Here is a 230,686-nt window from a genome sequence, read left to right as displayed (position 1 = left end):
AACGATTGGGCTGTCCCAAGATAAAGCCGTCCAGCAAATCGCTTTCGGCGCATGTGATATGCCCCAGAATCCAGAGCGGATGATTCCCGCCCGCTGAGGTTGGCTGCGTGAGCGGCGCATCGCTCATATCGCTAATCAGTCCCATCGCCCAGTTCTTGCTGTTTTCCAACGACATTTTGATGAATTCAATCGCGGTCATGTTCTGTCTCCTTGGTTTTTGAAATGGTTGCGAAGTCCCTGAGCCGCACTTGACGTGACTTATTTGTCACGTTACATTAAAATCACATGTTAACCGCTGTGCAGAATACGTCAAGTCAAAATTTTGCCTGCAACTTTCGTGAAGCCGCTCGTTCCTGCGAGAGCGGAGTTTCGACTTCTCCTCAGAATGACCACGATCATGAAAACCTCGCCTGTGAAATTGCTGCTCGGTACGATCGGTTATCTCTGCATCACCTTTCCGCTGGCCTATGTCTGGCATCTTGTTGCATTCAAGGCGACTTACGAACGGCTCCATTATTTCTCGCGCTCCGAACCGATCATCGCGTTTGGCTTTGCCGCTATTTTGTTGCAGGGAATATTGCTGTCTTGGATCTATCCACAACTTTGTCGCGGTACGACATTTTACGGAGGTGTGCTCAAGTTTGCCGGCATCATGGGGGGCTACCATTGGTCCATGCACGTCCTGGCGGCCGCTGCGAAACAAAATATTCAGCCGCTGGGCATGTGGTTTCTCATCGAATCGACTTACCTAGCGATTCAATTTTTCCTCGGCAGTCTGTGGCTCGCATGGATCTATCGCACCAATGCTGTCGAACTCGCAACCGGCGAATAAATGTGAATTCACAATTTCTGGAACGACTTGTTAAAAACGATAATGACAAAAGGAGAAAACCATGCCCGAAACGCAAGATCTCTCAGTCGATGTGATTCAAACCGTAGATATCAACGCCGCGATCGGGGATTCCTACCAAGCATTGATCCGTCGACTGACCGATGAAAACTCGACGCCCGACAACAAACCGTTGCCGATGGTGCTCGAACAATGGCCGGGCGGCCGCTGGTTTCGCGACTTGGGAAATGGCCAAGGGCATCTGTGGGGCTTTGTGCAGGTGATCAAGCCACCAACACTGATCGAAATTCATGGCCCGATGTTCATGTCCTATCCTGTCGCTGGGCACATCCAATTTCGACTGACACAAATTCCCGGCGGCACCGAATTGTATTTGCGGCATCGCGCACTGGGGCAGGTGGAAGAAGAGCACCGTGAAGGCGTGACGTATGGCTGGGAGTATTTTGCCAACACTGTCAAACAACTTGCGGAGTGAAATGATTTCTGATGGCGAAGAACCTGGACCACATTTGGAAAGCCTTGTCGGATCCCACGCGGCGGGAAATCCTTGACTTGCTACGAGACGGCCCTCGACAAACTACGGAAATCGTGGAAAAGTTTCCGCAGTTGTCCCGCTTCGGAGTCATGAAGCATCTCGACACGCTTCGTGAAGCGGGGTTGGTGCATACACGCAGTGAAGGCCGCCTTCGCATCAATTCGCTCAACGTGACCCCCATCCGGCATATCACAGAACGCTGGATCAGCAAGTACGAGGCGTCTTGGACCAACACGCTGTTGCGCGTTAAGGAGTCCGCCGAAGCCAGCGCATCGGAGAACTCGCAATCATCAACCAAACGCGCTTAAACTCAAATTACGGCACCTGCTACCGTGCTGCTGGCCTCACTCATAGAAAAACGGTCGCCTACCGGATTTTGTTTCGGCAGACGACCGTTAGAATTTCTATCGAGGATTTCCCGCGGCGATGTTTTGCGTCAGGCATCAATTGCCCGAATTGACAACGCCGGCCAGTTGGGCTTTACGGATGATGGAATTTCGTTCTTTCACGTATTCCTCGTGCCCCGGTTGGCGACGGATGGCTTCGTCGATGTCGGCCAGTGCCCCTTCGAACCACTTAATGTCCTTATTCATGGTGCCGAGGTCTTTCTTAACCGTCGCACGTAATGCCAGGAAATAAGCAGCATTTTTGCCTTCGAAGGCGACCTTCACAACGTCCTTGTCCTCAAGAACCGTGATGGCCTGCTTGAGGACTTCGGTGTTTTCGCGGAAGCGGGCGACGTTGATGCTCTGCCGTGCGAAGTCCAACAAAATCGGCAATGCACGAATGTTGAAGCTCTTCAAATGCAACTCATTCGCTTTGGAGTAGTAACTGAGACTGGCTTCGTAACATGCCGCCTGATCCTCGCGGGTGAGTTTGACGCGGGTGACGTACTCGTCGACCATTTTGGCACGAGTGAGATAAATCTCCCAATACCAAGGAGCCGTTTCTTCCGCTTTGGACATTGCGTCAAAACAGTCAGAGAATTCTCCCTGTTTGTGATGGGCACGTGCCTGACTCATCAGATCGATCGCGGACTGCAGTTTTGCCACTTGCGGATTTTGATTCTCGATAAAAATCGGCTCAGGCATTTCGGCTGGAGCATGGTTGATTTTGTCGGTTAACTGAAAATGTCCCAGCATGTCCCACAGAGCATCCACACGAATTCCATAGGCGACCTTGGTGCCGTCCTTGAGGTTCGTCACGGCATGATTGACGACCACCACGCGGCCGTTATCCAGAAAGATCGGCGAACCACTAAAGCCGGGATAGTTTGGACCAGAGTAGACCACGCGACGGCGGTTTTCCACACGTTGGTCTTCGGGGTGTCCATTCAGTTTTTCCAAACGGCTAACCGTCCCCGTGACGAACGTGGCTTGCGCGAACTGTCCACTGGCTGCTTGCGTGTTGTAGGCCGGATAGCCGTACATCCCAATTTCGGCACCGACGATGGACTTGGCTTGTTCCGGATCAGCCAGGATCACTTCGGCCGGCAGATCAGGACCAATTTTTTCCAATTGCAAAATCGCCAAGTCGGTTCCACGCGCATCCACCGATCCCACCTTGGGATCCTGGGATTTCATGACGGTCTGATTGTCTTGATGCATCGTGCGCAGCGTATCGGGGTGGAACCAGCGGCGCGTCACTTTGTACTCGGTGCGGGTTTCGTTCAGCACCACGGTTTCGGCAATATCCGCGACATGCGCGTTGGTGGCCAGCAGTCGGTGTTTTTTGGAAATGACGAAAGCTGTGCCGTGCGATTTGTTTTTGCTGTCTTTGACCAACAACACCGCTCGCTTGTAACGATCCACCGCGGCTTGAAAACCCTTGGTAGCGGGCAATTCCGGCGTGGTGATTTTTTTAGCGGTGACAGTCTTCTTCATCGAAGGCGATTTTGGATCGGCCTTCACCGGCGCTTCGTCCTCGGCCTCCGACTTGCGGAAGCGGACTTTCATCTCGGTCGAGAGTTTGGCGGTTTTGTCTTTCGAGGTGATCTTGCCGATCAGCAAGCCTTCGTCGTTGGAGGCAATTTTACCCTCGGCGATGATTGCTGTCCCTAAACCTTGGGGAAGTTCGACGTAGACCTCAAACGTGGCTCCCCTTTTGAGAGCTGCTGATTCGTCGCTGGTGAGCACCAATGACGATCCACGTACGGCCAAGATCGCGCCCTCTGCCAGATAGGGCGACTCAGCCGGTTTTTCTGTTACCGCCGGTTTCGCTGCTTCGACAGGTTCCGCCACTTCAACCGCTTCAGTAGCCGGCGCGGCTTGTGCTGCCTCGGCTTCGGTGTCAGTAGCTGCCGCGGACGGGGCCTCGTCTGCGACTCCTTGTTGCGGGACATGCGCCAGAAAGAGCGACGCGAACCAAGCGAATATCAGCAGGCTGCATTTTCGATGCATAATCATCCCCTGTTTGGAAGTTGAGATGGCCCAATTGTAGTCAACAGATCGTTTCGCTGTCGGCCCGCACGCACAATCATACACACTTTTAAGATGGAAAGTCGCCAAAAAAACCGGACATGAGAATCGAGTCGAATAGGATATTTCTTGCGAGTTTTTTGAATGACCGGATGACGAACCGTGAGCGGCCACCATCTCTAGCCGCCGATCGAAGTGCAAACCACGTACCAGTTGGATCAGCCAGACCGACAATTTTTGGTGCAAAGCATTACAGCGAATGAGCTTGTGGTATCGAGTGCCCTCTGGCCGTGCCGCGAGACCCCTACAGGCTCCTCTCAAAATCTAAGCAGCAAGCGGTGTAAATGCGGCAGTTGCCCCAGTCGCCTCAGGTTTCAGTGAATGACGCCGACAGGCCGGTTCCGTTCCTCACCACACTGATTTCGCCGTCCTTTTCTCCAGGCTGTTCCGGAATTTCCCCCGATTTCTCCGAAAAACGCATTTTTTATCCATTGCCGTGGCGTGCTGGAGCGCGAACTGGGCATTTCAGTGTAGAGCGGTAACAAATCGCTCACCGCAACGCTAAGCAACTTATCAAAACAAACCTTCCCCCCCCTCAACCCACCGCACACAAACACAGAAGGAACTTAGTCATGGCTCTCTCCCCCAACCGTAACATGAAGTTTGAAGCTCTCGAAGATCGCCGCGTGATGACCGCCAATGTCGACATCGACTTGGACGACGGCATCCTGACGATCGAAGGCACCGACGAAAACGACATCGTCGAAATCACCTACGAATACGACGACGGCCAGATCGATGAAGTCGTCGTCACCGTCTACGACGAAGATGGCGACGTGATCAAAGACAAAGACTACGACGTTGAAGATGTCAATTGGATCGTGGCCGACTTGGGCGACGGAAACGACAGCATCGTCAACAACACCGACATCAACATGAATGCCAACGGCGGAGCGGGCAACGACACGCTCGTCGGTGGTTCGCAAGCCGACAACCTGTTCGGCGGCGACGGCAACGATGTCTTAAGCGGCAACGACGGGAACGACTACCTAAACGGCCAAGCCGGTAACGACACGATTCATGGCGGCAACGGCAACGACCAACTTTACGGCGAAGCAGGCAATGACGTGCTCTCCGGCGAAGACGGAAACGACAATCTCCGCGGCGGGGACGGCAACGACATGATGTATGGCCAAGCGGGCAATGATACGATCCGCGGCGACGACGGGAATGACTACCTCAACGGCGGAGCGGGCAATGACTACATGTACGGCAATGACGGGAACGACCGGATGTTTGGCGGAGACGGCAACGATCGCATGTACGGCGGAATCGGCGGCGACCTGATGAACGGTCAGGATGGTTTCGATTCGCTGTATGGCGAAGCGGGCAGCGATTCGATGTACGGAGGCGATGACTACGACCGGCTCGACGGCGGAGCGGACCGCGACTTCATGTACGGCGAAGCCGGCAACGACGTGGTGCTGGGCGGAACCGGCAATGATTACATGCGTGGCGGAGACGGCAATGATTCCATCTGGGGCCAAGACGGGGCCGACAGCATCTACGGCGATAACGGGAACGACCAACTGGTCGGCAATGCAGGCGACGATTACATGCGGGGCGGAAACGGGAACGACCGCATGTGGGGCAGTAACGGTAACGATCGCATCTACGGTGATGCCGGCAACGATTACCTCTACGGAGGGAACGACAACGACTACATCAATGGCGGACTCGGAGCCGATCGCCTGTACGGGCAAAACGGTAACGACACACTAGATGGCGGGTACGACGCGAGCAACTACGACTGGCTGTACGGCGGAGCGGGTGCGGACAATCTGCGTCAAAACCTGAAGCGGATCAATCCCAACTCCTACTACTACATCTCGACGGCTTACCTGTCGGATTACAACGCCAGTGAAGACACGGTTTCCTATCGCTACTTTGGCTAGGAATCACAAAAGTGGGGTGGGGCGATGCCTCGTCGCGGTGCAAACCGCGGCGGGGCTTATTTATTTGCTGTATCGCTGAAAGAGCTTTGCCCTCCTGATTTTTTACAAAGCCGGTTTCAGCTATGATGGTCTCGCGTAACGGATCATAGCAGAACCTATGCGACGCCTAAAAAAACCATTGGATCATGCGATCACAAGCACGATGTACACACAGAACACTTCACCAACTAGCTACGACACGATGAAAATTTACCACAACCCCCGCTGTTCCAAGAGCCGACAAACGCTGCAGTTGATTCGCGATGCCGGCATCGAACCGGATGTCGTCGAATACCTCAAAACACCACCAACCACAGACGAGTTGGACGCGATCCTGAAGAAGCTAGGGATTGAGCCGAGCGCTTTGTTTCGGACTGGCGAGGCCATCTATAAGGAACTTGGCTTGAAGGGGCGTGAATTATCGCGTGAGGAAGCCATTGCGCTGCTGGTCGAGCATCCCCAACTGATCGAACGTCCCATCGTCGTCAAAGGCCGCCAAGCCATCTTAGGACGCCCACCGGAAAACGTGCAGGCATTGTTGCCGCAATGAGCCGTCATTTTTTCTTCGGCGGCAGACGAATCCGCAGTGAACGGATTTGCACATCCTTGGCTCCGTAGCGCGTATCATAGGTGCCGACAATGATTTGGCCCCGTTGATAATTCGGCAGTGGCATGTCGCGGATCACGGCGGTTTGTTTCCCAACTTTCAGATTCAACTTTTTGTTCTCAACGCTCAGCCAAAACGGCTGTTCACCCTTCCAGCGGTACTTGTGTAACTCTTCGCCGCTATTAAGTGCGTCGTGATCCTCGAATTCTGTGGCAAACCAGGGGCTGCCGCTTTTTTTGAACGTGATGTTATACAGCCCGTATCCGTTGCCGTCTTTCCAACCCAGCAGCCAAAACCAACCGCCCACGCTTTCGGCGTTGATCCGTCCTTCCAACTCAAAGTCCTCAGCCTCGGCCAAGGTCAGTGCCGCATTCGCACCGGCAATGCGTCTGACTAGTCCGCCCTGAATCCCCCATTGACCGTCGGTTTTGAATTTGCCCAGTTGGTACGCATCGCCCGGCCGGGGACCAACAAATTCCAACGTATCGTTGGCCAGCACCGGGAATTTATCGAGCGGGATGACTGTCTTCCTCTTTGTCGGTTGGCCGGAAAAAAGGACCTGCCAGTTTCGCTCAGGAACCAGCGGTGTTTTCTTTTGCCCCGCCTTGCCTTGGGCAAACGCGTCACCTGCGATCCCGTTCATTAGGAAGAGGGCCAAGGCGACAAAGCCGACCATGTTGCCGGGATGCCTAATAGTGAAGTGCGAATAGCGAGCAGCCATATCGTGCCACCGATCAAAGAGACGACGAACCTCGATCCACGCGACACGGCGTAGAAATGCGCGTGGCACGACATCTCTACCATCATGCACTAGATCGCCGCGCTATGCAAATAATGGCAGCATCGGGTGGCCGGAGTAGACAAATTGCGGGCGGCCGGAGCGGTCGGGCACCATGAGTTCTGCAGGGATACCAAGTGCATGGTAAATCGTCGCCGCGAAATCCAGCGGTGAGACCGGATTGTCCTTGGGTGCGGCCGCTTGAGCATCGCTGCTGCCATAGACTTGCCCGCCGCGAATCCCACCACCGGCCAACAATCCGTTGTAACATCGCGGCCAATGGTTCCGCCCCGCATTGCTGGTATCGATTTTCGGATTGCGGCCGAACTCACCCACCCAAGCCACGATGGTCTCATCCAGCAGGCCTCGTTCCTCAAGATCAACCAGCAGTGTTGACAAGGCTTGATCCGCAGGCGGGACGAGATCTTTTTTCATACGATTGAAATTGTTGCCGTGCGTATCCCAGAAATTCTTGCCGTCGTTGTGCCAATTGATTGAGACGAACGGAACGCCTCGTTCGACGAGCCGCCGCGCCATCAGCACGCACTGTCCGTGCAGGTTCCGCCCGTAACGATCGCGGACCGCATCCGGTTCTCCGTTCAAGTCAAACGCCTGCCGAGTGCGGTCTGAACCCAATAGTTGAAACGCTTGCTGTTGTTGCCCGGCGACATCGACGACCTGTGCGGAGCGGTCCAGCGCCGCCCGCTGGGCATCGACCATGCCCAACAACGCGCGGCGATCTTGCAGACGGTCGGCCGACATCCCATCGATCAATCGCAGCGCGGGGACATTCCAATCCGGTTTGCTCGGGTCGCCTGTGACCAAAAAGGGATCGAACTTGTGACCCAGCCAGCCACCATGTTGTCCCGGCGCGCGGCCGCCCGGGGCTGCGGGGTGCAGCGCCAACCAGGGCATCGTCACAAACGAGGGCAGCGTGGCCGGCATGGGCCGCAGTCGCGACATCATGCTTCCCATGTGCGGCGTGTCTTTTTCACTGGGGGGAGCCGCATCGCTGTTGATCACCGGCGCCCAATGTCCCGTGAGCGTGGCATGTCCGCTGGAGAGATGCGCCGGGTCGGTATGATTCAATGAACGGACGACCGCCACTTTGTCCATCTGCTGCGAAAGGTTCTGAAACAGCTCGCAGATCTGCACACCGGGAGCGGCGGTATCGATGGGATTGAATTCCCCCCGCACTTCGGACGGCGCATGCGGTTTGGGATCAAAGGTTTCTAGTTGACTGGGGCCGCCCCACATGAACAGAAAAATACACGCCTTGGCCGATCCAAAACCGACCGGTCCCGAACCAGCGTCTCCCGCTCGCGCGACGCGGGGAAGACCAGCGCCCAGCAAGCTTAGCGCACCGGCTTGCAACAGATCACGACGATTCAGTCGTGACTTGGTGCGGAATTCGTGGCAACTCTGGCGGGACATTCTGCAGTCTCTTTTTTGACAGGCAGTGTTCAACACGTAAAGATTCGTTTATATTTTCATTTTCGGACTTATCTGTGTCAAGCTGGAAGTGGAATCGCCCTCAAAAGCTTGAATCCGCTATAATATTTGTTGATCGGCAAGGATGGATCGATCAAGACGGTGATGGAATCAGCACGGCCCTCTAGAAACGTATTGTCACACGGCGAGAATTTCGCACGAAGTCGTCAGGAATTCGTGCGAGGCTGATGAGCCTCGAATCGACAATCGCAATACGATTTTTAAAGCAGGCACAGGCATCGTAGCGAATTCGACCTGATTTATTGGGTGAAATCGCTGTTTCAAGGACGAGGAGAGTTTCCGCAAATGAGTCTTCCTATGCAATCGATGTGGCGCAGCCGGCGCGCGGTGTGGACGGTGCTGATGCTGGGGAGTTTGCTCCCGTGCCGCGTTGGTTTGGCCCAGCAATTCATTCCGGGTGGACCCGTCCAAGCGATGGCGCCCGCTGATGTCTTTCCGCAACACTCGAAACTTGGACGACAATTGCTGATGGCGCAGGACGAGTTGGCGGCGAAGAATTATCGCGTCGGCTTACGTCGCCTGGGGCTGATTGTCGGCAGTGAACCGGTCCGCGGCACTCCTGACAACCAGCCGCTCAGCGAGGATCACTTCTATTCTGAAACGCCCGATGATCTTGCCACGTTTGGGAGCCTCAAGGCATCCGCGCGAGAAATCATTGCCGCACTTCCTCCCGAAGGACTTGAGGTCTACGAAGATCTGTATGGCCGCATGGCACAGGCGGAATTGCAGGCGGCTAGCGCAGCGGGAGATTTCGAAAAAATGGCCGAAATCGCGCGGCGGTATTTTCACACCGCGGCCGGTTACGAAGCGGCTTATCAAGTCGCCGCACATCACATGGATCACGGGCGCCCCATGGCGGCTGTGCGGGTTTTTGGAGAATTGCTCAAACAGCCCCGCGCCATCGAGCGCTGGGAACCGATGTTATCAACCAAGGCGGCCATTTGCTGGGCGCGAGCAGGGCGGATCTCCGAAGCAGCTGACATCTTAGCGGCGTTAAAACAGCAACAGAACGCGGATCACATTCTGCTGGGCGGTGCTCGACAACCCTTGTTTCCCGATCCAGCAGCCGAAGCGGGAAGTCTTGCCGAGATTTTTGGTCCAGCCCAATCAACGAGTCGGCGGAATGACGACTTGAGAATGGTGGGGGGCAATCCGGCCCGAAACCAGTTACAGGCCGACAGCTTTCCTTTCCTGCGCCCCACATGGCAATCGGCAGTGTCGGATAATGCCGGCGTCCTCGATATCCTAAACCATTGGAAACGCGCGCTGGCCGATGCGGAGGACCTGAGCATTCCCGCCGTCCGTCCGTTACTGGTCGATGATCTGTTGCTCGTTAAAATCTTGGGCGACGAAGCCCTTCCGACCGGATCAAAAATTCGTGCCTACGATGCACAGAGCGGTGCGGTTCGTTGGCAGACGGCGCCCAATGCCACCTACGATCCCATGCCGCCGAGTCCGACCTATAACGGCGGTCCCTCGCCCGGTGTTGAGGATATCAAGCGGAATACCGTTGCTGAGCAACGCGCTTGGCACGATCACACTTTTGCTGATCTCGCCAGCGACGGTAAGTCGGTCTATAGCGTCGAAGAATTGGACGTCCATAAGACCTCAAACGCTATGATCACCGCGTCACTCAGGGTTTATAACTTACTGTGCGCCTATGACCTACAAACCGGAAAAGCTCTCTGGGAAGTCGGCGGCGGGCCGGGCGAGATTGCGCTGCCGTTGGCCGGGACATTTTTCCTGGGGCCACCGTTACCCCTAGATGGACGTCTGTACGTGATCGCCGAACAGGATCGACACATCCGGCTGCTAGTGCTCAACCCGGAAAACGGCGAACTGTTGTGGGCGCAAAGTCTCTTCGTGGTCAATGCCGGACAGCAATCATTGGTGCTAGATGTCTGGAGGCGAGTGGCCGGTCTGAGTCCAGCGTACTCTCAAGGTTTGATCATTTGTCCCACGGGAGTGGGAGGCGTTGTAGCGTTTGATGTTGAAAGCCGCGAACTCCAATGGCATTTCACCTACGACAATGGCTCCGGCCCGGCCCGGACACCACGGCGGTTTGCCGCGTCGCCCTCCTCGCACCGCATGATGCCGGGCCAGGAAGGTCAACGTTGGTTGAATACCACACCGTTGATCGCCGAAGGGCGAGTACTGATCGCGCCGCTGGATGCGCGGCAATTTTACTGCATCGATGTCCTCACCGGCGAACTCTTGTGGCGTAAACAGCAACTCGACCGACTGCAAATCGTGGGTGTACAAGATGGAAACGTCGTTGTGTTGGGCAAACACGAACTCGAAGTGTTTCAGCTCGAAACGGGCGAGCCGGTTTTCAAAGCACCAATTCCCATTCCATCTCCCAGCGGACGCGCTGTGCTTGCCGGCGAAAACGTACTAGTCCCGTTGAGCAGCGGCGAACTGGTCGCGATTGATCTGGCGTCGGGATCGATCGTCAACCGCGCGGCGACGCCTGACGGCACGGTCCCCGGAAACCTGCTCTGTTTGCCCGACGCGGTTGTTTCACATGGGCTCACAGGGATGGCGGTTTATGAAGATTTCAGCCGCGCCAAAGAACGTATTGCCGCTCGACTTCAGGAAAACCCTAGTGACTTGCAGGCGTTGCTGGCCAGCGCAGAGATTTCGCAACAAGAGGGCGGCCTCGCTGCGGCAATTGCCGGTTTTCGTCGGGTCGCAGCAGCCACTAACGACTTAGCCGCTCAAACCCAGTTGCTCGATTTGTTACTACAGGGCTTGCAAACTGATTTTGCCACATATCAAAACCAAACGACGGAAATCAGGACCTTATTACAAGGTGTTCAGTCGGAAGCCGCCAGCGGTTCGGATAATGTCACTGATTTAGTTGTTGGTGCTCTTGATCCTATTCAGCAAGATGCGGCGTTACTGGCCCAACCAGATCGTCGGGGACTATTTCTACGCAGCCTCGGTGAAGGTTTTGCCGCACAAGGGAATCCGGCCGCCGCGATGGAGGCTTATTTGGAGTATTCCTCTACGGGTCGCGGGGATTGGTTTGACGAAGTACAGCCCGGTTGGGGAATTCGCCGGGACCAGTGGTTCGCGGCGCGGCTGTCGGAATTGTTGCACAATGCATCCGCCGAGCATAAAGCCATCCTGAACCAACAGGCAGAGCAGCAACTTGCCACTGCGATCGAGCCCCTCCAGTCGGAACAGTTGCGTCGCTTTGTGGTTCGGTATGGTAACCATCCGTTAGTCGACAAAGCCCTGCGCGCCATGGTCGATGCCACCGCTGATGGGATTCACCCTCTCGAATCCGAATTCGCATTATTGCGCTTGCGGCGCAGCACCGACGAACAGACTGTGGCATTTGCGACCGCAAAATTGGCTGCTTTGTCGATCGATTTTGGTCGGTATTCCGATGCGGCCGGTTACCTGCAAGAACTGAGGTCACTCTGGGCTGAGACGCCCATCTTGGATAAGAAAACCGGCAAAGAACTGGTCGAATCTTGGTCCACCGATCCCCTGGTCGCCGAACGGCTGTCCGACAAATCTCCTTGGCTGATGGGCCGCGTCGATGTGAGCAATGAGAAAAAATCCCAGGTCACGCGCTCAATCGCTCAACCGGTCAATGTGTTGGAGGTCCGCGAGCGTCACAGTCCGCCGCTCGCGCTGCAATGGTCCATGCCAAACGGATCGACAACCGCGACATTGACCGCCCGAGACGGCAACACAACACCGGTTTGGAATGTCGAAGTCCCCACCGGCGATGGAGGCCGAATCAATTTCAACAGTTACGCGCGCGCCTGCGGCGACTTAATGGTGTTGATGTCGGGAAACGAGATCCTCGCCGTGGATGCTCTCGGTTGGCAGAGCGGCACGGGAGTGGATGATGCTCAAGTTTCAAACGGACAGGTGCTGTGGCGCAAATACTTAAGGGGACCGTATCCCCGTCGGGGCGTCGGATCTCGTAGCAACAATTCTTGGGGCTTTGATCCGCGGGGCCGCCAACTGGGCGTGCTGGGTCCGGTGACGACTGAAGGCGTGTTCTACCGGTCGGGCCGATCCATTTTTGCTGTTGCCACCATGACCGGAGAAACGTTGTGGCAACGGGGAGGCGTGGATCGCAATAGCAGGTTGTTTGCCGATGAAGATAGGTTGATGGTCGTCTCGGGAGACGGGAAAACGGTCACGTATTTCCGCATGACGGACGGAGCTGAACTGGGGACCCGCGACTATATTCCTGGAAAGCAACTGATCGCCGCCGTTGATGGGAACGTATTGAGCTTGGCATTCATCGACAATCACTTGGTCATCCAGTTGCAGCACCTATGGTCGGGCGACATGCTCTGGAAACGAGAGTTTCACCTACGCAGTCACTACACGCGTGTGGGACACGATGAATTAGCGGTTTTGTCACCCGAGGGGCAACTGACGGTGTTGAATATCGCCGACGGGACGACGGTGTTTGAAACCGAGATGCAGTACGAGCCTAAAACCAAATCGATCGCCGTCTTTCCGGCCAACGACATCTATACGGTGATTGTCAATCATCCCGTGCCGGGACGCGGAGGTCGCACCGCAGTGCCGGGCAACTCCCGGCAATTGCTGGTCAACGGGACGGTGCACGGTATCGAACGCCGCACGGGACAACTGCTTTGGTCGGAAACGGTTGTTGGCCAAGCATTTGATCAGCGACATCCAAGCGACATTCCGCTATTGTTTTTCGCCAATCGCGTCGTGTCCCGCGTCCGCTCCGCCCGCTTCTCCTTCGCCGTACTCTGTCTGGATAAGCGGACCGGCAAACCGGTCTACAAGATGAATTCTCGCAACGGGCAAGTCTTGAATTACGAGGCGGACCCAGAAGCGCAATCCGTCACGTTGGACCTCAGACAGTCCCTGCTCCGCTTTACGTTTACGGACGAACCGCTTGCACCGGAACAAAACGACCCGGCCGAGAAACCCGCAGAGTAGCGACTGGCTTTGCCAAAATGCCAAAGTTGACTCTGGTCGGTAATTTGCAGAATCGTTCTGGATTCACCGGTTTCTAGTAGAACCGGGTTCGCGGTTTGATTAACGTGTTCTTGGAACTCCGTGCGCCTGCGCGGACTCACATCAAATTTATTTTCCCTTAGGCTGACTCTCAAGGAGTTTGATCACATGGCGGAGGCAACGACTACAGTGCAACAGGATGACATTATCGCGCGGCTGAAATTGAGCGGGGAATGGTTTGCCGCGGCAGCCGAGTTGGAATTTGAAGGTCTCATCGCCAAAGTCGCCGACGACCAGGGAGTGGCAGTCAGCGACGAGGAATTGCAAAGCGAATTCGACGCATTTCGCGCTGATTTGGACCTGCATAAAGCCGAAGAAACCAACGCTTGGTTGTCCAATTCGGGAATCACCGTCGAGCAGGTCGAAGCCATGCTCGAATCAAATATCTTGCAGGCCAAACTGGCTGACAAACTGATCGATGACACACAGATCGATGCCCACTTCAACCAAAACCCGGCTGCGTTCGACTATGCGGAAATCAGCCAACTGGTTGTCGACAACGCTGGTGCCGCTGGAGAATTGGCGCTGAGTATTCGCGAAGAGGGAGAGGATTTTGCCGCATTGGCTGCTGAGCATTCGCTGGATGATTCGACCAGTTCCGATGGGGGCTATTTGGGACTGATTTCTCGCGAAGAAGCGGGCGGACTGCCGGGCGACATCGCCGATCGGATTTTTTCAGCTGACGCAGCCGAAGTGATTGGTCCCTTCGAAGTGCCGGGCGGCGGTCATTTGATCATCCGTATCGAAGAAGTCGGCAAACACGAATTAGACGACGACCTGCGTGCCGTATTGCGGGGTCAGTTGTTCGATGCACACATGGCCCAATTGGCGGACAATTGATTTAGGGGCACACCAGTCGCCGACGGCCAGCGGTTAGGTGTTGTCGTTTTGACTCTATGAATGACTCATAAAGACGACACCTATCGGGTCTGTGGTGATGGGTTTGCTGGCGAGTTTGGGCATTTCCCAATGGGAGCCATACAGATCGTCTCGATGAAAATTGGCCCCTAAAGTGTTATTATGAATAAGCTTGCGAGAAATAAACATCTACGGCTCTGTCCGGTTTTTCTCGATAAGCGTGATCCGATTACCTGACTGGCACGATTCCTGCGATTGTAGTTTACCAGTCAAGTCAAACCGGATCATGTGATCCACCAAGAGAGATGCAAGAAACGACACTCTTTATTGTTGGAGAAGCAAAATGTCATGCGTCAAGATTGAGGATTTGTCCGTCGAGCGAACTTTGGAAGAGAGCGAAACCAACGACATCGTCGGTGCCGGTGGATTCGCAGTGCACACCGGTCCTTACGGCGGAGGTGTACGTTGGAATGGCGGTAGCATCTATTGGGGTAACGGCGGACGATACCGTCGTCCTTGGGGTGGACACCGCGGTGGACATTGGGGTGGGCCTCGCGGTGGACGTCGTGGTGGTCACTGGGGCGGGCCGCATCGTGGACGACATGGCGGTGGACATCACCGTGGCCGACGTCGTCCTTAATCGACAACCGGCAACAGCTAGGGCAAGGCGTGCCGAATCGTACGATTCGGTGACGCCCTCCTAAAGCTGCTTGTCATTTTGCTTCATTATTTCACAGCGGTTACTGATCTCACGGAACGTTTTACAAAAACTCACAACACATTCTTGAGGAGACACAACTGATGTCACGCGTCAAAATCGAAGACTTGTCCGTCGAGCGAACTTTGGAAGAGAGCGAAACCAGCGACATCGTTGGTGCCGGTGGATTTGCTGTGCACTCCGGCCCCTACGGCGGCGGTGTGCATTGGAACGGCGGGAGTATCCATTGGGGTGGTGGTGGCGGATATTATCGCCGACCCTGGCGTGGACATCATGGCGGTCATCACGGTGGTGGACATCGTGGCGGACACTGGGGCGGGCATCGTGGTGGACACCGAGGCGGTCACTGGGGTGGGCATCGCGGTGGACACCGTGGCGGACACGGAGGCGGACATCATCACCATGGTGGGCGTCGCCGACCGTAAATCGTAAATTCAGGTTTCAATCAAAATTGGGCGTACCGGGTTTTCACAACCTAGGTGCGCCCTTTTTTTATCCCGCATAAACCTGCCACGCTCCGCTGGAGCATGGGAAACTGTACCGCTCAGGCGAACCTTGCCAAATCCGCAGCCGGTCGGGACGGCCTGATTGCTGCAATCTGACGCCCTGCCGGTTGCTGGCTCACTTTTTAGGCAACTGTTTGAAGATGTCTCAAAACTGAGTCGATAATTGAGATGGAACAATTTTCGTTGTCTTCGCGTCCGCAGGTGGTCGGGAGCGTTTAAGGCTCTATCTTCCCTCGGGCCGCATCTAAGAGGTCCTTGAAATGCTAAGATCTGTTTTTTGCTCCGTAGGGCTGTTTGTCCTTCTCTGGGGGGCTGCGTTTCTGATGATTGACAAAGTGACGCTGAATATGGAGGAAGCCCCCGGTGCTCGGAGCGGATTCCGTGGTATGTTCAGCAGCGTGGGTATCAAACAAAAGCGAGAGTTCGACCCGCCGGAATGGGCCGCGTTTAGTTTGATGTCGGTGGGAACCGTCACAATGCTGTACTCCGTGGCCTTGCCGAAAAAACCTGGTTAAGCGTCGCGCGCAGCTCGAAGAGACTCAAGGGAAACCGGCAACGACGAGGAAACTCGCGTTGCCGGTTTTTCTGTTTTTATGCGCCCGGACAATGTGCGTCGCCCTAGGGAGCGAGAACGACGTGGACGGGAAAAAAGGAGTGTGTAGTCAGAGTCATTTCAACGGGAGCAATTTTTCGGTTACCAAGCAGGTTTCGGATTTGAATACCGATCAAAAGTCAAAGCTGAATCGTGACCTAAACAACATCTCATGATCTGAGGCGCGAATTTGGTTGATCATCCGTTAATAATGGTGCGATTCCACCATCCCGCGTTAATCTGCGTAGAGCCAAGTTTTTTTCGTGATTTTGATGCCGATTGAATGCTAAATTGGAATTTGGACCAAGTCACACCCCGGGATTACGAAGATGGCCGTTGAAAAACCAATGAGCAACGTTGAGGTGCGTGAAGCGCTAACTCTTCTCTTGCAACGCGAGGAGGAGCGAGCCAAAGGTTCGCGTCGCAAAGCTCGACGTCGCAAGCGTCAGAAGCAGAGAACGAAAGAAGCCGGCATCGCCAAATTGGTCAAGTCGATCGAAGTCATCAAATGGTGCGTGCTGAGTATTTCCACCGTGATGGCGATTTCAATGATTATTGGTATAGCCGTGATTATGGAGTTGACGCGCGAAGCAGAACGGATCAAAGGCGAAGTCGCCGCGATACAACAAGATGCAGAGCGGATCCGTGAAAAGATCAAGCATCCGCTAGAGACAATTGGCGGAACACTTGGCCGAAGGCTGGAGGGCAACATCGGCGACTTCCTCAACACTGATAAGCCCGGCGAGTAGATCTTTTTGATCAACCGAACGCGGTGTTTCGACGATCGTACAAGCGACAGACTCACTCGGTCGCGTGTTTCGATTACTGGAGTAACGTTTTTAGCTCGCATTCTGCAGCCAGCGTTTTTTAAGACATCGCCGCGCCGGATCGCAAGCCAGCGAGCCTCATTACGTCCGAGCCAAAGATGATCAACCTTCTGCGTCCATATCACGCGTTTGCACGCTTTTCGGGCCGAAGGCTCCCAGAGTGACTTGAAAGAGTTGCCACTGCTTCAGCGTCATATTCGTCTGCGTGACCTCGCGCAAACGGCAGACGTGAACGTAGCCATGCCTTGTCGTTGACGTGCTTAAAACGTAGACCGCCGCCAAATGTTCACCTGTTGACTCGTCAACGAACGAACGTGTTAGGACCCCCATTGTTCGTAGCCGATCAGTCGGCCAGTCTACGAGGACAATTTGCGCGGATTCCTTGGCCCGTATGACTTCTGAAAAAAGGCGTTCATCCCAATTGGAGAATCTGCTCCAAGTCGAGTGTTTTTCCACCATCGGCAAAATCACGAATCGAATCACGATTCCTATTAGCGGAGGCAGTAGAAGAATCGAGAAGACGGCCAAAACCACCCGTGCCGGGGGATTCGCAATGAAATCGAAATAGGGAAGGATGGACCCGACGGCCGCAATGAGCACATATAATACGAGCAAAGCGATGATGCCGTGCAGGTAGATCTTCGACAGCAAGACAAATAGCGGCTGATCTAATGTGATCGAGTCGTCGGACTCCTGCTCAGCAGGTAGAACTGGAAGGTTCACTCTTAGAGCTCCTCACCGGTCGTTTCAACAACGTAGTTTGCTGCTGTCGATACGATGGATTATGAAACGCAACAAAACGTTGTAGTTCATTTGCCGTGCGCAAAGGCAGTTTGTCAGGCGTCTCCAATAATTGGGGCACCCTTCGGCAATACAAACGGTAAAGCCCGCGGCAAAACGTCGAACTGAAAAGATTTGCCTCGCACTGGCTCTCCATCGAGATTGAATTGGAGTTCGTCGAGCATTTCGATCTGGAATGATGCGATTTGACCATAGTAGACATAGCGGTTATCGACCCGCTGCGGATTCATGATTTCTTTGAAGAGCGTTCCGAGTTCGCCTACTTCGACATCGTGCACTGCCATCACGTCGAGGAAACCGTCATCAAGTAAAGCGTTTGGTGCAACTTGGTATCCGCCGCCCGCCTGACTTCCGTTTCCAACTGCGATCATGATTAAAGTCCCTTCGTCTTCGCGATCCGGCGAAATGACTTTGCCGCGATACGGATGCATTTTTAAAGCGGTTACCAATCCCATCAATGAATAGGCACCGCCACCTAGGAGATTTTTCATCTCAACCGGTGTATTGGCCGTCACTTCTGCGCCAAACCCACCGCTGGCCACATTCACGAAGATACGGCCATTCATTTGACCAACATCGATGTTGTGGATGTCGCCTTCGGCCGCCAGCAGCAGTGCTGCCTCGGGATTATCCGTAGGAATCCCGCAACCGCTGGCAAAATCATTGGCTGTGCCGAGCGGAAGCACGGCCATGGCGCTGGTCAACGTTCCCTCAGATTGCAGCAGGCCGTTTGCAACTTCATTGACCGTTCCATCGCCTCCGCCAGCAATAACGACATCAACAGAATCGTGAACTGCTTCACGAGCAAGCCGGCCCGCATCTCCACCTTCCCAGGTGACGCGGACCTCAAGCTGGTGCCCACTTTTTCGTACGGCGTGAATTGCCTCACGAATAATTGAGCTTCCTGCGGATTTGCCGTTCAAGATCAACCGCAATGTTCGCCCTGTTGGCGCTATCGTATTCATTCCGCAAGTAACCTCCACATCCCTTCTCAATGACATGGGATTTCGCTTGTCTAGTCTATGGTCGCTACCATCCTGCGACAAGCACGAACAAATGCCGAGAATAAAATGAATAATTCTTAGCCAACACTGGGTGATTCTTTACGCCGTACGACGATTCAATCTCTTCCTGCAGCTTCAATCGCAGCTCCTGTGGAACATACCCGTTCGGTTGCTATTCGTGTTCTGAATCCGGACCAGCGTATTTGTTACTGCGCCAATCCCATTGGCCAGTCGGATACACTTTGGTGAAGGAGTCTGAACCGTCGTGGTAATACACCTCGAACAACTTTCGGTCTTCGGCGACCCAATAGCCGTGCGAAATCAAATCAATGGATGTCCCGTGCACGAGATCGGGCAATTCGCTGGGGAACGGCGGCCCGTTCGCCGCGAGTGTTGCATATGTTTTCGCAAGATAATGCTTCGTCGCATTTATGCGATATCTGGTCCCGACTATCGAAATGGCCGCTACCAGCACAGCGGCCAGAGCGGTGGCCATAAAATAACTGCGAGTTTCAACCCGCCGCATAATTCCTTCAATGACGCCATCGATAAAAGCAACTATGAACACGACAGCACAAATGAAGACGTTTCCAATTTGGTAGCCTTTGTCTTGGATGGTGGCGAATGTGTGCATCCACGCATTCAACGCGAATACCGCTGCTGTAACACCGAGGACCACGCTACCGATGATATGTCGACGCATCGCTTATTTTCTCGCCTGATACCGGAAGCGGAATATCCTTGTTCACCGCGCCTCCGCAAGCGATATTAATATCCCTGCCCACCAGAAGCTGTTGCCACTAGTGGTCTCCCCCTGCGGATGTTAGCATAAATGGGCACACCTTTTTTCAAATAACCGGCAGTTCCCTTAAAACAACGCGGCGATACCATCGCCCCTCGTTCGACGCACAGCAATGATATTCATTCTCGACAACTACGACTCGTTTACCTACAACCTCGTCCAACGGTTGGGGGAAATCGACGCGACGCTCGATATTCATGTCGCTCGCAACGATAAGACCTCCATCGAGGAAATCGAAGCGTTGCAGCCGGAGCGGATTATTATATCGCCCGGTCCTTGCACGCCGCACGAAGCGGGTCTGTCCAAGGCAGTGGTCGAACATTTCGCGCCTCGACTGCCGTTACTGGGGGTCTGCTTGGGGCATCAGTGCATTTGCGAGGTCTTTGGTTGGCAGGTCGTCCGTGCGGAGCGTTTGATGCACGGCAAAGTCTCGCAAATTTATCACGACGGCCAGGGGGTGTTTAGCGGTTTGAACAATCCCTTTGAGGCGACACGCTATCATAGCTTGATCGGCGATCCGACGGATGCTCCCGAGGATATCGTCGTAACGGCCTGGACTGAGGACGAAGATTTCCCTCGCGAAATCATGGGGGTGCGGCATCGGGAGTATCCGTTGCACGGCGTGCAATTTCATCCGGAGAGTTTTCTGACCTTTGAGGGATCGCAACTGTTGCGGAACTTCTTGGACATCCCCAGTAAAAAACAGTGACGACGATGTTCACCGTAGAACAGGCGCTGGACGCCATCATCGCCGAAGTTGCCGACCCTGTCGCGGCGCGCGTGCCGCTCGGCGAATCACTGGGCTTGGTGTTGGCTGAGGATATCGTCAGCGACGTAGATTCACCACCGTTTGATAAAGCATTGATGGACGGTTACGCCGTGCGTGCGGCGGATGTGACATCGGGACGCGCGGAGCTACGGTTTTTGGAAGAGGTCATGGCGGGGCAAGTCCCCACACGGGCCGTTGAGCCGGGATGGGCGACGCGGATCATGACCGGTGCTCCTCTTCCTGCCGGGGCCGATGCGGTTGTGCGTGTCGAAGACACACAGTTCCGCGACTCCGAAGAACCAGCTGTAGTCGCAATCGACGGTGCTCCCGTTACCGTCGGGCAAAGTATCATGCGGCAAGGGACGTCGACACAGCGGGGCCAGCGCGTGCTGAATTCCGGGACGCCATTACGCCCGCAGGAGATCGGCACGTTGGCGGAATCGGGTCGCGATCAAGTGGCCGTTTATCCTCGTCCCCGCGTGGCGATACTGGCAACGGGGGATGAATTGGTTCCGGTCGGCGACATTCCGCAACCGGGGCAGATTCGCAATTCCAATGAATCGATGTTGGCGGCACAAATACAACGCGCGGGGGGCGAACCGGTTCCGTTGGGAATTGCTCGCGATGAGCGCACCCATCTGCGGACACGAATCGAAGCGGGTCTTGCCTGCGATCTGTTGCTGCTTTCCGGCGGCGTTTCGGCCGGAAAATTGGACCTAGTTCCTTCGGAGCTACAAGCCGCCGGCGTGCGGCAGGTGTTTCACAAGGTGCGTGTCAAACCGGGAAAACCGCTCTGGTTCGGCGTGAGCGAGCGGGCCGAAAAAGACGCAAACCCTATCCATAAAGGATGTTATGTGTTCGGGTTGCCTGGAAACCCGGTCAGTAGTATGGTTTGCTGCGAAATTTTTGTACGGACGGCACTGCGCCGGTTATTGGGGATTGAACCACAACGACCGTTGGCGGTGTCGGCACGGTTGGAACATGAGTATCGCCACCAGGGAAATCGTCCGACGTATCATCCGGCTCAAATGGAATCGAGCCTGACGGGTCGCACGGTTTCGATTGTCTCCTGGCAGGGTTCGTCCGATCTGCGGGCGACCACGGCGGCGAATGGTATGGTCTGTTTTCCCGCTGGAGAGGCGTTGTACTCCGCGGGGACGGTCATGGACGTCTATCCTTGGTAAGGCGAGTCGTCTATTATTCCCGGCCGATTGGCGTTTGGGGCCATCGACGAACGATATGCTCCTCTGAAAAAATTGAACTTCCAAGGATGGGAACTCGCGCATGTCGCCCGAAATCATGACGCTGCCGCAATCGAAATCACGTCTTCCGAATACTCCAGTGGCGAACACATCGGATCCGTCGACCCGTGCGTTCATCGAAGCAGCACGGGCACAACCGGCACCGATGCGTGCGGCACTGGCCGCTGGCGGTTTGACCAGTTTGTTGGCCTGGGCCAGTTTTACACCGCTGAATATCAGTCCTTTGGGCTGGGTCTGTTTGGTCCCTTTCATTCTGCTGGCCCGCATTGAGCGGCCCACGCGGCTGATGTATCTGGCGACCTACCTCACCGGTTTGGCGTTTTGGCTGCCGACGTTGCAGTGGATGCGGTTGGGGCATGTGACGATGTATACCGCTTGGTTGGCGCTGGCCGTGTATATGGCGGCTTATTTTCCGGTTTGCCTAGGCTTAACGCGAGTGGCCGTGCATCGGTTTCGCATTCCGTTGGCCATCGCCTTTCCTGTGGTCTGGGTCGGACTGGAATTAGTCCGCGGGCATTTGCTGACCGGATTTGGTTGGTACTTTTTAGGACATACGCAATACCGTTGGTTGGAGCTGATTCAAATCAGCGACGTCGTCGGCGCTTACGGTGTGAGCTTTGTGATGGCGATGATGTCGGCTTGTGTGGCGTTGATCATTCCGCCGCGGTGGTTGGCCAAGTTGCAATTGCTGCCGCCCAATGACGCCAGTCCCACACCTCAAACGATGTTAACGATCCGGGCGCGGGGCATTTTGCTGTGCCTCTCGGTGTTTGTGGCGGTGGTCGGTTATGGGTACTGGCGACGCAGCGCGGCCGATTTTGACCAGCATCCCGCACCGAAAATTGCCGCCGTGCAGACCAATGCCACGTCGGAAGTGAAACACAATCCCAAACAAGTGGAAACGATCTACAATTCGCTGCGGAAATTGACCGGTTCGGCTGTGTTGGAAAAACCGGACTTGATCGTTTGGCCGGAGACGATGTTCCGTTGGCCGCTGTTCGAAGTGGCAAGCAACGTGTCGCCGGCGGATTTGGAAAAGAATATTCCGAGGCAGGATTTGGAATTTTTGCGCGGCTTGGAAGTCAAGCAAAACCTCCATAAACTGAGCCAAATGGCCGATGCCGCAATGGTCATTGGATTGGAAACGGTGGCAGTCGATCAACACGGCATGCACACCTACAATTCCGCCGCATTTGTGAGTCCCGACCGGGGACTCGCCGGTCGATATGACAAATTGCATCGCGTTCCTTTCGGCGAATATCTGCCGTTCCAAGAATCGATGCCTTGGCTGAAGAATTTTTCGCCCTATCCGCCTGATTTTGGGATCACCGCCGGAGCGAAGCCGCAATCGTTTGAGCACGATGGCATCCGCTATGCCCCGGTGATTTGCTTTGAGGATACGGTCCCACACGTGGTGCGTGATGTGCTGTTGGCCTCCGAAGAGACGGGCGTGACCGGCAAACCGGTCGATGTGTTGTTGAATCTGACCAATGACGGGTGGTTTCACGGGTCGAGCGAGCTGGATCAGCATCTGATCACAGCGGCGTTTCGCTGCGTGGAGAATCGCACGCCAATGGTTCGGTCGGTGAATACCGGGATTTCGGCGATTATCGACGGCGACGGTGCGATTCGCTCGCGGGCGGTCAATCGCGAAACGGGCCGCGAAAAGCAGGTGGAAGCGGTCTTAGTCGACCATGTCCCATTGGACAGCCGCCGCAGTTTGTACTTAGCAGGCGGCGATTGGTTTGCTGGAAGTTGTGCGTTTTGCTGCGGATTTCTGGGTCTAGCAGGATTGCTGTCGCGGTGGATTCCCAAACGGGCCGGCGCTCGCCATAATGAGGGTTGATCGAGAAATCCCTCAACTGCCATTAACCCCCGGTTCCACGTATGTTCGTCGACGAAGTGATCATCTATGCCAAAGCCGGAGACGGCGGCGACGGGTGTCCCAGCTTCCGTCGGGAATCGAAGGTGCCACGGGGAGGTCCGGATGGCGGCGATGGTGGTGATGGCGGCAGCGTGATCGTTCAGGCTGAGGAAAACGTCAACAGCCTCGCGAATATCGCCGGCCATCGGCATTGGAACGCCGAACGGGGCGGTCATGGCGAGGGGAAACTTCGCACCGGCCGCAAAGGCAAGGACGCGATCATTCTCGTACCTCCCGGGACGCTGGTCCGCGATCTGGCGCGGGGACATCTGCTCCGCGACCTGAAAGAGGTGGGCGATTCGGTCATTATCGCCAAAGGAGGCCGCGGGGGACGGGGCAACAAGCACTTCGCCACAGCCGTGCACCGCGCTCCACGCGAATTCGAACCTGGTTCTCCAGGGGATGAGCGTAAAGTCACGTTGGAGTTGAAGGTAATCGCCGACGTGGGTTTGATCGGTAAACCAAACGCCGGGAAATCGACGCTACTCAGCCGACTCTCCCGCGCGCATCCGGAAATCGCCAATTACCCCTTCACCACAAAATTCCCGAACTTGGGCCAGGTCCGTGTTGGTTTTGATCGACAGTTTGTCGTCGCCGACATCCCGGGACTGATCGAAGGAGCGCATAGCGGCGTGGGCTTGGGGCACGAATTTCTCAAGCATGTGGAACGCACAAAGATCCTGGTGCATTTGATCGAACCAGACCCGCAGGACCAAACAGATCCGTTCGACAACTATCGGCAGATCCACGACGAATTGCGTCTCTATGATGCGACGTTGATCGAACGCCCGGAAATCATCGTCGTCTCGAAATCCGAACTCCCCGGCGCGGCGGAGTTGGCGGAATTGATGAGCGAAGAACTCGGCAAACCGGTCTTGCAACTCTCGGCAGTGACCGGCAAAGGGTTGCCGCAGTTGATTCAAACTATTCTCGCAACCATGGACGCGAATGACGACAAAGACGCCTTTTGAGCCTGCCTGCCAGTGGATTCGCTTGCGAACGTTACGGTGTAGGCAGGGCAATGGGGATTGCGACGGTCGGAGTGTCGCAGACGGGGCAATGGTCGGTTGCGGGTTGGCCCCAATAGCCGGTTCCCCGATACACGGCTGATACGCCGGTCAGGATGACGCAGACAGCAGCAATCTTGAGCAAGCGGGTCCGTGCGGCGACGCTGAGCGCAGTTGCTCCCGCACCGGTCAGCACCATGATCGGTATCGTGCCGGCCCCGAAAACTGCCATCAATGCCATTCCGCCGGACATGGTTCCCAAGCTAGCGGCGAAGGCTAAAAACGCGTAGACCAATCCGCACGGGAGGAAGCCGGTGAGTAATCCGGCGATGAAGACATTCCAAAGTCCCGGTGCTGTCAAAAACGAACCAAAGAATGAGCGGGCCAAGCAGGTCGCGCTATTAGCGTGCGATTTTCTCCAGACCGGGAGCCAACCGGCGGAATGAAATCCTTGAACGACAAGCAACACGCCGGCCACGATGGAGAGTACCGCCTGGACATTCACTAATCCGCTGCCGGAGTGGTTCAACCGCACGCCTAGAAATCCAACGACCGCACCGGCGAATGTGTAGGTGAAAATTCGGCCGAGGCTATAAATCAACTGCCGGCCGAGATTGTTCTTCCAACTCGACGCTCCCATTCCTATCGACAGCGCAAACCCTCCGCACATGCCGACGCAGTGCGACGAACCTAACAATCCCGCCAGAAATATCAGCGGCCATTCCATCATCCGCAGGACTGCTCCCATATAATTTCTAAGCCGGCATGCGGCGACTGGAGTTGTGCCGACTCGAATTCTGGTTTCTGAATCATGACCCACGCGGCAAACACAAATCCGCCAACAATGTGCAATAGCACGATTAAAAAGCCGACGCCGACGATCGTCTGAATTCCATCATCCATGCGCTGTTTGGAACGCGAGAACTTGGTCGAGATCACGCCGCACACCCAACTCCAATGCATCATGACGTGCAATAAAATGCCAAGCCCCAAGGCGCACAAGATTCCGAATTGAATGCTCAACCAGTGGCCATAGGTCGCCCCCCAGAGCAGCCAGCCGTTGGCGTTAGCCGGTGGTGGAAACACGAATTGGGTGATCGCTGAAACTGCAGCAAGGCAGAGGAACAGCACCATCAACAATGTGTCGAGCCAAAAGTTAAAAATCGTCTTGGACATGTGATTCGAGTATCAGTTGTTTTGAAAGTGATAATGGGTTCTTGCTGTGGAGGAACCGTTTTAAGCGGGCGTCATTACATTTCCGGGCACGGGATCGGTCGGTGCATCGTTGGGCACAGAGGAGTCGCGACTTGGCGCATTATCGGCCTGTGATGACGAGTGATCGACTCCGTTTGCGGATGCTGCTTCGTTGAGTCGCAAGGAATTTGTAATCACGAAAAAACTACTCCCCGCCATCAAAACGGCGGCCCAAGCTGGGTTTAAGAGACCGCAGCAGGCCAGCCCGACTCCCACCGTATTGTAACCAACCGCCCAGGCGAGGTTTTGTCGGATGATGCGGACGGTTCGCCGCGACAATTGCAGGATCCAGGGAATACTGGACAAATCATCGCCCAGTAAGCAAACGGCGGCCGCCTCGCGCGACACATCAGCGCCGCAGCCCAAGGCAATGCCCACATCGGATGCGGCCAAGGCGGGTGCGTCATTGATTCCATCACCCACCATGGCGACCGGTCCAATGTCTCGCTGAGCGGCGGTGATGGCTGCGACCTTATCTTCCGGCAGGAGTTCGGCCTGTACGTTGAGCGACAGTTGCTGCGACAAGGTCCGCCCACGTGCTGCATGATCCCCTGTAAGCACCCCCACATCGAGTCCTTGATTGGAAAGCGTTGTAATCACTTGTCGAGCATTTAAGCGCAAGGATTCGTCGAAGAGGAACACACCGCGAATGTCTCCTCCCCAACCGATGTAGGTCATTGGGGCATCGTTTTGATTCGTGTTTCGGATTTGCTCCTGAAGTGGGGCGCTCAGCGTCTGTCCCCTCTCACGTAGGAATCGCAAGCTGCCCAGGTAGCAATCGCTGTCTGCTGCATCAATGCGGCCCACGACTCCGCGTCCGGCTAGAGATTGAATACGATCTTGGGCATGCGGTGTGGAATTCATGTGTGCGAATTGAATGATTGCGGCGCTCAGTGCGTGTGTGGACGAAGCAGCAAGCATGGCGGCGCGGTGCAGGACGAGTTCTCGGTCTCCGGCAACAAGGAACTTCGCAACCGGTAGGCAACCGGTCGTCAAGGTGCCGGTCTTGTCGAATCGAATCGCCCGCACGCCGGCGAGTTGTTCCATCGCCATTCCGCTGCGAAACAATACCTGCGCCCGCGCCGCTGTCCCCATGGCCGCCCAGACAGCCAACGGCGTCGCCAGTCCCAGCGCACAAGGACAGGCGATCAAGACAACCGACAGCCCCGCCAGTAAACCGCGGTCCCAGGAATGATTGACTCCGTGATAGAGACAAGCGGCTGTTGCCACGAGGATCATCACCGGAAAAAACCATGACGCCAAGGTATCCGCCAAGCGTTGATACCTCCCTTTGCTGAGCCGGGCTTGGCGAACAAATTCGATCAATCGGCTCAACGTGCCGACGCCCGCCGGCGACGTGACTGCGATCAACACGTCGCCCTCCAAGTTGAGCGTCCCTCCTAAGACGGAGTCGCCGACCTGTTTTTCTACGGGGCGGACTTCGCCGGTCAGCACCTGTTCGTCGACCGATGTTTCGTTTTGCAGAAGACGACCATCCACAGGAAAACGCTCACCCGGTAGAACGCGCAGCGCGTCGTTGATGGCGACTTCGGCCACCGGGACGGTCCGCACTTCGCCGTCGCAGATAAGACGAACGGTTTCGGGGATCAGTTTCTCCAGGGCGTCTAAAGCGGTAGTGGCTTTCAGGCGTCCGGCTGCCTCCAGCCACCGTCCCAGGGTGACCATCACCAGTACCATGCAACCGACTTCGAAATAGACGTGCCCTTCTCCGCGAAACACGGAGACGCCGGAATAAAGGTAAGCAGCTGCCACGCCTGTGACCAGCAGCAAATCGGTCGACAAGACGCGCCGTCGCAGATTGTCGAGGGCGTTTTCTGCCAGCGGGATGCCCAGTAAAAAAAGCACCGGCAATGCGCAAATCAGACAGATGTAGCGGAACAAGTCGGCCAGCGATCCAGCCAATGGTTCAGTGGGATTGACGTCGTAAACGTCGTAGGTCCACAGCGCCATCGTAAAGACCATCACGTTCATCGTGAAGAAAATGGCGACCCCCAGCCGGGTCAACGTCCAGCGCACCGCTCCCTCGTCGTTGCGTTCTTGCGTGACCGCAGCGGCAAATCGGCAACCGAAACAACAATAACGCGGCTCGGTGCCGTCCTCCTCCTGCCGGTGCGAGCCCCACCAAGGATCCGGAACGGGCAGTCCACAAAACTCGCAGGCGTTCCGAGGATCGGTCATGGCGGCGAGAGCACTTCCGTCTGCATGTTCGGCAGAAAATAGGTGACGGCGTAGTACACGATGAAACACCAAAACAGCACCCAAAGCAACCGCACATACCAGGGAATGGCATTGCCGGTGTAATGGTGGTAGCGGTGTTCTTCTTCAGCGGATTTATCGGGAAGGTCGGACATGCTCATCTTCCTAAGTCAGCTTGTGATCCGAAGCATTTGCGATTGAGGGATGATGCTGTTGTGCTTCGTCTAGGCGGTGCTCAGTCTGCAGCATTGTATACTTGGGTCGTTCAACGTCTGTAAACATCCCTTGTGCCATGCCCCAGCACAGCAGACAGAAAAATCCCAAACCGGCCAGCAAGTAGTTCATGATCGGCGAAATCGCGAATACGCCGTCGGAACTGCTGCGGAACAAGGCGATGAATTCAATGAACTTGGTTCCAAAGCCCCACAAACTGGGGACGAGAATCACTACAGCCAGAATGCAGGTGATGATGAACTGCCGCCGGGAGTTCGTGCCTGTTGGATTCATGATTCGTCCTCCTCTTCTTCCTCTTCGACCACGACCTCCGGAGCCGGTTCGTATTGCTCATACATCGGATAGCTTTCCAGCCACGATCCGAGCCATTGGACGTAGGTGATGATGGCCAGGCCACGACGACTGGGGCGATCGGGCGAGCCGTCGAAAAACCAGGGGTATTCCGGCATCGGTGAGTTCTCCGAAAGATCGCGCGGCCGGAAGAAATGCACCGCATGCCAGTCGTTGGAGCGCCGGCCCCCTTCGCGGGACAAATCGGGCCCAACGCGCCGCGTACCGAACATCACCGGCATTTGCAGCACGTTTTGATACTCTTCTTGTTTGGAAACAGGTCCCCAGCGTTCTTCTTCGTTTGAGACCGGACGGATAAACTGGCTGTGACAATGCCAACACCCTTCGCCGACGTAAAGTTTGCGGCCCAGCAACAGTGCTTCGGCGCACTTTTCGTTTAGCCAGGCATCTTGATCCGCGATGTCTTTGGGGGGTTCGCCGTAAGCGGCCTTGAATGATTCGGGATACCGCGCGGCGAGATCTTCGAATTGGTACCGCAGGTTTCCGTTCACCAATCCTTCGACCGGCGTCGGTTCTTCTTGGTACATCAACACCGGCACAACTGCGTTGGAGACAAACGCAATTCCGAAAAAGAAAAGGCCGGCAATGAGCAAAATGCCCGATTTGCTTTCAAACATTTCCTAGCTAGTCCTTCACACGGGAAGTCACACCACGGCCGTCATATGAAACCGGGATTTTGATAGGGTCTGATTCCAACTATGCCGTTTGCGTCTTTGCAGACTGCAATGTTTTGCGGAGGTTATATAAAAACACCAATTGGCCTGCGAACATCCCTAAGCCGGCAAAGACACGCAATGCCCAAAACGGGAATGAAGCAGTTATGGAAGCGTCCCACGGTTGCAACGACGCCCAAAAGTAACCTTGGAATAATCCGGCCAACGTCAAATCGCCAACCATGATGGTTAGGCTTACGGTAGAGAGCCAATAATGCCATTCGCATAATTTTCGGCTATACCATTCCACCCCCAGCAACCGCGGGAACAGATAGATCATGATGCCGAACAACCACATACTGAAGACGCCAAACATCACCATATGGGCATGCCCCACGACCCAGTCGGTAAAGTGAATGACCTGTTGAAAGGTCAATGTGGTTTGCATCGAGCATTGCAAACAGGTCAGAAAGTAAAACACCATGCCGGTATAAAAATAGCGCACCGGAAGGTTCGTGACGACCATCCGTCCTGAACCTTTGAGCGTGCCGAAGAAGTTGATCACGACCGTCGTGACCACCAACTCGACGGCGACCGTCGACATGATTGCCCCATACTGCAGGAACATGGGGATCGGCGTATACAGGAAGTGGTGGATCCCGTTGAGTGGATAGAAAAATGCCAGTCCCCAGAATCCAACCAACGATAGTCCGTGACTCCAGATCGGCTTTTGCAACAAGATCGGCACAAAATAGTACATCAACCCCCAACCCAAGGGGGTCACGAACAGTCCCACTAAGTCGTGAATGAACAGGCCGCCCACCGCACCGGCGCTCGTGCCGGCGACAAAGTATTGGGGAACAAAGTTACCCATCGCATACGTCATGAACGTCCAGACAAATGCGGCCAAGAAATACCACAGCGTGACATACATCGGGCCTTTAACCTGCAGGATGGGTGTCATGAAGTTTATCGCGACCAGCAACAGTCCGAGTTGCGCTACCGGATCGATCCAGACTGGCGTTTCTCCCCATTCCAGCCCTTGTGCTTCGCCAAAAACAATACCGACAGCTGTCGCTCCGACGACTAGTTGCCATGCGACAAATATTGTGTAGGACAACCAGCGGCTTTGCACGGGTCTGAGGGTCAGTCGCGGCACGGACCAATGCAGTGCTGCTAAAAATGCGTTGGCCAAAAACCCATAGGCGATGGCATTGGTATGCAGCATGCGCCACCGGCCGGGCGAGAGGAGCTCGATTCCGTTGAGGGGATTCCACTGCACCAATTGCAGCGCCATCAACAAACCGGCCAGCATGGCAGCTGTCATAAATGTGAGCGCCGCGTAGAAATACCAGCAGACCAGTTGCGTTTCCACTAGAGGCCCGCTGAACTCGGCTTCCTCGTGTTTTACCACCTCACTCATGACTTCTCCGTCGGACGTTGATACGGAACGAACTGGCCCAGGGGATACAAGACCGCAATTGTTAGCCCAAACACAAGATGCGTGACTGCCGCGACCCACGGCGGAATCAATTCCACGATCCAATTCCCGCCGAAAAGTGCCGGCTGTAGCCAGGACAGAATGGCGTAAAAATTAATCAACCAAACCACGATCGACAGGGCCGCCGCTACGCCGTATCGCATCAATGTCGACGCATTTTGAGTGAGTCGGGTCAACGCGAGGTAAAACGGCACGCCCAGCAACATCCCCGTCGCCAAGTACAGACAACAGCCGATGGTCAGGATCAAGCCGTTGCTGACCGTGTAAACCTTTTGGGTCTGGTCGGCCAGCAGTAATGCCTTTTCACCCAGCGGAAAGGTGAGATAGACGCAAATCAATTCCAGCGGACTTTTTCCAACCAACGGCGCACTAATCACATTGACCAACAAACTCGTGGCGGCTCCGAAGATCCCCAGCATGAATCCACTGGTCGCATAGTAGGCGGTGTAATAGCCCGTCGGCTGCCATGGAGCAGTCGCGTGGGGCTGTTCGATTTCCGATTCGAGTCTCTCGACCCGCTCTTTGAGCTTTTGTAGCTCGGCTTGTTTTTCGTGATCGTCCATGGACGTCATGGCCTCGAAGTTTGGTGACCGGCTGGGCCGGATTGTTCATTCCAGTGCAATCTGGTTTCAATCAGTATTGGGCTTGTTCAATTCCTGCTATTCATCTTCGGTTTGCGCGTCGCCCTCCGGTGTCCCTTGGGGATAAGGAGCAAACGTGAACTGGCCGACCGGGGGAACTTGCCCCGACCGCCGTTGTCCCGAGATTTGCAGCACGTAGGCCACCAATTTCCAGACCAATTCGGGGTCATCGCGTATCTTGGCCGATGTCCCAAATCCCGGCATGGGTGTGCCGTTGATGCCATTGAAGACCCGCCGGTAGACATCCACCGGTTTCGATCCGCCGCGCAGCATGCCCGACGTCAAGTCGGCCGCCCGTGCATCGTGTCCCCACATGTCTTTTAGCGGCGTCACGACATTGGCCGCCGTCTGGCCTCGGCCGTCGCTGCCGTGGCAATTGGCGCAGCCGACATCGGGACTGGTGAACAATTCCTTACCGGTGGCCACGTCTTCAGCGGTGAATTCGGGCAACGGCGTTAAGGGCATAACCTCGGTGAAATGTGCCATTTTCCAGCTCTCGGTTATGTAATCCACCAATTCCTGGACGATCTCTGGATCGATTTCCGGCTCATCGGGGTCCGCTTCTTGTACCAGTTGCGATTCCAATTCGCCGCGTTTGGAAAGTGCGATCACATAGTCGACAACCGCTTCCAAGTCGGCTTTAGGGAGTCGCGCAAAAGAGGGCATCGATGTTCCCGGAATGCCTCGGCGCAATGTCTTCAACAAGTCTTCGCGACGGGGTTTGGCACCGTAGGGCGTTGATGTGAATTTGAAGATGCCCCGGCGATAATCGCGCGGCAGCGGGTAGAGGTGCTCTGCCTGCGGGCCGCGACCGTCTCCACTGACGCCGTGACATTGCGCGCACCGTTGCATATAAATTGCCATACCGTGCTGCAACTGCTTTGTGTCGAACGACTCGTCGCCTAACATTTTGGGGACTTGCGGTGTTCCGCAGTGTGTCCTCAGCGCGCCTCGAATTTGGATGCGCAACTTTGTATCGAGCTCGCTTGTTTCGTCGTTCAAGGCGAAAACCGGCTCCGAAGCACGCTCACAACCGCTGACCGCGACCAGCATCGCAACCAACAGGCCGGCTAGGATTGCCGAGCGCGAATTGGGTCGAAGATTGATACTCATCAGTAACATCCGGCAATAGAAATCAAGGCGGGGCATACGGGATCGAACCGGTTGCGAGACCCGGTTCCGGCAATCGATTGGCAGGAAGTCCATGTCCCTCCGCGAAGCATTTTTGGAGGTGGTACCCATTCGCTGCTGCAGATTGCGCTCAACCACGGTGCCCCCATCCCTATTCAGTCTGCTCATATGCGGACTCGTCGCAGGCCATAATATTGAAACGAAAAAAGCCCCTGAGGTGCGCGTACGCTCCTCAGAGGCTGTCATAGCTCGTATTAGGTGGATGGTCCTGCCTTCGTGACAGAAACATCAACGTCGGATAAATTACCCCGCGGCTGCTGACGAAGTCAAGGGATAACCCACTCGCAAAATCGCGCCGGAATTCGAGTTGCCGAATCGGATGGGTAATTTCCGAGTCTCAGGGGTCGGCATGGGGCCCCCATCGCTGAAACGGTGTCAGGCCAACAAATCCTTGACGACGTGTGCCGGCAGGACTCCGGTCAAGCGTTGGTTCAGTCCTTGGAATTTGTAGCTGAACTGTTCGTGGTCGAAACCAAGCAGGTGCAAGACCGTGGCGTGGAAGTCGCGGATGTGTAGTGGATCGCGGACGATGTTGTAGGAAAAATCATCGGTTTCGCCGAAGACCGTCCCCGGTTTGGCGCCGCCGCCGGCCATCCACATGCTGAAACAGCGCGGATGGTGGTCGCGGCCATAATTCGTTTTCGACAGGCTGCCTTGGGAGTAGATCGTGCGGCCGAATTCGCCACCCCAAATGACGAGCGTTTCATCCAGCATGCCGCGTTGTTCCAGATCTTCCAGCAAGGCATAGCAAGGCTGATCGACATCCTTGCATTGGTCCGGCATCCGGCCGCCGACGTTACTGTGGTGGTCCCAGTTGTTGTGGTAAACCTGAATGAAGCGGACGCCCCGTTCAGCCAAGCGACGGGCCATCAAAGCGGTGTTGGCAAAGGATCCCGGTTTTTGGACGTCCTCGCCGTATAAATCGAAAATGTGCTTTGGCTCGGAACTCATATCGGTCAGTTCCGGAACACTAGCCTGCATGCGGAAGGCCATTTCGTATTGCTGGATCCGCGTTTGGATTTCTGGATCGCCCAGTGCGCCGTAGTTGATCTCGTTGAGACGATTCAGGCCATCGATCGACTTCTTGCGGAGCGCATCGGGAACACCGGGAGGATTGTTGATGTAAAGAATCGGATCCCCCTTGCTGCGGAACGAGACTCCGGCAAATTGGCCCGGCAGGTACCCGCTGCTCCACAATCGCGAAGAGATCGCCTGCTCCTGTTCACGATTGCTGGGAACGGCCACCAGAACGACAAAGGAGGGCAGGTTTTCATTCATCGTTCCCAAGCCGTATGAGGCCCAAGAACCAAGACAAGGCCGCCCGGTCACTTGGTTGCCGGTTTGCATGGCGGCGATGGCCGGTTCGTGGTTGATGGCCTCGGTGTTCAAGCTGCGCATCAAGCAGATGTCGTCTGCTTTTTTGGCCATCCACGGCAGAAGTTCGGTGTTCATCCACATCCCGCACTCACCGGCTTGGCTGAATTTGAACCGTGACGGGGCGATCGGAAATCGCGCCTGTCCGCTGGTCATCGTCGTCAGCCGCTGCCCTTTGCGAATGGAATCGGGCAGGTCTTTGTCGTACATCTCCTGCATGGCTGGCTTATAGTCAAACAGATCCATCTGCGCCGGCCCGCCGACCATGTGCAGATAAATCACGCGTTTGGCCTTGGGCGCAAAATGCGGACCTACGGGCTGGGCGGCGGGGGAGCCGATGGCCGATTGTCCGAGCATCGACATTAAAGCGGCGCCGCCGACTAGGTTTTTGCCGCTTGTTAAAAATCTGCGGCGTGTGATTTCATCAATTGTATTCATGGATTGACCTTTGCGATTGACGGCAATTTATTTGTTCAGCGCTTCGTCAAGATTGAGGATTTGATTGGCGAGCAATGTCCAGGCTGCAAGCTGAGCGGCATCCAATGACTCGTCAGCTTTTGATTCCCCGACGGCAATCAAAGCCTGCGCGTCTTGGGGATGCGATTGATAGTACGCCAAGAAGTCCTTGAGGTCCGTCTCTACAATGGAGTGTTCTTGTTCGCGGACTGGACGACAGAGCACCTGCCGGAAGAGAAGATCGATAGATTTTTGGTCATCGCCCTCTCCTGCTTTTAATGCGCCTTCAGCTAGTCGACGTGCGGGCTCGACGAATTGTGGGTCGTTGAGTGTGACCAACGCTTGTAGAGGCGTGTTCGTCCGTTCGCGGCTTACGGTGCAAAATTCACGACTGGGTGCATTAAACGCATCGAGGTTGGGTGGCGGGGCCATTCGTTTCCAGAAACTGTAAACTGTGCGACGGTACAGGTCGTCCCCGTGGTCTTGCTCATATTTTCGAGTGTTACCGCCCGGCAGTCCGACGATATCCCAAATGCCTTCCGGCTGGTACGGTTTTACGCCGGGGCCGTACATTTTTCGCGAAAGCAGGCCACTGGTTGTCAGGGCATAGTCACGCACCATCTCGGCATCCATCCGAAAACGCGGGCCGCGCGACAACAGGGTATTGTCACGGTCAAGTTCTAACTTGGCCGGTGTGGTGACAGCTGCCTGCCGATAGGTGGCGCTCATCAGCATCAGCTTGAAGAACTGTTTGACGTTCCATCCATTTTCGCGGAAGTCGACTGCCAGCCAGTCCAGCAATTCCGGATGACTTGGTGCTGCGCCCATCACTCCGAAGTCTTCCGGAGTGACGACGAGACCTTGCCCGAAGAGTTGCTGCCAGAATCGGTTGACAGTCACGCGTGCTGTGAGTGGATTTGCCGGATCGATAATCCATTGCGCCAAGCCCAGGCGATTGTTGGGAGCACCCTCTGGTTGTGGATGCAGTCCCGACGGTGTCGCCGCCACTACCTTTTCGCCTGGCTTGTCATATTCCCCCCGCATGAGCACGAAACCGGTGGGAGGGGAGTCCATTTTTTCGCGCTGGATATGCGTGACCGGACTGCGTGCGGTGATCGCTTCGCGTTCGCCTTCCAATCGCGAGACCGTTGCCATGAGCGCCGGGTACTCGGAATCAGCAGTGACGAGATAATAGTCAAAGAGCGTCTTCTGTTGTTCCGCAGTCCGCTCCTCTGCCGCTGTAGCGAGGATTGCTTTGATTGCTGAAATCTCCGCAATCTTCTTCACGTCCGCAGCCGGAAGCGCGCGATTGTAGATGCGGAAATCTTGAACCGTACCGCCGTCAAACACGTTTGCGTCACTTCGGCGACCGATTCGCAGGGAAGTCTCCGTGCGGAGGGTGGCATCGGGCTTTAGCGTGTTTTTATCGACCTTCAGCTTGTGATCCACGCCATCGACAAAAATCTTAACGCCGCCCGGTTTTGCGGTTCCATCGTAGGTCAGGACTACGTGCTGCCATTGTCCCGGCTTGATCACTTTTTCTTGTGTCACAACTTTGATCGCGTTCGCCGGCCATGCATCGACAAGGTGAACGGCTAAGGCGTTGCCGTTCAACCACAGGTCCCAACCACGGAACCCGCTTTTTTCATCCATGCGGGCAAAGATGCTGCTGGGTTGTCCTTTGTCGCCCACTTTGATCCAGGCACCGCAACTGAACGGCTGGTCCTTTTCAAAGTCTCCGAGTCCGCCCAAATCGAAAGTCGCTTCGGGATTCAGCACCGCAGCCGGGCCGAGTTTACCGTCGGTGCTCCAAGTCACCTCGCCGGTCGCCGGGAATTTGTCAGGATTGCCGGCAAGGTTTTTCGCCGCGTTGCCCGTGCCATCATTCAGCGGAGCATGCACGAGAAGTCCGTTGGCGGAGATGTCGCTGCCTAATGACTCGGAAGTCGTCTTCGCCAGCCAATCAGTAAAGTCGCCGGTTGCTGCCTGCTTGCGCGCGTCGCGCTGATTGGTCGCTGCGGCGATTTCCGCGGGCAGCGCTTGCCAGCGTGATTTGTCTTCTTCAGCAGGCACGATCAAAACCGGGCCGCGTCCATCTTTGACGTTGCCGTCTTTGGCCTGTTGGGTTGTGTTGCGAAAGAAGGCTGCAAGGGAGTAATAATCCTTTGCTGTGAAATCGTCGAACTTGTGATCGTGGCATTGGCTGCAATTGGTGGTCAGGCCTAGGTAGACCCATCCCATTGTCTGAACGCGATCAGCGGCATAGTTCGCCAGATTCTCCTCGTCGATGGTCCCCCCTTCGTTGGTGGTCATATTGCACCGCTGAAAACCGGTGGCAATCAGTTGCTCATCGGTCGGGTTTTCTAAGAGATCGCCGGCAAGTTGCTCCACAGTGAATGCGTTGAAAGGTTGGTTGGAGTTGAAAGCCCGAATCACCCAATCCCGATACGGCCACATTTCACGGTAATTGTCGAAATGCAATCCGTGCGTATCGCTGTAGCGGGCCGCATCCAACCAATAGCGGGCCCGGTGCTCGCCCCAAGCGGTCGACTTCATCAGCTTATCGATCCAATCCGAAAGGGCGGTATCTTGACGCGCGCGGTAATCCTTCACAAACGCTTCCGCATCTGTTGGCGCGGGAGGCAATCCGGTGATGTCCAGATGCAGCCTGCGGAACAACGTATGGGGATCGGCCTCGGCCGCCGGTGCTAAGCCGTGTTTCTCGAGTTTAGCCAGCACGAATTGGTCGATGAAATTTTTGGCCCAGCCTGCTTGCTTCACTGGCGGTGGTTGTTGACGTTCAGGAGCAATAAAAGACCAGTGCTGTTGGTACTCCGCCCCTTGAGCAATCCATTTTTTGAGGATTGTTTTCTGCGCATCGGTCAGTTTCTTCTTGGACTCCAACGGAGGCATCACGAGGTCGGCGTCGTCGGTTAGGATTCTGGCGATAAGCTCGCTTTCATCCGGCTCGCCAGCGGTAATCGCCCCCATCTCGACGGCGACGTCACGGTGGTCGAGGCGCAGGTCGGCTTTGCGGGAGGCGCTATCCGCCCCGTGACAGGCAAAGCAGTTCTCGGCCATGATCGGTCGAACGTCCCGGTTGTACTCGATGGGTTCCGCGGCGCGGGCGGGCGATGCGCAATAAGCCACCAACCCAAAGATCGAAAGCAGCGCGGCTGCAAATTGGGGCCATACTCGATCAGATTTTTCAGCAGTCTTCATTCCAAATCATCCTCGTTCGTCGACTAGTCATCGTGGTAGGCCACGACTCCAATACTTGACACCGCTGCGAATATGTCGCTCCATCGCTCGTGCAGACTGTTTGGCGTTGCCTGCAATGAGCGCGTCGACAATAGCCAGGTGTTCGCTGGCTTCTTCAGTGAATCGATAATAGTCGTTGATTGCAATACGTTCGTCCCAAGCTGCGTCGCGAAATGCGCGAAACAGCAATTTGAGGCGGCTGATCTCCATCGCCAGGAAACGATTGCCACATGATTCGGCGATCAAATCATGCAGCGAGCTATCCAGAAAACGCGCCTTCTCCACAAAGGAGCCGTTACGGCGTTTTGCCTTTTCCATGCTCCGCAATGATTCAGCCAGATCGTGCAAACGGGTCAGATCAATTCGGCCACACGCATGATGCGTTGCTTCACACTCGAGTGCCCGTCGCACTTGGCAGACTTCTTCGACATCGGCGATTGATAACTGACGCACAACAGCGCCGCAGTTAGGAGCGAAATCAATGATCCCGGTCCCTTCCAACTGTACCAGAGCTTCGCGAATCGGTGTCGAGCTAACCTGAAAACGCTGGGAGAGATCCTTGATCACCAAGTGCTGACCCGCCCGCAACTTGCCCTGAAAAATCTCGCTCAACAGCAACTCCGCCACCATTTTGCGCCGCTGCCCATGATCGCATTTCGTCTCAGGCCGGCGGGTTGCAGCGGGTACTCCCAGCATCCTCGTCATGGACTGGCTCCGAACAGCGAAAGGGGATACATCAAATATACGGCGGAGCACTGTGGGTACTCAAGCAGCAGTCCTTTATTGTCTACAACGAGACCGTGACGCACAATACGATTATGCATAATCCTTGGATGATTGTCCATAATTAGCATGGGTTAGCTACGGCGAGTCACCGCGATTCATTGGGGACAACAATTGCTACATGCGGTGTGATTCACAAGGTTCTGCCGCGAAATAATTTTTTTGACAGAAGCAGAATCTACCAGTAAGCTAAAATTTATCTTACGTTCGACGGCTTGATTCATATTCGTTGTACTCCCCACTATTTTCTAAACCGGCTCAAGGGATGCTGACTCAATGAATACAAAAATCGCAGATCTCATGACAGAAAAAGTCATGTCGGCCACACCGCACCAGACAGTCGCCCATGTGCGTGACGTGATGCAGTCGCACTCAGTGAATTGCATGCCGGTCGTTGACTCCGACGGTGCACCGGTAGGAATCGTGACCAGTACCGACGTCCTACAAGCCGCGAAAGATGGGACGCCAATCAGTCATATCATGACGGAGAAAATCTACAGCGTTCCGCAATATGGGGATGTCTCCCTCGCCGCCCGGATTATGGTCAACCACCGGATACACCACGTGTTGGTGACGCATGAGGGACATTTGGTCGGCATCATCAGTTCGTTCGACTTACTCCGCCTTGTCGAGGATCATCGTTTTGTGATGAAGAACGCGCCTGACGTGTCGGCACGCGGCGGTAAACGCAAGAAATCTGAGTCCGTCTGACTAGTGCGTTAAACGTTAGGGCGCAACGAGTTGATTCGGGCGGGACCAGATTATGCGGGCGACGAATAGCGCGCCGGTGGCGCCGCGCTTGTGGGCTTGCGGACGGGCTTTGCCGAAAATTCCCTCGGACACAGTGACCCACGACTCGTTGGCGGTGATCGCGGCGGCTCCAAAGTTGCCCAACGTTGCGCCCCGTTCGGGGACCAGAATGGTTTCCCCGGCGCGCTGTACCTGCAGTTTTTCAACGTCGACACGGCCGATAAACAGCGGCGCGCGATGTCGCATGATGTGGTCGTTGTTCGCACCACGGCGGGTGTACACCAAAAACAATCCGTCGCTGTGCGCCAGCCAATGCTGTTGTGTGTTGTAACTACCCAATTCGGTGCCGTCGTCGAACGTCCAGGGTTTGAGCGGTTCGAAATGTAAGCCGTCGTCGCTCACCGTGACGTAGGCCTTAATGTCGTTGCGCACCGTGAGGTAATACAGTCCGCCGAATCGAATGAGCGACGGTTCGACGAGTCCGCGGACGACATCGAGGTTGAACTCCGTACCATGTTCCAGATATTCCAAGCGGTCACCCTCGACGCGGCAGCGGGCGACCATGACCGAGAAGGGTGACTTGCCGTCGGGACCGTAATAAAACGGCAGCAGCAGGCTGCCATCGGGTTCGACTAACCATTGTGCACAGGCGCAGCGGGCAAAGTTGAATTTCGGGTCCGCGGGCATTTCTAAGATTCGCCATTTCGTCCACTGGTTTTTATCGGGATCGAACAGCGAATAGGACGTTTGAGCGCTGCGGGTTTTGTCCTCAAGTTGTTCCCCTTTTTTGCTGTAGCGGACCTGCGTGCCGATAGCGATCAACTTGCCGCTAGCGGCATGCCAACCGGGGGTGACATCGGCCACGGCTACAGCAACGCCGCTTGGTTCGCGCACCCAATCCAATTCGGGAATGGCAGTCGGACCCGTCCAGGACTTGCCCATGTTCTTTGTCTGCAAGATGCTGATGCCGGAATAGAAATCAGAGACATGCAGATGTTTTTGCAGTGTGACGATGACCTCAGGCAGACCGTTGTCGCCGTGTCCAGGAATCGCCGCGGCGCGGGGATGAAACCACAGGAACTTTCCATCATCATGTTCCAGGACCGTTTCGAGTTTGACCTGAAATGTGAGCGGCGCATCGGTCTTGTCGTCTCCGCGTGCGTGCACTACCAGTAGTAGAAAAATCATCATCGCGGCGAAAGAGATTCTGCGCATGTCAGGTTCCTGCATCCGAAAGGGGAAGGGAATGGCGAGACCACCATTTTTGACAGGCTATCAAAAACTGCGCGCAGAGTACCAGTCAGCGTGCCGCCGGAGTGCTGGGTCGATTTACCACCGTGGTATCTCGTTCCAATCAAACTTCATATCGTCGGGCGAAGGGATCGGCCGGATGAACATGCCGCCGCTGTCGTAGGTTCCACGGCGGGTGAATCGGCACCAGGTCAGCCGGACCAGCACAAATCGAGAACAACCGTTCGGCAGCTCAAAGCCGACTGCGACTTTCGTATGCGGCAGTGGTCCCCCATGGCTGAAGCCGACACCGTGTGAGGAGATATCTCGTCCGGTCACAAGATAGGCCTCGCCGGTTGGCTGATCGGTTTGCTCATCGATGTCGAACAGAGCAATCGATTTGTTGAACGGGACCCGGTGGTTGCTGCGACGTTCAATGGAATCGATCGGATGTTGCCATTGGGTGAGGATGTCGCGCACCATGAACTGCACTTCGTCCAATAGTTGTAGCGTCGATTGTCCGCAATCCAACTCGGCCACATCCATGGGCGCACGCATCTCATTGGATGGATCGATATCGGTCAGACTCGGATTGGCCATGCGAGTTCCTTGGGATGTAGAGTTTTGCCTGAGTTGCTTTCCCTACCGGGTTGACAAGATCTGTCAGGAATTCCGGTCGAATGCAAGAAGTCGCAAGAGAAACGTAGCCCCTGCTTCCTAGCGGGGCAAATCGCCGGAGGGGCTGAGACTCCAAATTGCGCGAAGCACGCCTCACCGCCGGTGATGCGTTGAGGAAACATCGCTCGACAAGTAGCTGGCGGTTAAGGGAAATTCCCTAGAGAAACCGATCTTGTCGATGCGCGTCGATCGGTGAGACGAAAAACGACGATGGTGCAAAAGCGCATCATCAGCGGATGTAGCGTTGGCAAAAAAAAATTTGCGTTTCGCTAAATCGCAGCGGCGACTATGCAGGTTTGGCGATACCCGGAGGTTATTTGCCCTTGGCCAACTCAGCGACAAATTGGTCGTAACGCTGCTGGATTTCTTCGCGTGGAGGGGTCTCGCCGGTGATGACGTTGACACGGTAGCGAACTTGCAGCGGTTGGTCTTCGGAGACTTTCGCGGTGAAAAATGCACCGAAGCGGCCGTAGGGTCGCTCGGAAAATCGCGATGGTTTGGGCATGCTGGGATCTTCAAAGTATTCAAAGGTGTAACGACGGCCATTCAACTCGTAGGTCATGGCAAACCAACCGAGGTCGATATGTTTGTTCGGTTCGGTTTTGTCGTTGGCTTGGAAGGCTTCGGCTTGTTCGGGAAAACCGGCGGGACGAACGTAACGGGCCCCATCGGTTTCAGCGATCTCTTGCGCAGCTCGGATTTGAAATCCCGCATGTTGCCGGTCGCCCGTCAGCGTGATCGAGCCCCGTTTGCTGGTGAGTGTCGACTCAAAATCGATTTGAAAACCCTTGCCTTTCAGGTTCCCGCTGAGCGGACGGAAAGTGAAATCGCGAGCCTCGATGATGACCGGTTTGCCTTCGCGATCAATCCAATGAATTTCGGCAATCATGCGAGCTTGTTTCTCGTCGGCTGCAAGTTCTTGAAAGCCGATATGCCGTTGATGTTCGCCTTTCTTGCAGTGCCAGAAATCGAGTTCCTGCCCTTCGAATTGTGTCTTGTTGAAACCAAAGAAAATCCCGCGATGATGCGTGAATTTTCCGTGCGGGCCTTTGGTGATAATGTCCTCGCTGCCCGGTCCAAAAACATGATGGAAGACCTTAAAGGTCTCGTGGGCGCGTTTCTCGCTCGAAGTGTCATACGCATGCATATAACGCACGACCGGTTGGTCCCCATACTTGAGGTCCGTCGTGCCGGCTTGTGGGTCGTCCTGCCAGGAGAAGGTCGTCGACGACTTGTCCTCTGCGGCGGACAGCGTGGTGGCTACAAACAACAAGGTTATCGCAACGACACTACTCAACAGGGATCTGAAAGATCGCATGAACGTATTCCTATTTCGAAGTCGCCGAACATTTGTCAGGGTTATTGGTGTCCAGCAATTGTACGAAAAGTGTGTACAAATCGGAATGGTCTGGCCAAGACGCAACCAACACGTGGTTTCCGATTGTTGGCATCAATCGAATTTGATATGTTGGAACGTGCTGCGAAATCTCTTCGTTGTCGAAGGCCTTCGTCAAAGGATGCGATTGTTATGCTCTCGATTTTGGGCAAACCACGAGCGGCGTGTGATGGACCGTCGCGACGGCAATTGTTGCAGGCCGGTGGCGCGGGCTTGCTCGGGTTGACGTTGCCGAAAATTCTGCAAGCCGAGACCGCTCAGTCGTCCCTACCGCCGCGGGCAAAATCGGTCATTTTTCTGTTTCTGTTTGGCGGACCAAGCCAACTGGAAACGTTCGACCTCAAACCCGATGCGCCGGCCGACATTCGTGGGCCGTTTCAGCCGATCGCTTCGCGGACGCCGGGACTGCTGATCTCCGAACACCTGCCCAAGACCGCCGCCGTCACCGATAAGCTCTGCGTCCTCAAGACAATGACGCACCCGTACAACGATCACAGCGGGGCAGGACACTACATTCAAACCGGGCATCGTTGGCAAATCCCCATCGGCGGCGGTTTTACCACCACACCCAACGACTGGCCCTCAATGGGTTCGGTCACGGAATACGTCTCGCAACGCACCGGCGCCGCCCGTGATTTGCCGAGTTACGTGGTACTGCCGAATTGGCTGGGCGGACTGCAAGAAAAAGGGCAGTATCGCCGGCCGGGAGAATACGGCGGTTGGCTGGGTCGTGGCTACGATCCGCTGACGACCAACATTCAAAAGAAAGACGTCAACGACAACCCCTACTGGCGGGATTGTAGCGACGAGGAATTGAAATACGACATCCAAGGACTCGTCAGCCCGGCGGCAATGACGATGGACCGCTTGAAATTGCGGCAATCGTTGCTGTCGCAATTCGACGGTTCGCAACGGGCGCTGGAAGCGTCGAAAACGCTCAACACGTACGATCGCTTTCAACAACGCGCACTTGATTTGGTGGCTTCGGAAAAAACGCGGACTGCTCTCGATATTCAACAAGAACCGGCGGCGCTGCGCGATCGTTACGGCCGTCATCTGTATGGGCAATCCTGCCTGATGGCGCGGCGGCTGGTCGAAGCGGGCGTGCGGTTTGTCACCGTGCATTACGACTGCGTCGACGGTTACAGTTGGGACTCGCACCGCAGCAGCCACCATTTGCAAAACCATCTGATTCCCACGTTCGACCAAGCCTTCGCCTCATTGCTGACCGACTTAGACGATCGCGGCTTGCTGGACGAAACGTTGGTCGTGGCGATGGGTGAAATGGGTCGCACGCCAAAACCAAACAAGACGTGGGGCCGCGGACACTGGAGCACATTGTTCCCCGCCGTCCTCGCCGGCGCAGGCATCCGCCCGGGCATCGTCTACGGCGAAACCGACAAGGACGCCGGCCACCCCGTCGACAAGGCAACCAGCCCCGAAGACTTGGCGAAGACGATCTACTACGCGCTGGGCATCGACCCAGAACTACGCATCAAAAACGCCGAAGGCCGCCCGACACACATCGTCGATGGCGGCCGCCCGGTGTTGGATTTGTTTGGGTGAATCTCGATCGCGCAATCATCATATTCCCAAGCTAGCGGCTTATGAAAACTGTCGCACCAAAATAGTCCCCAGCCATCATTCCCGACCCTTTGGCCAATTCAAATTACCGGAGCAGGAAATCGTACTTTTGCACACCGTTGATCGAATGCGGGCCTTTCGACGATGTTGCTCAGATTCCTGTTGAGCCTCCAATCATAATCTCGGAGTCTTGAAATGGCGAAAGAGGTTTGGTGTGTGCTCTACATTGATGGTAGGGTGTCGTTTAAGCGATTGGCTTCACACGTATAAAAAATCGTTGACGGAACAACCATATCTAAATATTGGTCCCGCTGGACTATCGAATCAGAATTCGTATCCATCGATGTTGAAATCAACGAGAACCGCCCAGTTCCCAACATGGCAGAGGATGCTCAATTCTTGCTGCGTCCGTTTCTAGTGTCAGCCGGGGAAAATCCTGGAGCATTGGAGGGGGAATTTGAGCAGGTGATTAGGAAACTGGTGCTTGAATTGCGTAAACAGGGTTTGCAAGTGGACCTGATTGCGGATTTTGAAGTTGAATAAATAATGGACCTGATCGCAATGTCGATGACACGCTTGACGGCGGACAACACTTCAGAGTTTTTGAAACGTTTCAATACGTTCTACGATGGAATCGTCCGCTCGCTTCAATTGGATTTCGCGAATGACCCTGCTGGCGTGATGACGGTCAAGATTGAAGTGCGCGATAATCAGCGTGACTTCAATGATGGGTGGGTAAGTGTCGTATCTCTTCAAATCAAGAAAATCAAGGAATCCTGCATTCGGTCGCCCGGGGAATCTTATTTATCGCTGGATGACGGTTTGCACTTGAGTTGGCATGACGAGGTTGCATGGATCGAAGTCGGGTGGCTCGTCGATCCTCCGCAGAACCTTGAGGAGTTGCGAACCTCTTATGTCTACGCAGTCGCATCGCACATTTGGTGGCGCGCTGAGCCGCATAATATTCGTCAATAACGGTGGCCAAATGTAAAATCGAACTCACCTCGACGTCTGCGCGTACGTACAGACGGTGTTCATCTGTCGCCGCGAATCAACGTCGACCAACTGTCACTGTACGTGATGTTACGAACCACCAACTTTCAACACCACGACGGCCTCTTCGCGTCTCCATAGCCAACTGCGAAAGGGGTAGCGTTTGATGATTGCGGCGTCTTGATTGGGTTGGGAGTTTTCATGCGGCTCAAAGGCAACGATGTATGCGGGGTCCGCTAACCAATAGAATGGGGCCGGCGGTTCATTTGGTTCGGGTACGGAAACGTCAAAGGTCCGCACTTTGGTATCCCATTTCGCACGCAGTTGTTCGTCGCGATGAAACAACAGCCAGCCCGTGACTTCGAAACCGCCATCGATCGTTTCGGGCGAGACCCCCTGCTCTTCAATGAGCGCGGTGACTGCTTGCCAGCGGGCTCGATTCCAGGCCAAGTAGTCATGCGTTCCCGCAACGGACAGCACACCGTATACGCCCAAAAAGATCGCCGCCAGCGAATACCGCAGTACGCTTGGCGAACGCGCTGGCTTCAACACCAACTGGGCCGACACGCTGAGAAGCAAGATCACCAACGGCATGAGTACCAAAACGTACCGGTCGAAAATGGCGATTACCGAGGTCGGGCCGGTGAGGATTCCCGCAGCGAGCAGTGAAAACAGGGCTATGCGGATGAGGTCGTCATTTCGCGGCAGGCGACGACGGACGATTTCGAGGATGGTGATCGACAACAGCAGCACCACAAGAATCGCCCCGACTCCGGCAGCAACGGTGAGCGCGTCCCAGAACCAGGTCGGTGTCAGAGATTCGGTCACCAAGAGTCGTTCGTCGGCATTGCGCATGGTGAGCGGACCCAGGCCGGCGTGATTCATCGTGTTGCCAAAAAACGGCATTTGTCGGCCCCGATAAAAAAAGAGGGCCACGTAAGCGATGAGTGCAGACGAGGCAGCGCCAGCGACCACAATCTGTGTGCGAAATGCCAAACATTGGCGCCACGCTCGTGATGCCAAGACCGACAAGAACGGCAACGAAAACAGTCCAACATACAGCGACATCAGGACCGTCATGATCACAGAGCGCAAAACGAACCGGCCCAGTCCATCATGCGCGAGCCGTGTTGCGATCATGTCTTGTTTTGTGCCTTGGATCGCAGAACCGACACCGAAATACTGAATGCAAGTCGTGTATCCGACGAAAACGGCAATGGAGATCATAGCCGGCAACGCGGCGCGTGCTGTCGATTTGAAGGAGAACTTGTTGGTCAACAGGACCGTGAGTAGATAGGCAAGCGGCAAGGCGATTCCAAGTTGACGCACCAGGGTCGCTGCGCAACTAAGCAATGTGGCAATGAGCAGTGCCCTGCCGGAATCGAATTTCAAGGCTCTCACAAAAAACAAAGTCGACCAAATACTCAGCGCGAGAAACGGAACGTCCGTCATGAACGTGAAGGCATGCAGAAAGTAAAGCGGATTGACCAACAGCGTGAGGCTTCCGACAAACGCGATCCCTCGGCTGACGCCACTTTGTCGCAACAGTGCGAACAGACCCAACACACCTGCCAGACCCGCGACGAGCGTCGAGATGCGGAGGGCTGTGAATGAAAAACCAAATGGCACGCAATACAGTGCGCCATACAATATTTGCGCAAACAATGTGGGAGCGCCCCAGTCGTCGATGCGGAGTCGGTGCATTTCTAACAGCGTTTGAACCGCGCGGCTATAAGACCAATCGTCGTTTAAGGGAAAGTTCCCGACAGGCTGCACCAAGATGGCAAGCAGGCCCCAGATTGCCGTCAATGCCAAGACCATCAAGCAGGAAGCCCGCGAATCACTGAAGCAATTCCGAACCTGTTTCAGAAGACGTGTCATGCGGGACCAATAGTAAATGGTTGTTTTCTGAGGGCATTTCTAAGCAGCAGCCTGGGATGATTCTCCGCCGTGTCCGACACATTGCTTCCCATGAGGATCGAAGCCCTCTTCGATAAAATTGTGCAGGTCATCGTTCGGTCCCGAACTCGAAAGTGAGAATTAGGAAGTGTCGTCCGGAAATGAATTCGTCCGCAGCAATAGGTCGGGCGACGCCTGTTCAATGGTATCATAAAGGCACGCCTGACATGAGGCCAGCGGGCGATTGGCAAGGATGTGAACCTTCCGCTGGAATTCCCGTTGTCAGTTGTAGATATTGAGACTTCTCACCCAGATGTGCCCGAATCCCCGTGGTGCGGGTTAAATCAAGGAGGTCAGCATCATGGTGACGGAAGGTCATGCAAAAACTTCGCCCAACAAAAACCAACACCTGCATTTCGCGATCGCCGATCAACTCGTAAAATCGTGACCACGGCGCACCACGCGTGCCTACTAATTTCAGAACCAGTTTCAAAACCCGGTCGCGCTTGTTCCGGCAACTTGCCTCTTAGTGCCAGCGAGATGCGCCGGAGGGTTTTGAAACGAACTTCAGTGAGTAAACATCATGGAAACCACCACCCTCTGCGAACGCTGTGAAACTCCGCTCGAATCGGGTGATTTGCGGTGTTCGATTTGTGGGCAGGCGGCGCCGCTGCGTGAGGAGTTGCGGCGTGATGTGGCGGTGCAGATTCTCCGCTGTACCGGTTGCGGGGCAGCAGTGGCCTATGATCCAGCGCATCAAGCACCCGCTTGCAGTTTCTGTGGCGCGGTGATGCAGGTGGAAACGCAGGAGGATCCGCTGGAACAAAGTCAGGGCTATCTCCCTTTTACTGTCGATCAGGATCAAGCGCGAAAATCCTTGCGGCACTGGTTGGGGACGCTGGGATGGTTTCGTCCCGACTCGCTGAAATCAGCGGCCAAAATTGAAGAATTGACTCCCATCTGGTGGGTCGGTTGGGTGTTCGATGCTGAGGCCCATGTCTGTTGGGCGGGTGACTCCAATGTCGATGCGGGCCGATCTGCCTGGGCGCCGCACGCTGGAGAGACGGCGATGAATTTCGACGACATCCTCGTCTCCGCCTCGCGGGGCCTGACCAAACAAGAGGTCGACGTCGTCGCACCAGGCTGCGACCTCAGCTCCGTCGTCGATCAGCCGCAAGGCCCCGCTGGGGCGACGATCGAACAATTCGATCTGCAGCGTTCCCAAGCGCGGCAGCAAATCGTCTACACCATCCGCCAACTTGCCGATTCCCGTGCTGCCAACGAGCACATTCCCGGCACCAACAGCCGCAATGTGAAAGCATCGGTGATTTTGCGCAAACTGGTCACGCGGCGGTATTCCTTTCCCGCCTACGTCCTGGCGTATCGCTACCAGGATCGCTTATACCGCGTCGTGATCTGCGGGCAGGATGCACGGCGGCTAACCGGTTCCGCTCCCTACTCGATCCCCAAGATCCTCCTCGCCGCCGCCGCTGCCGCAGCGGCGCTGTTGGTCGTGGCGGGAATTGTATTGAGCGCCCAATGAACGGGTCCGTTTGCCCCTGCCTTTCCACGACGGTTAATCGCGTGATGCGGGATGTCTACGCTGTCTGCTAGGAAATGTCTCGCAATCACTGCTACGCGCCGGACCATCGAGTTACCAACTCGGGGGCGGTTTTTTTCGTCGACGGCACGAAAATCTTGCAAAAATCTTGATCCGGTGCTCGGTTTTGTTACGTTATGCAACTTGCCACCACACGGGTTACCGCGACAGGGGCAACGGCAGCGTTTGACACCATATGATTGTGCATGGAGTGCTATGAAATTTGATATCAGCGGCAATCCGGACTATGGGGATCTGACCGTCGCTATGGAGCCGGGGGATTCGATCTGGGCTGAGAGCGGTGGGATGAACCGCATGAGTTCTCACCTTGCCATGAAAACGCACATGGTGGGAGGCTTGGCGCAATCGGTCGTTCGCAAGTTTCTTGGCGGCGAGTCGTTGTTTGTTGCGGAGTACACCGCCTCGCAGTTGGGATTCATCGGGATTTCACCCGCCACACCCGGTAGTGTATTGCACCGGGAAATGACCGGCGACAGTTTCATGCTCACCGCCGGCGCTTTTTTGGCCTGCACGCCCGGGATGGACTTAAGTCCGCGCTTCGGTGGGATGCGGTCGTTTTTCTCCGGTGAAGGGGTGGTGTTGATCGAAGTCACCGGGATGGGCGATCTGTTTTACAACGCGTTCGGTGGCGTTGTGGAACGGGAAATCGACGGCGAACTGATCGTCGACACCGGACACGTCGTCGCCTGGGAACCGACGTTGGATTATACCATTTCCGGTATGGGCGGCATCAAACAAACCCTGTTTTCCGGTGAAGGCCTGGTGATGAAATTTACCGGCCGCGGCCGCTTGTATCTGCAAACTCGGCATCTCGGCGGACTTGCCGGTTGGCTGTCTCCCTACTGCGTGGGATAGCCCTGCTGTAGAAATTCTTCGCTCGTTACGACGCCCAGATGGGAAACCAGAATGAATATAGAAATCCTCGGCGAAGGTGCTTTTGGCTCGGCGCTGGTGCAATTGAGCCCCGGTGAAAAGTTTGCTTCCGAATCGGGTGCGCTGTACCGCGCCTCGCCGAATGTCGATATCGACGTCACAACCCGCAGCCGCTCAAAGGGGGGCTTTTTAGCCGGCGTCAAACGCTTGTTGGCGGGAGAGAATTTCTTCCTCTCGACCTACTCCACCACCGACGGACAAAGCGGCGAGGTTGGCCTGGCTCCCACGCATCAAGGCGAGGTGCGGGTCATTGAAGCCGACGGACATACAGCGTGGATGTGTACCGGCGGCAGTTATCTGGGATCCAGCACCGGGATTGAACTCGATACGCAATTCCAGGGACTGAAAGGTTTCATTGGCGGCGAAGCTCCTTGGTTTATCAAAGCTTCAGGAAGCGGTTCGTTGTTGGTGACCGCCTTTGGCCGCATTACGGAAATGACCGTCAACGAGCCACTGACCGTCGACACGGGGCATGTGGTGGCATTTGAGGAGACGCTGCAATATACGATCACCAAAGTCGGCGGCTCGTGGATGCAGTCGTGGTTGGCGGGTGAAGGATTCGTGATGAACTTCACCGGTCAAGGCCGCATTTTGACCCAAACGCACAACCCCACGGAATTCGGCCGGCGCCTCGGTCCGAGACTCCCCGCCCGACAAGGATAAACACAATGGACTATCATATCGAGTGCAACCCGACCTACAGCGCCGTGGAAATTGCTCTGCAAGCTGGCGAAAGTATTGTCAGCGAAGCGGGTGCCATGGCTTGGATGACGAGCAACATGCAGACCAAGACCTCCACGCGGGGTGGCGTGATGGCGGGACTGAAACGCGCGCTGCTCACCAAGGAGAGCTTTTTCCAAAACACCTACACTCCGCAAGGGGATTCCGGGTCGGTCACGTTCGCGCCCGGCTCAGCGGGCGACATCGTCGCGCTGGAATTGGACAACGAGGAGTTGTTCTTGGAAAAAGGAGCCTACCTGGCATCGGGCGAAGGTGTGAATTGCAATTCCAAATGGGACGGCCTCAAAGGCATCTTTAACCAAGGAATGTTCGTGCTCCGCGTCACCGGGACCGGTCCGTTGTTTTTCCACAGCTACGGCCGCATCGAACCGATTGATGTTGATGGCGAATATGTCACGGACAACGGATATGCCGTGGCCTGGGATCCGTCGCTCAGCTACACATTGACCCGCGCCAAAAAAATCCGCTCATTCCTGTTTGCCGATCAACTGCTGTTGAAGTTTTCCGGCCGCGGCCGCGTGTGGGTCCAATCCCGCAGTGCTCGGGTCCTGGCCAACTGGGCTCACCCCTTCCGCCCTGTTCAACGGGACAACGATTGACCGCAGCAGCCCGATTCCGAACAACAAAACGGGCGCAAACCTCCCAGTTTACGGAAAAACTGCCGTATTTCGCCGAAGTGCCCGGCACAAGAGGGCGGTAAAAATCCCGCATCCCGGCCGACCTCGCCGATGTCTGGTATTTCCCCTCGAATGCCTAGTTTCGGCGGCGCATTTTCTTGACAACCCTCCCGCTGCCGGTGTTCAATGGATCAAGAAACCTGTGTGCGCCCGAATTGCGCAGCTGCTGACATTTTGTACAGTGTCGCTGCAGCAGTCAGGTCCGTTTACGTGGAGAGGATGAAGTCTTGGCCAGCACGCGCAACGCAAATCGCAGACGCCGGATGCTTCTGCTTGCGCCGACTTCTGACGAGGAAGAGGCACGGCTGAGCGACGAAATACCGGTCGACAGCGCTGCCAATAAAGCGGTCCACAAGTTTCGTGTTGCCTGCCAAGCGGCGGCGCCCATTCGCCTGCGCGTGACCGGTCCCGGTTTGAATGAGCCGCTCGAATTCTCCTATGCCTCACCGTTTGTCATCATCGGCCGCAGCCGCCGCGCCGATTTGCGTCTCCAGCATCCTGACGTCAGCCTGCGGCATACGTATTTGCAGATGGTGCGAGGGCGGATGTATTGTGTGGATTTGGAAAGCCGGACCGGCATTTCGCACCAATCGGACCGCCGTCGCGGAGAATTGATCGACGAGGGGGAAGCGATCCACATCGGACCGTATCATGTCCATGTGATCAATTGGAGTTCGTGGGACGAGATCGAAGCTTTCGACGCCGCGGCCGACGAATCCCATAGGGATGAGTCGCACGAGGATGAATCCCACAATGATGAATCATCCACCGATAACGAATCCACCGACACCTTTATCCGCGCGAATGTAGAAATCCTCAACGGCAAAAAAAACGGCAGACGGTTTCATGCCGTCGAAGAAGAAATCACGTTGGTTGGCAATGCGCCGGGATCCCATTTGCGACTCAAGGACTCGAGCATGTCCAAGACGCATTGTGCGCTCGTGCGGACAGCTGAGGCACTGTGGTGTGTCGACCTGTTGGGTCGCGGCGGCACACGACTGAACGGCGCGGAAATACGGATTGGTCGACTGTACGACGGAGATCTGATACATGTCGGCAGGGCCAAACTGAAGATACACTACAGCAATATGGAAAACCAACCACCCATCGAACCTTCCGAACCACCGCGCGCTGCAGCGGAGACATCCAATGAATCGCAGCCTGCCGACGAGGGGACGATGCCGGCGCCGGCTGCGAGCAGCCCACAGGTCGCTGATATGGCGGGAGAGCTGAGTCAGCTCATCGCCCAAAATCTTGCCAATATTACGCCCCCTTCGGGTGCACAGCCTCCCATTCCATTTTCGCCGCCGGTACCTGCCGTGGCGCCGAATCCGCAACTCCCGGCCGCTCAAAGCGAAGGCGAACGGAACGTTTCAGAAGCCTTTGTGCTGTCGTTGGTCAACCAGTTCGGCCAAATGCAACAACAGATGTTTCAGCAGTCCCAGCAGTCGATGATGATGCTGGTCAACATGTTTAGCAGTTTGCATCAGAATCATATGGAATTGATTCGGGACGATCTGAATCGAATTCACCAGATTACCGATGAGTTGAAGGCGGTCCAATCGCAAATGGCGGACGGACAAACCTCGGCGACGAGCGTCACCTACACCCGCGATTCGCAACCGGCAGGCGACTCGCAAGAACATGTGCAAGATGCCGAAATCTCCGAATCGCGTCCAGCAACGCCGGAACCGCGAACGGCTCCGCCACCCTCCTCTTCGGAATCACCTCAGCCCGGCCCCGGCGAACCGCCGCCAACCGTCCCGGCGGACGCAGCCGACCGCCCCCGTTCGGATCGTTCAGGAGTTCGCGCACACACGCTGCTGAGCGAACGGCTTGCGGAATTGGAGAGCGAACGTAACAGCCGCTGGCAGAAGATCATGAAGACGATCACCGGCATGGGCGGTGCCTGAACATTGAGCCGCCCTTTTTACAAAGGGTGCCACTAGCGGCTCGTCCGCCAGTGCATCAACGTTTAGGGACGAATAGCACCCGGCGTGATCACTTCAGCGTGCCTTGATAACACTCGCCGAGGTGAATCATCAATTCCAAGGCCAGCAGATCCGCACGAGCCATGACGTGTCGCGTGCTGCGACTACCGAGACCGCGGACCAACTCTTCCACACGTTCGAGATGCAATTCCAGCGCCTGCCGTGGGCTCAATCCAGCGACGGCCAGCAACTCCGCCAATTTGGCGATCTCTGCTCCCAGTCCGCCGCACCCCATGATGACGTAGGTCCGCAACAGTTCTTGATAATAGTCATTCAATTCCGCAGGCAATTGGTCCACCGCGGCGGAGCAATTGCTAAGTCGTACGATGTCGGCCAAGTCACGGATGATTTGTCGCTGTTCGTTCAGCAGATGTCCCGCTTCGTTGCGTTCCCGTGTGAGTCGACGGCGTTCAGACATCGCCATGCGGTGATTTTCCCGCATCACATCGACTCGCCGCACGGCGCGTTTGAGCGTGGGCACGACCGCCATCGATTCCAAACCGTTGGGGGTGAGCAACAATTCGACTTGGAGCCGGCAAACTTCGGTCCACGTCGCATCGTCGGCGGTCGCCGCGACCACCACAACTGGATCATCACAACCGCTGGCGCGCACCGCGCGCACCAAATGCAATGAACTGGTCCCCTGCTCTTCGGGGCTATCCAGAAACATGTGATTGATGAGCAGGCAGTCGAAGCTTTCCTTGCGCAACAGCGCCAATGCTTCACTGGCTGTAGAAACCCATTTAAAAATCGGTTCCATGCAGCCTTCAGCATCAAGCTGTAGCGTCAAGCTGACCCAAGAGGGTTCCAGCGCACCGATGCACAACAACCGCAGTCGTGGCGGCAGGCTGGTCTCGATTTGATCGTGAACCCGTATGCTTGTTTCCAAGCGAAACCCCTTCCCTGGCCGATCCGAGGAACGTCGAAGCGCCGTTAAAAAATGGCACTTTTTGTTGTTCCTTCGTTTCCTCAAAAATCCGCACGGCGGACGTCGCGAATCGCGGAGTTATAAGGGCAGTTCTGGGATGCTGTCAAGATGCGTCAGTGAGTGTGGATCGTTTTGAGATAGGAATGTAAAGAATCCAGTGCGGTAGGTTTTGCTGCATTTTATGCGAACCTGCGGCAAGTTCGTCGCGTCTCTGTGCATACGGATCAACCATCTTAAAAGCGTACGAGGCATGAATTCATGTACGGTTGCATAGAACAATATTTTGCTGAACCGAGATTCAGACAAAACATAAATTTTCGAAACGTCATACGTTGTTGATGTCGATGGGATTGAATCAATCTCTCCGGCCCGGCAGCACTGATGTTGTCGGGCTTTTTTTGTTTCTCAAGGCATTCCTTGGTGTCGCCGGAGTCCAGCGGCGCGCTCGACCCCGGGTGAACCGGTCGGCCGTGCGTGTTCCGAACATGGGATCTGAAACCGACGGCAGTCAAGATTTGGTAGCTCAATTGGTGAGAGCATCAGGCTATTAACCTGAAGGTAGTGGGTTCGAACCCCACCCAAGCCTCCAGTGGTTTTAAAAAACCACACGACCGACGCGCGAGCGTCACCCAATTTGTCCGCGGGAGGTGGACGAACGTTTGATCCGCCGCCGCGCGGTTTGTCTTCAGCCGCAACGGATGATTCAATTTCCTGGCACTTCGTGCTGGGGGAACCGGTTCTTCGTTGTCGGTTTGAGACCACCGCCGGCGGCAGCACGCGGGCGCGCTCTGCAGTGCGCGGATACCGCCCTCGCGCGGCTGCGGCAGAGGAGAGTGAACAGGGTGAAATCCGAGTCTCGGCTTCGGCCGATCGGCAATTTCACTCTCGCAATTTTCCAGACGCCGCAGCTGCGCGTTTGCTCAAGCCGCACTCCGTGCAGCCACGTGTGATCTTCGCTCGCTCCACCTGCCAACGACGTTTATTAGTAGGCAGTAGGCAGAAGGCAGAAGGCAGAAGGCAGAAAATATTGCTGACGGGTTTGCTGTCAATGCTCATCTATAAATTCCATTCGACGTCCAAGCAGGAGGTCACGCGATGTTTGTTATGAAGTCCTTTAAGATTCGACGGCACGAAGTCGGTCTGTATTTTCGGGACGGCGAATTTGTTGGCTTGCTCGATGCCGGGCGTCATTGGTTCATTGACCCGCTCCGGAAGGTGCGTGTTGAGGTGCATTCGCTGCGCGCGCCATGCTTGTTTCACGACCAATTGGACGTGATCGTCAAGTCGGATGTGCTTGCAGATCGTGCGACGGTGTTAGACCTCAAGGACGACCAGCGCGCGTTGGTGTGGATTGACGGCCGTTTTGCTGACCTACTCGCACCAGGCCTCCACGCGTATTGGAACACGGTTCGCGATGTGCGTGTCGAAGTGATCGATGTTCGACAACCGCGGTTCATCCATGCGGAATTGCCGATCATCGCCGCGATGCCTGTTGCGCGGAAGTTGCTCGACATCTGCACGGTCAACCGAGACCGTGTCGGCGTTCTATACATGGACGGTCGTTTCGTCGAAACGTTGCAACCGGGCATTTACGCATTCTGGAAGAACGGCATTGATGTGCGGATTGTCGAGGTCGACTTGCGAGAGTCAATGGTCGACGTCAGCGGTCAGGAAATTATGACGGCTGACAAGGTGACGTTGCGGCTGAACGCCGTCGTCAACTACCGCATCGTCGATGCGCATCGTGCGCTGAGCAGTGCAGAAGACGTACAGCAAGCGCTGTACCGCGAAGTGCAATTGGCGCTACGAGGCGTGCTGGGTACGCGCGAGTTGGATGCGTTTCTGTCGGACAAGGATGCAGTGGCCGAGGAAATCGAGGCGCTCGTGCGGCGACGTGCCGGTGCGTTGGGTCTAGAACTGCTCTCGGCCGGTATCCGCGACGTGATTTTGCCGGGCGACATGAAGGACTTGATGAACAAGGTTACGGAAGCCAAGAAGGCGGCCGAAGCCAACCTCATCTCCCGCCGTGAGGAGACGGCGGCTATGCGCAGCCAAGCCAACACGGCCAAGTTGCTGGAGAGCAACGCTGTGTTGATGCGGTTGCGTGAATTGGAAGTCCTGGAGAAGGTCGCTACGGCAGGCCACTTGAACGTCATTCTCGGAGAGAAGGGATTGACGGACCGCGTGGCGAACTTGCTGTAACGCGAAAACCCCTCGGCGTGAATCCTCATGCCGGGGGGATTTTTGCGCGCATTGAATGGTTCCAGAAGCAACAACAGCTGGGCATCGAAGGCGAGAAGCGGAAGTCGTGGGACTTGAACCCACAAGTCGCTTGCAGCGACCACCTGTTTTCAAGACAGGCTCCTCATCCAGCCGGATGACTTCCGTTTTGCAAGGTTAGCGAGATGTCGCCATCAGTGAATTCAAATCACCACGAAGCCACGCAGGACGCAGAGGATTTGTGGATGCCAATTCCAATCCGATGGCCGGTCGGCGCACAGAATGATCTGGGCCGGATGCACACCGCGCACTGAAACGAACAATTCGGGCGCAAGGAAAAGAGTGCCCCGCGGGAGTCGAACCCGCCTGACCGGGGTGGAGGCCCGGTACCTTTGCCGCTCGGCCAGAGGCACATGTCGAAGTTGTGAATAAATAAGTGAAATGAGCGGAAGGAGAGGGAGTCGAACCCTCAAGGCCGTCAAGCTCGTCCCGGTTCGAGCGGGGTGCCATCGCCAATTGGCTTGCCCTTCCAAAAACAACACTGAGTTCAGCGCAGCGACCAACGGGAGCGAATTCGCCCATCGAGCGGAAGCTCGCACCCAGCGGCTATGCCGCATCGGCCCGGACGGAGTTGAACCGACGTCGTGCCCTTATAAGGAGCCTGCTCTGACCCTTGAGCTACGAGCCGCGCTGCGCATGTTGGAGCGCACCGATACGAGTTGCCCGAGAAGGAGTCGAACCTTCGTTTCCGCCTTATCAGAGCGGCGTCCTGTACCGTTGAACGACCGGGCAAACTATCGTCGCCTGGGCGGTTAGACGCACCACGCCGGGAAATGGTTCGCGTCTTTTTCGGAGTAATGAGCTCATTGAAGTGCTCATCTGCTTCGAGTACCTGGTGCGATTTTCGCTGTGCAGTCGGCCTTTATACTGCCGGACTTAGTACTCGAACACCCAAAACAACGTCGGTACGTCCGCCTGGAAATCATTGTCTGAAGCAATGACCAGTGTCTGTCGACAGTCGGCTAAGTGGGGGCCGTGGCTTAAGCCTTCGATTTTTTTGGGCATCGAAGAACCTGTTAGGCCGAATTGCGGGACGAGGAGATCGATGAAGACCGTTTTGGCTGCCGGTGTGATGGTGCTGGGCAGGTCGTTCTTGGGGAGGGCTTTGCTGCCGTCGATGGCGGTTGCGTTTGACAGATCGATTTGCATGATCCGTTTGAACTTCGCCGCGTCGCCGGTCTCTCCATCTCTTTCGATGACCAGGAACTGATGATCATTGAGAGCCAAGATTTCATTCAGGCCATAGTCCACGTCGTCGAGTTGGTAGACGTATTCCCAGGTCTCGCCGGTGTGGGTATCCAGTTTCACGATGCGGCAATTCCGCCCGAACGGTTTTCCTTTTTTAGTGCGGGCCGCGTCTTGCAGGAGCGGGCCTTGGAAAATCCCGTAGGCAAATTGGCCGTCCAGCGTGAGGGCTAATCCTTCCAGTCCGCGATTGGAGGACCGACCGGAGCGGTTGAGTTTGTTTTCAGCCGATTTGGAGTCACCCGGATGCAGCGCCGAGAAGTAGGCCGGTAGTGGATAGCGGCGTTGTTCTTTGCCGGACAAGGAGAATTCGATGACGTGCGGACCGTATTCATCGGAGATCAATAGAGTGTTGTTTTTGGTGAGTCGAATGCCTTCCGGATCGAATCGACCGCCCAGTTCGTCAGTGGGAGCATAGATCGTGGCGTTGCCGGTAAAAGGCCGCCCCAAGGCATCGGATAGTAACGTCGTCGATACGATGGATATTTTCGCTGGTTGTGCGCCGCTCTCGTCGAAATCGATGTTCAACTCATGGAACCGACATTGATATCCGGTGGCACCATCGTCGGGACCGCGATCAGCCAGCACAAAAAAGCGGTTTTTGTCACCTGTATATTCCAGTGCGGAGATGCCGCCGAATCGGTGATGCGGCGTGCCGTTGACGAGTGTTTCGGATTGACCGGAATGGTCGATCGCAGTGCCGGCAAGACGGCCGCGGCCGATCAGTTTCACGTCCGCCGATGCCGGTTGGCACACAGCGAATCCGCAGAGACAAATGACAAACCACCCAGCGAAATTGAGACGCATGAAAACTCCACAGTCGACAGCAAGGGAAAGGGTTAAGTCCAGTGCGACGGCAGCCCGCCCCAGTGAAGGGGCGAGCTGCTATTGTTCGCGCAACAACATTCGAGATTAGAATTCGCCGGAAATTTCTCCACCGGCACGCGTACAAGCCCCGACAAACACGGCTGCATCGACGCTTTCGCTGATGAACCGAACCGAGCCATCCGCCAGTCCGAAATTCGCGCCACCCGTATGAAAGCTAAAGGCTTCGCTGACGTTGATAGCGTTGATCATCTTGGGGCCGTATTTATCCAGACCGTCAGCTGTTGCCCCATTGATGCTGAATCCATCATCGGGGTCCGCCCAGCCAGTGCCGTCGGCGGCGACAAATCGCCCACCCAAATCGACGACTTTGTCGTCCGAATAGGCTGCAAAATCATCAGCCGTCATCTTGCCACCCGCAATATAAACATCGGGTTGACCGGCCGCTTCACCGACCATGATGGTGTTTGACGTACCGTCGATCACGTTGCGGATGGGATTTGACGGCCCTTTGGCCAAGACGCCCGCACGGGCATTGCTACCCGGGTCCGGGATGCCCAGGACATCGGTGTAAACTTTTTTCTTGATTTCGTTGATCGAACCGAAGTCGCCCGCAGCGGCACCGACGACCCAGTGGGGATCGATGCGACTATCGGTCGGCGTCGAGGGGCAAGTCATAATCGACAGCTGCGTGCCAATCGTGTCGCGGTTTGCCAATGCACTCCAGGCAACATTGTTATCGAATTCGTTCCCGAGATTTCCTTGATCGACGTAGGGAAGAATCATCGTCGTCCATGAACCGTAAGCACTATCATTGCTGGCATTGTCTTCGATGGCGACATCGGGATAGATACGGCTGGGCGGGAAGGCTCCGTGCGCACTCTCGTAGTTGTGCAGTGCCAACACCAATTGTTTCAACGCATTTTTGCATTGGGTCCGACGAGCGGCTTCGCGTGCTTGCTGCACGGCTGGTAACAGTAGCGAAATCAGAATGGCGATAATCGCAATCACCACTAACAATTCAATGAGCGTAAATCCGCGTCGCGAGCGTTTCGGTGACGGTTGAACGTCATTCATTTCAGTAATCCTTTGGGTTTGAGGGGGGAGTCATTTACCACTTAACAACAGGAAATAAGTCTTTGTTGGCGACTTCGCCACAAATTCATTTCAGCGTGATTTCGTCTAACTCGTTGACGCCTTCTTTGACCGTAATGGAAATCCCCGACGTCTCAGGACGGGTCAACCTCTGCAGCATTTGCTCAGGAAGAAGGTCTTGCTCGTCCTCGTCCAGTCCCTCTAGCGGGCCGAGCCAAGAAAACGAGACGTTGTATTTACCTGGCGGGGCGCCATCGCCTTTGCGGTATGTCGTAAATTCGAAGGCACCATCCTGACCAACGATCGCACGCGGCGAGTAAAACGGTTTGCCATCGGCCTGAGGGATCACGGGATGCAGGACCAAAGTCGCGTCCGGAATTTGCTGGCCGCTAAACGTAACGACGCCCGAAACTGGATAGACCTCAAGCTCACCTTCCATCCAGTCGCTCTTGCCGCAACCGACAACAGACAAAGCGGCACAAACGATCACGCCCAGAAATCCAACTGACATTCCGTTTTCTAAACGTGGCAAACATCGCAGTCGCATCGAGGTCCTCATTTTGCAACATGTCACAGAACGGTTAAGATTCACAATTCGATGAACATGTTTGTACTGCGAAGTGTGAAGAAAAGATGAACAAGCGGTGCGGTTCGTATGAAGATACGAACTGGTTGAAAACGTTTTTTGCTTGGGGCAATTTGATTCACAAAGACCCGTTGCCAAAGAAGGTCGACTTCAATTCGCCGACTTGTCATCAGTGTGATTGCGACTGTTAGACTCTGCTGATTCGATTGCTCCTTCTGACCTCAGGACGTTGCTAGCGTTCGTTTTTCGTGACTCGGTTTGTGAACAACCCATGAAAATCACCGAAATCCGTGCCTGCCAACCAGCAACTCCCGGTTCGCCCCCTGATTGGCGGACCAGCCTGGGTCAAATCTTGGTGGCGGTTGAAACCGATGCGGGATTGATTGGATATGGCGTTGGTGGCGGGGGGGCTGCGGGGATCCATGTCGTGCGGACCGTCCTGCGCGATTTGTTATTGGGCCGCGATCCGTCCGCTGTGGAGCAAATCTGGGAAGAGATGTATCGGACCACGTTGCCGTTTGGGCGCAAGGGGATTGCGCTGATGGCGCTCAGCGGGGTCGATTTGGCGTTGTGGGATTTACGAGGCAAAGCGGCGAATGAACCGGTCGCGCGACTGTTGGGTGGCGAAGTGGGCCAACCGATTCCGACTTATGCCACGGTCTGGGGATCGATCGAACCGGCGATTACAGCCGGGCATCGCGCGATCAAATTGCACCTGGAGAAGTACGACCCGCGCACGAATCTCGAGGCCCTTGTCGATTGCGTCGCCAACGCCCGTCGGCGGATGGGCGACGAAGGGATGTTAATGGTCGACGCGTTTATGAAATGGGATATCGACACCACACTCGCTGTTGCAGCACGGCTTGTCGAACACAATGTTGCCTGGCTGGAAGAACCGTTACTGCCCGACGACCTAAAAGGTTATGCAGACTTGGTCAACCGCTGCCCGATCCCCATTGCCGGAGGCGAGCATGAGTTCACGGCGGCTGCCTTTGAGGAGATTATCCTGCAACGCTTACACGCGGTTCTCCAGCCTGATGTCTGTTGGTGTGGCGGGCTGACCGAGTTGATCAAAATTTACCGCATGGCTGCGGCGGCGGGCCTGCGTGTCTGTCCGCATCGTGGAGCGGAAATCTGGTCGTTGCACGCCATCGCCGCCTTGGACCCGCAACCTTTGGCTGAATCGGGCCGAAGTTGGATGTCTTGGGTCGGCGGTCAGCCACCGATTGTTGACGGATGGATCCAACTGGGCGAGGCCCCGGGTTTGGGGGTCATTGTGGACGAAGAGACCTGCAATTAAGGGTTTCTCTGGGGGTAACTTTGCCATTTCGTCCTTGCAGGGAGACTGGAGAGCGACGAAAATGGATGGGCGTTCTCAACCTGGGTGTGTTTGTTTAAAAGGTCGTAAGCGGGCTTCACCACTCCGACGTGATCCGATGCGAAATCTAAAACTCAGGCCGAATGTTCCATAGGCGGGCTACTCGTGGGAATTCTTAATTTTGCTTCTTTGGTGCTGCTGACAATCGCTGGGATTCAAACAGCCTGGGCGTGGCGAAATCTGCGTGATTGGCGATTGGCGTTTGCTTGTTTGACCCTCCTCCTGGCTGGGATCCCGGGGATTTTCGAATTTCTATTTGATGTGAACAAGAAACCACTGCGCGCGGACTTTTCATTTGACGAAGTCCAACTCTTTACGGTTGGAGTGTTAGCGGTCTTGGCGGCATCGTTTATTAAGCAAATCATCCATTCGCAACAAATGGCAGCCGTGGCACAGAGCGTTTCAGAGTTTCAACTCGCCTCGATAGTAGAAAACGTGCCTGATGCCATTCTGACCGTCGACCGTGACGCGAAGGTGTTGTATCTCAACCATTCGGACTCCCTCTACAAGGTCGAAGAGATCGTCGGTCAAAGCGCTTTGAGAATGCTCCCCGAAGATGCGCATAGCAACATGCGAGCTGCGCTGGCGGAAGTAGTGGAAGATGGTCGTTCGGTGGAATTAGACGTACCGATGATCGACCGCGATGGCAGCAACCGGTGGTACACATGTCGCATCTTCCCTGCTGGAAGCGGAAGCCCGCCTGAGACGGCGACGGTGATCGCCACCAATATCACGCAGCGCAAACAAGCCGAAGACGAATTGCGAAGGTCGCGCGACGAGCTGGAACAGCGTGTTGTGGAACGAACACGGGAACTTGCGCTAGCCAATCAAGAACTCCGTTCCGAAATCATTGAGCACAAGCAGACGGAGCGGCAACTCTTTTCTCGGATTGAATTCGAACGCATCATATCAGGATTATCATCGCGGTTTATCGATTTGGATCCCGGCCAAATCGACCCGGCCATCGACGATGCCTTGAAAAAACTGGGAGAAGTCTCGGGAACCGATCACTGTTCGATCTGTCACTTAAACGACTCGCCACCAACGGCATCGATGACGCACGAATGGTGCCGTGACGGCGTTGCCCCGGTCTCTGATCTTATCCAAGATTTGCCCATGGAGAAGCATCCTTGGTTGTGGCAAAAAATTCGCGAACTGGTCCCGGTGCACATCTCCAACCTCGACGAACTCCCCCCCGAAGCGAAAACGCTCAAAGCGGCTTTAGAATCTCGAAAAATGCAATCCTTCGTGGTCGTGCCGTTGACCTCGGGCCACGTGCTGTGGGGATTTGTAAGCTTCGCCGTCATAGGGCGGCAGGTTTCGTGGCATGATGATATGGTGGCGCTGTTGAAGATCGTCGGGGATATTTTCCTGTCGGCGCTGGAGCGGCAACGGGCCAGCGAGGCGCTGCTTGCGACTGAAGCGCGGATACATCGGCTGTTTCAAAGCAACATTATCGGTTCGACGTTCACCGACGTCGACGGTATTTTGTACGACGCGAATGACGCTTTTTTGAATATGACCGGTTACTCACGCGAGGATCTTCCCTTGCGCTGGCGGGATTTGACTCCCCCGGAATGGTCGCACCTCGATGAACAGGCGTTGCGGAGCATCAGAACTGAAGGGTTTGCACCACCGCGTGAAAAAGAATATTTCCACCGGGATGGACACCGCGTGCCAATTTTGATGGGGACGGCCCTACTCGATAAACACTCCGGCGAATGCATCGGCTTCGTGATCGACCTCACCGAACGGAAACAGGCGGCCGAACGAATTCGCGAACTGACCAGTCGGTTGGAGGGAGCCTCGCGGTTGAGTGTAATGGGAGAAATGACCGCAGGCTTGGCGCACGAACTGCACCAACCGCTGGCTGTGATCGCCAACTATGCCAACGGCTGTATCCGCCGCCTCAGCAAGGAGACTCTCGACTGCCCAAAACTGATCGAGTCGATGCAAGAGGTCGTCGCACAAAGCATTCGCGCCGGGGAAATCCTCCGCCGCACACGCGACTTTTTGCACCAGCGGGAGATCCAATGGGAATCTGTCGACATGAATTTCGTGATTCGCGATGCAGTGCATTTGGCGGAATTGGATTCGCGACAAAAGGATGTTGAAATCAGATTGCACCTGGGGCAAAACCTACCCGACATTTTCGGCGATGCTGTGCAACTCACCCAAGCTTTATTGAACCTGTTGCTCAACGGGATTCAAGCAGCTGCCGATAATCCATCCGGTCCGAAGATGATCAACGTGGAATCTAGCATCCATCAGGATGGCTCTGTGCAAATCACCATTGCAGACACAGGGCTGGGCATACCCGCGGAACTTCGCGACTCCATTTTCGACCAATTCTTTACAACCAAATCCGACGGCTTGGGAATGGGGCTGGCGATTTGTAAATCGACGATCGAAAACCACGGCGGTAAAATCTGGATGAGACCAGGTGCCTTCGAGGGAACGGAATTTTCGCTTGTCCTACCGAAGGCTCGTCTCGAGCCGCGACCGCCTGTCACACTAGCCAAACTAACCGAACAGGCGGCGGCATCTGCGCCCCGCTGAGCCGTGCTTACCTATCATGCGAGTTACTTGTCAGCTGCTTCCGGCTCTTTCTCATCAGCGAAGAGCACCGGGACCCGGTTGATGGGTCGCACGGGATCAATGAACGTGCGGGTGATTTGCGCCAAGTAAAACGCGACCAGCTGACGCGACGACATATCAGGCGATTGGTTGAGCGTTTCTTGAAATTGTTTGCCCGCTGCTTCGCACTGTCCCGACTCCAACAATGCGAACGCCTTATTGAGACCAAACGCGTTGAGTTGGGGCATTTGAGTGAAGAGGTATTGATACGAGCTACTGATCAAGGACATCGGCCAAGGAACTTGAGCCTCGGGGATGAGCCGGGGCGGGAGGGCTCCGAGCACTCCGCGGAAATTGTCCGTGTCGATCTGCTGACTCTCGGCCGTCCAGAGTTCATTCGCCTTGTCGTATTCCGCGTTTGCCAAATACGCGGCCGCCACCAGTGATCGCCAGCCGGGTATCTGATTGGGTGATGCGTTGAGCTGATATTCCAGTTCAACCGCCGTCTCGTAGGCATCTTCGATGCGTCCCACCTCGAGTAGCAGTGTCAGAAAATACATTTTCGCTTCCGGATGGCTAGCCACAAATTCCGGAGCCTTTTCGAGTTGCTGTAGTGCCGCTGCCGGACATCTGAAACTTTGTGCGGCGATTTTTGCCAAACGCAACGGATCGGCTTTGGCATCGGTCGCTTGTTTGAGGGCGGCATCAAGTTGTTCAATATGTTGCGTCATCTGTGTGCGAAGTTCATCGATTTGCTTCAACTGCTGCGTTTCCGCCTCAGTTTTGGTGGGTTTTTCACTAAGAATTTTGTCCAGTGCGTCCAACTCGCGCAACGCCAAATCGACGCGTGCAAAGCCGGGCGAGTTATAAAACTCAAACAACCGCGAATGGGCTGTCGCATTGGTGGGATCGGCGGCGAGCGCCATGTTGTAGGCCATCAAGGCTTGGAAAAATCGCATACCCTGCCCGTGCCATTGTTGCATGCCGAGGATATTGCCCTGATTCCACGAGGCCAAAAACCGATAGGCATTTCCCAATTCGACATACCCGTCCGCCGAGGAGGGATCTACGTCGAGTCCTTGCAGCGCCTGACGAACCGCTAGCCAGGCGATTGCCGGATAGACCGCTTGATCAGCCAACGGCATCTGTGCCGCGACTGCCGAGACATCCTCCAGGATAACGTTCAAATGCCGGGCGAGTAGAATCTGTTCGGGAATATGCAGCTTGGTTTTCCAAACTTTTTGTTCATAGACATTGGGAAGAGCAGGCCAGGCGGAGCGCGACTCGACAGCATCGGTGTCTTCGCGGAAGGCTCGGGTGACGAAATCATACCCGTGGTCTTTGATAAAATTCATCAACTCGGGGTCCTGGGGATCCACGCGATGAACAACCGCTGCGGTTCCACTCAGGCTCGTCAATTGCCAATCTTGCGTCGAAAAGATAAAGGCGCGAAGCATCGGATAATCAGGAAACGGCGCCATGGTCAGTCGCGGCATGGCGTGTGTAATCTGATACTTATCAAAAACCGGCTTCCAATCCGTGGGGGTGACATCCAAGGTCTTGGCCTGTTCGGGAGACACCGCCAAGTGCTGGATCCGCAAGGAATTTCCGGTTCGTTTATGCAACGTCAGCAGATCTTGGTCACCATCTCCCAGATACAACCGCAACCGCATGTCCGTAAACGGTTTTTGGCCGGACCAGATTAGCATGTCACCTTGACGAGCGTTCGCGTTGAATGCGCGATCCGAGAACGTTTCTTTGCATTGTTTTTCTAAAGCATTGAGCGACTGTTTGAACGATTCATCAAAACCGAGACCGGTAGTGCCTCCGCCGGGAGGTCTGAGCCAACCAGTCCCCGCCATGAAGGCGAGTGCAGCAAACGCTAAAACGGTCACGGCGCGCCCACCGCGGGAAAATATCAATTCGCCAGGTTTGACCGAATACGATTGCGAGAAATTGGCCTGATACCAACTCTGACCATTAATGGCCAGTAGGATGGCAAACACCAATGCCGCTGCAGGCAATTGCTCGACACTGGCAACGCCAAAGGCTGCAAAGGCAAAAAAGATCAGCACGTGCCCCACTTCCAAACGGCGAAAATTCAAGTACATCACCAAAATTGCCGCGATTCCTAATGCCACAGCGGCGATACCGGAATGGCCCAGATTATTCCAGACACCTTCGTCGAGCAGCGTGTAAAACCGAACCGTCGACGGGTTCGGAGTGGATCCAGACAGAAATTCGCGAAACGCCGGATACTCCGTGCCATACAATTCCAACGGCCGCAGGTAGGTATGCCAGCCGAAGGGGTTGAGCAGCACGGCGAACAGGCTGCCTGCCACGGCCAATTGAAACGGCCTGCGCTGTGAGTCCGTCAAGGAGGGTCGGCCCCAGAGTACACCCATAAAATCGCCTACGCCATATAAAACTAAGGCGGTCAATCCCAGAAACATCCGCGGATCTAAATTGGCCCAGAGAAAAAACAGCGGAATCAGCGCGTAAATTCGCCGCGGCGATCCGCCTGATTTCCAAGAGCTGATCACCCAGAACATCGACGCCAGTCCCAGCAATGTGATCAACATGGGTTGCGCCGTCAGTGAATTATGACAAGCCAGCAACGCCACAGCCGCGCAGATGCTCACGCCCCACGTCGAGGTTTTGCCTAATCCCAAGTTCACGACAAACCAAAACGTCACCGCTGCCAGCAGGGCTTTGAACAAGGTTAGGCCAATAGCGCCTCCGACCGCATAGACTCCTGAGAGCACCAAGTCGAACAGCCACGACAAATTGACCCAAGGACGATCGGAAATCGTATAGGAAAAAACGTCATTTGCGGGTGGCCAGATGCCGTGGGTCGCTAGGTACTCTCCGGTTTTGACGTGCACCAATGTCGGTGATTCGGCAATGAAGGTGCAGCCCATCAAAAATGCCAGCAGCACGACAGCCCAACGGAGCATGAAGTCGCCCCGAGCCGCTTCGTCTTGCACGAGCTCGGGCGTTAACGGCTCGTACTCGGGCATCCCCTCCGGGTCACTCGGTACCGGATCGCCGGAATCCTGATCACTGGGAACCGGGTCGCTGGGTACCGAGTCGCTGGGATCCAGGGATGCTTCCTGAGGATTTTCGCTATCTGCATCATCAGACGCGTTATTCATTGGCTCATTGGGAGGTGACACCGGCCGGCCCTGTCATTATGAGAAGAGAAAAACCATCAACAATGACGGCATCATTCGCATTTCTGCGGGAATACCGCCCCATCTCACATCCAGCCTCGCGCAATGTTGGCCGATTGTTCCGCCTTTTCTACGCGAAATGCCCTGCATTCGTTGGATGAGCCACAAGTGGCTAATTCTGAACCGCTTCAGACGAGCGGCGTCCATCGATACTACTCGATTTAGAGACGCAACGCAGCCAAAACGTACGAAAACGGCGGAGCGCAATCGATGTTACGCTCCGCCGTTCCGGTTATGCATTCACTTGGACAAGCGACTATTGATGCATGGCCGCTGACAAAATCTTGGAAGTGCTTTCACGCATGATCCGCGGATCAACCATTTCGCCTTCCTGCAAAGTGGCGCGAACTTGTTTGCCCGAGATAAAGACCGGCTTTTCTTCGCTATGGTTTTCCATCAGATCCACGCGGCCGAGCGACTCGTAGTAGGCGGCAAATCCGACGTTCACCGGCTTGATCTCCAAGGCTCCGTTCAGGTTATTGAAGATTTCCTGAGCATCGAAGTCACCCCAGATCGCCGTACCGTCCTGATAGGGGGCATCGGCGTGTTTGCGGCCGATAACGATATTGGTGAAGCCCAGGTTTTGGCGGTAGATGGCATGCATAACCGCTTCTTTGGGGCCGCCGTAAAACATTTTGATGTCCAGTCCCAGCAGGACCACCCGATCGGGAACGCTTTCTCCGCGGCTGCTCCACAAATCCGCGTCGCTATCGCCGTCACCCATGGCACGGTCGGAAATCAACTTTTCGTAGGTCTGCATGCGGATTTCGGCGTTGACGTCGTCCGACTTGGTTTCGCCGATCAACGGATTCAGGCAGGCGCCTGCATTTTTTCCGTCTTTGAGCAGTTTTTCCAATGCATAGACCAAGGCGTATTCGTGCGCCCGGTGCAGCGGATTGCGCGTTTGGAAAGCGACGACGCTGTCCCAACCGGTTTCAGCCAGCTTTTTGCGAACTTCGCGAGGCGTCAACACGTACTGCCCGAAGGCCGCGTTTTTCGGCTGCGGTAACACGCGGATCTCGCCGCCGATCAAATGAGATTTGTCAGCATCCCCTTTGAGAACCATATCCGCACCGGGATGATCGGTGCGTTCGGTCAGGTAGACGCTCTTGATATACCGCGGTTTGTCCCATTCGAAAACGTCCGTCACGTCGAGCGTGGCGACGATTTCTCCGTCCGGATTGGTCAGTGCGACCTTTTGTCCGGCCGACAGGGTGGCTGCCATTTCAGAGGTGACGGGCAGGGAAATCGGGATCGTCCAGGCGTATTTGGTCCCGTTGACTTCGATGACCGACTCGTCCAGCACTCGGTTGTATGTGGCCGAATCCATGGGACCGGTCAACGGGCTGAGCGTCCCATCTCCCAGACGGTAGACGGTCGACAGATCAGCAGCGGAAACTGGTACTTGCGGCAATTTGGCCGCTTCCGACCGAAAACTGTCAATGTCGTCCGCAGAAACGGTGCAGCAAACGGGTTCGGTCAGTCCACCATGCGGCGGGATTAAGTCTGCCATGTGCGTCCTCATTCAATTCCTGTTAGGGGCATAGCCCAGAGTTTCACGTTTGTTTTTCATATGATTTGCGACAATTCCGCACAATCGCGGCGGAAGGGCCATTGTCCGCGTTTTATTACAACTCGCTTCAAAACCCTCTGATGCGTCCCGCTGAGACGGAACAGCAGGTTTCCTAAACAAACGGAACCTGGTTTTGAAACTGGTCCTAGAGAATCTGCTCGTTATCCAAACTCTTTCGATTCGGAAATTCGCCCAAAATCTGCCCGCGGACGTCCAAAGCGAACCCAACCTATTTAATGCGGAGTTGCGTTGTCAAGCTTGGAATGGGGCTGCCTGTCACATCATTGAAAAACGGGTGATTTCTTGGTCTGATCCCTCGAATTCAATCCCGCAGTCCCGCCTCCCGCATCAGCTTGGCGGTTTGGGTGTAGGCTTCCGTGACCCAGGCCTCAATCTCATCTGGGTTGGGAGCGTATTCCAACTCAATCGAAATGGCGCCGTCGATGCCCAATTGCTTGATTTCCTGAAGATACGGAGGGAAATCAACCACGCCGCGCCCCGGTGGCAGGTCGCCGTGCACTTTTCCGTCGCAGTCCGAAATGTGAATATGCGTCGCCTTACCGGCGAGTCGTTGCAATTCCTCGGGAGCGACGTGTGACAGGCATAAATGCGAGACGTCGATGTTGGCGGCAAAGGCGGGATGCCCGACGTCGTCAATGAAACGGACCATCGTGTCGACGTCGTTGACTAACGAAAGTTTGAACGGCTCTAGCTCTAAAGCAATCTTGATGCCCAGAGATTCCGCGTACTCGGCCAACAATCGGCAGTTTTTCACACCAGTCGCCCACTGCTCTTCGGGGGGAATCACTTCTTGATTCCAAATGTATTCGCCGATCACCAACAGCAAATTATCCGCTTCGAATTCGTAAACCAGATCCAAATGCGCTTTTACGCGTTCGAGGCTGAAGCGTTGCACGCTTTCGTTGAAATCAATCAGCCCCACAGCGACGCAGCACAACGACACGATCGGCAAGTCGAGGCGATCACATTCATCCTTAATTAACTTTCGCTCCTGGATGCCGATGGACAATGGGTCAACTTGGATATCGATCGTATCAAACCCGAGTTCCTTCGTTTTTTGGATTCCCCAGGTGGTTTCTCGGCCGGCTTGGGACCAGGCGGAGTTAATCAATCCCAGCTTCATGGTGTAGTACTCCCGCGAATGTCGTTCTACCTACAAGTCGTTTGCCTGCAGTTTGCGTCTGGTAAAAATATGCGTCATTAGGTTTACTCGATATTGTTTGCTTGGTCGTGATCTTAGCAAACAACCTCTGCAATTGTCGTCCCGTCATTGTCAAATCGGTCATTGACAATGCTTAAGAGCGGCCTGTAGAATTTTATAATTGGTAATAATACTAATACCTATTGCGATTAAAAGACGTTTCGCTAGTCGTCGTCTCCGGTCGTACCTCCCCCCCGATTCACCCCCCCCCTCAGCTAGAGGAACCCTCGATGCAGGGACAATTTTTGGGCCACCCTTTGGGCCACTCCCTTAAGCAGCGAATTGCCGGGAAACTGGCATTATTGTTGGTCGTCCTGCTCGTCGGGTCGAGTGCTCTTTGCCACGGCGCCGAATATGCAACTGAAGCGGAAATCAAAAAGGCGATCGAGAAGAGCAAAACCTTTCTGTTGGCAGACATTGGCAGTAAGACCAATCGATCGTCAATTGGGGCGGTGGCACTGTTGAAAGCAGGTGTCAAACCGAGTGACAAACGTGTCCAAAAGGTGTTGGAGGATTTAGCGAGTCGTTGTCAAGGGGACACGTTCAAACCCTACAGGAGGCATGCAGGCATCTATGAAGCAACCGTCTACATCATGGCGTTCGCCAATAGCGATCCGGAGAAATACAAAGCGGAAATCCAGTTTCTCGTCGATTGGCTAACGAAATCGCAACGTGAGGACGGCGGTTGGGAATATCCGGATGAAAAAGACTCAGCTGATACCAGCCAATCGCAATACGCGCTATTGGGCTTGTGGGAAGCTTCTATCCAAGGGGTCGAGATCGATCAAAGTGTGTTTGATCGAGCGGCCCGCTGGCATTTGGCGACTCAAAGAAACGATGGCGGTTTTACTTATGAGCCCGGCAAGTCGGGAACATCGAGTTCGACCCACAGTATGACTGCCGCTGGAACCGGAAGCCTGCATATCTGCCGGATGTTTATGTTCCCGTCCACAAAGGATTCGGCATCACCGTTTGCCGGCGACTCAAGTGCTCGAAAAAAGAAAGCCGGCGATCGGAAAAAGTTCGGTGTTTTAGAAGATCCTGACCTCGTGGAGGCGGAACTGGAAAAATCGGCGACCAAGAGTGCGCCAAGTCGAACGGTTGGCGGTGCTGCGCTGAATGTGAGTATCGGGAAAAGCCTGAACTGGTTAAACCAAAACTTCGTCGTGAGTAATCCGACCGGCTGGCCGATGTACTATCTCTATAGCCTGGAACGGGCAATGGCGTTAGCGAATATCGAGGAAGAACTGGGGAATCACGATTGGTATCGTGAAGGGGCGACGCATCTCGTTCGATCGCAAAATGAGCGTGGTGATTGGCGAGGAAATGGCGGACCGGGTCCCAGTACAGCATTCGGACTGATGTTTCTGACTCGGGCCACACACAAGACGCTCGGCCGCCGACGTGTCCGTCGGAAAATTGGCGGTGGACTTCTCGCCGGTGGTCGCGGACTGCCAGATGATTTGAGTAGCACCTCAATCGAAGGCGGCACAGTAAAACAACGGAAAATGACCGGTCCGGTGGATGAATTGCTTGCAGTTTTAGAAGATCCCCAAAATGCCAATTTCTTCCAGGCCCAGGAGGCGTTGGTGGAAACGGTCATCTTGGGGGACCCCAAGGCGTTGGTGGGCAAAACCGATAAGTTGCTCAAGTTGGCGTCGACGAAAAACGACGAAGTCCGACGGACCGCGATGTGGGCTTTGGGCCGCAGCCAGGACATTACTGTTGTCCCCACATTGATCCAAGCACTCAACGATCCGAACCTGGACACAATGGTCGAAGCTCGCAATGCACTGCGATTCATCAGCAAGCGAATTGACGGTTTCGGCTTACCGGTCCAGCCCAGTGACAAAGAACGTGAACGTGCCATAGCACGCTGGAAGAAGTGGTATCTGACCGTACGGCCTTATGATGAACAGGACGACCTACTGTCGGTGGAACAGTAGCTGTGTTTCTTTTCGTCCTTGAGCATTGCCGCGTGAATGCTTCTCTCCAATTTCGATCCTCTATTGCAAACGTAATCCACTGCTGAATCCATTTTGCTTTGTCGATTGACCGCCCATAACCGGCATGTCATTGGCACAGTTTCTCTCAAAGCAGCAACGCCCGCCGATGCCTTCAAAACGTGAAAAGTCAAAACCATCTCACGCACCCGTGTTAGATGTCACCCGCTACGATAAAGTCGCAGCTTGGTTGATTGCGCTGGTCGTCGGGATATCGCTGGCAGCCTCATGGGAGGTGGCATTGCATTTCATCAATCGTCCCGCGCAAGCCAGTGATGCGGTTGCCATGGAGTTTATTGAAGTGGCAGGCGGCAGTGAGGATGGGGCAATTGATGAGACGTTGCTCTTAGAGTCGCCCGCCGAAGAAACTGCCGATCCCTCATTGGCCGAAGTCGAATCGGAAGAGGTCGAGGTTCAAGAATTGTTGGACAATGTGATCGATCTGGCAGACCAGGCAGTGGAGCAGACCAATCGCCAACTCGAACTGGATGCGGTGAACGCCGGCAAGCCGGGCAGCGCTTCAGGCACGGGTCGGCGCGCATTGGGCGTTGGTGATGGCCAAGGGGGACTGCCCCGAGACCAACGCTGGTTTTTCCGCTACGACGATCAAATCACCCTCGATGAATACGCGCGACGACTCGACCACTTCGGTGTTGTGTTGGGGGTCATTCAAGGCAAGGAATTGGCCTATGTGTCGAATTTCTCCAAGGCGCGGCCGGATGTTAAACGGGTGAAATCCGGTGAAGGCGAGAAGCGGTTGTATTTGACATGGCAAGGTGGCGGTCGCCGCGCGGCGGATGCCCAACTCTTTAAAAAAGCTGGAATCGACGTGACCGGTTTGAGCATCTTTCAATTTGTTCCCGGCAAGCTCGAAAACGAACTGGCCCAGTTGGAGCGTGACTATCAAAACCGTCCCGCTGAACAGATTCGCCGGACTTACTTCGTCATTAAAAAGGCGGGGACCGGCTACAATTTCGTCGTGACACGACAAATTCTCTTCCGTTGAACTTACGCTACTTAGAATTGGTTAACACGAATGGACTTTACTCAAATTCTCGACTGGGGCGGCAACTTCATCTACGCGATGTTGGCATTAGTCGCCCTGTACGGCGCCTTTACCGTCATCCTGTTATTGCGCCGCATCCAAGAGAAACAATTTTCCAACGCCGCTGCCGACGAATTTCTGGAGCAGGTCCGAGAGAAACTGCAAACGAAAGATTTCGACGGTGTCGCCGAGTTGTGTGACTCGCCCGCTTATTGGAGCAAGGCTGTCCCGCAATTGGTGCTCTTTGCCCTGAATAAAAAAGAACAGACGATGAGCCGCTTGCGCCGCGGTTTGGCGGAAACATTCGAGCGGGAAATTTTGGCGGACTTGGAATACCGCATGTCGTGGGTGGGCACGATCGTCAAAAGCGCTCCGATGTTGGGGTTGCTGGGAACGGTCATCGGCATGATCAGCGCGTTTCAACAATTGGATCTCGCGCAAAGCGCCGGTGGCGAAGGGGGCGAACAACTCGCCGGTGCCATCAGCGTGGCCTTGTTCACAACCGCGGCCGGTTTGGCGGTAGCCATTCCGCTGGTTCTTGCCGGAGCGCTGATCAACGTCCGCATCGGCCGTCTGCAGGATGGCGTCCAGCATTGGATCGGTGAATTTTTGGATGACTACGAGGTCGCCGTTGGCAGTACGGGAGGGCGGGACAGTTGAGACGACGCCGAAACGCCCTTGCTGATGATGAGGGCGGACAATTCAAAACCAACAAACGTGAGCAAGAAGCGGATTTAGACATCACGCCGATGATCGATGTCACGTTTTTGCTGCTCATCTATTTCCTGGTCAAGTCCACGATGGACCCCTCCGAAGCATTGGATTTGCCCAAGGCCAAATACGGAGACGGCATCAACGGCAATCAAAGCACGGCCATCACAATCAAGGCGGGACGTAACGAAACCGCTTCGATCTTATTGGACGATGGCCGCGAGGTGGATGTCGACGACGTGCGGAGGCATGTCGAGGAACAAGTTGCCGCCGGCGTGAACAAGGTGATGATTCAAGCGGAACGCGAAATTTCACACGGCGACGTACAAAATGTAGCCCGCGCTATTGCGGAAATCGAAGGTGTGGAGTTCTTCATCGCGGTCGAGGAAAAGGAACCGTGACCTGCCACGCGACTGGCAGAAAGGTCGGCCCTAATCCGGCCGGTTGCTGTGAGTCGCCACTGCCGTCTGAAACGATCCTCCCTCAGCAGAGTGTGGAATATAATAATTTGGTGATCCGCTGTATGACATCAGCGGCAAAAATACGATGCCCATTAAATTCCGCTGTGCCCATTGCGGCAAAAAAATCAAAATCACATCGCGAGCCGCCGGACGAAATGTCAATTGTCCGAAGTGCGGCGACCCTGCCCGGGTTCCGTCCCCGAATTCTGTCAAGCGTGCCAGCAAGCCGTATCAGCCGCATCAGTATCTTGATGCGGAAGCAGACGCGGGGGATTTTCAGCTCCGCAAACGTGCGGCGTCCGAGGATGATTTGGACCTGACTCCGATGGTCGACGTGACGTTTCAGTTGCTGATTTTTTTCATATTGACCGCGAGCATGAGTTTGCAAAAGGCAATCGCCGTTCCCCCTCCCGATCCGCAGCGAGAAGGGGCACAATCGACACCGATTTCGCTGGACGACCTGGAGGTCGATTCGATTATCGTGGAAATTCAAGCGGACAATACCATTATCGTCGACGACGAACCATTGGCGGCCGACAGCAACCTTGCGGAAATGTTGCAACAATCCATGGACTCCTCGGGTCGCCACGAAATGGTGATCAATGCCCATGCGGACTCCTTTCATGAAACGACCGTGACCGTGTTTGATGCGGCAAACGAAGTCGGCATGCAAAAAATCCGTATGACGACAACCGGCGGCGAGGATGACGAATAGCCCCGATCGACTATTTGCGGCCGGCAACGGTGGCGACGACTGATTTATTGACCTACTGGCGAATGTCCCGATTTCGATTTTCACGACGTGAAGACACGTCATGAACCGGTTTTGACACCGCCTTCAGCATTTACCAAAAACGACCGAGCACGATATGCCCGCCCTCGAAATTCGAATTCCCTCCGGTCCGAAGGACATTGTCCAACTTTCCAAGGAAATGCCGATCTCAATTGGTAGTCATCCTTCGAATGATGTCTCCATCGACGACGCGAGCGTTGCGCCCATGCACTGCCGCGTGAGTTGGCAAAAATATTCCTACCGGGTCAATTCGGCGGCCGGTTCCGAGGTCTTGCTGAACGGCAAAGAGGTCGCCAAGGCGTCGTTAAAGGTCGGCGATGTAATTTCCATCGGCAAAGCAAAAATCACTGTGGTCGATGAAACTCGGGCTGGGCATGACGATCAGGCGAAGGCGGACATCAGCGAGTTTGAGTTAAAACCATTAGACGAAGAGGAGACGGTTCGCGCCAATCGAGAAGCATTGTACGAGCCTTTGCAAGAAGAACCCGTGGCGACTGAGAAGGCGCCGCCAGAAAACGATCCCCCGTCAAATATTCGTCGCAAAAAGAAACAACAACACGTTCCCGCACCGTCGTCTGAGTCCGTTGCAGAATTGAGCATGGGCGACATTCTGGCGAGCGACGATGCATTGCCGACGACGCGATCGTCGAGTAAAGATTCCAAACGCTCGCAGGCAGACAAGTCGTCTAAGAAAGATCGCGGGTCGGATAAATCAAAGACGAAAACATCCTGGAAGGGGGGTCGCGCTGTGCGCCCCGGGGAACGCAATATTCTGCAATCGCCGCTGGTGCTGACATTGGGTGGCGGGGGATTGGTCCTGCTGTTACTGGCGCTGACATTCCGGTTTATGAATAACCGCCAAGAAGTGGATGGGCGGTTCGAGGAAGCGGCGGCGTCCAAGCGGGAAGGCAAATACGCTCAAGCGATTAAGGCGTTTGAGCGGTTTCTGATCAATTATCCGCGTGATTCCTCCACAAACAACGCGCAGATTCAACTGGGATTAACGCGCATCCAACAACACGTATCGGGTTCGACACCGGCGTGGGAATTGGGATTGCAGTCGGTACACGAGTATCGCCAAAAATCGAAGGACCTGCCGGAATTCAGCGAAGAGGCCAACGCACAGGAGTTGGAAGGATACATCAAAAAAATCACGCTGGGGGCAGCAACCAGCGCTAAAAACAATCTTAATCCCGAGTTGTTAGAGATCTCTGCCGAGGCGGGGACATTGCTCAAGCGGATCGGCGTGGACAAGAAAGAGACTGAAGAACATCTCGCCCGCGTTGGACGCGTGGCTAAAGAGGCCAATGACGCGATCCTGAAACGAAACACTTTCGATGCTGCTGTCGCAAAAATCACAGAAGCGTTGGCTGCATCGCAGGCGATTGCCGCACTTGATGAGCGGCGCGCCCTGCTGGCGCGGTATCCTGATTTTGCGTCCCATCGCGAAATCAAAAAGTTGATGAAACAGGCACTGGAAATCGAAAAAGCATCGGTCACCCGCGAAGCCGAATCGGTCGCTGCGGCGACAACCGAACAGGAATCGGACGTTGCTTCGGTCTTGTCATTGGTTCGTCATTCCCGTGCACAAAGCGGTAACAAATCTGAGAACGCGAGCGTGGTTGTCCTGTCGGAAAACTCGTGCATGGCGGTCGACACCATCAACGGAACTCCGTTGTGGAGTCGAACGATCGGCTACGACACGCCGTTTTTTCCGCTTGAACAAACGGTTCCCGATCCAGCGCTGTTGATGTTTGACACGCGGAACAATGAGTTGTTGTTGGTCTCCAAAGCAGACGGGAAACTGATCTGGCGAAACGCCGTCTCGTCGCGTGCTTCGGGAAGTCCGGTCGTGCACGAAGGTCAGGTGTTTCTGCCCACGACCGACGGCGAACTGTGCCAATTCGATTTGGAAACCGGTGAACTGACAGCGCAGTTGAAATTCGCGCAACCCATTTCGTCCGCTCCGGCAATTTCGGAGTCGGGTGAGTATCTGTTTGTCGCCGGGCACGAAGGAGTGATTTACATTCTCTCCCGCCGCCCGTTGGAATGTATTCAAGTGTTTGACAGCGGGCATGCTCCGGGAGTGATAGAAGCTCCATTGATGGCCATGGGGCCTTATCTACTGGCGATCGAAAATAGTCAGGCGAACAACTGCAACTTCCGGCTTTATGATGTGACCGAGGCGGACAAAAGTCTGAATGAGGTCGCGTCCTATCAAGGCGTTAGCGAACTGCTGGGACACGTTAAAGACACACCCGTGTTGCGAGGAAATCGCATGTTCGTTCCCTCCAGCGACGAACGCGTCACGGCGTTTACCGTCACGGAGGAAGATGGGCAAAAGCCGCTCTCCTATGTCGATAGTTCACAGAACGAATCTCCGATTGGTTGCCCGATTTATTTGGCGGTCGGTCCCGATGACCAAATGTGGATGGCCGCACGCGACCTGCGGAAGTTTCAACTCACGCTGGACCATTTAGAAGAAGAGGTCAAACAGCGGATGCGGGTGGGGCTGTGTGCACAACCGCTGCAGGTCCAGGGGAACTCGATCTTTGTCGCTGGACGGTTTCCGGCAAGCCGCGCGGTCTTCTTTCGCGGAGTCGATCGGCAGGCCATGACCGGGCAATGGCTGGTTGTTGTCGGCGCACCGATCTTGGCGACCGCCGCGCCGAACCCCAATGATAACTCGATCGTCTGCGTGACGGCTGCTGGCGATTTGTTTCTCGTAACAGCAAAACGGATTGGCGAAGGAGGCATCGACACGCGGCCGCTGGCGCAATTGAAGATCCAGGATGATCCCGAGGCCGCCTATCATGCGAAACGACTCTCCGATGGTCGAATGGCGGTTTACACGACTGGCGAAAAGCCGCATTTGTGGGTGGTCAATTCCAGCGGCGGCATTGATTCGGATTTGACGCTCAAAGAGTCGTTGCAAATCGCCCCGGCTGAATTCGGCAAGTCACTGGTTCTACCGCTGCCCGGAAAATTGCAACTGCTAGGCCGTTCACCCTCGGGGGGACGCGTGCAGGACTTTGCATTGCCCGTCACAGGAAAAACGTCCGCTGCCTGGAAAGCCTTGGTACCGCTGGCCGACGATCAAGTCATTGCTCTGACATCCAACGGAATGCTCTCGCGTTTACAACTGAGGGAACAAGACAATGTGTCATTTTTCGACGAAGTCACTTTGATCCATTTGGATCACGCCGTGGATGTCGACATCGTCGTGTCCGGCGACCGACTGCTCATCGCCGATGCCGAACCATCGTTGAGCGTGCTCAACGGTCGGTCCCTGGAAGTGGTCGCCAAAGCGGCGCTGCCACAACCGGCTCCGCTGGCTCCTTGGTTGATCGAAGACCGTGTGTATATTCAAAGTGGCCGAGAACAATTGATTTGCTTCCAGTTGGGTGACACGCTGAACAAATTGTGGGAAGTTCCGCTTCCGCAAACCTCGCTGGCCGGTACCCCGCTCATGCGGAACGGAGAGTTATTGGCAGCACTGCAAAATGGTGAAATCCTGCGCATCAATCCTGAGACAGGGGAACTGCTACACCGATACAACGTGCAGCAGACGATCGGCGACGGTCCGTATTTATTGGGCGATCAACTGGTCGTGATTTCGCCCGATGGTGGATTTATTGCCGTGCAAACTGAGAAACAGGAGGCGGGCCAATGAGTCTATTTTCTAAAGACCAACCGATCGCACAGAGCCACCGGACTCGGCAGCGATTTAGCTCGCTTGTCGTGGTGATCTTCGCGTTTTGTTTCGTGTCGACATTGGGCAGCACAGCGCAAGAATCCACCGCGCAAGAGTCAAACAGCAATCCGACTGCTGAGACCGAAGCGGAGGCCACACCGGATCAACCGGTCGATGAGAATGCGCCGGAAGAAGAGGAAAAAAAAGAAGAACCGCTGCCGACATTGGAGGAAATGCAACCCCTGTCCGTCGAACAGCTGATGAAAGGTCCCGCTGAGGACTGGATTGTGCTCAAAGCCAAGGATCAAGTCCTCGTGGTTCAACCCGTCGACCCGCGACCGAACACCTTGGAGTTCTTAGCGGACCGGCTGAAGTATCCCGATAAGTATGAACCAAAGAGTTTTGGCTTGGACGAAGAGGGCAAGCCGCTTACGGGAGAGGCTTTGGATAAAGCGAAGCGCATCTGGCGCAAAACTTTGGTCTACCTCGAAGTGCATATGCCCTTTGACAAAAATGACATCAGCGAAGACGCGGACCGTAAATTCTTTATTCCCTTTCGGGTCATTAAGGAAATCATCTACTTCGAAGACTTGATGCTCAAGCAGATCGATACATTCCTCGACCAAAAGAAAATCAGCGAAGCCTATGAGATGGTCGTCGTGTTGCGAAAGCGCAATTCGAAATGGCCGGGACTGCAGTTTCGCGAAGAAGGGTTGCTGTTTGCTGAATCGGCCCGACTAGTGGACGAAAAAAAGTTTGAGCTGGCGCTGGTGGATTTGGAACAGTTGCACGAACGCAATCCCAAATACCCCGAGCTGACCGATGCCACTGCGAACGTCGCCGATCTACTCATTAAAGAGGCTGATGCAGCGGGGGACTTCCGCCGTGCACGGCATTTTTTAGAGCGCCTTAAGGCGCGATTTCCCCAGCATCGAACCGTGACGCGTTGGACCGACACGCTAACCGCGCGGACGGCGGCGTTGATGCAAGAAGCACAAACAGCCGAATCGGTCGGCGAAATCGAAAAAGCGTTGGCCTCGGCGGAAAAAGCAGCCTTGGTGTGGCCCAATACATCCGGGTTGCGGACCCTTTATGGCCGGTTAGCACGGCGGTATCAACGATTGCGCGTCGGCGTACTTTTACAGCCGCGTGACGTGCCAACTCCCCTCAATCGTACGGTCGCCGATGATCGCCAGCGGGAACTCACGCAGTCGACGCTGTTTGAACCGGACTACTTGGATGAACAGATTGTGCGTTATCGCAGCGGGTTCTTGAATGAATGGGAGCCAACGAATCTAGGACGCCGAATTCGTTTTCAACTGCGTCCCTATCGCCAATCATGGGAGTCGCAACCGGTGACGGTCGCGCTGCCAATGATCCGGCAACTGTCAGACAAGATGCAAACCGACAGTCAGCATTTCGACGAGCGATTGTCGGACCGCATTTCCTCGGTGGCGCAAAAATCCCCATTCGTGTTTGACGTCGAATTCGAAAACGTCCCCCTGCGGCCCGAGCCATTGTTCTCCTATGCATTGAACGGACCCGGCTCGTTCGAATTGGCGAAACACGATGAACGGTCGATCACTTATCGCCGCGCTATTCCCGAGCAGCCCGACGACAACCAGTATCACATCGCAGAAGTTGTTGAAGTTCAGTATGACACCCCGGAAAAGGCGATCCAAGGTTTGCTGCGGGGGCAAGTGGACATGCTGCCTCAAATTCCACTGCGGGATGTGGATATTTTGAGTGAGCAGTCGTCGTTTTTCGTGCAGAAATATCAGTTGCCGAAAACGCATCTTGTCCAGTTCAACAACCAGAACAAGGCACTGCGCAGTCGCGCGTTGCGACGGGCGATGGCCGCCTGCCTCGACAACCAGCGTTTGCTCGAGGAATTCGTCCTCAAATCCCCGCCAAACGGGAAGGCCCGTTTGACCTCCGCACCGTTTCCCCAAACCAGTTATGCATATGACACGGCGGTGCTTCCGCAGGACTATGACATTGAATTGGCGTTGGCTTTGTCGATCGCCGCGCGGAAGGAACTGGGAGGAGCGTTACCCAAACTCTCCCTACGGGCCCCGCCCGACCCGGAAAGCCGCATCATTGCCAAACAATTGATCGCCGCCTGGGCTCGTATCGGACTAGATGTCACGCTTGCTGAGGATGACGGCAGTGCTGGGGAGGATGATTGGGATTTATCCTATCGTATTATCTCCATGCGCGAACCGGCCGTCGAATTGTGGCCGTTGCTCACCGGCAAGGAGACAGCCGAGATCGCAGACCTGAAATACTTACCCAACTGGTTGCGGCAAAAGCTTGTCGAACTGGATCGCGTCTCGGATTGGAGCCGCGCGGAGAATTTGTTGCACGGGCTGCATCGTGATATGGCGGCCGAAGCGCAAGTCATCCCGCTGTTTGAAGTTGATGAATACCTCATCGTCCGCAAGACTGTGCGGGGTGTGCCGGAAGCCCCGATCTCGACCTATGACGGAATCGAACAGTGGGTCGTTCAACCTTGGTACCCCATAAAATAGCTATGCTTCACCACGAACGAAAATTCGATATGAAACACGCGCCGATCCTCAATCGTCGACTCATCGCTGCAGCGCTAATGATTGGCCTTTTCTGCAGTTCCGCATTCGGTGCAACTGACGAATCGGAAGAGGAAATTCCCACGACGTTGCAGCCGTACAATGTGCGCGTGTTCGTTGCCATTGATGACAACGTTGAATTTCAACTCAAGTTCCGCACACGGATCTTGGCCGAATTGCGCGACCGTTGCGACGGGTATTGGGGCCGCATGTGCACCGTCTCCATTGAGGAGTTTCCGCGCTTGATTCCCGCTACGGCAACCACGCTGGACCGATTGGCAATCACGCACGAATCGCCGGAGGTCGCGAATTGCGACAAAGCCTTTTTCTTGACCCTGCAAGCCGACGGCGGGGGATATCTCGTCGCTGGAAAGTGCTGGGATACGACCACGCGTGAAACGAGTGACGTGATTTCCTCGCAGGTCTTCCGCCGCAGCGACATCGCGGACCGGTTGTTCGGCTTGTTGAGCGACCTGTTTGAGCCGATTGTGGAGATCGCTGATTTCGACGAAAAGCAGGTCACGCTGCAAATTCGCGCCGGAGAATTCTTGCCGCCCGATCCCACCCAAGCCCCGTTGAAAACAGGCCGATTGTTGACGCCGTTTTACCGTTTTCTGACCCGCGAAGGGGACGTGCGAAAGATTCAAGAAATTCCCTGGACCTATTTGGTCGTTTCGGATGTGGATCGCGCGACGGCAAATTGCACAATCGTGAGCGGACTCCGCGTGCCGCTCACGACGCGTCGCCGCCGGTTGATTGAAGTACTGGCGCAGGGCGTTCGTCCGAAGTTCGATTCGACGCGGTTGAAATTCGTGTCCCAACAATTCACCGACCACCCGATGTTCGGCGTGACGGTCAGCATCGTTCCGGAGAAAAGCGAAACGACCGCTGAAGCATCCACTGAAGAATCCACCGGCGAGGAACAAGCACAGGTGGCTAAACCTGAACCGGTGACAATGATGACTGACCGCGCCGGGACCGTGACCATTTCAGGCGATGGCTCGAACAAGCCCGTGATGTTGGCTGTGCACAGCGGAAAGTCGGCGCTGGCTAGGGTCCCGCTGGTTCCCGGATTGGAAGCTGAAGCTCAAATACAACTTCCCGACGATACGATACGATTAAACGTCGAAGGCCAATTGGCCGTGTTGGAAGCGGGAGTCATTGACGCGGTTGCCAAACGTGCTGTGCTTATGGCGCGGACACGCTCGGCGATTAAGGCAAACGACTGGAAGAGCGTCGATGAATTCTTAGAGCGGATGGACAAAATTTCCGGGCCTTCGCGCATGCAAACCGAACTGACCATTATCCGGGAACGAGGGGTGAGTGCAGCGATGGCGCGAAAAGATGTTTCGGCGAAACGGCGGATTGAACGCTTGTGCTCCAAAACCAGTGAGTTGATCGAGACCTACCTCAATCTGGACAAGATCAATCAGTTCCGCGAGGAAACCGCCGAGCTACGTAAAGCATTGGGTGCCAAGTGATTTGGCCGCTCAACGGGCCTTACCTCCTGTATTCGGCAGCGGGACTTGACCTAACACCTGCCGGCGCCGCTTACCCAACGCGCACGTTCGGCAAATCGGTGTAGGTCCAATAAAACCTTCCGGGTCACCGTGAATTGTGCAACGATAACATGCGCTGCATCGCGCATCGGTCGCAAATGCCGAGCGACCTGTCCAAGCTGTCGCGTTTTCGCACTGAAGTAGCCTGCACCGCCCCCCGGATCGGTTTCGTCATGTCGATTCGCAGGGATGGTCTTTGCGGCAAACTCCCCTGTAGATTTCCCGGTGTGGAATGTTCAAATTCGTTCCGACACACCCACCTCGCAGGTGGTAGAGTTCAAGCAACTCGACTCGCGTCGCGCAGGACTGCGCTTCGTGATGTTTGAATGGAAATGTTTTCATTCGGTTTTCATTGGCTTGAACAATACGCAACTGCAACGGGCAGGTCGTCTCATGGCCGAACAATTTCAAAATTCAAAGCGGTGGATCATCGCGGCGCTGTGTCTTATCACAGCCGGTGGGTGCGCTGCGCCCAGTCGCAATTCGTCCTTAACCACGATCGAGGACCGGACTGCTTACGCTCCGCAATTCCGCGGTTACAACGGCCCGAGCACCAGTACCGTGCCTCAGCAGACCCCGACCGTGCGCGTCGAAAAGCCGACGATGAGTGAACCGCAACTGACCGAACCCACTTTGGATGGGACGGAATTTGAGGATTTCGAAGAGACTGAAGATGTGATCCTCCCCAAACCGGATCCACGTATTGCCCCTTACCGGGAGTATCCGAATGTGGAAGCCGGGCCGCTGCTTGCACCATCGCCGTTGATCACGCCTCCCACCGAGGGAGACGATACCGACAATGCCGCTCAGCCGGTTCGACTATTGTTGGAGATCGTCCGACCGGAACGCGCGACGCTGGACGGCGACGTGCGGTTTGACGTGACCATCCGCAACGAGACGAACCGAGACGCCGAAGACATTGACGTGTATTGCACGTTTGAGCAGGGTCTGCAATTTCCCGGCAAGGAGGAAACCGAACTGCGGCGAAACATTGGCAGTATTGCGGCGGGCGAGTCACAGACGATGTCGCTTACGCTCATGGCCAAGCAACTCGGTCGGCACTGCGCACAGTTTACCATCAAATCGGGCGGGAAAGAGGTTGTATGGAAATCAGTTTGCACGGATGTCACCAAACAGGCAATGTCACTGGAGATCATCGGCCCGGACCGCCGCAACGTGGGTAGCCGAGCGGAGCATACGATGACGATTGTCAACGTAAGCGATACCGTGCTCCACGGAGTTCAAGCGGAACTGACGTTTGATGATATGTTGATTCCTAAGGAAGCGACTGAAGGAGCTGTGGAGGGCGAGGACAGCTTGTCATGGAATCTGGGTGACCTGCAGCCGGGCGAAGTTCTGCAACTGCAAGTGGAGTTTGAATGCGAACGTGCTGCCGAGGTGGCCAAGTTTGATGTCGAACTGACCGCAGCGGGTGGCGGCACACTTCGCCGAGAAACCGGCCTGCAAGTTGTCCCCGGGCGAGGCGTGTTGGACTTGAGAATTCAAGACCAAGCCGAACCGATCGCCGTTGATGATGAAGTCGTCTATATCGTCACCGTACATAACCGCGGTTTCCAGGACGTCCGCAACGTTCAAATCGCACTGACACCACCGACCGGCATCAAAATGCTCGAAGTAAAAATCAGGCAAAACGATGAACCGATCGAGTTACCGCACAAAGTGCTGCGGGGAACTTGGGATTTTGAAACCATTCGACAGCTCCCAGCGGACAGCACAGTGCAATTTCACATTCGCGCACAAGGCGTTCGCGCCGGAAACCACAAATTCGTTGCGGCAGTGAAGAGCGACCTCGACACCAAACCACACACCATCGAAGAGTGGACCACAATCAACGCAAACTAAGCGGCGTGGCCACTTGGTGCGAGCTTCCGCTCGAAGTGGGATAGGCCGCTCCCGGTGGTCGCTGCGATTGATCCTCGTGGTGCGTTTTGTTTGCCTATGTGAATGACAAACAGAGGGCCAGTCCGGCAAGTCCGACGGCTGCCCAATCGCGGGCTGTCCAACGTTCGCTGTGTGAGTGATACCTGAGGAACTTGAGCAGCGCTCCAGTCGGACAACCGTAGCGGCAGTATGCCATCGGTACGAACAGTGACGCGATCAAGCCGACGACTGCCACACTGATCGTAGCCCAGCCGGCGACACGGAAGACCCAGGCGTCAAACGGCTCGATGTCGACCAGACTCACCGACAACGCTAGCATTCCCACGATCACGCACCACGCCAATAACAATGCCGGTAAAACCAACAACGCCCGTGCCAGCCGTTTGGGAATCCGCAATTGCCACGACAACCGTCGCTTAAGCAAATCCTGTGCGGCGCCGTGCGGGCAGAGATGACTGCAATACAAATTGCGCCGCGTGGTCATTGGCAATAAGAGCGCTGCTGCGGTCAAGATCACCAACCCGGATGCCGACCGCCAGGCGATCCCATGTTGCGCCCAGCCCACGAGCATGGCCATCGAAACCATATTGCCCGCGATCAGTCCCAGATAACCAATCAACACGCACTGAAAACTGATGCGCAATGTCCGCTGTGATCGCAGCCGCGTCATGCCAATCACCATCGCCACCAAAATCACCGCCGCCGTGCCGTAATCGTGCGGCGCAATCTTCCAAGTTGATTGGCGTTGCTGTGCCGTCGCTTGAGTTAGCTTTTCTTGTTGAGCGGTATGAACCAACCCAGCGGCAACCGCCATGCTGGTCATCGTGGCGCCGGAGACCCCTTCGACGTTCGCCTGTTGCAAATCTAATGCCGCCAACCGATCGAGATTCAGATCGTTAAACAGCGACAGAAAGTATTCGTCCTCACGGACATAGGTCACGTACGGCTCGTTGTCGTAACTGTTTCCTAAGGCGATTCCGATGACGCGTCCGTGGGGATCGAACGCGATTCGTGTTTCGGTGGGTCCTTGATAGCCCACGATGTTATCAGCAGCCGGTGATGTGCGAAGTAGCGTTCCCAGCGGCTGTTCGTCGGCGGCTTCCACGTGCCAGAGCGCCGGCGACGATTCGTCTTTTATGACGGCGGTTGCCGTTGGAAACAATGGTTGTGCATCAGCCAAGGTCAGCGGTTGTGGAAAACGTAAAGACTCGGCGGCGCCACCCAACCGGTGCATCACCGCTTCGGTAATCGCCAAGCTCGTTAGCGTCGCTCCCGAAACCGCATCGACATGGCCCGCCGCTTCGGCGCGGGGTCGGCCAACGAAGGATGCAAAAAACGCACTATCTTCGCGAATCTGACGCACGTGATCTCGTGTGTCGCCGCTGGAAAGAATCTCGATACCCAGCAATCGGTCGTTTTTATCGATCGCGATCAGGACATTTGTCGGTCCGGAAAAACCGATGATGTGGTCGCTGGTCGGGGAGGTCTGTAGGATCGTGCCCAGTTGCTCGCCCGCGGCATCACGAACGATGTTCTCCGCCGATTCACTCTCGACGGATGCCACCGCCGGGAAAAAAGGCCGTACTTGCTCCAGGCTGAGTGGTTGTTGAGGCTGCGCTTGTTGGGCGGAAGTGAACCGCTCATGCTGCCGGTGGATCATCACCACAATGGCGGCGAACAGCGCAACCCGGACCGCGTGGATCAGCCATCGCCGCCAACTGCGCGCCTTCCCTGCGGTACTCATCAATCCTTCCGCACAATTTGAACAGCATCCGCATGCACGCAACCGCCGGCACCCTTGGTGGTAATTTCCACGAAGTTCTTTTCGCCCTTGGTGAAGTCAAACGTGCCGAGTGAAATGAACCCCTGTTCCAGCGGTGGTTTTTGTTTCATATTCACGCGTACCGTCCGGCCTTTGTCGCCTGTCGAAATCATGACCGGCACCTGATTGCCACGATTTTCGTGCGGCTGATAGGCAATCCGGACCTCATAGGTTCCGCTCTTTGCAATCGGTAGGTCAAAACGGATGCTGGCGTCCTTGAACGCGTACAGGTAATTCCATCCCACGTAACCGGGCAGGCCCTCGCCGACGGTCCAACTTCCGGTTTGTTCGGCCTGCTTATCGTCGATCACAATGCCTTCGAGTTTCGAGGGATCCAAACCGGTCATGGGGCCAAACGGGCCGGCGAGAGATAGGGCGTCTTCGGGGATAACGATCTCGTCGTTGACCGTCATGCGGCGTGCTTTGCCGGGCAATTTCAGTAAATCGACCATGGCTTCCCAGTGCTCTTTGTAGACCTGTCGCGGCATACAATCATTCAGGACACACAGACTGGCGGCGCGGCCGATGACTTCGCCCATCATGCCGCAGGTCTTCATCACCCGTGTGGTCCCCAGCGCTTGGTGTGTGACACTGATGCAGCGGCCCGCCATGAACAGGTTCTCGATGTTGCGCGAATAGAAACAACGGTAAGGCACCGGATAGCCGTATCCACGATCAATCCGCCGGTCATGCACGGCGACGGAAATGAAAGGATTGTCCGCGAATTTCTCCGCATATTGTTTCTTGGGATAGTGCAGATCGATCGACCAGGTGCTCGGCACGCAACCGTCTGTGAATTGCCGTTTATCAACGATGTCCTCTTGCGTGAGCACCACGTCCCCCATCAGCCGTCGCGATTCGCGCGGGCCGCCGATGTAGGCGATCCAAGTTAAAAATGCCGTGGTATGTTTGTCGGCGCCGTCGCGGTTTTTCATCGCGTTGAAAGCGCCGTACACCGCTCGCAAATTCCAATCGCGAATCGCCTCCGCTCCGCCGATTGCATCTTTATCGAACCCACTTTCCCAAAACCATTGCCCATGATGGTCGCGGGGATAGGGGAAATCCTTCATCGCCAAATCCAAAGCCCAGGGCGTTTGTGGAAATGCGACAGGTTTCTCCCTTTCGTCCCAAGCCCACATGTTGCTCATTCCCATACGGCCTTTGGGGGTCATCTCCCAATCCGCGCCAGCCAAATATCCAATCGTGCCGTGGCCGGTCCCGTCGACGTAGAGTCGGCCGCGAAATCGTTTCTGAGCGCCGCTGTGTGTGTCGAACGCATCAACCGCTGTGATCTTTTTGCCTTCGGTTTTTACATCGAATGCATGGTGGTTGAGAAACAAATCGATATTTGGTTCCGCTCGAATGATGCGTTCTTTTTTCGCGTCTTCAAATTCCTCATAGGTGCCGGGGGATTTTTTGGCTTTGTCCGCGAACTCTTCCACAATTTCGCCAATCCGCGGATAGCGTCCGCGACGTATCAGTCCCTGCGACCAAACACGGACTTCGCTAGAACCGTTTCCACCCAGCACCGGACGGTTTTGGATCAGAGCGACCTTACATCCCATGCGCGCTGCGGAGAGCGCGGCACCCATGCCGGAGTAGCCCCCGCCAATAACGACCAAGTCATAGCCACCTTTTTCGATCGGTCCTTCGGGAATTCCCAGCAATTGGCTGCGCCACTTCGGCAAGATTTTGGATTCATTGGGCGGCGGTTCGTCCCCTTTTGTAAACAGAATGGCATCGCAACGTCCGTCGAACCCGGTCAAGTCGTGCAGGGACAACGTGGTCTTTTTGTTTTTGATTTGAACCATGCCACCATCCTGCCAGGACCATTCCGCCCCCTCGGTACCGAACGTTTCCGAAAGCGGTTGGCCGTCGATGAGCAGTTGAAACCGCCCCGGTTGTCCCGGTGCTTTCCAGCGGGCGACCCAATCCATGGTCCGCACGAACACACGATACTCGCCGGTTTCGGGGAACTCGACCTCGGTCACCGCATCGTCGACCGGGCGTCCCAATCCGTGCGCTAATAAATACGGAGAACCCATGCTCTCGATGAATTGCGTATCGAGCTTCCATCCGCCGTGTGACGGAAAGCTTTCCGCTTCGACGAGGACTTGTTGCGCTGCGACAGGTTGGGCTGTCCAAACGAGAATCAACAGGGCCAGGATTCGAGCATTCAAGGGAACTATCTCCACAGATTTGGCCGGCAGGGGGCAGATGACGTTAGGTTTCATCATAACCGTTCGCTAACCACGAAAAAACCCGCTGCACGATTTGCCGCCTCATTATATAGACACAGCCGTAGGGCAGGCTCCCGCCTTCCGCCCGCGCGTTATCCACCTATATTCTGCAGTCGCGTTAAAATTGCCGTCATGCGAGCCAACACGCGCTCTCGGTCATCGACCGGACGGCCTTCCATGGCGATCCATTGCACCCAGGTCATTCCGCTGAGCAGCACGCCGCTACGATCAAAGAGCTCTACCGCCGCCCACTCATCGATCGATAACCGGCAGACCGATTGGTAGGCGGTCAATGCCGTTTCCCAGCCGCGACGGTCATCGCCGACCAAACTCCCCACGAGCCGCGCGATATCGCCGGCGACCGTTTCGCTGCGACAGGCGCTGGGATCAATGATGCCGGTCACTTCTTCACCGACGAATAAAATGTGGTCATGCCAAACATCCCGCAGGCAGGGTTGCAAACGAAATCGAAGACCTGCCGCCATGCGGAGTTCATCAGCAACACGCGGCGCCATGCTTTTGAACGCAGAGATCAATTGGCTTGCTACAGCCTGGAACTCCGACCAGGCATGTCCCTCAACGGATCGGGAAGCCATGTCGAGACGTTTTGAGTTCCATTTGACAACCAGCCGCAACCGCTCGCCGATTCCAGGAGATGCCGCGTTATCATGTGAGGCAAACCATTGCCGGTGGTTTTCACTGGGGCGGAATGTTGCCGCGGCACGATGCCAACTGGCCAACGCGCGCAAGGCGGCGGACAATTTGGCCTCAGATGGCTGCACCAGATAATCGGCTGCTCCCGGCATCCAGGGTTCCAATTGCCAAAGGTGACTGCCGACATCGACCAAGGTGGTCCCGCTTACGGCCGTGACCGGGGGGGCGATCCATTTGATGTGTTGGTCACGCAGGTGATGTAACAGTTGATGCAAGCCAAGGAGACGGTCGCTGTGCAGCCCCTCTGCGGGCCATTGACGCACGGCGAACTCTCCCGATGCCGTTGTCGCTTTCCAAACGCGCGCGCCACTAAAACCGGCTTGGTTGACCGGCACGCACTGCGTCGGATGATACTGCGACGAATAATTGGCCAGCACCCGGCGGAGCACGCCCTGTTGCTTGTCGTCTTGCATTTCGATTAACTCAATCGGTTCGAAACGACTTTTCTCAATTCAACGGCAACTTCCCTCATCACACTAGGCCAATCCCCCCAATCGCGTTGGCGAAAGAGCCGCATTGTGGGATACCACGGCGAGTCGCTACGCTCCAGTTGCCAACGCCAATCCGGAGTGTGTGATAACAGCGTCCAGACATCGCTGCCGAGTGCACCGGCCAAATGAGCGACTGCTGTGTCGACGGTGATCACCAGATCCAAACGATTGATCAATGCCGCCGTTTGCGTAAAATCGGTCAATCCGCTTCCCGCATCGAGGACGCGCTCGCGCCAATCCACGGCGGCTAGTTGTTGCAAGCCGGCGGCTCCCACTTGCAGGCTGATGAATCGTGTCCCGTCGGTTTCGATCAGTGGAGCCATTTCCGACAAGGGGCAAGACCGGACCAAATCGCGCGGCTGTACCGGATTGCCCTGCCAAACAAGACCCACGTTCAACTGGGTGGGATCGATAATGTCGTCGAATTGTGATTCCACATCGCCAACACTTAAGTAGGGAACGGCTGCGGGCAATGTGTCGCCGGTGACTCCCAAGACTCCTGGAAGGCTCAGTAACGAAATGTGCGCATCGGTCATTGGCACAAAATCACCTTCGACGATGACCTCCGCTACTCCAGCAGTGCCCCGCAACAAATCGCCGAGACCGCGTTGGCAATGCAGGATAATTCGTGCGCCGCTGGCCGCCTGTGCGGGCGCGAGGAATCTCGCGAATTGCAAGGTGTCGCCGAAACCTTCATCGGCATGCACCAGCAACGTTTTTCCGGCCAACGATTCCCCACGCCAGCGCGGTTGCAAAAATGTCTGCGGCGAGGCCGACATGATGGCTTCAAATCCTTCCCAACCCGCCGCCAAGTCACCCGCCAACATCTGAGTCGTTGCCAGGTTGAATCGCGCCATCGGAAAATCGGGCTGTATTTCAAGCGCGCGATCAAACGCTGCGCAGGCCGCTTCTAATTGATGCGAGGAGCGGAGGGCATTCCCTAGATTGTTGTGGCCCTCGGCATAATCGGGACGCAGCATAACGGCCTGTTGAGCTGCAGCGACGGCGTCTTCCAGTCGTCCGAGTCGCTCGTAGACATACGACAGGTTGCTATGGATTTCAGCGTAATCGGGTTGGAGGCGTACGACCTGTTCATAAGCAGACGCGGCCTCGGCGGATTTCTCCTGTTGTGTCAGTGCGAAACCGAGTCGCACGTGAGACTCAATATCTTCAGGAGCCAACGCGAGGTGTTGGACGAAGCAGTCTTCTGCCAGGGGCCATTTTTGCTGCTCTTCATAAATCTGCCCCAGATTAAAATACGCCTCTACATAATTCGCGTCCTGCTTGAGTGCGCGATTCAGACACGTGATTGCCTGCTCGAATTGGCCTTGCGCTTTATAGGCAATCCCCAAATTATTATGGGCAGCGGCGACGTGGGGTTGAGCGGCGCAGACCTGTAACAGCAATTCCACAGCCGCAGCGAACTCTCCCCGCTGCAACAGCAACGTGCCGAGCAAGTACATCGCATCCAGGTGGTGCGGCACATCCTGCAACACACGACGGTAAACCGGTTCGGCTGCGGAAAGGTCTCCAGCTTGGTGCAGGGCAACTGCTGCGGTGAATTGTGTTTGTGGGTCGGGCATTGCGTGTTTCCGGTAAAACGCGGAATTGCGTTCCGTGCGGATTAGAAGCAGTATGTGCGTCGGAGGTGGCGCTATTCACATCAGATCATAGACCATGTGTGTCATCAATCAATGCACGCCTAATACGTCCTACCCAAGCACGTAGGACATGCCGCTTATTTGCCGACAGCGCCGCACGCATGGGAATCCACAGTTCGATAAGCGGCCCGCCAAGTCGCTCACAATCGTCTTGGCTGATCGTCCTCCCGCAGGCCGACGTAACATGACTGGACGAGCTTGGTTTCGTCGCAAATTGCGGTCCGAGTCCACACGTTGCCGCACCCCTAGCACCGCACGGCTTCGGGCACGTTTTTTTGCTTTGCACCGACGAACGACAAAATCCTATTCAGTTGCAACCATGTACAAGGCAAGTTCCCGAGGGTTTTGTCATCAAATTCAGAATAAACCCTGCTGATGTTCACGAGCAATTTTGTCACAGTATTCTTGGAAACATCGGTCATCCTGACTGTTGACCAAATCGAGCAAACTTCGACCAGGGCGGAGATGACTGCGACTCGTTTTCGGTAGTTAGCTTATTCATACTGACGATTACGCTTGAGCACCGCCCGCACAGCAAACAAACATGTAACAAAGCAACACACTCTGTTACATTTCCTATTGACAGCGGCATATAATAGGCGATAATGATTCATATTCCGCAGGAGTAAGCGCATGGACGTTGAGTTTTCCGATTCTGGACTGGGGTTCTTGGAAGCCGACCCCGCCGCAAAAACAAAACTTGCTCCAAACGTGGTGCGCGCATACAGAAAAGTTATGAATATTATCAGGAGCGCTGAAGATGAACGAGACATCAGGGCCATGAAATCATTGAGGCTTGAGAAGCTAAAAGGCCGCAGAAAACATCAGCACTCGCTTCGCCTGAACGACCAAATGAGACTAATAATTGAATTCAACTTGAATACCGTCCTTGTCGTGGCGGTCGAAGATTACCACTAAGCAGGAGGATGGAAATGGACAGATCAATTTCAGTTGAACCGTTCCTGCCGGGTGAATACATCAAAGAAGAAATGGAATCTCGGGAATGGACGCAAGACGATTTAGCGAGTGTGTTGGGGGTTACCCGCCAAACGGTGAACCGATTGCTGTCTGGTAAGTCAGGGGTAACTCCCGAGATGGCGCACTTGTTGGGTGCCGCGTTCGGGACTTCTGCAAACATGTGGATGAATTTGCAGACTTCCTACGAGCTATCAAAGTCGGAACACGACACGAAAGAGATTGAGCGGAGGTCCGCAATATTTGATCAGTTTCCGATCTCGGCACTCGTGAAAAGAAAGTGGATTGCGAAAACAAAATCCTGTGACGAGTTGGAAAAATCTTTGTCTAGCTTTCTGGAAAGGGACTGCCTGGATTCTCCGTCAAGGTTTCGGGTTGCAGCCCGCAAGAGCACAGGCGGTAAAGACGGGCCTCAGTTGGCGTGGTTTGCAAGAGTTAGAAAACTTTCAGTAGTTGCTCCAGCAAGTAAATACAAGGATGGAATCGACGATTGCTTGAGTGATTTGTCACATTTATTGCATGATCCAAAAGACGTCGCTGTCGTTCCTAAAGTGCTATCGGACCATGGAATAAGATTAGTGGTTGTGAAACACCTGCCGAAGACCAAAATTGATGGAGTCGCGACATGGGTCAAAGGAGAACCAGTTGTTGGATTATCGCTGCGTTATGGCAGGATCGATAACTTCTGGTTCACGCTATTGCACGAATTGACCCACATCAAATACCGCGATGAAGCTCCAGTCGATACCGAAGAGATGTTCAAAACCGATGAAGAGAGTAACATTGAGATAAGAGCAAATGACGAGGCGGCGAGCTTTCTGGTCCCAAGAGAAAAGCTCGATTCTTTCATCCTAAGAGCAGGTCCACTGTATTACCAGAGGCGCGTCATTCAGTTTGCCAACGCCAATGGTATTCATCCTGGTATTGTCGTTGGTCAGCTTCAAAGACGGGGTGAATTGGACTATTCGCAGTTGCGGAAATTGCTGGCCCCCATTCGTGATAGGGTCATCGGGAAAGCCATCACAGATGGGTGGGGCAACAACATTCAGTTGTAACAAGGGAGTTTGTTATGGGTAAAAGACTTGCGACGCCTTATCACGAGAAGCTTCAATCTTACGCCGATGAATACATCAAAGAGACCGGCAATGTTGCGATCTCCACGAAAGATTTAGCTGTTTGGGCAATAAAAACTGATCGATGGGAACCACCACCGGACCTCGTTGTGAGGATTTGCAGGGAAGACTTCGCCAAGGCTCTGCGGGAACAATCTATCACGGACAAACACGGCCATCCTGTTCGCGCAAATCATGTCGCAAGAATCACCAAGGCTGGGAAACAGCTTCATCTTTGGAGCGATATTCGTCGTGCACCGCGACGACACATGGAAATTGCCTTTACGCAACGGAGGGAGCAAATTGTCGGAGATTGCCGCCAACTGAAGCGAGATCTAGATTACTACAATGACATCCACCCTGGCCAGAAGCCGATTCAAAAGTGCTTTGACTTTCGGGATGATGTCGTTGAAGGCGATTTCCCAGACGAGATGAACTAGACCATCGCGACTTAACCGCTTTTCTTGCAAGTCCGACGCGCTCTTCCGGCGTCAAATTATCGGCCCGCGACTTTCCACCCTTCTCCCCGTTCTTGCGGCCCACAGTCGCCTTGGGAGACTCCGGCTCTTCGGAGGTAGCTTGATCGATGATGGACTTGGTCAGTTAATTGGTGTTGCTTGGATGTTTCTTTTTCGTTGGCATGGTGATTCAATCGTTGAACTGTATCAAGATCATGTCAGCGCTGCCGATGTCGCATGCGACCAGCCAATATTTCATATCTTATCCAATACCCTGTTATGTCCTACCCAAGGACGTAGGGCATGCCGCGTATTTACCGGCAGCGCCGCACACGTGGCAGGCTACGGTTCGGCAATTCCTCGAAGCACCTCATTAACCGACAGCAGTTATTTCTGCTTCTTCGGTTTGAAGTATTTAATCGAACCTTTTACCACCGTAGCCCGCGTTGCCAAGCGCACGAGCAACGACAGGATATAGTTCTTCCGACCGGAAACGTAATATTGCCGCCGCTTGTCCAAGCCGGTCAGGCCGGCGCGGACGACCGCCTCAGGGGTTTGCGAGGGGTGCTTTTCCAACCAATGCGGTACGCCGGAAGCATTGAAAAAATTTGTCGCTGTGGTTCCCGGACACAACGCCATGACAATCACTCCCCGTTGATGCGTCTCGGCCCACAGCGATTCTGAAAAATGCAATACGTACGCCTTCGAGGCGGAATAGACGCCGTTATAGGCCACCGGTTGAAAGGCGGCGACAGAGGCGACGTTGATCACACCGCCTGCTTTGCGAGACAGCATTTCCGGAAGTACCAAGTAGGTCAATTCAGTCAGAGCAGTGATATTGACTTGAATCATTTCCATCATCCGCGACACATCTGTCTGCTCGATGGCGCCCGCAAAGCCGATGCCGGCGTTGTTGACGAGCAGTTCCACTTCGATGCCCCGCTGTTTGATCTCATCATAAATTCGCTGCGGCTCCGTCGGGTTGGTCAAATCGGCCGTGATGACCTCTGTCTTGGTGCCGTGCGCCGTATAGAGTTCCTCGGCCAGTTGTTTTAACTCATCCTCCCGACGGGCGGTCAGGACCAGATGCATCCCCCGTCCGGCAAGTTGCCGTGCGAACTCCGTGCCAATACCCGATGAGGCTCCGGTAACGACTCCCCAACGCTCCGCATATGTGACCGTCAAAATTACGCTCTCCCTGGCATCCGTATGCTCAGTGTTCGCAGCAAGGTTTGGATTTTCGCAGTTCGCGAGATAGTTGCTAAGATAGGGCTTCGCTCCGTCCGACAATCTGCCGGTCGGGCCACTGTCATCAAAATCGTAGCAAAACAAAACCATTCTGGCGATGGAGCAATACCCAATGCCGCAAACTCCCATGAGCCGCGAACAGGTCCGGGACGTCGATCGTCGTGCGATTTCCGAATATGGCATGCCAGGAGTCGTGCTTATGGAAAACGCCGGCCGCGGTGCAGCGGAGCTGTTGATTGAGCTTGGCATCGCCGGGCGAGTGATCATCTGCGCCGGAAAAGGGAACAACGGCGGCGATGGTTATGTCATCGCTCGGCATCTACAAAATCGTGGTTTCGAGGCGGAAGTCTGGCTGTTTTGCGATCCGACCGAACTTTCCGGCGATGCGGCGATCAACTATCGCATCTTGCAGGCTGCCGGGTGGGCGGGTCGTGTGATTGATGACGATGCGGACTTCGCGAAGCTGTTTGCGGCACTACAACCGGATGATTGGATCGTCGATGCCTTGCTGGGAACCGGGACCCGTGGTGCGTTGCGTCCGCCGTTTCCCGAAATCATCGCAGCCATCAACCAATCCGCCGCCAAGGTGTTTGCTATCGATCTGCCGTCGGGCATGGATTGCGATACCGGTGAGCCGTTGGGGACCTGCGTGCGTGCCGAACAGACCGCCACGTTTGTCGCCCCGAAATTGGGATTTGACCAACCGGGCGCCGTAGCTTGGACCGGAACGGTGCAAGTGATCGATATCGGTGTCCCGCTCGATTTGATTCAACCAACGTGATCCACCCAACGTGATCCAACCAAGTCTCACTCGGCACCGCGAATCGGTACCGGTCGCCGTTCGCCGTCGATGAGTTGCACGGCGACGTAAGTCACGTCCGCTTCGGTCAGCATCAGCGCCGAGCCGTCGCGCTCCGCTTCGACCGTAACATGCACGGTGATCGACGTCCGGCCGAAGCGTTCGACGTGTGAGTAAAAACTAACGACGTCACCGACATAGACCGGGTGGTGAAACTCGACACGGTTCATAGCCACTGTCACCAGCGCGCAATCAGGGAAACCCTCTTTGCGAATCGAATAGCGTGCACCGATCGCACCTGACTGGTCGATGTGACTCAAAATCACGCCGCCAAAGATCGTCCCGTGCGGATTCGTATCGCGGGGCATCATCGTGATCTTGGTGGCCAAGTAACGGCCCTGTTTGTCGACGGTCATTGGGGGACTGGCCTTGTTGGTGACGATGTAATTATTGAACCGCAGAGTCAGCCGGCAAACGGCCATGATGATCATCTTAGCCGACTTTCACACGCACGTCGTCCGATTCCCAGAGATTGCGCGGGGGGGAGGCTCGGTTCATTGTTATTGACAATATTGCCGCGAAACGTAGACTCAGTGACATAGGTAAGACGCACGTCACTGGCGTATCGTGGTCCGATTGAACAAGGACCTTTTTCGCCGCAGGCACGTGCACCAGTTACCCTCAGACGTTCTTATCACATTGGCGTTTTTGCTGAGGAGAGACGCATGGCCGAGGACAAATGGGAAGTTTATAAAGACACCTCAGGCGAATGGCGCTGGCGACGGGTGGCCCCCAATGGAAATATTGTTGGCGCTTCCACACAGGGCTATGTGAATCGGTCCGACTGCGAAGACAACGCGCGACGCAACGGTTGGCCCGGCTAGTGTCGGTCGCTGCGACGGTCAACCGGCCTGCCGCACGAGGATTTCGCCGCGGCCACCTTCGAGAAAATCGCCGCGATACCGAGCGTAGTGGGACGTGAGACACTCGGCGGGAACTTGAAAACCAGTTGTTTGCAGATGCCGCAAATAGTGCTGCAAAAACAACGGGGCGTATGTTGAAGACCGTTTGAATGTCGGCAACATCCGCGGAGTCGCATCGGCAGCGAAATAGCCGATCGTGCCGCGCCGCATCCCTGCTCCGGGACGAATCCCTGTTTCGCCAAACAGGAAAATGGAGCCGGCAATCATATTAAAACCGGGCGCATCGCCGGAGCGGCCGCCGATGGCGATCAATCCGCGTCGCATCGTATGTCCGATTTCGTTGCCGGCTTTGCCGTCGATGAGTATTTCCCCTCCGGTCATACCGCGCCGCCCGCCGCGATAGACCGCTCCAATCAGATGCCCGGCATCACCGCGAACGTGAATTCGTCCGCCATGCATCTCCGCCCCCACCCAATCGGTGGCGTCTCCTTCACAAAGAATTTCGCCGCCGGTCATTTCGGCTCCCAAATGCATCCCCGCGTTCCCGCGAATCGTCATCCGGCCGGTCGTCATGCCGGTGCCGATCAACTTGACCTTGCCGCAATCCCCCTCCCAAATCATCTCGCTGTCGTCGCTGCACGAACCGGTTACATCGAAGAACTCACCGAGCGTCAATTGCTTGTTGCCGTACTGCACCGGCGTCGCCCGGATTTGATCGACCGACTGTTCCCGAGCGGTCTCGATGCGAACGTGATCGACTTCAACGGGGATCGACGTGCGATTGTGCAGTGAAAGAACCAGGGGCATGGCGGTTGGTGCGATGATGTTTGGGGCGGGGAATTCCGACGGGTCGCAATTGAGCGATATTCAAAAACGGTGGCCTTCCTGCGGGCCGTGCACGGTCCGGGTCAGGATTTCCGGGCCTTCCTCGGTCATGAGGATTGTGTGCTCAAACTGCGCGGAGAGTTTGCCGTCTCTGGTGCGAACGGTCCAGCCGTCTGATTTGTCCAACACGGTCTCCACCCGGCCTTGATTGATCATCGGTTCAATCGTGAAGCAGACGCCCGGCCGCAAGATTTGGAATCGCGCTCCCGGGGTCGGATAGTGCGGAACGCCTGGATCTTGATGAAATCCCTGGCCGATGCCGTGGCCTTGGTAGTCGCGCACAATAGAATAGCCATGCGGTCGCACTGCTTTGGCGATCGCGCGGCCGATTTCAATCACTTTGCTGCCCGGCTGCAGGACATTGATGGCCGCATACAGGCTATCAAAGGTGACCTGCACCAGATTTCGTGTTTCATCCGAAACGTTGCCGATCAAGATCGTTTCCGATTGGTCGCCGTACCAGCCGTCGACGATGGTTGTCAGATCGACGTTGACGATATCCCCTTCGGTCAGCACGGTGTCATCCGGGATGCCGTGACAGATGACTTCGTTGATACTGGTGCAAATCGTCTTGGGGAATCCGTGATACCCCAAACAGGCGGGCGTGTGCCCATGGTCGCGGGTGTACTCATCGACCAGCCGGTCAATGGCACCGGTTGTGACTCCCGGCAAAACTTGAGGGCGAATAAAATCCATCAACTCAGCATTGAATCGCGACGCCCGACGCATCGATTCACGTTGTTCTTCATTCAGTAATGGTATATTCCGCTTTTGCATGTTATTGCCTGTTATTGCTGTTGCTCGAGCGATTTGGGAAACGAAAATCCCACATCAGTTCCCACACGGCGAACTCCCGCCATCACACGGTCTTGGACACTGCCGGTAAACGGGCCGGGAAGTGGACCATACAACATCGCTCCACCCGCTTCATAGCCCCCTTCGGCAAGCACTCGCGCTGAGGGGAGATATCCGAAGACATCATTACTATAGCCTGCGACCCACACAAACGGGACCGAGCGAAACGTGGATTTCACCAACCGCGAATAATCGACGACGACCTCGCCCCCGATGGCCACCATCACCAACGTCTCACCAATCCGAATCGCTTGAATCGGACAGGGATAGGTGAGCGCGATCGGCTCCTTACGGTCCAGTTTTCCAAGTAGATAACGCGATTTGCGCTGTCGGTAAACATTTTTTGATTCTACGTCCGCTTCCAAGGCTGCACGCGGCGGAAGTGGCTCGAATTCCAATTCGACTTCTGTAAACGCCGAATCAATCGCTGGCGGTAGCGGTTGTTGCGGCTCGTGTACCGCCCGTTTCACAGCATCGGCCAATTTCCGACCATGTTGTCGCGCGAGTTCGATTTTTCCGCGGGGATAAGGATTCTGATCGCCACCGGTCCCTTCGACGAATAACGCGGTCACGCCGGGAAAGTCTTTTTCAATGTCGCTCTGAGCAAAGCCGGCGTAATCGCCATTGAATTGCATGATCCCCGTCGAGGTGTTGTGACAGGCATAGCCAAACAGAATCGCCCGTCGCTCGCCAGCGGGCGAAAATACTTGCAACACCGGCACGTCGTGATTGGTCGGGCCCTCGTTGTACTGGCGGTTGACGAAACCCTCGTCAGTCGGAAAGCGGCGGTTCTTGGAGAAGTCGGCTGTCGATTTGGCATAGGAAAGCGTGGCGGGCTGCAAATCGGCTAAGGCAGCGCCGATCAATTCCACCAGCGCCGTTTCTAATTTTTCCGTATAAACGCCGATTTGTTTCGCCTCCGCTTCGGCCATGCCATAAAAGTAATCCCGCTCCGGCCGCAACTCCGGTCCGCAATGCGTGTGCGACGCATTGAATAACAACGATTTACGGGGCAGTTTGTATTTCTCTTTCACCCGCTGCGAAACATTCACCGCCAACGTGCGGGGAATTCCAATCAAATCGGTGGTGACAAACACCACGCGGTTCTCGCCCGCCTCAAGCACCAATGCTTTGGCGTACAATTCCGCCAACGTCCCCTCGGCGGGTTTCTTGCGCGAGGCGTAACCCGCCATCCACATCGGCGCGCCGGGCGTAATCGCCACCCGCGCCACCCCAGCCTGCCATTGCTCCTCAGCAAAAGTTAATGAGGTGCCGCACAGCAGCAGTGAAACGAAAATCAGTGATCGAAACACGAGTGAAACTTTCCTTCAAATAATATTTCTCACGCCAAGGCGCAAAGTCCGCTAAGAAGATCGTCGTGTGATAACGCTTCTTGCCTTTGCGATCTTTGCGCCTTGGCGTGAGGTTTTCTTTCAGTCGATATCAGCTGCCAACGAAACGAGGGCAAGCCGACGGGTTCTTATTGTTCCGGCAGCACATCCGGCGGCTGGCTGGTCAATTGGACCAATGCTTCGCGGACGCGGATGATTTGTTCCGGCGTCACTGTCAGGTAACGATGCAATCCATCGGGATCAAACTCAAACTGTGTGAGTTTGCGGTCATCGACGGTGGAGGTTCCCGCATCTGACAGACCGAAGTACCCATGATCGGGACGGACCGCATACAGCACGCTAGTTAAATCCCATGTCGGCCGCTCATGCGGCTTTTTGTCCCAGGCCAAATAGGCTTCGTGGACGGGGTGGTGCTTGACGTAACCGAAGTCTTTTTCAACGCTCTGCCATGGGTACCGTATATTCAGCCCGATTTCGTAACCGCTGATCACCACCGGTGTCGGCCAATCGGTCAAGAGTTTTTTCGACGACGCCAAGTCTTGGACGACATTGAATTCCGGTTTGTTTTTGGCTGGGCCAAAGTTGCCCGCCATGATGGAGAGCAGCTTGACTTTCTTCGCCACCAAATCCCGTCCGTTGAGTGGTGAAATCTTGTCCGGCGGCGAGTTCACTAACCGGGCGAGGTTCGTCATGTATCCGACCTGCGCGATCACAACCGAATGATCGGGCTGCCCGACAAGCGTTTTTCGCAGTAATTCGGTCGCATTGGGGGCATCATTGCCTGAAAGCAGTGTGTGAGGATACCGCTGCTTGTCGCCATTTTTTGTATTCGTGAGACTGCCGGTGAAGCGGCTTTCTTGTGGTCGCACCCCCTTTTTGACAACCCCCACGGGGATGTCCGGGCGGCCGTAGAAGGTGTTGATTGCATTGGCGGCCGGTCCGCTCAATTCGTTGTCTTTGACAATTGTCACCGCCAACAATTCGCATTCCCCGCGCGACTGCAGCGCGTGAATGGTCGCCAGCGCCATCGCATCGTCGATGTCATCGCCCAAGTCGGTGTCAAAAATTAACTTCACCGGCTCTTTGGCTGTAGCAGTTTGCGATACGAAAGGCACGACGAAACAGGGAATCAGTATCAACATGGTGCGACGGAAATTCAAGCGGTGCAAACATCCCAACAACATAGCAAAACAACCTCCGGTGTATGATCAGATGAGGAACTCAACCGCTGCCTTATACCACGAGCGGTTGCGCATTGCGAATCCGGGGCAGCAGCGGCTGATCGTCATGCTACACTGTTGTGCACCACAATCTCAACAACGCAGACGATTCTTAATCGCTGACCTGCCGAGGGTACCGCCATGTCACGTCAATTGCCGATTCTGATCGCTTCCCTGTTCGCTGCAGTGGGTTGCGACGCCCAGCAACAGGCACCGCCGCGAGCGGCTTCGACCGCTGTCGCGCAGCACGGAATCACCGCTACGTTCTCAATTGTGGCCGTTGATCCTGAAACCGGCATCTGCGGCGCAGCTGTAGCGAGCAAGTATCCGGCGGTGGGCAAAGTCGTCCCGTACGTCCGTCCCGGTGTGGGAGCGTTTTGCACACAACATTGGCACGAACCGGCTTGGGGCGAACGGGCGTTAGATTTGTTGGAAGCGGGCCAAGCCCCTGAGGAGGTGTTAGCCACCCTCTTGAAAGACGACCCGCGGCGAGAACAACGGCAACTGGCGATCATCGACATTCAAGGCCGTGCTGCCAATCGCAATCCAACCGCTGCCAGTAAGCCGAGCCTGTATTGGGGTGGCATGACCGGACGTTTTTATACCTGCCAAGGCAATACACTCGCCGGTCGCGAAGTCGTGGTCGCCATGGCGCAAGCGTATGAAGAGACCGAAGGGAGCTTAACCGACCGTTTGATGGCGGCACTTGTTGCGGCCGATTGTTCCGGCGGCGACCATCGCGGCCGTTTGGCAGCGGGGATTCGCGTGGCGAAGAAAGACCATGCCGGATATTGGTTCGAGTTGTACGTTGATGAAAGCGAAGATGCCGTTGCCGAGTTGGCCGAAAAATATGCGGAAACCGAGCATGCAGCCAAAGGCGCATGGCCCGGCGCCGCCCCCTGCCCCAAACGATTCGAGAACACCCGCCGGCCAGAAAATCGAAGCGACAAGTCGACTACGGATTAACGCATGCGAAACGCACAATTCGGTGAAGGACGATGGATTCGCCACGAAAGAAAAAACCTCACTCCAAGGAGCTAAGCCAGTAACGGACAATCTAGGGGGCCGTCGAAGCTCCTGTTGTGCGCACGTTTTAGTCGCATGAATGATGCACGGTGAGCAATATAGCCCGGCACGTCGGAAACGACTGCAAGCGGTCAGCTTGGGATTTGTTACCCATCCACAGTCGCATCTGTGTTTTGTCCGCAGACCGCCTCAATAGTAGAAGGACACTGCCTACGCTCCAGGTACAGCGATGTCCCCCGCCCGTCGACGGGCTTCTCCCCGTAAGAAGACGAACGTCGTGATTAACGACCAAGCCGAAACAGCCAGCAGTACCGTCAAAAACAGGCCCCAACTTGCTTCGGCGACTTCTCCGGCATAGTAGTAAAAGACTGCATTGGCCGCGAACGCCAACGCATCGAGCAAAGCAATCAAAAACCCCGCATGCGGGCCGCCAAATTCGATTGAAAATACACTCATGGGAATGTAATAACAGGGCGACACACACATTCCAAAAATAAATAACAGCGCCAATGCCAAGTACGTCAGCGAAACAGTCGTCATGCCGAAATGCGGCATAAGTAGAAACGTGCCGATGCAGGAGGTGGCAATCGTCAACAGCCCGCCCATCAGCCAGGCGGTTGCCGATCGACTCAGCTTGTCGAACACGTAACCGCCGATCAGCACCGAAATCAAGCTGCCGAAAGGAAATGCCGACGCGGACATCGCTGCATTGGCCGATGTGAGACCCAACGTGTCCTGTAAATACAACGGAACGAATAACAGGAAGTCCCACAAAATAGTCAACCCCGCCAGACTGCCGGTGATCCACCAGAATTGCGGACTGGCAAAAATGCGCGTCAGTGCTTGAGGCAAAGTGGTTCCATCGAGTGGATGAACTGGGACGTCCGCTGCTTCCACATCGTCGCTATCGTCGGAAGAGAATTGTTGTTCGTGAGGTCGCTCAGTGAGTAAAAACGCGAAAGCCACGACGGCAATCAGACTCGCCGCAGCAGCAATCAACAACACACCGCGCCATGACATGAACGCTAGTAGTGCTCCCAACCCCAGCGTGGCGACCAACGTACCGACGCGAGAACTGGTCGAGATGACGCCCCAGACGCGGCCGTATTCAAGCGGGGAAAACCAATGTGTGATGATTTTAGCCATTGCAGGCCATCCGGCCGATTTGGCCATCAGCGCAGCGGAAAACGTCAGTTGAAACAACAGGACGCTCGAGGAAACCGCAAACAGTCCGACAAAGACCCCGGAGATCAGCAGTCCTACAGTGAAGGTCAATTTGCCTCCGAACTTGTCAGCTGCGTAGCCGCCGATGAACTTCCCCACAACAGCGCCAGCGGTTCCCATCGCTAAAATCCGTCCCCAGTCGCCCAGATCGATGTCTAGCGCGGGGTCTTCGCGCATAGCCGTACCGGTGACGGTCGGAACCATCCGCAGCACCATGAACATGGCATAGCCGAAATACATGATCCCTACGGTGAGGACCTGTTGACCGCGCAGCGTCGCAAACCGGTTGCTGACCGTGCTCGCGGGATCGGGAGTTTGCGACATAGCAGTTCACCTGGCGGATCTGGGAGGGGCCATTCGCCGGTTGTATCGGCAGGGCACGTCGCGATCAATACGCCGGATAAAAAAACCATCAGCTGCCGCTATATATCAATGAGGAGGGATCGTGAGTGTAGGCTCCTCAAAAAATGGTGAGCCTTATCCGCGAATCGTTTCCCTCTCGAGACGATTCTCAGTATGCTCATAGTAGGCGGGATTGACAGACCGCTCCGGGAAGCTTCGTAATTTGGAAACAGCTCGATTTTTTTCGAAAGCGGAGGTGCATTGTGAGCACGGCGGTTGATCAACAGCAATTGTCCGACTGGACGGACGCGTTCGCCCGAGACGGCCACATTTGCCTGCCGCAATTCCTTGTCGGCGATGTGCTCGAAGAATTGCAGGACAATCTCGATCGCTATATCCGCGACGTCGTGCCTGGCTTGCCGGCGACGCATGCCTTTTATGAGAATCGCGAAGATCCGGCGACGCTCAAACAAATGCAATACATGCAGGACGAGGACTCGTTCTTTGCCGAATTGATCCGCCGCGACTGTTTTGTGGATGTTGCAAAATCATTTTTGGGCGAGGAGGTGATCACGCAAGGCGCGGAGTATTTCAACAAACCCCCCGGCTTGGGCAAAGCGACGCCGCCGCACCAGGATGGATACTATTTCTGCTTGGTTCCCAACAAAGCCGTCACGTTTTGGATTGCGTTGGACGATATCGACGAAGAGAACGGTTGCCTGCGTTACGTGACCGGCTCGCACGAAGGCGGCGTCCGTCCGCATGGGACGTCTCAGGTCTTGGGATTCTCGCAAGGCGTTCAAGACTGGGGACCGGACGACGAAGCCCGCGAGACGAAGTACTTGCTGCACCCGGGCGATGTGCTGGTCCATCATTCGCTGACCGTACACCGCGCCGATGCCAACACCAGCAACCGCTCGCGCCGCGCCATGGGCCTGGTCTATTTTGCCGACAGCGCCCAAGTGGATCCGACCCTGCAGCAGAATTACAAGGACTCGTTGACGAACCAACATGCGGGAATGGGGATCGCGACAACATAGCGGATCAAGAGACGTAACAATTAGCCACAGATGAAACACGGATCACAACAAGAAAGTCCTTGTTTCCAAACAGAGTTTGGTAACAAGGTAATAATCGGATTTGAAGATTAAAGGATCAACCATGCCCCTGCCCTCCCCTCGTGTTTCGCGTCGCCAATTTCTTGCCGGTTCGATGGCGGCTGGGGCGGCGGTGATGTGTGGGGGATTGTCGGGGGCGGCTGCGCCGGTCGGACGGGGGATTCCTGCTGCAAAGCGGCGCGAATTGGCGGCGGATGAGAGTAAAGCGTTGATTACGATTACGCTCGATTTAGAAATGAGTCGGCATTATCCCAAGCGGGGGATGATGGAATGGGACTTTCAAAAAGGCAACCTGGACGATGCCACCAAAGCCTATTCTGTAGCTGCCGCTGAAAAGGCCGCCGCGAAAGGGGGCTTTATTCATTTTTTCTGTGTGGGCCGGGTATTGGAACACAAAAGCGTGGATTGGCTCAACACGCTGATCCAGGGTGGACATCCGATCGGCAATCACACTTACGATCATGTCTATGTGTTGGCTTCGACACCGGAGGAAGCGCAGTTTCGCTTTCGCCGCTCCCCGTGGCTGGCACAAGGGAAATCCACAGAGGAGCTGATTGAAGAAAATATCCGCATCACCACCGTCGCGATGCAGGACCGGTTGAAGATCGAGCCTGACGGTTTTCGCACGCCAGGCGGATTTCAGACTGCGCTCGATGGCCGCGCCGATATTCAGCAACTGTTGCTTAACCAAGGGTTTTCGTGGGTCAGTTGCAAGTATCCGGCGCATGACGCCGGCGAGGAACATCAGGAGCCGACAGCGGCGGTTTATGAGAGCATTGTGGCCGCCCAAGCGGCGGCGCAACCTTATGTTTATCCCAGCGGCCTGGTGGAAGTTCCGATGAGTCCCATCAGCGACGTGAATGCGTTTCGCACGAAATTCTGGAAGCTGGAATATTTCAAAAAAGCGATTCGTCTGGGTGTGGAGTGGGCAATCGAGAATCGGGCATGTTATGATTTTCTAGCACATCCCAGTTGTTTAGTCGTTGAAGATCCCCAGGCAGAAACCATTCAAATGATTTGCGACATTGTGAACGACGCGGGTGACAAAGCCGTCATCGTCGATTGCGACACCATTGCCGAGCGCGCGCGGCTGCGGCACAAACCGAGCGCGGAGACCAAATAGATGAACCAGCCGATCACGCTGCAAACACATACCATCGTGGGGACGGAGACCGACGCCGAAGGGGAGACCGTCGAGCGGCCCGGTCCGCACTTACTGATCACCGGTGGAGTACACGGCGACGAATACGAGCCGATGGTGACCATCCGCCGCTTGATGGAAGCGTTTGACCCCGCAACGCTCAAAGGGCGCGTGACTTTGGTGCCGATTGTGAATGAAGCGGCGTTTGCCCGCCGATCACGAACGGCCGATGACGGTCTCGATTTGGCCCGCGTCTGTCCGGGAAATCCGGAAGGCTCTGAAACGGAGCGGATTGCCGTGGCGCTGAGCGAATTGATTCGCAGTGCGGATTTTTATATTGACCTGCATACCGGCGGCGTGCGGTATGAAATTCTGTCGCTCGTCGGCTATGGATTGCACGAGGATGAAACGATCCTCAATCACCAGCGCGAAATGTCGCGGGCATTTAACATGCCAATCATTTGGGGCACCAGTGCCCGCCATGAAGGGCGCTCGCTTTCGGTAGCCCGTGACGCGGGCATACCTGCGATCTATACCGAATTCACCGGCGGCGCGAAGTGTTCCGAAGGCGGGGTGCAAATGTTGCGCGACGGGTGTTTGAACGTTGCTCGCTACTTGGGCATGCTGGAACGGACGATTCCCGACTCGCTGGTGGAATACATTGTCGAGGATGACCGCGACGATAGCGGACACCTGCAAACACAAATGCCCGCACCGGCCGATGGATTTTTTGAAGCCCGCGTGCGACTGGGCGACTTCGTTGAGAAAAATCAAATCATCGGCAAAGTGTTCGATCCCTTGGGACAACGGGGCATCAACGTGGCTGCTCCCCACGACGGCATGGTGTTGATGCTGCAAACCTATCCCGCAGCCACCGCCGGCGAGTCTCTCGGCGCGATACTTCCGATTAGCGGTCCGGGCGAGGTCTTTTTCGAACACGAGGAAGCGTAACATCGTTTCGTACAAACAGGGCTAGTTTAAGTATTTGATCGCCCCGATTTGGGTACCAATGGCTCGATGTTCTCCGTTTTTACGTGCGTTTTCGCATCACGTGGTGACGAACCCTTTCCTCTGCTCCCTACCTGGCCTACGATCGCTCCAGAAACTAGCCGCGTTCGATCTATCGAGAGGAATCGCTCATGGAAGCATTAATTGGTTTGGCATGCATGCTGCCGTTTATCCTGCTATCAATCGCCGGTACGGTATTTTGGATTTGGATGTTGATCGACTGCCTGACGAAAGAACCATCCGAAGGCAATGACAAAATCATTTGGGTCCTGGTGATTGTATTTTTACAGGTCATAGGCGCTGCCGTGTATTACTTCGTGCGCCGCCCGGAGCGAATTCAACAAACTGGGCAATGATACACAGGGCCGCAGCCGCCACATGCTAGATAGACTCACCCTGCACTTGAATTGAGGAAGTTTTAGAGATGCGTCACGCGCTGCTTGTGATCGGGATTATTGTTTTCGCTCAAAGCCTCTTGCCGGCCGAGGAACCTAAAACTGAATCAAAGACAAAACGGTTGTATCTGGATGAGTTCCGTCCCAAAAGCCAACTCAAGGCGTCGCAGCATACTTTGAAGCAGGCCAAGTTTCCCTGCGTGAATGTGCATACGCATCCCGGGAAGTTGAGTGAAACCGAACTCGACGAAATGGTGGCTGCCATGGACGCTTCGAACATCGCCGTCAGCGTCAGCCTGGATGGCAAGATGGGTTCGAAGCTGACAGAACAGTTGGAACTCTACCGGCGGCGGCACCCAGGCCGGTTTGTGATCTTTGTGCGAATGGATTACCGGGGCGATGGCAAGAAGGACCAACCCGAAACTTGGGCCGTCAATCAGCCGGGTTTCGGATTGCGGATGGCTGACGGTTTGTCGGATGCGGTCAAACGAGGCGCATCGGGGCTAAAACTGACAAAAATGCTGGGGCTGTATCTACGCGGGCCTGACGGAAAACTGTTAAAGGTTGATGACCCACAGTTTGATCCGGTTTGGCAACGGGCGGGCGAACTGGGTGTGCCGGTCCTGTGGCACGCGTCGGATCCAATCGCCTTTTTTCAGAAAACCGACGAATACAACGAACGCTGGGAAGAATTGTATCGGCATCCCGAGTGGAGTTTTTACGGCGAGGAGTTTCCCGCCCACCAGGATATCATCGATGCCCGCAACCGCGTCATCGCGCGGCATCCAAAAACGACTTTCATCTGCGCTCACATGGCCGATATCCCCGAGGACTTGGCCAAGCTGGGAACGTATCTGGATCGGTATCCCAACATGATGGTCGAGATCGCCGCCCGCGTCGCGGAATTGGGCCGGCAACCCTATACGGCGCGCAAGTTTTTCCTAAAATACTCCGACCGCATCCTCTTCGGCACCGACGGCGTCCCCCCCGTTTCAGAGTTGATCCCGCATTGGCGATTTCTAGAAACCTGGGACGAAGACTTTCCCTACGAAGACAACCCGTTTCCCCCACAAGGATTTTGGAACATCTACGGCCTGGGCCTACCGGATGACGTGTTACGCAAGGTGTATTACGAAAACGCCCTGCGGATTATTCCAGGACTGAAAGTGCCGGGGGTAAAAAAGTGATTCACCACGGAGGCACGGAGGACACTGAGGAATTAACAAACCAGCGCAGCCAAATCTTAAATTAGGTGACGTTAATAGTTAGCCACAGATTGAACACAGATCAAACACAGATTCGCGGGTGTTGGACTGCAACATCCCAAACCGACGGCTTGCCGTCGTACACAGCGATCCACTCCAATCGACGCACTACGGAACCACATCGAATAGGAATTAGGAATAACCTAAAAACAGAATCGCTCGGGGTTCATAAATCCCCCCTCTCTGTGTCCTCCGTGGCTCCGTGGTGAATGAATACACCCAGAACCCCTACACGTAACCAAACAGAAAGCCAGCCATGATTCACGTACTTGCCACCATTGAAGTCGTTGACGGAAAACGGGATGAGTTTTTGAAGCACTTCAATGAACTTGTGCCCCAAGTGCTCGCCGAAGAAGGCTGTATTGCCTACGGGCCGGCCGTTGATTTGCAGACGAATCTTCCGGTTCAACCGCCCGTGCGGCCGAATATTGTGACGGTCATTGAACAATGGGACGATTTACCCGCACTGGAAGCGCACTTGATGGCGCCGCACATGGTTGCCTTTCGCGACGTGGTCAAGGATTTGGTGATCGAAACAATCGTCGGTGTCCTGGAACCGGCGTAATTGACCACGGCAGATGACCACCGCTCGTTACCAGAGCGGATCTTGTGGAGCCGAGCGCACGCGGCGGATGTGCGCTTCGGCGGCCGGCATGGCGTCGAGTTCTGAATAAAAGATCGCCGTCGGATCGATACCCCGCGCATCGAGACGGCCGATCCGCTCCGCTACACTCGGTTGCCGCGCGATCATCGGCAGCACCGCTAACCAGACGAACAGCAACAGCCCACTGACGAGAATCAGCGCCAGCCAATTGCGTTTCGCGGATGCGTTGGTTGGTGGGGGAGTCACTGGGTTTTGTCTGCTAGTTTTTTAAAGAGAGTGCAGCGGCCCGCCCGGAGTGTTAATCCGCCTTGGCGCGGGTCCAGACCGTTAATCCTCGCAGATCCTTCGTCGACGTTCTAGGGAACAGGCTGATCCCCAGCGCCACGACGACGAATACAACGTTCACAATGATGCCCACCCAGTATTCGTGGATGTCTATCTGCAGAAACTCAGGCAATCGACCGGAGATGTTGAGGGCGAGATAGACATTCAGCAGAATGCCGGGAATGAGAGCGGCAACAACACAGCGATAGTCGACTCGCGTTGTAAAGAAGCCCAACATGAATAGCCCCACGAGACAGCCCCCGAAGACGGACGAGACAATCCATGTCAAAGTATTGATGTTCTTAAACGGGATTTCAATCAACGCAATCGCCCCGCCGATCATGACCATGGCGGCAAACAGGGCGATAATCCGCGCCGCCACCAAGTAGTATTTGTCGCTACGCCCCGGGCGCACGAACGGTTTAAGGATGTCGACTACCGTCACCGTGGCGATGGAGTTGATGCTCGAATCAAGCGACGACATAGCGGCCGCTAAAACCCCAGCGATCACCAATCCCCCTAGCCCCGCGGGAATTTGCGTCAATATAAAATGCGGGAACACCGCATCGACTTGCGACTGTTGCAGTTCGACCACTTGAGGATCGGGAAAGGCTTGGTAGAACGCATAAAGGCACGTGCCCACAAAGAAGAACAGTATCCAAGTGGGGAGGGCCATCACCGAAAACAGTATCGTCGCCTTGCGGGCTTCACGCATTGATTTTGCCGCGGCGTAGCGTTGCACGACTGTCTGGTCGCAACAGTAGGTTGTCAGCCATTCGAGAATGCCCAACAGGATCACAATCGTGAGTGTTTTTCGCGATAGGACTTCGGAAATCCGCGCGCGCAAATCTTGTTGTTCGTCGGTGACAGCATTCGGCTCCGTTGGAGATTCCGGTGCCGGGTCTTCGATGCCCATGTCGAATTTGTGATCGGCACGGCCGACAGCCACGACTTCAGAGAATCCGCCGGGGAGTTGCCAAACGACATATCCAATCGACATCATCCCGGCCAGCAGCAACACAATGGTTTGCACGACGTCGGTCCAGATCACCGCTTCGATGCCGCCAGCGATTGTGTAAAAGGCGATGAAAATGCCCGTGCAGAGGATCACACTCCACAGCGGTGCCCCGGTCAGCAGCGCGACCGGCAATGAGACGAGAAACAGAATCCGCGCGAGGCGAATCAGTTGGATGATCAAAAAACTAGCTACGCCGTATAAGCGAGCGATCGCTCCGAATCGCATTTCCAAATACTGAAAGGCCGAGATCATGTCGTCGCGGCGGAGCAACGGGACGAAATAGATGACGGCAATGATCGCCACAAACGGAAGTGTCAGATTTTGAACCAGGTTCCGCCAATCGGCCGAAAAGGCGTCGGCTGGAAATGCCAGAAACGTGACCGAGCTGATCGTGGTGCCGACCATCGACAATCCGATGACCCAGCCGCGAAACGAACGGTTGCCTACGAAGTATTCCGCTGTCGTGGTATTGCGGCGGGCAAAATACAGCCCCATGCCGGCCATCGCCAATAGATACGCCACAATGGCGACCACATCCAACGTCCGCAATGGTGTTGCAGTCATCGTATCTCGGCTTTCTCGGCCACAAGTTGTTATGCCCGCTTGCGCATCTGTTCGTCATTGCGAATTCCCACGCAACGACATGCCCAGCCGGGTTGAGCAACTTGCATTGAATCTGAAACAGCGGGGGCTGCGAAACAGTTCGCCGTTCCGTAAGCAGTCAACGTCAAATAGTATGCGGTGTTGCATGCGTGTGACGCAAGCGGGTTTCCTGGCTCCCGTCGATTGGCAAAGACTGGCGTTTGGGATTCGGGACGTGTAGGATGGCTGACTTACTCGCCACAATCCAATTCCCGCACATCCTGGCCGCGACTGACGATCACCCGACGGGACGCTTTAAGCGACCGATTATTCGTCGAGTGTCTCACCCGCGTCACCGGTACTGATTCCTGCAAGAGAACCGACCGATGCCACAACTTTTTATGCCTGTCTTCGCCGAGTTACCCGCCGCTGATATCGCCGTGCTGGTGATCTATATTATTGGGATCGTGGCGTTTGGATGCGGATTCATTCGCAAAAGCGGCAACACCAGCGAATTCATGTCGGCCGGCGGATCGCTGCCCGGTTGGGCCGTCGGCCTGTCGATTTTTGGAACCTATCTCAGCAGCAACACGTTTTTGGGTGTGCCGGGAAAATCGTACGGTTCGAATTGGAACGGCTGGGTGTTTAGTTTGTCGTTGCCGTTTGCCGCGGTGATCGCCGTGAAATATTTTGTGCCCTTCTATCGGCGCAGCGGCGAGATTTCGGCTTACCAGCATTTTGAAAAACGTTTTGGTGGTTGGGCGCGGACGTACTGCGTCGTGTTTTATTTGCTCACGCAATTCGCCCGCGTGGGATCGGTGATGTTTGGTGTGGCGTTGGGCCTGCGGGCACTGACCGGTTGGGATATGCAAGCCATTATCATCGGCACAGGATTTCTGGTCACGCTCTACACGCTCTTGGGCGGTATCGAAGCGGTGATTTGGACCGACGTGGCGCAAAGCATCATTCTCTCCATCGGTGCAGTGATTGTGGCGGGCTTAATTCTGTTTGATCTCCCCGAAGGTCCGGGACAGGTCTTTACGATCGGAGCCGAGCATGGAAAGTTCAGTTTGGGAAGTTTCGACCTGGATCTGACAACGTCGACGTTTTGGGTGATGATGCTCTATGGCTTGTTCATCAACTTAAACAACTTCGGCATCGATCAAAACTTTGTGCAACGCTATCACACGGCCAAGTCGGAGAAGGAAGCGGCCCGTTCGGTATGGATGGGAGCCGTTGCCTATGTGCCAATTTCGCTGTTGTTTTTCTTCATCGGATCGTCGTTGTTCGCCTACTACGAAACACAGCCGGGAATGAAAGCCGAGGTTCAAAACCAAGTCGCTGCTGCCAATCTGGAACGCAATCAAATCAAATTGACTCCCGAGGAATACGAAGCGGAGAAGGCGGCACTCCCTGCGACAGCCATGGCACTCACCTCCGCAGAAATCGGCGACAAGGTCTTTCCGCACTTCATTGTCGAAAAACTTCCTACCGGTATGGCCGGCTTGCTGATTGCGGCCATCTTCGCCGCAGCGATGAGTAGTGTCGACACGAGTTTGAACAGTTCGGCGACCATTATTCTGACCGACGTATACAAGCGATACTTCAATCCCGATGTCGACGAAAAAGGCCAGATGCGCGTGCTGTATGGTTCCACCTTGTTTGTGGGAGCCGTCGGGACGGGCATCGGTGTTGCTCTGATCGGTACTGTCAGTATCCTCGACGCGTGGTGGACACTCTCGGGCATTTTTGCCGGTGGGATGCTGGGGCTATTTTTGCTGAGTCTGATTGCCCGCAATGCCACCAAACCCGCAGCCGCTTTGGCGGTGATCATCGGTTTATTGGTGATCACGTGGATGACATTCAGCGACGTCAAGTTCCTCCACGATACGTTGGGCATCGCTTTCGAACTTCCAAAACAAATCCGCAGCCCGTTTCACACGCACATGACCATCGTCGTCGGCACGCTGACGATCTTTTTTGTGGGCCTGATTGCCAGCGGGTTTACCAGCAATAAACCGGAAGATTCCGAACCGATCATCGAAGCCTAAATCGGGCGATGGGCAAGGACTGACTGCGTCATTCCACGCCCAACATCCGTGCTGCATTGTTCCAAAAAATGTCCTCAACGGCGCTGTCGCTGAGCCGTTCGCTCCAACAGGCCCATTTGATTGAACGTAGGTGCTCCAGCCCGATGAGCACCGGTTCGATCTTATTGTGCTTCTCGCCCCAGACCGGCGTCTCTTCGTACAGCCAGACAAACGAGTCGGCCGCCCCCAGACTGCGGCCGCGCAGGTGGCTGACCGGGACGTCTGAGCCGTACATCAATCGCTCATGCCCCAAGATGCGAATGATCGCTTGATGCGCAATCGGTTCGCAGTTTGCGCTGGTATCGAAGTAGAGATTGTCCAACCCTTTGAGATGCGGCAGCCCTTCCAGATTGTGCGCCGGTTGAAATCCCCGCGCCGAATGCGCCAGGATCAACCGCATGCCGGGATAGGTCGCGCAGTAGTGGCGAATCCAATGAATATTCTGCGGGTCCGCTACCGCTCGCGAACGGACCATGTGCAGCGTGATCACCAGTTCCTCTTCGTGGGCGACTTTGACGAGTGGCTCGGGGAGAAAGTCGGGAATCTGCGCGTCCCATGTTGGCTGCGTGGCGGCGGTAATGTGATAACACTTCAACCCATGCAACCCCAACCGCCGGACTTCATCGCGGACCCATTCGGGATCGTCGTCAGCTGCGATAAAAAACTCGCCGCGACACCGCGGATCGTGCACCACTTCTTGGGCGACCCAGGCGCTGGCGTCGGGAAATCGGTCCCGATGCTGCATGCTAAAAATCGGCAAGAACAGCGCTGCCAGATCGGCGCCGGGATGCAGGTCGGTCATCAACTGCCGGTACTCGGCATACCCCACCGTATCGTAACCGGCAGGTGTCAACGCCGGCGCGAATTCAGATTTGCCGAGATGGCAATGCGCATCGTAAATGCGATCGGGCAGAAACGACGCCAATTCGCGTTCGTAGAATTCTCTGTCACACGGCCGCAACAATGTCGATCCACTGGAGTTTGTCATCGTGTCGATTCTGCGCTTTCTATGTTTATTGTTTGTAAGAAAAAACCTCACGCCAAGACGCTAAGGCGCAAAGAGGTTTCTATTTGTATCGTTCCCAAATCGGTCGAAAAATTGTACATGCAACCAGAACAAGTACCCCGAAGGGGTTGAATCATCATAGCCCAGGGTAAGCGGCGTAGCCGCGCAACCCTGGGAGAGGCTTTGCGTCTTCGTGCGAGTCATTTTGTAAACGCGACATAAATCGCCCAGCCTCCGGAGGCGGTGAAAAACAATAGGATCAACCACAACAGACCAGTCGTTAGTGGACGGTTACGATGCTCCTTGCCGATCAAACGGGGCGAACCGTTGAGTACCAATAACACCACTGCCAGCATGGGCAGGAAGGCGGCGCCGACAATGGCGTAAAGTTTTTGCATCTCCTTAAAACCGTACCACAGGCCGATCATGGGAATTGTGGCGATCAAGACCAATGCCCATTGATAGACCCGTGCAGTGGTCTCGACCGGTTGGCGTTCGCGTTCCCCATATTTTTCGTGCATCATGCCGGCGTAGTCGGCGAACAGATAGGGAATGCTTTGCCAGACGCCGAGCAGACTGCTGGTCACAGCTCCCCAGGCTCCAATGAGAAACGCCCAGCGGCCCACGGTTCCCAGCCGACCTTGTAATTGATCGGCCAACGTCACGATCAATCCGGCGCCGCCGCCAGTCACTTCGATCGTGCTACCGATAATCACCATACCAATGCCGAAGAGGGCCGTCATCGTATAACCCACGGCGAGATCGATGCGACAAGTCTTTAGATACTCAATTCCCCGGCGATCTTCCTCGCGAATCCAGTAGCCGTAACAGAGCACCGTGACGGTTCCCCCCACGCCCCCCATTAAGGCAATCGTCCAGCTCAAGCCGCCGTCATGGAGATGAGGTATCGTTGGCCAAACCAATCCGCGGCCGACGGCCCACCACTCGGTCGTCAACAGGGTAGCGGTCACTAGTACCGTGATAAACATCGTCGCGATACAAACACTCATTACTTTTTCAAACAGACGATAGCCACCAAGGCGGATCAGAATCACCCCAACGAGACTATGGAGGAATCCGTAAACGATTTTGCCTTTGGCTGCTGCTGTCAAACCGTCGGTCGCCGTGTCAGTCTCTGCGAACAACGGGCAAATTGCGTTGGCGGTCACGCCGGTAGCGCTCATCAGGGCGGCTCCGACCAGAAAACTCCAAATCGCCAGGTAGACGATGAACACCGCTTGAACCGTCCGGCCGAAATTGGTGACGCATCCTTCGAGCAAGGTCGTCTCGGTGGCCAGTTGCCAGCGGGCGAGTCCTTCGTTGAGGACATATTTTAACAGCGCGCCGACAATCACCGCCCAGAGGACGGCGACACCGAGGTGGCTTCCCGTAAAGGCACCGGTCGCCAGATCCCCGGCGCCGACTCCCGTGGCGGCGACGAGAATTCCAGGGCCGATGAGCTTCAGCCAATGTTTATTGGGGGCCGGTTTGTTCACAGCGGATTCCAACGGGGCGGAAAGGGTTCGAGCCTAATCGGGTAGCATCAGCCTGGCAATGCCAACGCGTAAACCGGGGCATGCCATCGGACGACTTCCCGGGGGAGGACGTTAACCGCGGAACGCAGTTGCCCGGGGCCTACCGGGCATGTTAGACTCATATCAACAATTGTTGATCCTCACGCCCCACACATGCGACGCCAACCGATGATCCCACCCGCCCCCTCCTTGCTGAAACATCCCACTGTCAATCGACGAGAGATGTTGCGCGCCGGGGGGATTGGACTGATGGGGCTATCGATGTCGGATGTGACCGCCTTGCGTGCCCAAGCCGCACACACCGGCGCGCCTCAACCGCCGGTGAAATCCGTCATTTATATTTTTCTTTCCGGAGGTTTGTCGCAGCACGAAAGCTTCGACATGAAACCCGAGGCGGCCGATACGATACGGGGTGAATTTCGCCCGATCGATACGGCCACACCGGGCATTCAGATCAGCGAACACCTGCCGCTACTCGCGCAACGGAGCCGGCATTGGGCGTTGGTCCGCTCGTTGACGCATGGCCACAATGAGCATTCCAACGGGCATCACATCATGCTCACCGGTCGCAGCGAAATGCCGCGGGGCTTCAATCCCTCCAAGCCGATGCCGACCGACGACCCCACCTTTGCCTCGATCGTCAGTGCCACCGTTCAAGGGAAAAATCATCTTCCGTCGGCGGCTGTGATTCCCGAAACGTTCATCCACGCCAGCGGCCGCGTCATTCCGGGACAGTTCGCCGGAATCATGGGACCACAACGCGATCCTTGGGTCATCGATGCCGCTGCCAAATGTAAAAAGTGCGGCGCTTGCCCGAATTGTTTTGACCACCAACAGCGCGATTGGGAACACACAGGCGATCCCGTTTTCGAATCGCCCAACCTCCGCCTGCCCGACCAGTTGACATCGCAGCGACTCGGACGCCGGTTGGATTTGATGCAAATTGTCGAGGATGGCCAACGACATCTCGATCGCGCCGCCGATGTCGCCGCCATGGACCGCAATCGCCAAACAGCGATTTCGTTATTAACCTCCGGAAAAGTCCGCAAAGCCTTTGACGTGCATGCGGAACCGGACGAAGTCCAAGAAGCTTATGGCAAAAATCGTTTCGGTTGGTCACTGCTCATGGCCCGCAGCTTGATCGAAGTGGGGGTGGGCATGGTGCAGGTGAATCTGGGCCGCAACGAATCCTGGGATACACACGGCAACATTTTCCCGCATCTTAAGAATCATCTCTTCCCCCCCACCGACCGCGCCGTTTCGGCGTTGATTGATGATTTGGAACAGCGCGGGTTGTTGGATTCGACTTTGATTGTGATGGCGGGAGAATTTGGCCGGACCCCGAAAATTTCGCGACTGGCCCGTTTCTACAAATACCCCGGCCGCGACCATTGGGGAGCCGTGCAATCGGTCTTCTTTGCCGGCGGCGGCGTCCGCGGCGGAACGGTCATCGGTTCGACCGATAGTATCGGCGGTTATCCGCAGGACCTGCCTCAACGGCCGGAAAACATGTCAGCAACGATCTATGATGCTCTGGGGATTCATCGTGAAGCGGCTTGGTACAGCTCGCTGAATCGACCCCACTTCGTGTATCACGCGGATCCCATTGCCGGCTTGATGGGCTAGTATGACGGCTCAAGTCGGCGGCGAGTCGCGTTGGCAAGACGAAGTTCGTACCGCGTGTTTGTCCGATTGCTGAAAATTGGCAGCAATTTACCCACCCCGTCTCGGAGCCCTCCGCGATGCCCGAAAATTCGTCTCTGTTCCAAGCGGCGGACCGCAACCGACGCGAGATCCTGCAAGTCGGTTTTTCCGGATTTCTGGGAATGGGCTTACAGAACATTGTTGGCGCACAACGTTCGGCGTCCGCAGCCGACGCGTCTCACTTTGGAAAAGTGAAGTCGGTGATCTTTGTCTTTTTGACCGGCGCGCCGAGTCATCAAGACATGTGGGACCTCAAACCGGAAGCTCCTGCCGGAATTCGTGGTGAGTTTCAGCCGATCGACACCAACGTTCCCGGCATCCAAATCAGCGAACATCTCCCAAAGTTGTCACAACTGGCCGACAAATATGCGATCATCCGCTCGATGACGCATTCGCTGCCGTCGCACGAGCATGGCACGCATCGCATGCTGACGGGCATTAACAAAGAGCCGGTCGGTTCGACGCATATGGCGAGTCGTCGCGACTTTCCCTGCTATGCGTCCGGTCTGCAATATCTCCACCCCCGCCCCGATGGTCTTCCCACCGGTGTGATGCTACCGACTTATTTGAACAACGGCTACGGTTTTTGCGGCCAGAACGGGGGCTTTCTCGGAGGGGACTATGATCCTTGGCACGTCACCAAGGATCCCAACGGCAAAAACTTTCGCATCGATGAACTGCAACTCTCGCAAGGTGTGACTGTCGAACGATTGGACAATCGTCAGGAATTGCTAAAAAGCATCGACGCGCAGCGCCGCGCACTCGACAAAGCGACAAGTGTCCGCGATATGTCTCAGCGGATGAAACAAGCGCACAACTTGCTGTCGGGGAACAGCAAATTTCGTGATGCTTTTGATATGGACGGCGAATCAGCCGAGATGCGTGACCGTTATGGCCGTCACGCTTTTGGCCAATCCTTGCTGCTCTCGCGGCGACTCGTCGAAGCGGGAGTTCCTATTATTCAGGCGAACATGGGCTCGATGAATCATTGGGACACGCACGGGCAGAATTTCAAACGGCTCAAAGAAACACACCTCCCGCCGTTTGATCAAGGCATGACCGCGCTAGTGACCGACCTGGAACAGCGGGGCTTGTTGGATCAGACGTTGATTGTCGCCACAGGCGAATTTGGTCGCACGCCGCAAATTAACGCCAACGCCGGACGCGATCACTGGTCGCGCGTTTTCTCGGCCGTCTTTTTCGGTGGGGGAATCCACGGCGGACAAGTCATCGGTGCGAGCGATAGCATGGCCTCCGACCCCGCAACGCGGGGCTGGTACCCGGCCGACTTTGGCGCCACAATCTATTCCGCCTTGGGAATCGATCCGGAGAGTATCATCATCGATCGCCTCCAGCGACCGCATCAACTCAATGCGGGTGCGGTAATCGATCCGCTGTATACGTGAGTTGCTACTGCTATTGGGAAACAATCAAACGATGAAATCATCAGACCACACCGCCACTATTGAGATTCGACGCGGGCATGTCGGACGTCTTACAGTCCTGTTGGGCTGCTTTTTACTCGGGGCCGTGCAAGCATTAGCACTCACGGCTGCCGAAAAACCACGGCAGCGGCGGTTTATTTATAACTCCGACGCCAACCACATGTACCACTACAAGCCGGCACCGATGAGTGTGGCGGATTTGCAGGGGTATGTTGACGAAGTTGTGGGGACCGGGGTGACGACCTTTTTCGCCTCGCCCAACTGGGGCATGCCGATGGCCTATCCCAGCGAAGTGACAGAGATCATCGGCGCGCAATTGACGCCGGAAAAACTGGCCGAGATGCGGAAGGCCGGCTTGACGAAAGAGAGCTCTGCGGAACGCGCCTTGGCAAATTTTTACGGGATCATCGATGCTGGGCACGACCCGTTTCGCGTGATGATCGACCGCGCCCGTGAAAAGAAGCTCGAGGTTTTCATCTCCTACCGGCCGAATGAAATCCACGATGTGCAAAACCCCGACAGTTTTATCGTCACCGATTTCTGGCGCGAACATCCCGAGTGGCGCGTCGGCAAAATTGGGGATGAAATCAGCCCGCTGTTTGCGGAAATCATCGGCGGCAGCAAAGAGCACCGCGTGCATCCGATCGTCGCTTCTTGGTTTCCCGGAGCATTGAATTTCGCCATTCCCGAGGTCCGTGCGCAACGGTTGGCGGAACTTCGTGAGTGTTGTGAGCGGTACCCGATCGATGGATTGGATATCGATTTCCAACGCTTCCCCATCTATTTTCCGCAGGACGCCGGTCCGCAGAATGTGGAGACCATGACTGCTTGGATGCGAGAGGTCCGGGCCATGACCCGCGAAGTCGGTGAAAAACGGGGCCGGCCGTTGTTGCTTTCTGCCCGTATCATGGCTCGCCCCCGACAAAACTTGGCCATCGGCCTCGACCCGGTCACCTGGGCCAAAGAGGGGCTGATTGATTTTGTCGAAGTGTCGCACTATTTGCGGAACGATTTCCCGTTGCCGATCCAGGAATACCGCAAACTCATGCCGGCGGAGCTACCGATCTATGCCTCGGTTGAAGTGGAAAAGGACAGTGACCGATATCGCCGCATCGCCCGCCAGTTGTATGACGAGGGTGCGGACGGACTGATGATGTTCAACTACTTCACCCGCCGCGAAGGAGGCGTGGAGCCTGATTTCACGTTGTTTAACGAACTCAGCGCCCCAGCTTCGATCAAGCCGGCTGCTCCTTAAACACCCGCGTTGACCGCAACCCCTCCATCGTGCTTGCCGTTTGTGGGCGATCCCGACAGAATGAGACTTTGAGAACGATGTTGCGTCTTGTTCAGTCGGCCCGGAGCAAACTCCCATGGCAACCAATGCCGTCCTAATATCATTGTGTTCGTTCGCGGTGCTGATTTTGGCCTATTTTACCTACGGCCGATTTTTGGCGCGGCGTATTTTTCGTTTGGATCCCAACCGTCCCACGCCGGCGCATACCAAACAGGATGGCGTCGATTATGTTCCGACGAAAATCCCCGTCTTGTTCGGACACCATTTTGCCTCGATCGCTGGTCTCGGTCCGATTCTGGGACCGGCGATTGCCGTGATTTGGGGATGGGGACCAGCGGTGTTGTGGGTCGTCTGCGGCTGCATCTTCATGGGAGCCGTGCATGACTTGGGCGCACTGACCGTTAGCCTGCGCTATCAAGGGCGCTCCATCGGTGACGTTTGCAGCGACTTGATTGGTCACCGGGCGCGGTTTTTGTTTTTGCTGATCATCTTTTTTCTGATGTCGTTGGCAATGGGGGCGTTCGTCAACGCCATCTCGGCGCTGTTCGTGAAATTCCACCCCGGTGCGATTATTCCCTCGTTTGGGTTGATGTTGGTGGCAATGTGTATCGGCATTGCCGTGTATCGTTTGCGTGTGGGACTTGGCCCGGCGACGGTTGTGGGACTGATTGCTTTTGGCGGACTGATTTATTGGGGCGTGCAACAACCGTTACCCACGTATCAGTGGTTCGCCTCAGACGCGACGCAACAACTGCTCACCGAAAGTCGTAATGCGGGAGCCGATGTCGACCATGGTTCCATTGCTGCGGCTCAAGTCTTGCAAGAGAGCGGTCATGAATCTGCCGCCGCCGACCTGACCGCCGCCGCGACGACGGCCAGCCGCACGTGGATTTATGTGCTGCTTGGTTATGGATTCGTCGCGTCGGTGTTGCCCGTGTGGTTGTTGCTCCAGCCGCGGGACTACATCAACAGCTTTCAACTTTATCTGGCGTTGGCGTTATTGGTTGCCGGTTTGGCGGTTGCTGCGTCGACGGGGTCGGATTTCAATGTGATTGATGCGGCCATGATTCGGGACGACCCCCAAATGGGGGCGCCGCCGATGGTACCGTTTTTGTTTGTCACGATTGCCTGCGGCGCGGTGAGCGGGTTTCACAGTTTGGTTTCCAGCGGCACCACGGTGCGGCAACTGGATCGTGAAACCGATGCCCTGCCGATTGGTTTTGGCGCCATGCTAACCGAAGGGGCACTCGCGATATTGGTCATCATGTCCTGCGTTGCCGGATTAGGCAGCCAAGCATGGGAAGCGGGCGGCGCGTATGCGAGTTGGGGCGGAATCGGCAAAGGAGGATTGGGCGTGCAGTTGGATGCCGTCATTCATGGCGGCGCCAATTTTCTAAGCGAAGTCGGCGTGAGCGAACGATTTGGACAAGCCTTCTTGGCGGTCACCATCGTGGCCTTTGCCATGACAACCTTAGATTCCGCCACGCGCCTTTTACGCTTCAACGTCGAAGAGATTTTCCGCTCGATCAAATTAGAACCACTCGCCAACCGATATTTCGCCTCGTTGATCGCTGTGGGAGGCATTGCCCTGTTCGCGCAACCACAAGGTGCGGCGCTGTGGGTGTTGTTCGGCACCACGAATCAACTGCTCGCCGGTTTGACGTTGCTGACGGTGAGTTTGTTCTTATTCAAACTGCGGCGACCGATTATTTATACGCTTATTCCGATGGGAATGATGTTGGTGATGACCGCCTGGGCCATGGCGATTCAACTCGATGGGTTTTACAAAGACAAGCAGTGGCTGCTCTTTGGCGTTTCGGTGGTGGTTGTTTTAATGACGACTTGGCTGGTGATTGAAGCCATTTTGTCCTTCTGCCGGGGTCGTGGTGGGTTGAGTATCGCACATGATGATGAGGACCCACATGATGACCAGTCGGAAGTCGTATCCGCCACTCATCTGGGATAAGGTGGGTCCGGCCAATTAGACGAAGTACGAGGAACCGGCCATGCCGTCGGAAACTAAACCAGTCCCCCAGGTCTCGATCATCCTCATTCGTGAGACCGCCGAACAGATGTCCGGTAGCGGATGTTGCGGGCGGGTCGCCGGAGATCCATGCCTGACTGGCAGCAGGGATGCCTTCCAGGAAGTCCGCAATCAGCAAGAAGCATTCGGAATCTTGCACAGGGCTGTTGTGGAGTTTTTCGCAGACCAACAGCAACGGGGAGAATTGACCATCGTCACAGTCGATCCCCGCAACCAACCGTATCTGATTCCCAAGTTGGTGAAGGACGTGTGGCAGTATCGTCCTGGATGGGGCAAAGGTTTGTGCTCTACGCTGCAGTTTTTTTCATTGCCGGCGGTGATCGTTAACGGCCGAATTCTCAGCCGCCGCGGGCGATTGCTGGATCCCGATGCTTTGTGTCATGCAGTCAATGAAATCCTGACGGCATCAAAGGCACAATCGCTACGTCGGGAATACTCCTAACATGTTGTGAGTATGATGATTTGCGTAAATGCAAATGTTGCCGCGTGATTCCGCCAAGAATTCAGGCAGGCAATCGTCACAGATGGCATCAGCGTAATAGATTAACCGCAGATTTGCGTTAACGATCGTTTTTGTCAAAGCAGACTCCTCTAGCGAGATAGCCGTGACGATTATTCAAGACGTCTCCTTAAACATTTCATTATGTCAGGGGTGCGCATCCAAAAAGTCGTGGACACTTAGCAAGCCGCTTCTGTCCGGCAAAAAGTTTGTCGGTGCTTGAATTGGTTTTTATCGTTGCCGATTGCAGCGAGTCGCGACAATGCTCATCCATGCGAAGTGGTATGAGGAAAACATTGGCGAAGGACACCCTAGCGGTGCGCGTTCGCCGCAGGAAGTCGCACGATGCCGAAAACGAACGCCCTCAGCGTTCGCCTTCGGCACAGCGCGGCGGCCATAAATTTGTTGAGGCAGGGTTTCCAATGCCGGCTTCAAAACTCAGCGGCAGTTGTGTTTGACGCTTCATGACAAGTGACAACGACGACTGTCGGCGGGCCTTGAAACCGGCGCGGAATTGTACATTCTACAAAATTTATTGAATTGCCTTGGCTGACGGATTTCTCGACGTATGTTTGCGTGTGGCGTTTTTGCCACGTGTAACGAACTGGGAGTTTGCGGTGAGTTCACCGCCGGTTGATTGTGGTACGTCGGCAACAGTTGTCGGCATCAAGTACCCAGCTGCCGCTGAAGTGAAAATCTATTTCTCGAACAGGATCCGCATAGGGTCTAAGGAGTAAGCCGATGCTTGTTTTGTCGAGACAACGCGACGAGAGCATCATCATCGGTGACAACATTGTGTTGACAGTCGTCGATATTCGCGGCGACAAAGTCCGTTTAGGCATTGATGCCCCCAAGGAAATCCCGGTTCATCGCCAGGAAGTCTACGAGGCCATCCAGCGCGAAAATCGCCGAGCTGCCGAACAGAGTTCCGATGATGGCGAAGCCGCGGCAAAGCCCGCGCCTTCAAAGAAGTAAGTCGAGGCAGTGGTTGCGATCAAAACGAATTCACAAACCTATGAATTCCTAAGTTGCAACCAAAAAAAATCAAAACACCGATAAGTCTGCTAAATGCTGACAACACTGCGATTTGCATCACTGGTAACACGAAAACACGAATTGGGGATCGTACTGCTTAACGCATTACAAATACCGCAAGCGGAAAACTGTTACCGAAACTACCTATGTTAACTAAAGCATCAAGGTGATCGCGACGATATTCGATGAATAAGGCGAAGTCTCGCGCGAAAAATATCATTGATGGTCTCACGCGTACTGGCGATATGAATTGACAGTTAAAATCGTACGTGTGGGATAAAGTTGAAACGACGTTTTCATTGTGCGTATTAATCTCGGCCCCCCAATTGGCCAGCTTTCCTTCTGACAAAGGAAGCAAACCAGCATTACACGGAGTCGTGGGGTCGTTTGGTGAATCACTACTATTCCGTCAAGGAATGCGGAAAACACCTAGCAAAACTCACGATTCCATCCCACCCGCTCAAAGCTGGTGAGGGATTAAACAAAGAAGGAAAGGCTGTTTGACATGACGAGGATCAACACCAACGTTGCATCATTACGAGGCTTGAGGAGTGTCGAACGCGCCAATTCACTCCTAAACACCTCATTACAAAGACTTTCAACCGGTGTGCAAATCAACTCCGGTAAAGACGATCCGGCCGGTTTGATCGCCAGTGAGACGCTGAAGTCTCAGATCGTCTCGATTGAAACGTCGATCAAAAATAGTAATCGCGCTAATAACGTGATCGCTACCGCCGACTCGGCGTTGGGCGAAATCAGCGGACTGCTCAACCAGATTCGTGGCTTGGTCCAAGAAGGGTTGAATACCGGTGCCCTGTCGCAAACGGAAATCGACGCGAACCAGCTGCAGATCGACTCCGCCCTTTCGGCCATCAACCGGATTTCCGCCAACGCGACGTTTGGTGGCGATAAGTTGATCGACGGATCAAAATCGTTCACAACGCAAGTTAGCACGACGAACTCCGCTAAAATCAGCGAGTTCCAGATCGACGAAGCCGTGTTCGGCTCCAGCTCGACGATCTTAGTCGATGCGACGATCACGACCGCAGCTGAAAAAGGATCGCTCTCTTATACCGGTGGCGACCTGACTCAGGAAACTACGGTTGAAATTGCAGGCTCCGTCGGCAGCCAAGTGCTGTTCTTCGGTTCCTCCAGTACTTACGAAAACATTCGCGACGCTATCAACGCCGCCACCGACGTCACAGGCGTCGAAGCGACGTTTGTCGACGACGCTGGTACGGCTGCGGCTGCGGCTGGAACGGTGACCCTCGCTGCGACAGGTGCTGCCGCAACCGCTGGGACAGCCTCGTTTACTTCCGCTGGTAACGAAAACGACTTGTCGTTTACAGCAGCGACCGCCGGAGCCTTTAGTGGAACGAACGCCGTTTCGGTTGTCTTCTCGCTGAACGCCGACACGAACAATGCGTCCTCGGTTTCTGTGACTGGTAACGTCATCACAATCTCACTGGAGAATGACACGAATAGTGCCTCGGTTGCCGTCGCATCGGACATCGAAGCGTTGTTTAATGCCAACTCCAATGCGACAGCCTTGGCCAGCATTAGCCTCCCGGATGACTCAGGCACGACCGGTTCGGGCGTTGTCTCGGGTGCATTAACCAATGCGACGTTGAATAACGGAACCGAAAACTTCGATACCAACAACGACATCGTCATTACCAACGATACCGCGGGATTGCTGACCGGTACCAATATCCCGTCAGTCGCTTTCTCGCTGCAAGCGGACAGCAACGACGGTACCTCGGTAAGCGTTTCGGGTTCCGCCATCACGGTTGCCTTGGCTGTTGACGCCACACAAACGGACACCTCCAGTGTCCAGGCTTCGGACGTAATTGCCGCGATCAACGGCAATACGACCGCCGCTGCTCTAGTGACCGCTTCCAATGCGGCGGGTAATGACGGTTCTGGAGTCTTTAACTACACCTCTGCAGCGCAAGCGATCAACGGAACGGATGCATCGTCAGGCAGCACTGCAGCGTTGACCCTTACGTCCCAGAATTTTGGGTCGAGCGAATTTGTTGAAGTCAACGTCTTGGCTGGATCGTTCGACACGTACGATTCGACAGGAACATCGGCCGTCCAAGTCTCACGGGACACCGGTGCTGACGTCGTCGCCAACATCAACGGTCAGGTTGCTCAAGGAACTGGGCTGAAAGCCTCAGTCTCCAGTGCTAACTTAGTCGCGTCCTTGACCTTCAACGCGGTCAACAACGTCGCTGCTGAAACGGCTCAGGTAACGATCACCGGTGGCGGCTCACTGTTCCAGATCGGTCAAGAGGTTTCCGCTGCCGGCCAATTGGGCATGGGGATCGAAGCGATCAACACGGCCCGCCTGGGTGGAATCTCGGGTAAGATTTACGAACTCGGCTCCGGCCGGGGTAAAAGCTTGAACGATGTCGGTCCCAGCGTCACCGGTGCCGACTTGGTGAACATCATCGATGAATCGATCAACCGTGTCTCCAACCTGCGTGGCCGGTTGGGTGCGGTTCAGAAGAACGTGATCGAAACGAACATCACCTCGCTGGGTGTGGCTTTGGAAAACATTTCCGCCGCCCGTAGCGAAATCATCGATACCGACTTCGCCGCGGAAACGGCCCAACTGACGAAGAGCCAAATCCTCTCGCAGGCGGCCATCTCCGTTTTGCAAATCGCCAATAACAACCCGCAGCAGGTCTTGACCCTCCTCGGTTAAGCTCTCACGCCGCAAGGCGAAACGCGGAATCAGACAAACGGCGTCATTTCTTCACCGAAATGACGCCGTTTTTTCGTTGGTATTCCCCAGTCACGCCATGATGCGGCAGTGGCCTTGGCCTTGAGATACCCGATGCCGAGAAAACTCGGCTCATACCGCACATTGCCCCTAGCCGATAAATTCATTACCGCCGCTCGAAGTCCGTCGCTGCGATGTCGTTATGACTGGGCGGCAATGGAAAGAGACACACTCGAAGCCAAATAGCGATGACACGTCGGTTGGGGACCATGCGCGGTCTATCTCGGAACGGATTCCGTCGGAAGAAATACGATGCTGACCATTTCAAAACAGGGCACAACGCAGCGGCGAATTTCGAATCCGGCAGAGCTGCAAACCGCGGAACGACTCTGCCGTCAGATTCTCCGCATCGAGCCTGCGCAGCGCGATGCGTGGCATTTGTTGGGAATAGTCGCACACACTCAAGGCCGCAAGGGCGAAGGCGTTGACGCCATTCGACATGCCATCGCGCTACCCGCAGCGAATTCTCCTGCCCCAAACAACGAACCGGCTGCCCAACAAACGCTTGATCGGGCCGTCAAACTTTATCGGGGCACGTTGGAACAAGATCCGTCGAGTGCGGCGGTCTACTACGAATTGGGCCGAGAGCAACTGGAGGTCGGGCAATGCCAGGAGGCGATTTGCAGCCTCGAACATGCATTGGCGATTCGTGGTAACTGGGTCGAAGCCCACGAAGCGTTGGCTGAAGCCTATCTCAAAACCGGTCATATCGAACAGCCGATCGATCGGTTGCAAACAGTGAACCAGTCCGACGCACGCGACGCGAACCAGCATTATCAACTCGGTCGGACCCATTTCTCGCAGCAACGTCTCCAGTTAGCGGATCAATGCTTTGCGGCAGCACTGCAAGTCGATCCAAATCATGTGGCCGCGTGGCATGATCGAGGGGCCGTTTTCTTAAATCAAGGAAAGATGGCCGAGGCCCAGCGTCACTTCGTCAAGACGCTCGCCCTCAATCCCCAGCACGCCGACGCACTTTGCAATCTGGGGCTGATTCACCTGTTGGCCAACGAGTTGGACACCGCTCTCGATTATTGCCGACGTTCCATCAAATTAAATCCCCAACATGCCAACACGCGCAACATTCTCGGGAACGTGCTCCGTGGACAGGGAAAACCGGGTGAGGCGGTTGCGGAATTTCAACGTGCGATCCAATTGGACCCCGCTTGCACCGAAGCGCACAACAATTTGGCCCTCTCGTACCAAACCCAAGGCCGGATCGAAGAGGCTGTGGCGCATTATCGCCAGGCGGTGCAAGTCCGCACCAACTGCGCCGCCACACACAGCAATTTATTGCTGAGCCTCTTTTACTTGCCGGAGAATGATCGCGAGGCGCATTTTCACGAACACCGAAAATGGGCTGCGGCACACGGGCAGTGTAAGCGGGTCGAGCATTACGACAATTCTCGCGATCCCGAGCGAAAACTCCGCATCGGATACGTCTCACCCGACTTCCGGGCACATCCGGTGGGAACATTCATCGAGCCGATTCTCAAGCTGCACCATGCGGCGGACTATGAAATCACCTGTTATTCCAACGTTACCGCTCCGGATGCAGCGACGGCGCGTTTCGAATCGCTCGTGGACCGTTGGCGGATCACCAATTGGCAGAGCGATGACGAACTAGCCGCGACGATCGTCGCCGACGAGATCGATATTCTCATCGATTTGGCCGGACATACCGCCGGGAACCGACTGGGACTATTCGCCCGCAAACCAGCGCCGGTGCAAATGACGTACTTGGGTTATGGCGGCACGACCGGTTTGGAAACAGTGGATTATCGTTTGACCGACGCGGTCGCTGACCCTGCTGGAGAACCGGTCACGCATACCGAGCAACTCATCCGCTTACAGCATGGGCTATTGTGTTTTCAACCTGCAACCGCCGAGCCGCCGGTTGCCGAGGCGCCGCTCCTGCGCAATGGATGGATCACCTTTGGATCATTCAATAATCCCGCCAAAATCAATGCTAGGACTGTGGAACTGTGGGCTCAAGTTTTAAGTGAGGTGCCGACCTCGCGTTTCGTGTTGAAATACCCGACGTTCAATGATTCCGAAACAGCGGACTATTACCGGGAACTGTTCGCCCGTCACGGGATTGCACCCAGCCGCATCGACATCCTCGGTGGAAAACTGCCCTTCGACGAGCATTTGGCGGTTTATGGCAACATCGACATCATGTTGGACTCGCTGCCGTATACCGGTTCCACCACGACCTGTGAATCGTTGTGGATGGGCGTGCCGGTGCTCACGCTGTGCGGCGGAAGTTTTGTGGAGCGGATTTCGGCTAGCATCCTCACACAATTGAACATGCCGGAATTAATCACAACTACAGCAGCGGAGTTTGTCAGTCGCGCTACACAACTCGCCGCTGCCCCGGAAGATCTGTCGCGTATTCGCAGTGCGATCCGCGAAGAAATGCGCGCCTCACCGCTGTGCGATGCGATCGGTTATACGCACGAATTAGAAACCGTTTATCGCCGGGCCTGGCAGCGGTGGTGTCACCACGATCGACAATCTCCTCAATGAATACTCGCACCCCAACGACATTCATGAACGAGAACCGCGACCTCTTTAAAGTCGCGTTCGACAATCATCAAGCAGGGCGGCTCGGTGAAGCCGAAGGCCTGTATCGTAGCGTGCTGCGCGTTGATCCCGCTCATACGGATGCCCTGCATTTGTTGGGAGTCGTCGCTCACCAATCGGGTCGGCATCAATTGGCTGTGGAATTGATCCAGCAGGCAATTGCGATCAACGGTAACAATCATCTCTATCACAGCAACTTGGGAGCCAGCCAACTGGCCATGGGGCGGCTGAGCGATTCGATTCTCAGTTGCCGGCGAGCGGTGGAATTGGCTCCCCATTACGTGGCTGCACAGTTCAACTTGGCACGTGCTTACCAAGCCACCGGTGAAACCGCAACTGCGGAAGCGGGCTATCGCCGCACATTACAGGTGGACCCACGGCATGCGGAATCGCGGCTGAATTTAGGGAACCTGTTGTTCGACCGGGGTGAGATTCAAGCTGCGATTGAGGAATTTCGCGCGTCGGTGCAATGCAATCCCAACTTTGCCTATGCACATTACAATCTTGGGAATGCCTTACTCGAAATTGGACAGACTGACGAAGCCATAGTCTGTTTGCAAACGACGATCCAACTCAAACCGGACTATGCTGAGGCATACAACAACCTGGGCAATGCCTACCGCAGCCGCGATCAACTCGATGAAGCCCTGACATCTTTCACCACAGCCTGCCGCCTCAACCCCCAACATGCGATCGCGCACAACAATCGCGGCTCGGTCTTACAATCTCAGGGCTGTTTAGCCGAGGCGTTTGCGGCCTATACAAGTTCGCAACAAATCGCGCCGGCCGATGCAGCTACGCATAGCAATGCGCTCGTCGCAGCGAATTACCTCGCGGAGCAGTCACTGCAGGAGCTATTTCAGCGACATCGCGCTTGGGCTGAGCAACATGCGATGGACTGTCCGCCAAGACAATTTCGCAACGTGGCCGATCCTGAGCGTCGATTGCGGATCGGATATGCGTCGCCCGATTTCCGCACGCATCCGGTGGCCTCTTTCTTTTTGCCGCTGCTGCAGCAACACGACCGCACTGCTGTCGAAGTGACCTGCTACAGCAACTTCCCCCGACCGGATCGCATGACCGCCCAGATCGAAGCAGGCGCTGACCGTTGGCGGGATGTGCGCCGTTGGAGCGATGAGCAGATGGTGCAAGCTGTTGTCGCCGACGAGATCGATATCCTGGTCGATTTGGCCGGGCATACGGCCCACAATCGACTGCAGGTCTTTGCGCAAAAGCCGGCGCCTGTGCAAGTTAGTTTTTTGGGATATCCCAACACGACCGGTTTGTCGACGATCGACTACCGAATCACCGACGGGATTACCGACCCTGCGGGCGAAGCGCGGTCGCACAGTGAAACATTAATCCCACTGCCCGGACCGTTTTGTTGTTATGCGCCCCCAAAATTTGACGTCGAGGTTTGCTCGTTGCCTGCGGACCGGAAGGGTTATGTTACGTTCGGGTCGCTACACAACTTGGCAAAACTCAATCCGCATGTCGTCGAAACTTGGAGTGCCGTATTGCACCGCGTACCGCAATCGCGGTTGCTGATCGCCCGCTCCACGTTGTCGCGGTCCTCGGCCGCACGTTTATCTGCTGAGTTTGTCGAAAATGGAATTGCGTCGGGACGGATTGATTTCCGCCAACTCTCCACAACAGAAGGCGGCTACTTGCGAGTCTATGATGAGATCGATGTCATCCTGGATGCGTTTCCTTGGAGCGGCCACACAACCACGTGCGAAGCTCTCTGGATGGGAGTACCGGTGCTCACGCTCCGCGGCAATCGACACGCCGGTCGCATGGGTGCCAGTTTGCTGACGCACATTGGACTCCACGAATGGATCGCTGAATCGCGGGAGGACTACGTGTCTCATGCGGCGAGACTGGCAGCGGAGGTGGCGTCTTTGCGTAGGCTGCGAGGTTCCCTGCGTGATCAATTGTTAACATCGCCTGTCTGCGACGCGCGGCGATATGCCACGAACATTGAAGAGGCCTACCGCACAATGTGGCGGCAATGGTGCCCGGCGGAAACGTCGTTTGTCATTGATACTTGCGAGCAAATTTTACGATGACCGAAGTGGTTTCAGAATTGCGTGAAGCGTTTGACAGGCACCAGGCTGGTGACTTGGCGCAAGCGGAACGTCTGTACCGGGCGGTCTTACAGGACAATCCCACACACGGCGAAGCACTACATTTGCTGGGCGTGCTCGCGCATCAAAGCGGTAACGCCACAGCTGCCGTGGAATTGATCGGACGCGCGGTACAACATGCTGATCCGCCGCGGGCGATGATGTACAGCAATCTCGGCGCCGCGCATCAGGCAACCGGCGATTTCGATACGGCGATCAAACACTATCGCCGCGCCGTGCAATTACAGCCTGACTTTGCCGATGCTCAACACAATCTCGCTACTGCATTTGCGGCGCAAGGCAATCACGATCAGGCCGTCATTGCCTACCAACAATTGCTCACAACCCATCCCCAACATCGCGCCGGTTGGACGAATCTCGGCAAATCACTCCAAAACCTGAAGCGGTATGAAGAAGCGGCGCAGTGTCATCGATCGGTGCTCGAAAACCATCCCGACGATTGTGAAGCGTGGCTCAATCTGGGAGTGGTACAGGCATCGTTAGGGCAGCAGGACGCGGCAGCGGAGTATTTCGCTCAAGTGTTGAAGCGCGCACCGCAACATGCGCTGGCACACTTCAATCTGGGGCGGATCCGTCAAGACCAAGGCCGACTCGAGGACGCAGTCTCGCACTATCGTCAAGCGGTCCAATGCGACACGGCCTACGTCGATGCGTGGAACAATCTCGGCGTGTCGCTGAAATCACTACAACAGTTTGCTGAAGCCGAAACATGCTTCCGGAACATTGTGAAATTATCACCCAACTCAGCAATAGCCCACTTCAATCTAGGCAACGTGCTACGCGCGCAAGACCGTTTCCAGGAAGCGGCCGAAAGTTATCGCCGCGGATTGCAGTTTGACCCACAGCATGTCGAGTCCTACATCAACCTGGGAACAGCTTTAACGTCGGCCGGAGATTTCACCGTTGCAGAAGATTCCTACCACACAGCGCTGCAGGTCTGTCCACAATCGATCGAGGTGCATCTGAATTTGGCCTCCGTCCTGCAACTGCAGGGACGTATGGACGAAGCTGCGGCGGTCTATGAACGTGCGGAGAAAATTGATCCGACCTGTGAGGCCGTCAAGAGCAGTGCCCTCATGCTGCCGTTGTATCAACCGGAAATCACGCAAACAGAGATTCTTCGTCGACATTGCGAATGGGGCGCACGGTTGGCTCACCTCTCCGCAACGGACTCGTCGTTCAGCCACGATCGTGATCCACAACGCCGCCTGCAGATCGGTTATGTCTCGCCCGACTTTCGTATGCATCCGGTTGGATTTTTCATGGAATCGATCCTGCGAAACCACGACCGGGAACGTTTTGACGTGACCTGCTACGCCGAACATCGCGACGACGATTCTGTGACGGACCGTCTGCGGCCTTTGCCCCAATGCTGGCGAACGACTTGTGGGCAAACGGTTGACGCTGTGGTGCGGATGATTCGCGACGATCAAATCGATATTCTCATTGACCTAGCCGGTCACACGTCGGGCAACCGACTGGCGATCTTCGCCCGTCGTCCCGCGCCGGTGCAGATGACCTACTTGGGATACGGGACCACCACCGGATTAGCGGCGATCGATTACCGGATCACCGACGCCATCGCCGACCCGCCCGGAGAAACTCACAGACACCCCGAAGAACTTCTGCGCGTTCCCGGCGGAATCCTCTGTTATTCACCGCCGCCGAATGCCCCCGAAGTCGTATCGCTGCCGGCACTACAGAGCGGACAGGTTACGTTCGGTTCGTTCAACAAACTGAGCAAACTGAGCAAACCGACCCTCGACGTCTGGGCAGCCGTCCTGCGTGCGGTACCCGCGTCTCGACTGATTCTCAAAAACCGTTCATTCGCCAACGACACCGTCTGCGCACGTTATGTCGCGGAATTCGCAGCACGGAACATTGACGTCGACCGCATCGAACTGATCGGCCCCACGGCATCAATCACCGAACATTTGGCGCTCTATGGTCGTGTCGATGTGGCATTGGATCCGTTTCCATACAACGGGGCGACGACAACTTGTGAAGCGTTATGGATGGGAGTCCCTGCGATTTCTCTCCGCGGCAATGCCTTTGTCGAGCGGATGACGGCGTCGTTGCTGACGACTGTTGGTTTGACCGAGTTCATTGTCGAGTCGCCGGAAGAATACGTCGCCGCCGCATGTCGCTGGGCAGCGTCGATACAACAATTAGCGGAGTTGCGACAACAACTACGCATCATGGCGCGCGATTCCCCACTGTGCGATGAACCGGCCTACGTGCGTGGATTGGAAGATCAGTATCAAGCAGCCTGGCAACGGTGGTGCGCGACACCGGATGCGTGCTCGTCGAATGTGGTCTGAAACGACTTGGAGGAGAGTTCCATGGATGGACAACCAGTCACAATTCAAGCGGCTGTCGCGCTGCATCAAGCGGGCGCGTGGGACCGCGCCGCTCAGGCGTACGCACAAATTCTGTCTGTCGATCCGCAGAACGCTGATGCGCTGCATCTCACCGGTGTCATTGCTCATCAACGGGGAGAGTACGAAGACGCGATTCAGTGGATTCAACGCGCACTGGAACTGCGCCCGCAGAACGCGACCTTTCACAACAATTTGGGCAATGCACTCCAAGCCGTCCGCCGTTATGACGCTGCCGAACAACACTTTCAAACCGCTTTGGAAATCAGCCCGCAATCTGTTGATGCCCGTTTCAACCTCGGCGCACTCCGCCAGGAACAAGGCCAGTGGAACGCCGCCCTAGCCGACTTTGCCGCGGTCGTTCGCCAGCACCCCGGTATGGCTAAGGCGTATTATCGGCTCGGGATGATCTTCAAACGTCAGGGGCAACTCACCGAAGCTGTGCGGTGCCTCAGCGAGGCATTGGTGCATGACCCCGACTTTGATGAAGCCGCTTTATTACTCGCCATATCGCATCGCGCGGCAGGCCGTATCCCAGAGGCGCTTGAACAGTTCCAGCGGTTGTGCAAGAAATCCCCCCAGCAAATTGACGCCCATTTTGAATTGGCCGCGACGCTCCTCGATTGCGGGCGATTTGATGAAGCGATTGAGCAGTTGAGCAATGTGATTCAACGCGCGCCGGAGCATGCACGCGCTCATCATCATTTAGGGATCGCCCATCTGCGGCTCCTGCATTTGACCGAGGCCGAAGCGTGCTTTCGAGAAGCTGTCCGCTTGCGCCCCGATTTTGCGATGGCTCATAATAGTCTGGGCAGCCTGTTGCGCGAACGAGGCGAATTGTCAGCGGCGGCTGACTGTTTTTCAGAATCGATCCGTTTGCTCCCGCAAGCTGCCGAGCCCCGCGCCAACTTGGCAGGCATACTCCAATTACAAGGCCGACCCACAGAGGCTATCGCCGCCTATCGCAGCGCACTTCAAATCGACGACAGCTCCGCGCGGATTCATAGCAATCTGTTGATGACTTTACACTATGATCCTGAACTGTCCGTCGAAGAGATTTTTGAGGAGCATCAACGTTGGTCCCGACGACACGTGGTCCCGACGGGTGCCACGCCGCGACTGAAAAACAATCCGCTGCAATCACGTCCGCTGCGGATCGGATATCTCTCCGCCGATTTTCGCGCGCATTCCGTCGCCTCTTTCATCGAACCCTTATTGAAGGCTCACGACCGTCGCGCGGTCCACGTGAGTTGTTATTCCGACGTGACGGCTCCCGACGCCATAACTGCCCGGTTAAAAGCCCATGCCGATACCTGGCGGGATGTGCAAGGAAAAACCGACCAGGAAGTTCTCAAGATGATCGTCGACGAAGAGATCGACATCCTCGTCGATCTGGCCGGGCACACCGGCGGCAATCGGCTACAGGTCCTCGCGCAACGAGCCGCACCAGTGCAAATCACGCATCTGGGTTATGGCGGCACAACGGGGATCCCGGCGATCGACTATCGCCTGACCGACGTCGTCGCCGATCCTCCTGGTGAATCGCGGCGGCATGTCGAGGAGTTGGCCTATCTTCGCAGTGGAATCTTTTGTTATGCCCCCCCAGCGAATGCCCCGCCGGTTGCGCCGGCGCCCTGTCTCGCAAACGGCTACGTCACGTTCGGCTCGTTTAACAATCTCGCCAAGATCAACAGCGGCGTGGTGAAATTGTGGGCGGCCATTCTCCGCGACGCGCCGACCAGTCGACTGATCATGAAAAGCCATTCATTCATCGATGCCGCTACCCGGGAGGACTTTCTCCAAAGGTTCTCTCAACACGGAATCGATACCGCGCGGCTCGACCTGCTGGGACAGGTTGCTAAATTGCAAGAACATCTAGAACTGTACGGCCGCATCGATATTGCGTTGGACTCGTTTCCCTATACCGGCGCCACCACGACCTGCGAGTCGCTGTGGATGGGCGTTCCTGTGGTGACATTGCGCGGAAATCAATACGTCGGCCGGTTATCCGCCAGTCTGCTGACGCAGATCGGTTGTCCAGAATTGATCGCGGAGACACCACAGGCGTACCAAGAGATCACCCGCACCTTGGCGGAGAACATGCCGCGATTAGGAAATATTCGCACGCAATTGCGAGAACAAATGGCGCAATCACCAGTCTGTGATGCGGTGACTGCAGCCACGGGCGTGGAGACGATGTATCGCGATATGTGGCAACGTTGGTGTCAGGGCAACCGCAAAGCAGGTTGAAGGGTTGTTGTGGTTAAAACTGCAAACAGACATCGGAAATGCGGACCGGAGAATTCGGTATGGCGTTGAACTATAAACTACATGCTCCTGCAGCAAACGCGGCTGCTGATTTGTCGGGACACTTTCTGCGCGGCAATGAATCGTTGGCCGCCGGTGACTATCGACAAGCGGTGGAGTGTTACCATCAAGTGCTGGCCGTATCGCCCGATTTGGCCGAGGCGCACAACAATTTGGGTGTTGCCCTCAAACGCCAGCAGCAATTCGATGACGCCGGTGTTGCGTTTCAGCGCGCCGTCGCCGCGCGCCCCGATTTTGTGGACGCTTACGTCAATCTCGGCGACACATTGCGGCAGTTGGATCGCCTGGAGGAGGCTCGCATTTGTCTACAAGCGGCCCTCGATATCGATCCCAATTGCCCAGCTGCGTACAACAATCTCGGCATCGTGCAGCGGCGATTGGGAGACAACGACGCCGCAATCCAGAGTTTTCAACAGGCACTCCGTCTGCAGCCCAATCACGCCAGCGCAGCCGACAACTTAGGGAATGTGTTAGCGCAAACGAACCGCCTAGAGGAAGCTGAAGTCCAATTCGCTCAGGCAGCTTGCACAGACGCGCAGGCACTCAGTGCGCACAATCACATGGGCCTCTTGCGGCAACGACAAGGCCGTTTGCGCGAGGCGGAACAGGAATTCCAAACGGCGATTCAGCTCGATGCAAGTTCTGCGACGGCGCACCTCAACTTGGGCGTGCTCTACCTTTATGAAGGCCGAGTGAAAGAGGCACAGTATTGCTTTCGGCAAACGCTGCAACTCCAACCGCAATTCATCAAAGCCCACAGCAATCTGCTGATTTCGCTCGGATACGATCCCGGCGTCGATCTGGATGAGCTCTTTGATGAACATCTCCGTTGGCAACAGCAACATGCCGCCGATATTCCCCATATCACAACGCATGCAAATTCGCCTCAGCCGCGACGCCGTTTGCGTATTGGGTACATTTCAATCGATTTTCGCCGTCATCCGGTGGCCTCGTTCATTGAACCGATTTTGAAATTGCGTAACACTTCTGAGGTCGAGGTCGTTTGCTATAGCGATGTCCCTGCGCCTGATGCGGTGACTGAACGTTTAGAAAAACTGGCGGATGAGTGGCACAACGTCGCCGGCATGGCGGATGCGGAACTCGTTGAGCGGATTCAACAAGACGGCATCGATGTGCTCGTCGATTTGGCGGGACATACCGCTGGAAATCGACTGCTGGTCTTCGCTCAGAAACCGGCGCCGGTACAGTTTTCGATGTTGGGTTACGGAAACACAACCGGGTTAACCACCATCGATTGCCGCATCACCGACGCCATTTGCGACTCGCCGGAGGAACCCTGTCGGCACACCGAAACGCTGGTCCGCATTCCCGCTGGGAGCTTTACCTTCGCCCCGCCACAATCCGCACCCGACGTACAACCCCCGCCGGCGCTGAAGAATCGTTATGTCACTTTCGGCTCGTGCAACAAGCTCGCAAAAATCGGGCCGGATGTGATCGCCGTTTGGGCCGAAATTCTGGCGGCGATTCCCAACAGTCGCCTACGCTTAAAAAATGGAGCGTTCGGGGACGAGAAGGTGCGCCAGCGATTTCACGAATTGTTCCGGCAACATCACATTCCGGCAGAGCGGATCCAGTTTCAAGGATTCGTCGAATCCGAAGAGGAACACCTAGCGGCGTATCACCATGTTGACGTCGCGCTCGACCCCTTCCCCTACACCGGTGCGACGACCACTTGCGAAGCACTCTGGATGGGTGTGCCCGTGGTCACACTCCGCGGCGCGAATTACGTAGGCCGCATGTCCGCCGGCATTTTGAATCAAACCGGCTACGGATATCTAACCGCTGCCTCGAAACCACAATACATTTCGACAGCCATAGGAATCGCCAGCGACGTCGCCCAACTCAGCGAAATCCGCAACGATTTACGTCAGCAATTGCAATCCTCGTCGCTCTGCCAACCGGAACCGATCGTCGCAGAAATCGAATCCGCATATCGCACCGCCTGGCAACACTGGTGCCAGACACAAGTGGCCCCTTAAGCCATACTGTGCATGAGGTCCCGGTCCTCATTTTTGTTTTTCGAGGTGCAATAGGCACCTCCCGATTTCCCCTCCGTGCCTCCGTGGTGAACCCCCCTACCCCGTCAAATCGTCAACTGCCGATCGCGGGCAACGATGTCCCAGTGGTCGGCCACTTTGCCGCCTGAGACGACCACTATTTGTTTGTGCATGGCTGACGTGGGGCAGATGTGCGTGGGGATGGCCAGCAATTCGTCGCCCGGCTGAAAGTCGCCGGCGCGATTGGTTTCGAGCACCAGGTGCTCTTCGTTTTGCAGCACTGCCACGGCATCGGGCAAGGCAGGAAAAGTACACCGCTTGCCGGCCGGAGGATCGGAAGCGATTGCCTTATAACCCAAATCGAGAGTGATGCGATTGTCCGTGGGGCGGCTGATGACACGGGTCAGCACGCCTGTCGCAGGTGGGAACTTGAGATCGGGAAAGGCGGCGGAATAGCCCGCATCGTTGAAGACACAGGTGCCGGGACTCAGCTCGATCGTCGGGTCCTCTTTGGTAGCATAGACCGGAAACGAACCGGTGCCACCGGCGACAATGCGGGGGACGGGCAATCCGGCAGCGATCAATTTGTCGCGCAGCTCGATCACCTTGGCCCACTCGACATCAATGGCGGCTTTTCGTTCTTCGTGCGACTGTTGGTGTTGATGCCCGTCGTAGACATGAAAGCCGCCGGGGATCAAACCATCCGTCTCGGCAATCAACTGGTACAGTCGTTCCGCCCGTTCGCAACACGTGACGCCGGTGCGGTGTTGTCCGGTATCGACGTCGAGCAAAACTTCGATCGTCGTTCCTGCTTCGGTCATCGCATGGCCGAGAGCGGCGATGGGGATTTCGTGATCGGCGGTGACCGAGAGAGTCACATCGGGATACTTCTGTCGAAACGCCACCGCCCGTGCAATGTTGGGACCGACGAGGTTGTACGCCAAACAGACATCCCGGCAACCCGCCTCAGCGACCATCTCAGCTTCGGCAAACGTAGCACATTTTTGTTTCGTGATCCCTTGTGCCGCCTGCAGTCGGACGACTTCAGCCGTCTTATGTGTCTTACAGTGCGGCCGCAACCGCGAGGCATCGCCGGCAATTTCGATCATGTGGCGAATGTTGTCATCCAGAAATTCGCGAAAGACAACAAGCGCGGGCGTAATGATGCCGCTAGTGTCGGCGATCTGGTAATTGGCATCCATGGGAGTGGCTCATTCATTTGGCGTGAGATTCGGTGACCCTGTTACGCCAAGATAATGGGCGAGCAGCAGGTTTGCCACAGAAGTGACGGGCTTTCGGCTCTAGACTGTAGTCCGCCGGAAAAGCTTCGGCACCGAGCCCCGAAAGCCCAAGGTCCAAAACCTCCAGTCTTTTGCCCATTCCCCCGTGTCTTCCGTGTCTCCATGGTGAAAATGCACACAAAAGATGCCCTGGTCACCATTCCAGCGGCAAAAACAGCGTGGCGCAGGCTTTTCGCGGGGCTCGATTCCTGTTATTCTGCCTGTTTCCTGACCAAAACCATTAGGTCGCCTCGCGACCGGTACGTACGATCGATAAGAGCGGAGAAGTGTAGTCATGGCACATAAGAAGGGCCAAGGGTCCAGTCGGAACGGTCGCGATTCGAATGCGCAGCGGCGCGGCATCAAAAAATATGGTGGCGAAAGCGTTACGCCCGGCAATATTCTGATTCGTCAGTGCGGCACCAAATGGCATCCGGGTCGCAATGTCGGCATGGGAAAAGATTACACGATCTTTGCCCTGGTCGAAGGGACGGTTGTCTTCGACCAAAAGGGTCGTCGCATCAACGTCGAAATGGCCGAAGCCAACTAGCAATCGCAACCGGAAGGGCGAGGCTCCTGCCGAGCCGCGCGCGACCAAACCGCGAACAAAAAAACAACTCACAACGGCGGCCCAATATTTCGGTCCGCCGTTGTTTTATGCGCGAGCGCCAAGTCATCCCATGACGGGTAGGACTGATGACTGAATTCGTCCATCAACGCTACAAGCCGCTCAGCCCGCTCGATCAACCCCGCGAACTGATCGTCGCCTGCCCGCCGCTGCGGAGCAACGTGAACCTCTCGCGCATCATCCGCGCCGCCGGCTGTTGCGGCGTGATGCGCGTGCTCTGCACGGGCACCGCCAAGGTGATCCGCAAAATCGCCCGCGACGGCGCCGATGCCGTCGAAGTCGAAGTGCACCGCACACTCGAACCGCAACTCAAAAAACTCCGCAGCGAAGGCTACGCACTGGTCGGCCTAGAACAAACCAGCGGCTCACAATCCCTATTCGACTACCCCTTCGCCCGCAAGACAGTCCTCGTCCTGGGCAACGAACGCACCGGCATCACCGAAGAGATCCTCGCACTCCTCGACGCAACAGTTGAGATCCCGACCTACGGAATGCCCTACAGCCACAACGTGGCGACAGCGGCAGCGATGGGGGTTTATGAGTACTGCCGGCGGTATCCGCGCGGGTGAGGTGTGGGTGAAATTTGACTGTGTGGGGAAGGCGGTTTATGCTGCGAAGTTCCAAGGCGGCCCCAAGAGAATCTGAGGCTGTCTGTGTCATTTTAGTCGATAAACGGAGTTGGCTGATGTGTAAATCTCCACCTCGCTTAACTACTTACACTTCGGCAAGAGAGCGAATGGATGCGTTGTGTGAATTCATCGAGTACTGGCTTGGTCCTCGGATGGACCATTACGGCGAACCGATTCAAACTGTTGATACATGCTCATTGCCGAAGCCGTTACGTAAGCTCTATCAATTTGCGGGGCGATGGCCCGGATTCGACAAATCGCGAGAGTCGATTTGGGCCGTTGGTGCCTTTTCCTGTCAGGACTCTCTAAGGTCGCTCAATAAAGTGGAGATGTCGGGCGAAAATCGACTCACGTTCATCGACGAGAATCAAGGATGTTGGGTCTGCTCAACACACACCGATGGGGATGATCCACCAGTTTGGGTTGACGGCGATCACTGGAATGAGGATGGAGAGCCGTTCCAAGGAGAGAAAAAAGTCTGTGATTCATTATCTAAGTTTTTGGTAACGTTTGTGCTTCAAGAAATCGCACTCGGCTCTCGATTATGCCTAAGTGACAACGGCCTCAGAAAACAATTTGAGGAGATAAAAGACAAAGCCGTGGTGATATGGGAAAACGGACCCTATGTTTATGGCTCCGACGCAAGCTTCTTTTTGTGGAATGATGTATTAGTTGCGAACATCTGGGAAAGCTTCTGGTTTGGGGCAAACCATGGGCGAGCACTCAAGTTTCTAAGGGAGAATCAAGGAGAGGTTTTCACGATAGGACTGTTGGCCGGGCTGCCGTGGCGACTCGACATCGGTCAAGACGGGTCTGCCAAGCTCAGATACTACGAATGGCCGGTTGAGGAGGAGGCAGAAGTGAAAGTTGGAACATTTGACTTTCGTTCCCTATTGAGCCAGTTTTCGGAACAGATTTCTCCCGAGGGAACTTCCGCCAACAACCCGCTAATGTTCCTCGAGCGCCGAGGCCAGTCATATACCGAAGGTAATCATCTTCTTAAAAAGGAAATAGTTTCCGATGTTTTCGAGCAAGCTCTTAGAAACCTGGCTCATTCCAACGATAAATTGTCTCGACTTTACCGCGAACGGTGGCCCTACAGATGACGCACAACACAGTCTCCAGACTCCCCCTCGTATCCTCATCGTCCCCAGCAGTTCGGGCAAAAGCACCCTCGCACGCAAAGACTTTCTGTCTACCGAAGTGATCTCGACCGATGCGTGCCGGGCGATGATCAAGGCGATCAAACCGTGACGACGGATACTTTCGAGTCCAGAAGGTCAGGCTCCCGCCTGACGCGAATCGCATTAATCGATCCTCCACAACCCACCCGCCACTCACCGCCCCGCATCAATCCAAGCAAAACTCGTCACCGGCGGATCCCCACCGTGCGTCGTTCCTGCAACATCAAATCCCAACCGCTCTAACTTCCGTCCCAGATCGATGGGTGGGATGTTGCGTGAGCGGCTTCCGTACATGCCGAGGATTAAGCGGCCATCGGGTTCGACGACTTGGTTGAGCAGTCGCCGGCAGTACGGCGCGAGAAAAGCATCGGGGACGCAATCCCCAAGCGTGTAGACGTAACGGTATCCTCGGGGTGGGTTCCAGTCCCAGGCATTGGCGAGGTGGAAGTTTTGTGCAGCGTTTGGAATCCGCTGTCGGGCCATTTCGATTAAGCGGGGGCCACAATCCACACCGTGCGGCACGATTGTGATTCCGCGTTCTTTGGCCCAGCCGACGAGACACTGGAGTAGGTAGCCATTGGCGCATCCAACGTCGAGTAGATCGCCATCGGTATCAACGGCAGTGAGAAGCGGGGAGCGTTCGTCGCGCCAGCGTTGCGCTCCGCCGCTGAACCCGGACTGGCGAATGGGATCGTCGTGCTGACAGTAAGCGTCTTCAAGCATGCGCAGATGATCAAGAAACTCGGCCGGCAGCGCGTCCGGTGTTTGTTGATCGCGACGATTCAATTGTTGAGCACCTTGTTCGTGGATCGGCAATGTTTCTCTGTGGAATGCCACCCTGCGGGAGAGTGTTCGTGTCGGCGGGTCTAAACCTTCAGCAGATCACCGGCTGAGACGACAGAATAAACCGAGTGACACGTTAGCGTTCAATCAGCATACCTGGAATCAGGAGGAGCCTGTAGTAAAAACCTCGGTGGATAGAATTTTATGGATCTGAAGAATCGGCCAGGGCGCGTCAAAAAGTTGGTGACAGACAAGCCGCTGCGCGATAGGCTCAAACATTCAGTGCGAAAGTGCGTCTGCCGAACAAGTCTCATTCCATCTCCCAATAGTAAGGAGCTGTGACGATGACGCTCAAGAAAGCATTTTTGATTCTCTTAGCAGCGTTTGTTTGGTTGTTCGGTGGAATACTCGCGTCGATCGCCATCAAGGAGTATGTCAGTTCAGAGATTGGGGTGCTGGGTGCTCTGGTGACGTTTATTGGATTCGACATACTCTTTATCACGGGGATGGGCAGCTGGGCGTCTGCGAAGGGTTACCACTATTCGTGGGGTATCTTGTGCACCTTCTTGACGCCGATTGCTTGGATTGTGTTAGCACTTTTGCCGCATCGTCAGCCCGCCCCCCAGCAACAGAACCCCACATTGGTGGAAGGCGAGGAAAGTGACACTCCGTCATCCTCCGCTGAGGAGCCCGAAGAAAACACCGCGTGGGCCTGGGTGACCATCGTAGCTATCGGTTACTTCTATTGGTTCATTTTTAGGCCAGGTTACCAACAAGCACTTAGAGAGCATGAGGCAAAGGAACATGCTGCCGAAATGCGAAGGTCCCAGGAGATGTTTAACAATATGTTCCAGGATATTCCGCCAGCAGCTTGGGCTGAACACCTCAAAAAGCAGCGCGATAAAAACAACGAGGCCAGTGACGAACAGCCGGCCGACGAGGGTTCCGAGGCACTCGAGCAGCCGGATCCGTAAAAGAAGAGTTTGCGATGAAGATCATCCAGATCATTCCGAGGAACGTTTACCGAATCTGTTGCAAGATCCAGAGCGATACGGCTACCCGAACCTGATGGTGAATCTTCCGCGATACCGCTGCCCACACTGTGGCGAGTACACCCTTTTTTCCGTCACAGAACCCAATGCCTCGCCGATTCCAGCAGGAATACGTGCCCAATTCGACGCGCTCACAGATCGAAGATCCCCTTACGAGCAGGGCGTATCCGACTTTCTCTGCCGCGTGTGTGCAGTTCCCGTGCGCGTGGTGTACCAAATCAATGAGTTCCAAATGGCGTCGTACCGCTACTTCGCGGAGGCTGTTTTTGAAACAGCTACCTGACCTCGAAACCCGTAGGTCAACCTCCCGCCTGATGCGAATTGCATTGGACGATCCTACGCAAACCCGCCCGCCGCTTAACGGCCGGTCGCGAGTTCGGTGTTGTCTTTTCGTGATGATTCATTTGTAGCGTGTTTGGTCTATGAACTGCAGAGTTTCTCTATCTCAAGCCTAAACGACAAACCCGCAGGAGGCTGTTGGTATCGGGCATGCCCAACCTTCAACAGACCTACTGCGGGCTCAATCGCGATTGACTCTGAGGCAACCCGTAGCTTTTAACTGCGGTCCCATTTCCCTTTTCCCAGATCTTGCCAGCCAGCGATTCCCGCACCTGTCGTGATCGCTTTGTTGTTATAGATGCGGACCCAGCGTTGCTGATCCCCGTCATAAATTGCCAGGAATTCGTCGGTCCGTTCTCGTTCTTCGAACCGACCTGAGATTTGGCCGGACGGGTCGAGTGCGAGCCATTTTCCATTTCCCTGGTCGATATACATGCCCCCCCTGGACGACTTCCAAAATCCCGTGGTCTGCACAGGGGGACGAATTACCCAGCTGGATGTCGACTCACTTGGGACTGTGAATTCTGCAACCTTATTGCCTTGCAAATCCTTGGCAATCCAGAGGTGCCCCACAAAGCTCGGCTGTTCGTAATAGTCGTCCGCCTTGAGCTGATTGTACGGCAGTTCTTTATTTGTTTTCGTGTCGTAATAACTGATCTTCACGCGTTGCCCAGAGTTGTTGATGACATTCAGCAGGACTTCATCGTTCGGTCCGATGGTGTCCGGTTTAGGTTTTGTTTTTTGGACTCCCACAATTCGCATGCGGGTTTCATAAAAACGGACCGCACCGCCGCCCATGACATCGCCTTTGAATAAAACTCCTTTATCGCTTCGCGGCCACCGCAGTGCGAGCTTGTGCCGCCGATTATAATAGCCCACGTAACGCGGCGTATCGTATTCTTCAAATCGTTTATAAACGAATCGTTCACCCGCAAGTGTCAGTGTCAGCACCCGGCCGGATAAGCGGGCAATGCTGAACACACCGGTGCCGGGAATCGTGAGTTCGAAATTGACCACCGGGTTTGGTGCAGGAAGATTACTGGGGGAATTGAGGAGGACAACCAAAGTGTCCGGCGACAATAATTCTAGCCAACGTGATTTGATAGATTCTGACGCAACGACAACGGCGGTGGGGCGGGTAATCCGTCCATAAACTTCTCGATAACTGACATCTTGACCGAGGACGGTGCGGAACTGCGTATCGGTGGAGGGCAGTTCGATTCTGGTTGGAACTTCAATTTGAAACTCCTGTTCGATTTGCTCTTGGATGGTCACGATGCGGCCATCGGCGGTCGTGATCTCTCTGGGGACCGTTACCAAGCGTGTCCGCGTTTCGGTATGCATTTCGATTAAGTTCAGCATGCGGCCTTGTCCACGATCCAGTTTTGCGAACTTTGGTGTGGCGGCCGTAGCAACCTGTCCTAGTCCGGTTGCCAAGATTAAAACCACCCATGCGAACGTCTTTGTGATGTTTGTCATGTTTTCTTCAAACCTTTTTCACATTCAGTGAGACACTGTTGAAGGGGAAATTAGCGATCTATTGTTAGATGCCCAACGGTCCCCACCACGAGCCACACTTTTGAGAGAAAAATGAGAAAAAGCCGATAATCCTTGTAACACGCAATATTCCAATCGCCCACAACATGACGTAAGTGACTCCCTGCATACAAGATACGACACATAACCCCAACGGGATCGCCCCGAAAGTTTTTGGGGAGGAACTCTCCAGGGAAGACAATTGAGCCGGCGAGGGAAAACTGTTCAGTCGCAAAAGCCCGGACTGCCACCTGACCCGATGAGCTTTCGACGGTCCCATAGAAAACGCAATCAGCGAACCCATTTTTCCGTAACGGGGAGTTGGAGACGACAGCAGTTGATGGATTGGACGACTGCAAGGTGTTCAGCCGACATTACAATGTGTAAAGCCAGTGATTGACATGCTAAACATCCGAGACAGCGCGAGACGGCCCTCCTTGCCGGAATAATCCCGACATTCCCTTCAACCGTCCCGCTTGTGTCGCACCGATCGGGCAAATCGTGATTGTTTGGCACGATTTTCCCTACTGACTCAATCGATCGGGCGTCGTTTATCTGTTTTGTGCGACGCATTGCACGACTTTAAAAGCAGAAAGCTGGCTTTGCATCCTCCACGGACGATGATCTCCGAGCGATGATTTCGGAGTGGTCGGTTAGCTCACCGCACCAGGGAAGATTCATCAATTTCAATTGAGCTAGGCAACTTTGAGACGAACTTCGATGATCAGAATTTTGATGCTCGTTACGGTCGTGTTGGCCGTTTGCGGGGTCGACGCCCGCGCAGGATTTATTGACTTTGATAGCGGCTATGTCGACCTGCAAATGATCGACAGCCCCATCGACACGGGGGACAACCTCGTCACGATGACTACTTATGGACCCGCAGCCAATCCCAGCGGCCTGCCATACATTGCCGCCGTTGGTTTGCCGCGCAGTGCGTTTACGACTTCATTCAATCCCGACCTGACCAATGATGATGTGATCAACGGCCGGGGTGGATCGTTCTTCATGACCGATGAACACGTCACCGACACCGGTATTTATGCTTCGAATTACCTGTTTGAATTTGCAAACGGCATCACCGAACTGAGCCTCGATATTTTTGACTTCCGCATCGACGGCGGAGCACAAGGCACTTCGAACGCGCCCCTCGATTCGGCGACCGCAACGCTGACGTTATTCGCCGACCAAGCGATGACAAATATCGTTGGTATGTCGTCGTTAACGGTGAACATGCAAAGTCAACCGATTGATGGCAACTGGGAATTTCTTCAGGTCTTCGCTGCCGGATTCGCCGTCAAAGCTGTGTTGGAATTGGGCGACCTAGACCGCGGCGTGGGGGTCGACAACATCGGATTTGTCACCCAGCCGCCGCCGGCGAATCCAGTCCCCGAACCATCCGCCATTGTGCTACTGGGCATCGGCGGCATCAGCTTTGCACTCTTTGGCTGCCTCAGACGCAGGCATCTGATGCAAAGAACATAGGACAACCAACCGCTCCGTCCGTCCCAGTTGCCCGGTTCGCGTAACCGGTTAACGGCATGGGGATTTGTCTATACATGCGATCGAATCACGCCGTAGAATTGTTTCCAGTGGTCACAAGATTACAGGAGCGATTCGATGACACTGAAGAATCAAGTTCGCGGCGGTGGAGTCTTTGTTGCCGGTTTGACGGTCGGACTACTGGGAGCGGGATTGTTGGGCCATGCGACATGGGCAGCGGGGGAGGACGTGGGCGAGAGTCCCGCTGCGCTGCGTGCGGAACTGGATATGATCAAAGGCAAGCTGCCCGGACAAGCGCACGCAATGATGGATGTCGCTTACCACTACGACAATTTGTGGTTCGCCGGCCAGCACGGGAATTGGCCGCTGGCACAGTTCTATTTCAACGAGACCCGTTCGCACCTGCGATGGGCGGTACGAATCATCCCGGTCCGCAAAGACAACCAGGGCCAGGAGGTCAAACTGGCCGACATCCTCAAATCACTGGAGAATCGCCCACTAAAGGACCTGGAATCAGCGATCCAAGCCGGCGACCGCGAAAAATTCAACACCGCCTACCGCTTCACACTCGAAGCCTGCTACGCCTGCCACAAAGCCGCCGACAAACCATACCTGACCCTGCAGGTCCCGGATCATCCAGCGGAGTCGATGATTGATTTTGAACCGGTGGTGAAGTGAGGGGGCGGCGACTTGATCAGCTTTCCGTTTTAACCCTCACAACTGAAACAACGCCCCGCCCGTCTTGCGTTGTTTGTTAATCCGATTATGACAGTGCAGTCCTTCTAGGATGAATTCGGCGGTGCTGAGGTGCAGTTCGTCGGCGGCGGGGCCGGTGGCTAGGTCGGGGGCGAGTTGGGTGGCTAGGTTTTCGATTTGGTTTTGGAAATCGCGGATGCCGTACATACTCTTGAGGCTGTCGGACGTGTTCACTCCGTCGCCGACTTCCAGCGCGTTTCCGGCGTCGAAATATTCCACGACGTTGCGGAATTGGCTCGGTTTGCAGTGCAGGTCGAAGATGTTTTTAACTCCTTCCTCCACCAGACGGTTGATCAACCGGTCTTCCTCGCCGGATTCCTCGGTCATGTTCAATTCCAATTTTCCGCGGGAACTGGCCGCTAGGTGTGCCAGATCGCTGATGCGGGGGACGACGACGTTTGCACCGAGGGCCACGCCGCGGCGTTCGGCGTTGGAGAGCATGCATTCGTAATTGGCGATCGACATGCGGACGCTCACGCCGGAGGCTTGATTGACGTGGCCGCTGCTCCGCGCTAGGCGGGACGTTTCCTCGATGATCTCCTTCATAAACCCAGGCACGCGGACGTCGACCTCACCATCACGATCGCGCCAAGCGTTGGCTTCGGTAATTTCGATCCCCAATTCCCGCGTGAGTGGATAATGCGTCTGCACCACCGAACCGATGCGGTCTTTGAGCGGCGTAACAATGCGTCCCCGGTTGGTGTAATCCTCTGGATTGGCGCTGAACACCATTTGTAGATCGAGGTTCAAGCGAATCGGAAAACCGCGAATCTGCACGTCGCGCTCTTCGAGCACATTGAACAGTCCAACCTGAATTTTCGGGCTGAGGTCGGGCAGTTCGTTCATACAGAAAATGCCGCGATTGCTGCGGGGTATTAGACCGTAGTGCATCACATCTTCGTTGGAGAGATGTTTGCCTTCGGCATGTTTGATCAAATCGACTTCACCGATCAAATCGGCGATCGTCACGTCGGGCGTGGCCAGTTTTTCGTGATAGCGAGCTTCGCGACCGACCCATTCGATGGGGCAATCATCGCCGCGACTGAGGACGTGGTCGCGGGCGTATTTGGAGATCGGATGAAACGGATCGTCGTTGATTTCCGAACCGGCGACGATGGGCATCGCCTCGTCCAAAAATTGCGACAACATCCGCAACATGCGGGTCTTGCCCTGGCCGCGCAGGCCGAGAAACAACATGTCGTGCCGCGATAAAATCGCGTTTTGAATTTGCGGGATGACCGTCTCTTCATAGCCCAGAATGCCGGGAAACAGCGGTTCTCCGCTGCGGAGTTTCGCCAGCAAATTTCGCCGCATTTCCGCTTTGACACTCTGCGATTTGTAGCCGCTTTCGCGGAGTTGTCCGAGTGTTCGAGGTCGCTCGCTCATAGTAGGCCGTTGCTGAGAGGGAGAAAGGATTCATCGTGGCTGTTCGGCGTGATTATAGACCTGCGCGGAAGCAAGTCAACGTGATGCCTGTACATGCGCATCGTGCATTGGCTCGGTGTTGTTGTTTCTTGCCAACGGGAAATCGCATGCGGTGCTGACTAGCCGATGCCTCGCAAAAGTACACCCACGACATACGCGACCGTTGCTGCGGCGCCACCGAGCAATAACGTCTCCGCACCGCTGCGGAACCAGTGCTCGACACCAAACCGCGACTTTAGCGCACCGACGGCAAAGAAGGCGAGACCGGTGAGGACTGAGCTGGCGGTGAAGAGTTGGGCGGAACTGATATCTTTTCCCAGAGAAAACGTAAACGGCAGTAGGGGAATAAAGCCGACAGCGACAAATGCGCAGAACGTGACAGTGGCGGCTTTCCGTGCGTTGGGGCCGACCAGTGACAATCCCCATTCATCCTGCAACATGGTTTCGACCCAGAGGCGGCGGTCTGAGGTAATGACTTTGACCACACGTTCCAACAGTTCCCCCTCGAAGCCTTTTTGACGAAAGATTTCACGGATTTCTTCGACTTCGCCTTCAGGGATGATATCGATGTGATTTTCCTCTGTACGCCGGGCGCGGCGCAGCAATTGTTCCTCTGCGCGGGTTCCCAAATAGTTACTGACCGCCATACTGAAGCCATCGGCAAATAGGTTGGCAAAACCCAGGATCACGACGACGCTCACCGGGAGTTCCGCTCCAATCACGCCGGAGACCACGGCGAACGTCGTCACACATCCGTCAATGGAACCATAAACGAAATCGCGGAGATAGTTTTGCAACGGCTCGCCGGCAATCCGCTTGGCAACCGCCTCAGGCCGGTGCTCCTTGCGGAGTTGTTCATGTTGTTGCTCATTCATGAAATTGCATCACCCATCGCATCTTATTGATGGAATTTAGAGTCAATGGCCTGTGCCAATAGACATCATCACGCTCAGCCCATTGTCACAATTTGTGAACGTGTTTACTAGTTGCCTCATGTCACCGGGAATTGAACGATTCCTACCCAGATTCATTTGACTCTCGCAAAAGCCACACTAGCTTTACAGTAGGAGCTAACCACACAAACGCCAATCCCCTCAGTCGATTCGTCGACGGTGTCAGTCCCTTCTGAAGTCGTGGTTCACCCAAAAATTTGTTTCAGGGTTGTCGGTATTAGAGCGCATCCATGCCGACATTGCGTTCCTCGATCGCATTGTTAGTGCTCAAGATGTCGATTCCCAAAGTACATTCACGGAGCGTGCGTGAATTCCGTGCTCGACTTTGTTCGTTCCGCTAATCTCTTGGGAGAGGGGAAAGTTTATGTTTCGGCTCAAGTCCACAATTCGGGCGTTATCTGCCCAAGCCAGAGAACGAAAAGGCTCCGTGTTGGTGCTGGCTGCGTTCTGTATGGTGATGCTGTTCGGATTTACGGCGTTCGTAGTCGACGTCGGTTATATTGCTTATTCGAAGGCGCAATTGCAAAACGTCACTGATGCCGCCGTCCTGTCCGCCGCTTTGGAATTGGACATGATGAGCGATCAGGGCGATGTGGAAACCGCTGCCACCGCAGCCGCCATGGAAGTCGCTTCAACCAATCCTGGCGGACAAATCACCGTCCAGGGAGAATCCGAAGGCGAGCCATTCCAAACCGTTCAGCCGATCGATATCGAATTCGGGCGTCAGGAATTCAACTCTGATTCCGGCCGCTACGAGTTGTCTTTCGGCGGCGGCAGCGGCGATTCCCCCTACAACGTGATCAAAGTCACGGGCAAACGCATGTTTCGTCCAGGAATCGCACCGGGCGGCGGAGACGTTGACGCCAGACTTCCGTTATTCTTCGCGCCGGTCATCGGACACGATTTTGCCGAGATCGAAGTCACATCGATCGCAACGTTCCAACCCCGCGACGTGATACTGGTCGTTGACCTTTCGGGATCAATGAACGACGACAGTGAATTGAAGTCGATCAATAAGTTGGGGCACGACGCGATCGTGGACAACATGGAGCAGATCTGGGGCGAAATGACTGAGGCGGGCGCCATGGCAGCCGAAATTGGCGATCACCTGCCGTTCGCGCCCGATTATGCGACCTTCGAAGGACAACCAGCCTCGGGTCCGATTCCACATATTAAGGTCACCTTGAAAAGTAAGAGGAAAATCTTCGTGGAATCGACGAAGGACCTGTCGAATGTGGTCGTCGAATACACCAACGGCAACAAATACAAATACGATAATCTCAATGTTGGTCAAACATACACATTCAACTGCTCCAGCAATTTGAAACGCTGCTGGGTCAAGTCAGGCAGCAATGAAAGCGGCGAAGGGCCGGGTTATGGTGAGCGGTTCGATTTCACAACCAGCGCCATTCAAGCAGCGCTCGGGCTGAGCGGTGTTGATTATCCCTTCGGTTCAGGAAACTGGAGCAGCTATTTCAGCTATGTGCAAGGCAACTCGGCTTTGAACCAAGGCGGCTATGACTACCGTTACAAGTACGGCGGATTGTCGATGGTCAATTACTGGTTGGGCAGCAAACCTGCGCACAATCAGACCGAAGATCTCTGGAAGGCGAGTGCCCAGCCAGTGACCGCTTTGAAAGACGCCGTGTCCCTATTCGTCAACTACTTGGAATCGGTCAAAGCTGAGGACAATGTCGGCTTGTCCTTGTACAACAACGCGAATGAGGATGCCTTGTTGGAGCACAGCTTGTCGCAGAACTTCGCTGCCATCACCAGCACGACCACGCATCGTCAGGCGGGTCACTACAATAGCTATACCAACATCGGTGCTGGAATGCGGGTGGGCCGGGAAGAGATGATCGCCAACGCGCGGCCCAAAGCCATGCGAATGATGATTCTGATCACCGATGGTATTGCCAACCGGTCTTCGACCGGCGCTTCGCCGGCGCAATCGGCGCTCGACGAGGCGTATTACGCGAAGTCGGCCAAGATCAAGATCATGACCGTTAGTATTGGTGCCGGTGCAGACACGGATTTGATGCAGCAAATTGCCGACATTACCGGCGGTGAACACTTCAATGTTCCCGGCGGCCAATCAGTCGCGCAATATGCCGAACAACTTCAAGCACACTTCAATACGATCGCAGCCGACCGACCATTGAAGTTGATTGATGAGGAATATAACAACTAATCCACCAACACAATTGCCCTCGCCTGAACGGGACGCGACTTCGGTTGGTACGCTCAGGCAGGGCATCGGTTGGATGATTTGTTTTAGACACGACGACATAGACTGAATTCTCCCTGTTTCATCTATTGAAACACCTCAACTGACTTTCACACCCCTTGGAAAAGCTTGCTCAGGAGTAACATGATGAAATCGATTTTTGCTCGAAAGGGCTTTTCCGAACGACGGGGAGTCGCCGCCGTGGAAATGGCGTTGGTGGCACCGCTGTTCATGTTGCTTGTCCTGGGCATCATCGAATTTGGACGGTATCTGATGGTCGGTCAATTGGTCGTTAATGCCGCTCGCGAAGGGACGCGAATGGCAATCAGCGGCTACTTCACCGAAGAAGAGGTCCGGACCGACGTCGAGACCTTTGTGACCGAGGCGATCGGTCTTGATCCGGAAGATGTGACCATTGAGATCGACACGGCCAGCGGCGAAACGATCTATGACGCTGAGGCGAAGGATTTGATCACGATTCGTGTTGCTGTACGGTTTGTCGATGTGACCTACCTGCCAATTCTTGGCGAAGGCGGGGGCGGTGAGGACGACCCGTTCGTTGGCCTACGCGAGAATCATGACGACGCCAAATGGATCTCCGGCATCAGTTCGATGCGGAAGGAATGACGCTACAGGGTCGAACGTAATGACCTGACTTGTTCTCGCGCTACGTTCTTGTTTGACAAGTCGCTTTAAAACCCTCTGATTCCTTGCGCTGAGACCGATCTTCAAGTTTCAGAGCAAGCCCAAACGGGTTTTGAAACTGGGGCTAGGCAATCGCCGCGTCTTCCAAAGACGTTTTGCAACTCCCGTTCCGCGTCACGGGAAGGCGTAGCTCCTACTGAGCCGCAATAAGGTGCTCAGGGAGGAGCAGAGGTTTCCATGGCCGAGGCAAGCGAGAGAGTTCATCGCAACTCGGTCGGAGCCTTGCTTGGCCGGTTTGAAGCCACACTCTCAGACCGCGATCCGCATTTCTTTTGACGATTGCTTTCGTCATTTCAAAAAAACGATAAAACGATTTGACCTTTTGTTCTCATGACGTAGGTTTGATATGGCGATTCCTATTTGGAATCGCGCCGAATCCTCTCGCCGGCGATGAAATCTTTAACATTTTGTCAATCGGTCCTTCAAGCCGGATTTATACCGGTTTGATGTTATCCTGACTTGTGCGGCCCGGAAATCCCAGCATCGGCAATCTGTCATGCGGATTTTGTAACCGTCTTGTTACAGGGAGAGGATCATGTTGAGCCGCGAATTGTCTTTGAGCCGCCGCACGTGGGTGCTCGACAAGGTAGCCGCCTCAAGATCGGCGTGCTGCGGGCAGAATGCTTCTGATGAATATGGGTGTGCTGTTGCCCATACGTCCTTGCCGATTTCCGATCAATTCGGGGACAGGTCTCGGCAAATTCTTGGTCGCCGCCCCCTTCGCATTGTTCTGAAATAGGCTCATTCTTCATGGCGTTTTTTCGAGAGGCTGATGGTCATGTTTAAACGAATACCAACAAGCATGCCGTTCGATGCGCGGGATTATGCAAAGCTTCGTCGCGGAACCGCCGCAGTGGAATTTGCGATATGCCTTCCGGTGATCGCCTTAATGTTCATGGGCTCCATCGAAGCCGCAAGCATGATCTTTTTAAAGGAAGCATTGACCGTCGGCAGTTACGAAGGCGCACGCACGGCGGCTAAGTACGATTCCGAGACTGATGATGTCGTGGCTAAGGTGGAGGCCATGCTTGAGATTAGAAACGTTTCCGGTGCGGTCATTTCCGTTTCACCTGCCGATGTCAGCAGTGCTGAGCGAGGCGATCAGATTACTGTGACTGTTTCCATTCCATGCAATGCCAATTCACTCGTTCCCCTACAGTTTTTTAACGACCAATTGATCACCGTCCAGTCAATCATGGTGCGAGAATAGACGCCTGTTGAAATTACATTTTGCTAAAACTGGGGAGAAATCATGTACAAATTACGACGAATCGTCGCATCAAAAAGTGAGTCGTCAAATCGCCGCGGTGCCATGGCTGTATTGGTAGGTGCCATGCTAGTCATTTTTGTCGCTGCCGTCGCATTTTCTGTGGATGTGGCCTATATGCAGTTGTGCCGGACCGAACTGCAGGTGTCCACAGACGCAGCCGCTCGTGCAGCTGGCGAAGCGCTCACCCGCAGCCAAGATATGGATGCGGCACGACAAGCGGCACGGGACTTGGCAGCTGTTAATCTTGTCGCACTGCAACCTTTGTTGCTGGACGATGCCGACATTATTCCCGGCAACTCTGATTTTCAAGAAAATGGCAGCTGGGCGTTCACACCTCAAGGTACGCCGATTAACAGTATTCGCGTGATTGGGCGGAGGACGAGAATCTCTCCCTCAGGAAGCATTGGCCTGTATTTCGCGAAGATCTTCGACCAGGATGACTTTGAAGTCACACGCGCTTCCACGGTCGTTCGACTGGACCGTGACATCTGTATCGTTGTCGACCGTTCCGGTTCCATGAAGTGGGATGTCGAAGGGGAAACGGCTTGGACCGGCTCCAATATGTATCGCTTTGAAATTCCTCCGGAACCCGACAGTCGCTGGGTCGCCTTGTCGGTCGCCACCAAGGCCTTTACCGAGGCGCTGGGTTTGACGCCGCAGGTCGAGTGGGTGGGATTGGTGTCCTATGCCAGCGACTACACCAATTTTGGGGTCCAAAACCATCGAGTCGACATTGATCAAGGACTAACCGAAAACCACGCCTTGATCGACTCGGCCATGGATGACATTACGGCCAGAATCTTTAACGGGGCGACCGACATCGCTGCTGGAATTGACTCGGGGAAATCTGTCTTGCTGGACCCCAATAATTCCCGGCCGTTTGCCGTCAAGACTTTGATTCTTATGTCCGACGGTCATCCAACCAGCGGAGGCGATCCACTTGTGTCTGCGAATTACGCCGCACAAAACAATATCACCATTCACACGATCTCGTTTGGAGAAGCGGATCTCAACTTGATGCAACAAATTGCTACGGCAGGAGGCGGCCAACATTTCCACGCGCTGGACGCCGAATCATTGAAAGCCATCTTCAAGAAAATCGCTTTGACAATCCCTGTGACATTCACAGAGTAATTCTCAAGAGCTTAGGCAACAACAGCTGGGGGTCACAGCTTATGCGACAAATCAGACGAAACAAATCCCAACAAAGCAATCGCAGCGGTGCACTCACCGTCGAATTTGCACTGGTCGTTCCACTGTTATTCTTATTCTTTTTTGCCCAGTTAGAGTTTTCACGCGCTAACATGATTCGGAACATGATCACGACCGCTTGCTACGAAGGAGCACGCGCGGGTGTTGTGCCTGGAGCAACGGCAGACCAAATCCGCGCGTCGGCACAAAACATTCTCGACATTGCCGGCGTCTCGGTGTCCGAAATCACCGTGACGCCCAGTGTGGTCACGACCGAAACGACCGTTGTGACAGTCACGATTGACGTTCCGCTCGATGACAACAGCTGGATCATCCCGCGGTATTTCATCGGCCAATCCTTTACCGATTCCGTGACGCTCGACCGCGAAAGAATGGATTTGATGGTATTCTGAAACCCGGACGGCCAGGCAGCTTATCCGGCAATTTTTAGAAACGCCGTAAACACGCCTGCGATCGTCAAGCCGATGCAGGAAATAATCAATAACGTATCCCACAGCCGGCCCGGACAGAGCCGGCTGTCGGTCATGCGGTAGCGGAAAATGAGCGCCGCAAACGCCAACATTGGCAGCATGACCGCCTGCGTCAGCCCGCCGAACATCACCAGGGCCACGGGATTGGCGTTGGGAATCCAATACACGCCTGCGCAAATCATCGGGAGCACCATGCCGAAAATCATGATCGAACGATCATGTGTCTTTTCGTTGTGCGGATCCATCACACCGAGCACCTTCAAAAAATCGGTATACAACCGCGCAAAACCGGCATTGGCGACTAGGAACGTGGAATACAGCACCGCGATCGCACCGATCAAAAACAACCAGCGGGCATGTTCGCCAAAGACTGGCACATATTGCTCGATCAGCGTGCTAACCATCCGCATGCCCTCGGGAACCAGCCCTTGCTGATACAGCGCGGCTGCCCCCATCACAAAGAAGGCCAGCGTGGCGATCGTATAGACCACCATCGACGCAAACGCGTCATAGTGCATGACCATCATCCAGCCTCGCGCCCGTTTGGCCCAGCTCTCGTCGGGACTGCGTGGTCCGGCAAACTTGGCATAACCTTTTTCCAGACACCAATACGGATAGGCGACCAGTTCACTCGCCCCCACACCGATAATTCCAAACGTAAACATGGCCGCCTTCAACCCCGCAATCCCTTCGGGGATGTGGAAAGATAATCCATACAGATAGTCGTCCACCTTGAGCGCGAATTCCTCATGCGTTTGCAACGATATCACATTGCCGATCGTGATAAACGTAAACGACACGACCAACGTCATCGACAAGTTTTGGATCAACTTGTACCGTCCGCGGCACAACAGTCCCACGGTGATCAACGCGATGATTGTGCCCCAAATCCGATCGTCGAACGTGAACGGACTGGTCATCTCCTTCAACCGGCTTTGGATGTCGCTGACCGCCTGTTCCCGCTGCGCCAGTTCAATTTCAGCAGCTGAGGCGGGCTCGCCGTCGATCGGTGCGGGGGTCGTGTCGGCGATTTCCGCCAGTTGTGATTTCGCGTGGATGAGATCCCGCGTGGTGGCGATCAAGACGGCGCCGCGTTCCCCCAGTCGCTCCATCCGCCCGGCGATAAATTCGTTGCCGCGTTGAATACGGGCTGCTTCCTCTGGAACTTCATCGGCGCTCGTTACCTGATCGTGGTCGATGAATTCAACATACCGAAGCAGATCAGCTTCGTTCGGCACTTGGACCGCCCTTGCATAGTCGCCCGTGATCGGTACAGCAATCGCCAACGACTGACCCACACCGCCGACAATGCCGCCTGCTTGACCCAAGATGGAGATCATCATCACCAGCCAATACCACAGCAGCCAGTTCACTCGCAGTCGTGGCCCAGGTATGCGGTTCAGCGCAGCCAAGGGAGTCTCACCGTGGCTGACCGTATAACGGCCGATTTCAATTTGCACGAACACTTTGATCACACAACCGATAATGATCAACCACAGCAGCGTGATTCCCGCCTCCGCTCCGGTCTTGGTCGTGGCGATCAATTCCCCCGAACCGACAATGCTGCCGGCGATGATCATCCCCGGACCCAGCCGCTTGAGAATGCCTACAAAATCACGTGGCGGGTCCTCTGTGCCGCCCCCCACCGCGGGATCCATGGAAGGGGGCAACGTGTCGTGTTCGTCGAAATTCGGCTGGGTCATGGGGGTAATGGGGCCTTCGGACAAGAGACGCGGTCAAATCGTAGCTCCCACCCTACCCTGCCCCGTTTTTGTTCGCAAGAAGTCATTGCTAATATGTCGCGCGTGAGCCGGCACAAAATTTTGACTTTTCCCATCCCGATTCGGTATCCTTAAAGAACCGGCGTGTGGCATGCCCCCGCTGGTCGGCGACGTTCCTCATCATCACGATTCACGTTTTCAGGGAGCCGAAGCGGATGATCATGATTAATTGGCTGGCATTTTTAAGCCAAAACGGACAGGCTACGGGACAAGGAAGTTGTCAATGTCGCACGAAGCGAAAAGCCGGTTGGGCTGTCTGTCCCGCGGTCTGTAAGACCCCTTGGCAAGCCGCCGCCATCCCCGTCCAGCCACATTATCACGCATCCCGTCACCACATCGAACGAACCGCCGCCTGGAACCGTCGCCAACGGCTCGGATAATCTGTTCAGGGTAGCCGTGATGGCGCAGACATCGGGGCGGGCGCAGCCCGCACGAAGCCGCAATTCCCGCGCTCTGAAACAAGGAAATTCTCGCTGGCAAGGGCAGCTGAAACTGCTGCATCTGGTGCCTACGGCACACCGATTACCGTCGGCAATCGCTGCCACCCGGTGCTTGTTTCTCCACGGCTCAAGGCAATTTTTTGCTATCACAGAGAAACCGGGGTGGTGGTCAATAGATGCCAGGCAAGATAGGATGCGGATTGTATCCGCCTGCACCGCGCTACCGAACTACCCATATTAAATAGGCCCCGAAAAATGTCATTTGGATTCCGAGACATAGCGATCACAATCTGCGCCGTTGTGGCGATTGTTCCAACAAACGATGCGGCCCGCGCCGACGAAACTCCCCAGGTCAACGTCCTCTCGGTCCGCCGCGGTTTTGACAACGGCGAGCATAACGCCTTCACCGACTTGTGTCGCTTCGGCGACAAATACTACCTCGCCTTTCGCACCTGTCCCGACGGGCACATGGTCCATCCCACCTCATCGATCATCATTCAATCCAGCGATGACACCAAGACCTGGAAAACCGTGCACCAATTCAGCGTCCCCAAACGGGACGTTCGTGATCCCCACTTTTTGGTCTTTGGGGACAAGCTGTTTGTTTATACCGGCGCTTGGTACTGCGGAGACACGTCGCCCAAGAATTACAAAATGGACGACCACCTCGGCTATGCGGCGCGGAGCGACGATGGCAAAAACTGGCACAGTCCGGTGATGCTGGAAGGAACCTACGGACATTACATTTGGCGGGCCGCGGCGCATGGCGACAAGGCCTATCTGTGTGGCCGCCGCAAACGAGAATTCGCCAAAACCACAACCCGCGCCGAGCGCGACCCGCTCATCGAGTCAGCCATGCTGGAGAGCGACGACGGGTTGATCTTCCGTAAAAAGGCACTGTTTCAAACCACCAACGGCGACGAAACAGCCTTTCTGTTCGAAGACGACGGATCAGTGCTCGCCGTCGCCCGCAGCGGCAGCAAACTCAATGCACAATTGTGCCGCTCCCAACCCCCTTATGAGAAATGGGACCGCACGAATTTCGATCGCTATATCGGCGGCCCGCTGGTCGCCAAATGGGGGGATCGCTATTTGGTGGCCGGACGCAAAACAATCGGGCCGGCAGTCACCTCGTTGTATTGGCTGGTCGATGGCCAGTTGCACGAATTCGCCGAACTTCCCAGCGGCGGCGACAATTCCTATCCCGGTTTCATCGCACTTAGCGACACGCGCGGCTTTGTCTCGTATTACTCCAGCCACGAAAAAGATGCCGACGGCAAAACAATCACGGCCATCTATTTTGCGGATTTGGAAATCGAAGAATAGATCGCTGCCTGGCTACGCTGTCCGCGTGATGACCCACGCAGCCAACGAATTGAATTCCTAGCAAGCGGGCACCTGCCCTCAAACTGACCCCTCGCCCGCTTGCTGAATGTGAGGATTATTCGCGGATCACCTTCACGGCAAACAAGGCCTCTCCCCGCCGCAGCAACACAAGCTGCTCGCTCCACAGGGCGCTATAAAGCACGCTGGCGGAGAATCGGTCTGTTTTCTCGCCGGCGACCGGTTCGGGATCTTCGGGGAGTGCTTCCCATTTCGAGAGCTCTTGCTCATCGCCGCTGTTTGCAAGCAGGTTGATTTTTCCATCCCTGCCGCAAATCATCACCAGGTCGCCGATTCCGATGGGAGTCGCCCAGACGCCTCCACCAAGCCGTTTGTTGAATTTCTCCTGACCGGTTTCCAGGTCCAAGCCAAAAACCACTCCGGTTTTGTTGATGAAGTAGGCTGTGCCATTGTGCGCGATCGGCGAACTGAACGAACTGGTGGCCCGCTTCGCCCGCCAAATATAATCGGCTTTCCATGTGCCGTCGTCATTCTTTACGATTTGAATGACACCATTCGATTTAGCGGATTTTCCCGCATCGGAATTCCCGCGACCCACCGTTGCACCGATCAAAAAACGACCATCGCCCAGCGGAACGGGAGTGGGTGTCGTGTTGCCGGAAATGCCCTCGACGGCCCACAGTCGCTCACCCGATTCCGGATCCAAGCCGACTAAATTTCCCGACGCACTCAACACCAAATGCTGTCCGTCAGCCACCGGGACAAGTCGTGGACTCGACCAACTCGTCGCGCCCAAGCCGGCGACCTTCCAGTTGATATCTCCCGTTTTTTTGTCCACCGAGAGGACATACGGTTCTTCGCTCCGCTCGACCCAAATGAATGCTGACTGCTCGTCTTGCGCGACCGAGGCAGCCAACCCGTGCCGCGAGCTGATTTCCCCATATTCGTCTGCCAAATTCCGTTCCCAACGCACGTCGCCACCGTGCGTGAAGGCCAACAGGTTGCCACCCTCAAAGAAACAAATGACCCCCTCCGCATCAGCTGCCGGAGTCGGTGCTGCGCGACTCACGTAATTACTACTTTTTTGAGGTGTCGCGTTATTGACTTCGTGTTGCCAAACCTGCTTCCCATCGGCAAGCGCATAAGCCGAGACCAGATAGGTCTCTTTTTCGGGACCCTCCACCGATGTCACATAAACATGCTCGCCCCACACAACCGGTGAGGATTGCCCATATCCAGTGAGCTCCGCTGTCCAGGCAAGTTCGGGAGCGAGTTTCCAGTCCCCGGCCGCCGCAGAGGTCGACAGCGACACCTGTCCGCCGTTTTGAAAAGAAGCCCAATCATTTCCCGCGGACACGACCCCGCTGCCGAAAACAACTAGTAATGCGGCAAGCAAGCATCGGTTCCCACGACTATAGGCGAGCGGTCTCATCGTCAATTATCCTCGTTACGGTTTGCCCCAAGGTCGGTCCGGCTGAATGCGTCCGTTTTCCCTCGGGGTTTTTTAAAAAGCTCCAAAGATACGTGTTGCCGCCCCTTGTTATAGACAAAGGGCGGCAACAATCGTATCACCAAAGTCGAAATCCTGGCTGCTTCACCGTCGGCACGCACTACGATAGCACGACCAACAAGGCGGGCGCTAGTCCAACTGCAGGATTTCGACCTCTTCAAACTTGCCGATTCCCATATTCGCTCCACCGACGATCAGCAGGCTATTGTTAGGATACGGCAACATGCGATGGAAGAAGCGGGCGGTCGGTAATTGTCCCACGCGCTCCCAATGTTGTTGATCCGGGGAGAGTCGGAGCAGACTCCCATCGAAAGTGCTGACATACAACCGGCCGCCCGTAGCGAATGCCGAACATCCAAATCCGGCCATCTTTTCACCCGGCAAGTCTTCAAGTGAGGACCACTGCTGCGTTTTAGTATCAAATACATTGGCCTTGCGTGACGGTCCTCCTGTTTCACCCATCCCCCCGAGGGCAAAGATTTTTCCGTCATAGGCCGCGACGGCCAACGCGCGACGTTGAAACGGCGGCGCGGGAATGGATTCCCACTGTGGTTTCGCTGCCGACAGGTCGAGTTTCCAAGCCGTCTTATGCCAAACGGCATCCTTGTCACCCTGCATTTGCCATCCGCCGATCACATAGATCGTGTCACCCAACACGGCTGCGTCGAACGACGACCGCGGTTCGGGCAATGCGGGCAATTCGGTCCATTTTTTCGTGGCTGGATCGAAACCAGCTGTGGAGTCCTGCGACCACAGGTCCCGGTCTTCGCCCGATTCGTTTTTGGCGGTGAAGCCTCCCAGACGATAGACTTTGTCGCCATGCGGGACCAAAGCCAGCCCCTGCAGATGTGGACCATCGATAACATCTTCCCAGGCACCGGGCTTGCGAAGATTGAGCCGCTGCAGCGTGTGCGCTTGTTCTTCGTGCGAATAGGAATGCGCTGCGCCGGTATGCCCGCCGTAAATGTACAAGTAATCCCCGGCAACAGCGCCCCCGAAGCTGGTCACGCATTCGGGAATTTCCGGCAACGTGTCGGCATCGGTCACGACTTTCGCTTCGGGCTTTTCGGCTTCGAAGGTCACTGTCGAATAGTGGCGAATGTCGTCGTATTTTTTGCCGTCCAACTCGCCAGCGGTCGCTTCGACATGCTTGGCGCGGAATCCGTACTCACCCGGTTGCACGACCGCGACCACGACGGCACCATCCTTGTCGGTGGCCGCTTCGAATTCATCCAACTCCGGTCCGTAGCCTTTGACTTCGGCACCCACTACCGGTTTTCCTTGAAAGCTGACAACGAGCTTCAGCTTGCCGTCTTCCATTTTATGCGGAACGATGTCCAAATCGAGTTGTTCGGCCGTCTTCACATTCGTCCAGGCGGCATCGGTCAGAGCGGGGCCGGTCTTGGCGTAATAGCGAAGTAAGAACGGTTTCTTGCCGCGGGTGATCACACCGTAATCGTGTCGGCCTGCGAACAGCGAAGCGGCTACTTCTGCAACGTCCGTTTCGGCTTGGAGGGCTTCTTCTGTTTTTTTCAGCGACAATTTGATCGGTTTGCCTTTGGCCGACAAACGCCAGACAGTCATGCCTTGCAAGCCTTCCAGCAATTCGGGGTCGTCCGGCTGGGCGGCTTCAGAAAAATAAACATCGACCTTTTGTACATCCTTGTCCACAGACGGCAGCAGCCAAATAAAATGCGCGTTTGCCGTTTGCAGAATCGCGCACTGCATGAACAATGCGGCGGCGGAGAAAACTAAAATTCGTCTCATCAAATGTGTCCTCAATGAGCAAAGGGGTTGAGCAAACGGGAGCAAACCCCGTTGCGATTTGTATTTTAACTAAACATGGAATGCCGTAACCGAAGCCGTTTAGCGCCGGCGACGCCTGCTGGTCGTGAGTGGGAATTCAAATTCGTTAGTCCCCTCCTCGCTGACAGTCTCGGTCAGACGGCTATTTGCATTAAAGGCTGCCGGAACTCGCACGACATCAATACGACGGGTTCTCGATTCCTGCAAACGATCAATCGCCGTCTCATCATCCCGAGCGTAACCACCATCGTCGGTGGATTTGATTTCGATACGATGCTTCCCGACGACCGGGCCGGTGGATTCATCGGTAGAAAACTTCCCATCCGCAATGGGGACCGACGTCTTCGGCCCGGGCGTTCCCTCAAGCGGAACAAACAGGATCACTCCTTTCGGCAACGGTTGACCATCCAAGGTCACCACTCCCCGCACATCAGCGCGGGGAGGTCCTTCGGCTGCGCCGGAACCGCAGCCGACAATCAGGCCGCAAGTCATCATCGCAGCCAACAGCAGATGGTTGGATGCTCTAGTTGTCACTGATGATCTCCCCACCGTTTCGAGTCGCTAAGGCATCCAAGACCCCCGCATCGATACTCTCGGCCACAAAATGCACCGAGCCGTCAGCACGGACGAAAAAGACGCCTCCCACATGGTCGCTACGGAAGGAACGGACCCAGTTGGGATCGAAATCCCCATCGTCGAGTTTGTCGTGAGGATTGAAGGCGTATTCGGTTGTACAAGCCGTAGAACCGGGATACGGATTCGACCAATAGGTGAACGAATAACGCGGTTCATCCAGGCAAGCTCCGGAACTGAATTTGTAGTCCGGCAGATTGTAGGCCGTTTCACCAATCATCAACGTGTTGCTTGCACCATCGACGAAATGCTTCAGCGATGTCTTGCCATCAGCTGAGTCGGTATAGACGATCGCTCCGTCCAACGAGGGAGCCGGCTCACCATAATACGACCAGTACTGATTGAAATCCTTCGAACCAATGTTCACAGCATAGTTTCCCGGTGCACGCCCCGCATCGACGTCGCATCCCGGGACCATACGAGGTTCCGTGGAGGAAGGACACAGAAAGACCGGAATCCGCTGCCCCGAGACGGCGACATTCACCGGATCGGAGTTGGACAAATTGAAATCCCACAAATTGTATCCATTGGCCTGATCGATCAACGGCAAGATCGAAACAAACAAGCTTCCGCCGGTCAGCGAACTGTTGGCGTTGGCATTGGGAAATTGCCCATAAATGTCGTGATAGTTGTGTGTCGCAATCCCAAACTGCTTCAGATTGTTGCGGCACTGCGTGCGGCGAGCTGCTTCGCGAGCCTGTTGTACAGCTGGCAAGAGTAGTGAAATGAGAATGGCAATGATCGCGATGACCACCAGCAATTCGATGAGCGTGAACCCACGGCGAGCAGGTTGTGTAGAAACGGACATGGAAAGTATCTCCTTTGCAGAAGCCAAGTTAAGAGTAAAATTGCGGCACAGACGCTGGTGCGTTGTGATCCGCGGTCCCTTAATGTGTGGCTGGCTGCGCGGAGTTCCGCGTCGAAGCTTGCTGCAGCATTCTAGAGTTGACACTGAGTCTCAATGTCAACATAATGCCGACTTGTGCCATTGTTGTCAATCGCGAAAGCACCCGGCCAGAAAATTTCCGTCTGATTTTTTTCGCCGTGATCGCAGGCAACAAATTGCTCACTACGACCTCGCTCAAAGAATCCACGGCACCGCCACCATGAATATGCATGACCCCAGTGAGACTCCGCGAATTCCCGCAGATAAAAACAGCGGCACCGGCGATTCCGATCCCCCGAAATCGATCACCTTCGAAGCACTCGCCGAGGGTCAAACCGAAGTGCTCATCGAATTTCACGGTCAGGTCTACCGCCTGCGCTCAACGCGGAACAAGAAGCTAATCTTGAACAAGTAAACGCGGCGCGCACGCTGTGCGCAAGAAATCGAAAACCGGTGTTGGCCGCGCCGACAGCCTCGCAATCACTCCACGATCAATTCGCCGTTCATCACCATCCAGTGCCCCGGAAACGTGCACAGATAGGGATACCGCCCCGGGGTTTTCGGCGCGCGAAAGTAAATCGTGAACTGCGATTTGGGTGGAATGACATCTGTGTAAAACAACACGTCGTCGGTTTGCGGAATGTAATGCCGCGCCACTGCTTCAGGGTCCGCCACCAACCGGTTGGCCATCTCCCCCACGCTCTTGAGCGTTCCCGCTTTGACCAACGCCCAGTTGTGTGGCACCACGTCGGGATTCACCAAATTCAAACGGATCGCTTCACCCGGTTTGGCCCGTAACTCACGGGTCGCAAACGTCAGGTTCTTGCCCGTCTCCAACGTGATCGGCCGCGCCTCGGGAATCGCTTTCATAAAGGGATTGCGAATGCGAATCGTCGCCAAGGCCAAGTCAGAAAGAATCGGATGCGGATGCACCATTTTCGCCACCGGGCGATAACCGGGGTAGTCACTAAAGGGTCGGTCTAAACGATGCACGGTCAAAAACATGTCGCGCGGTTCTCCCGCATCCACCTGCAATTGCAAATGCAGTTGGCTCACCGGTTGTAGATCGGGGATTTCCAAAAACAACGACCGGCCATCGGGCAAAACATGTGCCGACGTGATCGGCAAATGATCGTGCCCCCGCATGCCGTGGTGTCGCGTGGAAAATTCCGGCGAGCCATACGCCCCGCTGTACCGGTAATTCCAACACTGGGCAAATTGATTTTCGATCTGAGCGGCAACAGCAGGATCAATCGGCTCCGTGAATTTCACCGTCACGCCGTTTTGATAGACATGAAACCCAATCGGCAATTGCACGCGATCGCCCGTGAAACGGACGCGCTGGAAACAACCATCATCAGGTGTATAGGAACCCCAGCCCGCCATGCCCGAGACATACAATTGCCCGTCCTGCGGATTGAAGCGTCCGCGATGCGCGCCCGAACGAAACTCGCCGGGCAGCGGCACAATCGCCCCCTGCAACTGCCCGCCGACTTCGTCACGTAGCAACAGAAAACTTCGCCCGCCCCCAAACGACAAATGGACCAGCGCCCCTTGCAGCGGTCCCCAGCGGTCACTGTCGATATAGACCTGCCCCCCGCTGGAATTATCCAATCCCCGCGGCAAATAAACCAACGGCAATTCCGGCGCTTTCCCATCGCGTGGAGCTTGATAACCAAAGTACGGCGGAGTGCCATTTTGACCCTCAGCAGACGGGCGGACAGCGCACACCATCGAGGCGGGAGTCCAGTCCCCTTCCGAAGCGGGTACTGTTAATGTCCCATCGGGCAAGATTCCCAACCCGTCAGGATTTCTCAGTCCGGTCGCCATGACCTCCACGTTTTTTCCATCGGGGGAAATTCGCACGACCCCCTGATTGCCCGAGACGGTGTAAAAATTACCGGCGTCGTCGCACTGCAAACCGCAAATGAAATCGTGCCCCGCCGGCGAGGTCTCAAAGGCGTTGCTAAAACATTCATAATAATCCGCTTCGCCATCTTGGTTTCGATCATGCAACCGGACCAATTGGTCGCGGCATTGCACAAAGATTCCCGCATCGGTCACGACCAGCCCCAAAGCATGGTGCAGTCCCGAAGCAAAACGCCGCCACTGCGCTTGATGACCGCCATCGGTGAATCCGCTCACATGCCAGACATCCCCCTGCATCGTGCAGACCAGCGCGCTGCCGTCGGGAAGAAAGTCATGTCCGCCACAAAACAGCAACGCCTTCCAAGGATTGTCGTACGGCAATTCAATCGTATCGACCGCATACGGCCGCCCGGTTCCCAGTTTGACCGCTGTGGTAATCACCTCCGGCCATTGCCGTTCGCCCGGTTGGATCAATTCTTGCAGCGGATGTTCGTCAGCCGGAGCAACAACACGGGTGAATTTTCCATCCTCAACCCACGGTGCATCAAGATATTCAACCTCGCCAATACGGTAAGCAAACACCACGCGCCGGCCATGTCGATAAAAACCGTGATACTCGAATGCCTGATCCGGCTTGGCTGATTTCTCATGCTTCACCGGTTGGCCGTCCATGATCAAACCATGCATGAATCCATGACGGACCGATGAAAACTTGACAAAGCCCCCACTCCAGACGGCGTCATAACTAAGCGTCTCGGGATTGAAACAAGCGGAGAGTTCGTTGTCGTCTCCCAATTGCATACAAACCGCGCGGGGCACGGTCACGCCCCCGCCATGAAACACGCCGCTTTGCACGCTGCCCAAGCGCGTCTCATTCCAACGCCCGTCGGACCACGTTGTCTCGGATTGATTTCCCCAGTGCCCCAGTTCCCCCCCGTCCAGTCCCGGAAAATCGGGTAGCAGCGGCGGAGTTGGTTTCTGTTTGCGAAAATGCGCCGCTTCCTTGGCATAAAAATCATAGATGCGATCGCGATTGACCGGTTGCTGCCACGACGGCCAATCCTGTGGCTGCAGCGGCGCGCGGTCGTACTCAAACGGGGCCGGCGTATGCATGTGCGCATGTCCCATCAGCATGTGCAAAGCTTCGGGCTTCGCCGCATTGGAGCGACCTAAGTCGGTCAAAAAGCGAATCAGGTCCACTTGTTGTTGCCGCGTCATCGCAGCGGTCAACCCGTCGGGCATCAGAGAACCGGCAGGGACAAGCTCATCAATGTCCTCGCGAAGTATCGTGCTTTCCACGCCGGTTTGCGGGTCGCGGAGCACGATCGATTTTTTATCCTCACGCAGTTTGTGGCCACGGATTGCTTTTCCATCGTTGGTGATGACCGTGAACGAGACGAACTCCGCTTCCACCGTCCGCTGCGGCCAAAAGACTGCTTCAATAATCTGTTCCGGCTTGCGCTGTTTGCCGATCATCGTCAGATCAGGACCGACGGTCCCCCCTTGCATGCCAACTTTGTGACACGACAAACAAGCCGTTTTCGCATCGGCAAACAAAGCCGCCCCGCGCATGAAATCGCCGCTCTCTTTGGCGGCAGCGACGGTCTCGTTGACAAACCCGGCATTAAATTCCGAAGCCGTGGTGGGTGGCTGCTGCACCGCAGCAGTTTTAGGAAACGTCCACAATTGAATTGTCGACGCATCTTTTTTCACCGCGTGTTGTGGTTCGTGCGGGATGTCTCGCACGCCGGTCGATATCCGCACCCATTCGATGTCGCCGTTGCACGCCAAGCCCCCTTCAACCAGCCGACCAATCGCCAATCCCCCGGGAATCGCAGCGCCGCCTTTGGCAGAGACCTTTTGACTGGCGACCTGCTTGCCATCGACATACAACCGCACCCGCGTGGCTTCATAAACCATCGCCACCGTGTGTGGTTTGTTGTCGCAAATCGCCGCTTTCGAACGCACATGATCGGGCGACATTCCCGGCAGGTAGGCGGTCAATACTCCCTGACGCGGCATGGTGAAGATTTCCCAGTGCGCGGGAGATTTCTTTTCATCACAGGCGACGAGAATATTAAAGTCATTTTTGCGATTCAGTTGAACGCGACATTCCACCGTAATGGGCTGTTGGCGGAATTCGTCGCGACCTTTATAGACTTTTCCCCCATCCAACGCCGCCGCTGCTGAAGGTTGCCAACTGCGATACAGCGGACGGGCACTGGGGGGATGTCCGTTTAATTTTCCCACCAGCCACGACAATCCATCCAGGTTGTCCTGCAGCCGCGCTTCGGCATCTTCTTGCGTGTGATTCAAAATCCCAATCGGCCCGGTGTAACCGCTGTCGCGAATCGTTTTTAGCAATTCCGCATCCAGGTCCCCTGCCCCAAGCGGAAGAATCTTCGCTCCCCGCTGATCACCGCCGCGTACCATGCCGTTGAGATTCACCGCATACAAATACGGCAGCATCTTTTTGAGCAGCTGCGGCATGCGGTCGACATGCGCATGGCCGTGATGCAGGTTGTAAACGATCCCCACGTTCGGCAAGTTGAGCCATTTGATGATGGCGATTTGATTTTCCGGTTCGCCGAACCAGCCACCGTGATTGTAGAGCCCCACGCGACAACCAATTTTGGCAGCCGCTTCGGCAATAGGACGAATCCGCGCCGCTTCCTGTTCAACCCACGCCTGCTGATCCTCGGGCGTTTTCGGTCCGCCGCTGCCGGTGACCCACAACTGCGTTTTGATGTCGTGCCGCTTGAGCACCTTTAAAATGTGCCGCGCATCGTCGTTGAGCACGGTCGGAAACCACCAAGCGGTCAATTCGATGCCATGCGCTTTGAGCGCCTCCATCTCGGCATCGAAGGTCGGGACATGCTCGGCGCGATAGTCATAGGCCAGCTTGCCGATCCCCAACCGCTCCAACATCGCGGCCCGCTGCTCGGGACTGCGCTTTTGATTGTCAAACGGAACAATACACCATGCGACGAGATTGTCTTTGGCGTAGATGTCAGTTTGTTTTGACGGCGTGTCCTCAGCCCGCGCGACCAGCCCGCTATGACACCACATAAACGCGCACAACAACACCAACCACGATCGACGCATCATGAGTCCCTAACATCCTAGAGCATTGCCCAGCTGTGGGCCAAACTATTGTTGAGCGGGCCGACAATTACGAAAACAGCGCCGCGATCGGCTGGCCGTTATCGGTGATCGGCACGGGACGATCGTCGGGAGTATACAGCTCCTCATGCGGATCGATTCCCATGGCATTGTGAATCGTCGCATGCAGATCGGGTAGCGAAACCGGATCCGATTCGATCTTCATCGCCAGTTCATCGGTCACGCCGATGGTCTTACCGTTGTTCATGCCGCCGCCGGCCAAAACGACGCTGAACGATTTGGAATAGTGCCCGCGTCCCCCACCACCATCGAACAGCGCCGGGCGGCCGAACTCCGAAGCGACGACGATCAATGTTTTGTCCAGCATCTTGTGTTGTTCTAAATCGAGCACCAGCGCCGAAAGCGCATTGTCGAGCTCTTGAATCAACATGTGCTGTTTCAGTTGGCCATCGTTATGCGTATCCCAGCCGGTTCCATTGACAAAATTCAAGTTGTGCGAGACTTCGATAAACCGCACCCCGGACTGCAACAATCGCCGCGACAACAAACAACGCTGACCAAATTCGCCGCCATACGATTCACGCAGCGACGCCGGTTCGGAATCCAACTCAAACACGCTCGCGAATTTGGGGCCGGAGAGCCGTAAGGCTTCGCTGATTGTCGTATCGTAGTCGGCGACGACCGATCCAGCAGGGAGTTGTTTGCGATATTCATCGCGAACGCGGCGCAATAAATCTTCGCGCCGCGTTTGCCGGGCGGCTGTGATATGCGGAGCCCGTGAAAAGCCGGCAGGGCCCGATTTGGTATCGGTCAGATAAATATAACCCGCCTTCGCTCCCAAAAATCCGGGACCACGCGTCACGTTGGGATAGCCGATCAACACGTATCCCGGTGCATGTTCGCTGGCCGGACCGCGCTTGTGCGCCACGATGGAACCGACCGACGGATAAACAACCGTGCCGCTGGTCGGACGGCCGGTGTGCACTTGATTGGTCGCAGCGGCATGTTCGTCAATCACATCGTGATGCACGGTCCGCACGATGTTAAACCGGTCCAAAATCTGGGCGCATTTGGGCAAATGTTCACAGACCCGCGTGTCCGGCACAGCGGTCTCGATGGACGGATAGTACGAACCCGCCTTTTTTGTTTTGGCGTCGCCCATCCGTTTGGGATCCCACGTATCGATATGACTCGATCCGCCGCCCAACCAAATCATGATGCAATGCTCCGCCTTGCCTCGCGGCACAACCGGAGCGGGAGACGCGTCGTTGGCCAAACCCCGCAAAGGTTGCCCCAACGACAATGCCGCAAGTCCGCCTCCAGCGACAGCACTTTGCGCCAAAAACCGTCGTCGTTGATCATCCATTCCTGTGATTCCAAACATCAATTCCGCTCACCTTTCAACAATTCCGCCAATCAAGTCGTTCCCAATCCCCACCAACGGGTGCCACTGGCTTTGCCAGGGTTTTGCAGGTCATTCCGGCATTGGGCCTTGCACTGGCAAAGCCAGTGGCACACATGCCCGAATAGCAAGCCGAGACAAATGCTACGGCAAATAGACGAACTCCGGCGAGTTCATCAAGGCCCACAACATGTCTTCCATCCGTTCCCGCCAATCAGTATTCAACCGTGACGTGGGCAAGTCACCCTGTTCGACAGCACGCTGCAATTCGATTTTAATCGCATTGGCCCGCTCACTCAGATGGTTCGACCAGGAGACCATTCCCAACGGCAACCGCTGTGGTTTTTCGGCGGCTTGCGGAAGATCTTCCAATCGCTCGACGTAGCCGGGTAATAATAATTCCACAAACAGCGCTTGCTCCTGGGCCGTCGGTTTCCGCGTCAAGACACGCAGGTAGACCCGTTCCACCAACCGCTCGACCGGTTGTTCCTCCTGAGCCAATCGTGTGAATGCACTGTCGTCCGAGAGGCGTGTCATGCGACGGCCCAACACGCCGTTGGCCAGCACTGCCGGCTGTCGGACGGTCGGATCGTCATCTCGCTCGGTGATCGGATTTTGCCGAGCGCTGCGCCAACCGAACGTCTCTAAGAACGTCACAAACGGTTGAGCGAACGGCAATGCCAAGCTAGGACGATCGCGCTCATTCGATAACGAAGCAAACTCCCACGCCTGCAGCGGCTCACCGAGGTTTGTCGCCGTATCCAGTTTCATGGCTCCGTCGGGATCCAAGCACAACTGTCCGGCTCGCAGCGGCTTGCCTGCGACGGCAAACATCGAATCGACCAACTGCTCCGCCGACATCCGTCGCGGGACTTGGCCGGCGAATAGCTGAGTTTGTTCTTCCGACAATTCGCCCGTTTCGCTCTGGTAGGTCCGCGAATTCAAAATCAACCGTGCGATGTGCTTCAAGTCGTAATCATGCAGAACCAACTCGCGCGCCAAGTATTGCAACAACTCGGGATGCGATGGCTCAACACCGTGCCAGTCGTCAACCGGTTCGACCAACCCGCGACCGAAATACCGTTTCCACATGCGATTGACGATCACCTCGGCAAACCGCGAATTGTGCGGCGAGGTAATCAAAGCAGCCAACTGTTCGCGGGAATCATCTTTCGCCGCGACCGCTTCAGAAAACGTTTGGTCATCAATCAATTCCGAAAACGTCCACGCCGGCGCCACCTGCGATCCTGGTTTGAGCGTGACTTCGACAATCATCGATGCGAGTGCTTCTTCGTCACCCGGGACGCTACTTGTTTTGGGCACACGCAGCGGCTTGCGGTCGAGCATCGCTGCCAAGGCGAACAAATCCTGTTGTTTGTGATCATGAAACGGCGCATCGTGACAACGGGCGCAAGTCATGTTTAGCCCCAAGAATGCCCGCCCGATGATCTGTGCCTTGGCCGCCATCGGCACGTCGTTTTGGGTTGCCATCGCAAAGCCGGCCGGGCCTCCGAAACGACGGCTACCGTCCATGCGAATCAACTCGGTGACAAATCGATCGAACGGTTTGTTGTCCGCCAACGATTCATGCAGCCAAAACCGAAACGGTCCGCTGTTGTTCAATTTGGGTTTGACCAATGAAGGATTCTCGGCCAGCACGTCTTGCCAATACCCCATCCAATTGTCCGCCCAGCCCGGTTCGGCCAACAACCGGTCAATCGCCCTGCTCCGCCGATTCGGGTCTTGATCTGCTTGAAATTCCGCGAGGTGTGCTTCGCTGGGAATCGTCCCCGTCACATCCAACGCCACCCGTCGCAAAAACGAATAGTCGTCCGTCAACGCGGCCGGCGCGACCTTTGCTTTTTCCAGTTGCGCCAGAATGAAACGATCGATGTCGTTGTAAATCTCCGCCGTTTCCGCAACTTCCGGCACCACCGGTTTGTCTTGCCCGGCAATCACGTCACGCGCTGCTGCGTGCCGCTGTGCCCATTTTTCGGCTTCTGCACTGCCCGCCACGTGGCGACTTTCGGCGCTCAACTGCGCAATTCGCTGCCGCTCGCCTTGTTTGAATTCCGTCCAGCCCTCGTCGGTCAGCAAAAAGGTTCCGCCACTGCCCACCAACCGGAAATCCTCACCCGGAGCAGCGATGCTGACCGAGGTCTCACCGAACTCCGGACGATGCCCCTGCCCTCCCACGATCATTTCAAACCGCAGATGGTGCCGCTTTCCGTCTCCTTCAATGACGGCGACCGTTTCGGTATCACCGCGGCGCAAGGGGCGGATGTTGGGGGCCAAACTGGTATCCACATCAAAAACGCGACCATGCGCGCTGCTGGAGATGCTGTGAAATTTCGTTTCAGCAATCAGCCGTCCATCGAGATACAACCGTGCTGCATTGCGCGACCGCAACAAAATTTGCTGCGACCCGGCCGGAATTTCAAACGTTCCCGCCGCACGCAACAAAAACGGATTCGAGCGGTCCTGTTGCAATCCCCGCGCATCATATTTCTTGGGAACCGCTACAAACGCCAACGTCGAAGTGGTGAAGCTTTCGACATATTTGGGCGGGCGGAATTCCCAAGAACGTCGATTGGGCAGTCCTTCAAAAATATCGACCCACAACGTACCGTCGGGGATCTCTTCCCAAACAATCGGCCGCAGTTCGGGAGCCACATAGCGATAACGCGCGGCGATCCGTTCCGGCGCCAATGCTTGGCGGTACAGCGCGACTTCGTCCAAGGCACCACCAAAGGCGCCGCCATGAAACGTCGACCCGATGCGGACTTCGTCGTCATCGACCACCGGTGCGCGATCGGTCGCTCCACCAGAATCCCAGACGCCCTTCACCGGCCGACCATCGATGTAACCGACCAGACTTTTTTCTTCGCCGAACGTATACGTCACCGCCACATGATGCCAACCGCTATCGCCGCCTAAACCCTCTTTCGAGGTCCAACGATGCCATTCGCCTTTCTCGCTGCGACTGCGAAACAAAAAGCTAAGCGTGCCGGTCGGGGATTGAAGCCTCAAAGCCCAGTTCTGATTGTCACGCGCAAAATCAGGATGGTTCGTTCGCCCCTTGCCGATGATGTAATGATAATCGCGACCGCTGGTCAATTTGGGATTCACCCAAGCCTCGATCGTGATCGCATCCCCCGCATCAAAATCCAAAGGACTGTCCGCCCCCGGATCAGCGATACGAATGTAGGAGCTCTTGGCCGGCAAACGAACCGACAGATTGTTGCTGCCAAACAACGGAAAATCGGGCGATTGCGGACCGGGTGCTCCTGGTGAGATTTTTCCCAACACAGTTCCGTCCAACGCCGCTTCGGCGTCCGGGGCCGCTATTGTGTTGCGGACCGTATCGTTCTGAGCATCCTGAAACCGCCAGTAGGCGATCGGTTCGTCTGCTTTGACGATATCGGTATAACGCTTTGGTGGGGTTCCGGTTTCTACTTCGGCAGCGAAGTTCGGCGTTGTCACTGTGCAGCCCAAAATCGCGGCACAAACCAGCGCGGTTCTCCTGTCCAACAGCATGGGCGAGTCCTTACGACAGATCTAGTAACTTGGTAGTGGCCCTACCCTGCATTATACTGGTTTTCGCCCATGAAAAACCATTGTAAGTGATGATCCAATCGTTCCTTTGTTCCGTTATCATGATTGCCTAGACTTGTGGCTGTAGACACCGGCTGCTCTCCGTCTTCCTCGGTTTTCGCCTTTCAGAAAGGCTTCTGAATGCTCGCCGACGCGCCGCAGTCCGCGGACGAACAACTCGAAATCTCCTGCCAGTCGTGCGGCGCGACAGTGCTGGTGGCAGCGAATATGCGGACAGTGCAATGTCCGTATTGCGCCTCCACATCGATCGTCGAACGTCCCCCCACAGCCGATCGTCCCGATCCGACCTTCGTTTTGGGCTTTGTCGTCGATCGCGATCGAGCCAAAAATTCGGTGCGGCGTTGGCTACGCAATAGCGGCGTGTTCGCCCGCTCCGACTTCAAAGAAGCAGCGCCGGAAGTCTTGCAAGGGGTCTACGTGCCCGCCTATCTCTACGGCGCTGTCGCCCACACAAACTACACAGCCGATATTGGTGAAAACTACACCGAGACCGAAACCTATACCACCACCGACGCCAAAGGAAACACCGTCGTCCGCACGCGGACCGTTACCCGCACCGAATGGCGACCGCTGCGGGGTAACCATGCCTGCTACATTCTTGACGTCGTCGTCACTGCTTCCAACGGAGTCAGCAACGACAAACTCGAGGCCATCGAGCCCTACGACCTACGGGCACTCAACCGTTATTCCCACACGGCTATCGCCGGCTGGATGGCCGAAGACCCGTCGCGGACCCAAGAAGAGTGTTTCCAACTTGCACACCAAGAGAGCGTGCAAAAAGTGGGCCGTATGCTCGACGAATTCATGCCCGGCGACAGCCACCGCGACCTGCGTTACCACACTGATTTGAGCAACGAAGTCATCGACCTCGTGCTCCTACCACTCTGGACGTTCGCCGTCAAATACGACGAATCCAAACCCCCGGTGCGAATTCTACTCAACGGCCAATCCGGCAAGATCACCGGCAACGTCCCGATCTCTGCAAAGAAAGTCACAGCAGCCGTTCTAGTCGGCTTAGGCATCATCCTAGCAATCATCCTATTCGTCGCCGCCTTTCAATAATCGTTGTTGTTAGGTGGAAGATTTCATTAGCCACAGATGAAACACGGATAAAACACAGTTAAAATGTTACTTGGAGACATTACCCAAACCGACCGCTTGCGGTCGTAAGCAGCGTTGTTTCTGTATTGAGTATTAAATGCGGCAAGGAGTATGTACCAAGGGCTACCCATGTGCGACATCAGCGATTACGAAAGACTTTGTCGTCTTATAAATATGGCGATTTCTGCAATAGATGGTGGAGAACCCACATGGAGGCTATATGGCAGCGAATTCGTTGAATCGATTGCTAATTGGCAATGCTGGGAGGGAATCGCTTATTTCGACAAACATGCGCCTCAAGTCGTTCGTGATGAAGCGATTGTCTTCCTGGAACGACTCAAGGAAGACCATGATTTCTTATGGCCAGGATATACGCTCGGCGCAAGGCGAACAGACAAACAGCAGGAACGCGATACAATCGCGAAACGTCCGTTGTTTTTAAAAATGTACGAGGTGCTCGTCTTGAACAACGCCGGTAACGCGGAACCTGCAGCTGGGAACTAGGCCAGTCCCCCACCAGCCACACCCCATCCGCAGTTGACAGGCCGGGACCGATTAGGGGACAATTGTTAGTGCACGCCCCATGACTCCGTTATTTCCCTCCCATGCCACGGTTTACTTGAGCTATAAAGGTCCTCACCATGACGGCTCCCACCACAGCTTGTCGCGGACCAGTTAGCCGCCGTAGCTTTTTAGAAGCGGGGTCGTTGGCGCTGGGTGGATTGGGGCTGAGCGATTTGCTGCGCGGGCGTGCTGCTGCCAAAGAGACAACGGGACTGGCCGACGATACGTCGGTAATTCTCATCTGGTTGCAAGGCGGGCCGAGTCATATGGAGACCTATGACCTCAAGCCCGAAGCACCGATTGATTATCGTGGCGAATGCAATCCGATCGCAACCGCTGCTCCCGGAATGGACATCTGTGAGCACCTGCCGATGCACGCCCAGGTGGCGGACAAAATCAACGTGATCCGCTCGATCTCGCACGGCTTCGCCAACCACGCCGCCGGCGCGGGACGATTTTTGTCCGGCTACAATCCGTTCAAACTCCTCGATCCTCTCGGGCAGTTTCCCTGCTTGGGGCCGGTCGTCTCCAAGATGTTGGAAGGCCGCCGCAATCCCGCCATGCCTCGCTACGTCGCCGATTCGTCAAATGTTTACGGCGGTGGCAGTGCCAGTCTTGGCCCGGCCTATTTGCCGTTTGTCGTCGGTGGAGACCCCAACGCTCCTAACTTTGAAGTCAAAAACCTATCGCTCTCCCCGGCGATCAAAGACCGCTTGGACGACCGCAGCTTGCTCCGCAAAGCGTTCGACGGACTCAACCGCGAGATCGATCAGTCACGCGTGATGGACTCGATGGACAAATACGATCGCGAAGCGGTCAGCCTGCTAACCAGCAACAAAGCGCAGAACGCGTTTGATTTGTCACAGGAAAACCCCAAGGTGCGCGACAAATATGGCCGTCACAAATGGGGCCAACGCGCGCTGTTAGCACGGCGACTCGTTGAAGCGGGTACGAGTTTTGTGACCATGCAAATGCAAAACCCCAGCATCCCGGGGGCGATCGGCAACTGGGATATCCATGCGGTCAATGGACACCTTTTCGACGATGCCCGCGCACGTTTGCCGGTCTTTGACCAAGCCGTCGCCGCCCTGGTCGAGGACCTCTATCAGCGCGGTCTGGATAAAAAAGTGATGCTGATCGTGTCGGGGGAATTCGGACGCACGCCGCGGATCAATCCGCAAAAAGGGACCGCTTCGAAGGTGCTCCAACCGGGCCGCGATCACTATCCCGGCGCCATGTCCGTTCTCGTTTCCGGCGGCGGCATGCAAACCGGACAGGTCATTGGTTCCACAACCGCCAAGGGAGAACTTCCCAAAGATCGCAAGCTCGACCCCAACGATCTGTTGGCCACGATCTACCGTTTTCTGGGCATTGACTATGCAGAAATGGTCCCCGACAACAACGGCCGCCCGGTCCCGCTGATCCCCTTTGGGACACCGATCCGCGAGTTGCTGTAGGCGCGGCTCCCATAAGTGAGCTGAGACTCCACAGCTTCGCGGGCAAACGATTTTGGGTCTCAATGCCAACTTGAAGACCAAAAAAGTCCCGCGAATTATTGTTGCGAAAATGCAATAATTTTCTTGATTCGACGGGCCAGTCGCGCATACTAGCTCTTGCGTCGAGTCGCTTCTGCGAATCCATCTCTTCGACGTTACAGAATGATGTCGTCAAAACTTCGAACCGGCATTCGGTTTCGAAGTTTGGCCCATTTCGTATTTCCGAAGAGAGACACCATGCTTGCTCCCGCGTATCGCCGTTCGCGACCTTCCCTCTGTCATGACGACTTTCCGTTGTCGCTGCAGCTACGGATCCGGACATAACAATCCGATTTCGTGGCACCTCAAGTTTGCGCGCATCTGCCGTCATGTCGAAGAGCCGTTGCTGCCATTTTAATGGTACGTGAAACGGACAAGTCGCGGGGAAAGCCCGGTCTCCATCTTTGGTCGTCGGTTCATCAGTTTCTCTCCTTCTTTTGAAAGACGATTCTCATGAGTTCGTACACATCTCCCTTGGATTCACTGCGTCAAGATCATGAGGTTATGGAAAATCTTCGCGATCTCTTTGGCAGCCGTCGAAAAGTCGATGAGTTAGAATTGGCGCAAGAGGTTCATCCCCTCAATCGGCGAGCGATTGTCGAATTTCTTGACGAACCGGTTGGACCGACGGAAAACCACAGCAACGACGACGCATTTTTCTCCGAAGCGATCGTGTTGGCCACCGGTCGTCCTTCGTTGCTCATTCAAGACAACGCAATTCAGTTGAGTAACGTGCAGCTACCCAGCCTCAAACAACGTCTAGAGGCGAACCGTGCGACCATCGAGCACCCCATCCCGGCCATCGGCCGTGTGGAGTTGATGTTTCACCCAGACTACGAATGGGTGGGCACCGGCTGGTTACTTGAAGATTCGATGTTGGTGACCAATCGTCATGTCGCCAACATCTTCGCGGAACGGCGCGGCGGCGCTTTTGCCTTCAGGCAATTCGCTGGAAACACGGTCAGATCCTGGATCGACTTTCGCGAGGAACATCATCGAGCGGACGAAATCGAAATCGAGGTCGAATCGATCCTATACGTTGCGAACACTGGAAGTCGCGATCCCGACATCGCAATTTTGAAGCTCCACAATCAAGGCAATTTGCCCCCACATTTAGAGTTAGCCTCTGCCGACGCAAGCGAACGCGATCATGTGGGAGTGATCGGATATCCGGCATGGGATGGACGTCGCAATCCAGGACCGGCCATGTCGCGCATTTTTCAAGACATCTACAACGTCAAACGCTATGCACCCGGGCAAATTGCTGACGTGCGTAGCGGCGTGATCACACACGACTGCTCTACACTGGGCGGCAACAGCGGCTCACCGGTGCTCGACCAAACAACGGGCAAAGTCGTCGGTTTGCATTTTGCGGGCCGCTTCATGTCGGAAAACTACGCGCTCCCGGTGAGTGCCATCAAGCGAGAGTTACGCCGCGTATCCACTCAAGTCGCTGTCGACGATGTCCCGGTCCCCGTGGAATCGCTGAACAATCGCCGCGGATACGCTGAAGCGTTTTTAGGCAATCGTTCACTCGCCGTTCCGCTCCCAGCTTTGAACTCCGATCAATTGGCGCACGCCGCTCCCGTTAGCGGGCGGGAACGAGAACGCGGGATCGGCAAATATGTACTCGACTACACGCATTTTTCGGTCGTCATGAATAAAACTCGGCGGCTCGCCTATTATGCCGCTGTCAATATCGACGGAACTGAAGAAGTGGCCATACGTCGAACGAATACCCGCTGGCGGGTGGATCCGCGAATCGACCGCGACCACCAACACGACAACGATCTGTATGTGCGCAATAAACTTGATCGCGGCCATCTGGTCCGACGCCTCGATCCCGTCTGGGGAGACTACAACGAAGCCAAGCGAGCCAATGACGATACGTTCCACTACACAAACGCCGCACCGCAACATGCCCGACTCAACCAGCACGACTGGCTCGCACTAGAAGACTATCTGCTCGTCAACACCAACCAGGACGACCAAAGATTGACCGTCTTCACCGGACCGGTATTCACCCGTTGCGACACGGACTACCGCGGAACCACGTTGCCGGAGGACTTTTGGAAGGTGGCCGTCATGGTTCAGGACGACGACTTGCTGGCCACTGGTTATCTCCTCAGTCAAAAACAATTTATGGATGACTTGGAATTTGTGATCGGCGAATTTCGAACCTATCAAACACCGATCCGAACGATCGAGCAATTGACGGGTTTATCATTCGGCAGCCTTGCCGACCATGACCCCCTGGATGCGACCGAAGCCTTCGGCTTCCCCACGATCAATGGCCCCAACGACATCATATTGGGGTAATCCGACCCGAGGACCCTCCCGTCTGCCGCGCGTTGCATCGAAAGTGAAACGACGTAAGCGGCAGGCGGGAGCCTTCACACGCCTTCGGCGAATTATTTAACTGCGATCGAATCGGCAAGCTCCGCCTAAAAGTCGGGTGCCACTGCTGGCTTGCTCAAGCACTGTTTCTGTTGGTGCCACGCTTAGCACTGGCGGGCAAGCCGCCAGTGGCACCCTTTTATGTCGGCGAACACGAGAAATGCCGGTGCCGCACGAAACCCTTCCCAGGAGATCGCCTACAACCACCTGCAATCCCGCACAACCGGCATAACCCGACCAACGCGCACTGCCGGGATGTTCGCGAAGACCGTCATGCCGGGCATGATCGACGGTCAAAATCCGCATAGCTGATCTCTAGCCCAAAACTCCCCAAGCGGGCATGCGAGTTTTACCGATTCCAAACGATGAATCGTCGAGATGACGAGAATCGCTATCAGCCGGTTATGTCTCAAAACCCGCGCAGCGATTCTCCGGGCTTCGCTCAGGTTTTGTCGCTGCTGCGCTGTGAGCGCGATGCACTGAAACATACAAAATACGTGGACGCGAATCATGTTGAAGTATCCAGGGATGGGACGGTCCTTTGCCGTTTCGGTGACATTCGGCTTATCGCTGTTGACCGCCGTCGGCTGCCGCCACGCGCAACAACACGAGTGCCGTACGCAACCGATGGCCTCGGCTTCAAACTACTGCCCAACCGCCCCCTATTCGACACCCCAGAACATGCCTCAACCGCAAGGGGACGGTGGCGAATATGTACCCATGCCTCCCGAACCCGATGAGGTCACACCAGCGCCAAGCGAAGCCTATTCCGTTCCGCAACGTCGCAGCCCCGTTCAAGCTATCAAGGATGGGTCGCGCCGCTTCGGATCAAAATTGAGTCGCATGATCAAAGGGGACAAAGTAGTCGCCGAAGACGAAATGATTGGCCGTGATCACGTCTCGTCACCCGATCTGCAATCGCCCGGCGCGTACTCCGCGCAGCCACAACTCGGACAACCGGCGGGCAACCAGCCCGGCGCATTCTCGGGTGCAGGCAATGCCTATCCGCCGCGGGTTCCACCCGTTCCAGATTCTGAGCAGTTCGACGAGTTCGATGAAAACTTCGACTTGAGTTTGCCGACGGAAAATATCCCCGGCGATGTGGAACTTCCCGATGGAAACGCGAACTACCGTCAGCCCCAGAAAAATTTGTCGCTGCCGGTCTCCAATTCGCAAGGCGATTTTGATCTGTATGCCCCACAATTACGTCATAGCACGCCGACTCCCACGCTAGCGCCGGAACCTTCTGACGTGCCACAACTCAGAGACGATTTCAATGACAGCGGCAACGAATTCAACGACGCGCAATTTGACGACGACGATTTCGACGACCGTGGTCCGCAACTCCTGCCCGCTCCCGGCCAGGGCAGCACGAAACAAGTCAAATTCGTACCGGTCGAACCGAGCGGATTGAACCTGTTTCAAATCGGAACATTGGGCCTCTGCTCCGAGGTCCGAAGCTACGAGGATTTTAGCGAGATTGATCGCAACGAATTGCGCGCCGGGCAGGAGCTGTTGATTTACAACACGCTCACAAACACCGAGAGCGTCAAATCCGCCGCAGGATTTCGCACCCTAACCCGGTCCCGCGTCGAATGGCTGGGCGCCGGCGACCGTGTGTTGCATCAAGTGCAGTTGAGCGAAGCCCCCGATGCGTCCCGCTCTGTGCGACAAGATTACTTCCTCACGCATCAAGTCGCCGTGCCGCAATCCCTGCCGGTTGGAATGTATACGCTGCGGCTGACAGTCGAGGACCTGCTCGGCCACCAAGCGGCTCACGCAACGATGCAAGTACGGGTTATCGACTGACGATCAGACGCGGGCCTTGCCCAGTTCGCTGATCGGACGGCTCGCCGCAATCGAAAACTCCGTGTCGTCCGGCGCCGTCAACGTGGTTGCGTGAGGAATGCCGAAGGCGGCGGCAATTGTCGAGAGCAATGCGTCGGGCGTCACCGGAGAATCAATCGGCGCAGTCCCGCGCGCGTCGCTAGCGCCTATCACCTGCCCGCCGCTGACCGGCCCACCAGCCATCAAGGCTGACCACACCCCAGGCCAATGATCGCGTCCACCGTGGGCATTGATTCGCGGCGTACGGCCGAATTCCCCACTGGCGACCACCAATGTCCGTTTCAGCAAGCCGGTCGCCTCCAAGTCATCCAAAAGGCTGGAAACGGTTTTGTCGAAGTCAGGACAAACCGTGTCGCGCAAGTCGGCCATCGTCGTGACCGTCCCGTGACAATCCCACGACGTCTGTTGATCAAGATCGAGGAACATATTGACGGTGACAAAACGGACACCCGCTTCGATCAGTTGCCGCGCTTGAAAACACGCCCGGGCAAACGGAGTCGTGCCATACGGTTGCGAACCCGTTTTCTGAAGTGCCGATTCATACCCGCCCCCCGTCACCGGGTCGAGTGTGGGTCCCAAAATGCCGGCGGTTTGTCCCTGATAGGTTCGGATGCCGGTGTTCCCCAGCAGTTGCGGCACAACACAATAACTCGGCACCCCTTCTCGCGGGCCGAGCAAGGCACCAATCATCGATCCCAGCGCCGGGAACAGAATGCCGCCTCGCGCGCAGCGACCGGTTTGGAGCAACTGCAGACCCGCTTCATGAATCGGCGCCGCCGTGTGATACAGTGAGCGGAGCAGGGTGAACTTTTGTGTTCGTTGCGCGAGTCGCGGCAAGGCTTCACTCAATTGAATGCCGGGTGTGTTGGTGGCAATGGCTTGAAACGGGCCGCGAATCTGTGTCGGTGCCGCCGGTTTAGGGTCGAATGTTTCCAACTGGCTGGGACCGCCGGTCAGCACAATAAAAATACAACCGTCAATATCGCGGTTGGCCGCGCGTTGATCTTCAGCGCGGAGCGCGGCTTGCTCAGCCGTCGACATTCCCAATATCCCCGCGCTACCAAGTTTAAGAACATCGCGCCGAGAAACCGAGTCCCCCCCGGCGGGGGCGGAGTCCGATGATTGTGACTGGGGCATATGGTTTGACTCAGCTTCCTATGTATTTCGCGTACAGCGTCTTGGCGGTGGGAATGTCCTCGGTCCCTTTAATAATCACGCGACCGTCCTGGAACGCCGTCAGTTCATAATCCCCTTCGTTCAGGGCGATTCGGAACAAGTATTTGTTGTAGTTGATCGTGCCGATTCCTGCGAGGCGATTTGCCAGATCGTCGAACACCAACCGCGTCTTGGAAGGCGGCGAAACCTGGACAGCATTCCGCCCACAGAGGATCGTCGTCTGCGATCCCAACGTGCCGCGTAACCAAACTCGTTCTCCCGCATGGCAGGCTGGGCAGCCGGAGCGATCGCGGAGCCCCTCCATATTCATCCGCCGAAACGTCCCGTCCCAAACATCGATCACCGTCAGTTTCGGTTCAATCAGATTGCGTTGTCCCGACAGAATTTTCAGCGCATCGACCACCTGTAACGACGCAATCACATTAATGATCGCCGCCAATACGCCCGCCGTATCACACGTCTCAACCGACCCCGGCTCGGGAACCGCATCGATCAGACATCTCAGGCAGGCCGTCTCGCCGGGAAGGATTGTCATCGTTTGACCATGACTGCCAATGCACCCGCCATAAACCCAAGGAATTCCGGTTTCTAAAGAAACGTCGTTGAGTAAATAGCGGATTTCAAAATTGTCAGTGCCATCCAGAATCAAATCGACATCGTTGGCCAACCCCATCACATTCTCGTAACTGACGTCGGCAACTATCGGGTCGATTTCAACCGTGCTGTTGATCTTCGCCAATTTGCGCCCCGCAGCAACCGACTTAGGAAGTTGATCGGCGATATCCTGTTCGTCAAAGAGCACCTGCCGCTGCAAGTTACTCAGCTCAACAAAATCGCGATCCACAATCCGCACAAAACCGACCCCCGCACGGACCATCCCCTCAGCCAGCACCGTCCCCAGCGCGCCGCAACCACACACCAGCACGCGCCGCCGCAACAACTCCCGTTGTCCCTCTTCGCCAATCCCATGAAACAGGACTTGCTTGCTGTATCGTTGTAGGTCGTCGGTCATTTTTTAGTCGGCGGTGAGTGAGTGGTGAGTGGCCAGAGCCAGAAGTTCTGCAGTGAATGCAATCGGTATCGTTTTTCGGTTCTAGGTTCGTCATCGCCTCTTCGATTTGAATCGGCCAACCCTCAAGCCTGTTCCCTCAAGCCTCAAGCCTCCGAGGTAGTTTTTCCGTAGGCGGCTGAAAAATTCTCCGAATCTGTCTTCCCACGATGGGTGTAGTAGAGTCAGACTGTCGCGCGCTGGGGTGAGTTGCGAAGGGTGGCGCGAAAATGCTGAATCACGACGTGATCATCAAAGCGCACCCACTCACTAGTCTATCGGATGATCCCAGAGTTTCTCAACGGGGAGGGTAACTGTGTCGACTGTGAAATTTGACGGGACGAAAATTGTGCTGCCAAAAACCGGTGCGGATGTGTTTTGGCAAACCGTGCACGAACATTACGCCGGCGAGGACCAGCGCAAGTGGAAGTACTTGGCGATGCTGGCTTTGCGGGAAAACGCCGGGTGGCCGTTGGACAAAATCGGCATGGTCTTCGGACACCCCAAAGGCCACGTCACCCGCTGCCTAGACCGCATCAAATGCGACCTCAGACAAGGATTCCGCGAAGAGAGCGATGAGAAATGGCCGCTGGACAATCCGCGGTGACTAGTCGGCAGTAGGCAGAAAAAAGTGGCCGGTGGTCAGTGGCCGGTGGCCAGACAGGGAAGGGGGGACCGTTGTTGGATTTACATCAGCCCAACGACTCACAACAACCAACCCTCACGCCTGTCACCTCAAGCCTCACCCCTACGTCCCTACAGCCTAACTCCAACTGAGGAGAACCAACATGGAACTACGGAACATCCCCATCGCGCAGCTACACGGTGCGGAATACAATCCGCGAGTGCAATTGCAACCAGGCATGCCGGGGTATGACCGGTTGAAGCGGTCGATTGATGAGTTTGGATTGGTGCAGCCGATTGTCTGGAATGAACAAACCGGAAACGTCGTTGGCGGACATCAACGATTGACGGTGCTAAAAAATGAAGGGCACGAAACCGTGGACGTCATGGTGGTGTCGCTCGACGAGTCGCGGGAAAAAGCACTCAACGTCGCCCTGAATAATTCGCAAATCGGTGGCGATTGGGATGCGGAGAAGTTGTTAAGCCTGGTACAAGAACTGCACGAACTTCCCGACTTCGACGAAACCCTCACCGGCTTCGACGTCGACGACGTCCGGGACCTATTACTGCTCCCCGACCCCGATTGGAAACCCGAACCGAAAACGGACGAAGCGCCCGGCCTCGTCCGCGTCACCTTAGAAATCGCCACCGAATCCTGGACCGAAGTACAACCAGCCATCGATCGTTTGGTCCAACAATGGGGTTTGCGCGCGCATGTGAAAACCGAATGAACACCGCCAAGAAACGTGGATCCCCCCTAAAAGGGTGGCCGCGATTGCGAATAACAATCGGGGCGGGCACAGCCCGCAAGAAGCCGCAATGACCGCGTCCCTCGACCTGGAAACCTTTGTCATCAGGCAAGCGCGCGGGTGCCACTGGCTTTGCCAGTGTTTAAAAGTGCCAGCCGACTGCCCGCCTATACCCCCGCCGCTTCGCGCCCGGCGATCAACTTATCTAACTCCGCCTTCAATCGCGGCAGAATCTCGTCGTAGCCATACGCCCCAATCGACTGCGGGCCTTTTTTGAGGTTCACAACCGTCGGGCCGCACCACAGGCCTAAGTCGGCGTCGTCGGTTTCGCCGGGGCCGTTGACGCGGCAGCCCATCACGGCGATCGTGATCGCGTGGTCCTTGGCGTAGGCGGTCATCTCTTTGACGTCTTGCGCTAATTCGATGAAGGCTTCGTTTTCCACGCGCGAACAACTGGGACAACTGATGATGTTCAACGTGTCGAGTTGAAAATCGACGAAGCTACGCACGCGGCCGGCGGCGATGTCAGCCAGGATTTGTCGGCCGGCGTCGATTTCTTCCGGCTTGCGGGAGTTGGGCAGCGTCAGCGAAACGCGCACCGTGTCGCCGATGCCTTGGCTGATGAGTTGTTCAAAGGCGATGCGAGTTTTGATGATGCCGTCAGGCGGCATGCCCGCTTCGGTGACTCCCAAATGCATCGGAACATCGGGACGTTCTACGGCGAACCGGCGATTGACTTCGATCACTTTTTGCGGATCAGAATCTTTCAGTGAAACACAGTACCGCTGGAATCCCAGCGAATCCAGAAATTCACAATGGTCCAGCGCGCTTTCCAGCATGGGTGAAATCGAATCGTCGTCGTCATATTTGTCCGCCATGGCCGGATCGACGGAGCCGCAATTCACGCCGATGCGGATGGCACAGTCCGAATCTCCAGCGACACCAACAATGTATTTCACCTTCTCTTGCCACGGCTTTTCTCGTTCGTGGTGGTACAGGTGTCCCGGGTTGTAGCGGATCTTGTCGACGTGCGGACCGATGATCTCCGCCAATCGATAATTCTCCTGCAAGTCGACCGACAGATTGGCGGTGGTTTGTTTGCGAATTTCAGCTAGGGCAGCCGCATCCGGTTTGCTATCAGCAGCAATCCGCACGACATTCGCACCTGCCGCAACCAGCGCATTGGCCTGGGCAACGGTGGCATCGATGTCTTGCGTATGCGTAGCACACATGCTCTGTACGGCGATGGGATTTCCATTGCCGATGGTGATAGAACCAATATTGACGGCACGAGTGGGGTTGCGCGGCAGGTCCACCTGAGGCTCCCGAAGAGAATTTTTAAGGAAAATCAAAAAAAATGGGTAGTAACCCTTGATTATTACTGTTTCATCAGTTTTACTGTGCACCACGAAGGGCGATTCGGCATATTTTGCCAAAGTCGCGCTTTGTGACGAAAACGGAATTTCATATCTGGCGCTCCTGTCATATCCCTCTATTTTTGCCCAGATACATACTTGAGACGTTTATTCGCTCCTCATCCGCCATTTTTGGATCGAGGAGCTATTTTTTTGCGCGGTTCTCATCGCCTCTTGCTGCCTTACCAATACTGGGGTAATGGACTAAAAACTCAATGTTGGTTCCGATACAAGTCGGTAACCTAAAGGCCGCAGAAAACGCCAATTCACAACTGTCCAGCCAACGGTGCGCTACCGAACATATCATAACAAATCGTCGCCGCCGCGTCGCTGATCAACCCGTTTGGCCATGCCCGACTCTGTTTTCCCCCGCTTCGCTAGACATTGAACCGCACCAGGATTTCGTCGCCATCGCGCATGATGTACTCCTTGCCGACCAACTGATGCAGGCCGGCCGCTTTGACTTCGCGTTCGGAACCGAGCCGCAACAGATCCGCCACCGCCATGATTTCCGCTCGGATAAAGCCCCGTGCCAAGTCGGTGTGAATCGTACCGGCCGCTTCGACGGCAGATTCGCCCCGCCGCAACAGCCAGGCCCGGACCTCTTTTTCGTCGGAAGTGAAAAACGTGATCTGCTCAGTGATCTCGAAAATCGCTCGCAACAGTTGTTTGCGACACGGTTCGCCCAGTCCCAACTCGGCGGCAAACTCGGCGCGATCGGCTTCGTCGAGTTGTTGCACGTCCAGCTCCAAACCAGCCGGAGCGGCAATGACCGGGTGTCCCAATGCTTCGATGGCAGCCAGCTTGTCAGGATCGAAATCCGCCTCAGCGGTGTTGATCAGGACCAACAGCGGCTTGCGCGTCAGCAGCGAGAAGGACTTGGTATGCTTTTCCTGCTCGTCGGAGAATTCCTGGCTGCGGAGCGATTGCCCCTCGTTGAGCAAGACTTCGATCGGCTCTAAGAATTCCAACTCCGTCTGCAGTTCGTCGCGGTCGGGGCGGGGCTTTTTGATGTTTTCTCGCAGCCGGGCGACGCGATTGCTGATGATCTGCATGTCGGCCAGCACCAATTCCTCTTCGAAGGATTGTGCATCGCTGAGCGGATCCGCTCCGGCATAAGCGCCGATGACTTGGATCAACACGTTGGCTTCCCGCAGCACCGACATCCGTTGCGCGTTCCCTTCTCCTTGGTCGCGGCTCAAACCGGGGGTATCGAACAGTTCGATCTTCGCGGGTGAGATTTTCTTGGGATTGAACAGGGCAACCAAATCATCAAAACGCTGATCGGGAACCGTGGCGGTGCCGAGTTGTCCGGTGTGCGCTTTGGAGATATCGGGGGCAGTTCCGGTCAGCAATTCAAAGATGCTGCTTTTTCCGCCAGCTTGATAGCCCACGAGTCCGATTTTCATCACGCGTTCCTGGTCGTTTGTTTGCGTTCTCAGTACACCAATACTGCTTTTCGCACCGCGCCGGTCGGGGTGTGAGGCAGGGGCGCGCTAGTGTAGTTGGGCAGCCGCCACCGGTAAAGCGATCGCCTCTAGAGACTGTGAAACCGTTTTCGCCACGGATCGCGCGTTTTTTGACCGCTGGGAGTCATGCCGGGGAACGACGCATGCCGATTGTATCGATTGAGACGCGCGCGAAAACTGTCGCCGGACTCCCCGTCTTAAAACCGCACAAGAAAGCCTGCCGACATGTACGCCCAACACTGGGGTCTCGTAGACATCCCTTTTCAATCGACCATCGACCAACGTTGGTTCTATGAAGGACCCTCTCACGAAGAGGCGGTCGCCCGGTTGTTATTCATCGTCGAACAACATCGCCGTCTGGGCGTGCTGGTGGGAGAAGCGGGAACCGGCAAGTCGATGTTGCTGGCCGTCTTAAAACGCGCCGTGCAACGTGCCCAAGGCCAGGTGGTTCACGTCAACGTGGCCGGTCGCTCGGGGGAGGAAGTCGTTTGGGAACTCGCTGCTGGATTACGACTCAGCCCGCGACCCGATGATCCCCCCAGGACACTTTGGCGCAAAATCGAAGAAGTGTTGCTCGGCAACCAACTGGCCCACGTACAAACCGTTTTGGTATTCGATCACTTTGAGTGGGCCGATCGTGAGTGTCAAAAAGCGATCGCCCGCTTGGTCCACCTCAATACGCAAACACCCACCTGGACAACCATGGTAGTGGCCGTCCGAGAAAAAGCCCTCCAGGAAAGTTGCGACCTGTTCCGACACCTGATCGACCTCACGATTCAAGCACCGCCGTTCAGTAACGATGAATCGCGCGATTACGTGATCAGCTTATTGAGCAGAGCAGGGCGTCGCGATCCGTTGTTCACCGATTCGGCATTAGACCGTCTGCACGCATTGAGCGGCGGCGTGCCGCGCGAGCTGAATCGCCTGTGCGACATGAGCCTGCTCGCCGCCATGTCAGCCGGAGCAGTGGCCGTGACAGCCGACATCGTCGGTTCCTTTGCCGCTGAGGAGTCTGCTGAAAAATCGTTCGACCGGCAGACGGTATTGAATAACGTGTGAGTTGCTTCCGGGGAATCGAAGAGGCACAGGAGCGCGAACTGTTGTGCGAAGACCCTCACCCCCGACCCCTCTCCCAGAGGGAGAGGGGGGAATTGATGACGGTGATTCCGCGCAACGGCGCTTACTCCCTCTCCCTCTGGGAGAGGGCCGGGGTGAGGGGCAAGCCACGTGGGATGTTCGCCTTCAAGATCAGCGCAACTTTGCCAAAAAGCTAACGCGCAGCACGCCGCCGTTTCATGGGGTCTCCGGTGAATTTCTCGCCCGAATTGTGCTATCATGGCGTAAACATCTCTGCAACAGTTTGCCTCGATCTGCTCAATTCACAGGACCGGTTGATGACGACTACACGCCGCGACTTTTTACGAACTTCCGCTGCACTGGGCACCGGGATCCTAATCCCCTATACCTTCACCACCGGGGCAGAAACCAAACCGCGATCGCCCAATGAACGGGCTCGCATCGGATCGATTGGGATGCGCTATCAAGGTTCGGTGATTGCCCGCAAAGCGGCGGAGCATGGCGATATTGTGGCTATCGCCGATGTTGATCGCGAAATCGCCGACAAGGCCCAGGCCGAGTTCGGCGGTAAAGCGGACATCTATGAAAACTATCGCGACTTGCTGTCGCGTGACGACATTGACGTTGTCACGATCGGCGCGCCGGATCATTGGCATGCGTCGATGCTGATCGATGCTTGCCGTGCGGGCAAAGATGTCTATTGCGAAAAGCCACTCACATTGACGATCGACGAAGGCCAAGCGATCCTCAAAGCGGTCAAAGAAACCGGTGCGGTGGTGCAGGTCGGAACGTGGCAACGCAGCGATTCGCGGTTCCGTTTGGCCTGCGAGTTAGTCCAGCAAGGACGGATCGGCAAGTTGCGGCGGGTGTCGATTGTGCTCGGCAAAAATGTCGTGGGCGGGCCGTTTGCCGTGACGGAACCACCGGCGCATTTCAATTGGGATCTATGGCAAGGCCCGACCCCTGATGTTCCGTATAACAAAGAGCGAAGCCATTACACGTTTCGCTGGTGGTATGAATATTCCGGCGGGCAGATGACCGACTGGGGCGCGCATCATCTCGACATCGCCCAATGGGGCATGGGCCAACAACACAGCGGGCCGGTGCAGATTGAAGGGACCGCCGATTTCCCCCACCTCGAGAACGGCTACAACGTGGCAACCAACTATCACGCGGCGTATCGCTACAACGACGGTGTCGAACTGGTCGTCGCCGACAATGGTCGTAACGGCGTGATGTTTGAAGGGGACGAAGGCCGGATCTTTGTTAATCGCGGGACCGTGTCGGGAAAACCGGTCGAAGATTTGAAAACCAAGCCGCTGAACCGTGGTGATTTTGCCTTGTACGGCCATGACAATTTGGACCGCCCGGAACGCGCCGGCAAATTGGATGCGATCATCAATCACATGGGCAATTTTTTCGATTGTGTGGTCACCCGTGAAGCCCCCATTTCCGACGTCGCCAGCCAACACCGCAGCGTGAGCGTTTGTCATCTCGGCAACATCGCCATGCGTCTGGGCCGCAAGCTGCAATGGGACCCGCAAGCCGAGTTATTCGTCGACGACGAAGAAGCAAATCGCTGGCTATCACGCGACCGCCGCACAGGATTTGAGCTGGACGCTTGATAAAGCCCGGAACGGGGGAGGGTACGCGGAAAAAAGTTGCACGCATAGACGCAGTAAATCTCTAAGTATCCAGGGTAGCCGCGATGGCGCAGACATCGGGGCGGGCGCAGCCCGCAAGAAGCCGCAATTTCCGCGCACTAAAACGAGCAGAGTCTCATTGGCAGAGACCGCTGAAATTGCTGCGTCTTGTGCCTACGGCACACCGATTGCCGTTGGCAATCGCTGCCACCCGATGATTACTGCCCCAGGACAGCCGGCTACCATAATAGCCATAGGTTATTCGCCCCCTTCGAGCACCACCTTCGTGACAGCGATTTGGCCGGAGAAACAGACGTCGATATCGTGCCCCCGTTGTCGCGGACGATCGTGATAGCTGCCGACGTAGTGATAGCTCCCCTCCCGGCAATCGTACTCCAGCCGATGGGGACTGGTGTCCAAAGGGCAAAAGACGATTTCCGGCTCCGCTGTGGACTCATCGTCGAGTGCGGGGAAGTTGACGTTCCAATAAGCGCCCGGTGGCAGCGGTTGAGGAGCGAGTAACTCCAGGACGCGGCGGGCCATCACTTCGGCGACTGCCCAATCGATTTCTACGATGCCCCGATGATACTGCGAAAAGGCGATGCCCGGTTTGCCTAACAATGCCGCTTCGCGGACAGCGGCAACGGTGCCGGACATATACACGTCAATGCCTAGGTTTCCGCCCTCGTTGATGCCTGACAGCACCCACGTCGCATCGGGCAGAATTTGCGTGGCGCCGATCCGCGTGCAATCGGCCGGTGAACCGTCGAGCGCCAGTCGCCCGGCGGCGACTTCGGTCATTAACAGCGGCCGAAAGACATTCACGGTATGCCCGCAACCGGAGTAAGGCTCGTTCGGCGCAACGACCGTGGCTGTGCCCCACCCATGAACTGCCCGCTCCAGCGCCGCCAACCCGTCGGCATGGATTCCGTCGTCGTTGGTCAGCAGAAGTTTCATCGGTGTTGGCTTCATGAAATAGCAATTCATCGAAATTGTAGAACAGAGCAGTTGCAGGTTCGCTCAATAGTGTAAATCTTGAGTGCGATAAAAACACTGCTGGGCAAGCCAGCAGTGGCACCCAACATCTTGTTGAGACGGTTCCCGGAGCGAGCCATGTCGATGCTGTAACGGACTGCGTAGCGCTTCAGGCAAACGTATCGCGGGCTAAGGCCAGTGCTCCGTGAATCACGACTTCTTCACCCAGTGCCGCGGGGACGATCTGTGCGACGTCGGCAAACGGTGCAAAGACATGTTTGCGATATGCGGCACCGACCGGTTCAAAAAACAATGTGTCCCCCATCAGGGAGACGCCCCCGCCGATTACGATCCGGGCGGGATTGACCAACGTCACGACCTGTGCGATCGCCCAGCCCAAAGTGTCGGTCGCGTCGTTGAGCAGTCCCCGGCAAAACGGATCTCCCACCGCCGCAGCTGTGGCGATGTGTTTGGTCGTGATTTTCTCTGGATCATTCCCGGTCAATTCCAAGAGACGACCGGCCGGCGCGGACGGTTCGGCCTGGGCAATCATCTCCGGCGCAGCGGCGGTGCGGTGAGCGGCGGCGAAGGAGGCGGCTGCTGTTTGATCGGCAATTGCTTGTCGTGCGCGCTGTGTGATGCCGAAACCCGAGGCGATTTGTTCGACCGTGGTGCCGGGGTAGGGCAGGTGCCCGGGAACGTTGCCGGGCCTCAGGTGTCCGATCTCAGCCGCGCCGCGACCACTCCCGCGATAAACCTGGCCACCCAGAATCAAACCGCCGCCAATCCCCGATCCGACGGTGATATAAAACACCGTATCGAATCCCCGGCCGGCGCCGTAATGCGCTTCGGCCAGCGCGGCGGTGTCGGCGTCGTTTTGCAAAATCCCCGGAATTCCCAGCGTCTCCGCTGCCCAATCGACGATCGGAAAATCATCCCAACCGGCGACTTGGTGGCTGGTCATCGTACATCCGCGATCCGCATCAACCGGCCCGCCAAATCCGATGCCCATGCCGGCGACGTCGCCATGTTGCAAGCCGCGCGGCTTGAGTAATTCATCAACGCCTTGTGCGATCTGCGCGCGGATACGTTCAGCGCCTTGCGTCGCATCGATATCAGCGCGCCACAACTGTTCGATCGTCTCGGAGTCCAAAGTCCCCAAGCCGATTTGCAGCTTTGTGCCACCGATTTCCACACCCAGCGCGTAGGCCCGTTTGTCCGTCATGTTCGATTCCCCACCCGTCGCGCCGGACTGTTTTCTACAGGTCGTTTCAAAACCGTCTGACGCGTCACGCGGAGACGAAATGACTAGTTTCCGCAACAAGCGCAACCGGTTTTTGAAACTGGTTTTCCGCGAATCATTCGCTGCCTTGAAATGCCACCCAGGCGCGGTTTTGGTAGCTGCAGCGGCAACCGGCTGAGGCATCGGGCAGCAGAACCAACCCGCCGACCGGCAATGCATTGATCCAGCAGCCGGGGCGAATCCCGCCAAAGTCCTCGCGTCCTTCGGGCCGTGACAAATCCAAATACCCCAACGTCGCCGAGCGGAACAATAACATGTTTTTCCCAGCGGCCAATTGTCCGCAACCGTAGGAACGTTTGAATTCAAAGGGCTGCGTTTCCCCCGTCAGCAGGTCCCAGGCGCCGCCTTGGGTATAGATGGTGCGGTCAGTGATGAGCGGGCGGGTGACATACTTCATCGGTTTGTCCCACACGCGATACCCTTCCGAGGCACGAAACACTGCGATGCGGCCTCCTACCTCCGACGGCAGACGAAATCGCGTCGGTTGGTAGCTCATGAGCAGCATGTCGTTTGCTTCGCTGAAAACTAGGACCGTTCCGAAAATGTCCTTGTCGTTTTTCATTTTGATTTTGCCGCTGCGAGCATTCAAAATCACCAATTCACCGGTCGGGTGCTCGTCCGATTTCAAATCCTTCTTGCCGCGGCGTTTCTCCGCTTGATCCAACCGGTCGCCGGGAGCTAAGGCGCGGTCGATCAAAAAGACCTGACCGTCGCCGATAGCAATCGCGTTGTTGCGAATCGATTCCTGCGCATCGTATTGCCACAGCTTTTCACCACTCTCGACGTCGAAGGCGAACAGCGTTTTTGACTCGGTGAAGAGTTCGCTCATGTCGGCCGGCTTCCAGGAATGTCGCACAATGTGGTCCTCATTGACCACCGACCCGAACAGAATGCCATCCTCGCAGGCAATGTAGCCCCACTTCCCTTTTTTGCCCTCGGGCGATTGCGGGGCTTCGTAACGCGTCAGCACTTTCCCGGTCGCTGCGTCGAGTCGCACACAAGTATCGTCCCAGCGGACGAACACACTGTCTCCAGCAGCACAGAAATTACTCCCCGTGCCGGCGGTGCCCATCAGGTGGTCGGCGTCGTGGGCTCGCTGCACGCCAGGCAATGCATACTCCCACAGCGTGCGTCCGTTGTAGGCATCGACCGCGCGGAGCGCATCCATTCCTTCGACAAACAGCCGCCCCTGATGGAACAGCGGTGCATGTCCCCGACCGTGACGCTGCGGCATCTCCAGCGCGACGTCGCGGAACCACAGGATGCTGAGCGGACCTTTGATCGTATCAACACTGCTACAGGTGTTGGCCGGGTTCGAATACTGATGCGTCCACTGCCCCGCATCGGCGAGTGCGCCGCGTGTTTTCACGGACATTTCTCCCGGAGTACCCAGACAAATCATACCGCCATAGGGCCGCTGCAACCGAGCGATTTCTTCTTGGCCCTCGGCGATCTCCTCGCCAGCCACGGAACGCCCTGAGACGATCAGGTTCGCGAAATACTTGGGATAGGTCGTCGCCGCGAGATCGCGTTGATGTACGGTGACCCGTGTGCCGTACAGTCCGGCGTCATTGATGAGCTGACGGGCAGCGGCGACGTTCGCGGGATCGGAATCGACCGCAAAGATGGTTAAGTCGGTTTGCTTGGCCAATTCCAACGCCAACCGTCCATCGCCGCAACCAAAATCAACGCAATACCCGGCCGATACGCCGGTCGTTTTGATAATCTCTTCTGCTGCTTTGGCAACCAATTCATCGGCGGCAGTTTCTTGTGGTTCGATCTTTACCGTTTTTGTTTCATCGGGACTGGCTGCGGCGAAACTATAGATCGTGCCTTGATCGGTGCTGACGTACAAACGCCCCTCGGCGACTGCCAATCCGTACGGCTTGCCGTCGACCTGCGCCGTCCATTGTTGTTCTCGGTCCGTGAGTCCAAAGGTGGCGACGCTGTCACTGGCACCGGAAACAATGGTCTCACCGGCAACGATCAATGACGTCCCGCCGGGAATCTTCTCCGCCTTCCACAATTCTTTGTGCGTCATTTTCGTTTGCGGTTTACCGCGACGATCCGGTTCGGTGGTTTCTACCGGCTTGAGCGCCCGCAGCGTGTGGCCATCGGCATGGAGCAGCCCTTCGGGGAACGCAGCCACGGTACCGGCGCCTAGCTTGTCGGAGGCAACACCATCGCTCGCCACAAACGCCAGTCCGCCGTTATAGAAAAACGGTCCAGCGGCCATCGTCGAGGTGCCGCCGGTGTGTCCGTTTTTTTGCAGATGATAATATTGAAAGGCACCGTCGGTCCGTTGAAACGCCGCCGGAACCGCGCGGCCCGTGGGGACAAATAATTGATCACCTGCAGCAACCACATAACCTTGTGCGGAGATGCCGCTGTTGGCATTGGCACCGCCGTGCGGTTGCGGCATCTCGATCTGGCCCGATTCGCCGTTGGTCCAGACACTTTCACCGGTCGCTAAATCCAGTGCGTGCAGGAAGACTTTTTCCGACTGCCAAATCCCGGCCGCGTAATACAGCGTGTCCTCCAGAATGACCGGTCCCCCCCGCGCCGGCCAACGCGACGTCAACGTGCCGTTGCCTAACACCATGTCATCCTCAGGACCACCGCGCCATTTACGGATCAACGACCCGTCTGCGGCGGACAGGCAGTACAAGTATCCGTCGTCGCTCACGGCATAAACTTGATCCCGCCAGACCACCGGTGCGAACCGCACAGGGCCGTCGGTATAAAACGTCCATTTTTCTTGCCCCGTGGCGGCGTCGAGCGCGTGAATTTGGCCGTCGGCGGAACTGCCGTAAAAAACGGTGTCCCCCGCGGCCACGACGTGAAACGCGCGGTCGAACAGCATGCGGTCATCGCGCGGCCAAGCCGTTTGCGGAGGATGTGCCGGGTGATGCACCCAAGCCAACGCGAGTTCCGCCGGCAGGCTGTCGGTCGTGTAACCGTCGCGTGCGGCATTGCCGCGAAACTGTGTCCAATCAGCAGCGGACAACGGCGACACACAAAGAATCAGGAGGGCGGGTATCAGGAAATTGCGCAGCATGGAGTGCACCTTTTCGCAGGGGAGGATCTATAAGACGATCGATCCTTCCAATATACCGCCCGTCGCGGGTCGCCGAAACCCAGGCGAACGGCCGCTGGCATTGCTCAGCTAAAGTCATGCGGGGCCGTCTATTTGACAACGGCCGGTTCATCGGGGACTTGGGGTTTCTCGTCCCCCGCTGGCCAGCTCTCTTGGTTTCCATTCACGAAGTTCGGTTTGCGGAGCGGGGACTCCGGTTCCGGCGCGGGTGCATCGTCGAGTCCGTCATCGTGCTGCATGATCGATTCGAACCACATGGTGGTCTTGTAATACACCAGATAAAACACCGGCACGAGGTACAAAACCAACACGGTGGCCAACATCAAACCAAAGCATAGACTGACCGCCATGGGAATTAAGATCTGTGCCTGGAACGACGTTTCAGCCAACATCGGCGCCAGTCCGGCCACCGTGGTAACTGATGTCAACAACACAGGACGAAAACGTCGTTCCCCGGCTTCCAAAAGCGCCGCCTTCAGCGGCAACCCATCCCCCAAGCGGCTATTAATAAAATCGACCAAAACGATGGAGTCGTTCACCACCACACCCGTCAACGCCACAAGACCAAACAGGCTAAACAGCGAGATCGGTAAACCCATGAACGCATGTCCGATCACGGCACCAATCATACCGAAGGGGATGATCGCCAGAATCAACAACGGCTGCAGATAGGAACGGAACTGGACGGTTAACAAAACAAACATGCCCAGCACGGCGACGACAAAGCCTTGCATCATGCTGGTGACCGAATCTTGCGTTTGCTCGGCTTCCCCTTCATAGCGGGCATAAACACCGGGATATTTGGCCAACAGTTCCGGCATATAGTCGCTACGCAGCGCCGCCATCGTTTGTGACGTATTTCCCAATTGCTCATCCATGTCAGCTGTGACGGTGATGGACCGCATTTGATCGATGCGGTTGATTTCGCCATAGCTGCGGGCGACGGTGATGTCGGCCAATTCCGTCAATGGCCGTTCGGTGCCGTCATCCGTACGGACGCGAATGTCGTTGAAATTCGTCAGCGATCGACGTTCCTCGGTGGGATAACGGACCATGAGTTTCACTTCATGCCGCCCCCGCTGTAGCCTCATGACTTCGGCCCCGTAATAGGAATTGCGGACGGTTTCGGCCAAATCGCCAACCGTCACGCCCATGGCTTGCGCATCCTCCTTGACCTTAATCTGAAATTCCCATTTCCCCGGCGTCGAGTCGTCAGCCACGTCGGCGACACCGGGATATTTGCGCAATTGTGTTTTACATTCTTCGACAGCAGCCTCCAGCGAGCCGAAGTGGGACTCATCCGCCAGCAGTCGAAATTCGATCGGCAAGCCTTCAGGCCCCATGCTCGGGCTACGGAACGACACGCTTTGCGCGCCGGGAAATTCTCCACATCCTTCCCGCCACTCTTTGACAATATCCAAGCTGACAATCGATCGCTGTTCGGGCGGCACGAGTTCGATTGTGACTTCACCTACGTTGCTGCCGGTGGATTGCCCTCCCGCGCCGATTGGACCATCTGTACTGACACTCCCCACCGTTCGCCGCGTTAGGTCGACCAAATTCATACCCTGGTCGGCATACTTCTGGTTAATTTTTACGATGGCCTCCTCCATCCGTTGGGTCGCTTCGTCGGTGATCGAACTCGGCGTTCCGTCGGGATAGACCACCTTGGCGATGATGGTGTTGCTGTCCAATTTGGGAAAAATGCTCCAAGGAGCGATCCCGCCGGCAATGAGGCCGAAGCAAATCATCATCAACGCAATCGCCCCACTGATGACAATGGCCGGATTATTGACCGACTTGCGCAAAGTCGGCACATACACACGCTTAATGATCCAATCCAAGAGCCGAATGCAGTACCGGTTCATCCAGCCAAAAATGATGGCCAAGGGACGAAACGGATAGAGCAGCCATTCGACCACCATCAAAAACATGCCCCGTTTGTGCGCCAAGTGGCAAGGCAGCACAAAACTGCTCTCCACCAGCGAGATGACCAACATGGCAATTACGGCAACCGGCATCACGGCAATGAATTTGCCCATCACCCCTGAGACATACATCAGCGGCAAAAAGGCAATGATCGTGGTGGCGACCGAGGCGACCACCGCGGGGACCACCTCGGCTGTTCCGTCAATGGCCGCTTGCAGCAGCGGCTTGCCCAGTTGGCGATGCGCATAGATATTTTCACCGATCACGATGGCATCGTCAACCACGATCCCCAACGCCAACAGAAATGCGAACATCGTCAGCATGTTGAGCGTATGTCCGGTAAATAACAACACCGCGCTGGCCCCCAGGATGGCAATGGGAATGCCCAGCGCGACCCAAAACGCTAGTCGCAATTCCAAAAACAGGGCCAACACCAAAAAGACCAGCGCTAATCCTTGCAGACCGTTGCGGGTCAACAAGTCCATACGATCGCGCACGTCCACCGATCGATCGCGCCAAGTTTGCAATTCATACCCGGCGGGGACCTCTTGGCGGGCTGTGTATTCCTTGACTTCATTGACAATGGCCAGCAAATCTTCACTAGCGGTGCGGTCGACGGAAATCAGCAAACCGGGCCGTCCATTGATGACTGTCTCGGCAGTCATATCGGCGAATTCATCCTGCACATTGCCCAGATCGTCGATGGTGAGCACTACTCCGCCCGACTGCGTAACGAGCGGGATCTTCGCGATATCCTCGCCGATGGTCTGCTTGTTCTTGCCACGCAGCAAGACCTCTTGAGAATCGGTTTTGATGCTACCGCCGGGCAATTCCAGGTTTTGCCGTCTCACGATTTCGGCAACCTGCCCCAGCGACAAGCCATGCTTGCGTAGCGCCGTTTCCGAGATTTCGATGTCGATCTGATAATCCTTGCCGCCAATGATATTCGCTTGCGACACCGAGGGGAGTTGCAACAAGTCGCGGCGGACCTGTTCGGTCACCTCACGCAGTTTTAAAGCCGCATCAGGTGAGTCGTCGGCGGTCCCCAAAATTCCCACACGAATCGCCGGTTGCCGAAACGTGATCTGTTTGATTTCCGGGTCTTCGGCCAATTCGGGAAAACTGGGAATCCGGTCGATTTCCGAACGTACTTCGGCCAACGTCTTTTGCACATCGGGAATATTCGATTCCAATTCCAGAATCAAATACCCAAAACTCTCGCGTGCGACGGCTGTCTTCTTTTTAATGCCCGTAATCGAGTGCACCGACTCTTCGATCTTCTGGCAAATCCCCTCCTCCACTTCATCGGGACTCGCGCCGGGATACGGCACGGTGATCAAGATGACTTCCATCTCAAATTCTGGAAAGACTTCGCGGCGCATCATGAACAGACTGGCGCTCCCCATCAGGAGCACGCCAATCATCAGCGTGTTCATGGCGGGAGAATTAGAAACGGCCCAACGGATAATCGATTTCATGGCGATGTCGTTAGAGAGGCTAAAAGGCTAGGGGCTGTCGACCGTAGGAAGTTTTTGCGGGTTTTCCAAACTCAGGTTGGGAAAACCAATCTCTCGAAGCTCCGCTTCGGTCAGCTGCGCCGTGGCTTGGCAGTTCGTTTCATAAATCTCACTTCGACCGGCAAGTAGTAACAAACATGTGCGGCGCTCGGTTTGTGTCTCTTGTGGTTAGTTCATTTCGGGGGTTGTTGTGGCCACTGGCTGGGACGATTCGCGGACTTTCATGCCGTTGCGGACCTCCGCGAGCGGCGAGGTGACGACGTGGTCGCCCGCTTCGATTTTTGACGATGCCGCCGGAAGTATGACAGCCCCATCGAGTGTCTCGGCAGGCTGAATGGTTTCGATGGAGAGTACCCCGTTCCGGACAACCCAAATGCGGTTGCCGGGCCGGACCGCGCTTTCGGGTACACTCAATAACCGCGCAGTAGGCTGGGCGTGAACGCGGACTGTGGTGTACATGCCGGTGACCATCGCTCGCGGTCCGTGAAAATCCATCGGTCGCCCTTGATCGTCGGTGATGCGGACCTCGCGAGGTTTTTTAACGACAACTCGGCAAGGGATCGTGCGCGTCGCAATGTCGAGCCCCGTTCCTTCGTACCGAGATAAAACCCCCTGCCAATGAAAATTGCGGTCCATCAACCGGTAAGTGACTGTCACCGGCGTTTCGGGAATTTCAAAGGTGGCGGCCGCTGACATGGCTTGATCGCTCACATACCGTTCACCCGTTTGATTCCAGATCCAAAACAATTCGTCCATTTTCAAGCCGCATTTCACTTCAGCGGTCGACGAATCATTGATGCGAACCAGTTGGGTGCCGTTGGTGACGTGCGTATCGGTTTCCACCAAATCCTCGATGATCACACCGCTCAGCGGGGCTGTGATCTTAGTTCGGCTCAGGTCCAATTGGGCTTTCTCCAATTGCGTGCCCTTCAACTCCAGCGCGCTTTGCAATCGCTGGCGGCGGGATTTTTGCAACGTCAACAAGTTCTTTTGCACCTGCAGGCTATTCCGGGCGGCCAACTCGTCACGCTTAGCAACGTCGATGTCCGATTCGGTGATCACGCCCCGCTTCGAGAGATCCTGTACCCGCTTCATTTCTTGTCCTTGCAGTACCAAATCTTCCTGGCTCAATCCCACCATCATCTCGGCGTTTTTGATCTCGACATCGTTCTCCTGCAAATCCGCTTCCGCTTGTGCGATCTCCTTGCTCAACCGGCGAACTTCTAATTCATAGTCGCGGGGATCAATTTCCAACAACAGCGTCCCCGCCTTCACATAGTTGCCCGAGTTGCACTCGTCCGACTTGAACGTGATGCGTCCCGCCACTTCGGCGGAGAGGTAGATTTCTCGGTGCGGCACCACAACTCCATCAGTTTCGATGTCCAATCCCGACGCGTGTGCCGCAACGGGAACCCACTCGACGAGAGGATCCATCTGGGCTTGTTCGTCTTCGATCACCATCTCGGGACGCGCGCTGAGAACCTGAAATCCAACGATGCCGCCTATCAAAATGATGACCGGCAAAACGATCCGTAGGATGAGGTAACGGAGAAATTTCATCGTAGGGAAACAACCTTCAAACGATTGAGACTCAAACTTGGTTAACGCGAAACGCTACGACCCGCTGTTGTCGAAGCACGGGAATGGTTGGGGGCGGGAATACTCCGACTTGACTGTGACTGAGACCGTTCGGAGTAAGGCGCGATGCAGCCCAATGCGGCCAATGAAAACTCGGCAATATGTTCAGCAAGTTGTGTGATGCTGTAATGATCCCGTCGCTCTTGTTCGTCAATCATGATGGCGACCACTTCACCCGCCACCCGGTAATTCAAACACTGTCCTAGAATACTGAAACCGATGAGATGCAGTTTGAAATCGGGAGTCCCTTCAGGCATGATCTCCCGCAAAATTCCCACCAGCAGATCGAAATCGGGACGAAAATGATCCTTGACCAGCGCCTTACAGGCAGCCGTGGGATGCAAAACTTCACGCATCATCAACGTCGCCTGCCAGGGTGCCTGATTCGTCCCCAGCATCCGTGTGATCATCGTCATCAAATAATCACGCAGCTTTTCCTCTGGCAACGTCTCCGCCGACCAGACGGGAAACTGAACCTTCCGCACCCTCAACTCACGGGCCTGCGTCACCGTCGCGATATACAATTGCTCCTTGTCACCGAAATGATAATTCACACTGGCGACGTTCACATTCGCCGCTTGGCAAATATCGCGCACCGTCGCATCGGAAAAGCCCTTTTCCGCAAAGACGGGGCCGGCCGCATTGAGAATTCGAGTTCGAGTATCGTCTGTGGACATAGGAAAGAGAGGCTGTCTAGAAATGCAAATCAAACAGTCGTTTGAAACAATTGTATAAAACAACTGATCAACGTCAAGTTCACTTCCCCCCTTTTCCAACCTCCCCAATCCAATCCCCCTCCTTTGGAATCCATTCGCATCTCTCGCGGTTTTCTTAAGATTCCAATCCAAAACCACGTTTGCCATGCAGCGTTTGCGGTTTTTATTGTTGGCCATCCGAGGGACTGTTATGATGTCATGCAGGACACGTCATCCGCCGTTTTGGTTCCACGGACGTGCTTTGGGAGATAATGACATGCGCTGCGGAATCGCCCGCCACCTTCTGATCGTGATCTGTACGCTCGCGATCCTCGCCAGCTCCCACCGAAATGCCCGGGCCGAAATTACAGCTCAGAAGGTCCATCATTCGATCGATAGCGGTGTGAAGTTCCTGTTGCGGCGACAGAACGACAACGGCTCTTGGGCCAGCGGCGGGAATTGGGACGTGGGTGTCACGAGCCTGACCGCATTGGCGCTGTTCAATGCCAAAGTCCCAGCCGATCATCCACAGATGGCGCGGGCGCTGCGCTTTTTGCGCGAACCCCGCAACAAGCCGAATCGCACCTACGAGGTCGCGTTGATGATCATGGCGCTCGCTGCAGCTAAAGATGGCAAACGGGATGCAGCGCTCATTGGGGAATTGGTGGAGATGTTGGAAGACAGCCAAATCCGCCGCGGCGAAGGACGAGGCGGGTGGTCGTACGGCACTGCACCCGGCGGCCGGCTGAATATGGCGGGGGGAGATAACAGCAATAGCCAATATGCGGTGTTGGGACTGCGCGACGCACAGGAATACGGGGTGGAAGTCAGTACCGCAACCTGGGAGCGGATTCGAGCACATTGGCTTGGCGCGCAAAACGTCGACGGTGGTTGGGGTTACACCGTTAGTTCCGGTTCAAGCACCGGCAGCATGACGGTCGCCGGAATCGCCAGTATGGTCATCGTGCATTCCATGCTCAGCGACGATGCCAACGAAATCGACGAGGATGGCCGTCCGATTTGTTGCGGAACCCCGGAAGAAGATCCCTATCTGAAAGCACTCGAACGGGGCGTCGAATGGCTGACACGAAATTTCGCGGTCGGCATGAACCCCAAGGCTCACACGTGGCAACTGTATTATCTGTACGGCCTGGAGCGGGCCGGACGGCTCAGCGCGCGGCGATTTTTCGGCCAGCACGATTGGTACCGCGAAGGAGCAGAATATCTGGTTGCCCGGCAAGCAACGATCGCCGGAAGCTGGAAAGGGAGCGGGCATATGGAGGACGAAATTATCTCCACATCGTTCGCCCTACTATTTCTCTCCAAGGGACTGGCACCGGTCTTGGTCAATAAATTGAAATATGGGCCGCGGGAAAACAACGGCCGCCTCACCGAGGAGGATTGGGACAATCACCACAACGATGTCAACAACCTCACCAAACACATCAGCGGCTTGGAAAAATGGCCAAAATTGCTGACCTGGCAGCAAGTTGATAGCCGAGCAGCGACTGTCGCCGATTTGCATCAAGCGCCGGTCGTCTTCATCAGCGGCCGCTACGGCTACGACTTCACCCAAGCGGAACGGGGCAAGCTCAAGGAATACGTCAGCGGTGGCGGGACGATCTTTGTCGAGTCCTGCTGCGACGGCGAAGACTTTGATCGCAGTTTTCGCGAGTTGATCCGCAAAATGTACCCTGATGGGGAAGCGGAGTTGGTGCGTCTGGGACCCGATCATGAAGTCTATCGCAGCGAATACCGACTCGATTCTGAGTCGGTCGAACTGTGGGGTGTGGAACTCGGCTGCCGGACGGTGATTATTTATTCGCCGGACGATCTGTCCTGTTTATGGGACAAATGGCGGCTACGCATTCCGGAAAAACGTGCCCCCGCCTTAACATCCATGGTGCTCAGGGCCATGAAGGTGGGCGTGAATGTGATCGCCTATGCCACCGGCCGGGAGCTGATGGAAAAACTGGACGACAATCGCCTGGCCGCCGAAGAAGGGGCGCAGGTCAAGGTGACACGGGGCTTGTTGCAAGTCGCCAAAGTCCGCCACGCGGGAAGCTGGAACACCGCTCCCACAGCGCTGCGCAATATGCTCTTTGCGCTGAACGACAAATTAGGCATGGTGGCCTCGACAACCGAGCGCGATCTGGTTGCGGTCGATGACAATATCTTCAAGTACCCTATTCTCTACATGCATGGCCGTCACCGGTTTGAATTCAGCCGCCAGGAACAAGAGAACCTGCGAAAGTACCTCGACCAAGGGGGCTTCTTATTCGCCGATGCCTGTTGCGGCGCCCCGCAGTTTGATAAGAGTTTCCGGGAATTGATGGAGCAGATTTATCCCGATGCGCCGCTGAAACGGTTGCCGATGGACCATGAGATCTTTACCTCACAATTGGGAGGGTTCGATATCCGCAAGGTGCAGCGGCGGGCCCCCGAATCGGGCAGCACCAAAGTGACACTCAAATCGAACGTCTTCGAAGTCGAACCGTTACTGGAGGGGATCGAGATTGATGGTCGCATTGCCGTCATCTATAGCAAGTTCGACATCAGTTGCGCTTTGGAACGCCAATCCTCAGTTGCCTGCGCCGGGTACGTCCACGAGGACGCCGTCAAAATCGCCTTAAACGTCGTGCTGTATTCCATCGCCCAATAAGCCGCCGCCGCGTGTTTTTGACTTCAAAAAAGCCTCGCGCAAAGCCGCAAAGAAATTTTAGCCATCGCTTACTTTTTTCTCTGCAGGCAACATCATTTCCTGAGACCCATCCGAACAATCGATTGAGCGATCTGAAAAAATCTGTGTTTCATCTCTGTTCAATCTGTGGCTAAGACAACCACAGCGCACAGCAGTTCGGATTGCAATCAGTCACGGCTGCGAATATGCTGATTAACACGCAGGCAGCGTATTTCCAGATGAATGTCTCAGCGACCAACTGCGCGCAGTTGGTGGGGAGTGGAAGAGTATGGGCCTGCGGTGCAATCATTACGATGTGGCGTTCGAAGAATTTCTGCGCGGACGCAAGACGCCTTACGTCTTTGTCGACGAACGCCGCCGCGCGTTGCTGGACGGCGCTTCGCTCAAGTCGATGGACTTTATTGTCTATTCTCCCGGCGAGACCAATCTTCTGGTCGATGTGAAGGGGCGGCGGTTTCCTTCCGGGCGTCGCACAGACGGGCACAAGTGGGAGAACTGGACCGGTGCCGAAGATGTGCCGGCGCTGTTGCAATGGCAGGAAGTGTTCGGCACAGGATTTCGCGGGCTGCTGGCCTTTGCCTATCACATTGTGCACGAAAAGCACTGTCAGCATTTCGACGAACTGTTTGAATTTCGCGGCCGCCGTTATGCGTTCTTCGGCGTCTGGGCCGATGCCTATCTGGAGGTCATGAAAACCCGCTCCGCCGGTTGGGATACGGTGTGCCTGCCGAGTCGCGAGTTTCGCCGCCTGCGGGTTCCGCTCAGCGAATTGTTATAAAATGCGACTGCTGCAATTTGCCACTGGTACCGGCACCCGCGGGAGCGTATGCTGGATCTAAAAGCGTGTCTTCCCCCTCCCAGGACGGGAAAAGGCAGTTCACAGACGTATTTTGAAGAGACGCTCAAACGAAATCTGCGACCCAAACATCCTGCAATCACATTAGAACCAGTTTCAAAACCCGGTAGCGCTTGTCCTCGAAACCTACAGACCAGTGTCAGTTAGACGCGTCAGAGGATTTTGAAACGAGTTGTAAATAAATGCCCGTTGATGAAACAGCTTCCCCGAGGAATACGCGCATGAATTGGTTAAACGGGCGACGTTGCCAGAGGATGGCCGCCTTCACCGCCACCGGCTGGGCGATCCTGTGGCAAGCGGCCGCAGCACGGGGTCAAGACTTGCCCCCGCAGGGTGGCGGAGCCGCTGCCGTGGATCCCATGTCGGGGACCGATTTCATTTTGCCCGCTTTCGCTGTGATTTTCTTGTTCGGAGTTTCCATCTTCGCCGTCTGCCGCTCCAGCCGCCGCGTCTAACTGCTCACAGCGTCGCTCCAGCAATGCGGCGTCGACATGTGCCGCTTTTTCCGATTGCGCGGATGATCGGTCGCTCCCGCAGGGTTGCCCAGCGAAAAAGTCAACGGAACCTACCCCGCTACCCCTGCCCGCGCCTGCTCCGCATGTTATGATAAACGCGTCTCCCAGTTGTTTATCTACACGGAAATGATGTGAGTCCCATGCCGAATTCCGCCAAACTCCAAGGTATTTTTACGCCCAATCTTGTGCCCCTCGATGCCCGGGGTGAAATCGATGAAGGGGAACTGCGGCGTTATACCGATTGGCTGATCGATCGGGGCGTGCATGGTTTGTATCCCAACGGGTCGACCGGCGAATTCACCCGCTTCACGGTTGAGGAGCGGCGGCGGATTATTGAAATCATGGTCGATCAGACGCGGGGCCGCGTACCGATTCTCGCCGGAGCCGCCGAAGCCAACGTCAAGGAAACGATCAAAGCCTGCGAGTTCTATCACGAGCTGGGGGTGCGGGCGGTCGCGATCGTGGCGCCGTTCTATTACAAGCTCAGCCCCGAATCAGTCTACGCCTACTTCGCCGAGATTGGCCGCAATACACCAGTCGACGTCACGCTGTACAACATTCCCATGTTTGCCAGCCCGATCGATGTGCCGACCGTGCAACGGCTGGCCGACAACTTCGAGAAGATCGTGGCGATCAAGGATTCCTCGGGCGACATCCCGCACATGATTCGCATGATTCAAGCAGTGCGGCCCAATCGGCCGGAGTTCAGTTTTTTGACCGGTTGGGATGCGGCACTGATGCCGCTGTTGTTGATCGGTTGCGACGGCGGAACCAATGCCACCTCCGGTGTCGTGCCGGAAATTACTCGTAAACTTTACGACCTCACCACTGCCGGCCAGCTTGATGAAGCACGGCAAGTGCAATACGACCTGGTAACGTTGTTCGACGCGATGCTGTATTCCGCCGAATTCCCCGAAGGCTTCCGCGCCGCTGTCGAGTTACGCGGCTTCAACATGGGCACCGGCCGTCAACCGATGTCGGAAAACCAAAGTACCGACCTCGGCATGCTCAGCAAAACGTTACAATGCCTGTTGGCCGAGCAAGGCTTCACCGGCCAACCGGTCGGCGGTTGCCCCGTCCAGGCCAACACAGTGGACCGCAGCGAGGTCGACGCGATCGTCCAAAACGTGATGTCCGAACTCCAGCGCCGCGGCATGGCGTAAGCGAGGCGGGAACGTCGCGCGCAATAGCATGCTTTCATTCCCACCACTCGGAGCCATCGATATGCAAACTCTTGACATTATCATGATGGTAGTCTTGTTCGTCGTTTCATTGGGCTGCTGCTCGTTTAACGCATTCAGAAATGCAGCAGTGCTTTATATAAAAGTCGTAGCCGTCTGCAATCAATGGACATCATTTTTACGACTCTCACTATTGACCGCAGAACCAACACCAGCCACCGCCTCCAGAATATTATTGACCTCACTCGTCCCGACGATTCCGCTTGTGTTGGTGATTCAACAGCTGCGTGGAGTACCACTTTTACGACCTTTCGAATTTGATGCAGCCTTTCTTGAATTTGCAGCAATTGCCATGATGGTTGAGTTCATCAGCCTCGCCATCGTCACTCACAACCAACTTCCCGCGAAGCCAGGCCGGGCGGCCCTGATATCACTCGTTTTTACTCCCTTGGGCACAGTTTTGTCCTGTATCACGTTGATCGTGTCGATATTGATGGCGATGTTCTTGGGTATTGTGGTGGGGGCAATCGTAGCTATTTACCAGGGAAGGGATTTGAGTGTCCCCTAACGGTTCGTCACGGGGCCAGAAGCCCCACCCTAAACGTTAAAGCGCGGGAAAGTAAGCTTCACGCAAAGCCGCAAAGGCCGCAAAGGAGTGACCAGGAAAAACGGATTAATCACGGGCAGCTGCGTGGTGGGGATATCGTTTGTAAACGATCATTGCTTTGCCTGTTGAGCGCGATCCACGCCAACCGATGCCCAGCGCATCGACATTGCAAACCCCTTTGCGAACTTTGCGGCTTGGCGTGAGGCTTTTTTACCCGCAGCGGTATTCGGCGATGGTGGTCGGCGAGACCCGTGGCGCGGTATAGTGCAGTGATTCCGCCGGTTCCTTACGAATCACTGCCGGCCCATCTCGCACAGGAGTCTCGCAATCCCATGACAGCCACACCACAACCGCACGATACCCATCCGGACCGCCGCCATTTTCTGAAACAAAGTTTGGCCCTCGGGGCAGCGGTGGCCGGCGGCACGGTCCTCTCTCAAGAAGTCACGGCCGCCAAACCAATCGTGCGAACTGGCAAGCCGTATATGAAGCTCAGCTTGGCGGCCTATTCGTACCGCAAGTATCTGGATTTCAAAAACCCCACAATGACGATGCCCGATTTCATCACCGAGGCGGCGTCGCTCAATCTCGATGGATGTGAACTGACCAGTTATTGGTTTGCGAATTACCCTGCAGAAATTGACACCGCGTATTTGCTCTCGCTCAAGGAACAGGCGTTTCGCTTGGGGTTGGATATTTCCGGCACAGCGATCAACAACAACTTCTGCCTGCCGGAAGGAGAAGCCCGGCAAAAGTCGTTGGAACATACGCGACGCTGGATCGACTATGCCGCCATCATCGGCGCACCGGTGATCCGCATCTTTGCCGGTTATGTCCCGCAAGAGGAGACGTTTGACGACGCCTTAGAGCGGTGCGTCGCCGGCGTGAACGAATCGCTGGACTATGCCGCTCAAAAGGGGGTCGTGCTGGCGATCGAAAACCACGGGGGGATCACAGCCGAGGCGGACGGTCTGTTGGCAATCTGCGAACGCGTGCAAGATTCGCCTTGGTTTGGTGTGAACTTTGACAGCGGCAATTTCCGCACGGCGGACCCGTATGGCGATTTGGCCAAGATCGCGCCGTATGCCGTCAACGCGCAAATCAAGGTCGACATGAAACCAGCCGACCGACCGCAAGAACCGGCGGACCTCGATCGGATTATCAAGATTCTGGACGATGCCGGATATCGCGGGTATGTGGTGTTGGAGTACGAAGGCAAAGGCGAACCAAAAACCGAGATCCCCAAATACATCAATCAGCTCCGTAAGGCGATCGGGCGTTAGTGCCGTTTTTCAAACAATAAGGACTCGCGCAAAGTCGCCAAGACGCGGAGATCAAGCAAGGCCTCACTTCACCTCCTCGAGGAGTAATCGTGACACACTTCAATCGAAGCAAGGATTCGAGAAGACTGATATCACTTTAACCTGACTTGGAGATCGTTCGCATGCTAGATCACAAATTGCTCGAAGCTGAAGGCATTCTCGTACTGACTCCCCAGGCACCTTTAACGTCGGACGACTTCAAAGGGATTGCAGCAGAGGTCGACCCTTACATCGATTCGAAGGGGAATCTCCAAGGAATTCTGATCGAGGCGGAGTCCTTCCCGGGGTGGCACGACTTTGGCTCCTTTGTTTCACACGTACAATTCGTACGCAATCATCATCGCCATGTGAAAAAGATCGCAGCCGTTTCCGACAGTGAGTTCCTCACAATCGCACCAAAGATCGCCAGCCATTTTGTCCAAGCCGAAGTGCGGCACTTTGCATTCGGAGACCGGGAAGCGGCCATGACATGGCTCAAAGAATGATGCATCTCGGTTCGATACGCGTTCCAAACTGGAGTTTGGGAACCAGGGGCAATCGTGTAGGTCATGCACAGCATGACCTACACGTTCATTCGCTCACGCGCCGCCAATCGAAGTCGGTGGACTCGTCGTGTTCCACCAACAAGCGGTTGTCGGTCAATTCGATGATGATCTCTTCAGCTTGATCGCCGTAGATTTTCGAGACCAGCGCAATTTTCTTCGCGGGGGTTCCGCCCAACGTTTTGAGAATCATCACCCCTTGTTCGATCTTCCATTGGATATCGAACGTCAGTTTTTTAGCAAATAACGCCGCCCCGATGCCTTCGGGTTCCACGATCATCGTGGCTGTGCCGTCCGCGCGGAGGTCCATGGTTCGTTTGCCGTGATAATCATCCTCCCACGTCCCGATCGCTTTTTGCCGCAACTCTTCGTCACGGTCGTCACCGGGGACGGGGAGAGCAATCTCCGGCGACGGGTTGTCGCTGCGTGGAGGCAAGGATTGAATCGCCAAAGCCGCCGGCTGTTTTTCAGCAACAGCTGGATGATGGTCGACATACGATGTCCAGGCCCAGAAAATCGCCAACGACAAGCAAATGATCACGCCGAAGTGCCGCTGCACGGGACGCTTGGACTGTTTTAGGGGCTTCGACATCGGCTCTACACCTCTTTCTTGTCTTCGCGGGTTGTCTATGCGGCGAACGGGAAAGCGAAAGACCAAGTCCGCTCCATCCAGCTCCACGCAAGACGGGGGACTTTACCCAAGCTCGAATTTTGATGCAATTGGAGTTTGTTCTCCCCGCCAAAATTGCCGGAGCTCTGAAGTTCAGCAATCCCGGATGAATCTAGCACGCCAGCGCACACCTCGTTGCAGGTCTGCCGGGATGGAAAGCTTGTCCTCTGCTCGCACTGTTGGACTGGTTAACAGTAGCACACTGCATCGGAAGCTACTATTCTTACTGATGTTACGAATACAACCGGTGGTGATTCAACATGGGGAATTCAGTTTTGAGATGGGGTGCAGAGATCGGTGCGGGGATTCGACTCTTTCTCGACAGGCCGTCTCAAAACTTTCCGATTTGCTATGAACATTCTGGCATGATCGAATGTCGAACAAACATCACCAGGTTTTGAAACCAATTCTCAGGCGATGCCGCATTGGGATCTTTGATGGAAACTGAATTTGCACAGGTCAACGGTGCCGGCCGGACGATTGCGATTATTCGCTTGGTCGTCGCCTGGGTCGGGACGTTATCCATACTGCCCTACACATGGGGTCGCACGATCGTATATTGGATGTCCCAAGGGGCACCGGAAACATCGTTTCTGCAATTGCTGATCGCCACCATTGCTGGGTTGGCGGTGCTGACCTATGGAGTGGGCAGTAAATTCAGGCACCCCCGCACCAAATACGTGCTGTTGGGCTGCGTCGTGGCCTCCTGGTTGGCGGCCAATGTGGCGTTGATTTGGACGAACTCCGGCACGGTGATTTCGCGGTTTTCTCTGCTGCCGGGATTTTTACCGGCGACGCTATTTGTGCTCTGGCTGGGTTGGATTGCGTTTTTGCCCTGGTCCTGGCGGCGACGGTTGTTTGTGACCTGCGTGACGGCGGTGTTGCTCGTCCCGTTTCTCATGTTTTATCGCGTGGCCGGTTTGACCGGCGATGGCAAAGTCGACTTTGCATTTCGCACGACCGCACAGCGGACGTTTGCCGCAGACAATAAACCCCAAGCCAATGACGCGGTTGATCCCGCTGAACACACGCTGAACGTGGCCCCGGGTGATTTTCCGCAGTTTCTCGGCCCGGATCGCAACGGTGTCATCGCGGGTGTGAATTTGGCTCGCGACTGGGAAGCGAATCCGCCCCAATTGTTGTGGCGTAAACCGGTGGGGTACGGTTGGAGCGGATTTTCCATCGTGGGTGATTACGCGCTGACGCAAGAACAGCGCAACGACCAGGAATGCGTGGTCTGTTATGACATCAATACCGGCAATGAAATCTGGGTGCACGGCGACGATGCCTTTTACGATTCCACGCTGGGCGGCCCCGGCCCGCGGGGGACTCCGACCGTTAGCGAGAATCGCGTTTATACTTGGGGCGCCACCGGCGTGCTGGATTGCTTGGATGGTACAACCGGGGAGTCGATTTGGTCAAAAAACGTGCTGGAGGAATCCGACGCAAACAATCTCACCTATGGCACGAGTTCGTCGCCGCTGGTGACCGACACATTGGTAATGATCGGATTGACCGGCGGCGAGCACCCCGCTTTGGTCGGCTACGATCGAGAGACGGGCGAAAAAGTTTTTGCCGCAGGGGAATGGAAAACCAGTTACAGCTCGCCGATTTTGGTGAACGTCGACGGTGTTCCTCAGGTCTTGAACTTCACGCGCAGTGGCCTGCTCAGCCATGATCCGGAAACCGGCCAGGTGTTGTGGCAACATGATTTTGGTAACGATCAAGGGATCAACGCCTCGCAACCGTTAATGGTCCCCGGGCGAGACGATCAAATCTTTCTCAGTAGCGGATACGGTGTGGGCAGCGAATTGATCACTGTCAAACGGACCGATGGCAAGTGGAACATCACCTCAGAATGGACCAGCCGCCGTATGGCTACGAAATTCACCACAGCGGTGATCGACGGCGACTACGTCTATGGTTTGGACAACGGCATCTTCGCCTGCATTTCGTTGAAAACCGGCAAGCATGTCTGGAAGAAAGGGCGCTACGGACACGGACAAATCCTGCAGGTGGGCGACTTAATTCTTGTGCAAACCGAAAAGGGGCCGGTGGTGCTCGTTGATCCCGATCCGGAAAAACTGATCGAGCTCGGCCGCATCCCCGCCTTGTCCAGCAAGACTTGGAACACGCTCGCCTTCGCACACGGCATACTGATTGTCCGCAACGATCTGGAAGCCGCTTGTTACGAATTGCCGTTGGCGAAACCGGCCGAATAGCCGCAGGGTCATGTCTAGGGTTTGCGAGGCCCAAACCACTGTGGCACGCGCTTTTTCCAAAACGATGGCGACGCTGCGACACGCAAACGGGGCAGATACAACCGCGCTAAAATCCCGATCGCGCGCTCACGCCGGTGGTCGATGCGATCTAGATAGCGGGGGATGACAGCTGCGTCGACCAGGCGATCCATCACCATCAGCGGCGGCCAAACCGGTTTCCAGGCCCGCGTCGCCGCGTTGACATCATCCGGGATCCGGCAATCGAAATACCGGGCCGTATACCGCAAGGCGTAATAACAAGGACCGGCCAAGTCCAATTGTTCAGCGCGGGTCACGAGTTGTCGCCAAAAGTTCTCGGTCGTCGCAAACTCCTCCAGCATGCCCCGTAAATCGGCCAAATCCCGCAGGCCTTTGGAAAAATCGCCGTTGCGGAAAAGATGCGTCGCCGCATGTAAAAACATGTCCGCCGGACAGAGCACCAGGAATTGATCGTTCCCCTCTTCGTAAGGGACCGCCTCGTCGAACAACAATTCGGGCCGCACCTCTAAGCGATCAGTTCGCGGCAAAATCGTATGGTGCACATCGAGCGACGTGCCGCGACGGAAGTGTGTCAGCGGTGGCAACTCGTGCAACCATTCGCGGTAGTATTGTTCATCGAGCGGGCTTTCCTCATCGGCGATCCATCCCCAGTCGCGAAACTGTTCTTCGGCGGCGGCCAAGTTTTGTCGAGGGAGCAAGATATCGACATCAGTAATCACGCGCCCCCTTGAAAAGCGGCATCCGGCCAAGAGGTAGGCAGCGCCTTTGAGAAAGACGACAGGTGTTTCCATCTCCACGAGCGCGCGTTCAACCCGTTTGACTTCCCACAAGGCGATCCGCTCATGTTGAATGGCAACGGTTCGCGCGGCTTCCAAGTGCGGACGGGGACCGGCGGGGATCTTCTCCAGCAATTCCAATTCGGCAGCACGGACCGCCAAACTGGAAAGCAAACTGGTCACGCGCGCCGCACGTAACAACACATCCCATTCCGCGGGCGAGAGCTGTTCTAGATCTTCGGGGTGCCGCAGCGCTCCCAACAGCAATTCGCGTATCCGCAGCGGCGATGCGCCGATTTTTGCGGGACTCTCCTGGGTAGCCCCCGTGTGGACAGGCGGTGTCTCGGCCGGTATCGATTGCTCTGGAGTAGACTCGGGCTGTGTCGAGCCAACTAACTGGGTCCATTCCCCGACCACGGTCACCGCATCTTCTAAATCACTGTAAGTCAGTTCATAACAGTCACACGCATCGACCAAGCGCGACAAAGCTGTAAAGCCCTCGGTGCCAAGCACACTGTAGTTGAAGGAATCGGCAGCGGCATGGACCAAGGCGCGCGGTTTGGAGATTGGTGTCAGCTCCGTTTCAGCTCCGTGGCGATATGCGGGAAACATCAACCAGCGCGGCTGGGCGGTCTCCCCCGCACGACGGATGCTCTCTGGGCTGGGTAGGCAATGCGCGACTGTCCCTTTTACCGTGCCGGGCCAACTGGGGCCGAGCACCGCCTCAGGGGCGAATTGTTGGATCACGTCGATCGAAGCGTCTTTCAGGCCGATGGGCCGGGTCGCCGGCACAACGCGGCCGTCGCTCCGCCGCAAGATCGCCACCTCATCGGAGAGCAATCGCCAACCGCGATGCGCCAGTGCGGCGCAGAAAGTGCTTTTGCCCGAACCGGGGACTGCCGGCATGATCAGCGCACAGCCGCTTCGTTCTACGACAGCGGCGTGCAGAATCAAATTGGTGCTCGGTTGGTGAAACACACAGAGGTTGAGCGTCCATTCCAACAACGGCACAGCAATGGCGCGCGGTTCCGAAGGATAGATCGCGCGCCCATCGGCGATGATACTGAACCGTTTTCCCGTCATACCGCGGGGAAGGACCACGACTTCATGATCGGCGTAGTCTGCGCCATCCAGTACCGGGAAGCCGGCATAAAGGAAGGCGATGTTCTCGACGATGTCTGGAAGCGGCGTTCGCAGGCGGACAATGAATGGTCCCACGCGCCAACACAGGCCCTCACTGGCTGCCCGTTGGACTAACTGTGTTATGGAAAGATCATTTAGCTTCACGTAACCGGCTCAATCAGCCCCAGTTGGTCGAAGTCGTCCAAGAGTTGCTCGACCTGATCGGCCAAGCTGTCGTCGTGCACATCACCCAGTGAGATGGTAACGCGTTTCACAATTTCCTCGAAGGGCAAACTGGCGTGTTCCAATTCTTTGAGGACTACAGCGGCGGGGGGACTCAAGACGTGCGTATCGCCTGAGGCGGTATGAAACAGAATGGTTTCGGTTTCATCCCAATTGCGCCATTGAAATGTTCCCAAGCGCGAAGCGGTCCACAGTTGATGAGGCTGTGTCATAGGAACCGGCCAGCAGGGCCAACGCATGGAGATTTAGGGACTGCAAAAATAAGGGATTAGCGACGACTTCTTCGTCTCTCATCGTGTTCGCGAGCCTCTTCTTGCGTGTGCCAGCAGCCATTGACCGACTCCGGCGATCCATTCACGATCGTGTAGCTATTGTAGCCATACGATCCGTTGGTTTGGGCATGCGCGGGACGTGCGTGCAGCGTGACAATTGCTGGAACCAGCAATGCTCCACGTTTGAGCAACTGCCGTCGTTTCGCGCGATGAGCGTCTTGTGGTGTCATATCGATTTCGTGATTTTCGTCGTTGTTGTTGATCATCGTTTGGTCACCTTCTTACCCGGCACGTCACACAAAATTGGCCCCATGCATGACGAAGACTGCCCAAATTGCTTAAGATTTGCCCCATACAGCCTATATTATGTTCCTGGAATTATCACGGACAATCAAGGCCGTGTCAACGAAATTTCGCTTGGTAGTCTTGAAAAGTCAGGGAATAGAGGAAAACCCTGAGTCATTCCAACAGCAAGCCGCTGTTCCCCATCATCCTGATCGGCCGACGAAGCTGTCGCAACCCCGAAAACCGATAGAAACGGCATTTTTTCAGGGGATTTTTTCCTCCCCCTGCCACAGGTGCGGTCCAAAACGACGCCGCGCTTGAGTTGTCGTCGCCCCCCGATATGATGCAAAGATAGGAAAAATCGCCCTCGCGCGCGCTCTCCGGAGAGAAACAGTGGCTCCCGAGGGAATCGGCGGACGTCCCGTCGCAGCGGGGCGAAACCATTGCGCGAATGAAACGCAACCACTCTTCTGCCCAACCGACAACGTGGAACCCGACTTATGACGGAATTGACACCGGCACCAGGCCCGCGACCAGGGCCGCGGCCCCAATCGTTTCAAGCCCCGCAAGGGGACTTGACGCTGTTGGCGGGGACCGGAAATCCACAATTGGCAGCAAAAATCGCTGCGGAATTGGGTGTGCAACTGCTTCCGTCCGAAGCGCCGCGGTTCAGCGAGGGGAACGTCTTTGTCCGGGTGCTGGAAAACGTCCGCGGCCGCGACGTCTACGTCATTCAAGGCGTCCACCTGCCGGTCAATGACAACTTTATGGAACTGCTGTTTTGGATCGACGCGCTCAAACGAGCCAGCGCACAGCAAGTGACCGCCGTAATTCCCTTTTTCAGCTATTCCAAAGGGGATAAAAAAGACGAACCGCGTGTCTCCATCCGCGCGCGGGTATGCGCCGACGCCTTAGAAGTCGCCGGCTGCGACCGCGTGCTGACAATGGACCTGCACAGTCCGCAAATCCAAGGATTCTTCGGCATCCCCGTCGATCATCTCTACGGCCGGCACGTCATCTGCGATCATATCCAAAAACTGAACATCCCAGATCTGGTCGTCTGTAGCCCCGACATTGGTTTCGCCAAAGATGCGGCTGCCTATGCGGACCTGCTTGGCACGCCGGTTGTCATCGGCAACAAACTCCGCACCAGCCACGACGAAACCGTCCAGGCATTGGAAGTGATCGGCAACGTCGAAGATAAAAACGTGCTGTTGGTGGATGACTTTACCATCTCTGGCGGAACGCTAATTGCCATGGCCGACATTCTCAAACTGCGCGGCGCCAAGGACATCTACGCTGCTGTCACCCACGGCGTGCTCTCCCGCGGAGCAGCGCCGCGTATTGGGGAGAGCGTGATTAAAAAACTGTTCATGACCGACACCATCGAATATCGGCTTGACGAATTTCCCGATAACATCGAAATCATCCCCGTCGCCCCGGTCTTCGCCGAAGCGATCCGCTCGGTCCACGACCGCACCAGCGTCAGCCAACTGTTTCCGGAAAAATAGGAGTACCAGCTTTCGGTCGCAGGTATCCTTTAAGCGCTCACAGCGACGTTCGCGATTTCGCCCTATTACTTTTTGAATCCACACCACCGATGGCCGCATCCAAAACGACTGCTTCCAAAAGCGACACAAAAAAACTGACGCCGATGATGCAGCGGTACTTGGAGGTCAAAGCGGAGTATCCCGATTCGCTGCTGCTGTTTCGAATGGGCGATTTTTATGAACTGTTTTACGAGGATGCCGAGTCAGCCGCGCGGGTTTTGAATCTCACGCTGACCAGCCGAGACAAATCCTCCGCCAATCCGGTGCCAATGGCCGGGTTTCCCTACCATGCGCTGGACGGTTATCTGCATAAATTGATTCAGGCCGGTTTTCGCGCCTCAGTCTGCGAACAGGTCGAAGACCCCAAACAGGCCAAAGGGTTGGTCCGCCGCGAGGTGACACGCGTTGTCACCCCCGGCACACTGACCGAAGACGCTCTGCTCGATCCGCGGCAACACAACTTTTTGGCCACGATCTTTCCCACCAAAACAGCCGTCGGTATCGCGTGGCTGGAACTCTCCACTGGACGCTTTGTCACGGCCGATTTAGCACCGGCGCATCTGGGCGACGAACTGGCGCGGCTGCAACCTTCGGAGTGTCTCGTCCCCAGCGGCCAACGTCCCGACTGGCTGGAAGAGACTCTCAGCTTTGCCGACGGGATGCTGATCGGCGAACGTCCGCCGTGGAGTTTCGCGGCCGACAATGCCGGGCAAACATTACTCAAACACTTTGGTACAACGACGCTGGAGGGGTTCGATGTCGATATCACCTCCCCCGGCGTGGCTGCCGCTGGAGCGCTGTTGGAGTATGTGCAGGAGACGCAAAAAAGTTCGCTGGATCATATTACGCGGCTGGAACCGTATCGTCGCGGCACGAATTTGATCATTGATGAAGCAACCCGCCGCAGCTTGGAATTGACGCAAACACTCCGCGACGGCGCGCGTGACGGCAGCTTGCTCTCGGTGATCGACGAAACCGTTTCGCCCATGGGGGCGCGGTTGCTCTCTGACTGGCTGTCCAACCCGCTCACCGACCCGGTGCCTATTAATCGGCGGCTCGATGCGATCGAGGAGTTGCTGCCCGATGCGGTACTTTGCCGTGACGTCCGCGATTGTTTGAAACAGACCTACGACCTGCAGCGACTGACCGCCCGTATTGCCACCGGCCGCGCCAGCCCGCGGGATCTCGGATTTCTCGCTGCGACTTTGACGCTGTTACCGAAATTCAAAGCCAAGCTTGCCGGCCGCAGCAGTGAATTGTTGCGCGAACTGGAAGCCAACCTCGACCTGTGCGCCGACATCCGCGCCGATATCGACAACACACTCGTTGATGAACCGCCACTCAACTATACCGACGGGGGACTGATTCGCGTTGGTTTTCATGAGAAACTGGATGAACTCCGCGACCTCGCCCGCGGCGGCAAGGAATGGATCGCCCGTTACCAAGCGGCCGAAGCGGAACGGATCGGCATTCCAAATCTGAAAGTCGGTTTCAACAAGGTTTTTGGGTATTACCTGGAAGTCACCGCCGCCAACGCCGACAAAGTGCCGACGGAGTATATTCGCAAACAGACGCTCAAAAACCAAGAACGCTATATCACCCCCGCACTCAAAGAGCACGAAGAGAAGGTGCTCACAGCGGAACATCAAGCAAATGCCTTGGAACAGGAGTTGTTCTCAGCCCTGCGGGAATCGGTCCGCGGACACGTCGCCCGCTTGCAAACCACGGCTGAGATTCTGGCTCAGATCGATGTGCTGACGGCGTTGTCCGTGTTGGCGGTGGGCAACGATTATTGCCGGCCACAACTGACGGACGATCCGTTGCTCGATATTCGCGACGGCCGGCATCCGGTGTTGGATCGACTGCAGCCGACCGGGCAATTCGTTCCCAACGATGTGTTGCTTGATCCGGAAAACTGCATGGTGCAATTGATCACCGGCCCGAACATGGCGGGAAAGAGTACCTATATCCGCCAAGCGGCGCTGCTGACGATCATGGCGCAAATGGGTTCATTCGTCCCGGCCAACGCAGCCACGATCGGCATTGCCGACCGCATCTTCGCGCGGGTCGGGGCCAGCGACGAATTGGGCCGCGGGCAAAGTACGTTTATGGTCGAAATGACCGAGACCGCCCGCATTCTCAACGCCGCCACCGAGCGGAGCGTGGTGATTCTAGATGAAATCGGCCGTGGGACGAGCACCTACGACGGTATTTCGCTCGCCTGGGCAATCACCGAGTTTTTGCACGACATCATCGCCTGCCGCACATTGTTCGCCACGCATTACCACGAGCTGACCGAACTGAGCAAAACGCTTTCAGCCACCAGCAACTGGAACGTTTCGGTGCACGAAGATGACGATGGGATTGTGTTTTTGCACAAAATCGTCGAAGGCTCGGCGGATAAAAGTTACGGCATCCACGTCGCTCGCTTAGCGGGTGTGCCGACCGGCGTGCTGGAACGGGCCGACGTCATTTTATCAACGCTCGAAGCGGACCACGTCGATGAACACGGCCGCACCAAAATCCCCCGCCGCCACACCGACCGCAACAACCGCCAACTTTCACTCTTCGGCGTCGAGCCGCATCCCATGCTGGATTCAATCCGCGACATGGACATCAACACGATGACACCGTTGGCGGCGCTGGAGAAGTTGCAGCAGATGAAGGATGAATTGCGGCAGTGAAGTGAAAATGTGGAATTTGTTTCGAACGGCCCGGATTACGCAACAATATGAAGGTCGGCTGTTATGAATCACCGCACGACTTGGGGATCAGTTCTGTTGGGCCTGGCTTGGTGCAGTTACGACGCGGCACTTTACCTTCCGGCAGCAGTTTTCGGCAATGATGGCAATGCTATTCCAAACCTTCTAATGGGCTACGAAATTCTTTTGTATGTTTGTTACCCCGTTTTCTGGATGTTCGATCCGATCGCGTTTTTCTACACTTTAGTGAACGTCGCTTTCTGGCTGACGCCGTTTTTCGTGAATGGTCGGCCCAAAGTGGTGATCATTTATTTGGCCTGCTTAAGTGTTGCTTGTTTTGCGGCTACTGCGGCATGGATGCTGACCGTCCGCGTAGGCGTTGGCTATTGGATGTGGATGCTCTCCTATCCGATGTCCATTGCTGGGTTAGTGCTGCTCGTTGGAAAAGAACCGGCCGAAGTCTACGCCAGAAATCCAAAGAACATCTACTAAGCAGGGGATCCCTAGCATTGCCATAGGGTACTGCGAATTAGCCATTCGGCAGAAAATAATAGTGATGCCTTACCAGTCGTTTACTCTCCGGGACCGCATCCCCACCACGCCCCGCCTACAACATCTCGTGCCCGATTTTCGCGAAGTGTTCGTTTTGGACCGGGACGACGACGTTGAGGATTTGTTGTAGTACCTCTGCCGGGGAACCCATGGCGTTGATTTCGGAGATCATTTCGCTGGGGTAGTGATCCAAGACCGGGTACGTCTCTTGACGGTAAACCTCGAAGCGATGGCGGATGACAGTTTCGTTGGCGTCGTCGGCGCGGTTTTCGCGAATCGCCCGTCGTCGCATGCGGTGCATCATTGCCTCTTCGCTGGGACAGACCAGGTGGATCAGCTTGAGAACGTTGACGTGCTCGACGATCATCTCGGCCTGTTCGACATTCCGCGGAATGCCGTCGAGCACCAGCAAATCTTCCTCCGGTTTGTAGTCCGACCGGGTCGTGAATGCGTCCATGCCCCGCTTCCAGATCCGCACCGTCAGATCGTTGGGTGCCAATTTCCCCTGGGAACTGTATTTATAGATCTCCCGCCCTTCAGGGGAATTCATGTGCAGGCCGCGAAAGACATCGCCACACGACAGATGAAAAAAACCGGGAATTTGCCCAAGAATCGCGCCTTGGGTCCCTTTGCCCGCGCCGGGTGCGCCAAATAATAAAACCGTGTCGTACCCTTTTTTTGCCATCATGGACCTCGCCGTGTGGGTGACTGCGACTGATTGGGGACGGGCTCAGGACCGTCATGTATTTGCCGTCGTGCTAATTAAATGGGCAGTCATCGTAATATACGGCCTCAGACCGCTCAACACCCATGGCTAGGGGATTGCAACAGATTTACCGATTCTCTGCGATGAGAAAAACCTTGCAGGACGGCCCATTGAGGCATTCAACCCCATACTCCAGCGTGGGTCCGCGAATTTTCGATGGTCGCGCCAAGCAACCACGACGCTTGCTCAGCCGCTGCCTCAACAGCGGCAATAGTTCCCGCCGGGGTACCGCCGCACCATGCGTTTCATTTCCAAGACCGTCAATGTCGACAAGATACGGGAATGTTCGATGTCAGCGTGGCGGAGGATTTCGTCGATGTGCACGGACTCCTTGGGGACCAAACTCAGAATCTGCCGTTCCTGATCGCTGAGCGATAATTCCCGCGGACTGTGGACCTCCTCGGTGGCCGGGGGAGCACTTTGTTCCGGCGGTGGCGACGACTGTTTGGGAAGCGCGACCGGTTCGGTCAACGGGCCGAGTTCTTCGAGGACATCATCGACCGACGTCACCAGGCGTGCGCCGTCACGAATGAGGTCATGACAACCGCCGCTAGCGGGGGAGTCGATCCGGCCGGGGATGGCGAAGACTTCGCGGCCCTGTTCCATAGCATGCCGCGCGGTATGCAGCGCGCCGCTTTTTCGTGAGGCCTCGACGACGATCACCCCCAATGACAATCCGCTGATGATGCGATTGCGTTGCGGGAACAATCCCGCCAACGGTTTTTGTCCCAACGACGATTCACTAACTACCGCGCCCTGCGCTGCGACTTCACGAGCCAACTCGACATGCTCGGCCGGGTAGATTTCGTCCACACCGGTCGCAAGTACGGCAATCGTGCGACCGCCGGCTTGTAGAGCGCCGCGATGCGCGAAGCCATCAATGCCCCGCGCCAATCCGCTGACGACCGTCATTCCGGCGCGGGCCAACCCACCGGCCAATTTTTCCGCAATTTGCCGCCCGTAATGCGAACAGCTTCGTGAACCGACCATCGCAATGGCCAAAGAATCGCGCGGTTCGAACTGACCCTGGCAATAGAGTACCGCCGGCGGGTCGGGGATTTCTCGCAGCATATTTGGATAGTCCGCGCGGTGCGGCGCTAGCAAGTTCACTCCCCGTTGCCGACAACGCGCGAGGACCAATTGCGCCGCATCGCTACTCCGCGCCTCAAACAGCGCAGCAGCAACTTTCGGTCCGATGCCCGGCACAGCACGCAACATGTCGGGCGGCGCAGCCAACACCTCTCGGGGTGTGCCGAACCGCTCAAGCAGCACTTGAGTCAGCCGCGGCCCGATCCCCGTCACGAGGCTAAGCCGCAGGGCGTCGAGCAACAGTTCATCGTCTTGGAGGATGTCGGTCACGGGGCGACTCATAGGAGAATAGCGCGTGCGGATGAGGCGTATCGTAACACGGGTTTGCGACGGATTGCTAATAAAATCCCGCCCCAACCTCTTAAGACAGCTCGCTGACAAGCGCCATGTCGCAGAGAAAACTACCTAACATTGACGCACGTAGGTGCGAGAGTCGATAATCAACAGTTGAGCATTCTTTGCACCTCGACAATCCTCGCGCCCACCCCAAAACCGCTGCACTCCTGTTCAAACCCGACCGAAGCATGAAACTATTCCCCCGATTTGTGTTGGCCTGCATTGTTGCATTGTGCGGTGACGCGTCTGCGTGTTTCGCTAAAGATCCCACGGCGGCGGAATTGGAGTTTTTTGAGAAAAAAGTGCGGCCGGTGTTGGCGACGCACTGCTACAAATGTCACAGCGCCAATAAACAAAAAGGGGCTTTGCGACTCGACTCGCGGGCGGGGTTGATACAAGGCGGCGATACCGGCGAAGCGATCGTGCCGGGCGAGCCGGACGAGAGTCTGTTGATTGAATCGATCCGGTACGGCGACGACGGCTACCAGATGCCTCCGTCCGGAAAACTGCCGGCCGCTGCCATCAACGATTTGACGAAGTGGGTCAAAATGGGCGCGCCGTGGCCCGCTGAAGAGGTCCCCGACTCAACCACGAACAACGGATTTGATCTCGCTGAGCGCGCCAAACACTGGTCGTTTCAACCGCTGCAAAAAACCGATCCTCCCTCTGTGCAAAATACGACTTGGCCGCGCACGGTCGCCGACCGTTACATTCTGGCAGCATTGGAGCAGAGCGGCCTGCAACCGGCGGGCGAGGCTTCGCGTCGCGTGCTGATTCGGCGTTTATCGTTCGCCATCACCGGACTGCCCCCCACACCGGCAGAAGTCGATGCGTTTCTCAAGGACGATACCCCACAAGCCAGCGAGCGGCTGGTCGATCGATTGTTGGCCTCACCGCAATTCGGAGAACGTTGGGGGCGACATTGGTTGGATCTGGTCCGCTACGCCGAGTCGCACGGTCACGAATTTGATTTTCCGATACATCATGCCTGGCGGTATCGCGATTATGTCATCCGCGCATTGAACGCCGATGTGCCGTACGACGACTTTGTCCGCGAACACATTGCCGGCGATCTCCTGCCGCATCCGCGGATGCACCCGGAGGAACAGTACAACGAATCGATCCTCGGCACCGGGTTTTGGTATTTGGGTGAAGCGACACACGCCCCGGTTGATGTGCGCGGCGACGAAGCGGGTCGCATCGATAACCAGATTGACGTGATGGCCAAGACGTTTCTGGGAATCACCGTCGCCTGTGCCCGCTGCCACGACCACAAGTTTGATCCGATTACGACCGCAGATTACTACGCGCTGGCCGGTTTTCTGCAAAGCTCGCGCAAAGATGTGGCATTACTGGACCCACACGGAAAAATCGCCAACGCTGCTGCCCAGTTGAGCCAGCTGCGCAACAAGGCGAACGCGGAATTCACAACAGTTGTTCCCCAACCGTCGGATGAATCCGCCGCGGATTTTGCCGCGTATCTCGGTGCGGCGTTTGATTTTTCACAAACGACCTCAGAATCAACGGCCGGGGCATTCGCGCAAGAACGGGGGCTCGATCCGGAGCGGCTAAATCGTTGGATCGAAGCCGTCAAACCGACGGACAAGGATCAACCCGCGCAGCCCGATTTCCTATTTAAGTCACTCGTCAAAAGTCTGCAACAAAAACCGCAATCAACTTTTGCCGCTTGGAAACAAGACGTCATTGCCGAGTTGGCGACAGCTGCAAAAACGGCTGAGGACACGTTTGCCAACACCGAGCTGTTCGCCGATTTTAATGCGGGTGACTACGGCGATTGGTTTGTCACGGGAACTGCGTTTGGCGCGGGTCCGACCCAGGCACATGACAGCGATGCAACGTCTCCCGTAGCAGCACCCGCGCCGGCGGGCGTGGCCCATAGCGGACAATTGGCAGGCAAACTGCAAGGCGTGCTGCGGTCGCCGACGTTTACGATCACCGGCAATCGAATGTTCTATCGCATGGCGGGCCGCGGAGGGCGGATTCGGTTGATCATCGATGGCTACTACATGAACGAATTCAGCGGGCTGCTGTTTGGGGATATGAAATTCGACGTCAACACCGATGGCCGTTATGTTTGGCGAAAGCAGAACGTCGGCAAGTATCTGGGCCATCAGGCCTACATCGAACTGATCGACGATGGCGACGGATTTGTGGCAGTCGATGAAATTCGGATTGGCAACAGCCAACCGCACGACACGCCTGACCCGGTGATTCTTGAATTGCTAAAAAGCGAACCGCTCAATTCGGCCGCTGCACTCAGTACCGTTGCCGGGCAGCGCTGGCGAACCGCGCTATCGAAGTGGCACGCGGGCGAGGCTGATGCGCATGACCTGCAGTTGTTGCACTGGGTCATGGCTGGGCAATTGATTGAACTGCCTGAAAGCGATTGGGCGGCCACGACCAAGCAATGGCAGGCACGCGCCGACGCGGTCCCCACTCCGATCAAAGCCTTGGCCCTCACCGCTGGTTCGCCGGAAGATGAACGGATTCATATTCGCGGCAGCCACAAAAAACTGGGCAAAGTTGCGCAACGACGATTTTTGGAGGTTCTTGCCGGACCTGATCAACCACCAATCCTCAACGCGTGCGGACGTTTAGAATTGGCACAGCAGATCGTCGATCCCACAAATCCGCTCACGGCTCGGGTGATCGTCAATCGCGTGTGGCATCACCTGTTTGGCCGGGGAATTGTGGCTTCGGTCGATAACTTTGGTGTGCTGGGGCAGCCACCGACACATCCGGAACTGCTCGACCACCTCGCGGCGGAATTCATGGCCGATGGTTGGTCGATCAAACGTTTGATTCGCCGGTTGGTCTTATCGCGGACGTATCAAATGACGAGCCACGTCACCGATCCGGCGGCCGAAGAGACCGATCCAGAGAATCTACTGCTGCACCGCATGCGGATGCAACGTCTCGAAGGAGAGGCGATTCGTGATGCGATCTTGCTGATTTCCGGACGGCTCGACAGCCGACACTTCGGCAACAGCATTCCCATCCACCTGACCCGATTCATGGAAGGCCGCGGACGTCCCAAAAAAGACGGCCCGCTCGACGGCGACGGGCGGCGCAGTATTTATATTCGCGTGAACCGCAATTTCCTCTCGCCAATGATGCTGGCCTTCGACACCCCCATCCCCTTCAGCACCGTCGGCGGTCGCTCGGAATCGAACGTCCCCGCGCAAGCCTTGATCTTGATGAACGACCCCTTCGTGAAACAACAGGCCGAGTTGTGGGCCCAGCGGTTGATTGATGCTGAAAACGATCGTGCCCAGCGGATTCAAACGATGTACCAACAAGCCTACGCCCGTCCGCCGAGCACGAAAGAGACTGAAACGGCGGAGGCGTTTTTGATATCACAAGCAACAGCCTACGACATCGCTGGCGAGGAAGCCACAAACGATCCACGCGTGTGGGCCGATTTATGCCATGTACTGATAACGCTCAAAGAGTTTACGTTTGTGGAGTGATGCCCGTTGCGGATTGATTCACCACGGAGGCACTAAGGAGACGGAGTTGGGGGGACAGGCTTTAGGCCGTAGTCTTTAGGAAAGACATACCAGGGCGAACAAGTATTTTTATTCCTAAGGACTAAAGTCTACAGCCTAAAGCCTATTTCTTACTCCGTGCCTCCGTGCCTCCGTGGTCCAACAAAAAACCGTCCCTTTAAAAATAGCAGTCAAATCATGTCCCATTGCCGACAATTCATCGAACAGCCCATCTGTCGTCGCGAGATGTTGTTGCGCTGCGCCAATGGTTTTGGCGGGTTGGCTTTGGCCGGTTTGTTTGGTGAAACGGTTTCGGCTGGGAAGACATCATCGGACAAAAATCCTTTCGCCCCCAAAGAGCCGCACTTTGCTCCCAAAGCGAAAAGTGTAATCTATCTGTATATGGATGGTGGGCCGTCGCAAGTCGATACATTTGATCCCAAACCGGCGCTCGACAAACATGACGGAAAGGATCCGCACTCGGTTCTGAAGGTCGAACCGACGCAATTCGATGCCGTCGGCAAGGTGATGCGGTCGCCCTGGAAATTCAAAAAACATGGCGAGAGCGGACTGCCGGTCAGTTCGTTGTTTCCGCACATCGCGACACACATGGATGACCTGTGCGTGATCAATTCCATGGTCGCGCAATTCCCGGAACACACCAACGCCAACTATTTTCTGCACACGGGACACGGCATCCAAGGGCGGCCCAGCATGGGGGCCTGGGCCAGTTATGGGCTGGGGAGTGAAAACCAGGACCTGCCCGGTTTCGTCGTGCTCAATGGCGGCTTGATTCCGCCGGGAGGGTTAGATTGCTTCAACAGCGGATTTCTCCCGGCGACGCACCAGGGCTCGATCTTCAAACCCTCGAACCCGCCGGTGGCCAATATCAAACGCAGCGAACAAAACTCGCAATTGCAGCGCAACAAGTTGGCGCTGATGCGAAATTTGGATGCCGGGACGTTGGACCGCGTCGGACGGGTCGACTCTTTGGAATCGGCAATCGCCAACTACGAACTCGCCTACCGGATGCAGATGGCGGTGCCGGAACTGATGGACCTCAGCGGCGAAACCCCGGCGACGCAACAACTGTACGGCATGGACCATGACTTCAAACAAACACAAATATTCGCTGCACAATGCCTGATCGCGCGGCGGCTTGTGGAACGGGGGGTGCGGTTCATTGAGTTGACCTGCCCCAACGTGGGCAATGACCGCTGGGATCAACACCGAAACCTCAAAGAAGGCCACGAAAAAAACGCCCTCGTCGTCGACCAACCGATCGCGGCTTTGTTGTCCGATCTCAAGGCTCGTGGCATGCTGGATGAGACGCTGGTGGTCTGGTCAGGCGAATTCGGCCGCACCCCGTTTGCACAAGGGAAAAACGGCCGGGACCACAATCCACAGGGGTTTTCGCTGTGGATGGCCGGCGGGGGGATCCAAGGGGGAATCCGCTATGGTGCCACCGACGAATTTGGCTATCATGCGGTCGAAAATCGCGTCGAAATCTATGATCTACACGCCACGATGTTGCACCTGTTGGGCATGAATCACGAAAAGTTGACGTTCCGTTTTTCCGGCCGCGACATGCGACTGACCGATGTCCATGGGCATGTGTTGCATGATATTTTGGCGTGAATTAAAAAGTGGCCGGTGGTGAGTGGCCGGAAAGATTATTAAACCGACTGCTTACGGTCGCTCACAGCGTTGCATACATAATTCAATTTAATCTGTCATGATTTTCGCAGGGAGGCGAATTTGTGAATCGTGGGGAGTGGTTTCGCCGGCTGCCGTGGATGATCGTGTTTTGCACGGTCTCGTTGGCGCTGTGCGGACTGTCGGGAATTGCCCATGGCGACGCGCTCGCCGGAGAAGGTGCCTTCTTCGAACGGCAAGTCGTCTGGCTGGTCATCTCGCTCCCCGCGATGTTGGCCGCGACGCTGGTGCCGTATCAGTTGTTCAAACGCAATAGCTACTTGCTGTTCGGCATCAGCTTGGTGCTGTTGTTGGCGGTCTATTTTTTCCCGATTCGCAACGGCTCGCATCGTTGGATTCCGCTGGGCGTGATGAATTTCCAACCCTCGGAACTGGCCAAGCTGGCTTACATTCTGGCGCTGGCTCGCTATTTGATGTACCGCGCCAACTACCGCAATCTGACCGGACTGCTTGTGCCGTTTTTGTTGTCGCTCGTTCCGTTGGCGCTGATTCTCCGCGAACCTGACCTGGGAACGGCGATGTTGTTCCTGCCGGTGCTGTTCGCCATGTTATTCGCCGCCGGCGCGCGGACACGGCATTTGGTGTCGATCGCCTGTTTGGGCATCGCCGTGCTGCCGTTATTGTGGATGGGAATGAGTGCGGAACAAAAGTCGCGGATCGTGACTTTGTTTGTGCAACAGGATTCGGGACGTGCCCCGGCGGGAGATGGTTATCATCTGCATCAATCTAAACAAGTCATCGCCTTGGGAGGCGTCTGGGGAAGTGAAACCACTGGCATGGCGGTCGACGACCCCCGCGCCTATCACCTCCCCGCTGCCCGAACGGACTTTATCTTTTGCATGATCGGCGAACGCTGGGGACTGGTGGGGTGTGCTGTCATGTTGGTTTTGTACCTGTTTCTCTTCGCCCGCGGATTAGCAGTTGCCGCCTCGACCCGCGAACCGTTCGGACGACTGATAGCCGTAGGCATCGTCGCTTTGCTGGCAGCTCAAACGGTGATCAACACCGGCATGGTGGTGGGACTGATGCCGATCACCGGTTTGACATTGCCGCTCGCCAGTTATGGCGGTTCAAGCCTGTTGTTCACCTGCGTGGCGCTGGGTCTGCTGATGAACGTCGCTCTGCGCCCCGGTTATCACATCGCTAGTGAGCCATTCCGCTTCTCGCGCGGGTAATCGGGTTCACCACGGAGGCACAGAGGACACGGAGAGAAGTTAGACAAAAAATAGAGAGAGGGGTCGTATGTTGCTCTACGAGAAACTTTCTAGCGAGATTTTTGGTGCCGCCATTGAGGTCCATCGGCAATTGGGTCCGGGGTTATTGGAATCGGCGTATCAAAGGTGTTTATGCCACGAATTGAATCTCCGAGAGATTCCCTTCCGGAAAGAAATCGAGTTACCGGTTCAATACAAGGGAATGTGTTTGGATTGTGCCTACCGGATCGACATTCTTGTTGACGAAAAAATCGTTTTAGAACTCAAGGCCGTCGAACAACTGGACAAAATCCACGAAGCCCAGCTACTAACCTATTTGAAACTCAGCCAAAAGCGTGTGGGACTGTTAATGAACTTCAACGTCCCCCTCATGAAGCACGGCATAAAACGCATGGCACTATAGACTGGTTCCATAAGGACTACAGTCTAAAGTCTAAAGCCCAAAGCCTATTTCTTACTCCGTGCCCTCCGTGCCTCCGTGGTGAACCCCAATCAAGATCCCATCAAAAAAAGGTGGGTGGTACGCCGCGGTTTGGTGACGAGCGTGGGGCATCACGAGAAATGGGGTCACGCTCGACTGGTGCTGAAAAGCACATTGATCGGGCAGCCGGCTGTGCCGGTCGGGCAGGGGCGGACAAGGCACCCGCGCTCGATTTCGGTGGACCGAACTGCCGTGATCAATTGACAAAACCAAAACTTGGCTGCGACGTACCACCCGTCCACGGGGCATTGCGGGGATAAAGTCATGGGGAAAAGACCGTTGAACAGCGGGACATCCCTCGGTCGGTGAGTTCCCGACGGTGCCCTCGTTCAACGGTCTGTTATGAGGAACACGCCGACAGCGGGGACACAGACGAATCGCGGAGGAAGGCATTGATAAACGCGCCAATCGTCCGCTGCGCTGCCGGCGTGGTTGTGATGGTCAATTTGCCATCGGCAATTTTGGTTTCCATCGAAACCTGGGTGGTTTTCTCCAGCAGACCGACCAGCGCGGCCGCTTTGTCGTGTGGGACCGCATAGGTCGCCCGCAGCAACGTTTCGACCTCGGTCGCCGCCGGGATTTCACAGAGTGCGTCCGCACAACAGTGCTCAGACTCGCAGCAGGCAGGACAGTCGGTGGCAGATTCAGCGAACTTCGCTTTCC

At 55.7% G+C, this 230,686-nt stretch carries 174 protein-coding genes and 6 tRNA genes (2 of these 180 running past the window's edge); 100 read left to right on the top strand and 80 right to left on the bottom strand.

Going from position 1 to position 230,686, the window contains the following annotated elements; translation table 11 throughout:
- Positions 1-199: the 5' portion of a DinB family protein gene (locus tag CA54_RS09795; RefSeq protein WP_146370595.1), read on the bottom strand. Its footprint begins 299 nt before the window's first position; 199 of the gene's 498 nt are visible here — the first part of the coding sequence; its start codon is at positions 197-199; its stop codon lies beyond the left edge, outside the window.
- 198 nt (positions 200-397) lie between these two features.
- Between CA54_RS09795 and CA54_RS09790 the strand changes: the two genes are divergently transcribed.
- The 3 genes from CA54_RS09790 to CA54_RS09780 all read left to right on the top strand — a co-directional run bounded on the left by CA54_RS09790 (position 398) and on the right by CA54_RS09780 (position 1,693).
- Positions 398-832, top strand: coding sequence for a hypothetical protein (locus CA54_RS09790; protein WP_146370594.1), 435 nt, complete (start codon positions 398-400; stop codon positions 830-832).
- Positions 833-893: 61 nt separating this feature from the next.
- Entirely contained in the window at positions 894-1,325 is a 432-nt protein-coding gene (locus tag CA54_RS09785; protein WP_146370593.1) for an SRPBCC family protein, read from the top strand.
- A gap of 11 nt (positions 1,326-1,336) precedes the next feature.
- A complete protein-coding gene (locus CA54_RS09780) occupies positions 1,337-1,693 on the top strand; it encodes an ArsR/SmtB family transcription factor (protein ID WP_146370592.1) in 357 nt (118 codons plus the stop codon).
- A gap of 135 nt (positions 1,694-1,828) precedes the next feature.
- Here CA54_RS09780 and CA54_RS09775 read toward each other — a convergent pair whose 3' ends face one another.
- Positions 1,829-3,784 carry a S1 family peptidase gene (locus CA54_RS09775; RefSeq protein WP_197532340.1) on the bottom strand — a complete coding sequence of 652 codons (1,956 nt, stop codon included), beginning with the start codon at positions 3,782-3,784 and terminating at the stop codon, positions 1,829-1,831.
- A 650-nt stretch (positions 3,785-4,434) separates the two neighbouring features.
- Here CA54_RS09775 and CA54_RS09770 point away from each other — a divergent pair.
- A complete protein-coding gene (locus CA54_RS09770; protein WP_146370590.1) occupies positions 4,435-5,757 on the top strand; it encodes a calcium-binding protein in 1,323 nt (440 codons plus the stop codon).
- A gap of 202 nt (positions 5,758-5,959) precedes the next feature.
- On the top strand, positions 5,960-6,346 hold the full coding sequence (gene arsC / locus CA54_RS09765) for an arsenate reductase (glutaredoxin) (protein ID WP_390816736.1): 387 nt from the start codon (positions 5,960-5,962) through the stop codon (positions 6,344-6,346).
- Between the two features lie 4 nt (positions 6,347-6,350).
- On the opposite strand, the gene CA54_RS09760 is transcribed toward arsC, so the two are convergent.
- Together CA54_RS09760 and CA54_RS09755 are read right to left on the bottom strand one after the other, a co-directional pair.
- A complete protein-coding gene (locus tag CA54_RS09760) occupies positions 6,351-7,124 on the bottom strand; it encodes a hypothetical protein (protein ID WP_146370589.1) in 774 nt (257 codons plus the stop codon).
- Positions 7,125-7,226: 102 nt separating this feature from the next.
- Positions 7,227-8,615, bottom strand: coding sequence for a DUF1501 domain-containing protein (locus CA54_RS09755; protein WP_146370588.1), 1,389 nt, complete (start codon positions 8,613-8,615; stop codon positions 7,227-7,229).
- Positions 8,616-8,978: 363 nt separating this feature from the next.
- Between CA54_RS09755 and CA54_RS09750 the strand changes: the two genes are divergently transcribed.
- The 6 genes from CA54_RS09750 to CA54_RS09725 all read left to right on the top strand — a co-directional run bounded on the left by CA54_RS09750 (position 8,979) and on the right by CA54_RS09725 (position 17,141).
- Positions 8,979-13,640: an outer membrane protein assembly factor BamB family protein gene (locus CA54_RS09750; RefSeq protein ID WP_146370587.1), complete on the top strand. Its 4,662-nt coding sequence runs from the start codon at positions 8,979-8,981 to the stop codon at positions 13,638-13,640.
- Positions 13,641-13,826: 186 nt separating this feature from the next.
- Positions 13,827-14,558 (top strand): peptidylprolyl isomerase, encoded by a 732-nt coding sequence (locus tag CA54_RS09745; RefSeq protein WP_146370586.1) that lies wholly within the window; start codon positions 13,827-13,829, stop codon positions 14,556-14,558.
- Positions 14,559-14,919: 361 nt separating this feature from the next.
- Entirely contained in the window at positions 14,920-15,216 is a 297-nt protein-coding gene (locus CA54_RS09740) for a hypothetical protein (RefSeq protein WP_146370585.1), read from the top strand.
- 161 nt (positions 15,217-15,377) lie between these two features.
- Positions 15,378-15,719 carry a hypothetical protein gene (locus CA54_RS09735; RefSeq protein WP_146370584.1) on the top strand — a complete coding sequence of 114 codons (342 nt, stop codon included), beginning with the start codon at positions 15,378-15,380 and terminating at the stop codon, positions 15,717-15,719.
- A gap of 404 nt (positions 15,720-16,123) precedes the next feature.
- A complete protein-coding gene (locus CA54_RS09730) occupies positions 16,124-16,315 on the top strand; it encodes a hypothetical protein (protein WP_146370583.1) in 192 nt (63 codons plus the stop codon).
- A gap of 406 nt (positions 16,316-16,721) precedes the next feature.
- Positions 16,722-17,141: a hypothetical protein gene (locus tag CA54_RS09725; protein ID WP_146370582.1), complete on the top strand. Its 420-nt coding sequence runs from the start codon at positions 16,722-16,724 to the stop codon at positions 17,139-17,141.
- Between the two features lie 180 nt (positions 17,142-17,321).
- On the opposite strand, the gene CA54_RS09720 is transcribed toward CA54_RS09725, so the two are convergent.
- The 3 genes from CA54_RS09720 to CA54_RS09710 all read right to left on the bottom strand — a co-directional run bounded on the left by CA54_RS09720 (position 17,322) and on the right by CA54_RS09710 (position 19,727).
- The gene (locus CA54_RS09720) at positions 17,322-17,942 is read right to left on the bottom strand and encodes a hypothetical protein (RefSeq protein WP_146370581.1); all 621 of its coding nucleotides are present in this window, start codon (positions 17,940-17,942) and stop codon (positions 17,322-17,324) included.
- Positions 17,943-18,055: 113 nt separating this feature from the next.
- On the bottom strand, positions 18,056-18,985 hold the full coding sequence (yegS, locus tag CA54_RS09715; protein WP_261343732.1) for a lipid kinase YegS: 930 nt from the start codon (positions 18,983-18,985) through the stop codon (positions 18,056-18,058).
- 211 nt (positions 18,986-19,196) lie between these two features.
- On the bottom strand, positions 19,197-19,727 hold the full coding sequence (locus CA54_RS09710; RefSeq protein ID WP_146370579.1) for a hypothetical protein: 531 nt from the start codon (positions 19,725-19,727) through the stop codon (positions 19,197-19,199).
- Positions 19,728-19,938: 211 nt separating this feature from the next.
- On the opposite strand from CA54_RS09710, the gene CA54_RS09705 reads away from it, so the two are divergent.
- From CA54_RS09705 to obgE, 4 genes are all read left to right on the top strand, one after another.
- Positions 19,939-20,535 carry an anthranilate synthase component II gene (locus CA54_RS09705; protein WP_146370578.1) on the top strand — a complete coding sequence of 199 codons (597 nt, stop codon included), beginning with the start codon at positions 19,939-19,941 and terminating at the stop codon, positions 20,533-20,535.
- A 5-nt stretch (positions 20,536-20,540) separates the two neighbouring features.
- A complete protein-coding gene (locus tag CA54_RS09700) occupies positions 20,541-21,779 on the top strand; it encodes a molybdopterin molybdotransferase MoeA (RefSeq protein ID WP_146370577.1) in 1,239 nt (412 codons plus the stop codon).
- Between the two features lie 100 nt (positions 21,780-21,879).
- Positions 21,880-23,703: an apolipoprotein N-acyltransferase gene (gene lnt, locus CA54_RS09695; protein WP_146370576.1), complete on the top strand. Its 1,824-nt coding sequence runs from the start codon at positions 21,880-21,882 to the stop codon at positions 23,701-23,703.
- Positions 23,704-23,744: 41 nt separating this feature from the next.
- Positions 23,745-24,752, top strand: a complete 1,008-nt coding sequence (gene obgE, locus CA54_RS09690; RefSeq protein ID WP_146370575.1) for a GTPase ObgE — start codon at positions 23,745-23,747, stop codon at positions 24,750-24,752.
- Between the two features lie 31 nt (positions 24,753-24,783).
- Here obgE and CA54_RS09685 read toward each other — a convergent pair whose 3' ends face one another.
- From CA54_RS09685 to CA54_RS09635, 12 genes are all read right to left on the bottom strand, one after another.
- Entirely contained in the window at positions 24,784-25,518 is a 735-nt protein-coding gene (locus CA54_RS09685) for a sulfite exporter TauE/SafE family protein (protein ID WP_197532338.1), read from the bottom strand.
- Positions 25,515-25,964, bottom strand: coding sequence for a hypothetical protein (locus tag CA54_RS09680; RefSeq protein WP_146370573.1), 450 nt, complete (start codon positions 25,962-25,964; stop codon positions 25,515-25,517). The genes CA54_RS09685 and CA54_RS09680 overlap by 4 nt, the downstream gene beginning before the upstream one ends.
- Positions 25,965-26,024: 60 nt before the next feature.
- Positions 26,025-28,241: a heavy metal translocating P-type ATPase gene (locus CA54_RS09675; RefSeq protein ID WP_146370572.1), complete on the bottom strand. Its 2,217-nt coding sequence runs from the start codon at positions 28,239-28,241 to the stop codon at positions 26,025-26,027.
- Positions 28,238-28,414: a hypothetical protein gene (locus tag CA54_RS29225; protein WP_197532337.1), complete on the bottom strand. Its 177-nt coding sequence runs from the start codon at positions 28,412-28,414 to the stop codon at positions 28,238-28,240. Before CA54_RS29225 ends, CA54_RS09675 begins: the two co-directional genes overlap by 4 nt.
- A gap of 10 nt (positions 28,415-28,424) precedes the next feature.
- Positions 28,425-28,766 (bottom strand): hypothetical protein, encoded by a 342-nt coding sequence (locus tag CA54_RS09670; RefSeq protein WP_146370571.1) that lies wholly within the window; start codon positions 28,764-28,766, stop codon positions 28,425-28,427.
- Positions 28,763-29,461, bottom strand: a complete 699-nt coding sequence (locus CA54_RS09665) for a cbb3-type cytochrome c oxidase subunit II (protein WP_146370570.1) — start codon at positions 29,459-29,461, stop codon at positions 28,763-28,765. The genes CA54_RS09670 and CA54_RS09665 overlap by 4 nt, the downstream gene beginning before the upstream one ends.
- 79 nt (positions 29,462-29,540) lie before the next feature.
- Complete coding sequence (locus CA54_RS09660) at positions 29,541-30,920, bottom strand: cbb3-type cytochrome c oxidase subunit I (protein ID WP_146370569.1); 1,380 nt, start codon at positions 30,918-30,920, stop codon at positions 29,541-29,543.
- Entirely contained in the window at positions 30,917-31,561 is a 645-nt protein-coding gene (locus CA54_RS09655; RefSeq protein ID WP_146370568.1) for a hypothetical protein, read from the bottom strand. The genes CA54_RS09660 and CA54_RS09655 overlap by 4 nt, the downstream gene beginning before the upstream one ends.
- A 96-nt stretch (positions 31,562-31,657) precedes the next feature.
- Positions 31,658-32,752 (bottom strand): cytochrome c, encoded by a 1,095-nt coding sequence (locus CA54_RS09650; RefSeq protein ID WP_197532336.1) that lies wholly within the window; start codon positions 32,750-32,752, stop codon positions 31,658-31,660.
- A 453-nt stretch (positions 32,753-33,205) separates the two neighbouring features.
- A complete protein-coding gene (locus CA54_RS09645; RefSeq protein ID WP_146370566.1) occupies positions 33,206-34,642 on the bottom strand; it encodes a DUF1501 domain-containing protein in 1,437 nt (478 codons plus the stop codon).
- 27 nt (positions 34,643-34,669) lie between these two features.
- On the bottom strand, positions 34,670-37,882 hold the full coding sequence (locus tag CA54_RS09640) for a DUF1553 domain-containing protein (protein WP_197532335.1): 3,213 nt from the start codon (positions 37,880-37,882) through the stop codon (positions 34,670-34,672).
- 27 nt (positions 37,883-37,909) lie between these two features.
- On the bottom strand, positions 37,910-38,626 hold the full coding sequence (locus CA54_RS09635) for a GntR family transcriptional regulator (protein WP_197532334.1): 717 nt from the start codon (positions 38,624-38,626) through the stop codon (positions 37,910-37,912).
- Between the two features lie 354 nt (positions 38,627-38,980).
- Between CA54_RS09635 and CA54_RS09630 the strand changes: the two genes are divergently transcribed.
- Entirely contained in the window at positions 38,981-39,415 is a 435-nt protein-coding gene (locus CA54_RS09630) for a CBS domain-containing protein (protein ID WP_146370565.1), read from the top strand.
- Between the two features lie 15 nt (positions 39,416-39,430).
- Here CA54_RS09630 and CA54_RS09625 read toward each other — a convergent pair whose 3' ends face one another.
- The 3 genes from CA54_RS09625 to CA54_RS09615 form a co-directional block, all read right to left on the bottom strand.
- Positions 39,431-40,669 (bottom strand): sialidase family protein, encoded by a 1,239-nt coding sequence (locus tag CA54_RS09625; protein ID WP_146370564.1) that lies wholly within the window; start codon positions 40,667-40,669, stop codon positions 39,431-39,433.
- Between the two features lie 114 nt (positions 40,670-40,783).
- Complete coding sequence (locus tag CA54_RS09620) at positions 40,784-41,284, bottom strand: PilZ domain-containing protein (RefSeq protein ID WP_146370563.1); 501 nt, start codon at positions 41,282-41,284, stop codon at positions 40,784-40,786.
- Between the two features lie 391 nt (positions 41,285-41,675).
- Positions 41,676-42,680 carry a DUF6807 family protein gene (locus tag CA54_RS09615; protein WP_231963020.1) on the bottom strand — a complete coding sequence of 335 codons (1,005 nt, stop codon included), beginning with the start codon at positions 42,678-42,680 and terminating at the stop codon, positions 41,676-41,678.
- A 210-nt stretch (positions 42,681-42,890) separates the two neighbouring features.
- Between CA54_RS09615 and CA54_RS09610 the strand changes: the two genes are divergently transcribed.
- The 3 genes from CA54_RS09610 (at position 42,891) to CA54_RS09605 (ending at position 45,317) form a co-directional block, all read left to right on the top strand.
- Positions 42,891-44,324: a DUF1501 domain-containing protein gene (locus CA54_RS09610; RefSeq protein WP_146370562.1), complete on the top strand. Its 1,434-nt coding sequence runs from the start codon at positions 42,891-42,893 to the stop codon at positions 44,322-44,324.
- Positions 44,325-44,720: 396 nt separating this feature from the next.
- Positions 44,721-44,885 carry a hypothetical protein gene (locus tag CA54_RS29220; RefSeq protein WP_197532333.1) on the top strand — a complete coding sequence of 55 codons (165 nt, stop codon included), beginning with the start codon at positions 44,721-44,723 and terminating at the stop codon, positions 44,883-44,885.
- A 3-nt stretch (positions 44,886-44,888) separates the two neighbouring features.
- Positions 44,889-45,317, top strand: a complete 429-nt coding sequence (locus CA54_RS09605; RefSeq protein ID WP_146370561.1) for a hypothetical protein — start codon at positions 44,889-44,891, stop codon at positions 45,315-45,317.
- A 108-nt stretch (positions 45,318-45,425) separates the two neighbouring features.
- Here the strand turns inward: CA54_RS09605 and CA54_RS09600 are convergent, their stop codons facing one another.
- Entirely contained in the window at positions 45,426-47,216 is a 1,791-nt protein-coding gene (locus CA54_RS09600) for a glycosyltransferase family 39 protein (protein WP_146370560.1), read from the bottom strand.
- Positions 47,217-47,817: 601 nt separating this feature from the next.
- Between CA54_RS09600 and CA54_RS09595 the strand changes: the two genes are divergently transcribed.
- From CA54_RS09595 to CA54_RS09575, 5 genes are all read left to right on the top strand, one after another.
- Positions 47,818-48,777: a hypothetical protein gene (locus CA54_RS09595; RefSeq protein ID WP_146370559.1), complete on the top strand. Its 960-nt coding sequence runs from the start codon at positions 47,818-47,820 to the stop codon at positions 48,775-48,777.
- A 273-nt stretch (positions 48,778-49,050) separates the two neighbouring features.
- The gene (locus tag CA54_RS09590) at positions 49,051-49,710 is read left to right on the top strand and encodes a TIGR00266 family protein (RefSeq protein ID WP_197532332.1); all 660 of its coding nucleotides are present in this window, start codon (positions 49,051-49,053) and stop codon (positions 49,708-49,710) included.
- 51 nt (positions 49,711-49,761) lie between these two features.
- Positions 49,762-50,451 carry a TIGR00266 family protein gene (locus tag CA54_RS09585; RefSeq protein WP_146370557.1) on the top strand — a complete coding sequence of 230 codons (690 nt, stop codon included), beginning with the start codon at positions 49,762-49,764 and terminating at the stop codon, positions 50,449-50,451.
- 5 nt (positions 50,452-50,456) lie between these two features.
- On the top strand, positions 50,457-51,128 hold the full coding sequence (locus tag CA54_RS09580) for a TIGR00266 family protein (protein WP_146370556.1): 672 nt from the start codon (positions 50,457-50,459) through the stop codon (positions 51,126-51,128).
- Between the two features lie 341 nt (positions 51,129-51,469).
- Positions 51,470-53,119 carry an FHA domain-containing protein gene (locus tag CA54_RS09575; protein WP_146370555.1) on the top strand — a complete coding sequence of 550 codons (1,650 nt, stop codon included), beginning with the start codon at positions 51,470-51,472 and terminating at the stop codon, positions 53,117-53,119.
- Positions 53,120-53,207: 88 nt separating this feature from the next.
- Here the strand turns inward: CA54_RS09575 and CA54_RS09570 are convergent, their stop codons facing one another.
- A complete protein-coding gene (locus CA54_RS09570) occupies positions 53,208-54,086 on the bottom strand; it encodes a hypothetical protein (RefSeq protein ID WP_146370554.1) in 879 nt (292 codons plus the stop codon).
- A 551-nt stretch (positions 54,087-54,637) separates the two neighbouring features.
- On the opposite strand from CA54_RS09570, the gene CA54_RS09565 reads away from it, so the two are divergent.
- Positions 54,638-54,714 (top strand) — tRNA-Asn (locus CA54_RS09565).
- A 506-nt stretch (positions 54,715-55,220) separates the two neighbouring features.
- Positions 55,221-56,327, top strand: coding sequence for a slipin family protein (locus CA54_RS09560; protein ID WP_146370553.1), 1,107 nt, complete (start codon positions 55,221-55,223; stop codon positions 56,325-56,327).
- Positions 56,328-56,425: 98 nt separating this feature from the next.
- Here the strand turns inward: CA54_RS09560 and CA54_RS29215 are convergent.
- The 8 genes from CA54_RS29215 to CA54_RS09530 form a co-directional block, all read right to left on the bottom strand.
- Positions 56,426-56,511: transfer RNA gene (locus CA54_RS29215), tRNA-Ser, on the bottom strand.
- A 175-nt stretch (positions 56,512-56,686) separates the two neighbouring features.
- Positions 56,687-56,758: transfer RNA gene (locus tag CA54_RS09555), tRNA-Gly, on the bottom strand.
- Between the two features lie 33 nt (positions 56,759-56,791).
- Positions 56,792-56,876, bottom strand: a tRNA-Ser gene (locus tag CA54_RS29210).
- A gap of 85 nt (positions 56,877-56,961) precedes the next feature.
- Positions 56,962-57,033, bottom strand: a tRNA-Ile gene (locus CA54_RS09550).
- 31 nt (positions 57,034-57,064) lie between these two features.
- Positions 57,065-57,137: transfer RNA gene (locus tag CA54_RS09545), tRNA-Ile, on the bottom strand.
- Positions 57,138-57,281: 144 nt separating this feature from the next.
- Positions 57,282-58,457, bottom strand: coding sequence for an esterase-like activity of phytase family protein (locus CA54_RS09540; protein WP_146370552.1), 1,176 nt, complete (start codon positions 58,455-58,457; stop codon positions 57,282-57,284).
- A gap of 105 nt (positions 58,458-58,562) precedes the next feature.
- Positions 58,563-59,552 (bottom strand): DUF1559 domain-containing protein, encoded by a 990-nt coding sequence (locus CA54_RS09535; protein WP_146372345.1) that lies wholly within the window; start codon positions 59,550-59,552, stop codon positions 58,563-58,565.
- An 85-nt stretch (positions 59,553-59,637) separates the two neighbouring features.
- Positions 59,638-60,081 (bottom strand): hypothetical protein, encoded by a 444-nt coding sequence (locus CA54_RS09530; RefSeq protein WP_146370551.1) that lies wholly within the window; start codon positions 60,079-60,081, stop codon positions 59,638-59,640.
- A 346-nt stretch (positions 60,082-60,427) separates the two neighbouring features.
- On the opposite strand from CA54_RS09530, the gene CA54_RS09525 reads away from it, so the two are divergent.
- Positions 60,428-61,456 (top strand): mandelate racemase/muconate lactonizing enzyme family protein, encoded by a 1,029-nt coding sequence (locus CA54_RS09525; protein WP_146370550.1) that lies wholly within the window; start codon positions 60,428-60,430, stop codon positions 61,454-61,456.
- Between the two features lie 183 nt (positions 61,457-61,639).
- Positions 61,640-64,093, top strand: a complete 2,454-nt coding sequence (locus CA54_RS09520) for a PAS domain S-box protein (protein WP_146370549.1) — start codon at positions 61,640-61,642, stop codon at positions 64,091-64,093.
- Positions 64,094-64,116: 23 nt separating this feature from the next.
- Here CA54_RS09520 and CA54_RS09515 read toward each other — a convergent pair whose 3' ends face one another.
- The 3 genes from CA54_RS09515 to CA54_RS09505 all read right to left on the bottom strand — a co-directional run bounded on the left by CA54_RS09515 (position 64,117) and on the right by CA54_RS09505 (position 70,061).
- Positions 64,117-67,266: a tetratricopeptide repeat protein gene (locus tag CA54_RS09515; protein WP_146370548.1), complete on the bottom strand. Its 3,150-nt coding sequence runs from the start codon at positions 67,264-67,266 to the stop codon at positions 64,117-64,119.
- Between the two features lie 334 nt (positions 67,267-67,600).
- On the bottom strand, positions 67,601-68,857 hold the full coding sequence (locus CA54_RS09510; RefSeq protein WP_146370547.1) for a sulfate adenylyltransferase: 1,257 nt from the start codon (positions 68,855-68,857) through the stop codon (positions 67,601-67,603).
- 382 nt (positions 68,858-69,239) lie between these two features.
- Positions 69,240-70,061: a sugar phosphate isomerase/epimerase family protein gene (locus tag CA54_RS09505; protein WP_146370546.1), complete on the bottom strand. Its 822-nt coding sequence runs from the start codon at positions 70,059-70,061 to the stop codon at positions 69,240-69,242.
- A gap of 308 nt (positions 70,062-70,369) precedes the next feature.
- On the opposite strand from CA54_RS09505, the gene CA54_RS09500 reads away from it, so the two are divergent.
- From CA54_RS09500 to CA54_RS09460, 9 genes are all read left to right on the top strand, one after another.
- The gene (locus tag CA54_RS09500; RefSeq protein ID WP_146370545.1) at positions 70,370-72,085 is read left to right on the top strand and encodes a HEAT repeat domain-containing protein; all 1,716 of its coding nucleotides are present in this window, start codon (positions 70,370-70,372) and stop codon (positions 72,083-72,085) included.
- A 166-nt stretch (positions 72,086-72,251) separates the two neighbouring features.
- Positions 72,252-73,148, top strand: a complete 897-nt coding sequence (locus CA54_RS09495; protein WP_146370544.1) for a hypothetical protein — start codon at positions 72,252-72,254, stop codon at positions 73,146-73,148.
- A 30-nt stretch (positions 73,149-73,178) separates the two neighbouring features.
- The gene (locus CA54_RS09490; RefSeq protein WP_146370543.1) at positions 73,179-73,847 is read left to right on the top strand and encodes a MotA/TolQ/ExbB proton channel family protein; all 669 of its coding nucleotides are present in this window, start codon (positions 73,179-73,181) and stop codon (positions 73,845-73,847) included.
- Positions 73,844-74,299, top strand: a complete 456-nt coding sequence (locus CA54_RS09485; RefSeq protein ID WP_146370542.1) for an ExbD/TolR family protein — start codon at positions 73,844-73,846, stop codon at positions 74,297-74,299. The genes CA54_RS09490 and CA54_RS09485 overlap by 4 nt, the downstream gene beginning before the upstream one ends.
- A gap of 145 nt (positions 74,300-74,444) precedes the next feature.
- On the top strand, positions 74,445-75,074 hold the full coding sequence (locus tag CA54_RS09480) for an ExbD/TolR family protein (RefSeq protein ID WP_146370541.1): 630 nt from the start codon (positions 74,445-74,447) through the stop codon (positions 75,072-75,074).
- A 154-nt stretch (positions 75,075-75,228) separates the two neighbouring features.
- Entirely contained in the window at positions 75,229-78,825 is a 3,597-nt protein-coding gene (locus tag CA54_RS09475; RefSeq protein WP_146370540.1) for an outer membrane protein assembly factor BamB family protein, read from the top strand.
- A complete protein-coding gene (locus CA54_RS09470) occupies positions 78,822-81,377 on the top strand; it encodes an ABC transporter substrate-binding protein (RefSeq protein WP_146370539.1) in 2,556 nt (851 codons plus the stop codon). Before CA54_RS09475 ends, CA54_RS09470 begins: the two co-directional genes overlap by 4 nt.
- Before the next feature lie 29 nt (positions 81,378-81,406).
- Entirely contained in the window at positions 81,407-82,915 is a 1,509-nt protein-coding gene (locus CA54_RS09465; RefSeq protein ID WP_146370538.1) for a hypothetical protein, read from the top strand.
- 471 nt (positions 82,916-83,386) lie between these two features.
- Positions 83,387-84,856: a DUF11 domain-containing protein gene (locus CA54_RS09460; RefSeq protein ID WP_146370537.1), complete on the top strand. Its 1,470-nt coding sequence runs from the start codon at positions 83,387-83,389 to the stop codon at positions 84,854-84,856.
- 94 nt (positions 84,857-84,950) lie between these two features.
- Here the strand turns inward: CA54_RS09460 and CA54_RS09455 are convergent, their stop codons facing one another.
- The 4 genes from CA54_RS09455 to CA54_RS09440 form a co-directional block, all read right to left on the bottom strand.
- Positions 84,951-86,639, bottom strand: a complete 1,689-nt coding sequence (locus CA54_RS09455; RefSeq protein WP_146370536.1) for an FMN-binding protein — start codon at positions 86,637-86,639, stop codon at positions 84,951-84,953.
- Positions 86,639-88,954: an FAD-dependent oxidoreductase gene (locus CA54_RS09450; protein WP_146370535.1), complete on the bottom strand. Its 2,316-nt coding sequence runs from the start codon at positions 88,952-88,954 to the stop codon at positions 86,639-86,641. Before CA54_RS09450 ends, CA54_RS09455 begins: the two co-directional genes overlap by 1 nt.
- Positions 88,955-89,049: 95 nt before the next feature.
- Positions 89,050-90,084, bottom strand: coding sequence for a phosphotransferase enzyme family protein (locus CA54_RS09445; protein ID WP_146370534.1), 1,035 nt, complete (start codon positions 90,082-90,084; stop codon positions 89,050-89,052).
- Between the two features lie 5 nt (positions 90,085-90,089).
- A complete protein-coding gene (locus tag CA54_RS09440) occupies positions 90,090-91,745 on the bottom strand; it encodes a tetratricopeptide repeat protein (protein ID WP_146370533.1) in 1,656 nt (551 codons plus the stop codon).
- A 711-nt stretch (positions 91,746-92,456) separates the two neighbouring features.
- Here CA54_RS09440 and CA54_RS09435 point away from each other — a divergent pair.
- From CA54_RS09435 to CA54_RS09425, 3 genes are read left to right on the top strand one after another with little or no spacing between them, the layout of a single operon-like run.
- Positions 92,457-92,741 carry a type II toxin-antitoxin system RelE/ParE family toxin gene (locus CA54_RS09435; RefSeq protein WP_146370532.1) on the top strand — a complete coding sequence of 95 codons (285 nt, stop codon included), beginning with the start codon at positions 92,457-92,459 and terminating at the stop codon, positions 92,739-92,741.
- 14 nt (positions 92,742-92,755) lie between these two features.
- A complete protein-coding gene (locus CA54_RS09430; RefSeq protein ID WP_197532331.1) occupies positions 92,756-93,853 on the top strand; it encodes a HigA family addiction module antitoxin in 1,098 nt (365 codons plus the stop codon).
- 14 nt (positions 93,854-93,867) lie between these two features.
- Positions 93,868-94,350 (top strand): hypothetical protein, encoded by a 483-nt coding sequence (locus CA54_RS09425; protein ID WP_146370530.1) that lies wholly within the window; start codon positions 93,868-93,870, stop codon positions 94,348-94,350.
- Positions 94,351-94,755: 405 nt separating this feature from the next.
- On the opposite strand, the gene CA54_RS09420 is transcribed toward CA54_RS09425, so the two are convergent.
- Positions 94,756-95,553 (bottom strand): SDR family NAD(P)-dependent oxidoreductase, encoded by a 798-nt coding sequence (locus tag CA54_RS09420; protein WP_231963018.1) that lies wholly within the window; start codon positions 95,551-95,553, stop codon positions 94,756-94,758.
- A 175-nt stretch (positions 95,554-95,728) separates the two neighbouring features.
- Here CA54_RS09420 and CA54_RS09415 point away from each other — a divergent pair, with 175 nt between their 5' ends.
- Positions 95,729-96,397, top strand: coding sequence for an NAD(P)H-hydrate epimerase (locus CA54_RS09415; protein WP_197532330.1), 669 nt, complete (start codon positions 95,729-95,731; stop codon positions 96,395-96,397).
- A 26-nt stretch (positions 96,398-96,423) separates the two neighbouring features.
- On the opposite strand, the gene CA54_RS09410 is transcribed toward CA54_RS09415, so the two are convergent.
- A complete protein-coding gene (locus CA54_RS09410) occupies positions 96,424-96,897 on the bottom strand; it encodes an acyl-CoA thioesterase (protein ID WP_197532329.1) in 474 nt (157 codons plus the stop codon).
- Positions 96,898-97,140: 243 nt separating this feature from the next.
- On the opposite strand from CA54_RS09410, the gene CA54_RS09405 reads away from it, so the two are divergent.
- The gene (locus CA54_RS09405) at positions 97,141-97,299 is read left to right on the top strand and encodes a YegP family protein (protein WP_146370527.1); all 159 of its coding nucleotides are present in this window, start codon (positions 97,141-97,143) and stop codon (positions 97,297-97,299) included.
- Positions 97,300-97,317: 18 nt separating this feature from the next.
- Here the strand turns inward: CA54_RS09405 and CA54_RS09400 are convergent, their stop codons facing one another.
- The 4 genes from CA54_RS09400 to CA54_RS09385 form a co-directional block, all read right to left on the bottom strand.
- The gene (locus CA54_RS09400) at positions 97,318-98,145 is read right to left on the bottom strand and encodes a formylmethanofuran dehydrogenase subunit C (protein ID WP_146370526.1); all 828 of its coding nucleotides are present in this window, start codon (positions 98,143-98,145) and stop codon (positions 97,318-97,320) included.
- Positions 98,146-98,205: 60 nt separating this feature from the next.
- A complete protein-coding gene (map, locus tag CA54_RS09395) occupies positions 98,206-99,000 on the bottom strand; it encodes a type I methionyl aminopeptidase (protein ID WP_146370525.1) in 795 nt (264 codons plus the stop codon).
- Positions 99,001-99,011: 11 nt separating this feature from the next.
- Positions 99,012-100,391: a neutral/alkaline non-lysosomal ceramidase N-terminal domain-containing protein gene (locus CA54_RS09390; protein ID WP_146370524.1), complete on the bottom strand. Its 1,380-nt coding sequence runs from the start codon at positions 100,389-100,391 to the stop codon at positions 99,012-99,014.
- Between the two features lie 167 nt (positions 100,392-100,558).
- The gene (locus CA54_RS09385; RefSeq protein WP_231963017.1) at positions 100,559-101,614 is read right to left on the bottom strand and encodes a nucleoside hydrolase; all 1,056 of its coding nucleotides are present in this window, start codon (positions 101,612-101,614) and stop codon (positions 100,559-100,561) included.
- A gap of 177 nt (positions 101,615-101,791) precedes the next feature.
- Between CA54_RS09385 and CA54_RS09380 the strand changes: the two genes are divergently transcribed.
- Positions 101,792-102,616 carry a DUF1028 domain-containing protein gene (locus CA54_RS09380; RefSeq protein ID WP_146370523.1) on the top strand — a complete coding sequence of 275 codons (825 nt, stop codon included), beginning with the start codon at positions 101,792-101,794 and terminating at the stop codon, positions 102,614-102,616.
- A 270-nt stretch (positions 102,617-102,886) separates the two neighbouring features.
- Here the strand turns inward: CA54_RS09380 and CA54_RS09375 are convergent, their stop codons facing one another.
- A complete protein-coding gene (locus CA54_RS09375) occupies positions 102,887-104,224 on the bottom strand; it encodes an MFS transporter (RefSeq protein WP_146370522.1) in 1,338 nt (445 codons plus the stop codon).
- Positions 104,225-104,505: 281 nt separating this feature from the next.
- Here CA54_RS09375 and CA54_RS09370 point away from each other — a divergent pair, with 281 nt between their 5' ends.
- The 6 genes from CA54_RS09370 to CA54_RS09345 all read left to right on the top strand — a co-directional run bounded on the left by CA54_RS09370 (position 104,506) and on the right by CA54_RS09345 (position 109,734).
- A complete protein-coding gene (locus CA54_RS09370) occupies positions 104,506-105,282 on the top strand; it encodes a phytanoyl-CoA dioxygenase family protein (protein WP_197532328.1) in 777 nt (258 codons plus the stop codon).
- Between the two features lie 121 nt (positions 105,283-105,403).
- Positions 105,404-106,483, top strand: coding sequence for a polysaccharide deacetylase family protein (locus CA54_RS09365; protein WP_146370520.1), 1,080 nt, complete (start codon positions 105,404-105,406; stop codon positions 106,481-106,483).
- A complete protein-coding gene (locus tag CA54_RS09360) occupies positions 106,484-107,452 on the top strand; it encodes a succinylglutamate desuccinylase/aspartoacylase family protein (protein WP_146370519.1) in 969 nt (322 codons plus the stop codon).
- A 188-nt stretch (positions 107,453-107,640) separates the two neighbouring features.
- A complete protein-coding gene (locus CA54_RS09355) occupies positions 107,641-107,865 on the top strand; it encodes a PLDc N-terminal domain-containing protein (protein ID WP_146370518.1) in 225 nt (74 codons plus the stop codon).
- A gap of 68 nt (positions 107,866-107,933) precedes the next feature.
- The gene (locus CA54_RS09350; protein ID WP_146370517.1) at positions 107,934-109,091 is read left to right on the top strand and encodes an amidohydrolase family protein; all 1,158 of its coding nucleotides are present in this window, start codon (positions 107,934-107,936) and stop codon (positions 109,089-109,091) included.
- Between the two features lie 334 nt (positions 109,092-109,425).
- Positions 109,426-109,734 carry a putative quinol monooxygenase gene (locus CA54_RS09345; RefSeq protein ID WP_146370516.1) on the top strand — a complete coding sequence of 103 codons (309 nt, stop codon included), beginning with the start codon at positions 109,426-109,428 and terminating at the stop codon, positions 109,732-109,734.
- A 27-nt stretch (positions 109,735-109,761) separates the two neighbouring features.
- On the opposite strand, the gene CA54_RS09340 is transcribed toward CA54_RS09345, so the two are convergent.
- Together CA54_RS09340 and CA54_RS09335 are read right to left on the bottom strand one after the other, a co-directional pair.
- Positions 109,762-110,019, bottom strand: a complete 258-nt coding sequence (locus CA54_RS09340; protein ID WP_197532327.1) for a hypothetical protein — start codon at positions 110,017-110,019, stop codon at positions 109,762-109,764.
- 52 nt (positions 110,020-110,071) lie between these two features.
- A complete protein-coding gene (locus CA54_RS09335; protein WP_146370515.1) occupies positions 110,072-111,679 on the bottom strand; it encodes a sodium:solute symporter in 1,608 nt (535 codons plus the stop codon).
- 404 nt (positions 111,680-112,083) lie between these two features.
- Between CA54_RS09335 and CA54_RS09330 the strand changes: the two genes are divergently transcribed.
- Positions 112,084-113,748, top strand: coding sequence for a sodium:solute symporter (locus tag CA54_RS09330; RefSeq protein WP_197532326.1), 1,665 nt, complete (start codon positions 112,084-112,086; stop codon positions 113,746-113,748).
- A 28-nt stretch (positions 113,749-113,776) separates the two neighbouring features.
- Here CA54_RS09330 and CA54_RS09325 read toward each other — a convergent pair whose 3' ends face one another.
- Positions 113,777-114,775 (bottom strand): amidohydrolase family protein, encoded by a 999-nt coding sequence (locus CA54_RS09325; protein ID WP_146370514.1) that lies wholly within the window; start codon positions 114,773-114,775, stop codon positions 113,777-113,779.
- Between the two features lie 218 nt (positions 114,776-114,993).
- Positions 114,994-116,289: an Nramp family divalent metal transporter gene (locus CA54_RS09320; protein ID WP_197532325.1), complete on the bottom strand. Its 1,296-nt coding sequence runs from the start codon at positions 116,287-116,289 to the stop codon at positions 114,994-114,996.
- A gap of 192 nt (positions 116,290-116,481) precedes the next feature.
- On the opposite strand from CA54_RS09320, the gene CA54_RS09315 reads away from it, so the two are divergent.
- The 12 genes from CA54_RS09315 to CA54_RS09260 all read left to right on the top strand — a co-directional run bounded on the left by CA54_RS09315 (position 116,482) and on the right by CA54_RS09260 (position 138,576).
- Positions 116,482-117,954 (top strand): DUF1501 domain-containing protein, encoded by a 1,473-nt coding sequence (locus tag CA54_RS09315; protein ID WP_231963016.1) that lies wholly within the window; start codon positions 116,482-116,484, stop codon positions 117,952-117,954.
- A gap of 116 nt (positions 117,955-118,070) precedes the next feature.
- Entirely contained in the window at positions 118,071-119,438 is a 1,368-nt protein-coding gene (locus tag CA54_RS09310) for a DUF1501 domain-containing protein (RefSeq protein WP_146370512.1), read from the top strand.
- Positions 119,439-119,469: 31 nt separating this feature from the next.
- Positions 119,470-120,732, top strand: coding sequence for a glycosyl hydrolase family 18 protein (locus tag CA54_RS09305; RefSeq protein WP_146370511.1), 1,263 nt, complete (start codon positions 119,470-119,472; stop codon positions 120,730-120,732).
- A gap of 115 nt (positions 120,733-120,847) precedes the next feature.
- On the top strand, positions 120,848-122,737 hold the full coding sequence (locus CA54_RS09300) for a carbon starvation CstA family protein (protein ID WP_146370510.1): 1,890 nt from the start codon (positions 120,848-120,850) through the stop codon (positions 122,735-122,737).
- A 40-nt stretch (positions 122,738-122,777) separates the two neighbouring features.
- Complete coding sequence (locus CA54_RS09295) at positions 122,778-123,257, top strand: hypothetical protein (protein WP_146370509.1); 480 nt, start codon at positions 122,778-122,780, stop codon at positions 123,255-123,257.
- Between the two features lie 798 nt (positions 123,258-124,055).
- The gene (csrA, locus tag CA54_RS09290) at positions 124,056-124,289 is read left to right on the top strand and encodes a carbon storage regulator CsrA (RefSeq protein WP_145380382.1); all 234 of its coding nucleotides are present in this window, start codon (positions 124,056-124,058) and stop codon (positions 124,287-124,289) included.
- Between the two features lie 565 nt (positions 124,290-124,854).
- Positions 124,855-127,059: a flagellin N-terminal helical domain-containing protein gene (locus CA54_RS09285; RefSeq protein ID WP_146370508.1), complete on the top strand. Its 2,205-nt coding sequence runs from the start codon at positions 124,855-124,857 to the stop codon at positions 127,057-127,059.
- A gap of 330 nt (positions 127,060-127,389) precedes the next feature.
- Complete coding sequence (locus tag CA54_RS09280; RefSeq protein ID WP_146370507.1) at positions 127,390-129,666, top strand: tetratricopeptide repeat protein; 2,277 nt, start codon at positions 127,390-127,392, stop codon at positions 129,664-129,666.
- 23 nt (positions 129,667-129,689) lie between these two features.
- A complete protein-coding gene (locus tag CA54_RS09275) occupies positions 129,690-131,792 on the top strand; it encodes an O-linked N-acetylglucosamine transferase family protein (RefSeq protein ID WP_197532324.1) in 2,103 nt (700 codons plus the stop codon).
- Complete coding sequence (locus tag CA54_RS09270; RefSeq protein WP_146370505.1) at positions 131,789-134,191, top strand: tetratricopeptide repeat protein; 2,403 nt, start codon at positions 131,789-131,791, stop codon at positions 134,189-134,191. Before CA54_RS09275 ends, CA54_RS09270 begins: the two co-directional genes overlap by 4 nt.
- 21 nt (positions 134,192-134,212) lie before the next feature.
- Positions 134,213-136,498 carry a tetratricopeptide repeat protein gene (locus CA54_RS09265; protein WP_146370504.1) on the top strand — a complete coding sequence of 762 codons (2,286 nt, stop codon included), beginning with the start codon at positions 134,213-134,215 and terminating at the stop codon, positions 136,496-136,498.
- A 59-nt stretch (positions 136,499-136,557) separates the two neighbouring features.
- Positions 136,558-138,576, top strand: a complete 2,019-nt coding sequence (locus CA54_RS09260; protein ID WP_197532323.1) for an O-linked N-acetylglucosamine transferase, SPINDLY family protein — start codon at positions 136,558-136,560, stop codon at positions 138,574-138,576.
- Between the two features lie 104 nt (positions 138,577-138,680).
- Here the strand turns inward: CA54_RS09260 and CA54_RS09255 are convergent, their stop codons facing one another.
- Positions 138,681-139,796 carry a D-TA family PLP-dependent enzyme gene (locus CA54_RS09255; protein WP_146370502.1) on the bottom strand — a complete coding sequence of 372 codons (1,116 nt, stop codon included), beginning with the start codon at positions 139,794-139,796 and terminating at the stop codon, positions 138,681-138,683.
- A 373-nt stretch (positions 139,797-140,169) separates the two neighbouring features.
- Here CA54_RS09255 and rpmA point away from each other — a divergent pair, with 373 nt between their 5' ends.
- From rpmA to CA54_RS09240, 3 genes are all read left to right on the top strand, one after another.
- A complete protein-coding gene (rpmA, locus tag CA54_RS09250) occupies positions 140,170-140,424 on the top strand; it encodes a 50S ribosomal protein L27 (protein WP_146370501.1) in 255 nt (84 codons plus the stop codon).
- Positions 140,425-140,570: 146 nt separating this feature from the next.
- Complete coding sequence (locus CA54_RS09245) at positions 140,571-141,071, top strand: TrmH family RNA methyltransferase (protein ID WP_197532322.1); 501 nt, start codon at positions 140,571-140,573, stop codon at positions 141,069-141,071.
- A gap of 167 nt (positions 141,072-141,238) precedes the next feature.
- Entirely contained in the window at positions 141,239-142,237 is a 999-nt protein-coding gene (locus CA54_RS09240) for a hypothetical protein (protein WP_146370500.1), read from the top strand.
- Positions 142,238-142,468: 231 nt separating this feature from the next.
- On the opposite strand, the gene CA54_RS09235 is transcribed toward CA54_RS09240, so the two are convergent.
- On the bottom strand, positions 142,469-143,131 hold the full coding sequence (locus tag CA54_RS09235) for a class I SAM-dependent methyltransferase (protein WP_146370499.1): 663 nt from the start codon (positions 143,129-143,131) through the stop codon (positions 142,469-142,471).
- 311 nt (positions 143,132-143,442) lie between these two features.
- On the opposite strand from CA54_RS09235, the gene CA54_RS09230 reads away from it, so the two are divergent.
- Positions 143,443-144,072 carry a hypothetical protein gene (locus tag CA54_RS09230; RefSeq protein ID WP_146370498.1) on the top strand — a complete coding sequence of 210 codons (630 nt, stop codon included), beginning with the start codon at positions 143,443-143,445 and terminating at the stop codon, positions 144,070-144,072.
- A gap of 633 nt (positions 144,073-144,705) precedes the next feature.
- Here the strand turns inward: CA54_RS09230 and CA54_RS09225 are convergent.
- Positions 144,706-145,968: a hypothetical protein gene (locus CA54_RS09225; RefSeq protein ID WP_146370497.1), complete on the bottom strand. Its 1,263-nt coding sequence runs from the start codon at positions 145,966-145,968 to the stop codon at positions 144,706-144,708.
- Between the two features lie 777 nt (positions 145,969-146,745).
- On the opposite strand from CA54_RS09225, the gene CA54_RS09220 reads away from it, so the two are divergent.
- Positions 146,746-147,510 carry a PEP-CTERM sorting domain-containing protein gene (locus CA54_RS09220; RefSeq protein WP_146370496.1) on the top strand — a complete coding sequence of 255 codons (765 nt, stop codon included), beginning with the start codon at positions 146,746-146,748 and terminating at the stop codon, positions 147,508-147,510.
- 135 nt (positions 147,511-147,645) lie between these two features.
- Positions 147,646-148,206, top strand: a complete 561-nt coding sequence (locus CA54_RS09215; RefSeq protein ID WP_146370495.1) for a hypothetical protein — start codon at positions 147,646-147,648, stop codon at positions 148,204-148,206.
- Positions 148,207-148,242: 36 nt separating this feature from the next.
- Here the strand turns inward: CA54_RS09215 and CA54_RS09210 are convergent, their stop codons facing one another.
- Both CA54_RS09210 and CA54_RS09205 read right to left on the bottom strand, forming a co-directional pair.
- The gene (locus tag CA54_RS09210) at positions 148,243-149,670 is read right to left on the bottom strand and encodes a sigma 54-interacting transcriptional regulator (protein WP_146370494.1); all 1,428 of its coding nucleotides are present in this window, start codon (positions 149,668-149,670) and stop codon (positions 148,243-148,245) included.
- A 158-nt stretch (positions 149,671-149,828) separates the two neighbouring features.
- The gene (locus CA54_RS09205) at positions 149,829-150,584 is read right to left on the bottom strand and encodes a VIT1/CCC1 transporter family protein (protein ID WP_146370493.1); all 756 of its coding nucleotides are present in this window, start codon (positions 150,582-150,584) and stop codon (positions 149,829-149,831) included.
- 442 nt (positions 150,585-151,026) lie between these two features.
- On the opposite strand from CA54_RS09205, the gene CA54_RS09200 reads away from it, so the two are divergent.
- From CA54_RS09200 to CA54_RS09180, 5 genes are all read left to right on the top strand, one after another.
- On the top strand, positions 151,027-152,853 hold the full coding sequence (locus CA54_RS09200) for a VWA domain-containing protein (RefSeq protein ID WP_146370492.1): 1,827 nt from the start codon (positions 151,027-151,029) through the stop codon (positions 152,851-152,853).
- Between the two features lie 180 nt (positions 152,854-153,033).
- Positions 153,034-153,516, top strand: a complete 483-nt coding sequence (locus CA54_RS09195) for a TadE family protein (RefSeq protein WP_146370491.1) — start codon at positions 153,034-153,036, stop codon at positions 153,514-153,516.
- A gap of 880 nt (positions 153,517-154,396) precedes the next feature.
- The gene (locus CA54_RS09190) at positions 154,397-154,804 is read left to right on the top strand and encodes a TadE/TadG family type IV pilus assembly protein (protein WP_197532321.1); all 408 of its coding nucleotides are present in this window, start codon (positions 154,397-154,399) and stop codon (positions 154,802-154,804) included.
- A gap of 42 nt (positions 154,805-154,846) precedes the next feature.
- Positions 154,847-155,998: a vWA domain-containing protein gene (locus CA54_RS09185; RefSeq protein WP_146370489.1), complete on the top strand. Its 1,152-nt coding sequence runs from the start codon at positions 154,847-154,849 to the stop codon at positions 155,996-155,998.
- A 41-nt stretch (positions 155,999-156,039) separates the two neighbouring features.
- Positions 156,040-156,468, top strand: coding sequence for a TadE/TadG family type IV pilus assembly protein (locus CA54_RS09180; protein WP_146370488.1), 429 nt, complete (start codon positions 156,040-156,042; stop codon positions 156,466-156,468).
- Positions 156,469-156,488: 20 nt separating this feature from the next.
- Here the strand turns inward: CA54_RS09180 and CA54_RS09175 are convergent, their stop codons facing one another.
- Positions 156,489-158,249 carry an Nramp family divalent metal transporter gene (locus tag CA54_RS09175; RefSeq protein ID WP_146370487.1) on the bottom strand — a complete coding sequence of 587 codons (1,761 nt, stop codon included), beginning with the start codon at positions 158,247-158,249 and terminating at the stop codon, positions 156,489-156,491.
- 233 nt (positions 158,250-158,482) lie between these two features.
- On the opposite strand from CA54_RS09175, the gene CA54_RS09170 reads away from it, so the two are divergent.
- Positions 158,483-158,707 (top strand): hypothetical protein, encoded by a 225-nt coding sequence (locus CA54_RS09170; protein WP_146370486.1) that lies wholly within the window; start codon positions 158,483-158,485, stop codon positions 158,705-158,707.
- Between the two features lie 315 nt (positions 158,708-159,022).
- Positions 159,023-160,093, top strand: coding sequence for a hypothetical protein (locus CA54_RS09165; protein ID WP_146370485.1), 1,071 nt, complete (start codon positions 159,023-159,025; stop codon positions 160,091-160,093).
- Between the two features lie 115 nt (positions 160,094-160,208).
- On the opposite strand, the gene CA54_RS09160 is transcribed toward CA54_RS09165, so the two are convergent.
- The 4 genes from CA54_RS09160 to CA54_RS09145 form a co-directional block, all read right to left on the bottom strand.
- A complete protein-coding gene (locus CA54_RS09160) occupies positions 160,209-161,543 on the bottom strand; it encodes an outer membrane protein assembly factor BamB family protein (protein WP_146370484.1) in 1,335 nt (444 codons plus the stop codon).
- 207 nt (positions 161,544-161,750) lie between these two features.
- Entirely contained in the window at positions 161,751-163,388 is a 1,638-nt protein-coding gene (locus CA54_RS09155) for a DUF1668 domain-containing protein (protein WP_146370483.1), read from the bottom strand.
- A gap of 99 nt (positions 163,389-163,487) precedes the next feature.
- A complete protein-coding gene (locus tag CA54_RS09150; protein ID WP_197532320.1) occupies positions 163,488-163,961 on the bottom strand; it encodes a hypothetical protein in 474 nt (157 codons plus the stop codon).
- The gene (locus CA54_RS09145; protein ID WP_146370482.1) at positions 163,951-164,868 is read right to left on the bottom strand and encodes a DUF1559 domain-containing protein; all 918 of its coding nucleotides are present in this window, start codon (positions 164,866-164,868) and stop codon (positions 163,951-163,953) included. The genes CA54_RS09150 and CA54_RS09145 overlap by 11 nt, the downstream gene beginning before the upstream one ends.
- A gap of 298 nt (positions 164,869-165,166) precedes the next feature.
- Between CA54_RS09145 and hemP the strand changes: the two genes are divergently transcribed.
- Positions 165,167-165,361 (top strand): hemin uptake protein HemP, encoded by a 195-nt coding sequence (hemP, locus tag CA54_RS09140; RefSeq protein WP_231963014.1) that lies wholly within the window; start codon positions 165,167-165,169, stop codon positions 165,359-165,361.
- 65 nt (positions 165,362-165,426) lie between these two features.
- Here hemP and CA54_RS09135 read toward each other — a convergent pair whose 3' ends face one another.
- From CA54_RS09135 to CA54_RS09125, 3 genes are all read right to left on the bottom strand, one after another.
- On the bottom strand, positions 165,427-169,923 hold the full coding sequence (locus CA54_RS09135; protein WP_146370481.1) for a DUF6797 domain-containing protein: 4,497 nt from the start codon (positions 169,921-169,923) through the stop codon (positions 165,427-165,429).
- Between the two features lie 64 nt (positions 169,924-169,987).
- Positions 169,988-171,304, bottom strand: coding sequence for a DUF1501 domain-containing protein (locus CA54_RS09130; RefSeq protein WP_197532319.1), 1,317 nt, complete (start codon positions 171,302-171,304; stop codon positions 169,988-169,990).
- Between the two features lie 180 nt (positions 171,305-171,484).
- Entirely contained in the window at positions 171,485-174,877 is a 3,393-nt protein-coding gene (locus CA54_RS09125; RefSeq protein ID WP_146370479.1) for a DUF1553 domain-containing protein, read from the bottom strand.
- A 198-nt stretch (positions 174,878-175,075) separates the two neighbouring features.
- Here CA54_RS09125 and CA54_RS09120 point away from each other — a divergent pair, with 198 nt between their 5' ends.
- The 5 genes from CA54_RS09120 to CA54_RS09100 all read left to right on the top strand — a co-directional run bounded on the left by CA54_RS09120 (position 175,076) and on the right by CA54_RS09100 (position 182,361).
- A complete protein-coding gene (locus tag CA54_RS09120; RefSeq protein ID WP_146370478.1) occupies positions 175,076-176,017 on the top strand; it encodes a hypothetical protein in 942 nt (313 codons plus the stop codon).
- A gap of 168 nt (positions 176,018-176,185) precedes the next feature.
- Positions 176,186-176,560, top strand: coding sequence for a hypothetical protein (locus CA54_RS09115; protein ID WP_146370477.1), 375 nt, complete (start codon positions 176,186-176,188; stop codon positions 176,558-176,560).
- 137 nt (positions 176,561-176,697) lie between these two features.
- Positions 176,698-178,077 (top strand): DUF1501 domain-containing protein, encoded by a 1,380-nt coding sequence (locus CA54_RS09110; protein WP_146370476.1) that lies wholly within the window; start codon positions 176,698-176,700, stop codon positions 178,075-178,077.
- Between the two features lie 531 nt (positions 178,078-178,608).
- On the top strand, positions 178,609-180,474 hold the full coding sequence (locus CA54_RS09105) for a DNA/RNA non-specific endonuclease (RefSeq protein WP_146370475.1): 1,866 nt from the start codon (positions 178,609-178,611) through the stop codon (positions 180,472-180,474).
- Between the two features lie 588 nt (positions 180,475-181,062).
- On the top strand, positions 181,063-182,361 hold the full coding sequence (locus CA54_RS09100; RefSeq protein WP_146370474.1) for a hypothetical protein: 1,299 nt from the start codon (positions 181,063-181,065) through the stop codon (positions 182,359-182,361).
- Positions 182,362-182,364: 3 nt separating this feature from the next.
- Here the strand turns inward: CA54_RS09100 and CA54_RS09095 are convergent, their stop codons facing one another.
- Together CA54_RS09095 and CA54_RS09090 are read right to left on the bottom strand one after the other, a co-directional pair.
- Positions 182,365-183,441, bottom strand: coding sequence for a DUF1501 domain-containing protein (locus CA54_RS09095; RefSeq protein ID WP_197532318.1), 1,077 nt, complete (start codon positions 183,439-183,441; stop codon positions 182,365-182,367).
- A gap of 106 nt (positions 183,442-183,547) precedes the next feature.
- Positions 183,548-184,588 carry a ThiF family adenylyltransferase gene (locus tag CA54_RS09090; protein ID WP_146370472.1) on the bottom strand — a complete coding sequence of 347 codons (1,041 nt, stop codon included), beginning with the start codon at positions 184,586-184,588 and terminating at the stop codon, positions 183,548-183,550.
- 352 nt (positions 184,589-184,940) lie between these two features.
- On the opposite strand from CA54_RS09090, the gene CA54_RS09085 reads away from it, so the two are divergent.
- Together CA54_RS09085 and CA54_RS09080 are read left to right on the top strand one after the other, a co-directional pair.
- Positions 184,941-185,231 (top strand): hypothetical protein, encoded by a 291-nt coding sequence (locus CA54_RS09085; protein WP_146370471.1) that lies wholly within the window; start codon positions 184,941-184,943, stop codon positions 185,229-185,231.
- A 181-nt stretch (positions 185,232-185,412) separates the two neighbouring features.
- Positions 185,413-185,979 (top strand): ParB N-terminal domain-containing protein, encoded by a 567-nt coding sequence (locus CA54_RS09080; RefSeq protein WP_197532317.1) that lies wholly within the window; start codon positions 185,413-185,415, stop codon positions 185,977-185,979.
- Positions 185,980-186,164: 185 nt separating this feature from the next.
- On the opposite strand, the gene ispG is transcribed toward CA54_RS09080, so the two are convergent.
- Together ispG and CA54_RS09070 are read right to left on the bottom strand one after the other, a co-directional pair.
- Entirely contained in the window at positions 186,165-187,313 is a 1,149-nt protein-coding gene (gene ispG / locus CA54_RS09075; protein ID WP_146370470.1) for a (E)-4-hydroxy-3-methylbut-2-enyl-diphosphate synthase, read from the bottom strand.
- A gap of 476 nt (positions 187,314-187,789) precedes the next feature.
- Positions 187,790-188,821, bottom strand: a complete 1,032-nt coding sequence (locus CA54_RS09070) for a DUF933 domain-containing protein (RefSeq protein WP_146370469.1) — start codon at positions 188,819-188,821, stop codon at positions 187,790-187,792.
- Positions 188,822-189,106: 285 nt separating this feature from the next.
- Between CA54_RS09070 and CA54_RS09065 the strand changes: the two genes are divergently transcribed.
- Positions 189,107-189,940 carry an ExeA family protein gene (locus CA54_RS09065; RefSeq protein ID WP_146370468.1) on the top strand — a complete coding sequence of 278 codons (834 nt, stop codon included), beginning with the start codon at positions 189,107-189,109 and terminating at the stop codon, positions 189,938-189,940.
- Between the two features lie 335 nt (positions 189,941-190,275).
- Positions 190,276-191,583, top strand: a complete 1,308-nt coding sequence (locus CA54_RS09060) for a Gfo/Idh/MocA family protein (protein WP_197532316.1) — start codon at positions 190,276-190,278, stop codon at positions 191,581-191,583.
- A 276-nt stretch (positions 191,584-191,859) separates the two neighbouring features.
- On the opposite strand, the gene surE is transcribed toward CA54_RS09060, so the two are convergent.
- The 6 genes from surE to CA54_RS09030 form a co-directional block, all read right to left on the bottom strand.
- Complete coding sequence (surE, locus tag CA54_RS09055) at positions 191,860-192,573, bottom strand: 5'/3'-nucleotidase SurE (RefSeq protein WP_197532315.1); 714 nt, start codon at positions 192,571-192,573, stop codon at positions 191,860-191,862.
- A gap of 172 nt (positions 192,574-192,745) precedes the next feature.
- A complete protein-coding gene (locus tag CA54_RS09050; RefSeq protein WP_146370467.1) occupies positions 192,746-193,801 on the bottom strand; it encodes an ROK family protein in 1,056 nt (351 codons plus the stop codon).
- A 133-nt stretch (positions 193,802-193,934) separates the two neighbouring features.
- Complete coding sequence (locus CA54_RS09045) at positions 193,935-196,937, bottom strand: outer membrane protein assembly factor BamB family protein (protein WP_146370466.1); 3,003 nt, start codon at positions 196,935-196,937, stop codon at positions 193,935-193,937.
- Between the two features lie 128 nt (positions 196,938-197,065).
- On the bottom strand, positions 197,066-200,383 hold the full coding sequence (locus CA54_RS09040; RefSeq protein ID WP_146370465.1) for an efflux RND transporter permease subunit: 3,318 nt from the start codon (positions 200,381-200,383) through the stop codon (positions 197,066-197,068).
- 207 nt (positions 200,384-200,590) lie between these two features.
- On the bottom strand, positions 200,591-201,982 hold the full coding sequence (locus CA54_RS09035) for an efflux RND transporter periplasmic adaptor subunit (protein ID WP_146370464.1): 1,392 nt from the start codon (positions 201,980-201,982) through the stop codon (positions 200,591-200,593).
- Positions 201,983-202,023: 41 nt separating this feature from the next.
- The gene (locus CA54_RS09030; protein WP_197532314.1) at positions 202,024-202,737 is read right to left on the bottom strand and encodes a CerR family C-terminal domain-containing protein; all 714 of its coding nucleotides are present in this window, start codon (positions 202,735-202,737) and stop codon (positions 202,024-202,026) included.
- Positions 202,738-203,032: 295 nt separating this feature from the next.
- Here CA54_RS09030 and CA54_RS09025 point away from each other — a divergent pair, with 295 nt between their 5' ends.
- The 7 genes from CA54_RS09025 to CA54_RS08995 all read left to right on the top strand — a co-directional run bounded on the left by CA54_RS09025 (position 203,033) and on the right by CA54_RS08995 (position 210,422).
- Entirely contained in the window at positions 203,033-205,417 is a 2,385-nt protein-coding gene (locus tag CA54_RS09025; protein ID WP_231963013.1) for a DUF4159 domain-containing protein, read from the top strand.
- Between the two features lie 307 nt (positions 205,418-205,724).
- Positions 205,725-206,234 (top strand): HYExAFE family protein, encoded by a 510-nt coding sequence (locus CA54_RS09020; RefSeq protein WP_146370462.1) that lies wholly within the window; start codon positions 205,725-205,727, stop codon positions 206,232-206,234.
- A 299-nt stretch (positions 206,235-206,533) separates the two neighbouring features.
- On the top strand, positions 206,534-206,767 hold the full coding sequence (locus CA54_RS09015) for a hypothetical protein (RefSeq protein ID WP_146370461.1): 234 nt from the start codon (positions 206,534-206,536) through the stop codon (positions 206,765-206,767).
- Positions 206,768-206,967: 200 nt separating this feature from the next.
- Positions 206,968-207,990 (top strand): dihydrodipicolinate synthase family protein, encoded by a 1,023-nt coding sequence (locus CA54_RS09010; protein WP_146370460.1) that lies wholly within the window; start codon positions 206,968-206,970, stop codon positions 207,988-207,990.
- A gap of 61 nt (positions 207,991-208,051) precedes the next feature.
- Positions 208,052-208,576 (top strand): hypothetical protein, encoded by a 525-nt coding sequence (locus tag CA54_RS09005; protein WP_146370459.1) that lies wholly within the window; start codon positions 208,052-208,054, stop codon positions 208,574-208,576.
- Between the two features lie 371 nt (positions 208,577-208,947).
- Complete coding sequence (locus CA54_RS09000; RefSeq protein WP_146370458.1) at positions 208,948-209,898, top strand: sugar phosphate isomerase/epimerase family protein; 951 nt, start codon at positions 208,948-208,950, stop codon at positions 209,896-209,898.
- A 161-nt stretch (positions 209,899-210,059) separates the two neighbouring features.
- A complete protein-coding gene (locus CA54_RS08995) occupies positions 210,060-210,422 on the top strand; it encodes a SpoIIAA family protein (RefSeq protein WP_146370457.1) in 363 nt (120 codons plus the stop codon).
- Between the two features lie 85 nt (positions 210,423-210,507).
- On the opposite strand, the gene CA54_RS08990 is transcribed toward CA54_RS08995, so the two are convergent.
- On the bottom strand, positions 210,508-211,071 hold the full coding sequence (locus CA54_RS08990) for a hypothetical protein (RefSeq protein WP_146370456.1): 564 nt from the start codon (positions 211,069-211,071) through the stop codon (positions 210,508-210,510).
- 515 nt (positions 211,072-211,586) lie between these two features.
- Between CA54_RS08990 and CA54_RS08985 the strand changes: the two genes are divergently transcribed.
- Positions 211,587-213,371: a PQQ-binding-like beta-propeller repeat protein gene (locus CA54_RS08985; protein WP_146370455.1), complete on the top strand. Its 1,785-nt coding sequence runs from the start codon at positions 211,587-211,589 to the stop codon at positions 213,369-213,371.
- Positions 213,372-213,385: 14 nt separating this feature from the next.
- Here the strand turns inward: CA54_RS08985 and CA54_RS08980 are convergent, their stop codons facing one another.
- Genes CA54_RS08980 through CA54_RS08970 form a run of 3 tightly spaced genes read right to left on the bottom strand, consistent with a single transcriptional unit; the run spans position 213,386 to position 216,089 of the window.
- Positions 213,386-215,473 (bottom strand): HprK-related kinase A, encoded by a 2,088-nt coding sequence (locus CA54_RS08980; protein WP_146370454.1) that lies wholly within the window; start codon positions 215,471-215,473, stop codon positions 213,386-213,388.
- Positions 215,470-215,763 carry an HPr-rel-A system PqqD family peptide chaperone gene (locus tag CA54_RS08975; RefSeq protein WP_197532313.1) on the bottom strand — a complete coding sequence of 98 codons (294 nt, stop codon included), beginning with the start codon at positions 215,761-215,763 and terminating at the stop codon, positions 215,470-215,472. The genes CA54_RS08980 and CA54_RS08975 overlap by 4 nt, the downstream gene beginning before the upstream one ends.
- 56 nt (positions 215,764-215,819) lie before the next feature.
- A complete protein-coding gene (locus tag CA54_RS08970) occupies positions 215,820-216,089 on the bottom strand; it encodes a hypothetical protein (RefSeq protein WP_146370452.1) in 270 nt (89 codons plus the stop codon).
- Between the two features lie 519 nt (positions 216,090-216,608).
- Here CA54_RS08970 and CA54_RS08965 point away from each other — a divergent pair.
- From CA54_RS08965 to CA54_RS08955, 3 genes are all read left to right on the top strand, one after another.
- Positions 216,609-217,619 carry a ribose-phosphate diphosphokinase gene (locus CA54_RS08965; protein WP_146370451.1) on the top strand — a complete coding sequence of 337 codons (1,011 nt, stop codon included), beginning with the start codon at positions 216,609-216,611 and terminating at the stop codon, positions 217,617-217,619.
- An 89-nt stretch (positions 217,620-217,708) separates the two neighbouring features.
- The gene (gene mutS / locus CA54_RS08960; RefSeq protein WP_146370450.1) at positions 217,709-220,342 is read left to right on the top strand and encodes a DNA mismatch repair protein MutS; all 2,634 of its coding nucleotides are present in this window, start codon (positions 217,709-217,711) and stop codon (positions 220,340-220,342) included.
- Positions 220,343-220,405: 63 nt separating this feature from the next.
- On the top strand, positions 220,406-220,852 hold the full coding sequence (locus CA54_RS08955) for a hypothetical protein (RefSeq protein WP_146370449.1): 447 nt from the start codon (positions 220,406-220,408) through the stop codon (positions 220,850-220,852).
- Positions 220,853-220,967: 115 nt separating this feature from the next.
- Here CA54_RS08955 and CA54_RS08950 read toward each other — a convergent pair whose 3' ends face one another.
- Entirely contained in the window at positions 220,968-221,600 is a 633-nt protein-coding gene (locus CA54_RS08950; protein WP_231963012.1) for an adenylate kinase family protein, read from the bottom strand.
- A 276-nt stretch (positions 221,601-221,876) separates the two neighbouring features.
- A complete protein-coding gene (dprA, locus tag CA54_RS08945) occupies positions 221,877-223,037 on the bottom strand; it encodes a DNA-processing protein DprA (protein ID WP_231963011.1) in 1,161 nt (386 codons plus the stop codon).
- Positions 223,038-223,291: 254 nt separating this feature from the next.
- On the opposite strand from dprA, the gene CA54_RS08940 reads away from it, so the two are divergent.
- The 4 genes from CA54_RS08940 (at position 223,292) to CA54_RS08925 (ending at position 229,945) form a co-directional block, all read left to right on the top strand.
- Complete coding sequence (locus tag CA54_RS08940) at positions 223,292-226,594, top strand: PSD1 and planctomycete cytochrome C domain-containing protein (RefSeq protein WP_146370447.1); 3,303 nt, start codon at positions 223,292-223,294, stop codon at positions 226,592-226,594.
- Positions 226,595-226,810: 216 nt separating this feature from the next.
- Positions 226,811-228,250, top strand: a complete 1,440-nt coding sequence (locus CA54_RS08935) for a DUF1501 domain-containing protein (protein WP_146370446.1) — start codon at positions 226,811-226,813, stop codon at positions 228,248-228,250.
- 122 nt (positions 228,251-228,372) lie between these two features.
- Positions 228,373-229,503, top strand: coding sequence for an FtsW/RodA/SpoVE family cell cycle protein (locus CA54_RS08930; RefSeq protein WP_231963010.1), 1,131 nt, complete (start codon positions 228,373-228,375; stop codon positions 229,501-229,503).
- A 67-nt stretch (positions 229,504-229,570) separates the two neighbouring features.
- A complete protein-coding gene (locus CA54_RS08925) occupies positions 229,571-229,945 on the top strand; it encodes a GxxExxY protein (RefSeq protein WP_197532312.1) in 375 nt (124 codons plus the stop codon).
- Between the two features lie 418 nt (positions 229,946-230,363).
- Here the strand turns inward: CA54_RS08925 and CA54_RS08920 are convergent, their stop codons facing one another.
- On the bottom strand, positions 230,364-230,686 hold the end of the coding sequence (locus CA54_RS08920; protein ID WP_146370445.1) for a thioredoxin family protein. It continues 433 nt past the right edge of the window; the window shows 323 of its 756 coding nt (coding positions 434-756); the start codon falls outside the window, past its right edge; its stop codon occupies positions 230,364-230,366.

It is taken from the genome of Symmachiella macrocystis (assembly GCF_007860075.1).
Taxonomy (GTDB): domain Bacteria; phylum Planctomycetota; class Planctomycetia; order Planctomycetales; family Planctomycetaceae; genus Symmachiella; species Symmachiella macrocystis.
This window is presented reverse-complemented; position numbering and strand designations above follow the sequence as displayed.

Coding starts and splice junctions, on each gene's coding strand:
- CA54_RS09790 (WP_146370594.1), top strand. CDS start 398: ATGAAAACCTCGCCTGTGAAATTGCTGCTCGGTACGATCGGTTATCTC.
- CA54_RS09785 (WP_146370593.1), top strand. CDS start 894: ATGCCCGAAACGCAAGATCTCTCAGTCGATGTGATTCAAACCGTAGAT.
- CA54_RS09780 (WP_146370592.1), top strand. CDS start 1,337: ATGGCGAAGAACCTGGACCACATTTGGAAAGCCTTGTCGGATCCCACG.
- CA54_RS09775 (WP_197532340.1), bottom strand. CDS start 3,784: ATGCATCGAAAATGCAGCCTGCTGATATTCGCTTGGTTCGCGTCGCTC.
- CA54_RS09770 (WP_146370590.1), top strand. CDS start 4,435: ATGGCTCTCTCCCCCAACCGTAACATGAAGTTTGAAGCTCTCGAAGAT.
- arsC (WP_390816736.1), top strand. CDS start 5,960: ATGTACACACAGAACACTTCACCAACTAGCTACGACACGATGAAAATT.
- CA54_RS09760 (WP_146370589.1), bottom strand. CDS start 7,124: ATGGCTGCTCGCTATTCGCACTTCACTATTAGGCATCCCGGCAACATG.
- CA54_RS09755 (WP_146370588.1), bottom strand. CDS start 8,615: ATGTCCCGCCAGAGTTGCCACGAATTCCGCACCAAGTCACGACTGAAT.
- CA54_RS09750 (WP_146370587.1), top strand. CDS start 8,979: ATGAGTCTTCCTATGCAATCGATGTGGCGCAGCCGGCGCGCGGTGTGG.
- CA54_RS09745 (WP_146370586.1), top strand. CDS start 13,827: ATGGCGGAGGCAACGACTACAGTGCAACAGGATGACATTATCGCGCGG.
- CA54_RS09740 (WP_146370585.1), top strand. CDS start 14,920: ATGTCATGCGTCAAGATTGAGGATTTGTCCGTCGAGCGAACTTTGGAA.
- CA54_RS09735 (WP_146370584.1), top strand. CDS start 15,378: ATGTCACGCGTCAAAATCGAAGACTTGTCCGTCGAGCGAACTTTGGAA.
- CA54_RS09730 (WP_146370583.1), top strand. CDS start 16,124: ATGATTGACAAAGTGACGCTGAATATGGAGGAAGCCCCCGGTGCTCGG.
- CA54_RS09725 (WP_146370582.1), top strand. CDS start 16,722: ATGGCCGTTGAAAAACCAATGAGCAACGTTGAGGTGCGTGAAGCGCTA.
- yegS (WP_261343732.1), bottom strand. CDS start 18,985: ATGAATACGATAGCGCCAACAGGGCGAACATTGCGGTTGATCTTGAAC.
- CA54_RS09710 (WP_146370579.1), bottom strand. CDS start 19,727: ATGCGTCGACATATCATCGGTAGCGTGGTCCTCGGTGTTACAGCAGCG.
- CA54_RS09705 (WP_146370578.1), top strand. CDS start 19,939: ATGATATTCATTCTCGACAACTACGACTCGTTTACCTACAACCTCGTC.
- CA54_RS09700 (WP_146370577.1), top strand. CDS start 20,541: ATGTTCACCGTAGAACAGGCGCTGGACGCCATCATCGCCGAAGTTGCC.
- lnt (WP_146370576.1), top strand. CDS start 21,880: ATGTCGCCCGAAATCATGACGCTGCCGCAATCGAAATCACGTCTTCCG.
- obgE (WP_146370575.1), top strand. CDS start 23,745: ATGTTCGTCGACGAAGTGATCATCTATGCCAAAGCCGGAGACGGCGGC.
- CA54_RS09685 (WP_197532338.1), bottom strand. CDS start 25,518: ATGATGGAATGGCCGCTGATATTTCTGGCGGGATTGTTAGGTTCGTCG.
- CA54_RS09680 (WP_146370573.1), bottom strand. CDS start 25,964: ATGTCCAAGACGATTTTTAACTTTTGGCTCGACACATTGTTGATGGTG.
- CA54_RS09675 (WP_146370572.1), bottom strand. CDS start 28,241: ATGACCGATCCTCGGAACGCCTGCGAGTTTTGTGGACTGCCCGTTCCG.
- CA54_RS29225 (WP_197532337.1), bottom strand. CDS start 28,414: ATGTCCGACCTTCCCGATAAATCCGCTGAAGAAGAACACCGCTACCAC.
- CA54_RS09670 (WP_146370571.1), bottom strand. CDS start 28,766: ATGAATCCAACAGGCACGAACTCCCGGCGGCAGTTCATCATCACCTGC.
- CA54_RS09665 (WP_146370570.1), bottom strand. CDS start 29,461: ATGTTTGAAAGCAAATCGGGCATTTTGCTCATTGCCGGCCTTTTCTTT.
- CA54_RS09660 (WP_146370569.1), bottom strand. CDS start 30,920: ATGAGTGAGGTGGTAAAACACGAGGAAGCCGAGTTCAGCGGGCCTCTA.
- CA54_RS09655 (WP_146370568.1), bottom strand. CDS start 31,561: ATGGACGATCACGAAAAACAAGCCGAGCTACAAAAGCTCAAAGAGCGG.
- CA54_RS09650 (WP_197532336.1), bottom strand. CDS start 32,752: ATGAGTATCAATCTTCGACCCAATTCGCGCTCGGCAATCCTAGCCGGC.
- CA54_RS09645 (WP_146370566.1), bottom strand. CDS start 34,642: ATGAATACAATTGATGAAATCACACGCCGCAGATTTTTAACAAGCGGC.
- CA54_RS09640 (WP_197532335.1), bottom strand. CDS start 37,882: ATGAAGACTGCTGAAAAATCTGATCGAGTATGGCCCCAATTTGCAGCC.
- CA54_RS09635 (WP_197532334.1), bottom strand. CDS start 38,626: ATGACGAGGATGCTGGGAGTACCCGCTGCAACCCGCCGGCCTGAGACG.
- CA54_RS09630 (WP_146370565.1), top strand. CDS start 38,981: ATGAATACAAAAATCGCAGATCTCATGACAGAAAAAGTCATGTCGGCC.
- CA54_RS09625 (WP_146370564.1), bottom strand. CDS start 40,669: ATGCGCAGAATCTCTTTCGCCGCGATGATGATTTTTCTACTACTGGTA.
- CA54_RS09620 (WP_146370563.1), bottom strand. CDS start 41,284: ATGGCCAATCCGAGTCTGACCGATATCGATCCATCCAATGAGATGCGT.
- CA54_RS09615 (WP_231963020.1), bottom strand. CDS start 42,680: ATGCGATCTTTCAGATCCCTGTTGAGTAGTGTCGTTGCGATAACCTTG.
- CA54_RS09610 (WP_146370562.1), top strand. CDS start 42,891: ATGCTCTCGATTTTGGGCAAACCACGAGCGGCGTGTGATGGACCGTCG.
- CA54_RS29220 (WP_197532333.1), top strand. CDS start 44,721: ATGGCAGAGGATGCTCAATTCTTGCTGCGTCCGTTTCTAGTGTCAGCC.
- CA54_RS09605 (WP_146370561.1), top strand. CDS start 44,889: ATGGACCTGATCGCAATGTCGATGACACGCTTGACGGCGGACAACACT.
- CA54_RS09600 (WP_146370560.1), bottom strand. CDS start 47,216: ATGACACGTCTTCTGAAACAGGTTCGGAATTGCTTCAGTGATTCGCGG.
- CA54_RS09595 (WP_146370559.1), top strand. CDS start 47,818: ATGGAAACCACCACCCTCTGCGAACGCTGTGAAACTCCGCTCGAATCG.
- CA54_RS09590 (WP_197532332.1), top strand. CDS start 49,051: ATGAAATTTGATATCAGCGGCAATCCGGACTATGGGGATCTGACCGTC.
- CA54_RS09585 (WP_146370557.1), top strand. CDS start 49,762: ATGAATATAGAAATCCTCGGCGAAGGTGCTTTTGGCTCGGCGCTGGTG.
- CA54_RS09580 (WP_146370556.1), top strand. CDS start 50,457: ATGGACTATCATATCGAGTGCAACCCGACCTACAGCGCCGTGGAAATT.
- CA54_RS09575 (WP_146370555.1), top strand. CDS start 51,470: ATGCTTCTGCTTGCGCCGACTTCTGACGAGGAAGAGGCACGGCTGAGC.
- CA54_RS09560 (WP_146370553.1), top strand. CDS start 55,221: ATGTTTGTTATGAAGTCCTTTAAGATTCGACGGCACGAAGTCGGTCTG.
- CA54_RS09540 (WP_146370552.1), bottom strand. CDS start 58,457: ATGCGTCTCAATTTCGCTGGGTGGTTTGTCATTTGTCTCTGCGGATTC.
- CA54_RS09535 (WP_146372345.1), bottom strand. CDS start 59,552: ATGAATGACGTTCAACCGTCACCGAAACGCTCGCGACGCGGATTTACG.
- CA54_RS09530 (WP_146370551.1), bottom strand. CDS start 60,081: ATGTCAGTTGGATTTCTGGGCGTGATCGTTTGTGCCGCTTTGTCTGTT.
- CA54_RS09525 (WP_146370550.1), top strand. CDS start 60,428: ATGAAAATCACCGAAATCCGTGCCTGCCAACCAGCAACTCCCGGTTCG.
- CA54_RS09515 (WP_146370548.1), bottom strand. CDS start 67,266: ATGAATAACGCGTCTGATGATGCAGATAGCGAAAATCCTCAGGAAGCA.
- CA54_RS09510 (WP_146370547.1), bottom strand. CDS start 68,857: ATGGCAGACTTAATCCCGCCGCATGGTGGACTGACCGAACCCGTTTGC.
- CA54_RS09505 (WP_146370546.1), bottom strand. CDS start 70,061: ATGAAGCTGGGATTGATTAACTCCGCCTGGTCCCAAGCCGGCCGAGAA.
- CA54_RS09500 (WP_146370545.1), top strand. CDS start 70,370: ATGCAGGGACAATTTTTGGGCCACCCTTTGGGCCACTCCCTTAAGCAG.
- CA54_RS09495 (WP_146370544.1), top strand. CDS start 72,252: ATGCCTTCAAAACGTGAAAAGTCAAAACCATCTCACGCACCCGTGTTA.
- CA54_RS09490 (WP_146370543.1), top strand. CDS start 73,179: ATGGACTTTACTCAAATTCTCGACTGGGGCGGCAACTTCATCTACGCG.
- CA54_RS09480 (WP_146370541.1), top strand. CDS start 74,445: ATGCCCATTAAATTCCGCTGTGCCCATTGCGGCAAAAAAATCAAAATC.
- CA54_RS09475 (WP_146370540.1), top strand. CDS start 75,229: ATGCCCGCCCTCGAAATTCGAATTCCCTCCGGTCCGAAGGACATTGTC.
- CA54_RS09470 (WP_146370539.1), top strand. CDS start 78,822: ATGAGTCTATTTTCTAAAGACCAACCGATCGCACAGAGCCACCGGACT.
- CA54_RS09465 (WP_146370538.1), top strand. CDS start 81,407: ATGAAACACGCGCCGATCCTCAATCGTCGACTCATCGCTGCAGCGCTA.
- CA54_RS09460 (WP_146370537.1), top strand. CDS start 83,387: ATGGCCGAACAATTTCAAAATTCAAAGCGGTGGATCATCGCGGCGCTG.
- CA54_RS09455 (WP_146370536.1), bottom strand. CDS start 86,639: ATGAGTACCGCAGGGAAGGCGCGCAGTTGGCGGCGATGGCTGATCCAC.
- CA54_RS09450 (WP_146370535.1), bottom strand. CDS start 88,954: ATGATGAAACCTAACGTCATCTGCCCCCTGCCGGCCAAATCTGTGGAG.
- CA54_RS09445 (WP_146370534.1), bottom strand. CDS start 90,084: ATGCAAGACGACAAGCAACAGGGCGTGCTCCGCCGGGTGCTGGCCAAT.
- CA54_RS09440 (WP_146370533.1), bottom strand. CDS start 91,745: ATGCCCGACCCACAAACACAATTCACCGCAGCAGTTGCCCTGCACCAA.
- CA54_RS09435 (WP_146370532.1), top strand. CDS start 92,457: ATGGACGTTGAGTTTTCCGATTCTGGACTGGGGTTCTTGGAAGCCGAC.
- CA54_RS09430 (WP_197532331.1), top strand. CDS start 92,756: ATGGACAGATCAATTTCAGTTGAACCGTTCCTGCCGGGTGAATACATC.
- CA54_RS09425 (WP_146370530.1), top strand. CDS start 93,868: ATGGGTAAAAGACTTGCGACGCCTTATCACGAGAAGCTTCAATCTTAC.
- CA54_RS09415 (WP_197532330.1), top strand. CDS start 95,729: ATGCCGCAAACTCCCATGAGCCGCGAACAGGTCCGGGACGTCGATCGT.
- CA54_RS09410 (WP_197532329.1), bottom strand. CDS start 96,897: ATGGCCGTTTGCCGGCTGACTCTGCGGTTCAATAATTACATCGTCACC.
- CA54_RS09405 (WP_146370527.1), top strand. CDS start 97,141: ATGGCCGAGGACAAATGGGAAGTTTATAAAGACACCTCAGGCGAATGG.
- CA54_RS09400 (WP_146370526.1), bottom strand. CDS start 98,145: ATGCCCCTGGTTCTTTCACTGCACAATCGCACGTCGATCCCCGTTGAA.
- map (WP_146370525.1), bottom strand. CDS start 99,000: ATGCAAAAGCGGAATATACCATTACTGAATGAAGAACAACGTGAATCG.
- CA54_RS09385 (WP_231963017.1), bottom strand. CDS start 101,614: ATGTTGTTGGGATGTTTGCACCGCTTGAATTTCCGTCGCACCATGTTG.
- CA54_RS09380 (WP_146370523.1), top strand. CDS start 101,792: ATGTCACGTCAATTGCCGATTCTGATCGCTTCCCTGTTCGCTGCAGTG.
- CA54_RS09375 (WP_146370522.1), bottom strand. CDS start 104,224: ATGTCGCAAACTCCCGATCCCGCGAGCACGGTCAGCAACCGGTTTGCG.
- CA54_RS09365 (WP_146370520.1), top strand. CDS start 105,404: ATGCCCCTGCCCTCCCCTCGTGTTTCGCGTCGCCAATTTCTTGCCGGT.
- CA54_RS09360 (WP_146370519.1), top strand. CDS start 106,484: ATGAACCAGCCGATCACGCTGCAAACACATACCATCGTGGGGACGGAG.
- CA54_RS09355 (WP_146370518.1), top strand. CDS start 107,641: ATGGAAGCATTAATTGGTTTGGCATGCATGCTGCCGTTTATCCTGCTA.
- CA54_RS09350 (WP_146370517.1), top strand. CDS start 107,934: ATGCGTCACGCGCTGCTTGTGATCGGGATTATTGTTTTCGCTCAAAGC.
- CA54_RS09345 (WP_146370516.1), top strand. CDS start 109,426: ATGATTCACGTACTTGCCACCATTGAAGTCGTTGACGGAAAACGGGAT.
- CA54_RS09335 (WP_146370515.1), bottom strand. CDS start 111,679: ATGACTGCAACACCATTGCGGACGTTGGATGTGGTCGCCATTGTGGCG.
- CA54_RS09330 (WP_197532326.1), top strand. CDS start 112,084: ATGCCACAACTTTTTATGCCTGTCTTCGCCGAGTTACCCGCCGCTGAT.
- CA54_RS09325 (WP_146370514.1), bottom strand. CDS start 114,775: ATGACAAACTCCAGTGGATCGACATTGTTGCGGCCGTGTGACAGAGAA.
- CA54_RS09315 (WP_231963016.1), top strand. CDS start 116,482: ATGCGACGCCAACCGATGATCCCACCCGCCCCCTCCTTGCTGAAACAT.
- CA54_RS09310 (WP_146370512.1), top strand. CDS start 118,071: ATGCCCGAAAATTCGTCTCTGTTCCAAGCGGCGGACCGCAACCGACGC.
- CA54_RS09305 (WP_146370511.1), top strand. CDS start 119,470: ATGAAATCATCAGACCACACCGCCACTATTGAGATTCGACGCGGGCAT.
- CA54_RS09300 (WP_146370510.1), top strand. CDS start 120,848: ATGGCAACCAATGCCGTCCTAATATCATTGTGTTCGTTCGCGGTGCTG.
- CA54_RS09295 (WP_146370509.1), top strand. CDS start 122,778: ATGCCGTCGGAAACTAAACCAGTCCCCCAGGTCTCGATCATCCTCATT.
- csrA (WP_145380382.1), top strand. CDS start 124,056: ATGCTTGTTTTGTCGAGACAACGCGACGAGAGCATCATCATCGGTGAC.
- CA54_RS09285 (WP_146370508.1), top strand. CDS start 124,855: ATGACGAGGATCAACACCAACGTTGCATCATTACGAGGCTTGAGGAGT.
- CA54_RS09280 (WP_146370507.1), top strand. CDS start 127,390: ATGCTGACCATTTCAAAACAGGGCACAACGCAGCGGCGAATTTCGAAT.
- CA54_RS09275 (WP_197532324.1), top strand. CDS start 129,690: ATGAACGAGAACCGCGACCTCTTTAAAGTCGCGTTCGACAATCATCAA.
- CA54_RS09270 (WP_146370505.1), top strand. CDS start 131,789: ATGACCGAAGTGGTTTCAGAATTGCGTGAAGCGTTTGACAGGCACCAG.
- CA54_RS09265 (WP_146370504.1), top strand. CDS start 134,213: ATGGATGGACAACCAGTCACAATTCAAGCGGCTGTCGCGCTGCATCAA.
- CA54_RS09260 (WP_197532323.1), top strand. CDS start 136,558: ATGGCGTTGAACTATAAACTACATGCTCCTGCAGCAAACGCGGCTGCT.
- CA54_RS09255 (WP_146370502.1), bottom strand. CDS start 139,796: ATGGATGCCAATTACCAGATCGCCGACACTAGCGGCATCATTACGCCC.
- rpmA (WP_146370501.1), top strand. CDS start 140,170: ATGGCACATAAGAAGGGCCAAGGGTCCAGTCGGAACGGTCGCGATTCG.
- CA54_RS09245 (WP_197532322.1), top strand. CDS start 140,571: ATGACTGAATTCGTCCATCAACGCTACAAGCCGCTCAGCCCGCTCGAT.
- CA54_RS09240 (WP_146370500.1), top strand. CDS start 141,239: ATGGATGCGTTGTGTGAATTCATCGAGTACTGGCTTGGTCCTCGGATG.
- CA54_RS09230 (WP_146370498.1), top strand. CDS start 143,443: ATGACGCTCAAGAAAGCATTTTTGATTCTCTTAGCAGCGTTTGTTTGG.
- CA54_RS09225 (WP_146370497.1), bottom strand. CDS start 145,968: ATGACAAACATCACAAAGACGTTCGCATGGGTGGTTTTAATCTTGGCA.
- CA54_RS09220 (WP_146370496.1), top strand. CDS start 146,746: ATGATCAGAATTTTGATGCTCGTTACGGTCGTGTTGGCCGTTTGCGGG.
- CA54_RS09215 (WP_146370495.1), top strand. CDS start 147,646: ATGACACTGAAGAATCAAGTTCGCGGCGGTGGAGTCTTTGTTGCCGGT.
- CA54_RS09210 (WP_146370494.1), bottom strand. CDS start 149,670: ATGAGCGAGCGACCTCGAACACTCGGACAACTCCGCGAAAGCGGCTAC.
- CA54_RS09205 (WP_146370493.1), bottom strand. CDS start 150,584: ATGAATGAGCAACAACATGAACAACTCCGCAAGGAGCACCGGCCTGAG.
- CA54_RS09200 (WP_146370492.1), top strand. CDS start 151,027: ATGTTTCGGCTCAAGTCCACAATTCGGGCGTTATCTGCCCAAGCCAGA.
- CA54_RS09195 (WP_146370491.1), top strand. CDS start 153,034: ATGATGAAATCGATTTTTGCTCGAAAGGGCTTTTCCGAACGACGGGGA.
- CA54_RS09190 (WP_197532321.1), top strand. CDS start 154,397: ATGCCGTTCGATGCGCGGGATTATGCAAAGCTTCGTCGCGGAACCGCC.
- CA54_RS09185 (WP_146370489.1), top strand. CDS start 154,847: ATGTACAAATTACGACGAATCGTCGCATCAAAAAGTGAGTCGTCAAAT.
- CA54_RS09180 (WP_146370488.1), top strand. CDS start 156,040: ATGCGACAAATCAGACGAAACAAATCCCAACAAAGCAATCGCAGCGGT.
- CA54_RS09175 (WP_146370487.1), bottom strand. CDS start 158,249: ATGACCCAGCCGAATTTCGACGAACACGACACGTTGCCCCCTTCCATG.
- CA54_RS09170 (WP_146370486.1), top strand. CDS start 158,483: ATGATCATGATTAATTGGCTGGCATTTTTAAGCCAAAACGGACAGGCT.
- CA54_RS09165 (WP_146370485.1), top strand. CDS start 159,023: ATGTCATTTGGATTCCGAGACATAGCGATCACAATCTGCGCCGTTGTG.
- CA54_RS09160 (WP_146370484.1), bottom strand. CDS start 161,543: ATGAGACCGCTCGCCTATAGTCGTGGGAACCGATGCTTGCTTGCCGCA.
- CA54_RS09155 (WP_146370483.1), bottom strand. CDS start 163,388: ATGAGACGAATTTTAGTTTTCTCCGCCGCCGCATTGTTCATGCAGTGC.
- CA54_RS09145 (WP_146370482.1), bottom strand. CDS start 164,868: ATGTCCGTTTCTACACAACCTGCTCGCCGTGGGTTCACGCTCATCGAA.
- hemP (WP_231963014.1), top strand. CDS start 165,167: ATGAATATGCATGACCCCAGTGAGACTCCGCGAATTCCCGCAGATAAA.
- CA54_RS09135 (WP_146370481.1), bottom strand. CDS start 169,923: ATGATGCGTCGATCGTGGTTGGTGTTGTTGTGCGCGTTTATGTGGTGT.
- CA54_RS09130 (WP_197532319.1), bottom strand. CDS start 171,304: ATGGATGATCAACGACGACGGTTTTTGGCGCAAAGTGCTGTCGCTGGA.
- CA54_RS09125 (WP_146370479.1), bottom strand. CDS start 174,877: ATGCTGTTGGACAGGAGAACCGCGCTGGTTTGTGCCGCGATTTTGGGC.
- CA54_RS09120 (WP_146370478.1), top strand. CDS start 175,076: ATGCTCGCCGACGCGCCGCAGTCCGCGGACGAACAACTCGAAATCTCC.
- CA54_RS09115 (WP_146370477.1), top strand. CDS start 176,186: ATGTGCGACATCAGCGATTACGAAAGACTTTGTCGTCTTATAAATATG.
- CA54_RS09110 (WP_146370476.1), top strand. CDS start 176,698: ATGACGGCTCCCACCACAGCTTGTCGCGGACCAGTTAGCCGCCGTAGC.
- CA54_RS09105 (WP_146370475.1), top strand. CDS start 178,609: ATGAGTTCGTACACATCTCCCTTGGATTCACTGCGTCAAGATCATGAG.
- CA54_RS09100 (WP_146370474.1), top strand. CDS start 181,063: ATGTTGAAGTATCCAGGGATGGGACGGTCCTTTGCCGTTTCGGTGACA.
- CA54_RS09095 (WP_197532318.1), bottom strand. CDS start 183,441: ATGTCGACGGCTGAGCAAGCCGCGCTCCGCGCTGAAGATCAACGCGCG.
- CA54_RS09090 (WP_146370472.1), bottom strand. CDS start 184,588: ATGACCGACGACCTACAACGATACAGCAAGCAAGTCCTGTTTCATGGG.
- CA54_RS09080 (WP_197532317.1), top strand. CDS start 185,413: ATGGAACTACGGAACATCCCCATCGCGCAGCTACACGGTGCGGAATAC.
- CA54_RS09070 (WP_146370469.1), bottom strand. CDS start 188,821: ATGAAAATCGGACTCGTGGGCTATCAAGCTGGCGGAAAAAGCAGCATC.
- CA54_RS09065 (WP_146370468.1), top strand. CDS start 189,107: ATGTACGCCCAACACTGGGGTCTCGTAGACATCCCTTTTCAATCGACC.
- CA54_RS09060 (WP_197532316.1), top strand. CDS start 190,276: ATGACGACTACACGCCGCGACTTTTTACGAACTTCCGCTGCACTGGGC.
- surE (WP_197532315.1), bottom strand. CDS start 192,573: ATGAAGCCAACACCGATGAAACTTCTGCTGACCAACGACGACGGAATC.
- CA54_RS09050 (WP_146370467.1), bottom strand. CDS start 193,801: ATGACGGACAAACGGGCCTACGCGCTGGGTGTGGAAATCGGTGGCACA.
- CA54_RS09045 (WP_146370466.1), bottom strand. CDS start 196,937: ATGCTGCGCAATTTCCTGATACCCGCCCTCCTGATTCTTTGTGTGTCG.
- CA54_RS09040 (WP_146370465.1), bottom strand. CDS start 200,383: ATGAAATCGATTATCCGTTGGGCCGTTTCTAATTCTCCCGCCATGAAC.
- CA54_RS09035 (WP_146370464.1), bottom strand. CDS start 201,982: ATGAAATTTCTCCGTTACCTCATCCTACGGATCGTTTTGCCGGTCATC.
- CA54_RS09030 (WP_197532314.1), bottom strand. CDS start 202,737: ATGTCCACAGACGATACTCGAACTCGAATTCTCAATGCGGCCGGCCCC.
- CA54_RS09025 (WP_231963013.1), top strand. CDS start 203,033: ATGCGCTGCGGAATCGCCCGCCACCTTCTGATCGTGATCTGTACGCTC.
- CA54_RS09020 (WP_146370462.1), top strand. CDS start 205,725: ATGGGCCTGCGGTGCAATCATTACGATGTGGCGTTCGAAGAATTTCTG.
- CA54_RS09015 (WP_146370461.1), top strand. CDS start 206,534: ATGAATTGGTTAAACGGGCGACGTTGCCAGAGGATGGCCGCCTTCACC.
- CA54_RS09010 (WP_146370460.1), top strand. CDS start 206,968: ATGCCGAATTCCGCCAAACTCCAAGGTATTTTTACGCCCAATCTTGTG.
- CA54_RS09005 (WP_146370459.1), top strand. CDS start 208,052: ATGCAAACTCTTGACATTATCATGATGGTAGTCTTGTTCGTCGTTTCA.
- CA54_RS09000 (WP_146370458.1), top strand. CDS start 208,948: ATGACAGCCACACCACAACCGCACGATACCCATCCGGACCGCCGCCAT.
- CA54_RS08995 (WP_146370457.1), top strand. CDS start 210,060: ATGCTAGATCACAAATTGCTCGAAGCTGAAGGCATTCTCGTACTGACT.
- CA54_RS08990 (WP_146370456.1), bottom strand. CDS start 211,071: ATGTCGAAGCCCCTAAAACAGTCCAAGCGTCCCGTGCAGCGGCACTTC.
- CA54_RS08985 (WP_146370455.1), top strand. CDS start 211,587: ATGGAAACTGAATTTGCACAGGTCAACGGTGCCGGCCGGACGATTGCG.
- CA54_RS08975 (WP_197532313.1), bottom strand. CDS start 215,763: ATGACACAGCCTCATCAACTGTGGACCGCTTCGCGCTTGGGAACATTT.
- CA54_RS08970 (WP_146370452.1), bottom strand. CDS start 216,089: ATGATCAACAACAACGACGAAAATCACGAAATCGATATGACACCACAA.
- CA54_RS08965 (WP_146370451.1), top strand. CDS start 216,609: ATGACGGAATTGACACCGGCACCAGGCCCGCGACCAGGGCCGCGGCCC.
- mutS (WP_146370450.1), top strand. CDS start 217,709: ATGGCCGCATCCAAAACGACTGCTTCCAAAAGCGACACAAAAAAACTG.
- CA54_RS08955 (WP_146370449.1), top strand. CDS start 220,406: ATGAATCACCGCACGACTTGGGGATCAGTTCTGTTGGGCCTGGCTTGG.
- CA54_RS08950 (WP_231963012.1), bottom strand. CDS start 221,600: ATGATGGCAAAAAAAGGGTACGACACGGTTTTATTATTTGGCGCACCC.
- CA54_RS08940 (WP_146370447.1), top strand. CDS start 223,292: ATGAAACTATTCCCCCGATTTGTGTTGGCCTGCATTGTTGCATTGTGC.
- CA54_RS08935 (WP_146370446.1), top strand. CDS start 226,811: ATGTCCCATTGCCGACAATTCATCGAACAGCCCATCTGTCGTCGCGAG.
- CA54_RS08925 (WP_197532312.1), top strand. CDS start 229,571: ATGTTGCTCTACGAGAAACTTTCTAGCGAGATTTTTGGTGCCGCCATT.